196 protein-coding genes and 4 pseudogenes (1 of these 200 cut by a window edge) are annotated in these 230686 nt (G+C 42.8%); 102 read left to right on the top strand and 98 right to left on the bottom strand.

The annotated features are described in order from the left end of the window. From nagE to L4D20_RS18590, 3 genes are all read left to right on the top strand, one after another. A protein-coding gene (gene nagE / locus L4D20_RS18600) for an N-acetylglucosamine-specific PTS transporter subunit IIBC (RefSeq protein ID WP_428803082.1) crosses the window boundary here: on the top strand, positions 1-488 show its end. Its footprint begins 994 nt before the window's first position; only the last 488 of its 1482 coding nucleotides appear in the window; the start codon falls outside the window, past its left edge; its stop codon occupies positions 486-488. Between the two features lie 203 nt (positions 489-691). Next, positions 692-1438, top strand: a complete 747-nt coding sequence (locus L4D20_RS18595) for a helix-turn-helix transcriptional regulator (protein ID WP_428803081.1) — start codon at positions 692-694, stop codon at positions 1436-1438. Positions 1439-1637: 199 nt separating this feature from the next. Then, on the top strand, positions 1638-6845 hold the full coding sequence (locus L4D20_RS18590; protein ID WP_428803080.1) for a hypothetical protein: 5208 nt from the start codon (positions 1638-1640) through the stop codon (positions 6843-6845). Between the two features lie 87 nt (positions 6846-6932). On the opposite strand, the gene L4D20_RS18585 is transcribed toward L4D20_RS18590, so the two are convergent. Together L4D20_RS18585 and nagB are read right to left on the bottom strand one after the other, a co-directional pair. Further along, positions 6933-8708, bottom strand: a complete 1776-nt coding sequence (locus tag L4D20_RS18585) for a M28 family metallopeptidase (RefSeq protein ID WP_428803079.1) — start codon at positions 8706-8708, stop codon at positions 6933-6935. 323 nt (positions 8709-9031) lie between these two features. Next, complete coding sequence (gene nagB / locus L4D20_RS18580; protein ID WP_428803078.1) at positions 9032-9832, bottom strand: glucosamine-6-phosphate deaminase; 801 nt, start codon at positions 9830-9832, stop codon at positions 9032-9034. A 335-nt stretch (positions 9833-10167) separates the two neighbouring features. Between nagB and L4D20_RS18575 the strand changes: the two genes are divergently transcribed. Beyond that, positions 10168-10419, top strand: a complete 252-nt coding sequence (locus L4D20_RS18575) for a DUF3081 family protein (protein ID WP_428803077.1) — start codon at positions 10168-10170, stop codon at positions 10417-10419. A gap of 200 nt (positions 10420-10619) precedes the next feature. Here the strand turns inward: L4D20_RS18575 and L4D20_RS18570 are convergent. Continuing rightward, positions 10620-10970 (bottom strand): annotated as a pseudogene (locus L4D20_RS18570) (MaoP family protein); the annotation flags it as partial. A gap of 289 nt (positions 10971-11259) precedes the next feature. Here L4D20_RS18570 and L4D20_RS18565 point away from each other — a divergent pair. The 3 genes from L4D20_RS18565 to L4D20_RS18555 are packed head-to-tail and all read left to right on the top strand — an operon-like array spanning position 11260 to position 13530. Beyond that, a complete protein-coding gene (locus L4D20_RS18565; RefSeq protein WP_428803076.1) occupies positions 11260-12633 on the top strand; it encodes a DNA-3-methyladenine glycosylase 2 family protein in 1374 nt (457 codons plus the stop codon). Then, positions 12630-13106, top strand: a complete 477-nt coding sequence (locus L4D20_RS18560) for a methylated-DNA--[protein]-cysteine S-methyltransferase (protein WP_428803075.1) — start codon at positions 12630-12632, stop codon at positions 13104-13106. Before L4D20_RS18565 ends, L4D20_RS18560 begins: the two co-directional genes overlap by 4 nt. Before the next feature lie 13 nt (positions 13107-13119). Continuing rightward, positions 13120-13530, top strand: coding sequence for a hypothetical protein (locus tag L4D20_RS18555; protein WP_428803074.1), 411 nt, complete (start codon positions 13120-13122; stop codon positions 13528-13530). 80 nt (positions 13531-13610) lie between these two features. Here L4D20_RS18555 and nhaD read toward each other — a convergent pair whose 3' ends face one another. After that, complete coding sequence (gene nhaD / locus L4D20_RS18550; protein WP_428803073.1) at positions 13611-15050, bottom strand: sodium:proton antiporter NhaD; 1440 nt, start codon at positions 15048-15050, stop codon at positions 13611-13613. 311 nt (positions 15051-15361) lie between these two features. On the opposite strand from nhaD, the gene L4D20_RS18545 reads away from it, so the two are divergent. The 3 genes from L4D20_RS18545 to L4D20_RS18535 are packed head-to-tail and all read left to right on the top strand — an operon-like array spanning position 15362 to position 17715. After that, entirely contained in the window at positions 15362-16114 is a 753-nt protein-coding gene (locus L4D20_RS18545) for a nucleoside recognition domain-containing protein (RefSeq protein ID WP_428803072.1), read from the top strand. Beyond that, positions 16114-16581 carry a YjiG family protein gene (locus L4D20_RS18540; RefSeq protein WP_428803071.1) on the top strand — a complete coding sequence of 156 codons (468 nt, stop codon included), beginning with the start codon at positions 16114-16116 and terminating at the stop codon, positions 16579-16581. The genes L4D20_RS18545 and L4D20_RS18540 overlap by 1 nt, the downstream gene beginning before the upstream one ends. Positions 16582-16590: 9 nt before the next feature. Then, positions 16591-17715, top strand: a complete 1125-nt coding sequence (locus L4D20_RS18535) for a M20 family metallopeptidase (RefSeq protein ID WP_428803070.1) — start codon at positions 16591-16593, stop codon at positions 17713-17715. A 141-nt stretch (positions 17716-17856) separates the two neighbouring features. Here L4D20_RS18535 and L4D20_RS18530 read toward each other — a convergent pair whose 3' ends face one another. The 3 genes from L4D20_RS18530 to L4D20_RS18520 form a co-directional block, all read right to left on the bottom strand. After that, complete coding sequence (locus tag L4D20_RS18530; RefSeq protein WP_428803069.1) at positions 17857-19161, bottom strand: dicarboxylate/amino acid:cation symporter; 1305 nt, start codon at positions 19159-19161, stop codon at positions 17857-17859. 782 nt (positions 19162-19943) lie between these two features. After that, positions 19944-20483, bottom strand: a complete 540-nt coding sequence (locus L4D20_RS18525; protein WP_428803068.1) for a phosphatase PAP2 family protein — start codon at positions 20481-20483, stop codon at positions 19944-19946. Between the two features lie 163 nt (positions 20484-20646). After that, positions 20647-21600: a LysR family transcriptional regulator gene (locus L4D20_RS18520; protein ID WP_428803067.1), complete on the bottom strand. Its 954-nt coding sequence runs from the start codon at positions 21598-21600 to the stop codon at positions 20647-20649. Positions 21601-21704: 104 nt separating this feature from the next. Here L4D20_RS18520 and L4D20_RS18515 point away from each other — a divergent pair, with 104 nt between their 5' ends. Next, positions 21705-23066 (top strand): MATE family efflux transporter, encoded by a 1362-nt coding sequence (locus tag L4D20_RS18515; protein ID WP_428803066.1) that lies wholly within the window; start codon positions 21705-21707, stop codon positions 23064-23066. A gap of 13 nt (positions 23067-23079) precedes the next feature. Here L4D20_RS18515 and L4D20_RS18510 read toward each other — a convergent pair whose 3' ends face one another. Next, entirely contained in the window at positions 23080-24282 is a 1203-nt protein-coding gene (locus tag L4D20_RS18510) for an MFS transporter (RefSeq protein WP_428803065.1), read from the bottom strand. A 110-nt stretch (positions 24283-24392) separates the two neighbouring features. Here L4D20_RS18510 and soxR point away from each other — a divergent pair, with 110 nt between their 5' ends. The 3 genes from soxR (at position 24393) to L4D20_RS18495 (ending at position 28028) form a co-directional block, all read left to right on the top strand. Beyond that, positions 24393-24833, top strand: coding sequence for a redox-sensitive transcriptional activator SoxR (soxR, locus tag L4D20_RS18505; protein WP_428803064.1), 441 nt, complete (start codon positions 24393-24395; stop codon positions 24831-24833). Between the two features lie 397 nt (positions 24834-25230). Further along, positions 25231-27378, top strand: a complete 2148-nt coding sequence (locus tag L4D20_RS18500; RefSeq protein WP_428803063.1) for an Ig domain-containing protein — start codon at positions 25231-25233, stop codon at positions 27376-27378. 500 nt (positions 27379-27878) lie between these two features. Further along, positions 27879-28028 carry a hypothetical protein gene (locus tag L4D20_RS18495; protein WP_428803062.1) on the top strand — a complete coding sequence of 50 codons (150 nt, stop codon included), beginning with the start codon at positions 27879-27881 and terminating at the stop codon, positions 28026-28028. Between the two features lie 223 nt (positions 28029-28251). Here L4D20_RS18495 and L4D20_RS18490 read toward each other — a convergent pair whose 3' ends face one another. Next, positions 28252-28509: a hypothetical protein gene (locus tag L4D20_RS18490; RefSeq protein ID WP_428803061.1), complete on the bottom strand. Its 258-nt coding sequence runs from the start codon at positions 28507-28509 to the stop codon at positions 28252-28254. A 547-nt stretch (positions 28510-29056) separates the two neighbouring features. On the opposite strand from L4D20_RS18490, the gene L4D20_RS18485 reads away from it, so the two are divergent. After that, the gene (locus L4D20_RS18485) at positions 29057-30130 is read left to right on the top strand and encodes a beta/alpha barrel domain-containing protein (protein WP_428803060.1); all 1074 of its coding nucleotides are present in this window, start codon (positions 29057-29059) and stop codon (positions 30128-30130) included. 201 nt (positions 30131-30331) lie between these two features. Here the strand turns inward: L4D20_RS18485 and L4D20_RS18480 are convergent, their stop codons facing one another. The 3 genes from L4D20_RS18480 to L4D20_RS18470 all read right to left on the bottom strand — a co-directional run bounded on the left by L4D20_RS18480 (position 30332) and on the right by L4D20_RS18470 (position 33900). Next, entirely contained in the window at positions 30332-30907 is a 576-nt protein-coding gene (locus L4D20_RS18480) for a YdeI/OmpD-associated family protein (protein WP_428803059.1), read from the bottom strand. Between the two features lie 93 nt (positions 30908-31000). Beyond that, the gene (locus L4D20_RS18475) at positions 31001-31993 is read right to left on the bottom strand and encodes an urea transporter (RefSeq protein ID WP_428803058.1); all 993 of its coding nucleotides are present in this window, start codon (positions 31991-31993) and stop codon (positions 31001-31003) included. Further along, positions 31993-33900: a methyl-accepting chemotaxis protein gene (locus tag L4D20_RS18470; protein ID WP_428803057.1), complete on the bottom strand. Its 1908-nt coding sequence runs from the start codon at positions 33898-33900 to the stop codon at positions 31993-31995. The genes L4D20_RS18475 and L4D20_RS18470 overlap by 1 nt, the downstream gene beginning before the upstream one ends. A 451-nt stretch (positions 33901-34351) precedes the next feature. On the opposite strand from L4D20_RS18470, the gene L4D20_RS18465 reads away from it, so the two are divergent. After that, the gene (locus L4D20_RS18465) at positions 34352-34972 is read left to right on the top strand and encodes a heme-binding beta-barrel domain-containing protein (protein ID WP_428803056.1); all 621 of its coding nucleotides are present in this window, start codon (positions 34352-34354) and stop codon (positions 34970-34972) included. A 154-nt stretch (positions 34973-35126) separates the two neighbouring features. Here L4D20_RS18465 and L4D20_RS18460 read toward each other — a convergent pair whose 3' ends face one another. The 6 genes from L4D20_RS18460 to L4D20_RS18435 all read right to left on the bottom strand — a co-directional run bounded on the left by L4D20_RS18460 (position 35127) and on the right by L4D20_RS18435 (position 41530). Continuing rightward, positions 35127-35741 carry a LysE family translocator gene (locus L4D20_RS18460; protein WP_428803055.1) on the bottom strand — a complete coding sequence of 205 codons (615 nt, stop codon included), beginning with the start codon at positions 35739-35741 and terminating at the stop codon, positions 35127-35129. Positions 35742-35844: 103 nt separating this feature from the next. Further along, positions 35845-36762: a LysR family transcriptional regulator gene (locus L4D20_RS18455; protein WP_428803054.1), complete on the bottom strand. Its 918-nt coding sequence runs from the start codon at positions 36760-36762 to the stop codon at positions 35845-35847. A gap of 176 nt (positions 36763-36938) precedes the next feature. Beyond that, positions 36939-37787, bottom strand: a complete 849-nt coding sequence (locus tag L4D20_RS18450) for a substrate-binding periplasmic protein (RefSeq protein ID WP_428803053.1) — start codon at positions 37785-37787, stop codon at positions 36939-36941. A gap of 123 nt (positions 37788-37910) precedes the next feature. Continuing rightward, positions 37911-38831, bottom strand: coding sequence for a LysR family transcriptional regulator (locus L4D20_RS18445; protein ID WP_428803052.1), 921 nt, complete (start codon positions 38829-38831; stop codon positions 37911-37913). Positions 38832-38929: 98 nt separating this feature from the next. Beyond that, a complete protein-coding gene (locus L4D20_RS18440; protein ID WP_428803051.1) occupies positions 38930-39418 on the bottom strand; it encodes a hypothetical protein in 489 nt (162 codons plus the stop codon). Positions 39419-39667: 249 nt separating this feature from the next. Then, entirely contained in the window at positions 39668-41530 is a 1863-nt protein-coding gene (locus L4D20_RS18435; protein ID WP_428803050.1) for an alkyl sulfatase dimerization domain-containing protein, read from the bottom strand. Between the two features lie 128 nt (positions 41531-41658). On the opposite strand from L4D20_RS18435, the gene L4D20_RS18430 reads away from it, so the two are divergent. Further along, positions 41659-42564: a LysR family transcriptional regulator gene (locus L4D20_RS18430; RefSeq protein WP_428803049.1), complete on the top strand. Its 906-nt coding sequence runs from the start codon at positions 41659-41661 to the stop codon at positions 42562-42564. 105 nt (positions 42565-42669) lie between these two features. Here L4D20_RS18430 and L4D20_RS18425 read toward each other — a convergent pair whose 3' ends face one another. The 4 genes from L4D20_RS18425 to L4D20_RS18410 form a co-directional block, all read right to left on the bottom strand. Then, positions 42670-42915, bottom strand: a complete 246-nt coding sequence (locus tag L4D20_RS18425) for a hypothetical protein (RefSeq protein WP_428803048.1) — start codon at positions 42913-42915, stop codon at positions 42670-42672. Between the two features lie 287 nt (positions 42916-43202). Next, complete coding sequence (locus L4D20_RS18420; RefSeq protein WP_428803047.1) at positions 43203-43610, bottom strand: RidA family protein; 408 nt, start codon at positions 43608-43610, stop codon at positions 43203-43205. Continuing rightward, positions 43607-43837: a DUF2798 domain-containing protein gene (locus L4D20_RS18415; protein ID WP_489686423.1), complete on the bottom strand. Its 231-nt coding sequence runs from the start codon at positions 43835-43837 to the stop codon at positions 43607-43609. Before L4D20_RS18415 ends, L4D20_RS18420 begins: the two co-directional genes overlap by 4 nt. 9 nt (positions 43838-43846) lie before the next feature. After that, positions 43847-44131, bottom strand: a complete 285-nt coding sequence (locus L4D20_RS18410) for a putative quinol monooxygenase (protein ID WP_428803046.1) — start codon at positions 44129-44131, stop codon at positions 43847-43849. A gap of 103 nt (positions 44132-44234) precedes the next feature. Here L4D20_RS18410 and L4D20_RS18405 point away from each other — a divergent pair, with 103 nt between their 5' ends. Beyond that, a complete protein-coding gene (locus L4D20_RS18405; protein ID WP_428803045.1) occupies positions 44235-45137 on the top strand; it encodes a LysR family transcriptional regulator in 903 nt (300 codons plus the stop codon). Between the two features lie 72 nt (positions 45138-45209). On the opposite strand, the gene L4D20_RS18400 is transcribed toward L4D20_RS18405, so the two are convergent. The 9 genes from L4D20_RS18400 to L4D20_RS18360 all read right to left on the bottom strand — a co-directional run bounded on the left by L4D20_RS18400 (position 45210) and on the right by L4D20_RS18360 (position 55570). Next, positions 45210-45683, bottom strand: a complete 474-nt coding sequence (locus tag L4D20_RS18400; protein WP_428803044.1) for a MarR family winged helix-turn-helix transcriptional regulator — start codon at positions 45681-45683, stop codon at positions 45210-45212. A 153-nt stretch (positions 45684-45836) separates the two neighbouring features. Continuing rightward, complete coding sequence (choV, locus tag L4D20_RS18395) at positions 45837-47084, bottom strand: choline ABC transporter ATP-binding protein (protein WP_428803043.1); 1248 nt, start codon at positions 47082-47084, stop codon at positions 45837-45839. A gap of 2 nt (positions 47085-47086) precedes the next feature. Continuing rightward, complete coding sequence (choW, locus tag L4D20_RS18390) at positions 47087-47929, bottom strand: choline ABC transporter permease subunit (RefSeq protein ID WP_428803042.1); 843 nt, start codon at positions 47927-47929, stop codon at positions 47087-47089. Positions 47930-48078: 149 nt separating this feature from the next. Continuing rightward, on the bottom strand, positions 48079-49032 hold the full coding sequence (locus L4D20_RS18385; RefSeq protein ID WP_428803041.1) for a choline ABC transporter substrate-binding protein: 954 nt from the start codon (positions 49030-49032) through the stop codon (positions 48079-48081). Between the two features lie 129 nt (positions 49033-49161). Further along, on the bottom strand, positions 49162-50877 hold the full coding sequence (betA, locus tag L4D20_RS18380; RefSeq protein WP_428803040.1) for a choline dehydrogenase: 1716 nt from the start codon (positions 50875-50877) through the stop codon (positions 49162-49164). 133 nt (positions 50878-51010) lie between these two features. Further along, positions 51011-52471, bottom strand: a complete 1461-nt coding sequence (gene betB / locus L4D20_RS18375) for a betaine-aldehyde dehydrogenase (RefSeq protein ID WP_428803149.1) — start codon at positions 52469-52471, stop codon at positions 51011-51013. A 13-nt stretch (positions 52472-52484) separates the two neighbouring features. Continuing rightward, positions 52485-53099 (bottom strand): transcriptional regulator BetI, encoded by a 615-nt coding sequence (gene betI, locus L4D20_RS18370; RefSeq protein ID WP_428803039.1) that lies wholly within the window; start codon positions 53097-53099, stop codon positions 52485-52487. 362 nt (positions 53100-53461) lie between these two features. Beyond that, positions 53462-54148 carry a hypothetical protein gene (locus L4D20_RS18365; protein ID WP_428803038.1) on the bottom strand — a complete coding sequence of 229 codons (687 nt, stop codon included), beginning with the start codon at positions 54146-54148 and terminating at the stop codon, positions 53462-53464. A 213-nt stretch (positions 54149-54361) separates the two neighbouring features. Then, positions 54362-55570: an OmpP1/FadL family transporter gene (locus tag L4D20_RS18360; RefSeq protein WP_428803037.1), complete on the bottom strand. Its 1209-nt coding sequence runs from the start codon at positions 55568-55570 to the stop codon at positions 54362-54364. Positions 55571-55883: 313 nt separating this feature from the next. Here L4D20_RS18360 and L4D20_RS18355 point away from each other — a divergent pair, with 313 nt between their 5' ends. After that, complete coding sequence (locus L4D20_RS18355) at positions 55884-56708, top strand: LysR family transcriptional regulator (protein ID WP_428803036.1); 825 nt, start codon at positions 55884-55886, stop codon at positions 56706-56708. A 69-nt stretch (positions 56709-56777) separates the two neighbouring features. Here L4D20_RS18355 and L4D20_RS18350 read toward each other — a convergent pair whose 3' ends face one another. Continuing rightward, on the bottom strand, positions 56778-57809 hold the full coding sequence (locus L4D20_RS18350) for an HlyD family secretion protein (protein ID WP_428803035.1): 1032 nt from the start codon (positions 57807-57809) through the stop codon (positions 56778-56780). A 3-nt stretch (positions 57810-57812) separates the two neighbouring features. Beyond that, on the bottom strand, positions 57813-58322 hold the full coding sequence (locus L4D20_RS18345) for a magnesium transporter (protein WP_428803034.1): 510 nt from the start codon (positions 58320-58322) through the stop codon (positions 57813-57815). Between the two features lie 268 nt (positions 58323-58590). On the opposite strand from L4D20_RS18345, the gene L4D20_RS18340 reads away from it, so the two are divergent. Together L4D20_RS18340 and L4D20_RS18335 are read left to right on the top strand one after the other, a co-directional pair. Continuing rightward, the gene (locus tag L4D20_RS18340; RefSeq protein ID WP_428803033.1) at positions 58591-60453 is read left to right on the top strand and encodes a methyl-accepting chemotaxis protein; all 1863 of its coding nucleotides are present in this window, start codon (positions 58591-58593) and stop codon (positions 60451-60453) included. 212 nt (positions 60454-60665) lie between these two features. Then, positions 60666-61583: a LysR family transcriptional regulator gene (locus tag L4D20_RS18335; protein WP_428803032.1), complete on the top strand. Its 918-nt coding sequence runs from the start codon at positions 60666-60668 to the stop codon at positions 61581-61583. A gap of 109 nt (positions 61584-61692) precedes the next feature. On the opposite strand, the gene L4D20_RS18330 is transcribed toward L4D20_RS18335, so the two are convergent. From L4D20_RS18330 to L4D20_RS18310, 5 genes are all read right to left on the bottom strand, one after another. Then, complete coding sequence (locus L4D20_RS18330) at positions 61693-62496, bottom strand: hypothetical protein (protein ID WP_428803031.1); 804 nt, start codon at positions 62494-62496, stop codon at positions 61693-61695. 183 nt (positions 62497-62679) lie between these two features. Next, a complete protein-coding gene (locus tag L4D20_RS18325) occupies positions 62680-63402 on the bottom strand; it encodes a BUD32 family EKC/KEOPS complex subunit (RefSeq protein WP_428803030.1) in 723 nt (240 codons plus the stop codon). Continuing rightward, entirely contained in the window at positions 63395-64321 is a 927-nt protein-coding gene (locus L4D20_RS18320; protein WP_428803029.1) for a LysR substrate-binding domain-containing protein, read from the bottom strand. Before L4D20_RS18320 ends, L4D20_RS18325 begins: the two co-directional genes overlap by 8 nt. 150 nt (positions 64322-64471) lie before the next feature. Next, positions 64472-65347, bottom strand: a complete 876-nt coding sequence (locus tag L4D20_RS18315; protein WP_428803028.1) for a hypothetical protein — start codon at positions 65345-65347, stop codon at positions 64472-64474. A gap of 349 nt (positions 65348-65696) precedes the next feature. Next, complete coding sequence (locus L4D20_RS18310; RefSeq protein ID WP_428803027.1) at positions 65697-66350, bottom strand: HAD family hydrolase; 654 nt, start codon at positions 66348-66350, stop codon at positions 65697-65699. A 465-nt stretch (positions 66351-66815) separates the two neighbouring features. On the opposite strand from L4D20_RS18310, the pseudogene L4D20_RS18305 reads away from it, so the two are divergent. After that, positions 66816-68598: pseudogene (locus L4D20_RS18305) on the top strand (FAD-dependent oxidoreductase); the annotation flags it as partial. Between the two features lie 77 nt (positions 68599-68675). Beyond that, positions 68676-71060 (top strand): annotated as a pseudogene (gene fdhF / locus L4D20_RS18300) (formate dehydrogenase subunit alpha); the annotation flags it as partial. 73 nt (positions 71061-71133) lie between these two features. Here fdhF and L4D20_RS18295 read toward each other — a convergent pair. From L4D20_RS18295 to L4D20_RS18270, 6 genes are all read right to left on the bottom strand, one after another. Next, positions 71134-73002 carry a methyl-accepting chemotaxis protein gene (locus tag L4D20_RS18295; RefSeq protein WP_428803026.1) on the bottom strand — a complete coding sequence of 623 codons (1869 nt, stop codon included), beginning with the start codon at positions 73000-73002 and terminating at the stop codon, positions 71134-71136. Positions 73003-73019: 17 nt separating this feature from the next. Beyond that, positions 73020-73430 carry a rhodanese-like domain-containing protein gene (locus L4D20_RS18290; protein ID WP_428803025.1) on the bottom strand — a complete coding sequence of 137 codons (411 nt, stop codon included), beginning with the start codon at positions 73428-73430 and terminating at the stop codon, positions 73020-73022. 830 nt (positions 73431-74260) lie between these two features. Continuing rightward, positions 74261-75025 (bottom strand): Fe(3+) dicitrate ABC transporter ATP-binding protein FecE, encoded by a 765-nt coding sequence (gene fecE / locus L4D20_RS18285; RefSeq protein ID WP_428803024.1) that lies wholly within the window; start codon positions 75023-75025, stop codon positions 74261-74263. Next, on the bottom strand, positions 75025-75996 hold the full coding sequence (locus tag L4D20_RS18280; RefSeq protein ID WP_428803023.1) for an iron chelate uptake ABC transporter family permease subunit: 972 nt from the start codon (positions 75994-75996) through the stop codon (positions 75025-75027). Before L4D20_RS18280 ends, fecE begins: the two co-directional genes overlap by 1 nt. Next, positions 75993-76982: a FecCD family ABC transporter permease gene (locus L4D20_RS18275; protein ID WP_428803022.1), complete on the bottom strand. Its 990-nt coding sequence runs from the start codon at positions 76980-76982 to the stop codon at positions 75993-75995. Before L4D20_RS18275 ends, L4D20_RS18280 begins: the two co-directional genes overlap by 4 nt. A 2-nt stretch (positions 76983-76984) precedes the next feature. Then, positions 76985-77884 (bottom strand): Fe(3+) dicitrate ABC transporter substrate-binding protein, encoded by a 900-nt coding sequence (locus L4D20_RS18270; RefSeq protein WP_428803021.1) that lies wholly within the window; start codon positions 77882-77884, stop codon positions 76985-76987. A 463-nt stretch (positions 77885-78347) separates the two neighbouring features. On the opposite strand from L4D20_RS18270, the gene L4D20_RS18265 reads away from it, so the two are divergent. The 5 genes from L4D20_RS18265 (at position 78348) to L4D20_RS18245 (ending at position 86327) form a co-directional block, all read left to right on the top strand. Beyond that, the gene (locus L4D20_RS18265; RefSeq protein ID WP_428803020.1) at positions 78348-79982 is read left to right on the top strand and encodes a pyridoxal-dependent decarboxylase; all 1635 of its coding nucleotides are present in this window, start codon (positions 78348-78350) and stop codon (positions 79980-79982) included. An 11-nt stretch (positions 79983-79993) separates the two neighbouring features. Beyond that, positions 79994-81082 (top strand): nitrilase-related carbon-nitrogen hydrolase, encoded by a 1089-nt coding sequence (locus tag L4D20_RS18260; protein ID WP_428803019.1) that lies wholly within the window; start codon positions 79994-79996, stop codon positions 81080-81082. 65 nt (positions 81083-81147) lie between these two features. Continuing rightward, positions 81148-82284 (top strand): TMAO reductase system periplasmic protein TorT, encoded by a 1137-nt coding sequence (torT, locus tag L4D20_RS18255; RefSeq protein WP_428803018.1) that lies wholly within the window; start codon positions 81148-81150, stop codon positions 82282-82284. Between the two features lie 176 nt (positions 82285-82460). Next, the gene (locus L4D20_RS18250) at positions 82461-84401 is read left to right on the top strand and encodes a HAMP domain-containing methyl-accepting chemotaxis protein (protein ID WP_428803017.1); all 1941 of its coding nucleotides are present in this window, start codon (positions 82461-82463) and stop codon (positions 84399-84401) included. A gap of 441 nt (positions 84402-84842) precedes the next feature. Beyond that, a complete protein-coding gene (locus tag L4D20_RS18245) occupies positions 84843-86327 on the top strand; it encodes a hypothetical protein (RefSeq protein WP_428803016.1) in 1485 nt (494 codons plus the stop codon). Between the two features lie 121 nt (positions 86328-86448). Here the strand turns inward: L4D20_RS18245 and L4D20_RS18240 are convergent, their stop codons facing one another. From L4D20_RS18240 to L4D20_RS18230, 3 genes are all read right to left on the bottom strand, one after another. Beyond that, positions 86449-87336, bottom strand: coding sequence for a patatin-like phospholipase family protein (locus L4D20_RS18240; protein WP_428803015.1), 888 nt, complete (start codon positions 87334-87336; stop codon positions 86449-86451). A 195-nt stretch (positions 87337-87531) separates the two neighbouring features. After that, positions 87532-87966, bottom strand: a complete 435-nt coding sequence (locus L4D20_RS18235) for a DUF3010 family protein (RefSeq protein ID WP_428803014.1) — start codon at positions 87964-87966, stop codon at positions 87532-87534. A gap of 97 nt (positions 87967-88063) precedes the next feature. After that, positions 88064-88954, bottom strand: coding sequence for a LysR family transcriptional regulator (locus tag L4D20_RS18230; protein ID WP_428803013.1), 891 nt, complete (start codon positions 88952-88954; stop codon positions 88064-88066). A 169-nt stretch (positions 88955-89123) separates the two neighbouring features. Between L4D20_RS18230 and L4D20_RS18225 the strand changes: the two genes are divergently transcribed. From L4D20_RS18225 to L4D20_RS18215, 3 genes are all read left to right on the top strand, one after another. Continuing rightward, positions 89124-89660 carry a carboxymuconolactone decarboxylase family protein gene (locus tag L4D20_RS18225; RefSeq protein WP_428803012.1) on the top strand — a complete coding sequence of 179 codons (537 nt, stop codon included), beginning with the start codon at positions 89124-89126 and terminating at the stop codon, positions 89658-89660. 69 nt (positions 89661-89729) lie between these two features. Next, positions 89730-91379: a 2Fe-2S iron-sulfur cluster-binding protein gene (locus tag L4D20_RS18220; protein ID WP_428803011.1), complete on the top strand. Its 1650-nt coding sequence runs from the start codon at positions 89730-89732 to the stop codon at positions 91377-91379. A 70-nt stretch (positions 91380-91449) separates the two neighbouring features. Beyond that, positions 91450-91911 (top strand): HPP family protein, encoded by a 462-nt coding sequence (locus L4D20_RS18215; RefSeq protein WP_428803010.1) that lies wholly within the window; start codon positions 91450-91452, stop codon positions 91909-91911. Between the two features lie 18 nt (positions 91912-91929). Here the strand turns inward: L4D20_RS18215 and L4D20_RS18210 are convergent, their stop codons facing one another. Further along, positions 91930-92721, bottom strand: a complete 792-nt coding sequence (locus L4D20_RS18210) for an MBL fold metallo-hydrolase (protein WP_428803009.1) — start codon at positions 92719-92721, stop codon at positions 91930-91932. Between the two features lie 100 nt (positions 92722-92821). On the opposite strand from L4D20_RS18210, the gene L4D20_RS18205 reads away from it, so the two are divergent. Both L4D20_RS18205 and L4D20_RS18200 read left to right on the top strand, forming a co-directional pair. Further along, entirely contained in the window at positions 92822-93811 is a 990-nt protein-coding gene (locus tag L4D20_RS18205) for a GlxA family transcriptional regulator (RefSeq protein WP_428803008.1), read from the top strand. A gap of 25 nt (positions 93812-93836) precedes the next feature. Beyond that, the gene (locus L4D20_RS18200) at positions 93837-95036 is read left to right on the top strand and encodes a multidrug effflux MFS transporter (RefSeq protein ID WP_428803007.1); all 1200 of its coding nucleotides are present in this window, start codon (positions 93837-93839) and stop codon (positions 95034-95036) included. A 24-nt stretch (positions 95037-95060) separates the two neighbouring features. Here the strand turns inward: L4D20_RS18200 and L4D20_RS18195 are convergent, their stop codons facing one another. Next, complete coding sequence (locus tag L4D20_RS18195) at positions 95061-95942, bottom strand: LysR family transcriptional regulator (protein ID WP_428803006.1); 882 nt, start codon at positions 95940-95942, stop codon at positions 95061-95063. A 152-nt stretch (positions 95943-96094) separates the two neighbouring features. Here L4D20_RS18195 and L4D20_RS18190 point away from each other — a divergent pair, with 152 nt between their 5' ends. Beyond that, positions 96095-97354: an adenylosuccinate synthase gene (locus L4D20_RS18190; protein ID WP_428803005.1), complete on the top strand. Its 1260-nt coding sequence runs from the start codon at positions 96095-96097 to the stop codon at positions 97352-97354. 423 nt (positions 97355-97777) lie between these two features. Further along, positions 97778-99796: a bifunctional metallophosphatase/5'-nucleotidase gene (locus L4D20_RS18185; protein WP_428803004.1), complete on the top strand. Its 2019-nt coding sequence runs from the start codon at positions 97778-97780 to the stop codon at positions 99794-99796. A gap of 85 nt (positions 99797-99881) precedes the next feature. Here the strand turns inward: L4D20_RS18185 and L4D20_RS18180 are convergent, their stop codons facing one another. Continuing rightward, positions 99882-100112: a GDCCVxC domain-containing (seleno)protein gene (locus tag L4D20_RS18180; RefSeq protein ID WP_428803003.1), complete on the bottom strand. Its 231-nt coding sequence runs from the start codon at positions 100110-100112 to the stop codon at positions 99882-99884. 149 nt (positions 100113-100261) lie between these two features. On the opposite strand from L4D20_RS18180, the gene L4D20_RS18175 reads away from it, so the two are divergent. After that, positions 100262-101053 carry a substrate-binding periplasmic protein gene (locus L4D20_RS18175; protein ID WP_428803002.1) on the top strand — a complete coding sequence of 264 codons (792 nt, stop codon included), beginning with the start codon at positions 100262-100264 and terminating at the stop codon, positions 101051-101053. A gap of 26 nt (positions 101054-101079) precedes the next feature. Here L4D20_RS18175 and L4D20_RS18170 read toward each other — a convergent pair whose 3' ends face one another. Then, a complete protein-coding gene (locus L4D20_RS18170) occupies positions 101080-102006 on the bottom strand; it encodes a LysR family transcriptional regulator (RefSeq protein WP_428803001.1) in 927 nt (308 codons plus the stop codon). Positions 102007-102172: 166 nt separating this feature from the next. Between L4D20_RS18170 and L4D20_RS18165 the strand changes: the two genes are divergently transcribed. Both L4D20_RS18165 and L4D20_RS18160 read left to right on the top strand, forming a co-directional pair. Next, positions 102173-103108, top strand: coding sequence for an NADP-dependent oxidoreductase (locus L4D20_RS18165; protein WP_428803000.1), 936 nt, complete (start codon positions 102173-102175; stop codon positions 103106-103108). Positions 103109-103128: 20 nt separating this feature from the next. Continuing rightward, positions 103129-103542 carry a RidA family protein gene (locus L4D20_RS18160; protein ID WP_428802999.1) on the top strand — a complete coding sequence of 138 codons (414 nt, stop codon included), beginning with the start codon at positions 103129-103131 and terminating at the stop codon, positions 103540-103542. Positions 103543-103769: 227 nt separating this feature from the next. Here the strand turns inward: L4D20_RS18160 and L4D20_RS18155 are convergent, their stop codons facing one another. Both L4D20_RS18155 and L4D20_RS18150 read right to left on the bottom strand, forming a co-directional pair. Further along, complete coding sequence (locus L4D20_RS18155; RefSeq protein ID WP_428802998.1) at positions 103770-104204, bottom strand: cupin domain-containing protein; 435 nt, start codon at positions 104202-104204, stop codon at positions 103770-103772. A 284-nt stretch (positions 104205-104488) separates the two neighbouring features. After that, entirely contained in the window at positions 104489-104794 is a 306-nt protein-coding gene (locus tag L4D20_RS18150; RefSeq protein WP_428802997.1) for a DUF1330 domain-containing protein, read from the bottom strand. A gap of 139 nt (positions 104795-104933) precedes the next feature. On the opposite strand from L4D20_RS18150, the gene L4D20_RS18145 reads away from it, so the two are divergent. The 8 genes and pseudogenes from L4D20_RS18145 (at position 104934) to L4D20_RS18110 (ending at position 111401) form a co-directional block, all read left to right on the top strand. Next, a complete protein-coding gene (locus L4D20_RS18145) occupies positions 104934-105818 on the top strand; it encodes a LysR family transcriptional regulator (RefSeq protein WP_428802996.1) in 885 nt (294 codons plus the stop codon). A 243-nt stretch (positions 105819-106061) separates the two neighbouring features. Then, positions 106062-106571, top strand: coding sequence for a putative ATP-dependent zinc protease (locus L4D20_RS18140; RefSeq protein WP_428802995.1), 510 nt, complete (start codon positions 106062-106064; stop codon positions 106569-106571). 156 nt (positions 106572-106727) lie between these two features. Next, positions 106728-107111: an SMU1112c/YaeR family gloxylase I-like metalloprotein gene (gloA2, locus tag L4D20_RS18135; protein ID WP_428803148.1), complete on the top strand. Its 384-nt coding sequence runs from the start codon at positions 106728-106730 to the stop codon at positions 107109-107111. 70 nt (positions 107112-107181) lie between these two features. Further along, the gene (locus L4D20_RS18130) at positions 107182-108444 is read left to right on the top strand and encodes a DNA alkylation repair protein (RefSeq protein ID WP_428802994.1); all 1263 of its coding nucleotides are present in this window, start codon (positions 107182-107184) and stop codon (positions 108442-108444) included. Between the two features lie 9 nt (positions 108445-108453). Then, positions 108454-108582: pseudogene (locus L4D20_RS18125) on the top strand (VOC family protein); the annotation flags it as partial. 210 nt (positions 108583-108792) lie between these two features. After that, complete coding sequence (locus L4D20_RS18120; protein ID WP_428802993.1) at positions 108793-109497, top strand: hypothetical protein; 705 nt, start codon at positions 108793-108795, stop codon at positions 109495-109497. Between the two features lie 201 nt (positions 109498-109698). Beyond that, the gene (locus tag L4D20_RS18115; RefSeq protein WP_428802992.1) at positions 109699-111060 is read left to right on the top strand and encodes a hypothetical protein; all 1362 of its coding nucleotides are present in this window, start codon (positions 109699-109701) and stop codon (positions 111058-111060) included. A 74-nt stretch (positions 111061-111134) separates the two neighbouring features. Beyond that, positions 111135-111401, top strand: coding sequence for a hypothetical protein (locus L4D20_RS18110; protein ID WP_428802991.1), 267 nt, complete (start codon positions 111135-111137; stop codon positions 111399-111401). Here L4D20_RS18110 and L4D20_RS18105 read toward each other — a convergent pair. The 3 genes from L4D20_RS18105 to lldD form a co-directional block, all read right to left on the bottom strand. Next, positions 111398-112324 carry a LysR family transcriptional regulator gene (locus L4D20_RS18105; RefSeq protein WP_428802990.1) on the bottom strand — a complete coding sequence of 309 codons (927 nt, stop codon included), beginning with the start codon at positions 112322-112324 and terminating at the stop codon, positions 111398-111400. The two genes, L4D20_RS18110 and L4D20_RS18105, sit on opposite strands and share 4 nt — an antisense overlap. A 287-nt stretch (positions 112325-112611) precedes the next feature. After that, complete coding sequence (locus L4D20_RS18100) at positions 112612-115509, bottom strand: FAD-binding and (Fe-S)-binding domain-containing protein (RefSeq protein ID WP_428802989.1); 2898 nt, start codon at positions 115507-115509, stop codon at positions 112612-112614. 111 nt (positions 115510-115620) lie between these two features. Further along, positions 115621-116769 carry an FMN-dependent L-lactate dehydrogenase LldD gene (gene lldD, locus L4D20_RS18095; protein WP_428802988.1) on the bottom strand — a complete coding sequence of 383 codons (1149 nt, stop codon included), beginning with the start codon at positions 116767-116769 and terminating at the stop codon, positions 115621-115623. Between the two features lie 181 nt (positions 116770-116950). Here lldD and L4D20_RS18090 point away from each other — a divergent pair, with 181 nt between their 5' ends. Then, positions 116951-117850, top strand: coding sequence for a LysR family transcriptional regulator (locus L4D20_RS18090; RefSeq protein WP_428802987.1), 900 nt, complete (start codon positions 116951-116953; stop codon positions 117848-117850). A gap of 108 nt (positions 117851-117958) precedes the next feature. Here the strand turns inward: L4D20_RS18090 and L4D20_RS18085 are convergent, their stop codons facing one another. The 8 genes from L4D20_RS18085 to L4D20_RS18050 all read right to left on the bottom strand — a co-directional run bounded on the left by L4D20_RS18085 (position 117959) and on the right by L4D20_RS18050 (position 127247). Next, positions 117959-118561, bottom strand: coding sequence for a thiol:disulfide interchange protein DsbA/DsbL (locus tag L4D20_RS18085; RefSeq protein WP_428802986.1), 603 nt, complete (start codon positions 118559-118561; stop codon positions 117959-117961). A 91-nt stretch (positions 118562-118652) separates the two neighbouring features. Further along, a complete protein-coding gene (locus tag L4D20_RS18080; protein ID WP_428802985.1) occupies positions 118653-119195 on the bottom strand; it encodes a hypothetical protein in 543 nt (180 codons plus the stop codon). Positions 119196-119303: 108 nt separating this feature from the next. After that, the gene (locus L4D20_RS18075; protein WP_428802984.1) at positions 119304-120782 is read right to left on the bottom strand and encodes an efflux transporter outer membrane subunit; all 1479 of its coding nucleotides are present in this window, start codon (positions 120780-120782) and stop codon (positions 119304-119306) included. A 12-nt stretch (positions 120783-120794) separates the two neighbouring features. Next, the gene (locus tag L4D20_RS18070; protein WP_428802983.1) at positions 120795-123890 is read right to left on the bottom strand and encodes an efflux RND transporter permease subunit; all 3096 of its coding nucleotides are present in this window, start codon (positions 123888-123890) and stop codon (positions 120795-120797) included. A gap of 9 nt (positions 123891-123899) precedes the next feature. After that, on the bottom strand, positions 123900-125000 hold the full coding sequence (locus L4D20_RS18065) for an efflux RND transporter periplasmic adaptor subunit (RefSeq protein ID WP_428802982.1): 1101 nt from the start codon (positions 124998-125000) through the stop codon (positions 123900-123902). Between the two features lie 95 nt (positions 125001-125095). After that, a complete protein-coding gene (locus L4D20_RS18060; RefSeq protein WP_428802981.1) occupies positions 125096-125977 on the bottom strand; it encodes a LysR family transcriptional regulator in 882 nt (293 codons plus the stop codon). Between the two features lie 203 nt (positions 125978-126180). Continuing rightward, positions 126181-126498 carry an AzlD domain-containing protein gene (locus L4D20_RS18055; RefSeq protein ID WP_428802980.1) on the bottom strand — a complete coding sequence of 106 codons (318 nt, stop codon included), beginning with the start codon at positions 126496-126498 and terminating at the stop codon, positions 126181-126183. Continuing rightward, a complete protein-coding gene (locus tag L4D20_RS18050; RefSeq protein WP_428802979.1) occupies positions 126495-127247 on the bottom strand; it encodes an AzlC family ABC transporter permease in 753 nt (250 codons plus the stop codon). The genes L4D20_RS18055 and L4D20_RS18050 overlap by 4 nt, the downstream gene beginning before the upstream one ends. A 383-nt stretch (positions 127248-127630) precedes the next feature. Between L4D20_RS18050 and L4D20_RS18045 the strand changes: the two genes are divergently transcribed. The 4 genes from L4D20_RS18045 (at position 127631) to L4D20_RS18030 (ending at position 130800) form a co-directional block, all read left to right on the top strand. Beyond that, entirely contained in the window at positions 127631-128434 is an 804-nt protein-coding gene (locus L4D20_RS18045; protein WP_428802978.1) for a ferredoxin--NADP reductase, read from the top strand. A gap of 49 nt (positions 128435-128483) precedes the next feature. Next, the gene (locus L4D20_RS18040) at positions 128484-128822 is read left to right on the top strand and encodes a TehB family protein (protein ID WP_428802977.1); all 339 of its coding nucleotides are present in this window, start codon (positions 128484-128486) and stop codon (positions 128820-128822) included. Positions 128823-128979: 157 nt separating this feature from the next. Next, positions 128980-129978: a 2-hydroxyacid dehydrogenase gene (locus L4D20_RS18035; RefSeq protein WP_428802976.1), complete on the top strand. Its 999-nt coding sequence runs from the start codon at positions 128980-128982 to the stop codon at positions 129976-129978. Between the two features lie 240 nt (positions 129979-130218). Further along, complete coding sequence (locus L4D20_RS18030; protein ID WP_428802975.1) at positions 130219-130800, top strand: sugar O-acetyltransferase; 582 nt, start codon at positions 130219-130221, stop codon at positions 130798-130800. A gap of 91 nt (positions 130801-130891) precedes the next feature. On the opposite strand, the gene L4D20_RS18025 is transcribed toward L4D20_RS18030, so the two are convergent. The 5 genes from L4D20_RS18025 to L4D20_RS18005 all read right to left on the bottom strand — a co-directional run bounded on the left by L4D20_RS18025 (position 130892) and on the right by L4D20_RS18005 (position 136013). After that, the gene (locus L4D20_RS18025; protein ID WP_428802974.1) at positions 130892-131395 is read right to left on the bottom strand and encodes a hypothetical protein; all 504 of its coding nucleotides are present in this window, start codon (positions 131393-131395) and stop codon (positions 130892-130894) included. A gap of 268 nt (positions 131396-131663) precedes the next feature. Next, complete coding sequence (locus L4D20_RS18020; protein WP_428802973.1) at positions 131664-132989, bottom strand: ethylbenzene dehydrogenase-related protein; 1326 nt, start codon at positions 132987-132989, stop codon at positions 131664-131666. After that, positions 132979-133515 carry a cytochrome b gene (locus L4D20_RS18015; RefSeq protein WP_428802972.1) on the bottom strand — a complete coding sequence of 179 codons (537 nt, stop codon included), beginning with the start codon at positions 133513-133515 and terminating at the stop codon, positions 132979-132981. The genes L4D20_RS18020 and L4D20_RS18015 overlap by 11 nt, the downstream gene beginning before the upstream one ends. A 489-nt stretch (positions 133516-134004) precedes the next feature. Beyond that, complete coding sequence (locus L4D20_RS18010) at positions 134005-134637, bottom strand: response regulator (protein ID WP_428802971.1); 633 nt, start codon at positions 134635-134637, stop codon at positions 134005-134007. Further along, on the bottom strand, positions 134637-136013 hold the full coding sequence (locus L4D20_RS18005; RefSeq protein ID WP_428802970.1) for a sensor histidine kinase: 1377 nt from the start codon (positions 136011-136013) through the stop codon (positions 134637-134639). The genes L4D20_RS18010 and L4D20_RS18005 overlap by 1 nt, the downstream gene beginning before the upstream one ends. Positions 136014-136622: 609 nt before the next feature. Here L4D20_RS18005 and L4D20_RS18000 point away from each other — a divergent pair. Further along, complete coding sequence (locus L4D20_RS18000; RefSeq protein WP_428802969.1) at positions 136623-137966, top strand: carbohydrate porin; 1344 nt, start codon at positions 136623-136625, stop codon at positions 137964-137966. 189 nt (positions 137967-138155) lie between these two features. Continuing rightward, complete coding sequence (locus tag L4D20_RS17995; RefSeq protein ID WP_428802968.1) at positions 138156-140192, top strand: methyl-accepting chemotaxis protein; 2037 nt, start codon at positions 138156-138158, stop codon at positions 140190-140192. A 52-nt stretch (positions 140193-140244) separates the two neighbouring features. Here L4D20_RS17995 and L4D20_RS17990 read toward each other — a convergent pair whose 3' ends face one another. From L4D20_RS17990 to L4D20_RS17980, 3 genes are all read right to left on the bottom strand, one after another. Then, on the bottom strand, positions 140245-141375 hold the full coding sequence (locus L4D20_RS17990) for an HDOD domain-containing protein (RefSeq protein ID WP_428802967.1): 1131 nt from the start codon (positions 141373-141375) through the stop codon (positions 140245-140247). Beyond that, positions 141356-143422, bottom strand: a complete 2067-nt coding sequence (locus L4D20_RS17985; RefSeq protein WP_428802966.1) for an MHYT domain-containing protein — start codon at positions 143420-143422, stop codon at positions 141356-141358. Before L4D20_RS17985 ends, L4D20_RS17990 begins: the two co-directional genes overlap by 20 nt. A gap of 75 nt (positions 143423-143497) precedes the next feature. Next, positions 143498-144682, bottom strand: a complete 1185-nt coding sequence (locus L4D20_RS17980) for an HD domain-containing phosphohydrolase (protein WP_428802965.1) — start codon at positions 144680-144682, stop codon at positions 143498-143500. Between the two features lie 463 nt (positions 144683-145145). Here L4D20_RS17980 and L4D20_RS17975 point away from each other — a divergent pair, with 463 nt between their 5' ends. The 7 genes from L4D20_RS17975 to L4D20_RS17945 all read left to right on the top strand — a co-directional run bounded on the left by L4D20_RS17975 (position 145146) and on the right by L4D20_RS17945 (position 154370). Continuing rightward, a complete protein-coding gene (locus L4D20_RS17975) occupies positions 145146-146153 on the top strand; it encodes a LacI family DNA-binding transcriptional regulator (protein ID WP_428803147.1) in 1008 nt (335 codons plus the stop codon). 18 nt (positions 146154-146171) lie between these two features. Continuing rightward, on the top strand, positions 146172-147416 hold the full coding sequence (locus tag L4D20_RS17970) for an ABC transporter substrate-binding protein (RefSeq protein ID WP_428802964.1): 1245 nt from the start codon (positions 146172-146174) through the stop codon (positions 147414-147416). A 66-nt stretch (positions 147417-147482) separates the two neighbouring features. Further along, positions 147483-148472, top strand: a complete 990-nt coding sequence (locus L4D20_RS17965; RefSeq protein ID WP_428802963.1) for a carbohydrate ABC transporter permease — start codon at positions 147483-147485, stop codon at positions 148470-148472. 73 nt (positions 148473-148545) lie between these two features. Further along, complete coding sequence (locus tag L4D20_RS17960; RefSeq protein ID WP_428803146.1) at positions 148546-149367, top strand: carbohydrate ABC transporter permease; 822 nt, start codon at positions 148546-148548, stop codon at positions 149365-149367. A gap of 14 nt (positions 149368-149381) precedes the next feature. Beyond that, complete coding sequence (locus tag L4D20_RS17955) at positions 149382-150734, top strand: GH1 family beta-glucosidase (RefSeq protein WP_428802962.1); 1353 nt, start codon at positions 149382-149384, stop codon at positions 150732-150734. Next, positions 150734-151834, top strand: coding sequence for an ABC transporter ATP-binding protein (locus L4D20_RS17950; protein WP_428802961.1), 1101 nt, complete (start codon positions 150734-150736; stop codon positions 151832-151834). The genes L4D20_RS17955 and L4D20_RS17950 overlap by 1 nt, the downstream gene beginning before the upstream one ends. Positions 151835-151952: 118 nt before the next feature. After that, positions 151953-154370: a glycoside hydrolase family 94 protein gene (locus L4D20_RS17945; protein WP_428802960.1), complete on the top strand. Its 2418-nt coding sequence runs from the start codon at positions 151953-151955 to the stop codon at positions 154368-154370. Positions 154371-154449: 79 nt separating this feature from the next. On the opposite strand, the gene L4D20_RS17940 is transcribed toward L4D20_RS17945, so the two are convergent. Beyond that, positions 154450-155412: an aldose 1-epimerase gene (locus L4D20_RS17940; protein WP_428802959.1), complete on the bottom strand. Its 963-nt coding sequence runs from the start codon at positions 155410-155412 to the stop codon at positions 154450-154452. A 67-nt stretch (positions 155413-155479) separates the two neighbouring features. Here L4D20_RS17940 and L4D20_RS17935 point away from each other — a divergent pair, with 67 nt between their 5' ends. Next, on the top strand, positions 155480-158557 hold the full coding sequence (locus tag L4D20_RS17935) for a GH116 family glycosyl hydrolase (protein WP_428802958.1): 3078 nt from the start codon (positions 155480-155482) through the stop codon (positions 158555-158557). Between the two features lie 248 nt (positions 158558-158805). Further along, entirely contained in the window at positions 158806-159819 is a 1014-nt protein-coding gene (locus L4D20_RS17930) for a LacI family DNA-binding transcriptional regulator (protein WP_428802957.1), read from the top strand. 182 nt (positions 159820-160001) lie between these two features. Here the strand turns inward: L4D20_RS17930 and L4D20_RS17925 are convergent, their stop codons facing one another. From L4D20_RS17925 to L4D20_RS17910, 4 genes are all read right to left on the bottom strand, one after another. Beyond that, on the bottom strand, positions 160002-162539 hold the full coding sequence (locus tag L4D20_RS17925) for a choice-of-anchor D domain-containing protein (RefSeq protein ID WP_428802956.1): 2538 nt from the start codon (positions 162537-162539) through the stop codon (positions 160002-160004). Between the two features lie 176 nt (positions 162540-162715). Next, a complete protein-coding gene (locus L4D20_RS17920; protein ID WP_428802955.1) occupies positions 162716-164035 on the bottom strand; it encodes a TRAP transporter large permease in 1320 nt (439 codons plus the stop codon). Then, entirely contained in the window at positions 164025-164786 is a 762-nt protein-coding gene (locus tag L4D20_RS17915) for a TRAP transporter small permease subunit (RefSeq protein WP_428802954.1), read from the bottom strand. Before L4D20_RS17915 ends, L4D20_RS17920 begins: the two co-directional genes overlap by 11 nt. Before the next feature lie 52 nt (positions 164787-164838). After that, positions 164839-165855: a TRAP transporter substrate-binding protein gene (locus L4D20_RS17910; protein ID WP_428802953.1), complete on the bottom strand. Its 1017-nt coding sequence runs from the start codon at positions 165853-165855 to the stop codon at positions 164839-164841. A gap of 236 nt (positions 165856-166091) precedes the next feature. Between L4D20_RS17910 and L4D20_RS17905 the strand changes: the two genes are divergently transcribed. The 4 genes from L4D20_RS17905 (at position 166092) to L4D20_RS17890 (ending at position 171921) form a co-directional block, all read left to right on the top strand. Continuing rightward, positions 166092-167519, top strand: coding sequence for an NAD-dependent succinate-semialdehyde dehydrogenase (locus L4D20_RS17905; RefSeq protein ID WP_428802952.1), 1428 nt, complete (start codon positions 166092-166094; stop codon positions 167517-167519). Positions 167520-167585: 66 nt separating this feature from the next. Continuing rightward, positions 167586-168872, top strand: a complete 1287-nt coding sequence (gene gabT / locus L4D20_RS17900; RefSeq protein WP_428802951.1) for a 4-aminobutyrate--2-oxoglutarate transaminase — start codon at positions 167586-167588, stop codon at positions 168870-168872. Positions 168873-169018: 146 nt separating this feature from the next. After that, entirely contained in the window at positions 169019-170791 is a 1773-nt protein-coding gene (locus L4D20_RS17895) for an aminotransferase-like domain-containing protein (RefSeq protein ID WP_428802950.1), read from the top strand. 149 nt (positions 170792-170940) lie between these two features. Next, positions 170941-171921: a DUF4382 domain-containing protein gene (locus L4D20_RS17890; RefSeq protein ID WP_428802949.1), complete on the top strand. Its 981-nt coding sequence runs from the start codon at positions 170941-170943 to the stop codon at positions 171919-171921. Positions 171922-171997: 76 nt separating this feature from the next. Here L4D20_RS17890 and L4D20_RS17885 read toward each other — a convergent pair whose 3' ends face one another. From L4D20_RS17885 to L4D20_RS17870, 4 genes are all read right to left on the bottom strand, one after another. After that, positions 171998-173074, bottom strand: a complete 1077-nt coding sequence (locus L4D20_RS17885; protein WP_428802948.1) for a GGDEF domain-containing protein — start codon at positions 173072-173074, stop codon at positions 171998-172000. 33 nt (positions 173075-173107) lie between these two features. Beyond that, positions 173108-173581: a putative pterin-binding protein gene (locus L4D20_RS17880; protein ID WP_428802947.1), complete on the bottom strand. Its 474-nt coding sequence runs from the start codon at positions 173579-173581 to the stop codon at positions 173108-173110. Positions 173582-173835: 254 nt separating this feature from the next. Further along, the gene (locus tag L4D20_RS17875; protein ID WP_428802946.1) at positions 173836-175206 is read right to left on the bottom strand and encodes a YjiH family protein; all 1371 of its coding nucleotides are present in this window, start codon (positions 175204-175206) and stop codon (positions 173836-173838) included. Between the two features lie 297 nt (positions 175207-175503). After that, positions 175504-175911, bottom strand: a complete 408-nt coding sequence (locus L4D20_RS17870) for a GFA family protein (RefSeq protein ID WP_428802945.1) — start codon at positions 175909-175911, stop codon at positions 175504-175506. 155 nt (positions 175912-176066) lie between these two features. Between L4D20_RS17870 and L4D20_RS17865 the strand changes: the two genes are divergently transcribed. Then, positions 176067-176828 carry a hypothetical protein gene (locus L4D20_RS17865; protein WP_428802944.1) on the top strand — a complete coding sequence of 254 codons (762 nt, stop codon included), beginning with the start codon at positions 176067-176069 and terminating at the stop codon, positions 176826-176828. Between the two features lie 254 nt (positions 176829-177082). Further along, positions 177083-178384 (top strand): peptidoglycan DD-endopeptidase ShyA, encoded by a 1302-nt coding sequence (gene shyA / locus L4D20_RS17860; protein WP_489686422.1) that lies wholly within the window; start codon positions 177083-177085, stop codon positions 178382-178384. A 148-nt stretch (positions 178385-178532) separates the two neighbouring features. On the opposite strand, the gene L4D20_RS17855 is transcribed toward shyA, so the two are convergent. Both L4D20_RS17855 and L4D20_RS17850 read right to left on the bottom strand, forming a co-directional pair. After that, positions 178533-180377: a putative bifunctional diguanylate cyclase/phosphodiesterase gene (locus L4D20_RS17855; protein ID WP_428802943.1), complete on the bottom strand. Its 1845-nt coding sequence runs from the start codon at positions 180375-180377 to the stop codon at positions 178533-178535. A gap of 272 nt (positions 180378-180649) precedes the next feature. After that, positions 180650-181537 (bottom strand): LysR family transcriptional regulator, encoded by an 888-nt coding sequence (locus L4D20_RS17850; RefSeq protein WP_428802942.1) that lies wholly within the window; start codon positions 181535-181537, stop codon positions 180650-180652. 90 nt (positions 181538-181627) lie between these two features. Here L4D20_RS17850 and L4D20_RS17845 point away from each other — a divergent pair, with 90 nt between their 5' ends. Continuing rightward, positions 181628-182884 carry a multidrug effflux MFS transporter gene (locus L4D20_RS17845; protein WP_428802941.1) on the top strand — a complete coding sequence of 419 codons (1257 nt, stop codon included), beginning with the start codon at positions 181628-181630 and terminating at the stop codon, positions 182882-182884. Positions 182885-182977: 93 nt separating this feature from the next. Continuing rightward, the gene (locus L4D20_RS17840) at positions 182978-183328 is read left to right on the top strand and encodes a hypothetical protein (RefSeq protein ID WP_428802940.1); all 351 of its coding nucleotides are present in this window, start codon (positions 182978-182980) and stop codon (positions 183326-183328) included. A 188-nt stretch (positions 183329-183516) separates the two neighbouring features. Here the strand turns inward: L4D20_RS17840 and L4D20_RS17835 are convergent, their stop codons facing one another. Together L4D20_RS17835 and L4D20_RS17830 are read right to left on the bottom strand one after the other, a co-directional pair. Beyond that, positions 183517-184140, bottom strand: coding sequence for a glutaredoxin domain-containing protein (locus L4D20_RS17835; RefSeq protein ID WP_428802939.1), 624 nt, complete (start codon positions 184138-184140; stop codon positions 183517-183519). 233 nt (positions 184141-184373) lie between these two features. Then, positions 184374-185294, bottom strand: coding sequence for a porin (locus L4D20_RS17830; RefSeq protein WP_428802938.1), 921 nt, complete (start codon positions 185292-185294; stop codon positions 184374-184376). Between the two features lie 663 nt (positions 185295-185957). Between L4D20_RS17830 and L4D20_RS17825 the strand changes: the two genes are divergently transcribed. Further along, positions 185958-187082 (top strand): porin, encoded by a 1125-nt coding sequence (locus tag L4D20_RS17825; RefSeq protein ID WP_428802937.1) that lies wholly within the window; start codon positions 185958-185960, stop codon positions 187080-187082. A gap of 301 nt (positions 187083-187383) precedes the next feature. Beyond that, positions 187384-188028 (top strand): fumarylacetoacetate hydrolase family protein, encoded by a 645-nt coding sequence (locus L4D20_RS17820; RefSeq protein WP_428802936.1) that lies wholly within the window; start codon positions 187384-187386, stop codon positions 188026-188028. A gap of 50 nt (positions 188029-188078) precedes the next feature. Here the strand turns inward: L4D20_RS17820 and L4D20_RS17815 are convergent, their stop codons facing one another. Continuing rightward, positions 188079-189827 carry a phospho-sugar mutase gene (locus L4D20_RS17815; protein WP_428802935.1) on the bottom strand — a complete coding sequence of 583 codons (1749 nt, stop codon included), beginning with the start codon at positions 189825-189827 and terminating at the stop codon, positions 188079-188081. Positions 189828-190168: 341 nt separating this feature from the next. Between L4D20_RS17815 and coxB the strand changes: the two genes are divergently transcribed. The 4 genes from coxB to L4D20_RS17795 are packed head-to-tail and all read left to right on the top strand — an operon-like array spanning position 190169 to position 194476. After that, the gene (gene coxB / locus L4D20_RS17810) at positions 190169-191290 is read left to right on the top strand and encodes a cytochrome c oxidase subunit II (protein ID WP_428803144.1); all 1122 of its coding nucleotides are present in this window, start codon (positions 190169-190171) and stop codon (positions 191288-191290) included. Next, positions 191287-192930 carry a cytochrome c oxidase subunit I gene (gene ctaD, locus L4D20_RS17805; protein WP_428802934.1) on the top strand — a complete coding sequence of 548 codons (1644 nt, stop codon included), beginning with the start codon at positions 191287-191289 and terminating at the stop codon, positions 192928-192930. The genes coxB and ctaD overlap by 4 nt, the downstream gene beginning before the upstream one ends. Before the next feature lie 14 nt (positions 192931-192944). Continuing rightward, on the top strand, positions 192945-193595 hold the full coding sequence (locus L4D20_RS17800) for a cytochrome c oxidase assembly protein (protein ID WP_428802933.1): 651 nt from the start codon (positions 192945-192947) through the stop codon (positions 193593-193595). After that, positions 193592-194476, top strand: coding sequence for a cytochrome c oxidase subunit 3 (locus L4D20_RS17795; RefSeq protein ID WP_428802932.1), 885 nt, complete (start codon positions 193592-193594; stop codon positions 194474-194476). The genes L4D20_RS17800 and L4D20_RS17795 overlap by 4 nt, the downstream gene beginning before the upstream one ends. A 57-nt stretch (positions 194477-194533) precedes the next feature. Here the strand turns inward: L4D20_RS17795 and L4D20_RS17790 are convergent, their stop codons facing one another. Next, on the bottom strand, positions 194534-194761 hold the full coding sequence (locus tag L4D20_RS17790; RefSeq protein WP_428802931.1) for a DUF2909 family protein: 228 nt from the start codon (positions 194759-194761) through the stop codon (positions 194534-194536). Between L4D20_RS17790 and L4D20_RS17785 the strand changes: the two genes are divergently transcribed. The 5 genes from L4D20_RS17785 (at position 194739) to aroG (ending at position 199514) form a co-directional block, all read left to right on the top strand. Further along, entirely contained in the window at positions 194739-195611 is an 873-nt protein-coding gene (locus tag L4D20_RS17785; RefSeq protein WP_428802930.1) for an SURF1 family protein, read from the top strand. The two genes, L4D20_RS17790 and L4D20_RS17785, sit on opposite strands and share 23 nt — an antisense overlap. Then, a complete protein-coding gene (locus tag L4D20_RS17780; protein WP_428802929.1) occupies positions 195608-196156 on the top strand; it encodes a hypothetical protein in 549 nt (182 codons plus the stop codon). Before L4D20_RS17785 ends, L4D20_RS17780 begins: the two co-directional genes overlap by 4 nt. A gap of 43 nt (positions 196157-196199) precedes the next feature. Continuing rightward, entirely contained in the window at positions 196200-197213 is a 1014-nt protein-coding gene (locus tag L4D20_RS17775; protein WP_428802928.1) for a COX15/CtaA family protein, read from the top strand. Positions 197214-197230: 17 nt separating this feature from the next. After that, on the top strand, positions 197231-198124 hold the full coding sequence (gene cyoE, locus L4D20_RS17770) for a heme o synthase (RefSeq protein WP_428803143.1): 894 nt from the start codon (positions 197231-197233) through the stop codon (positions 198122-198124). 337 nt (positions 198125-198461) lie between these two features. After that, the gene (aroG, locus tag L4D20_RS17765; RefSeq protein ID WP_428802927.1) at positions 198462-199514 is read left to right on the top strand and encodes a 3-deoxy-7-phosphoheptulonate synthase AroG; all 1053 of its coding nucleotides are present in this window, start codon (positions 198462-198464) and stop codon (positions 199512-199514) included. Between the two features lie 90 nt (positions 199515-199604). Here aroG and L4D20_RS17760 read toward each other — a convergent pair whose 3' ends face one another. The 3 genes from L4D20_RS17760 to L4D20_RS17750 form a co-directional block, all read right to left on the bottom strand. Further along, positions 199605-200345: an oxygen-binding di-iron domain-containing protein gene (locus tag L4D20_RS17760; RefSeq protein ID WP_428802926.1), complete on the bottom strand. Its 741-nt coding sequence runs from the start codon at positions 200343-200345 to the stop codon at positions 199605-199607. Further along, on the bottom strand, positions 200323-200952 hold the full coding sequence (locus L4D20_RS17755; RefSeq protein WP_428802925.1) for a chemotaxis protein: 630 nt from the start codon (positions 200950-200952) through the stop codon (positions 200323-200325). The genes L4D20_RS17760 and L4D20_RS17755 overlap by 23 nt, the downstream gene beginning before the upstream one ends. Positions 200953-201138: 186 nt before the next feature. Further along, entirely contained in the window at positions 201139-203205 is a 2067-nt protein-coding gene (locus L4D20_RS17750; protein ID WP_428803142.1) for an alpha-amylase, read from the bottom strand. Positions 203206-203439: 234 nt separating this feature from the next. On the opposite strand from L4D20_RS17750, the gene L4D20_RS17745 reads away from it, so the two are divergent. The 9 genes from L4D20_RS17745 (at position 203440) to L4D20_RS17705 (ending at position 212006) form a co-directional block, all read left to right on the top strand. Further along, the gene (locus tag L4D20_RS17745) at positions 203440-204084 is read left to right on the top strand and encodes a hypothetical protein (RefSeq protein WP_428802924.1); all 645 of its coding nucleotides are present in this window, start codon (positions 203440-203442) and stop codon (positions 204082-204084) included. A gap of 187 nt (positions 204085-204271) precedes the next feature. Further along, positions 204272-205216: an aldo/keto reductase gene (locus L4D20_RS17740; RefSeq protein ID WP_428802923.1), complete on the top strand. Its 945-nt coding sequence runs from the start codon at positions 204272-204274 to the stop codon at positions 205214-205216. Between the two features lie 191 nt (positions 205217-205407). After that, positions 205408-206064, top strand: coding sequence for a hypothetical protein (locus tag L4D20_RS17735; protein ID WP_428802922.1), 657 nt, complete (start codon positions 205408-205410; stop codon positions 206062-206064). Positions 206065-206073: 9 nt separating this feature from the next. Further along, entirely contained in the window at positions 206074-206757 is a 684-nt protein-coding gene (locus L4D20_RS17730) for an ABC transporter ATP-binding protein (protein ID WP_428802921.1), read from the top strand. After that, positions 206745-208004, top strand: a complete 1260-nt coding sequence (locus L4D20_RS17725; protein ID WP_428802920.1) for an ABC transporter permease — start codon at positions 206745-206747, stop codon at positions 208002-208004. Before L4D20_RS17730 ends, L4D20_RS17725 begins: the two co-directional genes overlap by 13 nt. Beyond that, a complete protein-coding gene (locus L4D20_RS17720; protein WP_428802919.1) occupies positions 207997-208794 on the top strand; it encodes an outer membrane lipoprotein-sorting protein in 798 nt (265 codons plus the stop codon). Before L4D20_RS17725 ends, L4D20_RS17720 begins: the two co-directional genes overlap by 8 nt. 11 nt (positions 208795-208805) lie before the next feature. After that, positions 208806-210119 carry a hypothetical protein gene (locus L4D20_RS17715; RefSeq protein ID WP_428802918.1) on the top strand — a complete coding sequence of 438 codons (1314 nt, stop codon included), beginning with the start codon at positions 208806-208808 and terminating at the stop codon, positions 210117-210119. A 2-nt stretch (positions 210120-210121) separates the two neighbouring features. Beyond that, positions 210122-211201 (top strand): sensor histidine kinase, encoded by a 1080-nt coding sequence (locus tag L4D20_RS17710; protein WP_428802917.1) that lies wholly within the window; start codon positions 210122-210124, stop codon positions 211199-211201. 13 nt (positions 211202-211214) lie between these two features. Beyond that, positions 211215-212006, top strand: coding sequence for a LytR/AlgR family response regulator transcription factor (locus L4D20_RS17705; protein WP_428803141.1), 792 nt, complete (start codon positions 211215-211217; stop codon positions 212004-212006). Between the two features lie 52 nt (positions 212007-212058). Here the strand turns inward: L4D20_RS17705 and L4D20_RS17700 are convergent, their stop codons facing one another. After that, positions 212059-213618: an EAL domain-containing protein gene (locus L4D20_RS17700; RefSeq protein ID WP_428802916.1), complete on the bottom strand. Its 1560-nt coding sequence runs from the start codon at positions 213616-213618 to the stop codon at positions 212059-212061. 266 nt (positions 213619-213884) lie between these two features. Between L4D20_RS17700 and L4D20_RS17695 the strand changes: the two genes are divergently transcribed. Further along, complete coding sequence (locus tag L4D20_RS17695; protein ID WP_428802915.1) at positions 213885-214595, top strand: substrate-binding periplasmic protein; 711 nt, start codon at positions 213885-213887, stop codon at positions 214593-214595. Positions 214596-214786: 191 nt separating this feature from the next. Beyond that, the gene (locus tag L4D20_RS17690) at positions 214787-215569 is read left to right on the top strand and encodes a substrate-binding periplasmic protein (RefSeq protein WP_428802914.1); all 783 of its coding nucleotides are present in this window, start codon (positions 214787-214789) and stop codon (positions 215567-215569) included. Between the two features lie 42 nt (positions 215570-215611). On the opposite strand, the gene L4D20_RS17685 is transcribed toward L4D20_RS17690, so the two are convergent. After that, positions 215612-216163 (bottom strand): MSHA operon transcriptional regulator, encoded by a 552-nt coding sequence (locus tag L4D20_RS17685; RefSeq protein WP_428802913.1) that lies wholly within the window; start codon positions 216161-216163, stop codon positions 215612-215614. A 294-nt stretch (positions 216164-216457) separates the two neighbouring features. Beyond that, positions 216458-218041: a nitric oxide reductase transcriptional regulator NorR gene (norR, locus tag L4D20_RS17680; protein WP_428802912.1), complete on the bottom strand. Its 1584-nt coding sequence runs from the start codon at positions 218039-218041 to the stop codon at positions 216458-216460. Between the two features lie 227 nt (positions 218042-218268). On the opposite strand from norR, the gene hmpA reads away from it, so the two are divergent. Then, entirely contained in the window at positions 218269-219447 is a 1179-nt protein-coding gene (hmpA, locus tag L4D20_RS17675) for an NO-inducible flavohemoprotein (protein WP_428802911.1), read from the top strand. A gap of 114 nt (positions 219448-219561) precedes the next feature. Here hmpA and L4D20_RS17670 read toward each other — a convergent pair whose 3' ends face one another. After that, the gene (locus L4D20_RS17670; protein WP_428802910.1) at positions 219562-220392 is read right to left on the bottom strand and encodes a LysR family transcriptional regulator; all 831 of its coding nucleotides are present in this window, start codon (positions 220390-220392) and stop codon (positions 219562-219564) included. Positions 220393-220652: 260 nt separating this feature from the next. Between L4D20_RS17670 and L4D20_RS17665 the strand changes: the two genes are divergently transcribed. Beyond that, positions 220653-221900 (top strand): DUF1254 domain-containing protein, encoded by a 1248-nt coding sequence (locus L4D20_RS17665; protein ID WP_428802909.1) that lies wholly within the window; start codon positions 220653-220655, stop codon positions 221898-221900. Positions 221901-222195: 295 nt separating this feature from the next. Here the strand turns inward: L4D20_RS17665 and L4D20_RS17660 are convergent, their stop codons facing one another. The 3 genes from L4D20_RS17660 to L4D20_RS17650 form a co-directional block, all read right to left on the bottom strand. Next, on the bottom strand, positions 222196-222741 hold the full coding sequence (locus L4D20_RS17660; RefSeq protein ID WP_428802908.1) for a hypothetical protein: 546 nt from the start codon (positions 222739-222741) through the stop codon (positions 222196-222198). After that, on the bottom strand, positions 222738-223274 hold the full coding sequence (locus L4D20_RS17655; protein ID WP_428802907.1) for a YaeQ family protein: 537 nt from the start codon (positions 223272-223274) through the stop codon (positions 222738-222740). The genes L4D20_RS17660 and L4D20_RS17655 overlap by 4 nt, the downstream gene beginning before the upstream one ends. A 71-nt stretch (positions 223275-223345) precedes the next feature. Next, positions 223346-223555 (bottom strand): cold-shock protein, encoded by a 210-nt coding sequence (locus tag L4D20_RS17650; RefSeq protein WP_017034739.1) that lies wholly within the window; start codon positions 223553-223555, stop codon positions 223346-223348. Positions 223556-223911: 356 nt separating this feature from the next. Between L4D20_RS17650 and arfA the strand changes: the two genes are divergently transcribed. Further along, a complete protein-coding gene (arfA, locus tag L4D20_RS17645; RefSeq protein WP_428802906.1) occupies positions 223912-224127 on the top strand; it encodes an alternative ribosome rescue factor ArfA in 216 nt (71 codons plus the stop codon). Positions 224128-224190: 63 nt separating this feature from the next. Here the strand turns inward: arfA and L4D20_RS17640 are convergent, their stop codons facing one another. Next, positions 224191-225354, bottom strand: coding sequence for a threonine/serine exporter family protein (locus L4D20_RS17640; protein ID WP_428802905.1), 1164 nt, complete (start codon positions 225352-225354; stop codon positions 224191-224193). Between the two features lie 471 nt (positions 225355-225825). Here L4D20_RS17640 and L4D20_RS17635 point away from each other — a divergent pair, with 471 nt between their 5' ends. The 7 genes from L4D20_RS17635 (at position 225826) to L4D20_RS17605 (ending at position 230325) form a co-directional block, all read left to right on the top strand. Continuing rightward, a complete protein-coding gene (locus L4D20_RS17635) occupies positions 225826-226191 on the top strand; it encodes an NADH:ubiquinone oxidoreductase (protein WP_428802904.1) in 366 nt (121 codons plus the stop codon). Positions 226192-226439: 248 nt separating this feature from the next. After that, positions 226440-227600: a serine hydrolase gene (locus tag L4D20_RS17630; RefSeq protein WP_428802903.1), complete on the top strand. Its 1161-nt coding sequence runs from the start codon at positions 226440-226442 to the stop codon at positions 227598-227600. Between the two features lie 238 nt (positions 227601-227838). Next, entirely contained in the window at positions 227839-228186 is a 348-nt protein-coding gene (locus tag L4D20_RS17625; protein WP_428802902.1) for a helix-turn-helix domain-containing protein, read from the top strand. Positions 228187-228305: 119 nt separating this feature from the next. Then, positions 228306-228989 carry a DUF3313 domain-containing protein gene (locus tag L4D20_RS17620; RefSeq protein ID WP_428802901.1) on the top strand — a complete coding sequence of 228 codons (684 nt, stop codon included), beginning with the start codon at positions 228306-228308 and terminating at the stop codon, positions 228987-228989. Positions 228990-229005: 16 nt separating this feature from the next. Next, complete coding sequence (locus L4D20_RS17615) at positions 229006-229221, top strand: DUF3820 family protein (protein ID WP_428802900.1); 216 nt, start codon at positions 229006-229008, stop codon at positions 229219-229221. Positions 229222-229262: 41 nt separating this feature from the next. After that, the gene (locus tag L4D20_RS17610) at positions 229263-229505 is read left to right on the top strand and encodes a hypothetical protein (protein ID WP_428802899.1); all 243 of its coding nucleotides are present in this window, start codon (positions 229263-229265) and stop codon (positions 229503-229505) included. 427 nt (positions 229506-229932) lie between these two features. Continuing rightward, entirely contained in the window at positions 229933-230325 is a 393-nt protein-coding gene (locus L4D20_RS17605; protein ID WP_428802898.1) for a hypothetical protein, read from the top strand. Positions 230326-230686 lie beyond the last annotated feature (361 nt).

Genomic DNA, 230686 nt, shown 5'->3' with positions numbered 1-230686 from the left:
CGGTGATGAGTGGCATCGCAATGATTGTGACTAACTCTCTGGGAATCTTGCACGGCTTTGGCTTCTCTGCAGGCTTCATCGATTTTGTACTTAACTGGGGTCTTGCAACCAATGCGTGGATGTTACTACCGCTCATTGCAGTATTCTTTGTCGCCTACTTCGTTATTTTCCTGACCATGATTAAGGTGTTCAAACTACCAATCCCAGAAGCAGAAGAGAGTGACACGGTTGAAAATGAAGGTTCTGCCGAGGAAGTGGATGCAAACGCCTATGTTGCAGCCTTAGGTGGAAAAGACAATATCAAAAGTGTTGATGCCTGTATTACTCGTCTTCGTTTGCAAGTTGAAGACAGCACTGCCTTGAATGAAGAAAAGCTAAAAGAATTGGGCTCGAAAGGGGTGATAAAAATCGGTAAGTCTGGTGCTCAAGTGGTTCTAGGACCAAAAGCTGAAGTTGTTGCGACAAGCCTAAAAGCACATCTATTTTAAAGTCTCTTTTTAAGAAATTTATAGTGTAAATTACGTTTGGTATTGGCCTCTTTTAGGGATAAAAGAGGCCTTTATTTTGGAATGGATATGAGCAATAGATAAACCTATTTACATGGTGATTGAGTAATAATTGATCTAGATGATTATTTAATAACTCAATAGGCTTATATTAGAACTAGGTTATAAATAAGCATGGATTGCTAATGACTAACTATGGTGACACCGAAACTCGATATCAGCCTTTTGCAGTATCCCCTGTTGAGCTTGAATGTATCGTCGTCAAAGAGCTTTATCAATTAGGTATTGAGCATGTCGTGTTTATGCTTTTTGATAAGTGGTATTACCCTAAAGTGAATATCACACATGGATTCACTTCAAGGCAGATGGACATATACCAACAAAACCAACACCACGATGTGTTTTTGTCGCACTACCTGAAAAACCGTCTAGAGGGGCAACTTGTTTATATGCAAGATATGCTGCCAGTCAAACGGATTTCGGACGATGTATTCCATCAAATTCTCATCCCTACCATGCAAATGCACCATTCTTATGGCGGGCTGCATTTGGCAATGGACCACCACCACATGATGTTGAGCTGTCATAGTTTCCGTAAGCTAAATGAACAGCAACAAAAGAAATTGTCTGAATTATGGTGTTTCTTACTCCATTGGTCTAACGGCTGGGTGTCAAATCAGTTGGTGGCACAACAGTGGTCAAAGCTTACAACGTCTAAGGTCAGTAATGATGGTCAATCACTGCTGACGCTTACTGAGATGAGAATACTGGATCTGTTGATTCAAGGTCTTGATGGTACTGAGATTGCAACTCACCGCGGGGTATCCAAAGAGACGGTAAGAACACAGATTAAGCAAGTGCTGCATAAAACAGGTTGTAAGCATCAAAACCAATTAATCTCTCGATATTTCCATCACCAATTGACGTTATAACCAACCATTCAATTAGCGCCATAGCTTGTTTTCTATCTCGTGCCCTGCTTAGAGTTCACTTCATATAAAGCTCTAGATTGATGATGATCAAGTACGCGCTATAAACCTATTTTCTATCCCCCATATGGGTGATGAGAAATTGCCTCACCGATTTTATCCTCGTGACAGTACAAACCAGACAGGGATATTGGGGGCAGTGATGAATACGAATAAAATAGTATTGACGCTCGGATTAGCAGTAACGATTAACTTATTTGGCTGTAGTGACAGTGAAAACGTGTCTAGCGGCTCACCGTCACCTACGGCGCCAAATACCGAGCCAACAGAAACATACACCGTAAAAGCGATTGATGGCTACTTACAAAATGCGCTGGTCTGGTTGGATATTGACAACGACTGCTTGCTCGATGAAGGGGAGCCATCAGGGCTTTCGGGCGTAGGAGGTGTCATTGCTCTTGATGTCTCTAATGTTTTAAATCCAGAACAGTACCCCGTTGTCGTCCACGCGATTGCTGGACAAACCATCGATGAAGATTCCGATGGTACCCCGATTACCACTGGCTACGTCATGTCTGCGCCGGCTGGGGAGATTAACGTTACGCCGCTGTCGACCATGGTGCATTTAATTATGCAAGAGAGTAATGTGGACAGCTCAGACCCTCAAGCGGTTGCCGAAGCTAAGCAGGATGCGATTACCCGAATTTCAGGGCAACAAGGTATCCCCGAAAATGAGGTGCTCGGTGACTTTATAGAGAAAGAAAACCCTCAAGCAGCCTATGCAGCAATGAGTATCGTTGAATCGGGCCAAATTTTACCTACCTCGCCAGAGAAGCTGCAACAAGTCATGCAGCAAGTCGTCGATGATCCTACGTCAGTCAAAAAAATCACCGCAGTGGTGAACGAACAGATACGTCAGACTGTCGTGAAGACACCAGTTAGTGATTTAAAAACAACGCCGCCTCCGATTACAAAAGATGATGATCTCAGCCTTGATAGCGATGGAGACGGTATTCCTGATCTGCTCGATGCATTTCCTGATGATGTTAGTGAGTGGATAGACAGTGATGGTGATGAAAAAGGTAACAACGAAGACCTTAATGATGATGTTCACGACACTACCGGAACTGATGATGGGTATCCGGATGATTCCAACGATCCTAATAAAATCGATCTGTTCCCAACAGATCCTACCCGTGCCGGTGACCATGATGGTGATGGAGTCGATAGTTTAGTTGATGCATTCCCAGAGGATAGCACCGAGTGGCTTGATAGTGATGGTGATAAGATTGGTGACAATTCAGACGCCTTTCCAAATGATGGTACCGAGTGGCTAGACAGTGATGGAGATGGCGTAGGTAACAACAAAGATCTTAATGATGATGTTCACGACACAAACGGTCCTGATGATGGCTACCCTGATGCAACCGACCTCTTCCCAATCGACCCTTCCCGTGCAGGTGATCATGATGATGATGGATACGATAGCTTAAATGATGAATTCCCACAGGATGCAACTAAAGCGGGTGATCATGATGGTGACGGGTACGACAGCTTAAATGATGAATTTCCAGAGGACGCAACCAAAGCGGGCGACCGTGATGGTGATGGCTATGATGATTTGGATGATAACGATCCGTTAGTTGCGCTTGTCACACCAGACACATATTCAGCCTGCCTTACCAATTTACCTAGTTATGAACAAGGCATATCCCTTATTGACCGTACAGATGGAAAGTTCTATCAAGTTTCAAAGTTGAATCTCGGCTACAGCCAACCTGTAAATTACGCTCAGCGTGAGCTTGTGGTCAGAACGCAAAAAGGGATGCCTTACGGGCTACTACCAAATGAAAACATTGTTGTAAGCCAAGTTGTGACCGATTTTGGTGGTCAAGCTGATCCTTGGAATCCAAATCTAGAGTTTGTTTATGAACATGCAGATACTGGTATTTTCTTAGGCTTTAATGACTACCTTTATCGCTGGTGGGGGCTTGATACCGTTTCGCGCGAGCAACCGGAACTGACGTTACAAACACCATATTTAGGCGTGATTAACCGCATCAATAAATGGGCACCAAATGAAGAGAACCCGACAAATAATAACTTTACCCAGATTTATCTAGGCAAAGACATTATCCAAACGATATGGGGACTTCGTGAAGTGTGTGTAGTTCAATATCAAGGTGAATTTGCTTATGTAGATGAAAGGCAACCGCAGTTATACGAAGATCTATATATCAAAGAAACATATACCGATTATGTTGACGCAGGGGAGTTAGTACATCGCTCAGAAAGAGAGTATTTGGAGTACTCTACCATCGATAAAGTCTCGCCTGAAAATGGCTTCACAAACTATGTTAAGCAACTAGAAGGATTTATTGATAATAGTGTTCTTTATGGTGTCGATCCTGTTGTATCAGCTGCTTCTCAAGATGACCCGTTAACTCTGGATACTTGTGTTGCAGAGCTAAGCCCTAGTATGGGGGCTGATACTCTGACTTTCGATATCGAAAAAAATCAGGAAGATGGATCGCAAAGAACGGGCGTCTACTTCTGGGATTTAATCACCAATCAAGGCGTATCGTGGCAAGGTAAAGACAACCTTATAGAGAGCCAGCTTTTTGGTGAACTTTATAACAGTGGCTCTTTGGCTGAGAAGTTTTCAGAAACTTATTATGAAGACGACCTAGGCGTTTTCCACGGACTAGAAGCAAAAGAGAACGGCAGTGATGAGGTGAAATGGGGAAGTGTGCTTGTTATTGAATTTGATGCATCACTGGCTGGAACTTACCGAATTCCTGAAGTGGGGTCTCGTGTAATCAATGCAGTAAATCCTGATACTCAATATGGAAGTTGGAGCACTGGAGAGTACACGACTAGCACCGTTTATTTAGGTAAAGAGACTATTGCTTACCAAGTTGAAGGGGAAGTTAAAGCCGTTGATACCTGTAAGACTTATACCAACTCAGAAGGTTTGTTATTTAATGATCTAAGTGAGTTAGCCGATACCGAAGGTTATCAACAAACCAATTGGTACGATGCAGATGGTTTGGTGAAGCGTGAAACGATCAAAAGTGATGGCAGTAATGAGCTTTGGTTAAGACGAGAAAAGAATGCCTTGATCCCATTCTATAGTGTGTGCAGCTCGCAAGATTCAGGTGAAGTCGCGAGCAGTAGTACCACCTACCAAGACTTTATACCTGCGGCATCAAGTTGTGGGTACACCCAGATGAACAGTGCGATGTTGGTAGGTACAAGCTTATATCATCAAGAGAGTGATGGATTTTCTTATGGCTACCAATTTACCACTCAAGGGGTTGGCATCTACACCGAATCTAATGGGTTTACTATTCCAATCAGCTGGGCGGTTAACTCAGATGGCATTTTGAGTATCACGAGTGGAAATGATACGGAGTACTTTGCTTTAGTCACTACCGAGGGTGATAAAGTCAGCTTGTTAGGCTTCTACGTATGGGATGAAAACGGAAGTGCATATACAGAGATCATAGGTCAGGAGTTTGTTACTTCTAAACCGCCTATTACAGGTAGTGGAGATGGCCTAATCGAATTTATTCAGCAACAAAACAGTGTTTATGCATTTTGGGCGAATGATTTTGATCAGCTCTTTGTTGAAACTCTCGTTGTTGGCATGGACACCGCTTACCTTAGTGAAATAGGGCGTGTTCAACCTGATTTATCTATTGCTTCGCTACCTCTTGACTATGACATGGATCGGCAGCTGACCAGTGTAGGCTGGAAAAAACCACTTGGCTACACCTTAGATATGCGAAATGGGGAACTAAAGGTGTACCCCAAAGATGAACCAAATTTAAGTTACTCAGTAACAGGGTACATTGCGGATCTGAGCAATCAGGTGATCGCAACCTCAATATCCGTTTGGAGTGACTTTACTGACTCGTCTGCTCAGTTTTCACCGGGTGCTAAATATGCCGGTTTAACCTTTACCTCTGACTTCACAAACTACTACTTATCAGATGAACCAATATGGGTAATGAGAAGTGATGTAGGGCATGAAACTGATGGTGCTAATGCCAATTCACTAACCGAGTTAATCAGTGACGCCACAGTCTCAACAGGTATTGGATCGACAGCTCCGAGTGATAGTATTTTAGCCTCAAGTGCGGGCTACGAAGTATTTGTTGAGTTTGTGTCAGGTGGTCAGAGTAACTTTTATAGCTTTGATTGGGATACTGGCATAGCCAAGCATATAGGCTCGGGAAGCTGGACACTAGACGGCAACCTATCTGAGGAGCTCATCACCTATCAAATCACGCCTGAGATGATCACTCAATTTAACCTTAATACGCCAAACGTTTGGCCGGAAGATAGTGTGACACATAGTCAACTGGTGAGTGTTTATGAGGGTGTTGTTTATAGAGGAGAGTTTGAACCTGCTGGCACGGAAGAGCACGGTGCTATGCTTCTTTATACTCAAGCAGCACGCGATGACATTATCAGCTACGTTAATATTACCTGTGACTTTAGTTACTCAAATCAAGCGTGGGATTTAGGGCGTTTTATCGAACAAGTAGAGGCATATCAGAGCTGTTCTGGCATTGTATTGCCAGAGGTTACGGCGCAAAGTACGAATGATTTAGTGACCCATAAAGTGAAGACCGATGAAATGGGGCGGCTTACCTATCGAGATTACTATTATCATGCTGATGGTACGCTAACCTATGATAAGGGAGGAGAATTAAAAGATCGTCTTTGGCGCATAGAATCAATTGATGGTTTCAGTGTTATCCAGCAGTGGTCGTCTGAGGAAGGGCCGGTTATCGATCAAATGATTGTGCTCGAGAGGAACGGAAAAGAGCTGGTTTATGCATATTACTGGGAAGAGGGGCAAGAGTCAGATATTCGAGTAATGAGTGACATAAGCTATCATTCTACTCTAGAGGTGTGCAGTGAAGGAGACTCTGTGTGGGATAACGATAAAGATCGTCCGGTTACGCCTTATTCTACTTACACTGATTTTACTGATTCCATTGAAACTTGTGGAAGCTCAGCAAGCTTTACCTCAAACGTGCTGACTCAGGGCTTAGACTCTGCCACATGGATGATAGGAAGCGTGAATACCATCAATGGAACAAGTGCCTTTATTGAAGATGAAAAGCTTCTCTTTAGTAGTGGTTCAACGGGGGCGTTTATTGATGCTGAAGATGGAGAGTTCGGTTTCAACTGGTCAATCAATGGAAGTATTTTAACGCTGGATATTACACACCCTGACTATGCAAACAACGTTGATACATGGAGCCTGCTTGCACAAGATAGTGAGCATAGTGTGTTATCGGCTAAAGGCTTTTATCAGGACTTTACTGAGTGGGATCCACTACCAACAAGTAATCAAGGGGAGGTCTTTGGCGCGCTACTAATGTTGGATGAATAATGTCTACTTTAATGCTTAGCTAACTTGGATAAAAAATAAAGCCACGCATTTGCGTGGCTTTATTAAAGTGGTATATCGGAGATGTCATTAATCTCTATCTTGGTCAAAGTCCCCATGGAAATGGTCGTGATCAGACACACTGTCCGCGGCTTTGAGTTTGGTTCCCACGCGGAGCTTCTCTGTGTTATCAACACTGAATGCTTGCATCATTGGTTGCGGTTCTTCCGCTGGGAATAGTGGATCACTGAATGCGTAGTAAGTCGTCACATACGCGAGAGCCTGTGTATTTACGAACAATGCCTTGTGGCTGACGTTATTAAGATCATCACACGCTTGGTGATAACAGATATCGTAAGCTACATCTATTTCACCGCCAAACTGGTCGACTTCCTCGGCTGACTTAACCTTTTCCGCGCCCGTAAACAGTCCACCAAAGGCAATACCCCAATCAGCGAAACCTGCATAATCAGAACGTTTTGACAGTGCTTGTGGAACGGTAGCTTCAGATTGTCCATTGAAGAACTGATTAAAGATAGATTCGATATCTGATGTACCAAATGGAGGTTCGAAATTTCCTGTATAGGCATTGTCAGGGCTATCTTTTGTATCAGATAAATCACCATCCATTACGCCAAATACATAGTTTGGTGAGCCGATCATATCGAAGTTAAGGTAAAGCTTGATGTTATTACTTCGCAGATAACGTTGCTCGATGAGATCATAGTGCTCTGCGGTTAGTAGGCTAGGGTCGTCAATACCAAGTTCCAACATCACTTCTGTTTGGGCTTGACCATAGAGTGCCGAAAATAGGTCGTTAGTATAATATTCAGAACCGACTAGCCCAGCCTCTTCAGCAGCCCACCATGCAAAGCGAACTTTGTTTTTAACTGGTGCACGAAGATTAGCCAGAGTGACAGCGTATTCTAATAATCCAGCGGTGCCTGATCCATTATCGTTGATACCAGGGCCTTCAGGAACGGAATCTAGATGGGCACCAAGCATGACAACCTGCTCTTCATTTCCGCCTTGTGTCTCTGCCAATATATTTTGAGTTAGAACTACTTCGTCATGAACATTGATGTTGAAACTTGCGGTAACCGGTGTGCTTTGACTGGTTTGATACCACTGTTCGCCTAAATCGAATCTCGCGCCAAAAGCGGGAATGGTTGCTTGGCTATCGCTGCCGAGAGTCCCGTTCACTACGCTTTTACGCCCTTCATCGTTACCTTGGTTAAAGACAATAACGCCTTTTGCTCCGGCATTTTGTGCATTGATGACTTTAGAATTAAAGGTACAGCCACCACGTTGGATGACCGCGACTTTTCCTGTAACGACTTTGCCGTCAAAATCAGAGGCTTCACAGCCATCGGTACTGTCATAATCAGCGGCTTCAAATCGAAAATCGGGAGTGATGAAAGTGAGTTCACCAGAAAGGGGGCCATTTGAGTTACCAGAATAAGACATTGCTGCGAAATCAGGAACGATACCATCCGTAGCGTTACGTACACCGATTAGGTCGGAACCATCGACATTAAGTGTCGTACCTGCCAGTTCTTCCCACGCGCGGAAATCAAACTCTTGAGTGGTAACGATGTAGCCATGGTCTTGCATGGTTTCAACGATATAGTCGAGAGACTCCTTATATCCTTGTGTGCCAGCAGCGCGTGTAACGGATGCACCATCTGATGTGGCAGAAGCTCTACCTTCGAGCTCTTCAAGGTGTTCAACGACGTCGTCACTTTCTATTTTACTACTGACGTATTTTGCTGCTTTTACTGGGTCATCCCAGTAGCAACCGCTAAGTAACGTTGAACTGACCACGGTGGCGAGAATCGTTTTTATTGTTGTTGTGCTTACTTGCATTTGTGACTCCTTGTATTAATAAGCCAATACATAGTTGCCCAAACGTTACGTTAATAGAATGTTACATTTTAATGACACTTGAGAATAGGAATCGATTTCAAAAAATATTGTTCTGTCTATTTTATCATTTACATTTGGTTGCGACAGCAGGTCACACATTCAACAGGATTATATAACTTGTTGTAATAAAAAGAAGTTTTCAATTGCATAAATATACAAAAAGCCACGCAACTGCGTGGCTTTTTTAACTCATAACGAATCGTGCTAGCGAAACTTATGGGTATCTATTCATTTTAACTCGAACTTGATTCGAGAAAATCAGCTTAGAAACCTTTGATGTTCTCAGCTTCTAACTCAGAGAAGTACTTAACCGTTTTAACTTTAAGCTCTTGAGTTGATGGCTCATCACAAACGATCACTGATTTAGGGTGAAGTTGTAGCGCTGATACAGTCCATAGGTGGTTTACAGAGCCTTCAACAGCTGCTTGCAGAGCAAGTGCTTTGTTGTGGCCAGTCACTAGGATCATGATCTCATGAGAGTCCAATAAAGTACCAACACCGATAGTCAGTGCGTATTTTGGCACTTGCTCGATATCACCGTCGAAGAAACGAGAGTTAGCAATACGAGTATCTTCTGTCAGTGTTTTAATACGAGTGCGTGAAGCAAGAGAAGATGCAGGCTCGTTAAATGCGATGTGACCGTCGTTGCCTACGCCACCCATGAATAGGTTAATTTTGCCGTAAGACTTAATTTTGTCTTCGTAACGTTGACACTCAACTTCGTTGTCTGTTGCATTGCCATCAAGAAGATTGATGTTCTCATCTTGGATATCAATGTGGTTGAAGAAGTTTGAGTACATGAACGTACGGTAAGATTCTGGGTGATCTGAAGGAATACCAATGTACTCATCCATGTTAAACGTAACAACGTTCTTGAAGCTAACTTCACCAGCCTTATGTAGCTCGATAAGTGCTTTGTACGTAGCAAGTGGAGTACCACCTGTTGGTAGGCCAAGTACGAATGGACGCTCTGCAGTTGGATTGAAATCGTTGATGCGCTTAACGATGTGTGCTGCCGCCCACTTGCCTACTTGTGCTGCTTTGTTTAACGGGATAAGTCTCATTGTTTGCCTCGAATATTTGAATTTTGGATGCTTTGAAACATTAATTCGCATTATAAAATAAGTTTTTGCGATCTGCTATTGTTTTTGGTCAATTTTTTTGCGTTTACTTTCGCCAATGTCATCTATCGTTGTTGTTTCTAATAAGTAATTCAACAAATTAGCCATATTTTTTCTTGCTAGTCTGTCTCGAGCATAATATTAGAAATCATGTGTACTGCTGCTAGAGTTACTGGGCTTAACAAACTTTACGCTGACACATTTTTTTCTGAGAACTTATGCAATGACGTAGTTTTTTATCCATACTCAGTATATGTAACTTAAGGGAGGGTCATACGATGAAAGACAGTCTAAACCCGAAAAAGATATTTCTTGCTTATGAGCAGGTGATGGCTTTGGGGGAGGTCACTCCAAATGGAAAAGTATTCAGTGGTATAGAGGCGTTTAGTGAACACGAAGGCTTTCTTGTTCATCTGCGTGGGGAAGGGATTGATTTAAAGGTCTGCTCTTCGCATCGTTTTCACATCGATTACAATGAACCCCACTGCCGTGATACATTTTTAGAAAAGCTGGCGACACTTGCAAAATAGCCCCGATACTATGGATGGATATTTTGCTAATGCGACCAGCGGAGGATTAGGTGCATTGTCAGGGATTGTCAGGGATTGTCAGCCACCTGCTGTGGTGAAACCTGAATTGAACCTTGAGATAGATTGGAGTGGCTTAGTTCAGCCTCTTCTGAAGATAATTCGTCGAGTGAAATTTCAGTATCGTAATTTAACTCATCATCATCGTTAGCAATGTAAGTACTCGTATGACGTCGTTGATTACTTCGCGGCTTTTCACTGCTGCTTAATGAGTGGAATCGTTTCTTGCCACGTGTTAGCTGGATGTATTTAAGCCAGACTTTTTCTAATTTAGATTTGGCTTTTTGTGGTGACTTTAATGCTTTGATAAACTGCTTTTCTTCTGAGTTTGTTGGCTCAATGTCACCTATTTCAAGTGCTTGCATGGTATCGCCATACATAACCATTAGCTCTTCTTCTGCAAGGGTGAAATCACCTGATTTTGCAAATCCTCTCGGGAATTTCTTGTTATCGTAAAATCTCTTTTTTCCGAATCTAAACTCAACGTCAGACATAACAGCCTCTATTAAATACAATCGTGAACATGTCACTTTTAGGGTTTATTATTGGACGAAACGAACAGAGAGTTTTGTTTGTTTCGTTGCTTAATTTTGCTGATTTATATTTCATGAATATTGCAAAAAAAAGAAACAATAGAGACTGTGTTAGAAGTTTGAGGCAGCGCCGATAAAGTAAACTAAATATATGAGAAAAAGTGATTACGATTGAGTTCCGAAAATGGCTAGCTCAAGTAATCATTATTGTTACACTCTTACTCATTATAGGATTTTAAGGCAAAGGAAGATGGCTCTTACCCAATACTCAGCTTTGACTAGTGAACAATGCCAAAGTGCACGATTAACCCGAGATGCCCGCTTTGATGGCCAGTTCTTTATAGCGGTTAAAACGACGGGCATATTTTGTCGGCCGATTTGCCCAGCCAATTTGCCTAAAGAGCAAAATGTTGAGTACTTTTCAGACAAGGCCGAAGCACTCAATGCAGGCTATCGCCCTTGCTTACGTTGTCACCCTGACAGCTCACCTAACTCTTGGGCGTGGAAAGGCGTAGAGACGACTTTTCATCGAGCCGTTCAGTTGATAGAGCAAGGCGCATTGATCAACGGCAATATTGAACAGCTATCTGACAGATTGGGAATAAGTAGTCGCTATTTGCGCCAATTGTTTCAAACTTATCTTGGATTGTCGCCAAAACAGTATGCTCAATATCATCAGCTTATGTTTGCTAAACAATTGCTTCATTCAAGTTCTATGGCCGTGACAGGCATTGCTTATGCGAGTGGTTTTCAAAGTGTTCGCCGTTTTAATGATGCGTTTAAGAAAACACTCAAACTCACACCAAGTCAGGTGCGAAAACAAGAGAAAGGGAATTGCTTAGAAAATACTATTTCGATGGCATTTCGAGGTCCCTTTAACTGGTCACATATGCTTAATTTTTATCGAAACCGTGCAATAGACGGGGTTGAATTAGTGACGGAAACAACCTATGAGCGACATGTTCGAATTAACGGAGGTCAGGCATGGTTCAAGGCTTGGGTTGAGGGAAGCAAGTTGCATGTTGAAGTTAGGTTGGACGATCTGAGTCAGCTTAGGCATCTGGTTAATCGAATTCGGACTATGTTTGATTTAGATGCTGACATCAATAATGTAGAGCAACATTTGTCTAATATCGCTCCGGGGTTAGTTCATACATCAGGAATTCGAATCCCAGGAGTCTGGAGCCCTTGGGAGGCGGGTGTTAGAGCCATCATTGGCCAACAAGTCTCAGTAAAAGCAGCAATCGGTCAACTTAATTTATTAGCTAAAAAGTTAACGAATGTAGATGCTGGCGACAGATATTTTCCAACAGCACTTGAAGTTGCTAACGCGGATTTAGACTTCTTAAGAATGCCTCAAAGCCGTAAAGATACTTTAAAACGATTCGCTAATTTCTATATTGAAAATGAAGAAGTAAATCCGAATGAATGGATATCGATTAAAGGGATAGGGCCATGGACAATTGATTATGCACTGCTGCGGGGCTTATCCATGCCAGATCGATTTTTATCTGGCGACCTTATCGTTAAAAAAGCGATGAGTGCATTTCCTCAACTTACTCAGAATTCTGTTTCACCATGGGGTAGCTACGCTACTTTTCACTGCTGGGAATACTTGCCATGAACAGATACACCAATTATCAAAGTCCTTTTGGGTCACTAACCTTACAAGCCAATGAGCATGGCTTATTAGGCGTTTGGTTTCCAATTCATACAACTCAACCAGCACAATTAGGACAAAAAGATGAGAGTTTTCCTATACTAAAAGAAACGATAACTCAGTTAGATGAGTATTTTTCGCAGAAAAGGAAAGAGTTTTCATTGCCAATAGCGTCGCAGGGCACCGATTTTCAACAACAGGTTTGGCGCGCTTTATGCAAGATTCCTTATGGTGAGTCTTGGAGCTATCAGCAGTTAGCTGAGAAAATTGAAAACCCAAAAGCAGTACGGGCAGTGGGGTTAGCAAATGGAAAGAACCCTGTTTCTATCATCGTGCCTTGCCATCGAGTGATTGGTAAAAGCGGTAAGCTAACGGGTTATGCTGGTGGTATAGATGTCAAAAAAAGCCTATTGAAGTTGGAAGGTATTTTAAAGTAAGGAAACAAAGGCTATGGATAAATCTTTGACACTTAAAGCTGTCATGATAATAGGGCTAGTCGCCTCTTTGCAGGGGTGTTTTCAGGAAAAGTTAGAAGAGATGGTGAACCATGAAACCTTAGCTTTCGAAGGCTTATATTCCAATCAATATAACGATAATACATTGACGTTTAAAAAAGGAATAATGAATCAGAAGTTTGAGGATCATTTGATTGTTCGGGAGTTTCAAGTTGAAAATAGCCATGTTTATATCAAGTTGGCGAATAGTTCAAAAGAGAAGCGAGAAGATTTAGTAATGCGCATACATGGTGACGGAGAAGTACTGACATGCAGTACTTGTGCGAAATACAACATGGTGAACATTTGGGTGAAAGAGGATTTTATCGCCCCCGCCCAACCTATGATACTTAATGATAAAAATTAGCCTTTCTAGTCGGATAGAAAAACGCCACGTAACAGATCATCTATAACGTGGCGTGAAGTAGTGTTATTAGCTATTAGCTATTAAGTAAATAGCTGCCCGTTTAGCATAAGATGCGCAGCGATACTGGCGATGTAACCTAACATGATGACAGGCATCCATTTAAGGTGACCAAAGAACGTATATTTACCATGAGCCGCCCCCATAAGAGCAACCCCTGCCGCAGAACCAATTGATAGCAAACTACCACCAACCCCAGCAGCTAGTGTGACTAACAACCAGTTGCCCATTGACATAACCGGCTCCATGGTTAAAACGGCAAACATGACCGGAATATTATCGACAATCGCTGATAGAACACCAACCATGATATTTGCCCAGACAGGATCCCACTGTGAGTACATGATCTCTGAGGCAAGGCCTAGATAACCGATCAGGCTTAGACCGCCGACACACATTACTACCCCGTAGAAAAATAGCAGCGTATCCCACTCGGCGTGAGAAACACGGCGAAATACATCAAAAGGAACCACAGAGCCTAAGCGTTTCAATGCATAGTCATCACCGTTAGCAATGGCCATCGCGGCTTTTTTGGTGAGTGATGTGTGTAGAGTGCGACGTAAGAAGAAACCAAAGAACTGCAAATAAGCGAGTCCCATCATCATCCCTATGACTGGTGGGAAATGCAGTACGGCATGGAAAGCAACCGCAGTGGCGATTGTAAGAATAAATAAGCCGACAATGCGTCGCGCTCCCCGCTTTAGCTCAACGTGTTTGTGTTCAACGTTAGGTTTAGTTGCAGGAATAAAGAACGACATAATGACTGCTGGTACAACGTAGTTAATGACCGATGGTAGAAACAGTGGCATGAACTCAGAGAACGAGACATGACCTGCTTGCCATACCATTAACGTTGTAATGTCACCAAATGGACTGAATGCACCGCCAGCATTGGCTGCAATGACGATATTAATACACGCAAGATTTACGAATTTGGTGTTATCCCCGCCAACTTTTAGTACTACAGCACACATCAGAAGTGCCGTTGTTAAGTTATCGGCTATTGGGGAAATGAAAAATGCCAGTACACCGGTTATCCAAAACAGTGCTTTGAAATCGAACCCTTTGCCTACCATCCATGCTTGCAACGCATCAAACAGTCGCCGCTCTTCCATAGCGCTGATATAAGTCATGGCTACAAGCAAGAATAGTAGTAATTCCGCGTATTCAAGTAAGTTGTGTTCAAGCGCCGCTTTTGCAATATCTATCATGCCATTTTGCTGATAGACATAACCGATCATTGCCCAAATTAAACCGGCGGCAAGCAGCACAGGCTTTGATTTTCTAAGTTGGAGATACTCTTCTAACATCACGAGTATGTAGGCGAGGGTAAAGAGAGCGAGCGCTGCAAAGCCTACGGTAGATTGGGTAAGAGAAAGATACTGTTCACTGTTAACGGATGCAAAAGATGGGGATGCAAAAAAGGTGAGTAGCGCACCGAGAATTAACCACTGCTTATTCATACATATTCACTCCTTGAAATGATGACTTGTGCCAGTGTATACATATTTGTTTACATTCACTGTGAGGCATATCGGATCTGATTGAATTGCATCCATTTGTTGGTTTTACATACCTATTTATCCTGTGAATTAAAGCTCTTAATATATTCACTTTAATGGCGTATATCTCTGCCATATTGATAAATATGTAAAATTTGATCTTGGTTCTATGTTGAATTGCAGTTAGAAGTTCCTCTTGATTTGGATCATCAAAATGGATGTGTTTTTAAGCAATATTATAGCTGTCTTGTTTTATATGCAGAGGTAGTTATATGTCTAGTTCCATCGTGTCAGATCGTAAAGTAACGTGGGGGTGTTATGTTGCACTCGCGTTCGCAGTGGTGTTCTTTTCTGGTTTATTTCAATCGAGTGAATGGTATGGCGTTTTTGACTTTACCACGCTTAATGGTGCGTTCGGTAGTGTAGCAGGGGCGGTAACCGAAACCGCAGATGGCGTTCAGGTTGCTACAACGACACTTCGCGGCCAAGGTGGCAGTGGTGCAAGAGATGGTTTCATTTTTGCGCTGACTTTAATTCCGACAGTCATGTTTGCGCTTGGTATGATCAATGTATTAGAGCACTACGGTGCACTAGAAGCGGCTCGTAAACTATTAACTCCCCTACTTCGACCTTTAATGGGTATTCCTGGTAACTCTGGCTTAGCGTTAATTGCTTCACTACAAAGTACTGATGCGGGTGCGGCAATGACACGTCAGTTGAAAGATGAAGGCCATTTAACCAAGCGTGAAACGGATGTTTTTACTATGTTCCAGTTTACTGCGGGCGCGACGATTGTGAACTTCTTCTCATCTGGCGCGGTTCTGTTCACGCTAACTCTAGCCGATGGGTCTTTAGCTGTAACGTCCTCAATTGGCTTAGCTGTTGTGGTTATGTTTGCATTCAAGTTTATTGGCGCAAATTTGTTCCGTGTTTACCTCAATATTACTGAGGGCAAAGAGGACGATTTAAATAATAATGAAAAACAGGGTAACGACCAATCTGAGTTAACCGAGGAGAAAGCATAATGAGCGAAGTAAAAGCGAAAAAACCGATGGTGACGGACATTTTTGTCGAAGGGGCAAAAAAAGGTTGGGTGATTGCAACGACATCAACCGTTCCGAATGTATTGATGGCGTTTGTGATCATTAAAGCGCTACAAATTACGGGTGCTCTTGAGCTGATGGGGACTGTATTCTCTCCAATTATGGCGGTATTTGGTCTGCCGGGTGAGGCTGCTGCTGTTCTCATTGGTGCTTGGATGTCTATGGGTGGTGCTGTCGGTGTTGTGATTACACTATTTGATCAAGGCATTCTCAATGGTGTTCATATTGCGATTCTTGCGCCTGCGATCTATTTGATGGGTTCACAAGTTCAATATATGGGGCGTATTATGGGTCCTATTGGAACGGAAGGGCGCTATATTCCCGTGATGATTGCGATATCAGTGCTTAACGCATTTGGTGCAATGCTTGTTATGAACCTCATTCTGTAAGGAGAAACAATGGACTTTTCACTCAAACAATATTTAGAAGAGTTAAAGCCGCTCGTCAACTTGGATTGCGGTACCTACACCATAGAAGGCATTGAAGCCGTAGCTGCTCAATTTGAGCAAAAGTATGTTGATTTGCAGGGCTGGAATGTAAAACGCATTGATTGTGGCGTAGCTGGCGTTGGGCTTGAAGTTCGAAATAAGCCTGAAGCAGAGCATATTGATGTGATGCTTATTGGCCATATGGATACTGTCTTTGCACCGGGAACCGCCTCAGCTCGGCCGATGAGTATCGATGAGCAGAAAGCCTATGGTCCTGGTGTTTCTGATATGAAGTCGGGGCTGCTGAATGTTGTTTATGCGCTTCGAAATCTTGATCCAAAAACACTAGATAAACTCTCGGTCTGTGTCTGTATGAACCCAGATGAAGAAACAGGATCATTGTATTCCGTTGATTGGATTCAGGCGACAGCAAAGAAAGCCAAGCATGTATTAGTTGCTGAAGCCGCTCGCGCCGATGGCGGTTTGGTCAAAGCCCGAAAAGGCATGGCTCGCTACAAAATAGTCTTCCATGGAAAAGCAGCCCATGCGGGTAATGAGCCTCAAAATGGATGCAGCGCCATAACCGAAATGGCGCAATGGATCATTGCGATAAACAAGCTAACAAACTTCGAATCGGGCAGTACGTTGAATGTAGGCGTTGTTTCTGGAGGCTCAGGAGCCAATATAGTCCCTGATTATGCCGAAGCAGTTGTGGATGTACGCTTTTGGAATAACGATGAATACGATGCGATTGACAGCCAGTTGACGGGAATGAGTCAAACTCCCTTCCTTGATGGAGTTAGCATAGCGCTTGAGCGAGAAGCTTATAAACCTTCTATGGTGCCAACAGAAAACACTCAAGCATTAATGAGTTTGGTTGAGCAAAGCGCCAGTGAGCTTGATATTGATATCAATTGGAAAGAAGTGGGGGGAGGTTCAGATGCGAATAATACTGCGATTTTGGGTATTCCAACGCTGGATGGTTTAGGCCCAATTGGCGCTGGCTTCCATAGTGACGAAGAGTACCTGCTACTTGAATCGATTGAGCCTCGCATTCGCTTATTGATGCGTGTGCTAGAAAAGCTTGCTAAGTAGACATGACTTAAGCTTGTCTCCAATACGTGAAACAAAGAAAAAGCCCTAATCACTCTTTCATATATTTGAATAGAAAGTACGATTAGGGCTTCGTTTTTATGTTGTGTTTGTTTCTGTATTTTCTTGTCTATATGACCGGGACTAGGCGTTCACTTTCTCTAAGTGGACTTCTTCTGCCTTCTCACCAGCCTTTGGATCGTTGAATACTGATTCATCCAACGCCCCTTCAGATTTAGCAACAATCATTGTCACGGCGCTATCACCAGTAATGTTTACTGCGGTACGTATCATATCCAGTAGACGGTCAACACCCATGATAAGCGCGATACCTTCTAGCGGTAGGCCTACTTGGTTAAGAACCATAGCCAGCATGATCAAGCCTACACCAGGAACACCAGCCGTACCGATAGACGCTAACGTTGCCGTTAGAATCACAGCAAGGTAGTCACCCATTGTAAGGTCAATGCCGAATGCTTGCGCGATAAATGCCGTTGCTACACCTTGCATGATCGCCGTGCCATCCATGTTCACTGTCGCACCGAGTGGGATAGTGAATGACGCAACTTTATTGTCAACGCCTAGACGGTTTTTAGCAGTTTCCATTGTTACTGGCATGGTTGCGTTTGAAGAAGCTGTAGAGAATGCAAACATGATCGCATCTTCCATCTTCTTCAAGAAGGTAATAGGGCTTAGGCCCGTGAAACCTTTAAGTAATACGCTGTATGTTACTAGGCCGTGAAGCAGTAGTGTACCTGCAAGAACTGCGAAGTAACCTGCTAGGCTCCAAATAGCGCCTAAACCTAAACCTGTGAATAGCTTCGCCATTAGGAAGAACACACCAAATGGTGCAATGTGCATCAACAGAGCAACTAGCTTCATGATGACAGCATTAAGATCGACGAATAAGCTAGCAATACGCTCACCAGATTTACCCGCGGTGCTGATAGCAATACCGAATAGAATAGCGAATACGATAATTTGTAGAGTCTTACCTTCTGCCATCGCATTGATAGGGTTGGTCGGGAACATGTTAATAATAACTTGTCCCAAAGATGGAGCTTCTGCAGATTGGAAAGACGCTGCTGCAGTTAAGTCTGCACCTGCACCAGGCTGGAACAGCGTACCCATAGTCAATGCTAGAGTAATGGCCACAGCAGTGGTGACGATATAGAACGCAAGTGTTTTACCACCCATGCGGCCTAAGGTTGAAAGATCTTTTAGTGAACTCGTTCCACATACAAGTGAAACAAAGACAAGTGGAACAACAAGCATCTGTAAGCTAGCAATAAAAATTTTGCCACCTACTTCAAATAGACCATTCACAATGTACGTGTGAACAAAGCCTTCATCACCAAACAGGAATCGAACGGCGAACCCTGTCAAAATACCCGCTACCATGCCAAGAATAATTCGGCCTGTTAGCGACATCGGTTTTTTTGTATTCATGAAGAACACTCCTTATTTTTATATACTTCAAGTTCGGTTTGAAGCGAGCAGGAGACTATCAGTCATTCTTAAAAATAAAAAAGCAAAAACCATGACTAGATTAATTGATGTGACTGTTATCACGTAATTTTATAGTGTTTTAACGATGCATATCTATTTACAACAAGAGGTATTAACTAATTTTATCATTACTGCAACATTACTTTCTTTGGTGATATCAACTCTGCTCACCTGTTAACATTTGTGGTGGCGCCCATTATATGGGACTGGTTGCAATAAAAAACGGGTTCTATTGATTTTTAGTTGAGTGGAACATCGGAAAATCCGAGTTTGTTTTTCAGTTATAGCAAACCTTAACCCCCCATGAATAAAGAGATTGAGTATATTTATGGTTACTTTGTGAACACTAAGAGAAAGAAGCTAAAGAGCACAGCTTAGGGTTGGATTAATTAGGCTAATAGAATGGTGTTTTATTATTTGCTAGGTAGATAGATTAGGGTTTCTATGTGTAATGTATTCGATTACACGGCCAGAAAACGTTCGAACTGAAAATGCACGGCATGGTTCAATATAGAGGGAAATGAAAAGCCGCTTGCCTGAGTGGTTAATTTAGAGCGATCTCTATTGCGAATTAGTCTAGCTAGATAAGTGGAAGAGTCGATCAATCCTAATCGAAATTTACTAGGTATATAGAGGGAAGCAACTATAACTAAGGAAAGTGAGCAATAAGAGTGTCGTGCGTGGGTAAAGAACATTGAACTTCACCCTACTTTATCGCTTAGTTACCATTGATATTGCATTGAGAGCCCGTAGCTGTCATTTTCTATCCATGGTACTAGCTGAACATTCTCATCAAATGCATCGGTAAATACCCAAGCAGAAAGCGAGCCGATAGCTGCGCCAGCCAATACATCCTTCCAATAATGTTGATCAGCTTCAACTCGCCCGACAGCAACCAGTGTTGCTAAGGTATAAGCGGGTAACCCTGCCTCCCAGCCATAACGTAAATGCAGTGTAGTAGCAGAAGAGAAAGCATTGGTTGTATGGCCTGAAGGGAAGCTGTTGTAATTGCTTTTATCTGGTCTTTCCGCATCAATCGTTTTCTTACCAATAAATGCGACTCCTGCAGCTGATGCAATACTAAAGCCCGCTTGTTGGAATCCTTGCCAGTCTCCTTTATAAGCCGGAACAGCTAATGCAGCGCCCACTAACCCATAAGCACCAATATCACTCACTGTTTTCCAAGAATCAGAGCTCATTGCTTGAGTAACAGTCGACACAGCCAAAAGAGGGAGGGCAAGGTAAGCAGCCTTAAGGTTCATTCAAAATACCAATAGTTTATGATGGATAATGGTTTACGACGGTCAATCGATTAAAGCGTTGAATCATCGCCGCATTTATAACACAGCGAAGGGTATCTGAGTAGCGCACATCGAAAGACAAGGGGCAGTCAGGCTTATGAAAGAATGCGTTGGTGGTTATTTTTTATGAGCGCGACACATTATTTAGCCATAGGTACTTGTTTTCAAGTGCTTTGAGTTCAGAAATATCTTGCTGAGCGAGGTCTAAAACCCACTCTACAATGTCAGCGATAATTGGCGATTTGGTGCGTTGGTGGCAATAGTACTGCCACGCACCTGACTTTACTTCTGTTCCTTCTGGGCAATAAAGAAACTTTTGCTGTAGCTCTGGAAGTATAAGCAAAAGATCAGTCACGGTTACGCCTTGTCCTGACAGGCAAGCACTCAATGCAAGATCGAGAGTAAAAAAGGTTGTATGCTTTACCGAACTTGGTGAAGGGATGGGATGAGAGGCGAGCCAATCATTCCAATCATCGTGTGCGAGGGTAGAGTGAAGCCTACGCATTGTTAGTAATGAGGCGAGATCCTGATTCTCAACAGTGCTACTGATACGACACACTGGAGCCATGTACTCATCACGCAATAAACGAACATCAGGTAAAGACGGGTATCCGTCCTTTTGTCTAGAACTGAATATCAATAAGTCGTAATCCCCGCTGTTTAGGCTAGCTTCCTCCTCAAGTGACGGTATCACCGTAATATCATGATCAGGGTAGCGTTCACTGAGTTGATGTATTTTGGGAATAAGGCATCGAGTCGCGTAGGTTAACGCCGATTTAATCACTATTTTCTCGCGCTTTGGTGCTTGCCATGATTCTATCAGTGTTTGCAATGATTGGTAGTTGTTCTGCAACGTATGCGAAAGCTGCTTACCTTTCTCTGTTAACTCAATAGAACGATGGTGTCGAATCACCAACGTTGCCATAAGTTCCCCCTCCAATTGTTTCACCTGACGGCTAACCGCACTTTGGGTGACGTGCAATTCATCAGCAGCCATTGTAAAGCTTGCTAGCCTAGCGACAGCCTCGAATGCTCTTAATCCGTTATGAGAATGAGGAAGGGTTGAATACGGTGTCATACAAGCGCCTTTCGCATGAGTTTAATGAATGTCAGTGTGACTGATATATCATTTGAATGCCATCTCTATCCCTCATAAAATTGGCGGAAATAGAAGAGGTCACCATGAAAAAGATACTATCACTCGCATTCCCATTAATCATATCTCAACTTATTGCTATGGCATTGGTATTGACTGACGTGTGGATGATGTCGCGAATTAGCGTTACAGCGATTGCTGCGGGTGGTTTAGGGGCGTCTGTCTATTTCTTTATCTTTATTATTGCGAGTAGCACTGTGGGTTGTGTTGCTAACCTCATTGCTATTGCTTATGGTCAGCGAGTTGCTCGCCCAGAGTATGGCAATCAACAGATCCGTTTTGCCGTTAAAGGGGCAGTGGTCCTTTCCGTAATTTTATCTATATTGCTGTTGGTTCTATTTCACCTAGCACCTTGGGTATTAACAAAAGCAAACCAACCAAAAGAAGTTGTCACGCTCGCAATGCTTTATGTTGATGCTTTGAAATGGGCAATATTCCCCTCGCTCATCCTTTTAGTATTAAGAGGATTAACCAGTGCGTTAGGTCATGTACGTTCAGTGATGGTTATGTCGGTGATCACTGTCATTATTAATATCCCAATCAGCTATCTTCTGGCGTTCCCGTTAGGTCTAGGGCTCACAGGTTTAGGGGCAGGGACGGCGCTATCTGCATTATTAGTCGCGATTGGTTATGGTGCTTGGGTCTTTCAGCGTGAAGAGTTCGCGCCATTTGCTCCTTGGATAAATTTAGACGAATACTCGCTGTCATTAACAAAGCCTCTACTGGCTATGGGGTTGCCTATTGCCGTAGCCGCTCTTCTTGAGCATGGCCTCATCTATGGTGGTACTTTGATGGCAGGCACCATTAGTATCGCTGCGTTAGCACTACATCAAATACTACTTCAGTGCTTAAGCTTAACTTGGAATATCAACTTCGGTTTATCTCAAGCCGCTGCGATATTAATTGGTCGAGATTTTGGTGCTGAAAATTATCAGGAAATGAAAAAGACCTCATGGAACAGTTTTGTGTTGGTAACGCTCATCAGTGTTATCTTGGCAGCTGGTTTTATCTTTAAACCAGAGTTGGTTGCCCAGTTCTTTGGTATAGATGATCCACAATTGGTTATGATGCTATCGGGTGTTATCTGGGTGGTTGCGCTCGGGTTCATTGTTGATGCGTGGCAGCTTCTTGCAATTAACCTTTTGAGAGGCATGAAAATTGTCGTCGCACCAACATTTGTTACCTTGGTTGGATATTGGTTATTTGGCTTACCTTCTGCTTGGTGGCTAATGAACCATTTCGAACTTGGCGGAATATGGGCAGGCATTGGTATTGGCCTTGGTGTTACCGGTGTCCTTCTACTGGTTCAATTGCTTCATGCACTAAATAGACATCAAGATAAAAACCAAACACTTACTGAACATGGTGATCTCGCCCGCGTTAGCTAGCCAATAGTTGTCACTAGTTAGTCGCGACTAAATCATTTTCAGATTTTAGATCAGACGTACTGAGTGTCAGCATGATAACGCTGGCAATTAGGACGACTAAGGCAGCAATCAGAAAACCAAGCTCCGTTAACTTAAAATGGCTTAACAGCGCTATAAGTACATAGCTTAGGCTTTGCATCATGGTCGCAAACATGGCCATGCCCCCATCGACACGACCCCGCTGATTAATCTGAACGGTTAAATGCATAAGATTAGTTCGAGCGATTCGATTCGTTGCGTTGATAAACCCAAAGCCGAATGTAAAGACCAGTAGATAGATTGGCTCGAGTGAAACCCCCATTCCGAATAGCATTACCACTAACCCTAACATTGAAAATTGCATCGCAGTTTGGTGCGTGAACGTACCTAAAATACGGCTAATCAGAAACCCTGTGAGTAACGCCCCTGCACCGAAGCTAACGTTATAAGCGGCAAGCCAGTTTCCTGCTACTCCATTTTCGGCGAACCAAATAGGTACCAGTTTCCCTAGAAATGTCACAATAGGGTACGATAACGTCGACAACAGCAAGAAAAGGTAGAAGCGAGGAGCAAGGCGAAAGATCCCAATGCTCTCTATGAGCTGTTTCGCAAACGGTGACTTTGGCTGTTGTAAACGGTTTCGTTGGTAAGGCGTGAGGAGATAGCAAACAGCAGCAATGGCCGAGGCAATTGAGGCAAATAGGGCGAACTCAAGCATTCCCCAAGTCTGAAGCAACACAATCCCCAGCGCCCCCGCACCTAGTGTCGTCGTTTGTAATACTACCTCTTGAAGGCCTGAAATCGATGTGTATTCATTCTTGTTGTAGTTTTCCTGAGTAAAGGCGCTGTTGGTCGCCCATGCAAAGTTACTTGATACCCAAAATATCAGTTGAGACGCAGCAAGTAGCCAGTGATTACCCATATCTAACCAATAAGCGATGGCAACACCCGCTGCGGTGAGTGACTGAATCCATTGGTTTAGTATCAGCAGAGACTTACGTGAATTTCGGTCAATAGAGGTCGAGAAAAATGGGGTCAATATGAATGAAGTTACTGTACAAGCTAAAGCGACTAGGGCGACGAACGTACCCATGTTCGGAGTCTGAAGAATCACCCAAGGCAATGCCATCATAAAAAGACCTGATGAGATACCATCAAAAAATCGTCCGGTTAAATAGGGGGCAGTTTTGTTTTTCATCGTCTTCTCCATGTATGAAACTCCATTTGGTGTTACTGTAAAACCTCAACCTAGATTCAGGTAAAGCTTTTTCTTTACTAAATGAACGGAACTAGAAATAGAGGTGCGATATGGATATCAGTATTGGGGAAGTCGTTAAACGTTCGGGTGTGAGTAGTTCCGCTTTGCATTTTTATGAGCGAAAAGGTTTGATTACGAGCTGGAGAAATCAGGGAAATCAGAGACGCTACCATCGAAGTGTACTGAGGCGGGTGGCTGTGATCAAAGCGGCTCAGCAAGTGGGTCTTACCTTAGAAGAGATCTCTGCCGCGTTGGCTTCCTTACCAAAACATCAGGCTCCAACTAAGAAGCAGTGGGCAACGCTAGCGAGTTCATGGCATGAGATGTTAGAGCATCGCATTCATACCCTGAAAGCGTTGCAACAAGACCTAGATGGCTGTATTGGATGTGGTTGCTTATCTCTTGATAGCTGTAATTTACGTAACCCTCAAGATGAAAATGCGAAAACTCATCAAGGTGCTAACTTTTTAGTGGATGACAACGGTGAGTGATTGGTTGGCTTAAATAAGTGCTTCTTTGCTGTGCTGCCAACCGTATAGTCATAGCTTACTTCTGAGTAAAAGTAGCTAGGGTTTATTAGTTAATTTAGCTGTCGGTAAAATAGCTTTTCTTATTATTCATGTCTATCTATCTTTTCATTTTATCGTACCAAAAATAACTTCAAGAAGACTTAGATATACAGATATATCCACCTAGATTTATTCAAATACATATCTATTCCTTATGCTTTGTAGATTAGTTGATGGGATCTATTATGCTATGTATTATTATTTTACAGACCTTACAGTTGGTAACAATATATATACAGAACGAAATATTGAATCGGGACACCCAGTTAGCTAGTATGCCCCACTTTATAAGTAAGTGAGTGCACATTAGGACTTTTTCATGAAACCAAAACAGCATCTATTAAATATATTTATAGCGATAGCCCTTGTTGGCTGTAGCGATTCATCATCTATTGAAAGCCCCAATCCCGATCCAGAACCAAAAACAAGAGTAATCAAGGCTATTGATGGTTATTTATATAATGCAGATGTTGCTTTAGGTAGTAACTGTGAAATTGAACTGCTGAAAAAAACTGATCAAAATGGTGAAATTGAAATTCCAAGTGAATATGATGAATTACCTGTTTGTGTTACTGCAATTTCAGGTCAAACTGTTGATATGTCTCGGGGCCTTATACAAGGTAGCGGTTTTACCCTAAGAGCATTAACGGGTGATATTGTTAACCCAATGACTCAATTAGTTCATGAAATAATGGAAAGCGACAGTACATTATCCTTAGATGAAGCGACTGTTTTAGCTAAGCAGGGTTTTGCAGCTTTAGATGTTAACGGTGATTTGATCTTTGGTGATTATATTGAGCAGTCCGAAAATGATGAAAACGCTCAAGCATTAACCATCATTGCTGAGCTATTGGTAGATAATCACGTATTATCGGCAGATGATAAAATGTCGATCACAACTCTGGTTAGTGAGGATGTTTCAAAAAAAATAGAGAGTGAAGAGGACATAAGAGATTATTTTCCTACAATTGAAAGTGACTCAAACGGGTCTATATCTATTTCGCCAAACCATAGACCAAATGTTATTGATAAGAACGTGCCTGATGATATTAATGTAATTTTTGAAGAAGCGATTAACCATATATATGCAGCAGACTTCTTTGAAGATAAAGATGGTGATGAACTTACATATTCAATGGATGTCTTAGGTTCTCTGGGCAGAAATTACGGATTAAACATCGATCGCTATACTGGCGTTATCTCTGGAACACCATCAGCAGCAGGAAACTTTACGATGCTGGTGTACGCCCATGATGGTAAAGTACGCTCAAACCCTGCATCAATTAGTTTAACTGTTCAATCTGAAAACCTTCCACCAGTTGTCAATGAACAGGTAAAGGCACAAATTCAAAAGGTTATTTCGAACTGGTCTGTCGTTCAGGGTGAATATTCTGAAAATCACGTGAATATTGATGGTCTTTTTGTCGATCCTGAAAATGATACATTAAGCTACTCGGTCGTTATAAGCCAATCATCTCTGCGCCCTACTGTGAATGAAAATATTTTGTCTGTTACTGGTACGGCTCAAACAGCCGGAGACACACGATTGACTATTTCAGCGAGTGACAGCGTAAATGCAAGTGTAAAAACAAACTTCAGCTTGAATGTCGAAGAGGGGCAAACTCCAAGCCATCCATTAGAAAATCAAGTATTTTATACTGTTTCACATTCAGAATGTTTGGTTGAAAGTGTTGATGAGTGTATAGAAGATAATGACAGTAGGAGGCATTCAGATTGGTACTTATCTGTGCAGTGTAGTGCTAGTTTATTTGAAAACAATGTGTTGTATCACTTAGGTAACCGGGATGCCCAATTAACAGGAAGCTGTCCAACGGAGCAAGAGTTGAGAGCATTTGGATACCAAGAAGAGTATGAAGTAGTTGGCGATTCTATCATAGTGCATGAGGATCAAGAGTTTTATGATGATATTACTCTTTTTGCTACGCTGTCTGACACCGATGCGTTTTTGATTAACTTAAAAGAAACAGAGCATTCTGATGGACATATCCTTTGGGAGCATAATATCAAATTTACGGCCTTTGTTAATATCTCAGACGCTGAAAACTTAATGCAAATTAATTTAGCATCAAACAATAACATTGAGTTTTATCTGCCAAGTAACAATGGTCATAATGGGTTTGGTTATCTAACCATTGCAATGCCAACCTCAAGCACGGTTGAACTAAGTATATATAATCCTTTTTTAGGCGGCTTGATTTGTGATGACGTAGAAGCGAACTGGGGTGACATCTCATTGAATAGCCGAACTTATCACTTAGCTTATCGCGGGGAAGATCACACCACTAGCGATTTCTTTGGTACCTTTGAAGATAGGAGTGAGTCTGGTACAAACTATTGCTCGGTCCTGTTTGAGGCAGAAACAGCATTCAAAAAAGATGAAAACCTTGTTATTTTTGCTGGTTCAACGGAAGATTTTGAATATATCTCATTAGGTATTAAGCCATAAATTGGTTGGTTAGAACCTAAATGTATCCTTAACTAATCGCATGTTTCAAATTATATGAAATAGGATTTTTTCTAATGTTTATGAAAAGAGCAGCACGAGCCTGCTCTTTTTTATTGACAGGCTAATACAGGTAATTGGGTCGGGTAGTGGTTCTCAGATAAGCTCAAACTTAATACGACTTGAACTATCTCGAACGTCGTAACGGGAAAACTAGTAGCGCACTTATATCACTATGATTTGCTGTTTAAAGCATCCGTTCGTGAGTATAAGGGGCAATACTCATCATTTTTTAGCCAAGTAATTGATCTTACTCAGCGATACCGTCATCAGTGTCGTTGAGCCTCGATTCAACAATATCCACAAACGTTAGAATCCGTTCCAATTTTATTTGGCACATTCAGCAGAAGGCTTCTGACGACTACACCAACTTGGTTCGAACTCTATAACATCCTCAAAACCTATAGGGTAACTACAAAAATGGTCCCTTCTTTGATGCCAAGATGCTGGTTCGTCCAGCCGTAACTCAGACTCACAAGGTGTTTGATTTTGAAGTAAACTCTCGTCTTGGTTTTCCTGCTGGGCCTTTGTTGAACAGCCACTGGTGTGATGTTTATGCTCAACTTGGCTTCGACATTCCTGAAGTCAAATAGGTGGAGTGATGGATTCCGTGATTCTCATAAGAATAATTTATTTTTTATTAAGATAATCATTGTATTTTTTTGCAATCCACTGATGCAAATGAAGTCCCGTTTTACGCTTTAGGAATGTATCGACCCCAGCTAAAATCAATAGCCCAATTATTGTTCCCATAATCATCTCCAAGCTTAGTTATAGTTCATAATTCAATTTAATTAATACAAGTCAAAATTATAATTAATCCATAGATTTCATTATCTTATCTATATTGAGTCCACCAAGTTCCTCTAGGTTACTTTTAATCTCTTCATCTATTGATAGATGGCGTTCAACTTTCTTGATTTCCTTCTCAAGGAAATTTTCAACTTCTTGAGATACGTTGAACATCAACCCCTTTTCACGCGCTGCTTTTCTAGCTCGTTTAAGACGCAAATCTAAGTCTGATGAAATTTTAATGTTTAGGGATACTTTGGATTGTTTTCTCTGTAATGGCATATCGATTCTCAATTTCAACTTAATAAGACTATATATTTTTCTACCTTTTTAGCAAGAAAAATAAGCATAGACTGTGACTGAATTGGAATCAGAACTGATAAGGTGACTGTATGTTAATCTCATGCCACTGACATCTTCTATAGGTACTCAGTGCCACAAGCCATTGATTAAAATCCGCCAATTGGCTCTGCACTACTGAGAAGTCACCATTTTCAACACGAATCTCAATCAGGCTGATTCATGAGAACGAACACAAACATGACAATCAATAGGGTATAAAGAGGCTGCGTTTTCTAAAGCACTATACACTCTAGCAAACACAACCCTATGGACGTGGTCAATATTAGTTTCGCACTTATATCACTATGAGTAGCTGTTTAAAGCATCCGTTCGTGAGTATAAGGGTCAATACTCATCATTTTTTAGCCAAGTAATTGATCTTACTCAGCGATACCGTTATCAGTGTTGTTGAGCCTATTTTCAACAATATCCACAAACGTTAGAATCCGTTCCAATTTTATTTGGCACATTCAGCAAAAGGCTTCTGATGATTACACCAACTCAGTTCGAACTTTATAACATCCTCAAAACTTATGAGGATAACTACCAAAATGGTCCTTTCTTTGATGCCAAGATGCCGGTTCGCCCAGCCGTGACTCAGACCCACAAGGTGTTTGATTTTGAAGTGAACTCTCGTCTAGGCGTACCAGCAGGGCCACTGTTGAACAGCCACTGGTGTGATGTTTATGCTCAACTTGGCTTCGACATTCCTGTCTATAAAACGGTAAGAAGTGTTGAGCGTAACTGTCATCCTGCGCCAAACTGTATCTTTCTAAACAGTGACAAGCAGTTTAACCATACCGACATTAATACAGAGATTCAGCCCGGTCTGCGTCCATCACAGGATGAGCACATTACAATCACCAATTCGTTTGGTGTCCCTTCGTTAGCGCCATCGGTTTGGATGAAAGATATCGAAGAAGGCAACCGCAAGATGGGCAAGAACCAGCTTATGATTGTTTCTGTGAATGGTACTCCCGGTTTGGCAGAGCGTGATCTAGTTGAGGATTATGGCTATGTCTCTGCAATGGCTAAAGAAGCGGGTTCTAAAGTAATTGAAGTGAATTACTCTTGTCCGAACCTAGGCGGAAGTAAAGAGGGCGCGCTATTCTCCGACCCAGAAAACTCAGCACTGGTTTCGAAAAAGATCCGTGAGTCTATCGGTGATACACCTTTGTTGATAAAACTTGGTTGGATGCCAGCTGAGCAACTTGAAAAAGTGATTGAGGCGAACCGACCGTATGTCGATGGTTTTGCTGCTATCAACACTATCCCACGTCAGGTAATGACCCCTGATGGCAAAGCGGCTTTACCTGGTGAAGGACGCCTTTCTAGCGGGACTTGTGGCTTTGCGATTGGAGAACTTGCTGAAGAAGTGACACAAAACTTGATCGATCTTCGCACGAAGTGGAAAGACGATTTCGTTATTTGCTCTGTGGGTGGAATGATGAACGCTGAAGACCTGCACCGCAGGCTTGATATGGGCGCAGATTTAGTAATGAGTGCGACTGCTGCCATGTGGGATCCGTGCCTAGCGCAAAAATTCCATCAGTACAAATAAGCAACTCTTATAGTCACAGCTAAACCGGATGAAAATGCTATTAGCTCAATATTATTGGACTAATAGCATTTAGAAAACAGTGCCGAGGTTAGGTTTTGGCTATCCATTAGTTTTATAAATGGCAAAAAAGAGCCTACATGTTACATATTCAAGAGCGTTAACCCATATACGGGCTAATCAAGTTAGCACTCCTCTCTTCGCTTATTTAGGCTTTTCCTGATTAACAAGCATTGCCATGTATTTGCTAAATCGTCTCTGTCTGGTTTCAGGCTTCTTTGCACTTATTAATCCGTAAGCGATAACATAACGACTCGATTTATTCAGTGTTTCAAAAAACTGCCTTACTTTTGGCTGATCTTCCAATGCAACTAAGAAGTCAGAGGGCACTTCCATTTCACTGGCCACATAGGCTTTATCCCAGCGACCGTCAGCTTTCGCTGCACGAACCTGCACAAGACCCGGCTCTTCCATTCGGCCATCGATAATCAAACGTTCAACATGCTCTGTGTTCCTTTTAGACCAGTTGCTTCGTTTTGTTCTGGGCGTTAGACGTTGAAGATAGGCTTGTTCATCAATGGATTTTTTAACGCCGTCAATCCATCCCCAGCATAAAGCTTCGATTACAACGTCATTCCAAGTAACGCTTTGAACCCCTGTGTTTTTCTTGAATATTTTCACCCATAATTCATTTTCAGTTGAGTGATTCACCTTGAGCCACTCGCTGATCTCTGTTGATGTTGTAAATGAAATGGCTTTCAATAGATCTGGTTTGGGCATAAGGGTTGATTCTCTTTGGAGTGGAGCTAAATTGGCGGTCTTTATTCGTCTAGGTTTGCAAAAACTATATCGCTCTAGTTTATTGAGTTGCCGTTAGTTCAGTGTTTCTTCACCTATATTAGGGCTGGTGTTCCTTTTCTTTGCCCAAGTGGTGACTAACCATGCGCTAAGAACAAAGGGGAAAGTGAATAATGTCATATCAAACAGATAACCAACCCAAGTTAGAATACTAGCTGAGATCGCACCTAAAATGATGGTCATTTTCGAGTATGATTCAGATTGACATAAAGCGAGCGTAATCAGTGCACCGTTAAAGCCATAGAGGCCTTGCGATACTGTATCGAATGAATCAGTTCCCGTTATTATACTATTGATGAACGCTGCTTCAAAGATTCCCCCTTCCAGTATCGTTACAACTACCCCAAAAGCAAGGCCAATGCTAGTACCAATCAACGTCCATAAACCTGTTTTAAGAGAACTTGCTGCAATACCGATAAGAATAATGACACTAAACAATAGGCCCGATTGAAACAGCACTTGCCCAATACCATTTAGCAACGATGTTGAATATTGAAGTACTGTTGAAATAGGCTCTTCAATGGTTGGAATCAAATACTCTCTTAGTGATAATTCAAACAGCGGAGCAATATGGAATATAAAGGCAATCGTGATTAAGAAAGGAAAAGTGAACGGCGACACTTTCCAACGCCAGGTGTGCATAGCCAGTGATGTAAAGGCTGAGCCAATAAAAACCAGCAATGCTAATGACTCGCTTGGCATGAAAAAGGTGGCACTTGCCAGCCCAAGTAGAGCGCCATTGTACCCATACAGGCCTTGTTTAATGTGGTCATAGTTAGCCCTAATTAGGTAAGCCGTTGCCAACGATGCCAGAGCACCGAATAGGGTTGCAATCAGAACCGAGCTTTGAAGGAAAACCAACGCGTGTTCATCAAAATCGAAGCGATTCAAATCATGAAAAAGCAGCGCAATTAGAAACAGTGCGCCAGTGAGCGCACTGTTTATTAAGGCAATTTGACCAACACCTTTGAGCGTCGGTCGCACTATTTGGCAGTAGAATGTTTTCATTAGAACTTAAACTGGCCTACTAAGGCTTCAAGGTGGTTCGCTTTTTGTCTCAACGCTTCACACTCTTCTGCTGTTCTTTCTACGCTCGCATCGTTTTGTCGTGCAATCTCAGAAATATTAGTGACGTGAGGTGAGATTTCACTCACGACGTTGGATTGCTCGTTGGTTGCCGTTGCGATCTGCATATTGATGTTATTCATTTCACTGACATCAGAAGAGATAGACGTTAACTGCTGTTCAGATTTAGAGGCTTCAGTTTGACATTGGCCTGCAAGTTCCGCGCTAGTAGAAATAGCAGAAACAACAGCCTCTGTACGTTTTTGTAGCTTTTCTATAATGGCGCGAATCTCTTCTGTCGATGCTTGGCTGCGTGAAGCAAGAGTTCGAACTTCATCTGCAACGACGGCAAAGCCTCGACCTTGCTCGCCAGCACGGGCTGCTTCAATCGCCGCGTTCAGAGCCAATAGATTGGTTTGTTCAGAGACGCCACTGATTACATCAAGCACGGTATCAATGGAGCTTGCATCTTGAGCTAGCTCATTGACCACATTGGTCGTTTCATTGAGCTGTTTATTCATATCGTTAACGCTATCTGAGGTAACTGATACCGCTTGTAAGCCAATGTCGATGGATTCCATTGCAGAGGTGGCACTGGTTGCTGCTCCATCAGCACTGCTTGCTACTTCTGAAGAGCTTGCGCCTAACTCATGAATGGCTGTTGCCACTTGTTCAATTTGACTGGTTTGTTGTTTAATTTCCTCTTCCATTGAGTGCGCCATTTGATCAACGCTTTGAATGGAGTTGGAGATCTCTTTCCCGGTGTTAGAGACATCGCGCAGCAATTCAGTTAAGTATTGAACAAATTGATTGTAGCCTTTGGCCATTTGGCCGACTTCATCATGACGAGTATCATCAAGTCGTTTGGTTAAATCACCGCCGCCTTTACCGATGTCTTCTAATAGCTGAGCGACATGGGCAAAAGGTGCGAGAAGTTTGTTGGTTGACCACGCAGCAATCGGAATATAAATAGCGGCAATCAGTAACGCCATCCAGATCATGGTTTGGCTAAACTGCTTAAGTTCAATCAGTACATCATTTCTTGGTTCAAGAGTAATCAGTGTCCAGCCAATGGTTTCAAGGGTTTTAGCACCAATAACTTGTGCTTCGCCATTAAGTGTCACTTCTTGAATGACTGACTCTGCAGGGTTTAAGAAGGCGTTACTATCTTTGATCCCTATACCTTGTAGCGTTTGATTTACGCGAGACTTATTTGGGTGGACTTTAATCTGTCCTGTTTGATCGACAAGAAAGACAACCCCATTCTCACCAATTCGATATTGACTGATTAGTTTTGTCACACTATCGAGTGTTAACCCAACACCAGCCACGCCAATTCGCTTGCCATTTTTCATAACCACATAGTTAACAAACATGGTTGGAATGCCTGTGGAACTATCGGTATCAAATGAAAGCTCAAACTTCTTATTGGATTCAATAAACCGGTAAAACCATTGATCGCCACTGTCTCCTTTATCTAAGGTTTTGAGCACGCCTTCAGCAATATAATACGTTCCCGTTTCACGAGAGACAAAATACGAGGTGATGGCACTGAACTCTTGCTTAACAGCAGCTAAAAGTTGGTTGATATCTGCTTGGGGGGTCGATGCAGAATAGTCAGTGAAAAGTGGTGAAGTGGCTAGAACTTGAGAGGCGATAACAGGCACGTCGAGCTGGGCATTTAGATCATTACTTACTTCACCTAAAACCGCGGGAAGCTCACGCTCAAATGTTTTATTTAATAAGATACTCCAACTGGCGTTGACGGAATATGTCCCCATGACTCCGATGATCAGTAGCGCGGCGATCACGGTTGAAATTATGGCCTTTGCGCGAATTGTTAGCTTCATGCGAGTTCTCCTACTCATAGCATCCATTCTATTTTAGTCGTTTATTTAGCATACCGATCACTATGTAAATATTATGTTAAATTCTGACCCGTTGGTCAATAAATATTAAAGTTGTCAATGACAGGAGTGTGAGAAAGGGGAGTTTTCTTGTTATCTGGTGATCGTTTAGTCATCCAATGTAACCGATAAATGATGCCAATATCACTGTTTATCATGGTGAAACATGTGTGAAGTTTTTGTGTTAATTGTTTGATAAACAATATGATTCATGGATTTATAAGAGAGCCATTATACACGCAGTTTTTGATGGAAATATCTGGTTACATTTGTGGTTGGATATGCATCGAAATTATGATCTAAATTAATAAATCGTTACTTTTAAACTTCTATATTTCCGCTCGGTAAAGTCAATCAAATTAAAAATATAAGTAAAATATAAAGGAAATATATAATGAAAAAGCTATTAGCATTAGGTGTTGCAGCAGCACTTTCGTTCCCAGCAGCGGCGCAAGATACAGTAATCGATGGAATGGATTTTGGCCCACTAGCTCAACTAGTCGGTACGTGGAAATCAGTCGAGACGGGCGGCGTTGATATGTCTCCAGGTCAAGAAGGTTCAGATGCTGGCCTAGGTGGCCCTGCAGTAACACCATTCTACGAAGTAATGACATTTGAAGTAGCAGCGGATGCAACTAACGCAAGTGATCAATACCTTGTTGCTCTTTACTACAAGCAAGAAGTATTTAGAAAGGCTGACGACTCTAAGTTCCATGATCAGCGTGGCTACTTCATTTACGATAAAGCAAACAACACAGTGTATAACTCTTACTGTGTGCCTCGTACAACATGTGTGACGGCTGAAGGTGAAGCAGGCAACAACATGACATTGAAAGCATCTAAGCGCGGTATCGCTGAGTCTGAGTACATGACAGACAACGCAACAACGACTGATTTCACAATGACGCTAAACATCACACCAACAGAGTTTACTTACTCTCAAAACACGGTTCTTGATATTTACGGCAAGCCATTTGCTCACACCGATTCAAGCACGCTTAAGAAAGTAAAATAATTCGACTTTCGAGCTGCTAACAGACGGCTAGCATAGAGCCTTATGACGCGATCGCTGATCTGTATCATAAGGCTTTTTATTTTCTTTCAGAGCAGCAACTGAACATATCTATTCAATCGTGGAAGCAGTTGCGAAAATTTAAGTGCAGTTTGAATTACGCCGCCAACACCACTCTAATTGCAAGTAGAATCAATACCACCCCCGACAACCGATCAATCAGAACGGCTTTAGAACGAAGAGTTTCAACCACTCTAGAGTTGGAAAGTAGCAATGTGATGAATGAGTACCACAACCCGTCAAGAACTAATGGTGTCGCAATGATGATGGCTTGATTACTAACACTGTTGCCAAGAGCAACAAATTGGCTAAAGAGAGCAATGAAAAATAGAGCGATTTTGGGATTTAAAATGGAGATTAGAAAGCCTTCACGAGCCGATTGCATGAGTGTAGCTTGTTCCCCTGATTCCAACTTTGCTGCCACGCCCCCCTTTGAACGCAAAGCATTGACGCCCAAATAAGCCAGATAGGCCGCTCCTCCTAGACTAATCACCTTAAAAAGGACCGGACTTTGTTGCAATACAACAGCTAATCCAATAAGTGTGATAAAGGCATAAACACCGATTCCCATCGCATGCGCCCACGCGGTCACCAATCCGTTAACTCGTCCTCCGGCAAGGGAGTGTTTCGCGACAATAGCTAAACTAGGACCCGGTGACATCGCCCCTAATAAACAAACAGTAAAAAGTGATAACCAAACAGTTAGTGACATATAATTTTTCCTCTTTGGCCATAACTTATCAGCACAAGAGATATAATTTGAAATCACCATTTATCATGAAGCTTATGATCTAAAATCATAACTGTGTCATTTGTTAATGGCGGATCGAAAACTCAGACAATTGCATGACCGCTCGTACCTCTTCTCTAACCCATTTATGGGCAGAATCACTGTCGTACTTTGGGTGCCACATAAGCCAGTATTTATGAGCCTGAGTATCAATAGGGAGCTGCTTATGTGTAATACTCCAATACTTAGCAAGGTTCACTGCAATGTGTTTAGGTACGATCATTAAATGTTCGCTAGACACTAACCGATTGATGGCTGCGGAAAAGAACGGCACTTTTAACGTGATGTGGCGAGACAGCCCTAACTCTTTCAAAGCGAGGTCTGTGCTGGAATCTTTATCTCCACCGCCAGTAACTTTGATATGTGAATAACGAATCAGATCATCGATACTGAGTTTATCTTGATTGGCTAATGGATGAGTTGCTTTCATCAAGCACACAGAAATATCGGAACCGATATTAATACTCGATACTCCTTCTGGCTTTTCTGGGTACATCGACGACGCAATATGGATACCTGTTTCATGGAGTCTATCTAAGGTTTCTGGATGCCAAAGCTGATACGTCATATCCAACTGAGGAGCGAGTTGGGTAAGATGAGAGGCTATATCGGGTAGCACGTATTGGGCAACATAATCACTTGATGCGAGAACCAATTCTCCTTGCCAGTCTTTGGGATCGAACGGTTTATCATCGAGTAGATGGTCGAACTCTGATATTAGCCCATCCAACTTTTCTTTTAATAATAAAGCTCTGGGCGTTGGAATTAGTGTATTGCCTTGACGAACGAGAAGAGGATCACCACATAATTCACGCAACTGGGCCAACTGACGGCTGACCGCTGATTGCGTAATATTCAATCTTTCTGCCGCTCGGCTGACATGGCACTCTTCGAGTAAAACATGCAAAGAGCGTAATAAGTTTAGGTTGATGTTGTTCAGCACACACGACTCACTTCTGTTGCCAAGTTATTGATACTTATATTCAGGTCACTATTTTACAATTGATGTGTTCAACCAATTCCAGCCAGATATAGCAAAAACCACCGTTTTTGTCAGGGATCTATTCTATTTTTATTCTCGATTCGTTTTGTATGAAGGATTTGAGGGGCTAACCAACGCTATTCGTAGTATTTCTTATACAACAGCTTAGTTTCGCCGCTCTGGTACATATTCTTTAAAGTCTGTTCAAATTTGTAGGCTATCGATCCGGCACTGAGCATGCTGGGGCGATTGTGGTTAGATAATGGATCGTCGTTGTTATAACTGGGGTTTGGCTGTTCAGAAATATGCTCTGATAAACGGGAGAAGCCAAGATAAGAGGGAATAATACCGCCACAGCAGTCAGGGTGAAGCTTAATCTCACGATTCCCATCAACCTTAAGCTGATACTCCATTGACGCTTTATTATAGATAAAAAAATCACCTCTATTTTTAGCCATCAACTCCATAGCGTCAGTGATGGTCATCTCTGGCTCTGCACTGACAAAAACGCCTCCAATACCTTCAAGATAATCTGGCCCGCCAGAGGCTTTTAGTAGAGTGTAGCCTTTTAGCTGTTCTAGATGAGTGATGGTGGGAAAATTCATGCGAGAGGCGCCTATATCGCCGCCAGGCAACCCATTCTCAATATAGAAGGTGTATCTAGCACGTTGGAGGGTAAAGTTGAATCCAGGGTAGAAATCGAGTTCACCTTCTCTAAGTTCTTTGAGTATGCGCTTTTTTGGAGCGCGGATAATGACGAGGTCACAGCCGATCTTTTCTGCAGCAACACGATATAATTCTGAATACAGTCCTTCGTTATTTGGAGCTTTGTTTATTAGCGGTGGTCGTTCGTTGGTTCGATAACCCATTTTTAATGTACAAGAGTGAGCAGGAGTACTGAGAAGTCCAAGTATTATTGAAGTGAGTATAAGTAGTGAAACCTGCGTAGGGTTTAGCAGTGCGATTGAAGCGTTGACAACTTTCATTAGCTGGCTCTCCAGACGATGAGTAATCCCTGACGATGACTAAACTATATAAGCGTAGACAAAAGAGAGCCGCTTGTGTGATTAATCCGCTAGCTTACTAGGGACTTGGAGGTGATTTTGTCATTACTCATCAGGTAATACCGACTTCGCGATGCTCAATAACCAATGCGTCTTTTCGGTTTGGTAATTTTTGTAGTGGAAGTAACAGTAAATATCTGGGACGACAGAAGGTTCATTTAATTCAAATTTAAGAGTTCGGATGTCGCTTAGGGTATTGTAATTTGAGAAGCGAGAAACAGGCGCAATCATATCGCTAAATTGTACCGCTTCTAGAATAACTAAAGGCAGTTCAGAACGAAGGACAACATTGAGGTTCAAACCAAGTTTTTCAGCAATGATTTCAGCATTCGATACTCTTTCGTTCCAGTTTGGTGTCAGTATCAAGCCAAACGGATATTGGGCCACTTCCTCTGGGGTGATTGATGAACCTTTATGTGGGTGATCTTTACGGCACATCATATGCAATTTATCAGTGGCGAGCTTTTTCGAGACGAGTGATTTGAGGGTAAAATCACTGCTATAGCTGATCGCAAGATCGATTTCACCATTCTCGATTTCATTTTGTGTATTCTGATTCCAAGTTCTAAAGGTGACACTTAAATTGGGGGCGGCTTGGCTTATCAGGCGAAACATCTCAGAAGAGATGGCACTCATGAGAATTGGGGATACGGCTATCGTTATATCACCGGTTAAATGGGCAGGGTCAAAATCCTGTCGATTATTCAGTGTGACTTCTAGGGTATCTAACACCGGGGATAGTGAAGAGAAAAGCTCTTCTCCATAAGGGGTTGGTGTTAACCCTTTAGTGCTTTTAACAAATAGGTCATCTTCAAAATGCAGGCGTAATTTGTTCAGTGACTTACTGATCGCAGGTTGGGTAACAAATAGTCGAGCGGCAGCAAGGCGCATATTTCGTTCTTGAAAAAGAATGCTAAAAACACGCAATAAATTAAGGTCAATATTTGTATAAAGGTCTTTGGCCATTGTTTCTGTTAACTACTTGATACGATTGGTAACAAGCTTAGCATAATTGAATGCAACTTTTTCGTCAGCTAAATGTCAGGAGCCCTTCTCAAGTCTCATTATAGAGAGCTAAGCAGCCAGTTCTCTACCGTTTTTACCGCTTCTTGCTCACCATTAATCACAATCCACTTTTCATTCAAAGCTTGGTCTACGGTGATCTTTTGGTCAACGATGGCACTGAATACGCTCATCTCACTCATGATCATTAGATCTTCGGCTTTAGGCCTTCTGCTTTCAGGGTAGTTATCGAATAGGCGAAATGAGGCGCTTGAAATTAACGAGTAATGCCCTTCAATGGCTTGATAAAAGGTAATGTCTAAGTCTGGTTTTGTTGCGCCCATCTTTTGAACTAGCTGCCAATTAAGCATGGCTTCTGGCTTTTCAAAGACAGGGATTTCTTCGCTAGCGGATGCGACAGCAATGTTGGATATGCTAGAGAATAAATTTGGATAGCTAGGTATTTGTAGTCCAAACCCGCCATGAAAGTTACAGGCAGTCGTATAGAAGGCAGATAGACTAAGTAAAAAAATTGAGAGTGTACGTTTCATAATGAACCTTAAATAATACCAGCCCATTTAATTATCTAAGCATTCTTACTTGCTAAAATCACGGATAACGGCGTTAAAGATTTTGTAGTTAGAATAACTAGCTAGCGGCAATCTTTGCCTTGTTTTCAGAGATTTTTTCTACGCAATTTCTGATTATCTAATTAATTGGATTGGTATAAAGAAGGAGATGCAAGCATCTCCTTATGATTTATAGTTGTCTTTTTTATAAGCCCTTATTGGGATTATTTATTAGCGAGCGATTAGCTTAAGCTCTTCACGTGGTGTTGGTTTTTCAAAGCTTGCCATGAACACTTGGAAAGACTCCATGTCGCCCTTTGTAAATTTGAATTCACCCGTTTGGATTGCTTGACCAAGAACGGCATTCGCCCCATCTTTTGCTGCTAGCATGTCGTTAAGCAGTGCACGAGTTGTTTCAACAACCGTTGTACTGTCGCTCAGTACTTCTTGGTGCAGCTGTGCAATACCACGACGAATTTCAAAGGTGAAATCTTCGTTTGTATCGGTAAAGCGAATCGCTGTTGAGAAGTGAGCATCAACCACATCTTCCGCTTTTAGACGAACAGTCATCATGTCCATGATGTTCTTTGAAGGTAGCTCACGCAGTACTTCATCACTGGTAAAGTCAGCGCCTGTTTCGAAATCCAGGTTATCTAGCAGCTCACCAACAGCAGTCATTGCCCAGTTACGCCAGTTAACGTTCAGTTGATCGTAGCCCCAGTTACGGTAAGCGTCTGCTTTAAGGTTACGAGCTTCAATATCATCAACATTCATGGTGATCACAGGCGTTAGGATTTCTGCTGCGAATGTGAAGTCACCGTCTTTGATGTACTGTGCAGCGGCTTTCATTACTGCATCACGTCCGCCCATCATTTTCACCGTCTCTTCTGCACGACGGTCATATTGCATAGGCTCTAACTGCCACGGATCGGCATGGTAAAAACCAATATAGTTGCTGTATTGCTGTTGAACCGCGTGTGCAACGGTGCCGTAGTGCTCACCAAGCCAAGGGTGCTCGGCAAGGTGCTTCGGCAGTTTAACCGCTTCAATCATCTCAAATGGACGGTAGCCGTGGTTGATGTAACGAACCGATTGGTCATGCGTGTATTGAATCGCGTCACGATAAGCGGTTAGAACGTTTGCTACGTTGTCCGCGCCTTCAACTGGGCGACCATGTGCATTAACCATAATTTCTGCTGGGAATTGACGCATTTGGTCAATACCATTGAACCATACTTCAGCATCACGCGCTTTTGTGCCGCGAATTGTGTGTAGGTTCGGGAAGTTTTCGCCTTGCAGTACTTCGGCAGCGTGAAGAATTTTTTGGTCAGGTAACCAAGCAACGATCTCATCATTAGTTTCTGATGGAATGTAGTGAAGCTCAATGTTTAAACCCGGAATGCTAATGTCCAGTACATCAGCGAACGTATCGGTTGGTAGCATGAAACCGATGTGGCCAACATCAAACTGAGAGCCTAGTGCCGAGTTGATTGAACCGTGTGGGCCAATACCTGAGAAAGAAGCCGCCGTGTATGAAGTACGGTGACCAAGAATATTACCTACGTTTGAAGACCAGTTAGCAACCGCGCCTACAAGTGTGTCGTGCGCGTAGATTTTAGCTTTGCCAGAATCTACATCTTCTTGTGAAACCCAACCGCGAACGCCAGAGATATGGTCGATATGGTTGTGAGTGTAAACAATGCCAACAACGGGTTTCGTGATACCAGTGGCTGCGCGGAATACTTCGTGAGTTTCTGCGCCGTGCTCAGTAGTTTCACCTGGATCAACAACGATTAGGCCATCTTTACCTTCAAATACCACCGGTGCAGTAATACCGTAGCCGTAGATCATGTAGGTGTTGTCATCAACTTTGATAACAGACTGATCCATTTTTCGTGAGTGTTCAGTTAGCTTAGGGTGAACGCGCTTATCATCTTCTGTGTAAGCTTTGTTTTCACCGTTGCGATCGATGACTTGAATACGGTCACCTTCGCCAAAGAATAGGTTTGACTCATGAACTTCTAGAGCAAGGGCTTGACTAGAAGCTAGTAGGCCACCAATCGCGAATCCAAGTAGGGTTTTAGTCATTTTCATTTCACATTCTCTTTCGATTATGGGTAGGAACGTGGCTAGTATCTTGGATATTGAAAGTTAGCACCATTGACCTAGATGCATCTAGTACATAAGCTGTGCTTATCTTCGTAACATTCGAGAGTATTTACATGAGTGGCTTTGAGCAGTTCGATCTCAACTTATATCGCACCTTTGTTACCGTGATGCAGACAGGCAGTTATGCCAAAACAAGCGAAGCGCTGGGAATATCGCCCCCAGCGGTGAGCTTGGCGATGGGGAGATTACAAGAAATCTTAAAACAAGAGTTGTTTGTTCGCGGCAATGCGGCGATTCAACCTACGGGGGCTGCTCAGTCACTGTTTCGAACCATTGAGCCGCAAATGTTAATCTTAGAGCAGAGCTTTAAATCGTTTGATCACTTTTCACCCTTAACCTCACATCATGTTTTCCATCTTTCAGTACCAGAAGAGCTGCAACCGTCATTGCTAGAGTCGTTACCTCTTGATACTAATGAGCATATTCAATTTGATTTGGGTGGCCAAGAGAGTGAAGAGGGAGGAGTGATAGATACACTGCGTCATCGTCAAATCGATTTGGCTTTCGACAGCTATATTTTTGATGACCGAAGTATTGAACATGAGCTGCTTTATGAGGATGATATTGTCCTTGTTGCAGCGGAAAACCATCCAACGGTTAATGGAAAGATGAGTTATAGAGAGTATGAAGTACTTCCTCAAGCGGCTTTAAGTATTCGTAGAAACAACAAATATGCACTTAGCATGGTGGCTGATACCGCAAACTTACAGCGGAATATAGCTCACCAAGGGATCTCGCTTATTTCAAATATGCTGGTAGCGTGCCGAACAAAGCTATTCTGTCATACGACGCGTCGACTAGCGAATATGTACAAAGAGAGTCTTAAGTTGCAGGTCATTGAGCCACCATTAGAGTTAAAGAGGTTGCCCTATTACATGATGTGGCACAAATCGAATAACCATGTTGCTAGCCACGAATGGCTAAGAGAGCGTATTAAGCTTTCTGCGAGAACGTGGTGATGATTGATGAGAAAGTATTGAAGTTAAGGGAAAAGAGATCTTGCTTAAAGGCAACTAGCAGTAGAGTACTGCTAGTTGTTTACAACTACAGGTAATTCTTGAAAATTAGTGCTTTTTCGGGCCATTTCGAACCAAGTCTTTACCTGTTTCGAATATTTCTTGAGTAATCCAACGTGCTAAAAGTAGTTTCTGTTGCTCATCAAAAACGGCAACAAAGTGACGGCCATCTGCATTGTTTGTAGCCATTCCAACGCCCGCAACGCCTTTTAGGCCATACCCGCCGTTCTCAACCGAGATAAGAAATTGTTCTAAATCTTCAAGGTTATCAATTACATCAGTATCGTTGTTCATTTGTTTCATTCTCATATTGGTTTAGCGTATTTAATTGACTAGGGCTAATCATATTCTGGCTAGATATCTCTAGTTTAGTGCAGATACTACTCCAATTAGGAGCCAGAAATTAAATAGCGGATTTTAGCCGCTTAGTCGATGAGCGTACTCTACAGATGAAGTGGAAGGATTGAAACTCTGTTCTTTTGCTTAGTCATGTAAATCCCAATCACCTATAGGTAATCAAAAATAGGAAAGAAGAGAGGGGTATGTTCCTCTCCTCTTTCAATCAACCAATTAGCTCTCAATTATGAGTGCTGGGTTTCTAGGGCAGGTAAAGCGATGACGGCCTCAATCTCAACTAATAAGTCGGAGTGAAAAAGCGCGTCTACTTTAACCAGTGAACTCGCAGGAAAGTGCCCGTTGTAGATGGTCATTAAAGCATCCCGTGCCTCGTTAAGAAGTGATAAGTCAGTAATGTAGACGGTCACCTTAATTATATCTTGAAGCCCTACTTTATGGTGGTTGGTGATTAAACGAATCTGGCGAAAGATATCGTTAATTTGAAGCTGAACATTTTTTTGTTGAGCATCGCCACCAAACGCGGTCAGGCCTGATGTGTAGAGCACATTTTGGAAAGAGGAGGTGTGAACATAGGGGCCGACAGCATCTCCGAGAATAGGGTAGTTATGTCTATTAAGAGTGGTTGTTTTCATATCAACTCCTTCTTCGTGATACTAAATAATAGAGAGGTCAAAGCTTGTACGTACGGTCCAAAGACAATTGAAATGATGGTTGCTGCCGGCCAAGCCAGAATAAAAGCCTTGCCCCATTGTGATAAGAAGTTAGTCACGTAGCCTAGATTCAGCCAAGTAACCCAGAGGGTCATCAAGCTTGATAGTACAAGTGACATTAACAGTCCGAAAACGATCCTTCTTGGCATAACGCTCTCCTAAACTGCTTCAAGTTTTTCGATATAAACCACATCAGTCAGATTGTGATTGAGGTAGGCCTTGGTATGACTCTTCTGGAAGTGTTCCGCCAATGATTGCTCATTGTCCCAACGTTCCCAAAGGGTGAAAGTCGTAGAATCTTCCTTATTTGCGAGTAATTCAAAATATTGGCAACCTGGCTCTTTTTTTGTCTCGTCAACGAGCAGAGAAAGTTGCTCCAATGCGAATTCTCGGTCACTGTCAGCAGTTAATTTAAGTCCTGCATTGATGAATAAAGTCGTCATGTTGTTTTTCCTTGTGAGTGATTTTTGTGCAAGAAAAGAATAGATAATTCCATAAATTATTTATATGGTTAATAAATCAATAACCAATTCCAAAAATGGCATCATGTTTGACGATATTGCTCTTTTTATACATATTGCACAGGCGCGGGGGCTTGCTGGTGCGGCAAAGCAGTTACACATCCCTCCGGCAACGGTGACTCGACGTTTAAAAAAGCTGGAAGAGAAACTGGGTTGCCAATTAATACATCGTTCGGCTCGGCAGTTTAAGCTGACATCTGAGGGTAAGGTCTACTACGAGTCCTTTAGTCGCTTGGTGAGTGACTTCGAGTCTATTTCTGAGGGGCTAAGCTCTGAGGCTCAATCTCTGCAAGGCAGCCTTACTGTCCTTGCTCCAACCAATATTTCGATTGGCTTTCTTCAACCAATGTGGTCTGAGTTCATTTGTAACTTCCCCGATATTCTGCTCAATTTGAAGCTCAATAACGACAATAAAGACATTATTGACGAGCAGGCAGATATTGCGTTGAGGATTGGTCCACAACGAGATTCAGATTTATATCAAGTCGGGTTAGGCTCTATACCCACGTTATTGGTGGCTTCCCCTGAGTATTTACAAAATAGCCCCGTTTTGGAAAGCTTGGAGGATATTCACCAGCACAAGTGTATAACCGTCTCTCATCTCAGTTCGTGGCCTTTTAAGCATACAAAGTTTAAAACCGAGCTAACGATTAATCAGCGATCCAGTTTGGCGGTAGACGATATTAATATTGCGAGTCAGTTCGCTAAAGATGGGCATGGGCTTGCGTTATTACCGGCGACGGAGGTTTTGGACTATATAAACCGTGGGGATTTGGTGTTGCCTCTGCCTGATTGGCAAGGTCCAAAACGAGAGTTGTATCTGATATGGCCGAGTGGCAAATTATTAGGTGCGAAAGCTCGCGGTTTGAAAGGTCACATACAAAGCTATTTAGCTGAAGCTCTTAAAGAGCTACAAGCAATGGGCTAATTTGAACAAGTACGTGGGTTCCATATTCGTGGTATTGATACTGAATAGGAACCCGAACTCGTCGCTGAAACATTAGGTTTTAGCGATACTCTCTAATTGAAGAACAGGCGCGGCATCAATATCTTCAGCATTCATCATGGAAGAGACGCGTTGCATTGAAGATAACAGTAGGCTCTGCTCCCAAGCTTCTAGATTTTGAAATTTATTGACGAAGCTATCTTGCAGAGGCTGTGGTGCTTTACTGAGTAACACTTTGCCTTTTTCAGTGAGATTGGCATGAACTTTACGTCGATCCGATTCACTGCGAACACGTTGTACGTAACCGTTCAACTCTAAACGATCGATAATCGTCGTTGTCGTCGCTTGGCTTACATTGGTGTGATTTGATAATTCTTTGATCGTCACATTATGCATTTCTTGGATAGCACGCATCAAAATTAACTGAGGGCCGGTCAAGCCATACTCTTTACTTAATTTTTTTGATTGTAAGTCGATTGCGCGAATGATCTGGCGAATAGCGACTAGAATTTCATCATGTTTTTCCAAGTGACGGACCTTTGTATAATGCTGTATTGAAATGGAAGAATTACTTCGTTAATTTTTCGCATTGTACTCATGTTCGCACTATTCTCAATCTTTTCTAATGTGCGAAAGGGGAATCTCACCCCTTTGTTATAATTTTAGTCTATATATGTTGGCTTAAGCGGCATTGTTGCTCTGAAAATTCCCAATAAGAGCGTTGTAGAACTCACTATTATCGAGAATGCCGACTAACTGGTTATCTTCAACTAAAAGAATAGGGTAGTTACTAAGCTGTTTTAGTTTGATGGCATCACGCATGCCTATTTCAGGGCTAGTGACGACAACAGTAGAAGCGTTAATGGCTTCTAGATCGCAGTTCGAATCGTGCCATTTGACCAAGGTTAACGGCGATTCACCGACGATTTTAACTTCGTTTTGGTGTTGTTTAACCCACAAATCTTTTGAATCACAGATCTGCCAGCGTTCATCATCTTGTGTTAAAGCGTCTAAAGGCTGCATCAATGAGCGACCTTTTAATACGTTAAGCGGATTGGTATGAGCGACAAAGTCTCGAACGTATTCGGTCTTCGGCGTGAGTACAATCTCTTCAGGCTTACCGTGCTGAATCAACTTTCCTGATTCCATAATGGCGATGTTGTTGCCAATTTTAAGCGCTTCGTCTAAATCGTGACTCACAAACAATATCGTTTTGTTGAGTTTACTTTGTAGAAGTAACAGCTCATCTTGCAACTGGGCACGAATAAGTGGGTCAAGTGCAGAAAAAGGTTCGTCCATTAGCAGAATGTCGGTATCCATAGCAAAAGCGCGAGCTAGACCAACTCGTTGCTGCATTCCGCCAGAAAGCTCATGCGGGAATTTACTTTCCCACTCGGCAAGACCTACCATTTCTATCTGTTCTCTGGCTTTCGCGCGGCGTTCGGCTTTTGGCACACCTTGCATCTCTAAACCAAATGCCACGTTATCAAGGACTGACAACCAAGGCATGAGAGCAAATTTCTGGAATACCATTGAAACACGGTGGGTACGTAGATGACGTAAGGTGGATTCGTCACATTGGGCCAAATCGACCTGTGTATCGCCATCTTTAATTTCTAATGTTCCGCGGCTAATTTCATTCAACCCATTTACTGCGCGCAACAGGCTTGATTTTCCAGAGCCAGACAAACCCATCAAAACACAAATCTCACCCTCTTTAACAGAGAGTGATACGTTGTCGACACCCACAACTTGACCAGTTTCATCAATGATTTCTTGGCGAGTTTTACCTTGGTCCAACTGCTCTAGTGCTAGTGTTGTTTTATCACCAAACACAACATCAAGATTTTTGATGGTAATCGCATCAGAACCTTTCTCATCGATAGATAGGTTTTCAATAACTGGAGTATCGTTCGATTTAATCGTCATCGTTATGCGTCCTTCTGGTTTGGTGTCTTACATAGACGGTCAAGAATCATCGCTACCAGTACGATAGCCAGACCAGCTTCAAATCCTTGTGAAATATTCACGGTATTAAGCGCGCGAACAACCGGTTTTCCAAGGCCATCGGCACCTACTAATGCGGCGATAACCACCATGGAAAGTGACAACATGATGCACTGAGTTACACCCGCCATAATGCTTGGTAGAGCAGCAGGTAACTCTACTTTCAGTAGCAGTTTCATTTTGCTCGCACCAAAGGCTTTACCTGCTTCAATCAGCTCTTCTGGCACTTTTATTACGCCAAGGTACGTCAGGCGAATAGGGGCAGCAATGGCAAATATGATGGTAGAGATAAGGCCCGGTACAATGCCGAGTCCAAATAGAACCAGTGTTGGAATTAGGTATACAAACGTTGGAACGGTTTGCATGAGATCGAGAATAGGTCGAAGCGCGGTGTAGAGCCATGGTCGGTGTGCGGCCATGATGCCAATTGGAACACCGACTAATACAGAGATTGAGGTCGCAGCGAAAACGAGAACAAAGGTTTCTAGCATCTCTTGCCAGTAACCGAGATTGAGAATGGTGAGAAGAGCGGCGACAACGAATATGACAAGCGAAGGCTTGCGATGTAAAAACCAAGCAATGGCTGCAGTGATAAGAATTGGGAGAGCAGGCGGCATCCATTTGAAGATGTCGACCAAAAATAGGATGACCGTTTCTAAAAAGAATGAAATGGCGTCAAAAAAGCCTGCCGCATTGATTGTTAGCCAGTCAACGCCAGCCTCCATCCATTGACCTACAGGTATTTTGTTATCCGTAATAAAATTCACATTAATGCCTTTACTGTTTGTTTTTTCGTGATCTTTCTAAGAGATATTACTGAGAGAATCTTTATCGTTACTTTTATAAATCTATCGGTATAGGGTGGGCCGAAACCCACCATTACTTATAAAACCTAGCTATCTATTTAGATATTTAGCTACGCTTTAACTTGCTTTAGATAGTCAGTTACGGCTTGTGCTGCAACATCACCTTGAAGTGTTTTCACGTTTTCAAGCCAAGCTTTAACTTGCGCTGGATTGTTTTTCAGCCACTGTTGAGCCGCATCTTCTGGTTGTACGTTTTGGTTAAGAATTGCTTCCATCAGCTCGTTTTCCATCTCTAGCGTGAACTCTAGGTTTTGTAGAAGCTGACCAACGTTTTTACACTCTGAAAGGTAGTTAGCACGAACATTGGTGTAGACGCTTGCGCCACCGTAGTTAGCACCAAAGTAGTCATCGCCGCCTGATAGATATTCCATTTCAACATTGCTGTTCATTGGGTGCGGTGCCCAACCAAGGTAAACGATCCATTGGTTACGACGAACGGCGCGGGTTACTTGCGACACCATGCCCGCTTCACTTGACTCAACTAGGTTGAACTCTTTTAGACCAAATGCATCAGAATCAATCATGTCTTGGATAAGGCGGTTACCATCGTTACCCGGTTCGATGCCGTAGATGCGGTCTTTAAATTTGTCGGCATGTTTAACTAGATCTGCGAAGCTTGTTACACCAGCATCGTATACGTATTTTGGTACCGCTAATGTGTATTTAGCGCCTTCTAGGTTAGCGCGTACTGTTTCAACGGTTCCTGCTTCACGGTATTTCGCGATGTCACCTTCCATTGTTGGCATCCAGTTACCGAGAAAAACATCGATATCGCCATTCGCCATTGATGAGTAGGTAACAGGAACAGAGAGAAGGTCAGTTTTTGTTGTGTAACCAAGCCCTTTTAGTAGCTCCGTTGTCACAGCGGTTGTTGCTGTGATGTCTGTCCAGCCTACATCGGCAAAACGCACGTTTTCACACTGTTTAGCTTCAATCGCTGCATAAGCGTTAAATGCGAGTGAGCTGATCGCGAGTGTTGCAAGTGTCTTTTTCATGGTTGACATAATGATTCCTTTTAATCGATCCTTGAAACTGGTTTAAGCAGTTCCTCTATATGTGTTTATGGTCGGTGACGACTGACTATTTTCGATCTAACTTATTGTTTTTATAATAATGTGTTTATTTTTTTGCCTTTAAGAGAGGTTATCGAGTTCTCTCAAAGGTTGATTAATTCGTTGTTTCTCTTCCCATTCTGGTGATATCCATACTGGAACATTCTGTTGTTCTAGCATTGAGTTACCAAGAATCATGTCTGCTGCGCGCTCGGCGACCATAATGGTTGGCGCGTTCAAGTTTCCATTAGGAATGGTTGGGAAAATCGATGAGTCCACAACACGAAGGTTGTTGATGCCACGAACGCGACACTGTTCATCGAGTACCGCCATAGGGTCGTTGTCTGCGCCCATTTTGCAGCCGCAAGAAGGGTGATAAGCACTCTCTACGTTCTCTTTTACCCATTTATCGATATCTTCATCGGAAGTGATTTCTTCTCCTGGCTGAATCTCTTCACCACGGAAGCTATCCATCGCAGGTTGAGATAAAATCTCGCGAGTTAAGCGAATGCAATCACGCCAATCTTGGCGATCTTGTTCAGTAGAGATGTAGTTAAATAGAATTTCAGGCTCAGCATGTGGATCGGCTGAGGTGATGGACACCGTACCGCGGCTCTCTGGCTTATTCGGACCAACATGGACTTGAAAACCATGCCCATCGAAGGCTGCTTGTCCATCGTAACGCATCGCGGCTGGTAAGAAGTGGTATTGAATGTTTGGCCACTTAAGCCCTTTGCGTGAGCGAATAAAAGCACACGATTCAAAGTGGTTAGTTGCGCCAAGCCCTTTACGAGTGAGGATCCATTCTGCGCCAATCATCCCTTTGCTGACTAAATCGAGCTTGCCATTCAAAGTGATTGGTTTCTTGCAGTGATACTGGAAATAGACTTCTAAGTGGTCTTGAAGGTTTTCACCTACGCCAGCTAATTCATGTTTAAGCTCAACACCTGCTTTTTCAAGTACTGGTTTCGGGCCGATACCTGATAGCTGGAGAAGTTGAACCGAGCCGATAGAGCCAGCACTTGAAATGACTTCTTTGTTGGCACGAACTTCTATGATCTTGCCTGACTTTTCAAACTCAACGCCCACCGCGACTTTATTTTCGAGGTCTCTTTCTTCAAGAAGAACCTTACGGGTAACTACACCCTTCATAAGAGTGAGGTTTGAACGTTTTAGAGCGCGTCGAAGATAGGCGTTTGAAGTGGAAGCGCGAATACCTTTATCAACGGTCATGTGCATCGGGCCAAAGCCTTCTTGCTGGTAGCCGTTGTAATCTTCAGTTTTCGGGTAGCCGGCATCTTGACCTGCGTCGATAAACGCTTGGTAAAGAGGATTCAGTTCCATTTCATTACCGCCGCAGGTACCTAATGGACCATTGCCACCACGGTATTTGTCTTCACCCTGTATCCATGTTTCAGCACGGCGGAAGTAAGGTAAACAGGCTTGGTAGTTCCAACCTGCTGCGCCTTTCTCTTCCCACTCATCAAAATCACAAGCGTGACCACGAACATACACCATGCCGTTAATTGAAGAGCTGCCACCGAGAACTTTCCCGCGTGGGCAGTGCAGCTGTCGTCCATCTAGGCCAGACTCTTGCTGCGTTTCAAATTGCCACGTGTATTTGTCAGTGTTCATTGGGTACGAAAGCGCCGTTGGCATCTGGATAAAAATACTCATATCCGTTCCGCCAGCTTCTAAAAGTAATACGCTGTGTTGACCGCTTTCGGTTAGCCGATCAGCTAATACGCAGCCGGCCGAACCCGCACCGACGATAATATAATCGTAGCGTTGTTGCATGTTGTGTCTCCGTGGTGTCTAGCCCCGTTTTTTAATCTCTTGTTTGTGCTTTAGGTTTAAGCACTATTTTTTAATGAGGTTAAAGGGCTAGAAAACTTATAATTTGTGTTGAGTGTTCAAATCAGCATAAGGATTAAGCATACGGGCTGGCGTAGTCGCCAAGTTCGATGAGAATGCTCTTTGTTTGGGTATAGCTAAGTAAGGTTTCCGGGCCATTTTCACGTCCGATACCTGATTGCTTATAACCGCCAACAGGCATTTCCGCCGGAGAGTCACCCCAAGTGTTTACCCAACAGATCCCAGCTTGCATTTGATGAATTACGCGATGAGCACGAGATAGATTTTGTGTGAAGATGCCCGCGGCGAGACCATACTTAGTGTCGTTTGCGCGACGAATAACATCGTCTTCATCGGTGAATTTAAGCACAGACATGACAGGGCCAAAAATCTCTTGCTGCACATGGGGCATATCATCTTCGCAATCAACAAAAACGGTTGGAATGACAAAGTTGCCACTTTCCAGCCCATTTTCTGTTACCTGATAACCGCCAGTTAGCAAGGTTGCACCGGATTGCTTTGCTTGTTCAATGGCATTGAGCACTTTAGATAGATGATCTTTGGAGATGAGCGCGCCAATTTGAGTGTCCATATTCATTGGGTCGCCAACGACGAGCTTCTCTGTACGGGTTTTTAATTGAGCGATGAAATCGTCATAGATGTTTTCATGAACATAAACGCGCGTGCCGTTGGTACAAACTTCACCTTGTGTATAGAAGTTCGCAACCATCGAGGCCGACACAGCATCGTTTAACTTAGCGTCATCAAATACGATCAGTGGTGATTTACCACCAAGCTCCATCGTGACGCTTTTCAGAGTCTTAGCGCTGTCTGCCATGACCGCTTTACCCGTCCCTGTTTCGCCTGTGAATGATACTTTGGCAATGTCAGGGTGAGCCGTCAGCATTTGGCCAACACGATAGTCACCTTGAACGACGTTAAATACGCCATCAGGCAGCCCTGCTTCGGTGAATATTTCAGCAAGTTTTAGTGCCGTTAAAGGCGTTTCTTCTGATGGTTTGAAGATCATCGCATTGCCTGCTGCTAGAGCAGGGGCTGATTTCCACATCGCGATTTGAATCGGATAGTTCCACGCGCCGATACCTGCACAGACACCTAATGGTTCACGGCGAGTGTAGAAAAACTGGTTCTCGTTCAATGGTTGTTGCTCACCTTGCATAGAAGGAATAAGACCTGCGAAGTACTCAATAACATCCGCGCCAGAGGCGACATCGACTTCAATGGCTTCTTGTAGAGGCTTACCAGTATCGGCCACTTCAAGCTCAGCAAGCTCTTTGTTTCGTGCTCTAAGTATTTCTACAGCTTTCAGTAATATACGGCTGCGTTCTACCGCTGACATTGCAGACCAAACACTAAATCCATGCTGGGCTGATTTAACCGCTCTTTCGATGTCTTGCTGTGAAGCTTGACCAAGGATTGCGATAGTCTCGCCATTAGCAGGATTCGTGCTAGTAAAATGTTCACCAGATGTTACGGGTGAGATTTTGCCGTCGATGTATAACGAGTTCATTTCCATTTGAGTATCTGACTTAATAATTAGTGGTGTTAGAGGTGCAAGCGTAAAACGTGAGTTGTTTTTCAAGGTAGTCATTGATGATGGCGCGCGCTCTGTCCGCGTTAATCCCTTCAGGGTTCAATGTGCCTCTCAGCCATATACCGTCAATGAGGGACGCGATACCTTGTGCAACGAGTTCCGCTTGTTCTGTGTTCAATAGTGCTTTTAATTCGATTCGTAAATGAGACAGCAATCGCTTTTCATTTACGCGCTGTAGCCGCTTAAGCTGAGCGTCATGCATTGAGTAAGACCAAAATGCCAACCATGTTTTCGCCACCTTGTTTTCAGCCTGATAACCTTCAAAGTTGCCACTGATGATGGCGTTAATTCTTTGTTGGTGGGCATTGGCCGGTAATGCTTTGAGCAATGAACCAATGGTATCGGAATGCTGGCGAAGGATCGCTCTCATGGTCTCTTCAAGAAGGCCATGTTTGCCACCAAAGTAGTGATTAATGATCCCTGTAGATACACCTGCTTCTTTGCTGATCAAAGCAATGCTCGCCGCGTGTAATCCGACACGATCAATGACCGTCATTGTCGCTTTAACAAGCTGCGGTTTACGTATATCAGGCATCCCGACCTTGGGCATTTTTGGTCCTTTTTATTTTTTATTGAACGTTCAATTAATTATAAAATGACAGATAATTCATTAGAGTTCAAACTATTATTTAGGGGTGGGTGGGTGCGTTTTTTGTGGTTTTGCTAGGTTAGTTGTTTAAAAACAATTGGTTATTGATAGTTTGAGTGCTAAGCATTAGAGGTGTAAAGATTTGAGCTGTGATGTTTATTGGTCGAAGTTCTTTGTGTTTATTAGTAGCGATGGTGAAGGTGAGTGAATATTTGAATCTTGGCTTTTAGGTCGTTATTTTAAGGCAGAAGCAAGAACAAAAAAGCGCAGTCGATTAACTACGCTTTTGTGAGATTGAGTCATTTATGGCGCGTGAAAAGGCGCTAATTAAACTCGTAGGTATATGAAATACCCATGCGGTTGTTTTGGCCGAAATCGTCGTCTGCCATAACACCAAAGAAATTGAATGATTGAGCTTGAGTCAGTTTGTGGCTTAGCCCTGCACCAACCCAATAACCAGAGTAGTCATCAGACCCCATTGAGCCGCCACCAAAAGTCATCAGTGACCACTTTTCACTGAGTGGTTTTAGAGCAAACATGCCCACATAACCGCCATGAGAGGTAAAGCGAGTCATTACGTAGTCGTTGTCACTCTCGGATTTTTCTCCGGCTATTTCACCGTCGTTATAGCTATAGCCCGCCATAGGGAAAATTTGCCAACCGTAAGGGGTAATATCAAAGTAACTCAGCGGAATAAATGAGCCGATGCTGTAGTTATTTTTATAACCATCGTGATCGTACTCTGCTCGGCTAAAATTAAAATTAAGGATGCCCATCGGCAATAGCCAAGACCCTCCGACACGCCACTCATCTCCATCTGAGTTAATACGGGCGTTGATCATGCGGGCGTCATCTAGGCCTATTGAGCCTGAGAACTGCACACCGTCAACGTAAGCAAGACCTGCTTTGGTGACAATTTTAGTCGGGTCTTCGTGGTGCTTCTCTTCTTCTGCTTGCACAGAAAAAGCACACGCGGTCAGTGCAAAGATAGAGATTAAAGATTTTTTCATGAATTAGACTTCAAAGTGAGTGTTGCACCCAAACATGGGTCGAGGGGGTCGGTGATACCGCTGATATTCTTGCTGTATCGCTTACACGGATAGTGAAAACCTATCCAAATATGCTGCCGTTATTGTAACGTTCTAAATTCTCAGCCTACGCACCGAGAGTGCGTAGGCTGAGAAAGAACAAATTTATTTATGCTTTGTTTTTCGAGCGCTAACTTAGAATGTGAAGTTTACGCCAACGAAGTGCATGCGACCATCGAAAGTGCCGTTAACGCCCCCAGCTCCTATGAGTGGGTGGTTACGATCCATTTCTACCGAGCCTAGATCTGCATACTCGTAGAAGAAGTCAACGCCAGTGTCACCCCAGTTAGTGCTTGCACCTAGAGTGTAACGGTATTGTTCGCCAACAGGCAGGTCAACCCATTGCATTGAAGGATCGTCTTGCGGTGATGTTTCATAAGAGAAGCCTGCTTTCAGGCGCCAGTCAGTATTTAGTTGGTAATCGGCACCCACAGCGAATTTCCATGTATCACTCCACTGACGTTCGATATCTAATAGACCAGTACCTGCACCGAAGTCCATTGCGGTATTGTCCATTCTGCTCCAGCGATGGTATTGCACCGTTGCCAATAGATCTAGTTCTTGAGTAAGTGAGAGTTGACCGCTGACATCAATAATTTCAGGAACAGAAATGTCAGTCGCTATTGAAGGAGACAGTGGTCCCTCTCTAGGAATATCAAGACTAAAGTTATGTTCAATCTTAGATCGGTAACTTGCGCCAACAGACCAAGAATTCGAATGTTTGTACATTACACCGAAGTTAAACCCAACAGCTCTGTCGGTATCTTGTTCCGGAGATATTAATGCTGTTGTTTGTTCAAGAGAAACCCAATTCAACATTGCACCAGCGCCCATAGACCACTGGTCATCAATTTTGAATGCTAGCGATGGGTTAAATTGAATTACCGTTAGTGTTACTTCATCTAGAGCGTTAGCACCAGCCCATTCTTGACCGTAGCTAATACTAGATCCACCGACTACTCCTAAAGCGAGACCCAAGTGTAGGTTTTCTTCCAACTCGGTAGCGTGGAATAACCCTACTGAAGGCATGATAGTATGCCCTTTAGCATCGCCATTATCATTTCTATCTGTGTATTCCATTTCAAGGTCTAGGAGTAGAGTGTTAACTGTTGTCTTGCTTTCACCCATGTGAGACATAGTCGCCGGGTTTGCCCACATTGCGGCTGCCGATTGTGTATATACACCGTCACCTGCACCAGCAGTACCTGCATTGGCAACTACTGCTTCCTGCATAAAAAAGCCGCTTGCGTTTGCAGCGGTTGCACTAAACATGGCCGCGCCTAGAAGAGACAAAGCGAAAATAGGGGTAGCATGGCGAGTTTTAGATTGTAGAGTCGGGGACATTGATGTTTGCATTATTCAGTCACTCTTATAGGAAGCTTCCTGCCTCGAACGAAAGCCTATGAATCCTTGTGACATAGACAGTTAAATTTGCGTTGAATTGTAACTAATCGTTCCCGTACAATTGGAATAAAGCTTATTCCGACTTAATACTTGCAATACAGTTGTAAAATCGACTTGAGAATAGAAGGGTGATCTTTATTCAGGAAAACCTTATCTAGTCAGAGGTCTCAAGCTAGGCTGTAATGATAGACTTGCGACATAATCGAATAGCTTTACGAAAAATAATAAAAATACAGACAGTGACTACTTATAAATGAATGATTTAAATGCCCTACATGTTTTTCTAGCGTTAATGCATACACGTTCTACCCAGCGGGCAGCAACGAAGTTGGGCCGTTCCCAATCGTATGTATCCAAAGTATTAGCGCAACTGCGTGAAGACTTAGGCGATCCTCTATTTTTACGCAACTCCATGGGTCTTGTTCCTACTAGTTATGCTGAATCAATAGAACCTAAAGTAAGAAATGCACTTGAGCAGTTAACCATTGCTTTAGAGCCAGAACGTTTTGACCCAATGTCATTGGATAAGGTCACGATTCATATTGTCAGCCCTTACTTGGCTAATATTGGTAAAGATTTAATTGTCGCATTAAGAAAAGAAACCAAAGCTCTTATTGAACTTCGCGAATGGACTAATGGTTCAGAGCCACTGATACTGGCTGAGGAAGTCGATATTGGCTTACATGCGATCAACGACAAACCGCAAACGTTTTATCAAAAGCGAGTTCATTCAGGCGCTGGTTATTTCGCGGGCAATAAAGAAGGCGAGTACATTAAATTTCTAGTGCCTGGAATCAATGAGAGTGCTGATCATTTTCGTACGTTAGATCCTAATATTGAAGTCGGAATTATCGTAGATAATCAAGTGGTTATGAATGATATGATGGATAGTTGCTTTACGCTTAAATACGAGCCGTACTTTGAGTCTGACCATCATGTAAAACTCAATCTAGATGTTGCTTTAATTATGAAGGCTTCTTTGCGCCACTCTCCAAAACAACAATGGCTGGCGAGTATCATCGAACCGATTATCAAACAGACAGTTGAGATATGGATAGAAAACAACAAAGGTATATAAAGCTTTTATTTTGAAGAAAAGAAAAAGGGAAGCGCATTACTTCCCTTTTTAGTCTGTAATGAAAATGAACTATAGCGCTGAAAGGTATGCTTTATAAGCCTTCAAACGTACGGTAGCACCACCGATGATGTCCATGAAACCAAGCATTGGGTGAGGCTTTTTAGCTGAAACCCAGCCTGAACCTGTAGCACCGATAGGTACGTTGTAACCTTCTGGCTCTTCAAATTCGATGATAATTGTACGGCCGTGTGATCCCATGTTATTACCAACGTGTTGGCGAACATGTTGTGAGCCGTTCAATACTGAAACGCGCGCTTCACCAGTACCGGTTGTTACACTGTGTACGCGGCCACGGAAAATTTCACCTGGGTATGCATCAACGTAAAACTCAGCAAATTGACCTATTTCGATGCCACGGAAGGTTTGATCTGCAATACGCATTTCAACAAACTTCTTACCAGTGTTGTACAAGTGCATGTTACCGACACGAGTACCGTCAACAAGGTTGGCGATCGCAAGTTGTCCATCAAATGGAGCTCGCACTTCACGGCGCTCATTTTGCCATTTAGCCGTCGCAACTTGTGCATCTAGAGCTAGGATTTGAGCGTGTGCAGAAGCGATTTGAGCATGAGTAGATTCGATGCTTGTTTGCAGATCGTCACGTGCAGACTGTTGTGCAAAGTCATTAAGTTTCGTTAATCGGTCAAGGTTACGCTCGTCGTTCTCAATTTTCAGTGTTAGCGCTAAGATTTCAGCGTGCGCTGCTTTCTTTTGTGCATCCAATCCTTCTAATTGGTACTCCGTATCTTCTGCTTTTAGCGTATAGATAAGGTCGCCTTTTTTAACCATTTGGTTGTGGTCAACAAAGACGGTTTCTACTTCTTGGCCCAATAGTGGGCTAAGAACAGCGTGTGGCGCTTTAACAGTCGTACTGTCTGTTAAATCCGCTGGAGACCAAAAACGGTGAGCAGTAAAGAGTGCAAATGCAAGCATTACACCTGTACCGACGATGATAACCGCGTTGCGTAGTGTCCACGAAATTACACCTGTTTTAACTAAGATCCAACAGATAAGTACATAAGGGAGCATTATTTCTTTCATGGCTTATTCCTCTACCTTGACTGCTGCTGGTTTACGACCGTTACGGATGATGTTTGAAAGTTCTCTTGCAAGAACATCCCAACGAGCGAATGCGATGATGATGGCAAGTACCCACCATGCTTTATCAATAAATAGGCCACATAGAGACAGTGCAAATACGATTTGAGTATGTGCGCTCGACATCTCTGCTGCCTTGTGGACAGCAACTTCATGCAGCTGCCAGAAGAGGTAAATAACATAAACGATGATGGCGACAGTGACGAAGAAAACGAAACCCATAAAGATTTCAGAATCAAGCAGCTTTAGAATTGTAGGGAAGCCATTAGAAAAATACTCTTCAGGAAGATCCTTACCATGAATGGTTCCAAGCTTAGATAGCCCAACAGATGAGCCAACTAATGTACCGAGAATGATAACGGTTTTGATGATAAACATTACGGTAGTTTTGACAATCCTAGTCAATTTAGCCCATTGCCCTTCCATAGGTGCTTGGGGTTCGTTATTGGTCGACATAATGTGTTGTACCTTATTTATTGATCTGCAGCGTACTTTACACACTGTGATATTTTTTATGGAATAACCTTTATTCCGAGTTCATCCTCAACTTTTATTTATTCACGCTTGATTTATAAATAGATTTAACATTAGTCCAAGTGTGGTCATCGATTTGAGTATTTGTTGTTTCAGGAATAATCGTTATTCCTATACACAATTTGATATATCGCTACACTAGCGCGCACTAATTGTTCTCCCCCTTTTGCTCCAAGGAACCTCTAGATTCATGAAATTCAGCACAAAAGTACTTGCTCTAGGCACGCTAATTAGTTTGATTGGCCTGTCAGTATTAAGTTTTATTCAGTACCGGACCATTAGCCAAGAAGTAGAAAAGACGATTGAGTCCAAGATTGAACTGGCAGCGAGCCAAGTGGCTGAAGTGATTAATAGTGAACTTCAAGGGAAAAGAAATTTAGCCAACTATCTATCAGGTTTACTTGCAAGTACAGGAATTGAAGACGTTAAGGGCCTAATTGAGCAACAAAGCTTGGCCACTGTGTTTGTCACTGCAGGGATTGGTTACGAGAGTGATGGTTCAATCATTCATAACGATTCTGGTTGGACAGCCCCTTCAAATTGGGACTCACGTACACGTCCTTGGTATCAAGATGCCAAGCGTAATGGAAAGCAGAGTGTAACCAAACCTTATGTGGATGAAGGCACAGGTGCGGTTCTTATCTCTATTTCACAGCCTGTATATAGTACGAGTGGTTTTGTGGGAGCGTCGTTTTTTGATGTAGATCTGACATCACTGGCGTCGCTGATTTCTAACGTTGAGCTTGAATACGCAACGGTATTTGTTGTCGATGGTGATGGAACTGTCATTGCCCACCCTGATAACAAGCTTAACGGTGAGCACATGTCGAAATTTATTGGGCGCAGTGCGATTGTTGAACGTACTGAGCTGATTGATGTTCAAGGCAAACAGTATTACCTCGATTTCCATTCGACAGCTGGTGAAAACTGGTTTGTTGGTATTTTACTTCCGTATGACGAAACACACTTACCACTGGAAGAGATGAAAGTGACGGTGTTGATTTTATTCCTGGTTATCTCAATTATTTCATTCGCTGTGTTTATTGGCTCAATGAAGGTCTTAATGCGTCCGTTATCGGCACTTAATCAAGCGATGAAAAATGTTGCTTCAGGTGATGGCGATCTAACAAAGCGTCTTGATACCAATACAGATCAAGAATTTAAAGAACTAGCGACTAGCTTCAATGGTTTCGTTGCAGTGATTCAAGAGCTTATTCAAGATACTAAACAAACAGCAACGCACATTACTCAGTATTCAAGCGTGGCAGCGAATAGCGCGAAAGATTCAGAAGGGTTGTTATTTACCCAGCAGCAAGAAGTTGAACAATTGGCGACGGCGATGAATGAAATGTCGACCACATCTGGCTTGGTTGCTCAGAATGCTCAAAGTGCCGCAGAGTCAGCACAAACCGCTGATGTTGCAGCGGGTGAAGGCAGTAGCATCGTCCTTGAAACCACGCAAGCGATTCAGAACTTAGGGGATCAGCTTGATGATTCAATGAGTGCGGTGAGAGATCTGGGTAACTCAATTGGTAATATCGAATCCATTGTTAGTGTTATTAATGAAATAGCCGATCAAACCAACTTACTGGCGCTCAACGCAGCGATTGAAGCAGCCCGCGCTGGTGAGTCAGGTCGTGGCTTTGCCGTTGTTGCCGATGAAGTGAGAACACTTGCAAAGCGTACTCAGGATTCAACTACTGAGATTCGCTCTATGATTGATAAGCTTCAAGAAGGCTCTCAATCGGTGACTAAGACCATGAATACCAGTCACAGCCTTGCGATGTCGACCGTTGAGCAGGCGCAAACCGCAAATCATGCGCTGGAAGATATTCGTTCAGCTATCTCTTCAATTACAGAAATGAACATTCAAATTGCTTCGGCTGCAGAAGAGCAAAGCCTTGTTGCGGAAGAGATCAATAACAACACCGTCAGTATTAAAGAGCTGTCAGACAAAGTCGCGGGTAAAGCTTCCCATACGAGTGACCAAGTTAACCAGCAGTCTGAACATATAGAAGAACAGAACAAGCAGCTTAATCAGTTTATTGTTTAAATACGCTTAAGAAACAGACGAATAACGACAAGACATTGCTGTTGTTTAAATAAAATTGGCAGCAATATGACATATTGTAAGCATGAACATGTTCTATTTTCCAAATGAATGCTTTGATGTGACATAATTAGCACGATAATGCTTGTTCGTTGAATAGCGAACCAGCCATGTCGTTGATATTAAGTTTTCCATATATTTATGAGGAACCATTGATGAATCTTCATCACCTTGACTTGAATTTGTTGAAAACCTTATTGGTTTTGCTGCAAGAAAAAAATACCAATAGAACTGCAGAACGTCTCAATACAAGTCAGCCAGCCGTTAGTCGAAATCTCGCTAAGCTAAGAGATCAGCTAGGTGATCCACTCTTTATTCGTCAATCTCGTGGATTGAAGTTGACGCCTAAAGGTGAAGAATTGGCAGAGCGTTTACCTAAAGTGTTTGAGGATTTAACTGAAGCACTGTCGGGTGAAGAGTTCTTACCTGAAAAACAGGTTGGTGTGATTAAAATCGCGATGAATGGATTCTTAATAGAAACACATGGCTATCAAATTTGTGAGGCGATTACTCAATCAGCGCCGAACGTGACGGTCGAGCTATTGAGTTACTCGGCAAAAACTGGTGCGGAGTTAATTAATGGTGAGCTAGATTTTGCTGTTAGCTACTACCCACTTGATGTATCAAAAGAACTAAGACAAGTACCGATAGGCTTACTTGATTTTGTTGGTATCGTGCGCAAAGAGCACCCGCTGGAAGGCGCAACAGTCTCTATAAATGAAATGCTTAAATTTGATATTGGTGGTTTAATTATTCCTGAATTCAATCATAGGCATATGTTGCTTGCTGATTTCGTAAAGACGGAAGATTACTTCAGACCAAAATTTAGAAGCCAAGCCATTAATCCACTTCTAAGTTCGGTTCGTAATTCAGATTTGGTCTTTGTGGCTCCAAAGTCGTTAATGAACACCATTGATGAGAGACAATATGGCTACGTAGAAGTTTTTGATATTGAAAAGCGCAATGAGATTAAAGTTGGGCTTTTGTATAACAGTAAGTATTTGAAATCAGAAAAATTCAGATGGATAGAGTCAATTTGTGATTCGATTATTCCACCGGATATGATCAAATGATTTTTCGTTAGTGTTGTTATAAACGACACGAAAAGAAAACCCGATAACGAGTAATTCGCTATCGGGTTTTTTGTATCAGTAACGTTGCCGTTTACTTACCAGTACCAGATTAGAATTGGTAGTTGTACTCAATTTTGTGATCGCCGGTTTGGTAACGATTGTTCTCATTCCAGTTTGCAAAGTAACGTACGTTTGAGCGAGGGTTGATTTGGTAACTGATTGCGGCTTCGTGAAGTAAAATTTCTCCGCTATCAATCCCAAAAGCATTTGCTTTGTAATCATCAGAACCGGATACGCTGCCCATGTACATTGGGTTATAGTTCAACCAAATTTTATCGGTGATTTCTACTTTGCTGTAAAGGCCAGCAACATAGAATGTGCCGTGGATATCCCAGCGGTCTTGTGCCTGAAGCGCTCCTGAGTTATCGGTATCGAATGAATCACCAAATGCTACGCCCATACCCGCTAATGGGTATAGATTTACAGGGCCCATCTTCGGCAGAGCTTGAATAAAGCTGTAAGACGCTGAACCTTGAGTTCCACGTGGTCCATCAAATCCAAGATTCACGTCAACTTGAGAGCCACGGCCATTGGTAAGATCAACGCCAAAATTGCGGTAACGTAGCGAGTCAATGCTGTCATCTGCGCCGCGACCATTCCAACCTACCGCTTCGCCTGCGATGCCTTTTACTTCAATGATGTTCATGCCCATCGTTGTATCACTACCTGTATCGTACGTTTGGCCGATTTTCAGGTTGATACCTTTGTCTGTGTAGCCAACACCTGCTTGAGTGAAGACAGCCAGCGGGTCAGACATGTCTTGAATGTCATCTTCAGCCATTACGTTAGAAGACAATAGAACGGCTACTGATGCTGCAATAGCGGTTAGCGAAAGTGGCGCTTGGTTTTTCATAACATTACTCCAAAAAGGGATGAGAAGTAATGTCCGTTTACTTCAAAAAATTTAAAGTAAATATATAGGAGCAGATATAACTATCAATGGTCTAGAGGTTATACCAGATATACAATACACTTATATTAGCAACCTCTAAACTTAGGCAGAAAACTTGAGCGATACTGGTGCGGAAAATTGCTGTTAGTTAACTCTACTTAGTATGCGGTGGGTTAGTAGCAACTGTTTTGATAGTCGGTTATTTTTAAACCGCAATATGAGCTTCGGAACCCATATAAGGTGCGTTATTAATCGGCTTACTCGTTTTATATGAATCGTCGAAAGGTGAAACTCGTCACACCATTGCCTCAGTGCCGTTAATCGAGTTTCTTGGCTGACCCCTGACAGCCGGAATGAATCAAGAAGAAACAGCAGAATATCTCGTGCTCTAAGTAACGAACTTGCCGAGCGTCTCGCCTCCTCTAAGTCAAGCAGTATGACCTTACCTTGGCTATCCACGACCATATCGCGCATTGCAGGGCGACCATGAACGATCTTCGCTTTATGCAGAGAGTTCAGGCTATTAAGAGCGGAATAGAACAGAGTCTTGTTCTCTGTCTCTTGTTTCGTGGTGATTGGTTTTCCTGCACATAGGGTGACAAAGTAAGCTCTCCCTTTCGTGTAGAGGCGTGGAATGGGTAGATTGAGGCGCTGGCAGTCAGCCAGTATCGAGGTCTCTTTAGTAAAGCGTTGCATTGGAGATAGACCGCTGTGCAAGATCAGGTGTCTCCATGGTTTATAGATAGTTAGAAAACCATTAATTAATAGACTGACCGCGTTACGTTTTTCTTCACCGCGTTTTTTAAGCCAGTAGCGTTTCCCCCCACGCTCAAGCAGATGCACATATTCTGTATTCTCACTATGCATGAGCGACTTTCTCTTTGTATAGCGACGTGATCACGTCGGTTATCCATTTAGTAATCGGCTTATTGGCGTTTTTTTGAGCGTACGAAATTACAATTGGAGTGTCGGCCAATTGAGCCTTATCGAAATCTAGTTGTAGTGGCCTCAGTGAGGTGCGTGAGGGGTCACAAATTCGAAGTGATGAAGGTAGCAACATTTGTGAGCTTTCAGCAGCTTGAATGGCTAACGAGATGCTGTCGGTTTGAAGTTTGATCTGTGGTACCCCACCAAGGGCGTTGCAGACGTGATTGAACTTTTCTTGCTTCTCATCCCAACTTGGTACAGACAAAGAGATAAAAGGGAAGTCACAGATGTCGCTCCAAGATAGTAATGATTTTTTAAATAGCGGGTGATTTGGTTGAGCAAACATCTGAAATTTATCTTCTGCGAATGTTTGTTGAACAATAGATTTAGGATAGTGAGCAGAGAAGTAGTTGATGCCTAACGTAGCTCTATCATCAAGAAATTGTTCAACAGCATTGGATTCCCACCCTTTCAAATACCAAGTTGCATTAGGTGCTGCTTGTGACAGCTTTTGAAAAATATCAATGCCGAATAGCTGCTGGGTTGGGTGGTTTAGGAAGATCTGATATTTTCCCGATAGTGATTTTGGATCAAAATCAAAGTTAGTACTTACAACCTGTTCTAGGCTATCAATAATCAAGGGAAGTTTAATAAGCAACTCGGCCATTAGTGCGGTAGGTTCAAGCTTATTGGCAATCCGAACATAAAGTTGATCATTTAGAGTCGTTCTATTTTTAGATAGGATCCGAGCGACTGCTGACTGGGATAGGTCAAGCCTTTCTGCAGTTAAATAAGTATTCTTTGTTTCATTTAAATCGATCAATACTCGCATTGATCGAATGTCTAAGTTATCAATCATCCTTACACCACTTACGTTTACTATAGTTAGGTTCGTTGCTGATTAGGTTCGTTGCTGATTAAGTTCGTTGCTAATTAGATTTAAAGCCCACCTTATGATGAGCTTTAAATTGTCCGTCCATGACTGCTGCTTTTTTAGAAGCGACAGTTTTTAGAAGCGCCAGTCAAAGCCGATTGATACTTTTGCTTCTTCACCACGTAGGTAATCTCTACCCGGTAATCCATTCAGTTCGTTGATCTTAATGTTGGTGTATTTACCTTCTAAGTAGATATTGAAGATCGCTCCACCAACTTGTGTACGTGTACCTTGCAATAGCATTATGTCGACCATCTCCATTTCTACACCGCCATAAGATGAGCCACCAAAGGCTTGGAACACTGTGTAGAAAGTGTCATTCCATGGTTGCAAACCATACAGGTTAACCGAAACCATGTGAGCGTCATCGCCACCAAGTACACTTTCTACAGCCCCTGAATTAATACCTGAGATGCTATTAAGTGCATTAAAGACACCTGCTTGACCAGTACCCGTTGAGTAACCATTCATTTCGTTGGGTACGATCGTTCCACGAATATTTTGTGCGATCTGTTTAGTGTCAAAATCAACGTACGAGTAATTTACAGAAGGAAATAACATAGTTTTATCGTTCGTTGCGGTCAGTGGTAGCATGTAGCCACCGGTATACATATTCGTTGTATCGGTGAGGTAGATATCCGCGTATACCCCACCAAAACGCTCATCAAAATTGGCTAAACGAAAGCGAAAATCTTCTGATTGACTAAAGTACTCACCAATCATAATCGTTTGTGTTTGATACTCACCTTCACCATATAGGTTGTTAAAGCCACCACCGGCAACCAGTTTAATCTCACCTTCATGGTCGGTTGCAATGCCGCCACGCCATGCGGTATTACGCGGGTCAGCATCATGAACCTCATGAGACTCTTCTCCAGCGTAAGCGTTAATAGAAGCAAGCGTACAAGTTGTTAGTGCAAGGCTAAGTAGTTTTTTATTAAACGTGTTCATAGTTTTATCACCCGTATAAGAGCTTTCGCTCTAGAATCAAATTTAGGGTGATTATCAATAGCTTCAGTCGATATGTTAACGCCACTTATTGACATTCAGCAAGTCGGTATTCGACTGGGAAATATATTAATAATATTTATCTTATTTAAAGTTATTGTTTTTAATGGCGTTTACTTTAATGGGTTGAAAATTGAGAGCTTTATTCCAAATGGAATAATCATTATTCCAATTAAAATTCGACTTGAAGTGGGGACGGGTGGAGAAAAGAGAGGATAAAAAGAACCTTAGATAAGGTAAGAGTGCTGATAGGCATCAACACTCCTTTCATGATTGAGTTAGGTAAGCAACGCTAATTCTGCTTTAACTCACTTAACACATGGTGAAGAGAAGAGCGAACAAGAGGAGATAGAGCTAGAACTTCCTCGCATGGCTCAACTAAGTCTGGGATCTGGTAAGTGATCATCTCAGCTGCAATGGCCGAGCGAACGCCATTGTTGGAATCTTCGAATGCCAAGCACTGTTTAGGGTCTATATTCAAACGCTGTGCTGCAAGCAAGTAAATTTCAGGATCTGGTTTGCCATGTGTCACTTCACAACCTGTCGTCAGGTTATCAAAGAAGTGATCCAATCCAGCAAGCTTTAGTTTAATAGCAGCCACGTCTTTTTGTGTCGAAGTCGCAACCGCAGTGGGGATGTTGTTGGACTTTAACCAAGTGAGTAATTCAACCACGCCTTCCTTCACAGGGATCGCTTGGTGTTTTACCACGGCATTATATCGCTCCCGCCACTCAATATGCAGAGCGGGGTAATCAAGGTCAGGGCCATAACCTTGGCGAATAACTTGCTCAATACCCGCGGAGTTACGGCCAATAATCGAGAGATAAACATCCTCTAAGAAAGACACATTTTGGGCTTGGCATGCTTGTTTAAAAATCGACATGCAGACTCGCTCGGTATCGAGAAGTAATCCATCCATGTCAAAAATCGCGGCTTGAAAATTCATAGAGTTCGTATCGTTTATCTATCCAAAAAAGAGTGGGCATTGTGGCATGTTTAATTATAGACGACCACAAATGCGAGCCATTTGTTATCTACAAGACCGAATGTTAATCGAGTGGAATGAATGTGTAATTGTAAGGTAGCCATTTAGTGGTGATTTATGTGAATTTTGAGCTTGGAATTATCTAGATCAATGAATGTGCGATTAATCGTTTTTTGCATCGTTTCAATCGATATTTTTCAATAATTAACCCTCGACAATGAGGCTTATGAAAAGGTAATGTCACACGAAATTAACCTTAATATTAGTATGGTATTTACTTTACTAATGTGTGCTTACGGGACGGTAAGCGGCAGGGTAAAGATAAAATAAAGAAAAGGTTTGATAGCGACGCATCAAGAATATTGCCGCTATTTCAATAGCCTAGAATATAAATGGAAGTAACGTCTCTTATTGAGCGAGGAAAATATGGTTCAAATTGTCATCGATGGCAAGTTTAGGATTGTTGAAGAAGGTCAATCACTACTAGAAGCATCAAAAGTATGTGGGTTAGAAATCCCTTCTCTTTGTGGTCTTAACAAATCGTCAGATAAGATCCCATGCGATCTCTGCGTTGTTGAAGTCGAAAGTGGCGGCATGAAGCGCTCATGTGAAATGGAAGTATATGACGGGCTCAATGTGATTACTCAATCGCAAGCACTGACCGATCATCGTAAATATGCGCTAAATCGTATTATGACGGATCACTATGCTGACTGTGAAGCGCCATGTAAAACGGCGTGTCCAGCGGGCGTAGACATTCAATCTTACTTGCACTACATCGCTCAAAATGATCATAAAAAAGCGATAGAAGTAATAAAGCGTACACTGCCAATGCCTTTGTCTATTGGTCGTGTTTGCCCTGCATTTTGTGAAACAGAATGTCGCCGAAATCTTGTTGATGAGTCTATTGCGATTCGTCAGCTAAAACGTCATGCTGCTGATGCTGATTTAACCGCGCAAGAGAGCTACACACCACCGAAAAAAGCCGACAAAGATAAGCGTGTCGCTATCGTTGGTGGTGGACCGGGCGGGCTAACCGCAGGTTACTATCTTTCAAACGAAGGTTATTCAGTCACCGTATTTGAATCGATGCCGAAAGCGGGTGGTTGGCTTCGTTACGGTATACCAGAGTACCGTCTACCAAAGAGCATTCTTGATAAAGAAATTGAGCTGATGTGCCGTAATGGCATGGAAATCAAAACCAATCAAAAACTGGGCGAGCAGATCACGCTGTCTCAGTTAAGTGAAGATTACGATGCCGTGTGTTTAGCCGTTGGTGCATCTGCCGCGGTTGAGATGAACTATACGGGCAGTGATTTTGATGGCTGCTATCTAGGTGTTGATTACCTAAAAGATTACGTCACAGATCAGAACTACACGACAGGTAAGAAAGTCGCCATTATTGGTGGTGGTAACACCGCGATTGACTGTGCTCGTACTGCGGTTCGTGATGGAGCGGACACCACACTTATCTATCGCCGGACTCGCGATGAGATGCCAGCTGAAGATTATGAAATCGAAGAAGCTGAGCATGAAGGGGTGAAGTTTCACTTCCTGACTAACCCTGTTGAGAATATAGCGGATGAAAACGGCCGAGTTAAAGAGATTCGCCTTGAGCGCATGAAGCTTGGTCCTGCCGATGCTTCTGGCCGTCGTAGCCCAAAACCGACCGGAGAATACTTCACTGAAGCGTTCGATACGGTTGTTGCTGCGGTTTCACAAAAGCCTGATCTGAGCTTTATGGACAACGAATCGCTTGAGATTCCATTAACTCGTTGGAACACCGCCGATGTAAACCCAGATACTATGCACAGTGGTACGGGCAATATCTTTAGCATTGGTGATTTTCGCCGTGGCCCTGCAACGGCTGTAGAAGCGGTTGGTGATGGCCGTATTGCGGCTGAAGCGATGGATCGATTCTTTAATGGCGATATGGAAAACATTCCCGTCACGCCATTTAACTCTCGTAAAGAGAAAAAGCTGAAGCAGATTGATCCCCTTCAATTCGAAAATTTGCAGAAAGTCGCGCGAGTTATCATGCCAGAACTCACAGCAGAGCAGCGTGAGCAGAGCTTTGAAGAAGTCGAGACAGGTTTTGATAACGCCGATGCGATTGCTGAAGCGGCGCGCTGTTTAGAGTGTGGCTGTCAGGCAAATACCGCGTGTGACTTGCGTGATTACTCAACTGAGTATGGCGCGGTTCAAACCTTTAAACCTACGGAACAATTAAGTCAAACCGTTGAAATGCAGTCGGATGATTACTGGCAGCAGCTTCGTAGTAAAGATACACGTCAAAAGTGCGAGATTGATACTAGCTCAGAGTTTGTTGTCTTTGATGCAAACCGTTGTATTAGCTGTGGCCAATGCGTTCAAGCGTGTCGTGAAGAATCTGTTCATGGTGTTCTAAGCTTTATGACCAACAAAGATGGCACGCCAGCCTCTCGCCCAGAGTGTCGCCCTAATTTTGGTGCGAACGGCACTGCAATGGGGGATTCTAACTGTGTTCAATGTGGTGCGTGTGTTCAGGCTTGCCCTACTGGCGCAATGTATGATGCTCGGGACCGATCTCAAGGTCGAAAAGAGAACCTAAAAGCCGTTGATACCATCTGCACCTATTGTGGCGTGGGTTGTAAATTGACTATGTTTGTTGATGAAGCAAACAATAAGATCAAATACGTTGAAGGTGCTGATTCACCGGTTAACGAAGGCATGCTGTGTGTTAAAGGCCGTTTTGGTTTTGATTTCATCTCTGATGATACTCGTTTAACCACGCCACTGATCCGTAAAGATGGTTGGCTACAGCCTGCTTCATGGGAAGAAGCGATTGCCCTGATTGCCGACAAATTTGGTTCAATTAAGCAAAGCTTTGGCGGCAACGCCCTAGCGGGTTTCTCATCGGCAAAAACCACCAATGAAGATAACTACGCCTTCCAGAAATTTATTCGTCGTGAGCTGGGCACGAATAACGTCGATCACTGTGCGCGGCTATGTCACGCATCAACAGTGACCGGCCTTGAAGCCTCACTTGGTAGCGGGGCAATGACTAACGATATCCCGAGTATCAAACACTCGGACGTTATTTTTATCATTGGCTCTGACACGACAGCCGCTCACCCAATCATTGGCTCGCACATCAAACAAGCGGTTCGTCATAATGGCGCGCGCCTAATTGTCGCTGACCCTAAACGTATTGATATTGCTGATCACGCGGAGCTTTATTTAGCTCACCGCCCAGGCACCGATGTGATGTTGCTAAACGGTGTTATGCAGCAGATCATTAAGCATGGCTGGTATGATCAAGAGTACATTGAAGAGCGTGTTGATGGCTTTGACACCTTGCTTCAAGAGGTGATGTCTCCTAACTACTCTCTTGAAAAAGTGGAGCTTGTGACTGGCGTTAAAGCCGACGATATCTTCGCCATGGCGCGTTTGATTGGTACGGCAGAGCGTACGGCGGTGTACTACTCAATGGGCATCACGCAGCACACGACGGGGCACGATAACGTTCGTTCTATTGCTAACCTGCAGCTACTGTGTGGCAACATTGGTATTGAAGGTGGTGGTATTAACCCATTACGTGGTCAATCAAACGTTCAAGGCGCATGTGACATGGGCGCGCTGCCAAACAACTACCCTGGCTATCAGAAAGTGTACAACCCAATGGTACGTCAGAAGTTTGCTATGGAGTGGAACGTCTCTGATCTACCTGCAGAGATTGGTTTAACCCTCACTGAAATCATTGATGCAGCGTGTAAACGCGATGTTCGTGGTTTGTATGTCATGGGCGAAAACCCAGTACTGAGTGATCCAAACCAAGCCCATGTTATTGAAGGACTTGAAGCACTTGATTTCTTAGTCGTTCAAGACATCTTCCTAACCGAAACGGCGCAGTATGCCGATGTGGTTCTTCCATCCACCTCATTTGCCGAAAAAGCGGGTCACTTTACTAATACTGAGCGTCGTGTTCAGCGTTTAACGCCAGTGGTAAATGCGCCGGGAGAAGCAAAAGAAGATTGGAGAATCATCCAAGACATTGCTATTGCGATGGGCAGTGATTGGGATTACAAAAACGTAATGGATATCACCAATGAGATCGCTCGCGTAACGCCTCAGTATGGTGGTTTACGTTGGGAGGCGATAACAGCGGAAGGGGTTCAATGGCCAAGTAACAAGAAGAACCCTGACGGCACGCGTATTATGCACCAGACTCAGTTTACCCGTGGTCGTGGTCAAATGGAGGCCATTCCGTTTAGATACGCCGCAGAGCTACCAGATGAAGATTACCCGCTAGTACTAACCACGGGACGAGTTCTAGAGCAGTTCCATACAGGAACCATGACACGTAAAACCAAAGGGCTTAATAACCTTGCAGGTCCACGTGCGATGGTGAGTGTGGCGGATGCAGAAGAACTAGGAATCACCAACGGTCAGATGCTGCGTGTTTCAACGCGCCGTGGTTGCATTGAAATTGCCGCATTTATTACTAAGCGTATGCAAACGGGCGTGGTGTTTATTCCATTCCACTTTGTAGAGTCACCAGTGAACCGATTAACTTCTACTGCAACGGATCCGCACGCTAAGATCCCAGAGTTCAAGGTTGCTGCCGTTAAGGTTGAAGCGCTTGTACCGGGTGAAGTGGATTGTGAATGCAATGATGTCGTGTCTATGTAATTGATGTAACATCGCTCGATAAAAAAGGCTCGCTTGCTAATATCAGCAAGCGAGCCTTTTGGGGTATTGAGAGTTAGAACTTGAATCGGTCTACAATATTTTTCAATCGAGTCGTTACGTCGGCTAATTGATCTGTTTCTTTAAATATCGTGTCAGCGCCTTCTGCGCTTTGCTGCGATATGGTATTGATATTAACGGCATTACGGTTTATTTCTTCTGATACCGCCGCTTGCTCTTCTGCTGCGGTTGCAATTTGAATAATCATATTACTAATGTCACTAGCCATCTCTGTAATCGACTGTAGCGATTCACCACTTTGGCTCGCAAGCTCAACAGAGGTTCTTACTTTTTCTTGGCTAGATTGCATTACCTGAGAGGCACTTTCGACTTTCGACTGAAGGCTTTCAATCATATCTTGAATTTCTTGTGTGGATGTTTGAGTTCGGCTTGCAAGCGTTCGAACTTCATCAGCGACCACGGCAAATCCTCGCCCTTGATCTCCTGCTCGGGCCGCTTCAATGGCGGCATTCAGAGCCAATAAGTTAGTCTGCTCTGCGATTCCTTTAATGGTATCGATGATGGTGCCTATGGCGTTACTGTCGTCCTCTACTTTCTTCACTACATCATTGGCATCTTCAATCTCTTGGGCAAGAGATTCAATTGAGGTAATGGTTTGCTGTACCAAGCTCTGGCCGTTTTGTGCTTCTTTGTTGGAGCGCTCAGTGGAAGACGCAGCCACGTTGGCGCTGGTGGCAATCTCTTTTACGGTTGCGGTTAACTCAGTAATGGCGGTAGTGAGCTGCTCTAACTCTGCTTGTTCAGTATGAACACCGTCACGGGTAGTTGCTGCTGAGTTGCCTATATTAGAACTGGTTGCGACAAGGAGCTCTATCATTGAAACGATTTGGGAAACAATGTCTCTTAAGCTCTCAATGGTTATCTTTAGTCCGTCTTGCAATTGACCAATTTCATTACTTGACGTCACTTCAACAGATAAAGACAGATCACCAGCCGACAGTTCCTTTAAATTTGAAACACTACTTTCAAGAGGTTTGAGCTCATGAGCCATGAACTTATACACTGCAAATAGTGCGATAAACACAATGGCAATGATAATTGAGGTGACTAAAATATTGGTGCTTCGTTGTTCAAGGTAGCTTTGCGTAAAATCTTTGGCAGTAATGAAGTGTGCGATAGTGACCCCCGCGTCATTTTTGATAGGCAAATTGATCACGGAGTAATAGGCGTTATTCGCTTCAATAATGTTAGCAGAGTTGCTTTCTAACTGAAGAAGCTGTTGTGAAAGAGCAGAAAATAGTGACGGCTCGGTTACGTAATCGACGTTACCATCGAGAGATTGTATCAATACTTCTGAATGGTTAATTGCCTTAAAGTCATCGATGGCTTGAGTAAGCTCTTTACCGTAGATACCCGTACCAATAGCTTTACCACGCATACTCAGCGGAAAGACAACAATATTGAGCAGTTTCCCATCGCCATCACGCTCAATGCCGTGAGTGAGTTTCCCCTCTTTAATCGCCTTGTCGACAAGCGCTTGTTTACTGTTATTTCGGCTCTGGATAACGGGCGAGGAAAACTGTACAACACCTTTCGTATCTGTCAGTTGCATCCTCGATAGTACACCCGATGCACTGAATAAGTTGTAGGTAGTCGATGCGCTTTCTTTAAGTTTATCGAGTTGACCTCTCTGTAGTGCTTTACGAGTGTCGCGATCGCGAATCAATGTAGAAGTTGCATTTTCCATCGCTTTGGTTTGCCCGTTAATGATTTGCTTCCATAATTCAGAGCGGCCAAGCATGGTTGATTGTTCAAATCGATGATTACTATTCGCCAGAGTGACTTGGTTTGCGACGGTCAATGAGATCACCACTAAGGTGATAAGAACCACTACGAGCAAGGTAATTCGTGAACGTAATAACATGTTGCTATTCTGCCCAATTACTCAACGGGATAACCAGCGCTTTTCCAAGCAGGGAAGCCATCACGATAGTAATGTATTTGACTAAAACCCCACTCCACGGCTTTCATGCTTGCTTTCGAACTTCGCAAACAATTTTCACCATTACAATATATGACTGCCACTTCATCTTTTCCGACTTCATCAGAAAGGGACTCTTCATTAAAGACTGACTTTAGCTCGATATGAGCCGCATCAGGAATTCGCCCATTCGCCCAATCTTTATCACTGCGAACATCGATGAAAATTGCACCGTCATCATATAGTGACTTTGCTTTTGCGGTATCTATAGTTGTTGCGCCATCAACCGTCATTGGAGACACTTCGGCAACCGCATACGGTGTTAATAAAAGGAAAGTCAGGCTAATTAAGGTTGTTAGTATCGCTTTCATAACAGGGTGTCTCTTCTTCTATTGATAGAATTAAGAGTAGCAGTTTTTGTGATGTGCATCGTACTTTTGGCGGTTATGTTGAAGACCATGACTGAGAACCACTGTGGAAAGGCGCGAGAGCGGAAGCGCAATCCCTTTGCTTGCCAGTATGTTGGCTCTGTTTTCGTAGCCTGCATTTTTAATCTCGGCTTCAATTTCAACCTTGAGCCTAGTCACTTCTTAATTGTTGATATCTACCGCAATCTATAAGACTCTGCTGTTTCAACTCACAACCAAATAAAATAACGAGTGAACTTCTAGTGCCACTTATCCCAACAAATTAAAAATCGATTATTTCTGGAATATATGTCTATTGATGCTATTAATTAAGTTGCCTTTTCAATGAGTACTCACGTACATGGCTGTTGGGAGAAATACTGCCGTTATTATGATGTAGGCCCACTCTATATCGAAATGGGCGCTGATAAATATACAGTGACTCATGGTGATGTGTCAGAAGTCTTACACTGTCCTATTAAAGATAGCCCCTACCGAGATCATAGAACTCTGTGAATACTTAGATGGGTATCTCCCCGTCTTGAAGGAAAGAATCGTGGGCGAATTAGTGATGGCAGTTGGTTCAATCTCGGGTACCACTGTTACGGGGAAAGGAGGCGACATGGAAGAAATTGATAATGTTGTTGACGCTTATTGTAAGGCTTTTCCCATACAACCCATGTAGATATTCCAATTCAAGTTGCTCATTTGGGTTATGGCGTTAATGCCAAGACTCAAGCCCCTTGGCAATTGCGTGGTAACAATATCAAGACGTGGTTGTACGGCAAATAAACTTATCGTGCAATACACATTGGCGAACCTGCTATCGGATCTTGAACAACCTTAGCATCTAGGCAAAATACACTTTCCAATAGCTGCTCGGTAAAGACTTGTTCTGGCGAGCCTTGAGCGACTAACTGCCCCTGATTTAAGACCACCAAATGATCACAATAACGACAGGCCTGATTTAAGTCATGTAAAACAACAATCACGGTTTTACCTTGTCGGTTCATATCACGCATTAATTTCATCAGTTCAATTTGATGGGAAAGGTCGAGATACGTTGTTGGCTCATCCAGCATCACCACTTCTGTATCTTGAGCTAAGATCATCGCAATCCAAGCTCGTTGACGCTGACCACCTGAGAGTGATTCTATCTTTTGCTCCGCGAGTGCAAATACCCCCGTTTCACGCATCGCTTGGTCGACTTTCTCTTTATCGTTGGCGGTAAGCCTTCCCCAGTGAGAGATATAAGGAGAGCGGCCATATTCAACCAACTTACGCACCGTTACACCTTCTGGACTAACGACCACTTGGGGTAGCATCGACAATCGCTGAGCGAGTAATTTATCTTTAATAGCCGATAGCGATTGGCCTTGAATCAGGATATTTCCGGCTGATATACGATTGATTCTCGACAGTGCTTTTAGCAAAGTCGATTTACCGCAACCATTAGGGCCAATTAGGGCTGTAATTTTGCCTTCTGGAATATTGAGCGATAAATTCTCAATGATGGTTTTGTCACCATAGGCGACCGAAAGTTGCTGAGTCGTGATCATTACCAACCCTTATAACGTTGCAGTAAAAAAATAAAATAGGGTGCACCAATCAGCGAGGTAAGCACACCAGCGGGCAATTCAATGGGGGGCTGAATGCCCCGGGCAAGTACATCTGATGAAAGCACCAATAGCGCACCGATAATGGCAGCGCCGGGCAGTAATAACTTATGATTATGGCCAAAGAGCATTCGAGAAAGGTGCGGTGCTAGCAGGCCAACAAAACTGATAGTGCCGCACACAGAGACACTCACGCTGGCCAATATTACTGCACAACCCAGCGCAAGGAGCTGAATTTTATTTGGAGAAACGCCAAGCGATGCTGCGGTTTCTTCACCAAGGCCCATAATATCAAGCCGCCAAGCGAGCCAGTAAGAGAGCGGAACTAGTAGAGCTAGTGTCCACCAAATGAAAGGCACTTGCTCCCAATTTCGTCCCCATAAACTGCCTGTTAACCAGATCATGGCGGTGTTGATCTCAATGGGGTTAACAATCATTAGAAAATCGATACCACTGCCTAAAAAAGCACTGATGGCAATACCAATAAGCGCAAGCCTAGCAGGGGTCGGATTAGAAAGGTAAGCGAGTGCTAAAATCATGAGTGCTGCCGCAACGCCGCCAGTTAGGGCGGATATAGGCAACCAAATTAAAGGGGCACTTGGCCAATAGACCAACAGCGCGGTCGCTGCTAACCCTGCACCAGCACTAATGCCCATGAGATCAGGTGATGCAAGCGGGTTACGAATAATCCCCTGTACTAGAGCCCCGGAAAGACCCAGCCCAGCGCCAACACCAATCGCCAGAATAAATCGAGGTAGCCGATATTGATTAATGATGAAGTCTTGTTCGCTCATTGACGTCAGCGCACTAAACACCTCATTGATGGAGAGATCCACTGCGCCGACAAAGAGACTCGAAAACCCTATCAGAAAAGTAACTAGAGCCAAGGCAGTCAACGTTTTGTACTGACTCATAAGCGGCTCCGAACAGCTAATAGAATAAAGCAAGGGGTGCCAATTAACGCGGTGATCACGCCCACTGAAGTCTCTGATGGAAATGCGATGCCTCGCGATAAGCCGTCGGCCCAGACTAAAAGCAAGGCACCACAAAGCGCGCTTGCTGGAATCAATACTAGGGTATTGTTACCCACTAATTGACGAGCTACGTGCGGCACAATAAGCCCAACAAATCCAATCGGTCCTGCTACGGAAACGCTCACACCAGTCAGAAGAACTATGGCAATGCAGGCTGCAATACGGGTTAAGCCTACGTTAAGCCCCAGCCCAGTAGCCACGTCATCTCCTAACGCCAATAGATTTAAGTTTCGGCTGATTAAGATGGCTAATACTAATCCAACCGCACTGGCGGGCCAGAGCTGATGCCACTGAGACCAATCGACATTCGACACCGTACCAGAGAGCCAATAGATCACGCTGTAAGCCTTATCATCAGCTAAGATCACCGAAGCTCGCGTTAGCCCAATGAGCAGTGCATTGACCGCAACACCAGCCAAGACAAGTTTAAGTGGGTGTGGCCGAGCAGAAAAGAACCCACCCAGTAACATAACCAGCGCACCGCTCAGCACGCCCCCAGAGGTCGCCACCACCACACCAGGTAGCGTATTGAGTGACAGTAAACCAACACTGGCCATTGCCATGCCACAAGCTGCCCCGGCATTAATGCCAAGAACAGAAGGTGAGGCGAGGGGGTTGCGTGTCATGCCTTGCATTAATACACCAGCCACTGCAAGGTTTGCACCAATCAACATGCTGGCGTAAACCCTTGGCGCTCTCAGAGTCGCGATAATTTGCTGCTCCATGCTTGAGGCATCAAAAGCAAATAAGTAACCCCAAAGGTGCTGCTTTGATAAGGTGAAACTAGACCAGCTGAGCATGGAAAAGCAAAAGCCGGCAAACAAGATGCCGGCTATCGCAATAAAGTAAGAAGAAACTCTATTCATGATTAATTTGTTAAGATTTCCTCAAGATTTTCCGCAATCCCTTCTGCTGCTAACATGCCGCGATTCAATGACCATAGCTCAGGAGAGACCTTAACCGCTTGCTCTTTTTGACTCACTGAGAGCATTTTGTATAACGGGTTATTTTGCCAATCGTCGACCACGGTTTGCTCAGAGTATGGGCCAAGCAGTAGCCAATCAGGATTGGCTTTTAACAGCTGCTCAAAACTGGTTGGGAGATACGCTTTTTCGGTTTGATTTGGAATGGGGCTATTGAGGCCAAGTTCTGTGATGACACCACCTGCGTACGAAGCAGGTCCATGCATCCACATTCCTTTCTCTGTGATGACTGCAAATTGAATAGTCTCTTGGTTGGCGAAGCGCTGCTTGTATGCCTCCATTGTGGCTTTATGCTGAGCAATACGAGTCTGCATCTGCTGCTCTTTATTAACCACAATGCCGACAATGGCAGCTGCTTCTAAATTCTCTTGATAGGTTTCACCACGGCTTTTGAGCAGCAAAGTTGGTGCAATACGAGTCAGGTCTTCATACACAGCCGTATGTCGCTCTGCATCTGCGATGATCAAATCAGGCTTAAGCTCTGCGATCACTTCCAAGCTAGGCTGAGAGCGTACACCCACAGAAGTCCAAGGCTTGATCACCTCACGTACAGCAGGGATCACACGTTCTATTTTCTTGTCATCAGCAATGCCGACTGGGGAAATATTCACCGCCGCTAACGCATCAACAAACGAATATTCCAGCACTACAATTCTTTCCGGTGTACCCGAGATTGAAAACGTACCGTGTTCATCGGTGACAGTACGCTGAGCAGCAGTGGCAACCTGAGCGTAAAAAAGTACAGTGATAGAAAAAAGTGTTTTAAACAAGAGTCCTTTGTTCATAGCCAATATCCATGGAAAAGTCGTGGATTGAATACTATTTTATATTGTAATGATAATCAATATCATTTTTATTTATGGATTGGGAAAGAGGTTTAATCATGAACGTTTTCCATTGCGCTGATTCTCTGCTGGTTGGCAAAAAGCCGAGTTTATTGTAAATCGTTATATCGACTAGTCATCAAACTATCACTTAGTGAAATTAAAAAATTCACATCATATTCTGGAATATATGCCCATTGATGCTATTAATTAAGTTGCATGCATTTGGTGATGAGTGTTGTAACTAGTATCTATAAAGATGGGCTTCATCCCTGCAAGCACAAAGAAACCGATTATCTAAAAATCACTTATCGACAGCGACCTTCCTAAAATGGCTTATATAGGAATGGTTGTTTGAGGTTTTTGTTAAAAATTCTAATTTTTCAATAAATTACGGACATAAAATTATTATAAGGAACGTTTAATGGCTAAGGATAATGCAATGCTCCCTTTGTATGGGCGCAGCGAGTTTAAACAAGGTGTGCCAAAACTGAGGATACCTAAAGAACCAATGGCTCCAGAATCGGCTTATAGAATGATAAAAGACTCCCTGAATCTTGATGGAAGTCCTGCACTGAATCTCGCGACCTATGTCAACACTTGGATGGATGACTACGCAGAGAAGCTTATTCACGAAAACCTAGATAAAAATTTCATCGACCATGAGGAGTATCCACAAAGCTCCTTAATTGAAAAGCGACTCGTTCGAATGATGGGCGATATGCTTGGAACCGAGTTTGCCCCGGAAGATACTGACCCAGATACAGGTAAGGGCTTTTACGGTTCGGTAACGGTTGGCTCTTCCGAAGCGATAATGTTAGCGCTGATTGCACACCGTAAACATTGGCAAAACTGTAATAAAGGCATTAAAGATGAAGATGGAAAAATAGCTACACAAGGTAATAAAAACCGTCATCCGTTGGATCGCCCATTTTTACTGATGAGTACTCACGTACACAGTTGTTGGGATAAATATTGTCGTTATTACGATGTCGGTGCTTTATACGTCTCAATGGGCGCAGATAAATACACCTTGACGGGTGGCGATGTCGCTGAGGTTCTCAATTGTCCGATAGAAGACAGCCCCTATAGAAAGGATATCATCAAACTTTGTGAGTACCCTGATGAGTACCTTCCAACCTTAGATAAGAGAACGGTAGGTGAGCTTGTGATGGCGGTTGGCTCTATTGCGGGATCGACATTTACTGGTAATGGTGACGATACTGCAGGAATAGATAAAGTGGTAGACGATTATTGCAACCGTTTCTCACACGAGACTAAAGTTGATATCCCAATTCATATTGACGGTGCAAGCGGCGCCTTTATGCTTCCATTTACGAACAAACGCGCTGAAAAAAAGATGCGAAAAGAAGAAAGGGAGCACAAGAAAGAGGTAATCAATTTCCAGGGCACCAAACGGGTACGCTCTATTAACGTCTCTAACCATAAGTTTGGGATGGTATACCCTGGAATGGGGTCAGTGATATTTCGTAATAAAGATGTTGTTGATAAGGATCTTATCTATGACATTACTTACCTTGGTGGCAGTTTCGTCGATTACACGGTGAACTTCTCTAGAGGTTCGGGCGTCATTATCAGCCAATATTACAACTTCTTGAGCTGGGGGCGTCAAGGGTACCAAGCTGTATTGAATAACTGCATGGACAATACCGACCACCTCATTAAATGCATATCTGATAACCCAACTCTTAATAAAATTTTCACTCCTATTAGTGACAACCTTCACTACCCGATTGTGGTCTTTAAACGAGACGAGCGTAAGGGTGGGTATGCTTGGAACATGTCTGATTTCGCTGATGAAATGCGCGAGTATGGCTGGATCATCGCTTGCTATAAGCTGCCGACTACCGACCCAGAAAATGCCGATGGTTCCTATGTGTTTCGAATCGTAGTGCGACAGGTGATTACCTCAGAGCAAATTGAGTCTATGGCTACCCACATGACAATGGTTGTTGATGAGCTAGAAAAGCTTGATCGTAAATCGATTCAGATCCTACGTATTCAAAAACGTACTGTTTATACAGCATCAAGAATCTAAGGAGGCATGGAATGGGAATCAAGAAAGATCAAATAAATTGCCATGGCAACATGTGTTCCAAAGGTGAAACCATCAAGGACTGTCGTTACCCAATGGTGAAAATGAGCCTAACTGGTACTGAGCCTCCTAGATCCGGTGAGGGGCTGCGTATTGCAGTCTATCAGGGAGAGGGGTTAGCGGGAGACCAAAAAGCCATTGATTACAACCTTAAGTGTTTAAAAGAGTGGGCGGAAAAAGCGGCCAGTTATCAGGCTCAGATAATGGTACTGCCAGAGCTTTTTCTTTGTGGCTATAACATTCTACCTGACGACATCGATAAGGTTGTTCGAACGGCCTCTCAAGTACAGGACCTTGTGGGTTCCATCGCGATGAAAAACGAGATCGCTATCGTTTGCCCTTATGCAGAACTAGACCCTGACACGGGAGAGCATTTCGATACCATCTTGATGTTAGACAAAGGGGGAGAGATCCTTCGTAACTATCGTAAGTGTCACCTATGGGGAGTGGAAGAAAAAGCCAATTGGAAATACCCCTATGTGGACGACCCTAAAAAGGCATACCGCCCTTTCAAGGTAAACGGAATTAATGTCGGTCTGATCAACTGTTATGAGGCTGAGTTCCCAGAGGTATACCGAGTTTACGCACTGAAAGGGACTCAGGTAGTCATTGCACCAACGGCTGCCGATGTGGGGACGGTTGATAAGGACGGTGTTTTTGCTAGCTCTTGGATCTATCCAGATATTTCAAAAACCGCTATTCCTTGTAACGCGTACAGCAATAAGATGTTCACCGTTTACGCTAACCACGCAATGCGCCAGTTCCGATCTGATGGCAGCTTGTCAGGTGTCTATTTAGGTAACAGTGCGATTGCAGACCCTTATGGTGAACTACTTGCTCACGCCAACAACATGCCCACACTTTTAATTGCTGATTGTGTGCCGGGTAACTACCTGCCAACCCACCCCTATGGTGAGAGTGATTACATCAAGGATCGTCGCCCAGAGCTCTATTCTGCTCTAACCAAAATGAAAGCAACACTACCTGATGGGAGCACTTATCATTACCCCAAAAACCCCAATAAACATTCTAATGATGATTAACAATAATTCACTGAATAATCAGTTGTATAACAAACAATCATTAGTCTCTATGCTAGGAGAGAAACATGTTAAATAGAAAACAATCACATAAAAGAATAGTAAATAGCACTCTGTGTGCTGCTATTACATTTGGCTTATTTACCACACAAAGTAGCCTTGCCGAGGAAGTTTCTGTAGGGAGCTATTATGGCAACTACGATGTAACTCAGAAAAGCCCGGGTCAGCAGTCCCTTAGCCTACGAGGGCCCATCATGGAAACGTGGGCCCTGCCCGCTGTTCCAGATAAGAAGCTTCGTATCGGTATCAGTATTCCACATGTTCAGGACTCTTATTGGCACGCCGTAAACTACGGGCTTACCAGTGAAGCTGAACGGCTTAATGTCGAATTTGTTGTAAAAGAGGCGGGCGGCTATTCCTACTTAAATACTCAGCAGCAACAGCTCAATGAGCTAGTTGAACTGGGCGTTGATGGCATCATACTGGGTTCGATCAGCTATAGCGGAAATAATGAATTAGTTCAGCAAATCGATACTCAGGGTATTCCTGTTATTGAAGTGATTAATGATATTGAAGCACAGAGCATATCAGCAAAGTCCATAGTCAGTTTTTATGATATGGGCTACTTAGCGGGTGAGTATGTCGCTAATGACGCTGAAGAAGCAGGCAAAAATAAGGTAAACGTCATATTCCTACCCGGGCCAAAAAACTCAGGCTGGGCTGATGATTCCTTCACGGGTTTCCAATCCGCAACGGATTTCTTTCCCGGAGAGTTAAATGTCGTGGCTGTTGAATGGGGTGATACTTCAGCGAAAGCGCAAGGTGATTTACTTGCCAATGCGTTAGCAGCCCACCCTGACGTAGATTACGTCATTGGGAATGCCGTTGCAGCAGAGCTTGCTCCGGCTATCATTTCTAAGTCAGGTCAAAAGTCGAAAGTCATCGGAACTTATATCACTCCAGCACTCTATAAGGGCATTACAAACGGCACAATTGCAGCGGCGCCTGCTGACATGACCGTTGATCAAGCTCGTATCGCCATGGGGATGATGATTCGCCTACTTAAAGATGAAAAGCCAGGTACAGACTTCCCATTTAGAGCCGGACCACTCATTCCAGTACTCAGCAAGTCGAATATCACTGATTACTCTTATGAGAAGCTCTTTGGTCCTAAAGACTACTCCGTTCGAATGGACAATCTATAACGGCATAGAGGCCCTTTATCTAAAGGGCCTTAGCTTCGTAAATAGAAAGCAATCATTATGTTTTCAGGTAGATACGTTTACGAGTAGCTATGGTTACGGGTAGTAAGAATACAAGTAGCTAAGGAATAGCGATAACGATTTCTACTTCAAGACTCTTCTACTTTAAGGAATAAAGTATGTCGGTTAGAAAATTAATAATAAGTGGGTTTGGATTACTGCTTGTAATAATCTCGGTGATTACTGTTAAGGGGTACTTATCCGTTGAAAATGCTTCCCTTGGTTTTGTTTCCTACCAAGAGCTGGCTGATGATGCTAACTATGCGTCCAATTTGCGTGCTCAGCTTTTGGAAGAGAGCTTGCTGGCCAACAAGTATATTATTTCTGGAGATAAAAAGGCGCTGACCATCTATCAGGAAGCGGCTAGTGAGCTAAAAGGCAAACTTGACACAACCAGCGGTGAAATCGAGGATCCTGAACGAATTTCAATCATGGCAGACGCTAGGGAGCTACATGATAGTTACATTGGTGCATTTTCTGAAATTGAAGCACTTCAAAAGAAGAGAGAATCAGAGGCTGCAACGCTGACTACGCTTGGTGAGGATCTTCGCAGCTCGCTAACTGGGCTTATTGATAATGCATTTAAAAGTAATAATATTTCGGCGATCTATTATGGGCAAAAGGCACTTTCACATGTTCAAGCAGGTCGATTAGGCATCGTTAAATTCTTAAGCACCCGTGACGAAGCGGCGGTAGAGTCAACTCGTCAGGAGTTTCAGGAGTTTGGAAAAGTCTTGCAGGTGCTGGTCGGTTTGGTGCGAGATCCACAGCAACGTAAAGTGTTGGTACAAGCCCGAAAGGCAGCTCGCCAATATGTTGCAATGACTGAACAGCTTGTTAGTACGGTCCATAACTGGGATTCTGCCATTAATGGTTCAGTTAGTGAGATAAGCCCGCAATTAATGGCCAAAGCTGAAGCATTTAATAAGTCAGTACAGAATGAGCAGTCTAGCCTTGGTCCTATGTTAGCTAAAACCAATCAAGCGACTTCTTGGACGATCCTCTCAGTAGGATCAATTGGGCTAATCATCGGTGTTATCGCAGCAGTCATCATTACCAGAGCGATCATCAAGCCAATAACCGCTGTTATTACGCAACTGTCTGACATAGCCGAGGGAGAAGGCGACTTAACCAAACAACTCCCCGTTAATGGGCAAGGAGAGCTTGCTCAACTGGCGACTAATTTTAACTTATTTGTCGGGAAAATTCGCAATACGGTTGAGGACTTAACGTCGGTCAACAGAGAGTTGGTGGGTTACTCTGAGAATATGGCCGCGATTAGCTTGCAAACAAGTGAAGGGGTGAATGGTCAACAAGAGAATACCGAACAAGTTGGCCTCGCCATTAATGAGATGAGCATTACTATTCAAGAAGTTGCCCAAAATGCCAATTCTGCATCAACGGCGACAATGCAGGCAGAACAGCAGTCCAAGAGCAGTAAGGGGATTATTGGAAATACAATCAATCATATAAACACACTTGCTGATCAAATCAACAAATCAAGCCAAGCGGTACATAGCTTAGAAGCAGAGACAGAAACCATAGTATCCGTACTTGATGTGATTAAAGGGATAGCCGAGCAAACCAACCTTCTTGCTCTCAATGCGGCTATCGAAGCGGCGCGAGCTGGGGAGCAAGGGAGAGGTTTTGCGGTAGTAGCCGATGAGGTTCGAAGCTTGGCGTCACGCACTCAAGAATCTGCGGGTGAAATCGATAATATGATTGAAGGATTGCGTAAAGAAGTTCGTAATACCGTGGAAATGATGAACATGGCACAAGAACATGCTGCTTCTGGTGTTGTTCAAGCAGAAAAAGGCGGGGAAGCGATTGAAGAAGTCGCCAAAACGATTTCTCAAATTACCGATATGAACAATCTCATTGCATCAGCAACAGAACAACAAGGCGCGGCTGCGAGTGAAATCAATTCCAGTATTAGTAGTATCAGTGGAATTGGTCAAGAGACATCGCAAGGTGCTAATGAAACGGCTAGACTGTGTGAGTCGACTCAGAAAAAGGCGGCTCATATCAGTGAAATCTTAAAACAATTTAAGGTGGCTTAAGTTGTCTCACGTTATATGAGCATGGGTAGCTCTCTTCAATCGGCTAGTACTGGGTGAAGAAGGCTGTGGCTGAAATTATGTGGTTCCGATTTAATTACATTCCCTAGTTTACCTAAAGACATAAAAGTCAGTTTGTTGAAATCAGCAAGCTGGCTTTTTTATTAAATCTGATTATATGAATTTTTATAGTGCACATTAATTCTGGGCTGATATTCATTCAAATATATTACCAATGCTCATCAATTCATATGTGAACATAGATATTCATGCTCAGTGTGTATGGATTCGTGTTGGTAAAATAACTGGTGTTAATGTAAAAACAACTTATAACAATTAAATTATTGGAATATGGAACCAGTGTAACGAAAATAAAACCCTAATTTTTAATGAGTTAACTAGGTTCTCCCTAGCGCTTATTGCTTTATACAAAGAGGATTTGTAGTGCATTTTAATAAGGGTTTGATAGCGACATCGCTTTTGGTGATTTTGGCAGGCTGTGGTGGTTCGGATGATGATAGTGATTACGATTGGGATAACACAACATATAAGCCCCTTAAGTCGAATACCAAAGGTGCTGCTGGATTTGCATTCACCACTGAGGGGAGCACATATGGTGAAGTGAATGACTATGGCGGTATAGCATCTAGAACCATGACAAATGGCTCTTGCTCTGCGTTGGTTAAAGTTGTTGAAGTTGAAGTGGAGCACCCAGATTCAGATCCTGATAACACTGAATTTATTACTGAAAAAGTATTGTCGAGTTCTAATGCCAATAATTGCTTCATTTATGAAGTCCACTCGATGAAAGAACATCTTATTCTTGAAGGTGATTTTAGTCAGCTAGCGGATGTTTCAGGAAAAGAAATCGAGCAGTGCTTTCTTATTGCGCTGCCAATTGATGATTCGAATGGTCTTGCAGAGTGCCTAATATATTCTGATAACTTTGATAAGGGATATACTGATCCAAGAATAACTAACCTAAACGTAACTGGTGATGGTAAGGGGCTGCAAATCATGTACCAGCATGAACGTTCTTGGGATTCAGATTTGGACCTGCCTACGTTAGGTTATTGGGACAATAACGCAGCAGTCACTACTATTTATCAGTTTCCTACAGAAGTCTATGGCGCAGATGTAGCAGCAGCATGGTCTTATGATGGTACTGAGTTTTATCTATCACAAAATCGAGATGACTCATGGACACATCCTGCTCACCGTAATGCCAGTAGTGGTGGTATTGGTTTTGATAGAAACTATTATTCACCATTACCGCGTTATTCCATAAATGATCGAGCTGTTGAGGCCGGAGAATATGTAATTACTAACCATAGAAGTTTTGGTGATGAATATGGAAATGTTGTCCTTAATACTAAGGAGGAGAATCCGTTTATAGTGAGCAAATTTTATCTAAATGGTAATTCAGGCACATTAAATGTTCTTGAAGGGAGAGAGTACTATTCATATGTTGATGATGATTACGTACATTTTTCTGGTTCATTTTATGCGGAAGACTCTAATGAATCTACCTATCAATCATATTTTAGAGTTGCAAGATCCCAGCTAGATCAGCACCATATTGAAGTCGAAGAAACCTTTAGTATTTGGAGCTATACAACCTATGAATCTATGATTGGTGATACTTACCATCTTTATCTTTCGAAAGGTAATCTGGAAGACAGAGAGCTCACTTACCTAGATTTAAAGACTGGTGAGCATGTAGATGAAAATATTTTGTCTCGCCCAGAGTTCGATGCTTATGACAATTTTGAGATTCGTAAATATGTGAACGGTTTAAAGATCATCGCTACTAGTTTCTTTGGCGATTCAGCAGAACTGTTTCTGGATCAGCTAACTGGTGAGATAACTGAAAATCCGATAGATCGTCAAGAAATTGGTGGCACTATTCCCTTGTACCCGTCTCTTTAAATAGATTTGTTTAAGGTGTGTGTCATAACCCTATAAACTGAGCCAGTTTTTTGATTTCAATAAACTGGCTTTAATATCTGCTCTTATCGTGATCAATGAGTTTTTACCCCATCTCAATAAACTAAAAACAGAAGTGACAATTTTCTTCATCTAAGCCATGGACACCTTTTTGGCTTGCAAGGTGTGCTTTACCAGCTTCAATTCCCATCTCATAGCCTGAATTCAGCGTTTTCTGGTTCATTGTCAGGCGTCGAATGGCGAACTCTTCTGGGGGCGCGATCACGCGGATTTTTACATCACTCGGCGGATTGCGAATAAATTCTAACGATCGATTGTAGTTGTTTGAACGCTGCAGCATGGCGTTGGCAATACTTGGGTATTTCGATAATAACTTCTTCATCATCCATGGGTATTTTACAGGACTCATTTGGTAGCTCAAAGGGTGTGACAGGATCACTGTTATCTCTTTTGCTCCACGGCGATAAGCCTCTTGAACGGGAATAGAGTCAGATACACCACCATCGGTATAGCAGCGCCCTGAAAAGCAGGGTGTTTCTTTATACGCGACAGGCAGAGCAGTTGTAGCCTCGACGACTTGACCTAAATTACTTGGCTGAACGTGATAATAATCGGCATCGCCTGTGTCGATATTGGTCACTGCTGCGTAGAGCGGAATTGAAGAGAAAAGCTGTTCCCAATCTAGTGGGTAGTCTTTATTTGATTGTTCCCAAAGCCAACGAACATCAACTAGATTTCCACCCTTAGCAAAACGAAGCGGGCTATAAAATCTTTTGTCTGTAGCGAGTTTGGTGATTACATTTAGACTTCGTTTAGGTGAATGGCCAAGGTATCCAATGAGGTTCGTTGCACCAGCGGAAACACCTATAGCAAAATCATAAGGTAAAAATTGACTCTTCATGAAGGAATCAAGTACGCCGCTAGCAAAAATGCCACGCATGGCACCGCCTTCAACAATAAGGGCTTTTAACGGTTTGGAAGAAGTTGTCATAGGGGCGCATAGGGTCGATAGAATTTGTGCACAGGATAGTATTGCGACAGGTGTTTGAATAATGGATTAGGTGTATTACTTTAATAGGCAGAACCTATGTATATCTATACGGCAGACACAAAAAAGCCATACAGCATCTCTAGTTATGAGAGTGGTATGGCTTTTTAAGTTGACTAGCTTACTTATTAGTATTCGTTAAGAATATTTATGAGCCATTAGGCATCCGTAAGCGGTCATGAATGGCGCTTCTTGGTACTGTTTAAGGCCTGTCTCGCTGAACTTAACTGGTAGAGGGTTACGCTTCAGTTTCTCTTTAATTTCAGTTGGCTCGACAACTTCCACATCCAAGTCTTGGATAAGTTGGATTGCCGCTTCAAGTTTAAACCCGTAACCGCCACCTGCAAACTTACCTTTGGTTTGGCGTTTGCGAATAACTACTTTATCGACTTGGTAGTCTTCCATTAGTTTTGCGAAAGAGAACTGGAAATCTCTCATCTGTTGAGTATCGCTGCCGTTGGCAATAGACACTTTAGATACACGTACATCAGGGATATTAAATACACCTTCAGACAGTGAAAGTAGGCAAATAACCGCGTCATTACCTTTGATCTCAACACCACAAATTTTCATTTTATTACCTTTTAACTTTAGACCCCGACATTATAGAGGCTAACGACCACGATTAACCAGTATAACTATGGAAGTTTCACATTTAGATCGCGATGCATCAAAAAGTACGATTCAGTTGCTCTGCCATTAAATCAATAAAACAGCGCACCTTCGCGGACGAATAACGACCTTCTCGGTGGATAATGTGGATTGGCAGAGGAGCAAGCTGATGGTCTTCTAACACAACCGCTAACTCTCCATTGCTAAGTTCATCTGCCACTTGATACGAGACAACGCGAGTGATACCGAGCCCGAGCTTTGCAGCATTAATCGCCGCTTGGTTGGTGGTCACGGTTAATCGAGGTTTTATTCGGTGAAGAGATTTCTGGTTACCCTGTTCAAAATGCCAATCATGAGAGAAATTATTGGAGCCCGAATTAATGATGGTGTGTTCGCTGAGATCGGATGGAAACAGGGGAATGCCTTGTTCAAGCAAGTATTCCGAAGAGGCAACGAGCACTAGCTTTACCTCTCCGACTTTTCGCGCACGCATGCTTGAATCGGCGAGCTCGCCAATGCGAATCCCCACATCAAACCCCTCTTCTAATAGGTTGACTGTTCGGTCGAGAAAGACGGCATTGACGTTGGTTTGAGGGTAGCGCTTTAGATACTCAACCACACCAGGGAGTACATGTTGTTGCCCAAATAGAACGGGCGCTGTAACGCTTAAATGGCCTTTAGGTTCTGCGTTAATACCTACTGCGGCTTCATTGGCGATTTCAACATCCTGAACAATCCGCTTGGCATCGTCTAAATAGCGCAACCCTGCTTCGGTAGCACGCACATAGCGGGTCGTCCGATTGAGTAGTTTCACGCCTAACGACTCTTCTAACGCAGCTATCGCTCTGGTGACTGCAGGCGGTGACATAGATAAACGGCGGCTAGCGGCTGCAAATCCTTCTTCTTCTGCAACGGCGACGTAGACTCGCATTAAGTGCAATTGGTCCATTCATTTCTCTCCATTATTCCACTTACTGAAATAATCAATTGTGAATGGTGATTATTCTTTACGCAAGTGTTTTGCCACATACTGATTTCAACGCTTCAGGAAGGCAACTTGAAGTGAGTTATAAACCAACAAATCACCAATAATCAAAACATAGAGAAAGGACATCATTATGAGCCGCATTAACTTAGTCACTGAAAATGAAGCAAATGAAGAACAAAAAGCACTGTATGAAGCGATTCAATCGCAAATAGGCATGGTGCCGAATTTTTTGAAAATATTTGCCAACTCTCCCACAGCGTTGCGTGCCTTTTTAGGGCTACACTCGATTGCAGGAGAAGGAAGTTTAGATCCATTAACACGTGAACGCATTGCGTTAGGACTTGCTGAGCAAAATGCCTGTGAATACTGCGTCTCAGCTCATACGGCCATCGGGCGAAAGGTTGGTTTGTCCAACAGTGAAATTGAAGCGAACCGCCTTGGAGAAAGCCTTGATAAAAAAGCGGGTGTAGCTGTCAAATTTTCACGCTCATTGGCGCAAAAAAGTGGTGATGTTTCTACAGCTGAGCTTTTAGAGGTACGTAACGCAGGCTTTAGTGATGCAGAGATCGTCGAAATCATTACCCATGTTGGAATGAATGTGATGACCAATATTCTGGGTAAGGCGAGCCGCGTTGAGATAGATTTCCCCAAGGTATCGCTTAATTAGATTTGCGGAAATGAAGTGGCCCGAGCTGACGTTAAGCTCGGGATCTTCCACAAAGAAAAGGATTCAAAGATGGCACATCAATACACCAAGTTAGTGTTTACCGACAACGTAAAGCAGGTTCAGCGTGAGCAAAATAGCCGAGATGGCTACGCAACCATGGAACACGGTGAAGACTATAATTTTTTGCTATCAGAAAATGAGGCGAATTTTATCTCCGAGCGCGACAGTTTTTATATGGCGAGTGTTGGTGAAACGGGTTGGCCTTATGTTCAGCACCGCGGTGGGCCAATTGGTTTCATGCGAGTACTGGATGAACGTCGTCTTGGCTTTGCCGATTTTAGTGGTAACCGACAATACGTGAGTACTGGAAACTTTCGCAGCAACGATCGCGTATCGCTGTTTTTCATGGATTATCGAAATCAGCGTCGATTGAAAATGATGGGGCGTATTGAGCTTGTTGCTGATGATGATTGGGATACGCTTGCGCAGCTTGAAGTGGAAGGTTACCCAGCTTCGGTTGAACGTGGTTTTATCATTCATATCGAAGGGTTCGACTGGAATTGCCCTAAGTTTATAACACCACGCTTTACTGAGAATGAAGTTGAACAGATTCTTTCTCCAATTTTATCTGAGAATGAGCAGTTAAAAGCGCAAGTCGCTAAATTACAGTCCAGACTGAAAAACAGTGATGGTAACGTTCTGTCAGGTGAAGATAAAAGCGGAGAAAAGCTCAGTGACCAATACTTTGATCAGGAGAAGCTGCGTTTAGAGATTACGTCAATACGTCAGCTTACCCCTAGAATTCGCGCCTATGAACTACGTCATCCTGAGAGACTCGATTTACCTAAAGTCAGTGCTGGCTCTCACTTACTAGTCCCAATTGAACTTGATTCAGGGGAGTCCATTGAGCGCTGTTATTCCATTTGCTCTAACCCAGCAAGGCGTGATGTGTACGAGATAGCGATATTACGCGAAGAGGAAGGCAGTGGTGGCTCTAAAGCCATTCATCAAAAGTTTAAGATTGGCCAGCTCATATACTGCTCAAAGCCGAAAAATCTGTTTGAAGTGCATGATGATGACAGACCAACCATACTAATAGCCGCAGGTATTGGCATTACCCCGATTAAAGCGATGGCACAGCAGTTGTCGCGGCAAAAGAAGCCATTTGAAATGCACTACGCTGGGCGAAGTCTCGAAGAGATGGCATTTCAAGAGCGGTTGAAAAGAGAGTTCGGCGACACGTTAACCCTATACAGCGCTGAAGAATCACAACGAATGAACTGTGCTGAAATCCTGCGTAACGCTGATGTAAACAGCATGATTTATGTATGCGGACCAATGAGGTTAATTAATGATCTGGTTGAGACAGCTAAGGCACTGGGTATCGACCCCTCCCGTATTCGCAGTGAAGCTTTCTCGGCTCAGTTAGTCGAAAGTGATGAAGCTGCAAAGAAAGATAAGATCTTCACCGTTGAACTAGTGGAATCGGACCTTTCCATCACTGTAGAGCCAGACAAAACAGTATTGGATGCCATTGAAGAGCAGGGCATAGCGATTCCTAATAGTTGTCATGCAGGGATTTGTCGAAGCTGCATTGTCACTGTTGTTGAAGGTGAAGTGGAACATCGAGATCTTTGCTTAACTGAAGATGAGCAGAAAACGTTAATGTGCCCTTGTGTCTCTCGTGCTAAAGGCAGCCAGCTTAAACTTTCACTCTAATCGTTTTTAATTTGGGTGAGCGTTAATCTCACCCTTACTTTTCTTTAAAATATTTTCAGGACAATAAACCGTGAATAAATTTATTAATGCGATCACCGCAGGGATCGGCGCGTCTGTTGCTATCTTTCTTTTGGCTTGCTTACATGAGTTCTATAGTTATCCATCCGATCACATGCTCTGGTTGATGGCCCCGTTTGGCGCAACGACGGTACTGGTGTTTGGCTTGCCTAATAGCCCGTTAGCACAACCGAAGAATGTCATTTTAGGGCATCTGATCACCAGCTTTATAGGCCTAATATTTGTAAGCTTTATTAGTGTCGATTTTTGGGCGCTGGCATTAGCGACGGGGCTTGGCGTGACAGCCATGCTAGCGACAGATACCACTCACCCTCCTGCAGGCGCAAACCCAATGCTTATTATGATGCTCCAACCAACATGGAGTTTCCTAATCAACCCTGTATTGTTCGGAGCGGTATTAATCGTCTTAGTAGGTTGGTTATATGCCCGAACAGCAAATGTTGTGAAGGAGTAATACCTAATAATAAACCACTTAGAAGGCCAGCATCTCGCCATCTTCTGGGATCAGTACTTTATTACTGATCCCTTTAGCATTGAGTGAGTTACGAAGCGTTTGGCGATCGACAGGACAGTGGTTAAGCGCTTCCATATGGTTGGCAATGACAATGCTAGGGGAAAGCTGAATGAACTCCAGTATTTCCTCTTCAGGCATAAGCAGCGGTTTCCCAACATCCATTTGTGCTTCTCCTGTCGCTACCACGGTGATATCCGGTTGCAGTACAGTTAGCGTGTGTTTTACATCTTCAGTTAAAATGGTGTCACCGCTGATATAGATGGATGGTTCATTCGGCAACTCTAGGTAGAACCCAACCCCATTTGCCATCACATTGTGAATCCAGCCGTGGCCGTGCTGAGCAGGAACTGCTGTTATTTTTCCACCCAAAAAGTCCAAGGTTTGCCAGTCTTCGATACCATGAGAAACCGTGATGCCATATTTTTCAAGATAAGCTTTATCTCGGTTGGGTGTGATGACGGGGATATTCTTCTCTGTCAGTAAGCGCTCACCTGCTTTATCTAAATGGTCAGTATGTTGCAGTGGCTTGAAGCCAAAGGTTTGGCTATGAGTGATGAGCGCGTGAGTCACCTTGCTAAGTAGTTCTTCAGCGTTGTTTGGTAGGTCAACCGTTGGATTTCTCCTACGTTTGAAACGCACCATTGAAAACGGAGGAAGGGATCCTTTTTCACCCAACATCGGGTCGATTAAAATAAAGTGATTGTTCGACTCAATGATAAACGTCGCGCTACGAAGGTGGTGGATTTTCATGGCTCTTCCCTGCTGATAAAATAGTGAGTTATCAGTATGCAATGTTCATAGTTTGTGCAAAACTGTCCTAAAGGACATCTATCGCTCAATTTGGGTCAATATGAAAAACAAGCAAACGTATAAAGTTGCAATGGTGGTGGTAGATGGGATTAGCGCATTCCACCTTTCTGTCCCTTGTTTAGTTTTTCGCGATGCTTTTCAGGACGCATTTCCAGACAGAACGCCTCTTTTCGAGTTGAATCTTTGCAGCCCATCTGGCCAAGATGTGGCGACGAGCTCAGGCTTCAGCATGACAGTTGATCATGATCTCGACCCTCTTAATCGTGCAGATATCATCATTATACCCGGCTGGGCCAATACCCTTCCTGAGCCGCCAAAAGTATTAATTAAAAAGCTATCTGACGCTCATCAACGAGGAGCGACTCTTGTGGGATTATGTTTAGGTGCTTTTGTAATTGCTGAGACAGGGCTGTTGAACGGTCAATCCGCTACGACGCATTGGGGGTATTCCGAACCTTTTAGTGAGCGCTACCCTGAAGTGGAATTTGATAGCCAACCGCTGTTTATTGATCATGACCAGTTGATTACTTCAGCAGGTACTGCAGCCTCACTCGATTGTTGTTTGCATATTGTGCGTAAACTCCATGGCAGTGAGATGGCGAGCCAATTAGCGCGAGTGATGGTGACAGCGCCTTTTCGCTCGGGTGGTCAGCAACAATATATTCCAGCGCCAATCTCTAGTCGCTCTGAACAACCAACCAGCTTTACTCAAGTGATTGAGCAAGTAGAAGAGAGAATTAACGAGCCTCATAATATTGAAGGTTTGGCCGAGCGGTGTGCGATGAGTAGACGTACGTTTACTCGTCAGTTTAAAGCGACGTATGGCTGCACCTTTGGCCAGTGGTTGTTGAATCAAAGATTAAAGCTGAGTCAGCAGTTATTGGAGGGCACTCATAACTCAATTTCACGGGTGGCTGAGTTATCGGGCTTTGGCTCTGAAAGTGTCTATAGAAAGAACTTTAAAGCGGCATTCCAGATTTCTCCATCGCAATGGCGGATCAACTTCAGCGGAATAAGAGAGCAAGAATAATGAGCCCAATAAGTCGTAATATCTCATGAGTAAACCATTTGAGTTTAAAACCATTCTACTGGCTTGCTTGATCATTAGTGTCGGCCAACTTAGCATGGGCCTTGTTTTTCCATCGCTGCCGTGGATCGCCAAAGACTTCGAGATATCTCTCGAAAAAGCGCAGCTTCTGGTCAGTATTTACCTGCTTGGTTTCGGTCCTTCTCAGTTTATCTATGGGCCCATATCTGATGCGTTGGGGAGAAAAAAGGTACTGCTGACAGGGCTGTTTATTGCTCTACTTGGCTTACTGATGATTATCTTTTTTAGCCACTCCTTTACAGGCATGGTCGCAGGTCGATTTCTTCAAGGTTTAGGTACAGGCTGCTGCGCCGTATTAGCCAGAGCATCAACACGCGACCGATTTAATGGTGCTGATTTGCCTATTGCGATGTCTTATATTGCGATGGTGGCGTCGATTACGCCGCTGTTCGCGCCTGTCATTGGTGGTTTTATTAACTTCCACTTTGGCTGGAGTATGGTGTTTATGTCTCTGTTGGGTTACGTATCTTTTGCATGGATTATCTTTGCTCTTCGGTTTAAAGAAACCGTCATGCAGCGCAGTGCAGTTCCATCGCCTGCTAAGATTGTGAAGCAATATCGCGAGCTGCTCACTTCCCGTTACTTTATGAGCTTTGCCAGTATCGGTTGGCTTAACTTCAGCTTGATGATCACGACTGTTTCGGTGATGCCTTTCATTATGCAAAACCAAATAGGGATGACATCGGATCAATACGCTCTTTGGGCATTAATCCCTGCTTTGGGAATGCTATTGGGTACCAGTCTTTGTAACCGAGTACGTCCAATAATTGGCAGTAAGAAAATGCTGTTGTGTACACCAGTACTGCACCTTAGCGCCGCACTGTGGTTGTTCTTTTGCCCATTAGAGCCTGTGTATTTGATGCTCGGTCAGTTTTTGATGATCCTTGGCAACGGCATTGCTCTACCATGCGCACAAGCGTTAGTGATGCAGCCGTATAAAAAGAATGCGGGTGCCGCCGCTGCCATGTCCGGTGGTGGACAAATGATAGTCTCTTCCATCGTTAGTATGGGTTTGGTGTTGCTAGGGTTAGGGCAAGCGTGGCACTTATCTTTGGTGATTGTCTTATTTACGGTCATCACACTGGCCAATATTCTGCGTGGATTTAAAGAGTTAGAGACAACTCAAAACGGGCTAACGCCTAATTAAGCTGTTTTTTGTAACGACTGACAGCTAGTTCTTTTGCAGTTGAGATATTCCCTCGCTCACCCAGTGAAGCAGCTGTTTGGTGGCTTTGGAGAGTATTTGGTTTTGTCTAACAATATAACCCAAGTCGGTAGTAGGGAAGTCGGGCAGTGGCGTTACTTTGGATAAGAGATTTCGTTTAGCTGAAATGGCAAATTCAGGAATGATCGCCACGCCAAACCCTGCTTCAGCCCAATCTATTTGAGCATCAACACTGCCCACTTCCATCACGCGATATTTTGAGAGGTTAAGTTTGGGTAGCGCATCGTCAATCAAGTCTCGAGTACGGGTGTCGTGACCCAGTAGGATAAGTGTGAGTTCTTTGTCTTGTACTTTATGTTGAGCCGTATTTCGTTCAAAGCCATCTCCCAATGCTACCCATTTTACTTGCTGTAGATCGACAAAATGCAGTGGTTGTGACTGTTTTTGAGCGATGACAAATCCAAGGTCGGCTTCGGCACTTTTCACTAACGACGAGGCTTGAGAAGAGGTTGTGTTTAGCAGGGCAATATCGATTCCTGGGTAATCGTTTTTAAACAGTTTGAATGCATCTATTAGCAACATACGAGAGATAATGTCGCTAGCGGCAATGGTGATCGTTCCTGTGTTTAAGTCGTTTAATGCGTTTAGGTCGGCTTGGCATACCTGTAATTCTTGTAAAGTTCGTTGGCAGCTCTCTAGCAGTCGCTCACCCGCTTGGGTTAAGTGAAATGGGCTTCGCTCTATAAGCTTTACGCCAGTCGCTTGTTCAAGCTGTTTAAGATGCAAGCTGACATTAGGCTGGGTCATGTGCAGTGCAACGGCGGCCTTACCGAAGTGTTTGTATTCGGCTAACGTGGAAAATGTTTTTAGCCAGTGAATATCTAACATGCTGTGCCCTTAACGTGAGTTAACCCTACGAATTACCAATCTACGCTTTGGAAAAGTGATATGAAATTCTTATCAAGTTAATTATTATAATTAATTTCTCATATTTAATCGACACAGCTAAGATGTTTTCTTAATCAATTAGGAGAAACGTTATGTCGTCTATTGTTGTTGTGGGTGCCAATTGGGGTGATGAAGGTAAAGGTCGCATTGTTGATTTTCTAGCTGCTGACGCCTCTGCAAGCATTCGTTTTCAAGGCGGAAACAATGCAGGTCATACCGTCGTCAATGATTTCGGTACATTCAAATTACACCAACTACCAAGCGGTATATTTAATCCTAATTGTATTGCTGTTCTCGGCCCTGGCATGGTGATAAGCCCTGCCGCGTTAAGCGAAGAAATTGCTGAAGTAAAAGCGGCGGGTGTGGATGTGAAATTACGTATTTCAGACCGAGCAACTTTGTGTCTTCCTCTCCACGCATTAGAAGACACGCTTGAAGAACAGCGTCTAGGCGATGCGGCATATGGCTCTACACGTCAAGGTATTGCACCTGCCTATGGCGATCGCGTGATGAAAAAAGGCATTCTTGTTGGCTGGTTAAATCAACCTGAAGTGCTAGAGCAGCGTATTCAATTTATGCTTGATTGGAAAATGCCGCAGCTGAAAGCCTTGTACCCAGAGTGTGATTATACCGAAAGTGCAGCAGAACTAACCGCATGGTTATTGGAAGTGACAGCAGCGTGGCGTCCGTTTATCTGTAATGTGACTGAGCCTCTTAAAGCACTTCAAGCAAAAGAAGCAAACTTGTTATTTGAAGCTCAATTAGGCGCGGGCCGCGACTTAGTTTATGGCGAATACCCTTGGACAACATCATCGAATGTAACTGCTGCCTACGCAGGTATCGGTAGTGGCTTACCTGCGCTAAGACCAGAGCGTGTTATCGCTGTTGCTAAATCTTTCAGCTCTTCTGTGGGTACTGGAACGTTAGTGACTGCGATGGAAGAGCAAGACAACTTCCGTGAAAGCTCTAACGAATATGGCGCAGTGACTGGCCGCCCACGTGATATGGGTTATTTTGATGCAGTAGCAACGCGTAATGGTGTGGAACTTCAAGCCGCAACCGAGGTAGCGTTAACCAAAATTGATTGCTTAACCGGCATGAAAGATCTGCGTATCTGTGTAGCCTACGAAGGTGACCACAGCGAAAACCCTATATGGCCACAAACTGCAGCTCTAGCGCCTGTTTATGAAAACATGCAGGGTTGGGATGAAGACATCACAGGCTGCCGTACTTTTGAGAATCTTCCACAAGGCGCGCAAGATTACGTGACTCGTATCGAAGAGCTAATGGGTGTGCCAATTGTGATGGTATCTGTTGGTCCTGAGCGTGATCAGATGATTATTCGTAAGTAATGACTTTCATAAACTTATTTTAATAAAAGAAACCCAGCATGTAAGCTGGGTTTTTTACCCTCTCAATAAAGCTAAATCTGTTCTTATTAAAATAAAATATAGAACAGTCATTCTCTCAATAAATGTTCACGCGTGAATCGTTAAAATTAAATATATGTATATTTTATATATCCATCATTTCTGAGCTCCACCCTTATGTGGTTAATTTCATTGTTATTTTGTTTGTTATATAAAAGTTGACCAGTTAAATGCTTAGCGCGTGATATTGCTTCGGGTTTTTGTGAAATGAAATAAAGCATTCATTTATTTTTATTATCCTAGTCACAATGGAAGTCCATATTTCAAGGAGGAGAAACATTCACTATCATCGCAAATAGATGAAGGAGGATGTAATTATAAATAATTATATATTCTGGATTAATAATGAAAAAGAAGCTTTTAATTACAGCCATCGTATTAGGATTGGCTGGTTGTAAATCGTCCAATGATACCTCTGTATACAGTTCCCCTCGTGAATCTTTTGTAATGTCGATTGCACACGTTAACGACACCCACTCTTCATTCGACGAAGTAAAGTCGAGCTTTTACAGTGATTATCTACTTAATGGTGACCCTGTTTTCACTGCCTTTGGTGGTCATCCACGCTTACTAGAAGCGGCTAATCAATATCGTGAACAGGCTGAGCAAGAAAATCGCAGTATGCTTTTCTTGCATGGCGGTGACGCATGGCAAGGTACGGCTTACTTTAAACTCAATCGTGGAAAGATGAATGCTGATATCTTGAGCCGTATGGGGCTTGACGCCATGGCGATGGGTAACCACGAGTTTGACCTAGATAATCAAACGCTTGCAGAGTTCATCAATACCGTGAATTTCCCTGTATTGGGGGCGAATATGGACACGTCTGAAGACGCTGACCTTCGCGATGTCACAAACCTGCTGCCATACTCGCTATTCGCATTTGATGGTAACCAGAAAGAGCAAGTTACGCTTGAAACGTTACCTCGCGGCAAGCATGTCGTTGCTGTGGTTGGCGTCGTACTTGAAGATATGCCTTCAATATCGCCGAACGTTGGTGATGTGACATTTAGCCCTGAGATCGAAACGACTCAAAAAGTAGTTGATGAGCTGAAAGAAAATGGGATTAACAAAATTATCCTTCTGACTCATCTTGGCTTGCAGCGCGATATTAATATCGCTGAGAACGTAAACGGTGTGGATGTTATTGTCGGTGGCCACTCTCACACCTTAATGGGCGACTTCACTAATCTAGGCTTGGGTGAAGAAACGCCTTACGCTTACATGGTAACTAGCCCTGACGGTACACAAACCTGTGTGGTTCAGTCAGGTGAAAAAGCTCAGGCGATAGGTCATGCAAACGTTATATTTGATCGTTCAGGTAATGTGAGGAATTGTCGTGGCGGCAATACTTTGCTTTCAGCAGACACCTTCTACTCTGATAATCGTCGAGAAGAAGACTCTAAGTTAATAGGGGCTGATGAGGGTGAGGTTGTTAGCTTCATTGATGGCGAGTCCAACATCGAAATCACTGCTGAAGAAGCGACGATGCGTGATCATATTGATGCCAAATACAAGCCAGATCTAGAAGAGGCATACGGTGACGTTGTGACCTACGTGCCTACTGAGTTGGTACATGAGCGTCGTCCGAACGATAGTGGCGTTGATGAGCATGGCTCTCGAGTTGCCCCTATCATTGGTGAGGGTTGGTTATATTGGGCAAATCAAGCTGATGTTCTGACAGCTACAGGCTTTACAGAAGTAGATATTGCTCTTGTAGGGGCCGGTGGCGTGCGTAATTCTTTAGAAGAAGGTGACTTACGTGAAGGTCATATTTCATTAGAGTTATTACCATTCTCTAATTACCTATCCGTACTGGAGCTTGAAGGTAAGTACATTCGTCAATTGATTGAAGAGACTGTCACCACGAGTTTGGATGATTCCGCGCACATGGGTAAATTCCCATATGCTGCAGGCATGAGATATACGTTTGAAGAAAATGTAGCACAAACCTCAGGTACGTTAACGGAACTGCAAGTTCGCCGTATCGATGCTGATGGTGCAGTTACGTGGGAAGACATCAACGACGATCAAACGTATGTGGTAACGACAACCAACTACAATGCGAATGGTAACGATGAGTGGGACGCGCTGTTTGAGGCACAAGAATCGAGTGTTGACCGCTTTGACATCGTATTAGACGGAGATCGCGTAGAAGCTCATTCCGTTTCTCATATGGTTCAAAATGGTAGTAGCCGAACACCGGTCTACACTAATGGTGATGGCCCTGATTGTTCAGATGAGTCTACCCGTCAATGTAATACCGATGCACAAGCGCTTATTGACCATCTTGCAGATCAGGTCAATGTGTTGGAAGAGGTTGAGTATCCACCGGTGACATTAACGTTATTGCCTCGAGGCTAAGCTTTTCTTAATAAGTTCGACGTTTAAAAGTGCTGCCTAGGTGAGCACTTTTTATTTTGGTTTTCATAAATTATCAGTTAGGTTTCTAGCATTGGCATCCACCTTCGCCTTTTTTAGAAGGGTTAAGCTGTATTGGTGGGCAGGGGACTGTGCCGTAAGAGCAAAATACGCAACAATCACCTTGTTTTGGTTTTAGGAGTTCTTTGCAAGCAGTGCATTCATAGAACCACTGACAGGCGTTGGTCGGCATCGTTTCCATTTTCTTATAACCGCAAGTCGGGCAGGTTAATTCAGATTCTAAGACCATTCCACTCATGCTTTAACGCTCCCTTTCTTTTATCTTTCTATGTCTTATCTTAGCTACACTTTTTCTTCGCTGCTCTCTAGCTAGAAGCGCATCAGCTACAATTAAGGTTCTCGTAACGCTATAGATTCGAACTTTATTGAGATTACTTGGAAGTGCTGATGAAAAAACTCGCTGGAACACTTGTGGCTGTTGGATTGGCTCTTTCACAGCAGGCGTCTTTCGCTACCGAGTCAGATGACACAATCGTTGTTGCTTTTAGTGAACTTGCTCCTTGGAAAGTGGTTGAGGAAGGTCAATACAAAGGTGTGTATGCCGAGATATTGAGAGAGCTTGCTCGGGGATTAAATAAAGAGTTGAAATTTCGAAGCTGCCCATTAAAACGTTGTTTGCTGATGATGGAAGAGGGCACAGCGGATTGGATCATCGGCGTTAAGAACACATCAGAACGAGAGCAATGGATCACGTTTATTGATACGCCTTATCGCCATACCGCGACCAAAGTGTTTTATGTCAGGTTGGGGGAAAGTAAGAGGCTAACCCAATATGAAGACCTTTTTGGTTTAACCATTGGCGTAAAAATTGGTGCTAGGTACTTCAAACAGTTTGATGCAGGGACGGGTTTAAGCAAAGAACAGGTGGCCAGCGACGAACAGAACTTTAAAAAGTTAGTGTCAGGTCGGATTGATACCTTCCCCATTAACGCTGAAACAGGGGCGATTCATCTCGCCAATTCAGAGTATCAAGGTTTACTAGAACGTGCCGAGTTTTCCTATACCGCGAAAGGACTTCGTTCTGTCGGAGTGTCAAAAAAGTCTAAGCATATCCATTTACGAGATCAAATGAACACACTTATGCAGAAAATGGTTGAGAGTGGAAAGTTGGATGACATTTACCGTATTCATTTCTTTGAGCAGTATGGAGTAGCTAAAGATGCCTATCAGTGGCGTTAACTACTAAGTTAACTACAAATTTAGCGTTACTTGAACGGAAGATGGCGTAGCTCTTCGTATAAACCATTGTTTAATACCGCGAGTATTTTTTCTCTTAGCCATAATGTCGCTTGATCGCGTTGATGTCTTGTGTGCCAAGACATAGATATGGGACCAGGTGCCATAGGAAAAGGTGTCCTTCTAATCACTAATTGCCCGCTATTCACGTGTTTAAGAATGATGGGCAGAGGAATGGTTGTGATCATGTCGGTGTTGATGAGTAGTGTGGCGAGGTTATAGCAATGATTGACTGTCATAGATATTCGGCGAGTGAGTCCTTGTTTTCGTAACTCGATATCAACGCCTCCAGAAGCTTCCCCAGACAGTGAAAGCAACAAGTGTTCAGCACTCGCAAACTTATCGATAGTGAGTTCTTCGTTTGCTAGCGGGTGATCGGGACGCATTGCGCAGACAAAGTGGTTATCGAATAAGTGCTGAGTATGGACCATCGAAGAATTTCCCTCAAAATAATCCAAGACCATGTCTACATCGGCATTGAGCAATAAGCTTTCTCCATTCACGTTATAAGGGACGGCGTGAATGTTCACATGCGGTGCCTCCTTCTCAATGCTTTGTCTTAATGACAGCCAGAATAAATCGGCCATCCAATCGGTTGTTGCGATTCGAAAAGTGCGCTGAAGTGTCGCTGGATCAAACGCACTCTTGACTGCCGCAAGTCGAATCGACTCTAGCGGATCCCCTATGTTTTCCCACAGTGTAATGGCGTAAGGCGTTGGCCGAATGCCTCTTCCTTGCTTCACAAATAAAGGATCATTCCAGACATGCCTCATACGGGAAACTGCATTGGAGACAGAAGGCTGAGTCATTGATAAACGCTCAGCGGCCGACGTAATAGATTGCTCTTGCATGATGGCATCAAAAATGACCATTAAATTGAGATCGAGATTAGCCATGGCCTAGGAAGTTATGTGGGTCAGGTAAATCAGTATTGCGCAACTCATCATGTTTATCAATGTGTTTTATATGAAACATCAATTAGACGATATTCGTTGAGTTGGGCAAAGTAACCTTACTAAGACAAAAACACCGAAAACGATTAACTGACATAGGGACATGACGATGAAAGCGATCTACATAGAGCAATACGGAAATGCTGAGAAACTGACGTTTGGAGACATTGCCAAGCCAGCCATTAATGACAATCAGGTTTTGATAAAAGTGAAGGGAGCAGGCGTTAATCCCGTTGATTGGATGGTTCGTGAAGGTTTTCTACAGCAGAGTGGCGAGCATGAGCTTCCACTTATTCTAGGTTGGGACGCGGCAGGAGAAGTTGTCGAGTGCGGAGGGAGTGTCACAAATGTAAACCTTGGAGACAATGTCTATGTTTATGCGCCTATTTCAGGTCAAGGCGCTTACGCAGAATACATCGCTGTTGATGCTGACTTAGTTGCTCCTGCTCCAAAAACCTTAGATATGGTGACAGCTGCGGCGGTTCCATTAGCGGCGACGACTGCATGGCAAGCATTGATGGAGGGTTGCAAGTTGAAAGCTGGCAACCGAGTGCTGATTCATAATGCAGCGGGTGGTGTTGGCAGCTTTGCGGTTCAAATTGCGAAGGCGAAAGGCGCTTATGTGATTGGCACGGCATCAGCGGCGAAAGAGTCCTACGTGAAAGGGTTAGGGGTGGATGAGTTTATTGATTACCGAAAGCAGAAATTTGAAGACATTGTGAGTGACGTGGATGCAGTATTAGCGGCCATCAGTGGTGATGAGGTTGTTGAGCGGTCTCTTAACGTTGTTCGAAAAGGTGGCCATATCATTTCCCTTTTGGATGAGATTGAAGATGAAGTCGCGCAGCGTCATGGTGTGAACTTTCAACGCTGGTGGGTCATGCCCAATGCTCATGACTTACAGAGTATTTCTAAGTTGATTGATGACGGTGACATCAAAGTCAATATTGATAGGGTCTTTCCGCTAGAGCTTGCGGATCAAGCGCATGGTTTGAGTGAGTCAAAAAGAGCACGCGGAAAAATCGTTTTAGAAGTTTCTCAGTAGATAAGATTAAGGAAGATAATATGGCGACTAAACAAGCTTTTCATAACAAAAATTTACCAGACATGCGTAATGCCTTTAGTTGGGGCCTTAAGCTGAGCGAGTTCAACGAAGTGTTCTTTGTGACAGGCCATGCTGATTGCAGCCCTGAATTCATTACACAGCACCCTAATGATCCGGTTGCTCAAACTCGATTGATACTCGAGCAGATGAAAACGTTTTTGGAAGAGGCTGGGTACAGTGTTAATGATATTGTCCGTACCGATTGGACTTTCACCAATGATGTCACCTCTGAACAATTTGGGGACATAGCAAAAGTGTGGGAATCGTTTCTAGTTGATGTGGTAGTAAAACCTGCAACGGGGACTTTGCGGTATGTGCTGCGCTTGGGAATGCCCGACATGATGGTTGAATATGAAATGATGCTAGCAAGGTAATTGAGATTATACTTCACGATGCCAATTTACACTTTCTGGGATTGGTTCGGTATTTTAACTCTGGCAACTGCCTTTGCCATTTTCGGATTCTAAGGTGATTTTTCATTGTCGTATCAATGTGCTTATAATCGAATGGAGTAAGTGTCCTTTAAAAGCATTTCGGGAAGCTCGGAAACTGCGGCTTCGGAACTTCTCGAAATTACATTAAACAATGGCAATCTGTCGATTTACTCAACTTTGATCATCATCGGTTTACCAATATCACCGACTTGGAAAATAAGAAGTTCAAGGTCATCGGTTGAACTTGAGTTCTTACCTATCATTGCAGAGTCAATTTCTTCGGGATAGAGCTCACCCGCTTTAAAGGTTTTCGTTTCGTTTTCAAGTTCAATGGTCAGCTCCCCCTCGAGTACATAAACATAAACAGGTCCTGGGTGTGTATGTTTGCTGCTTATAAACCCGGCAGGTGCGGCCAAATGAACCACCGTCATTTCTTTACCATCTACCCCTGGCAGTGGAGCTTGATGTAATTTCTGCATCGTGGCTTTCTTTGGCACATATTCCTCACCGGCGGCTGAGGAAAAACTGATGATAGTAGTCAAAATAAATAAAGATGCGACTAATGAAGATACAATATTGTTCGTTATTGTTGTTTCCTTCATTGTTAACCCTCCTTAATGTTGTAAACAAGTAAAAGGATGCCATCAAAATACCGATGTAACCCTTTACCTTCCCAACCTCTATAAATTGTTCTAATTAGTGTTGGTATCACTTTAGCCTAGTGTAGAAAGCCGCCACTTTCCTTAGGTCTCCTATTTTACAAAGTTGTTTTTAACCCCAAGTTATATTGTTTTCCCCATTATCTCTCTTTTAAAATCATGTAATTACCTGAATGAAAATCACTTTATACTCAATAGGTCTATCGATGTCCCGCTCTCTCTTCGAGTTAAATTAAATTTCCCAAACTCGATTCAAAAATGGCGGAATCTGCATCTAAGATCGTTGAACGTAACTGTTTTAGAGGTTGATACTCGGGCGAGGTGTAAAAAGCATTTGCATGTTCCTTCGATGGGAACTCGACTAATACGACTCTCCCTTCTGGCATTTTCCCTTCAATGACATCAAGTTGGTCCGTGACGGCTAAGGCCTTTCCACCATGTTTTTCTAATATAGCGTGCGCTTTTACAAGGTAGTCGCGCTGGTGGGCTTCATGATCGTGGATACGGACAAAGGTAAGCATATAAGCAGGCATAATTATTTTCCTATAGGTCGAATGTTCGGTTTAGAAACACCAAGATAATGAACCTAACGATATAAAGATAACGAAATGTTACTATCAAAATGATAGATTTAACTTATCATTATTGAGTGTGCCAAATAGGGAAGTGCCAATGACTAATGAGCAGCTGAAAGCGTTTATCGCCGTAGTAGAGCAAGGTAGCTTTCGAAAAGCGGCAAAAGCGATATTCAAAACTCAAGCTGCGGTAAGCAGTTCGGTTAAGAATTTAGAAGAACAATACGGTGTCACCTTATTTAATCGCGATGAGTATCGGCCAACACTCACTCAAGCAGGAGAGGCATTTTTTCATCACGCAAAACTTACTATGGGTCACTTTAATCAGCTCGATAACATTGGAAAGCAATTGAGTATGGGGATCGAACCAAAGTTTACCATTGTGGTGAGCATCGCATTTCATCTTCCTCCGTTGCTCACGAAATTAAAGCCAATCATCGACAGCTTCCCAAGTACACAATTTAAAATTTATACCGAATCACTGAATGGTGTTGTCGAGCGAATAGATCGCGAAGAAGCAGATTTGGCATTTGGCCCTGAAATAGGGTTGAACATTGAGCATGAAAGACTACCTGTAGCCAAGGCCGTCATGATAAATGTTGCTGCTCCTGATTATTTCCCTTCAGCTTTAAATGACGTAATTAGCTTAAGAGACGTGGCTCAACATGACCAAATAGTGACTCGCGACAGCGCACAATATAAGAACAAAGCGTCGTTTCATACGACAGATGACCGAGCGGCTTGGAGCGTTAATGACTTTACTACCAAGAAAGACCTTATTTTAGCAGGGCTAGGGTGGGGTGGGCTTCCTGAGTATTTGATCAAAGATGACATTGCGCAAGGCTGTTTGATCCCTATTAACGTAGAGGGAATACCAACGAGATCGTCCGGTGACCTGCATATGTTCAGAAATAGAAACCATCAGAAAGGGCCAGTGGCCACTAAAATCTGGAGTGAACTGAGTGAGGCTTACGGCCATTAACCATTATTTCCGATTTATTAACCCCCTTAGTTGGTGGAAACAAACGATACGCAAGCATTGGTATCATTGTTTTTCAAAAAGTAACAATCGCACTATTCTTCAAAAATTGATGATAGTTTATCGAATGTTAGAAGTGTAAGTGACTGACTTAATGTTAGTTATTCATATCTCCTATGAAAGTGAGTCGACCGATATAGATGCAACGACCACGCACGATATAGCAAAATCATACAAAGGGATAAGATGAAGAAAACAGGGTTAATAGCCGTATCACTCTTGGTGAGTACCGTTAGTTTTGTCACTCTAGCGGAACAGTGTTCAGTGGACAACATGGAAGTGATCGGCCAAAAGGCTTTCATCGACATTGAGGGGTTTGATAGCGCTTACCGAGCTCGCATTGATACAGGAGCAACACGCACATCACTCCATGCAATGAACATAGAGGTTATTGACGGCGTAGATGAACTCGATGCCAATATCGGCAAGGAAGTACGTTTCGTGACTGGTAATGAACTGGGCGACTATAACCAACACCAAGCTGAGATTGTTGCTGTTCGACGTATTCGAAACTCGTTCGGTGCAGACATACGCTATAGCGTAAACTTTACTTTGGCGCATGAAGGTTATGAAAAAACCGTGGAAGTTAATCTTCGAGATCGCAGTAAAATGACGGATAAGCTGTTGATCGGCCGTGATTGGCTTTCATGCCAGTACTTGGTCGATGTTAGCCAAAACCCAACGACTTCCACATAACGTATTTATGGTTCTTTATTTTAATTGAGCGTGCGTCCTTCTTATTTTTAGGAGGACTCGCTTTGAAAAGAGAACATGAATATAGGTATGTAGAAAGAACAGATGTTATGTTGAGTGTGTATTTCTATTCTGACCGCTATCTGGGAGCGTTTTGTGATTGTTGAAAGTATTCACCATATCGCCATTATTTGTTCTGACTATCAAAAATCTAAGGCTTTTTATACTGAGGTACTTGGCTTAAGCATCATCGCGGAAAACTACCGTGAGAGCCGAGATTCTTACAAACTAGATTTAGCCCTTCCTAGTGGCGGGCAGATCGAACTGTTTTCATTTCCAAACCCTCCATCAAGGCCAAGTCAGCCCGAAGCACAAGGCCTAAGACACTTGGCGTTTGTCACCGCATCAGTAGAAGAAGCGGTTAAAGAGTTAAATTCGTTCGGTGTCGAAGTTGAACCTATTCGAGTGGATGAGTTCACCGGCAAGAAGTTTACTTTCTTTCAAGATCCTGATGGTTTGCCGCTAGAGCTGTATGAGAAGTAAGGGGGGAGAAAAGAAAAAGCCATAACATTTGTTTGTTGAAGAGGGTTTTAGTCGCTAAGACATGCAGTTGGTGCGCAATAACAAAACCCTACTGACAGTTTCTGACAACAACGTCGATATACTCTTTTCTCATGTTGCTCCGCTACGTTCACGATTGTCATCAAATCAGGGAGATATGATGGAACCGTTCAAAAACAACCTTTCGCCACAATTAGTACAGTGCTTTGGCCTGCTACTTGAGCGACATTTAAGTCACTTTGATAAAGCTGAGTTTGAGCAAACAATTATTCAGCAGCTTGATGCTCTTGAGCTAAAAGAGAGAGCTGCCTTCATTGCAGAAAAACTTCATCAGGTGTTGCCAAAACAAGAGGTCATTCGTTTCCAAATAATTAGAAAAATGTTGCGCCCCGTTTCTGGTGATCTTACGGTCGTTCAGAGTGATAAGGACGGCATCACTGGGTGGGGAACACTTCCGCTCGGTATTGTGGTCAGTCAGTTTGGCTATGAATCTTTTGATGATGCCATGGCGCTGTTAAAAGACATGACTGAACACTTTTCTTCTGAATTTGATGTGCGCTTTTTCCTCATTGACGATCAAGATAGAGCGCTGGACATTATGTCTAATTGGTTAACACACCGAAGTCATCATGTACGTCGGTTGGTGTCGGAAGGTACGCGCCCACGTTTGCCTTGGGCGATGCAGCTGCCAAGCATCATTAAAGATCCTAGCGCCACTTTGCCTCTATTGACCGCATTACGAGATGATGAGCATGAATATGTTCGCCGCTCAGTCGCTAATCACCTAAATGATATTGCCAAAGACCATCCTGATCTAGTCGCAAAACTAGCAGTAGATTGGATGAATGACGCAAAAAAAACGCTCATCGATCAACCGTTGCTGAATCGCCAAAAATTGCTTCGTCACGCTTGTCGTACGCTCATTAAGCAGGGGCATCCAGTGGCACTTGAAGCCTTTGGTGTTTTTCCACCTAAACTCGATGTCAGCCCCATATTTTTGCCGTCATCAGAGATTCATTTCGGTACTGAATTGTGTTTTTCAGTGGAATTGCATTCGAGCAGCGATAAAGATCAGTCGCTGATTGTTGATTACGTTATGCATTTTAAAAAGGCCAACGGCAAGATGGCGCAAAAGGTGTTTAAATGGAAAAACGTCACGCTTAAAGCGCGTTCTCATTTGTCGATAGAAAAGGCCCATGGCATCAAGGAAATTACAACACGGAAGTATTACCCAGGTACACAAGCGGTGTCATTGCAAATTAATGGTCAGCCTTTTGGCTATAATGAGTTTAATTTGATTATGGGTGAAGCGTAGACCGTGGCGGATGCAGTAAAGGCGCTTAACAAAATGGATGTTGAAGTAGAACCCATTCGAGTGGATGAGTTCATAGGCATGAAGTTTACCTTCTTTCAAGACCCCGATGGATTGCCGCTAGAGCTTTATGAGAAATAAACGGTCTATATAGCAGGTGGAAAAGCTCATTCCAGTTCGTTATCACTGATATTTCACTATGTGATTATTCTAATTGCACATAACCGAATAACCTACAGCAATAAGATCCCTGTATTTTAAGTCGAGTACTTTAATTAGGGTATAAAAGAACCATCTTTAATGGAGTCGGTTCTTTTTTGATAATTATGGATAGCTCAACGAATTCAAAAAATGAAGCGTAGTTTATTGGTTATTAGTCTATTTGTTTCTCCTGTTCAGGCTGAGATAGTGGACTCTATAGAGAAGTTTACAGATATATTTGGAGTTAGCTTTTCTAAAGATATAGATGGCTCTACTGTTACCACATTAGACGCTAGCTATGATGTAACAGAAAAATTGAGAGTCTTTGGTGACATTGATACCGAATCAAATTGGGAAGCGGGTATTGGATATTCTGTTTGGCAGGGGGACAGTTATTACACGGAAAACACGCTTAAAGTAAGTGAATGGAAGTACTCGACGGGAATATTTGTCGCTAAATCGTTGCATGAGCAGTGGGTTGCGATCGTAGATGTAAACTACAACTATAAGAAAGATATTGAAGACCCAATTTGTAAAATATTCGGCGAGTGTAATGGAAATAAGCTTGATACAACTTTTCATCCTTCAGATAGTATCGACTACAGTATCGGTGCAATGTGGAGCCCGGTTAGCTACTTTGATTTAATTTATAAATTTAATCATGAGGTGGGTCTAAAAGACAATTACCTATCCGTTAATAATACATCTTGGCCTATGACCAACGGTCGTTCTAATACTCATTACCATGAAGCAGTACTTTATATTAATGCAAAATATATTCGACCATCTATTACATATACTTACCTTGACAATGGGAAAGATTTTATTGAGTTTGGTTTAACCTTTGATTTTTAAATTCCCTTGATTGACTCTTCTAGATACTTATAAAACAGCACACTATGTGCTGTTTATTGATCTTGGTAATAAACTTTACCTCATTCCATTTGTTTATCACCATTATTTCAATTCTCGATTATTCAAGATGAATTCGCTTCGTTAATCTATACGCAACTAAACAGAACAGCACGGATGCATTTATTTTTATAGAAGAGATAAATGATGAAAAAAACACTTTTAGCAATCACTATGGCAACACTAATTTCTGCACCAGCAATTTCAGCTCCAGTTAAAGTTGACCGTGCATTGGCGAACCAATACACAGCAGAGCTGATTGAAGCACAAATGAATGAAATAGATGCTCGTGTGTTAGCACAGCTTAATGCCCAGCCAAGCACAACGACGACAGCAACGGTTGACGATGTTGTTTATGAGAAGCAATCAGATGGTACATGGGCAGCTGTTGGTGCTGTATCGGCTACATTACTGGCGAGTCTACTCAGTTCATCTTCAAGTACAGGCGGACACGCTGATGAGCTACCTGATATGCCAATTGATGCGCCTAGACAGTTGCCTGATGTAGACGTTAGTACACCAGATAATACTAAACCAGATTTTGATTTCATTACTGACGGTAATGGGAAAATTGGCATTGTTCGTGATGGAGTTTTATTAGGTACTATTGAAGGCTCCATCAATGTGAATACTCGTCATTTAGAAGTAGGGCCAATGGGGGGGATTTGGTATAACAATCCACAAGCACCGGCTCCAATTAAACTTCCATTTAAAGTTGAGTCTTCTATTACTGGTCCCCTAGTGATTACAGACACTCGCACAGGTGAAATTGTTGGAATAGGTGGTCAGATAGGTGGTGACACGGCACCAATTAAACTGACAATCGTGAAATCAGATCTAGGCTGGACCATATTTGGATCTCAGGGACGTTCTGTAACTATCACTGATGCCGAATTAAAACGACCAGACCTCCCAATTGACGCCCCGAGACAATTACCTGATGTAGACGTTAGTACACCAGATAATACCAATCCAGATTTTGATTTTATTACTGATGGTAATGGAAAAATTGGCATTGTTCGTGATGGAGTTTTATTAGGTACTATTGAAGGCTCCATCAATGTGAATACTCGTCATTTAGAAGTAGGGCCAATGGGGGGGATTTGGTATAAAAACCCACAAGCACCGGTTCCAATTAAACTTCCATTTAAAGTTGAGTCTTCTATTACTGGTCACCTAGTGATTACAGACACTCGCACAAGTGAAATTGTTGGAATAGGTGGTCAGATAGGTGGTGATATGGCACCAGTTAAACTGACAATCGTGAAATCAGATTTAGGCTGGACGATATTTGGATCTCAGGGACGTTCTGTAACTATCACTGATGCAGAATTAAAACGATCAGATACGGTTATCAATGGTAATCAAGGTGGCGTTGTTATAGTTGACCATGCTAATCGTGATGTTATCGCTAATGACGAAGCTAAAGATACAATAAAGACTTTAGCAAAGCAGCCTCGTTTTGACGATGTACGTAACAAGGTTAGAGCTAAATTTGCTCAGTAGTACCTGTTCTCGATGAAAAATAATAGCCACTGTTGAGGTGGCTATTACTTCTAACTGTATAGGTTATTAAGAAAATGAAAAAATTAGCCATACTTATCAATGAAATATCGGGAAGATTTGAAATCTGCGATATTGATAGCTACTGCTTAGGCCATGTGTACGTTCAATGTAAGTCAGAAAATCTTCACATTACCATTCATAGTGACGTAGTCGATGAAGAAGAGATCATCTCAGTCGTTAATGTTGGTAAAGATAAAGACGATTCATCTGAAGTATTTACGTTATATGAGGGCCGTCACGTATCTGGAGTACTAGACTTTTTGCAGCGTCTTGAATCCTAGACTGTGCTTCTAGATAAAATGCTTTTCAATTTGTCCAACAGCCATAACGTTTGAGCGCTATTGTTATTTTTATTGTGATAGTAACTATAGATATTGGGTGATTCCTGATCATAACCAAAATCAAACTCTAAGAGTTTAATGCCTTTTATAAAGTCGTAATTAGAGAACTTAGAGATAGCAACAATCATATTACTTGTATGAACGGCCTCTAGTAATACTGATGGAATCTCAGAACGAAGTGTAATCTTAAACTTAATGCCTAAGTCATCTGCAATGATTTCCGCGACCGATTTTTTTAAGTTCCAATTGGGAGCGAGGACTGTACCAACAGGGTATTTGGCAACTTCATATGGTGTCATTTCACTGTTTATTATTGGGTGATCTTCCCTGCATATAATTCGTAATTTGTCCTGAGCCAATTTTTTTGCATGGAGGGTTTTAATCGTGACATCGCTGTCATAGCTAATACCCATGTCAATTTTGCCGCTTTCAATTTCAATTTGAGTATCCTGACTCCAGCAACGAAAATGGACAGATGCGTTCGGTGCATCTTTCTGAATTTCAGCGTATATGGTGTTAGCTAGGGCAGTCATTAAAAAAGGTGATATGGCAAAGATAATATCACCTTCTATTTTTTCAGGGTTAAACTCTGTTTGATCATTTATAGTATTTTCAAGCTCTAACATGATTGGTCGAAGAGAGTGGTAGACCTGTTCTGCGTAGGGTGTTGGTGTCAGCCCTGTGCTTGTTTTTACAAAAAGATCATCGTTTAAATGTTGCCTTAGTTTACTGAGGTATTTACTGACGGCTGGCTGAGTAACAAAGAGCCTTTCTGCCGCTTTGCGCATATTTTTTTCTTGATGGAGAATAAAGAAAGTTTTTAGTAAGTTCAGGTCTAGTTTGTCATAGAGATTGTGAGCCATTGTTTTCCTTAACTTCAGGTCCAAGCAATTGTTAACTTCATTATGTACTTACATGATAGTAACCCACCAATTTATTATTGTGATTGCGAATTGAAACTAGAAACGCCATTGACTGATATTTAGGCAATTGATTCGTTAGAGCGTCTAAATAGGCATTGGATAGAAAAGCTTAGAGAGATTTTATTGAGATAGAATGAATATTTGATGACAGTCACCTTGTTGCAAGCTGCCCTAAACCTGCCTTCCGAGAAGGCAGTTAAGTCATTTCTAGTTTTATTTGATGAATTCTAACTTGTCACCTCATCCACCAAATACAAAATTGATTGATACGGTACGCCACTGTGGTGTGAAAGACCTATCTCACAGGTTTTGCTGTTACTAAAGCCTCGGCTGCAATTTTTAGGTACTTGTTCTCTGAGTGGGTGAACCGCGGCGGCGTTCAGCTCTGGTGTGGTGAAGCCTTTATCGCCAGCCCAACCGCAACATTGAATGTGCTCTGGGACGATGACTTCAGAGGTACAGGCTTTAGCCAGTGATAGCATGTCATTCTCTAATCCCATTCTTCTGGAACTGCACGTTACATGTAGCATCACGGTTTCATCAATTGGTTCAAAGCTTAAGTGTTCTTTAAGGTGTTTTAATACAAAGGCTGTTGGCTCAAAGATAGCTAACGGCCTATTAAACTGTTCAATGCTGCGTTTGGCACATGGACTGGTGTCCATCAGTACGGGATATTTACCGTGTTCACTGGCTTGCCAAAGTGCTTCTTCTAGCTGCTGTGATTTCTGCAGCGCTATATCGTTTGCCCCTTTGCTGTCATAGGGCATGCCACAGCATTGATCACTGAGACTTTTTGGTGTGATTAATTCGAAGCCCGCTTTACTAAGAAGTGACCGTGTAACTTCTGTTAACGGTCGCTGGTCTTGCGCACTGGTTTGCTGACCCATATTTCGGCTAGCGCAAGAAGGCATGTAAACCACTTTCCTCTCTGAGTTGATCCTTTTGGCTGGAATCTCCTTGTCTTGAATAAGCTGATGGGTGTTGGCTTGTGGGTATTCTGCTAGCCAAGTTGGAGTCGCTCCGTGAGTCAGTTTCCGTAGCCCTTTCGTTAGCCTACTTACTGATTTCTCGCCCACTATAGTTGAAGCAACGCTGTTAGCCTTTAGCCCGACTTTTGCCATGGTGGTGGTAGCGCTGAAATGATCTGCGCTCCATTGGGCTGTCCATTTTACTAGGGGAGTCAGCTTTAGATATCTCGCAGTGCGGAGCTTTTTCACCAAATCTCCCGTGTTGATACCAACAGGGCAACGCTCTGCACATAGCCCTGTTGCTGCACAAGTATCAACGCCTTGGTAATCGAACACTTTCTCTAGTTCGCTCGCTTCAACGGTTTCACCAGCCGTTCGTCTTCGTTGCAGCTCTCGGTATAAAACAATACGTTGGCGTGGGGAGAGAGTCAGCGTGCGTGATGGGCATACAGGTTCGCAAAAACCACACTCAATGCAGCGGTCAACTAAGTCATCAGCAGCAGGCATAGGTTTGAGGTTTTCAAGATGGGCTTTAGGATTGTCGTTAATAATCACTCCAGGATTAAGTAACCCATATGGGTCAAACAGCGCCTTGATTTTTTGCATTAGTTCATAGCCATCCTTGCCCCACTCAAGCTCGATGTATGGAGCCATATTACGGCCGGTTCCGTGCTCCGCTTTTAGCGAGCCTTGGTATTTAACGGCAACCAATTCAGCAACGTCATCCATAAATCCACCGTAGCGATCGATCTCCTCTTGGCTATCAAAGCCTTGGGTAAAGACAAAGTGGAGGTTTCCTTCAAGCGCGTGACCAAAAATTATCGCTTCATCGTATCGGTATTTATCAAACAAGGTTTGGAGATCGCGCAGACCGTGAGCAAGGTTTTCAACAGGGAAGGCCACATCTTCGATGATGACGGTTGTGCCTACTTCTCGCACTGCCCCAACGGCAGGAAACATTCCTTTTCGAATCCCCCACAATGTAGAGACTGTTGCCGCGTCAGAGGTAAAGGGAACGGATTCAATGATGGTGTATTTTGCGACTGCATCCATCACATGGTGACACTGCTTGGTTAAGGTCGCTGCATCGCTAGCGTGTGACTCGATCAAAATAGCGCACGCTTCTAAATCGAGTTCCGCTATAAACGCAGGTAAGCCTTTATTGTCAGCCACAGAGCGTAGTGCTCGTCCATCCATCAGCTCAACGGCAGCCACTGGAGTGGTTGAAAGCGTGGTTACCGCTTGGCTCGCTTGTTCTATATCAGCAAATACAAGCAGCGAAGAGGCTTTATGCGCGTGTTCAATAACTGTGTTGTAGGTTACCTCGGCAATGAATCCGAGTGTGCCTTCAGAGCCAATCATCAGGTGCTCAATGATCTCTATCGGATCTTGGTAATCCACCAGTGCATTGAGCGCATAGCCTGTGGTGTTTTTGAGGCGGTATTTATGGTGAATGCGCTGGGTTAGTTCAGCGTTCTCTAAGGTTTCATCATGCAATGCGTTAATGCCCGCGATAAGCTCTGGGCGATCACGGGTAAACTCGGCAATGCTGACGTCATCACCGGTATCTAAGATTGAACCATCGCTGAACACGACTTTCATGCTATCGATGGTCTTATAGGAATTCTGCGCCGTTCCACAACACATACCACTGGCATTATTTGCGGCTATACCACCAATTTTACAGGTATTAATAGAAGCAGGATCGGGGCCGATTTTACGTTGAAACGGGGCGAGATATTTATTGGCATCGGCGCCAATTACCCCCGGTTGTAGGCTGATTTTTTTGCCTTCATCGATGATCGAATGGTTACGCCAATCGTCGGTGAGCGTAATTAGAACAGAGTCAGACACCGCTTGGCCTGAAAGGCTGGTTCCTGCCGCGCGAAAGGTGCAGTGAATCGCCATTTCACGGCAACACTTAATGGCATAGATAACTTCATCAAGGTCTTTTAATCTCAGCACAATCTTTGGCACGAGACGATAGAAACTGGCGTCCGTTCCATAAGCTAAGCGCTTGGCATGTTGTGTGATAATACGCTCGGATTCAATCTTGGCCGCGAACAATGACTCAAGTTGTTGATAGCGGTTATCGCTGTTCTTATTATCGATGTTCTTATTAACGCTGCTCTTGTTAACGTAAGGTGTGTCCGACATGTTTGCTTCCTTGTGCTCGCTGCGGCATTCTAATTTTTATGGGGTCAGCTGTTGAAACGGTGTCACAGTTGCACATCATTTGCTGTGACACCTTTTGAATTTACTCAATATTTAGCGAGATAGGTCTATAGATGCTAATGAATCTTGATTTAAGTCTTTGATACTTTTAGCACCAGTGAGCGTCATCGCAACGCGCATCTCTTTTTCGTAAAGGTCTAGAAGGTTTTCGACACCCGCCTGACCTTGAGCTGCTAGAGCGTAGATGAATGAGCGGCCGAGTAGGGTGCAGTCTGCGCCCAGAGCGAGCATTCTCACCACATCTAACCCTGATCGAATGCCTGAATCGACGAAGATTTTTAGATCCCCTTTCACTGCGTCTGCAATGCTAGGAAGCGCCTTAGCTGTTGACAGAACACCATCAAGTTGGCGGCCACCGTGGTTCGACACCACAATACCGTCCGCACCGAAAGAGACCGCATCTTTGGCATCTTGCTTGTCTAGAATGCCTTTAATGACCATCGGGCCTTCCCAGTAATCTCTAATCCATTCTAAGTCTTTCCATGAGATGGATGGATCAAAGTTATCGCCGAGCCAACCGATGTAATCTTCGAGTTTGGTTGGTTCACCTCGATAAGTAGATATATTACCGAGATCGTGTGGCTTACCGAATACACCGACATCGAATGCCCATGTTGGGTGACGCATGGCTTGAAATACACGACGAGCAGCAGCATTCGGGCCGCTCATGCCGGAATGCATATCGCGGTAGCGAGCACCGGGTACTGGCATATCTACGGTGAAGACTAAGGTTGTAACGCCCGCGGCTTTTGCACGCTCCAATACATTCTTCATGAAGCCACGGTCTTTCAACACGTAGAGTTGGAACCACATCGGACGTTCAATAGCCGGAGCGACTTCTTCAATTGGGCACACAGAGACGGTTGACATAGTGAAAGGAAGGCCTTTTTTTTCTGCTGCTTTTGCCGCGAGAACCTCGCCTCGTCGAGCGTACATACCAGTGAGACCAACAGGCGCTAGTGCGATAGGCATGGACAGTTTCTCACCAAATACTTCGGTTTCAAGGCTCAGATCTTCCATGTTGTTCAGCACGCGTTGCTTAAGCGCTATGTTGGCAAGATCTTCAGTGTTTTTTCTAAGGGTATGCTCACCGTAAGATCCGCCGTCAATATAATGAAATAGGAACGGAGGAAGTTTTGCTTTGGCGGCAGCGCGGTAGTCAGTAGAAGCAGAGATGATCATAGTTCAATCCTATTCATGGGTTAGTACGACTGCTTCTGGTTGGAAGAGGCTGAGCTCATCCAATGCCTGTTTCATCTTTTCGAAGAGTGCCGTGATGTTAATGTTATGTAAATTACCTCTTTCAATTTTGTATATATAGGGAAATAATGAAAATGATTATTTCCAAAATTGGCATAATGAGATGCGAGCAGATGATTTGATCCTGTTTTCACAGGTCGTAGAGCTAGGCAGTTTTAGTAAGGTGGCTGAACAAAATAACCTTACAAATTCGGTGGTTAGCAAAAGAATTGCTCGTTTGGAAGAACAGCTTGGCGTTCAGTTATTATATCGAACAACGCGTAAATTGACGCTAACTGAAGCTGGAAAGGCACTGCTGCACGGAGCCAAAAATGTGAAGCTTGCCGCTCAAGAGGCGATGGATGCAGTTTCAGGCTTTGGCGAAAATATCAGTGGCCATATCAAAATGTCGGTGCCTACAATATCGGGTGATTTGATCTTGGCAGACGCGGTTGCGGAGTTTTGCGATACGCACTCTGGGCTCAGTGTTGATATGTCGCTAGACAATAAGTTTGTTGATCTCGTCGATGGTGGTTTTGATCTGGTGATTCGTACCGGGTATTTGGAAGATTCAAGTCTGATTGCTCGCCATATTCTCGACTCGCAGTGGGTTGTTTGCGCCTCCCCTTCTTATATTGCCAATAATGGTAAACCTTTACAGCCTAAGCTGTTGGCGGAGCACAATTGCCTGCAATACGCCTATCAAACCACAGGGGCGAGTGAGTGGGAATTTAAGGGTGCAAAAGAGAACTATATTGTCCGAGTTTCGGGCAGCTTTACCACCAATAACGCGACAGCACTGCGTAAAGCGGCACTAGGTGGTTATGGCATCGCCTATGTTCCCCGTTGCTTGGTGTATCACGACATTCGAAGTGGTGAGTTGGTGGATGTTTTTCCTGAACTGGTTGGCAAAAAACTTGGCATTTATGCGGTCTACCCGTTTACTCGTCAACCGCCAAATAAAGTGAAGCTATTGATTGAGCATATTCGAACCCGTTATTTAGCGATTTCTCACTATTTTTAATAGTCCTCTATCTTGATAGAAAATGAAAAGGGTAAGCTGATATGAGCTTACCCTTTTGGTCTATTTAAGATTTATACTGCTAACTTGACACCTTTCACAATGGAGTGATTACAGTGTAAGTAGGTAGTTCACAAGTGCGTTGTACTCATCAAAGCTTTTGATATTGTCTGGCTTTACAATGTATTTGTTGTTGACCAAAACGCCCGGTACACCCGTTAGCGTGCTCGCTTCAAATTGCTTGTCGAATTTACGTTGCATTGAATCAACGACAAAGCCGTTATAAGCAGAGTCAAACTTCTTGCCATCCACGCCGTAATCAACGAATAGTTGGCGAAGTGCAGCTTCATCTTTTGGTGCTTGGCTTAGCTGGTGGATCTGCTTAAACATCGCTGGAACCATCTCTTTTTCCACATCTAACGCGACCATCGTTGCGTACGATTTTGCCATTGGAACCGCCATGTTATTGCCCATAAATGCTACGTGAACTTTTTCAAATTTAGCATCTTCTGGTAGCGACGTTTTTAGATGCTCAACCACGCCTTCAAACTTGTAACAGTGTGGGCAGTAGAATGAGAAAAACTCAGTAACGACGGGCTTCTTGGCTTTTTCTACATCCAATATTTTGAAGTGTTTTCCTTCTTCAAAATCAGCGGCATTTACGGTTAAGGCGATAGCCAGTGTAGTAACAAATGTAATTAATTTTTTGATCATGATTCATTTCCAAAATGTAGATAAATAGACGCAACAAACCACTTGTGCGTTTAATCGATATTGACTTGGCACCCTTTAAAGAGCGCGTAATTTAAGCTGGAAATGAATGAATAGGGGGGCGATAGAGTGTATCGATCCTAGCTTGCGTGGTCGGGTTTTGATCGGGCTCTATAAGAGCAAGTGAATGTGACTGAACTGCCAAAATAACGCCAGATTGACTCGTTGGTATTTTAAAAAGGCATGATGACCCACAACCATGTTTGCTTTGCGCGTTGTGAGAATTCTGAATGGGGTGTTCTTGATCTGGGCAATCTGAATCTATCGAATCAACGATAAAGTTAGTTGAATCCGAAGGAAGGCGGCTCGCGTTTGCTAGTGATTGGCCAACCAGTGAAGGATCTGATTCGTTACTTTGATTCATGCCAATTGGAGTTATCTTTATAGGCGCGACTCGGGTGACCTGAGCACTGATTACGAATGTTGTAATCATCATCAGAGTGAGCAGCAAAAAAGATAACCAAATAGGTCGAGAAGCCTTGTTCATGAATCGCAGTGTGTTCCATACAGGTTGAGAGCCTGCATCATACCCCAATTGCGATCGTGAATTAAATAGTGTTGTGAGAAGATAGGTCACACTCTGACTTTGAATCGCTAGAGGTGACCTATGTTGTTGTCGGGAAAAATCGGCTCGAATTTATCTAGGCTGACGTTATACAGGGACAGTATATAAAAAAGAGACGGGTTATATCTGCCAATCGCCCCCTAGCGCCTTATACACCAACACGGTTGCTTGCGCAGTTTGGAGCCTTGCTGCGATTTGTCTATCTTGCATCATCTTTTGTTGCCTTTGTGCATCAAGTACAGACAGGTGATCGACGAGACCTGCTCGATAGAGTGATTTGGCTTTGCTGACCGCTACGTCAGAAGCGTCATTTGCACGAGCAATACGGTCGTGATTCTCTTGAGCTCGGCCATAATTAAATAAGGCAGAATCTACCTCTGCAAACGCCGAATCAACCGCATGTTGATAGCTCATGGCGGCAATCTTAAAGCGAGACTCATTGAGCTCTACCATCGCTTCACCACGCCCCCCATCAAAGATATTCCAACTTACTCCAGCTGCGCCAGCCCAACCAATGGAGTCGCTACTAAATAGGTCATCAAAGCTGCTTGCTGTTACACCGGGTGCTCCTGTTAAGAAAAACTTCGGATAGCGATTGGCAATAGCAGCGCCAACTTCCTCATTAATCGCAGCCATTTCTCTCTCTGCGATACGAATATCAGGGCGACGAGTGAGCAGATCAGACGGCAATCCAGTTGGGATCACATCATTCATTTGTGGAAGTGATTGATGTGTTGCTAAGCGAATGTCGACCTGAGAAAGCGGCTCGCTTAATAGAATCGCCAAACGATGTTTATGAACCTGTTGTGCGATTTCAAGTTGAGGGATCATCGATTCAGTCGCCGCTAATAAAGCTTGGGCTTGGGCTAAATCTAGCTCAGAACCATAGCCGCTATTGACCACCTTTTGCACTAAATCAAGTGTCTTCCGTTGGTCTTCAATATTAGCCAGCGCCAATTCTGTACGTTCTTGGGCACCTCGGTATTGCAGGTAGTTATGGATTAAATCCGAAGTGATGAGCGTTGTGAGTCCACTTTGGAAAATCTCAGCCTGTTCTACTCGGATTTTCGCTGCATTCGCTTGTCTATCTAAGCGGCCGAAAATGTCGGTTTCCCATGCAATGCTTGCCCCAATAAAGCCGCCATCGTGCTGATTGTCGCTTAGTGTCATTGCCCCAAGCTGAGGTGGTAAACCGCCAACGCTATCACCAATAGGGTTTAGCGCAGGGCCAAGCATCGAATCGTTCTTAGAGAGCTGATAATTAAAGTAGCCCGCGCCAATATTAACCGTAGGAACCTTAAAAGATTCAACAATGGATTGATAAGAGTTCGCTATTGAAATTCGCTCAGCCGCCACTGTTAGTGGGATGTTTTGCTGCTGAACATCTCCAATCATTTTGTTGAGGGTTTCATCGTTAAATTGATGCCACCAGTAATCGCTATCGGCATGCTGCTCGCCACTGGAATACTGCTGATTATCGGCATGAATGTAAGTGGTGGCTAAATCGACCTCTGGGGGTTGATAGTCAGGACCAACGGCGCAGCCTGTCATCAACATCGCAATAACGATAGGGGTTAATTTATGAGTAAGTGAAGTCATATTAGTCTTCTCCTATGCGTTATTAACGTTAAGTTCAGGGGTAGCCCTTACTGAGCTTTGCGTATTGTCATTATCAGGCTCAGAAGTGACGGGCACATCTTTATGACACAGGCGATATAGGGCAGGCATAACGACCAAAGAAAGTACCGTTGCCGCTGCCAATCCACCGATAATCGTTGCGGCCATTTGGTCAAACAGTCGGTCGCTAATCAGTGGAATCATGCCTAAAGCTGTGGTGAGTGCACCCATTGAAATAGCCATGGTTCGGTTAACGGTGGCTTCTTTGATCGCTTCTGCTAGTGCTCGGCCATTTTTTCGCTCAAGTTCAATTTGGTCCATCAAGACGATGCCATTTTTTATGATCATCCCGGTTAGGGTGACCGCGCCAATCAGCGCCATAAAGCCAAATGGTTTATCAAAACCAATCAGTGCAAATGTGGCTCCTGTTGCTGCAAGTGGTACGGTAAACAAGATAATGGCAGGTTGAACAAAGCCGTTAAACATAGCGACTAGAATGATCACCATGATCAAAATAGCTTTTGGCAGTTGCAACAAAATATCGGTGACGGCTTTATGCTCATCGTAATATTCACCTCCCCACTCCATGCTATAACCGGGTGGTAGTTCAATTGCTTCTATCTCAGCGATAACAGCACTACGAACAATAGCCGGTGTGGTGTGGCTAGCAATCCCTGCTTGCGCGGTAATGGTTTTAACCCGGTCACGACGCCAGATCATCCCTTGCTCTGTTTTTAGTTCAAAGCCATCAATGACCTGACCTAAAGGCACAGTATGCAGACCAACCAAAGATTTGACCGGCAGTGTTTCTAACGACGCCATGTCTTGGTTTGACCCGCGCAATTGAATTGGGATTAACTCATCATTGAGGTTCATTAAACCCAGTGGCATTCCATCAGACGCACGCTTCATCGCAAATGAGATATCAGCGCGATTAATGCCCGCTTTTCGAGCTTTCTCTTGATTGATGATGGGTACGAGGACTTTGCTTTCTTGACGCCAATCGTCTCGAACATATTTTGTATCCGGGTTTTGAGAGAAAATAGCTTTCGCTTGGTTAGCTAGTGTATGCAGAACTTGTTCATCTGGCCCTGAAAAACGGGTTTCAACTGAGTATTTGTCAGATGTTGCTAGTTTTAAACTGCGGAAGCGAGGCTCAGCATTAGGGAAGTTCTCTGCGATCCAGATATCCCCGCGTTTAACTAGCCCTTCAATTGACTCAAAGTTCTTAGCGTTGACTAAGATCTGACCATATGAAGCATCAATCGGCTCTGGTTCAACGGTAACTGAGAAGCGAGGTACGCTGGCACCAACCGCTGTTGAAAGGCTGTCTACTTCTGGCTGCTCAAGTAGCCATGTTTCGATTTTCGCCATATCTTCAGAAGTTTGTTCAATGCTCGCTCCGGTTGGTAGCCAGTAATCTAAGAAGATGATTGGGCGGTCTGATTGTGGAATAAAGTTTACTGCCACATGAGGGATAGCTAGAAATGTTGCTAATACCAATGGCGTTAACGCAGATAGAGATTTAATTGGGTTATCGACACTCCAGTTAATGAAGCGGCGATAAACACTTGGCTTGCTTTGCTCTTTTTGTTCGATGGGCTTTAGAAATAACCAACATAGCAATGCAGTGAAGGTCATGGCGACAAACCAAGACAGCAGTAGGGATGCAGCTATGATATAAAAGACGGATTGAGCAAATTCTGCCGCATCAGTTTGAGAAAAGAGTACTGGGCTTGCGCCCATAATAGCAATGACTGTTGCGCCAAGTAGCGGCACTACGGTCTCTTTTACCGACTCGATGGCAGCCTGCGTTCGTTCCATGCCACGATTGAGCTTAGCTTGCATCATATCGGTGATGACAATCGCGTTATCAACCAACATACCCAGTGCGAGAATAAACGTGCCAAGCGATACTCGGTGAAGGTCAATTTGGTTGATGTTCATGTAGATCAGTGTGATCAAAATGGTGAGTAGTAAGCTACCCCCAACAATGGATGCGCTTTTAAGCCCCATAAAGATCAGCAAAACAATAAAGACAATCGAGACACTTTCTAGCAGGTTCATGACAAAATCATCAATCGCTTTTTGTACTTCTTCGGGTTGGTAAGCAACCGTTGAAATATCCACACCGAGTGGTAGTTGTGCCTGATAGTCGTCTATTACACTGCGAATAGTGTCACCAAGTGATACAACATTGATGCCGTTGACTGGGCTGACAGCAAGTGTCACCGCAGGCTCACCGTTAAAGCGATTCTCAATAAGCGCAGGGGTCTGGTACCCCATCGTCACATCAGCGACATCACCTAAGCGAATTAACCCGGATCCAAGCTCACTCACTCCACCTTTTAGGATTAGGTTTTGGATGTCTTCGAGCGATTGCAGCGCACTACTATTGTGTATGCGAATGCGTTCTTGACCTGCATTGAAGCTGCCAGTCTCAAAGGTAAGGTTTTGGGTATTAAGTTGATTCCAAACTTGAGCAACAGAAAGCCCGTATTGTGCAAGGCGCTCGTCAGCCATGTCGATGTAAACCGCTCTTGGTTGAACACCATGAAGCTCAATCTTTTTAATGCCATCGACGGCTTTGATGCGGCGTTGCAGCTCTTCGGAGTAACGGCGAAGCTCTTCAGGCGTCGCGTCTTGGCTATGGATAGAGAAGAGCATGCCGTAGACTTCGGAAAACTCATCTTGAACAATACTAATCTGCGCGGTTGAAGGTAGAGTGAGTTTCACATCGTTGACTTTACGGCGGAGTAAATCCCACTGTTGAGGCAGCTCTTTGGAACTCAAGCTCTCTTTGAGATCAACAAAAACCATTGAAACACCAGGGCGAGAGAGAGAGCGCAGGCGATTAAGCTCACCCATCTCTTGCAGCTTCGTTTCAATGGTATCTGTAACTTGATGTTCGACTTCTTCAGCAGACGCACCGGGGTATAGGGTGACCACGACGGCTGTTTTGACTGTGAAACTTGGGTCTTCAAGCTTTCCAAGATCAAAATAGGAGTAGAGACCGGCGATCACACACAGTACAGAGAAAAACAGTACAAAAGTACGTTGGCGGATCGCGAATTCAGCTAGGTTAATCATGCTCATTCCTTATAACGTTCGCTCAATGACGTGAAAAACCGCTTCACCATCTTGCAAGTAAGCTGAGCCGCTGATCACAGCAAGTTCACCGTTATAGAGTTTGCCCGAAACACAGGTATGGTGGGCATCAATAGTCTCAACATTGACAGGAACGGATTCAATTTCATTTTCACGAACGACATTGACATGCAGTGCTTGTTTTTGACCGACTAATGCAGAGTAAGGCAAGCAAAAAGAGCCCTTGCTATCATCTAAATGGGTGGTGACGGTAACTGACTTTCCGGGAAATAGCTGAGCATCACTTGAATTATTGTCAGTAGCATCAATGGCGAAAGTCACCGTATAGGTCTGCTTAATACGGTCAGGTAGGGTCGTGAGTTCAGACACGGTGGCATTAATCTTTTGATCAGATTGATACCACGAAACTTGAGCACCTTGGCCAATGGCGAAGTGTTGAATTAGATTTTCCGGTACGTCTATATTAACCTCAACGTGGTCTGTTTGATGCAGAGTGAATGAGGCGATACCGGGCAGGACTTGTTCAAACTGTTCCACAGAAATATCACCAATGACGCCATCGAAAGGGGCAGTAAGAATTGTGTATCCAAGGGCATCTTTTGCTCGTCTAATGTTCTTATTCACGACCTTTACAGCTGATAAGCTGCGCTCGTATCCACTTATTGCTCGGTCAAGAGTGACGCTTGCGATAGCATCATCGGCAATGGCTTGTTCTATGCGTGTTTTTTCCGCTATGGCTAGCTTGTGCGCTGATTGAGCTTCAAGCATTTTGGATTCAAGCTCTGCGACAACCAATTGATAATCGTGCGGATCAAGTTTTGCGATGACTTGACCTTTCTTAACACGGTCACCTCGATTGACTAAAACGTTCTCAACGGTGCCGGGAACACGAAATGATAAATTAGCTTGCTCTTGTGAATGGACAACACCATTAAAGCGTTTGGCTGAAAGAGAGGTCGAGTCGGTCAGTTTCACTACTTGCAGCGGGCGGGCTTGAGGCTCGATAACTTGTACCGAAGTAGGGCCTGTTTGATTACAGGCGGTGAGACTAAGTAGTATGGCCCCACATAGAATGTTTTTTGAATAATTCATGATAAAAAGCTCCTAATGTTGGCGCTATTTTATCGTTGATGCCCAAGAAGATAATCGAGCGTTTGATAGAATGACTGTCTCAATAAGTGAGACAATCAAAAGACCTTTGGAATCTCTGTCACAAGGTGGTTAATCATTAATCGACAAGTTTGAGTGAGTGTTTTTGCTTGCGTATGAAGTAGCCAACCATGCTCTTCGATAGGGGTAAGGTTGGGTAGCAACGCAACGAGCTGTCCACTTTCTATATCTTGCTCTATGAAAATTTTGGGTAAGAAACCAATACCACGATGACGCAGAACAGCGCTTTTAATAAATCCAACGCTGTCGCTAATGATCTTAGGTGATACGGTGATGTTGTCGCCGTTAAAGTGCCAAATATTGTCGACATCCCCATTTGGCCAGCGGAAACAGATGCAGCTTCTTTGGTGAAGTGTGCTTAGTTCGTTTATTTCACCGGCTCTATCTAAGTAGGTAGGAGAAGCGACTAATATACGGTCAAGCTTGATTAATTTCCTGGCGACAATATCAGAGTCTTTCAGTGGCCCGCCATGAAAGGCAATATCTAGCCCTTGAGGAAACATATCATCAAAGGCGTTACTGATATTACGAATATCCAACTCGACTTCAGGGTATTTATCTAAAAAGGTAAAAAGCAGCGGCTGTAGTAGATCGTAAGTTTCAGGTAATACTCCAATTTTTATTACGCCTCGAACAACATCCGACTGTGTCGCGACGTTATGATGAGCCGCGTCAAGCATATCAAGCGCTTTAACTAGTTCATCCTTGTAAGCTTTGCCTTGGTTGGTCAATGACAGGCTGCGTGTGGTTCGATGAAATAGAGTGGTGCCTAGCTGCTTTTCAAGGTCGCCAATGCGTCGGCTTACGTTTGCTCTCGGGATATCGAGCGCATTGGCTGCTGCGGTAAAACTGCCTAGTTCAATCACTTTGATAAACAGTTTCAAGTCGTCAATCTTCACTCTATATTTCCTGTTCTGTACTAAAATCGCTATGCAATTTGTTCAGTAGATGTTTGTATCCGACACTATCATTTGTCTGGAAATTAGAAAAGATATGATTGGAATTAGTGACAATTGCTTAGGTTGGAATCAACTCAATCTCAATAGTCTCTTGGTGCGTAGGCTATTGAGATCGTTCTAGGAAGATACTGCTATCAATACAGCTACAACAGCCAATTATGTAACGTGAAAAACAGCATCATGCTAATGACTGTTGTGAGTAATACATTGCCTGTTTTCCATGCCAAGATGACCGCTAGAATGGCACTGATTAAATAAGGGTTTACCAAAGGCAGCAACTCGTGTGTTTCTGCATCCAAAGCCATAATAGGCGCAAGAATGGCAGTTAGAATCGCAGGGCTGGAGAACTTGAGAAAGCGCTTCACTTCATAGCTTAATTTAAGCGGCAGAGCTGGCTCTAAAAACAGGTATCGGCTTAGAAATACAACCACAGTCATAGCCAAAATTGACAGTAAGATCATAGTTGCTCTCCTGGTTTCTTGTCAGATACCTTATTTACGTCCTTAGGTGGAGGGGAGAACCGTTCGGCCAAGTAACCCACTGACATTGCCATCAAACTAGCGATGACCAGTGCGCCGTTGACTTGCCACTTATGCAGCAGGATTGAGCTAATCAAAGCTACGATGACGGAAAGAAAAATAGGCTTAGATTTTATATTAGGGACCACAAGAGCAATGAAGGTGGCGACTATCGCAAAATCTAATCCGAGTGAATCAAGGTTGGGTATGTAGCTACCACCGATAATGCCAACGAACGAAGCAACGTTCCATATAAGGTAAAAGCTTAAGCCAGCCCCAAGCGCATAGTAACGGTTAAACTCTTTTGGTTTGTGTCCAATAAGGGCAAAAAGCTCATCAGTGAGTAAGAACCCAAGACCTAATCGCCAGCGTAGTGGCAGTGGACTAATGGTGTCTCGCATTGCAACGCTATATAACAAGTGACGAGAGGTGATGAAAAAGGTAGTGACGAGCATAGTGACTAAGCTAGCCCCTGATTTAAACATGCCGATAGCAACGAGCTGCGCTGCACCTGCAAACAAAATAGCAGAGAGAGCTTGAGCTTCAAGAACCAATAGACCCGACTCGACCGCGTAAGAACCTGCCAGTAATCCCCATGGAATAACGGCAATACTTAACGGCATCATAGCGAGTGTGCCGCGCCACATTTGCTTCCAGATACTTACCTGAGCTTGATCCATCATTTCTGACATTAGTTTTCCTTTTCGCTCTTCTCTCTAATTGAGAGATTCATCAACTCAGATATGAGGCATATGTTACGAAACTTCAAGTCTTGTTGGTTGTTTGTGGTGATCTGTGCGCTTCCCATGCAAATAATCAGGAATCTTGGTTTCAACACGCTCCATCTTCCTAATTGTTCGTGTTAATTGGACTCTTTATTATCATTTGGACTTTATTTGGCTTGGTCATTTTGACACTAAATCAATGCTTGTTTGTTATGAGTGGTAGTATTGATAAGCATTCTCACTACTGGCATGGTAAATGCAGCTCCAAAAAGCAGATAGTTGAGTATGCTTAATGAGATAACTTTTCTAAGCAACTTTCCTAAGCAACGTAAGTAAGCAAAGGTGATGATATGACAGATATTCCCCATGGTTTAGTCACAGGTAAAGTCGTGCACAAGACGCAATGGACCGATCAACTGTTTTCACTCCAAGTAAGCGCGCCTGTGTCACCTTATACAGCGGGTCAGTTTACCAAATTGGGTTTACTAAACAGTGACGGTGAATTTGTTAGGCGCGCCTATTCGATGGTGAATGCGCCAGAGCACAGCCTCGGGCTGCATCACCTTGAGTTCTTGATTATTAAGGATCAAAACGGACAACTCTCCCCGAAGTTACATCAACTCAATGAAGGGGATGAAATATTTGTCGGGAAAGATCCAAGCGGATTCATGACGCTAGAAGAGATTCCCTCTACCGTGAAAGATCTATGGATGCTCTGTACTGGAACAGCTGTCGGGCCGTTTATCTCTATTCTTGAAAGTTTGCAGATACAGCAAGAAGAGAGTGAAAACTCAACCGCTTATCGAACATTCAACCGTTTGGTTTTGGTACATGCGGTAAGAACCAAGCAAGATCTCACCTATCAAGACCGTATTGCTCAACTTGTTCAACATTACCAAGGGAAACTCATTTATGTGCCAATTATTTCTAGAGAATCAGTCACCGGAGCTTTGCGTGGACGAATCCCAAGCTTGCTACTTGGAGGCGACCTTGAGCGAGCCGCGTCTAGCACTATCAATAAAACCGATAGTTTCATCTACCTTTGCGGTAATCCGCAGATGGTTCGTGATACAAGCGAAGCATTAAACACATTGGGGCTAGAGAAGCATTTACGCAGAAAGCCCGGCCAATACAGCAGTGAGAACTACTGGTAAATCAATACGTTTTTTACCGATCATACAGAACAAACTAAAGAGGTTATCTATGAGTCATTTAAGAATTCCGTCACACTGGAAAATTCAACGTTCAACGCCGTTTTTCACCAAAGAGACCATACCGACTGCGTTGCTTAATCATCACAACACCGCAGAGGGTGTGTTTGGCCAAATATGCGTCATGGAAGGCACGGTAACCTTCTATGGCTTTGCAGATGCAGACGCCACTCAGCCTGAAAGCGTTATCGAAATAACAGCGGGGCAGTTCGCGACCAGTCCACCTCAATATTGGCATCGCGTCGAGTTAAGTGACGACGCACAATTCAATATTAACTTTTGGTCAGAAAAAGAGACGAAGAAAACGTTTAACACACGCAAGGACAGATAAAAAGTCTTGTTGGGCGACCTAACTAATACAGCAGATGATAAATAACCATAATAAATACAATGACTAATGATGATAGACAAAACAATAAAACGCGACATACTGAAGGCATTATTCGTTTGAACACTTGATGTTCATATTTTAGGTAAGAGAGGAAGCCATGCTCAACATTGCTTTTTTTAGCTCAAAATCATACGACGAGAAATCATTCCATCTAGCGAAAGGTGAGCTCAAGGCTGAGTTTCATTTCCATGATTTCAGACTTACAACCACCACCGCAAAAATGGCACACGACTGTGAAGTTGTGTGTGCTTTTGTCAATGATGATTTGTCACGAGATGTCCTTAAAATTTTGGCACAAGGTAGCACTAAGCTGATTGCTATGCGCTGCGCTGGGTTTGATAAAGTGGACCTTGAAGCTGCCAATGAATTTGGCTTGCAAGTGGTGCGAGTTCCGGCTTATTCGCCAGAGTCGGTAGCTGAGCATACCGTGGGTATGATGATGTGTTTAAACCGTAAACTTCACAAAGCGTATCAACGAACTCGTGATGCTAACTTTTCTCTTGAGGGCTTGGTCGGTTTTAACTTCCACGGAAAAACGGTAGGGGTTATTGGTTCAGGAAAAATCGGGTTAGCGACAATGCGTATCTTGAAAGGGCTAGGTATGAACATACTCTGTTATGACCCATACCCTAACCCATTGGCTGAAGAGCTGGGTGCTCGATATGTTGAGCTTGATGAGCTTTATCAAGAGTCAGATGTGATCTCTTTGCATTGCCCGATGAGTGAAGAGAACTACCATTTATTGGATGAGAAAGCGTTCAATAAAATGAAAGATGGCGTAATGATCGTTAACACCAGTCGTGGCGAGTTGCTTGATTCAACTGCGGCCATCGAAGCCTTAAAACAAAGTAAAATTGGCGCGCTTGGATTAGATGTTTACGACAACGAAAAAGAGCTGTTCTTTCAAGACAAATCAAACGATGTAATCGTGGATGATGTGTTCCGCCGCTTGTCTGCGTGTCACAACGTATTGTTTACAGGACACCAAGCGTTCTTAACCAAAGATGCTCTGTACAACATCGCACATACCACGCTCACCAGTGTCGATGCTTTCTTTAGCAATAAAAAGAGCGGTAACGAACTCATCCAAACTTAGCCGTACGAATAGAGCCACGATGACGCTTCAAAGGATGCGAAGTCGTGGCTTTTTAGTTTATATACGCTTTTGTCGTTAGCATGTTTATTTCGTGAATAAGTTGTTTCACAAGGTTTCATCAAGCCTGTTTAGATGTGAGCGATTAGACAGGTTTTTTCTTTAAGGATGATTCTACTTTCTCCAAGGGAGGATACCCTTTATAACAGGGTGAGTAATTGAAGTTTGATGGAATTTACTATTATGTCTGAAGAACGGAAAAGTATGTCTGAGAAGCAAAAAATGCTCGCGGGTGAGCCTTACCAAGCATGGGATGAAGAGCTATTCCAATCACGAATAGAGTGTCGAAAAATCCTTCGAGAATTGAACAACAGTATTCCTAATACCAGCGAGTGGCGAGCTGCTTCAGATGAGCTGATCCCAAATGCGCCTGATGCGTATCTAGAGCCGCCTTTTCGTTGTGATTATGGTTCGAACATTAAATTAGGTAAGAATTTTTACGCCAACTTTAATTGCGTGATGCTCGATGTTTCTGAGATTACGATTGGTGACAATGTCATGCTCGCACCCAATGTGCAGCTGTATACCGCAAGTCATCCCTTAAATGCCAAAGAGAGAGTCGTCGATGGCGTAGAGTTTGGTGTACCGATCATCATTGGTGATAATGCGTGGCTTGGTGGTGGCGTGATTGTTTGCCCAGGTGTCAATATTGGGGAAAACAGTGTGATTGGCGCTGGTAGCGTAGTGACAAGGGATATTCCTGCCAATGTTGTTGCCGCTGGGAACCCATGTCGTGTGATCCGTGCTATCAATGACGATCAATAGATATTGATTGTGATATTTGAGCTTAACAAAACACCAGATAATGTGTCGGAACACTATCTGGTGACTTTCTTAAAAAGTAGTAGAAAATGAGTTATTCAGAAGGGGATGATGCTGTCACTACCATAGATAATACGTCGCGGTCAGTGTCTTTTTCTCCCCAGCCGTAAGATTTGATAGCAAGATAGTTGTTAGACTCTTTCATTAATGCCCAGTCCCATTGATAGCCATCGTCAAAAGCCAAATGCAGGTTTCCTTTATCAGTGAGTGACCAGTTAATGGTCTCTGAGAAGTCTTTATCAACTTTTGTATAGACTGCTGTACCGTCCTCATTTAGCGTCATCATCCGTTTCTTTTTCCCTTTATTAAATGAGAAGCTTAACGTTTTATCAATCAGCATATCTTCGGTGAATATCTCATACCCACCGCACTCCATTATGGCTGCTTTAAACGCATCCATTGTGTATTGTGTTCCAGAGCCATCTCCCGTTATACAAAGGTTTGATGTCATGGCCTCTTCTTCTGGAGAAGACGAGGTTGATTGGCACCCACTCAGGAAGACCAATGTTGCTGTTGCAAGCAATAATTTATTATTCATAGCCATTTCTCGTTGTTAGTTTTGTATGTTTTATAGGTGTTGTCGATTTACGACTCATAAAGAAAAGGCTAGGAGTTAGGCTTCGTCAAATAGGGATGCATGTCACGTAATGAAACTGTGCTCAGTGCAACAAATATACAAATATTGTGAGTTGAAACGCGTTATTTGCTTGGTTCTTGCATGGTCAACGTATTGAAGAAGTTGGGAATAAAAAACCAGCGCTATTGAGCAAATAGGCTGGCTTAATATTAGTGAATGACAGTTATGATTATTTAACGGTTGTCGTTACGACATCACCTTGAGCTGTTTCACCTATACCAACAGTAAATGGGAAGGTCACATAGTGAAAACGTGTGGTTGTTTGACCATCGTGGATTGCGATGTTGAAGTCATACGTTCCGCCTATTTCCATGATTTTGTCATCTTGTGGATGACCAGTATCAAGCTTACGTTTGAATATCACTGTGTATTGACCATCTTTCCATTCAGAGAAGATCTCGTTGTTATCGCCCGCAGAGCCTTTACCTAGGCGGTTTATACGCCCTTGCAGGTACTGACCTTCTTCGATCTTGCTTGCATCGTATGGCATGGTGTTCACGCCTTCAATGAGAGCAATGCGTTTCGTTAGGTCGTCGAAATCTTCTTCGTTAAGTGCGTAGAAGCCCGTAACCGACTTATCGAACATGTACTTAGGTAAGTTTGTTTTGCTGTCGAAGTTCCATGCGAAGATGTTTGTACCTTCATCAAACAGGCGATATTCCAGTACGTATCCATCATCTGCGTTATTGTTCGGCGCAGAACGAGTTGAACGCCACTGCATAAGGTCAACAAATTTACCGTCAGCTTTTAGTTGGTCGATTTCTTCACGCGTCTTAACTTTATCCCAGTTTAGACCGTAACGTTCAATGCGAGTGTCTGGTAGATACTTACGAATGTCTTTCTTGTTGAGATCGCCTGCACCAATTACATCCAGTGCTTGTACATCACGGGCGGTTGCTTGACCGAGATCGCGCATCCCTTGGTGACATGACATCCAGCAACCTTGTTGGGTGAACTGGTCTACTTTTCCATCATCAATCATGATAGAGAAACGATCTTCATAGATTGGTGAATATGGATTCTTACCACGGTCACCACCAATTTTGGTCCACTTCTTACCATCGTAAAGGAAGGTATCATGCATACGCGCGGGCGCTGGCGATTGTGTCTCCCAAGTTGCTTTCACGTAAATGTGTTCTACGTCGTTAGCAAATTGGAACTCAGCGTCAACAAAACCTGCTTTATCAATCATTTTGTCTAATCGGTCATTTTTAACAAGCTGTTCGCCTAGCCCTTTCTCTTCACCTTGGTGACAGCTAGAGCAGCTCTTGGTTTCGAAACCATCACGCTGACTGCCTTCGTGCGCAGGGGAATTGATCCAGTCGTAAGTAATCAGTCCTGGGAAAAATAGCGTTTTTTCGATAACGGGAACATTATTCCATTCGATGTTTGGTTCAATGTTTTCTGCACTCATATTGTATGCGTGAGCACTCATTGATGCGCCTGCTATTAGTGCCAACAGCATGCCTTTTTTATTAAAGAGTTTATTTAGCATCTTTGTTTGCTCCCATCATGCGAATGAATGTGCCGTCTTTCTTAACAACGTGGTGTGACAGAGTGCCTAAGATATGGGCTGCGATTAATACGTAGCAAGCAATCTCAAGTAGAGAGTGAACTTGGTAAGATATTTCAATGAGGCCAGAGTTACGTTCAGCAAAACCAGGAATAGTGAAAAGACCAAATATAGAGGTGGATTTGGCTTTCGCCATGGTGATGAATAGACCAGAAAGTGGCATAGCGACAATGATGAAATACATGGTGAAGTGAGCCATGCGAGCAACAAACTTGTCCATTTGATTGCCAAGTGCTGGTGGATGTCCTGTCCAGTTCAACCATGCGATACGCACAACGTATAAAGCAAGTACAATCATGCCAAACGATTGATGAAGCTCGAAACCTAATGATGTTGCATCAGGTGACCAGAGCATAATAAGTAGCGCAGCAATGAAAGCAAAAGCGGATACATGATGCATCACCTTACTCGCTGTGCTGAAGTGTTCGACAGGGCCAGTTATCTTCATATTAAAATTCCTAAGTTTGTTATTAATTATTATCGAGTAGCAACACTACCTCTTAGGGGGTATTTTAATTTTTTTGATGAATAGGTGGGATTGATTAATATCAATTAGCCCACCAGATAGAGTTTAATATTAAATAATATGTCTTACTTAGAGGTATTTATATATATTTAGGCAGTGAAAAATAGATAATAAAAATTCCACATAAATTGTATTATCAGTTAAGAACAAAATCTGATAATAAAACTTATCAGATTTTATGTGGGATATTATGAGTTGTAATAAAAGTGTGACGTAGATTTTTAACTGTATGATATTTTTGGAAGTGACGAGTCACTTGGACCTCTATTTATCATTATTAGTTAATTTAAACTCTATACTGGTTGCATTAATGTTAATATAAAACGCTACTATTATATAACATGATTCAATATTATCTACTAACCTTCCAATTGTTAGGTTAGTTGTCATTAGTTGAGCGTCATCACAGTATTATTGAAGCATCCCAGAGTGAACCTGTAATCCGGTATTGGTTAATGAGTAAATGCGCCCATCACCTTTCGCAACCAGTCCACTATTTACCAGCTGTCGAAGATGAAAGTTAAATTTAGTGTGATCTTCAACTCCAACGACTCGGCATAAATCCATAAATTTCATCTTGCGATGAATTTTAAGCTGCTTTACGACAGAGCGACGGATTGGGTTGGAAAGTGCACTGAAGATTAAATCGCTATCGCGTTCATCAATAGATGCTTTTGGAGAGCGTTCTGCATGCACTCGCTTTAACGTTACTGACAGAGCGGACAAATTAAAGGGTTTTGTTAGAAATTCATCGGCACCTTTCTTCATCGCATCAACCGCGACATCAACCGTTGCAAAAGCCGTGGTAATAATGATGCCAATGTTTGGTTGAGAACGTCGGAGTGAAGACAGTGCTTCAATCCCGCTCATCCCGCCCATCACCACATCAAATAAAGCCAGGTCAAAAGGTTGCTCTGCTGCTGCATCCAGTGCGTCTTCTGCGCAACTAAAAGCCGTTACATCAAATGACTCTAACGATAACGCTTCTATTAGTGTTTCTTGAAGCTCTTGGTCATCTTCAGCGAGTAATAGTCGCAATGTCATTACATGCTCCTTGGGAGTTTGATTTCAGCGGTTAAACCAAGGCTATGATTGTGCAAAGTGAGTGCCCCGTTATGTTGTAGAATAATCTGTTTAACAATAGCGAGCCCCATTCCTGTACCTTCACCTTTGGCTTTAGTGGTGAAAAAGGGTTGTGTGGCTTTATCTAATGTAGAATCACTCATACCACCACCGCTGTCTGATACTGAAATTACCGCGTTTAGCTTGTCTTGGTAAGCTCGAATATAGATGGTATTACCGATGTCACTAACATCAATTGCATTTGAGATGAGATTGGTTAGAACTTCTTCTAGTAAGCCTGCATCCCCGATAATCGTGAGATCAGAGTCTGTGTCTATGTTGAGCTGATACGGCTCTAAGCGAAACTGATTTAGAGAAAGGGTAGAGCCAATGAGAGTGTCTATTTGAATGGCATCTCGCTTAGTTGGGCGCTGATGAGAGTAATTGAGTATCTCTTGGCTAATATCCGCGGCTCTTGTCAGCCCGTGGCGTATTCGGCGTAGCTGTCTTTGCTGTACTTCATCTTCAGTTAAATACCTTTCTAAGATATCGCAACTCATCATTGCACTGCTTAATGGCGTTTTGACTTCATGAGCCACTGCTGAGGTGAGTTCTCCGAGTTCAATGAGTTTCGCATCGTGAAGCGATTGACTTAATGTCTGTTCAATTCGTTTATCGCGCTCTTTTCCAAATACTTTTAACGCGTTTAACAGGGTTATCCAAATCGCGAAGGCACACAATGTACGGACTAATATCACCCACAACCCCATGCTTGATTGCAATACACCGGTACTAAACCCATAGCAAACAAACGCGATACCACACAGCTTAAACGGTAGCGATGCATCATGCCCTTCGCGTTCCAAGACATTGGCATAACTATAAATGGCAAGACCGGCCAGTGATCCTGCTCCTAAACCGAAAATCAACCGGATATGATTGGCGGTATTGCTCAGGTAAAGAGCGTAATCTTTGTTACCGAAACGAACAACGAGACTACTGATAAAAAGGATAAGCACACCGCTTATCACAATCTTGATGACTCGTTGCTGTGGCCAAGTAGTGAGTGACAGCATTTTCCAAGCAAACGCACCTAACGCAATGTAGGAAACCCAAAGTTTAACCGTCTTAAAGGTATGAAGCTGAGTGAGGTCTGTGAACTCTTGATGATAAATGATGAGGTAAAGTTCAGACCACTCGTGGAGACCGTGCAGTACACCGAATGTGGCTAAAATAGGAAGGGTATGAGCAATACCGATGCGACTTTTACTCAAATCTTGAAAAAGAATAGAAAAGAAGATGGCAAAGAACGCCAACCCGTAAACAAGATAGAGATTAAAAGTCAGTAATGTCTGCATTTAGATATATTAATGGAGTTGGAAACTCGCATCAATATAAAAGCAGAGAAGAGGCTAATTTAGTAAAAGAGCGATGAAAGGCTCCTTACAAAATTCATCAAAGAATATGTATGCGCTTACGTGGATATTCATATAATCGATAGATGCTTTTGTTGATGGTATAGTTGGTGTAAATGTGTGTTAAATATTAATAAATTTATTAAAAGCCCTGAACTATTGCGCAGCCTAGTAGTCATAGTTAACAGCAGAGACATTTTTCCTTCCATTATTTTGTCATTAAACTGTCAATTTCAAACATAATTCATGAAAACTTTCATAGTTATGAAATCTTTCATTTTAGCCTGTCAAAATATCCGGTTTTTCTATGCACTTTTCGTGATAGATCCCGTCAAATCTCATGAAATGAAACCGATTTCAAGTAATTATCATTAACAATAAATGGCTCTAATCTATTGAAGTTATTGGCTTGTATTAATTCATACGTTGTATTTGTTGTTTCATGACTTATTCACGCTATTGCTGATGTGAAGCATAACGCTATTTTCAGTTGTTTCATTGCTTATTATTTTCCCGTACCAAAACAAATCTAAAGAATAATAGGGAAATAAAATGAAAAACTTCAAGCTTTTGCCAATCAGTATCGCAGTGGCAGCCACACTTGCTTCCGCCTCTTCTTTTGCAGCAGATGATGTCTCTGCACTAGAGCAACGTATCCAAGAACTAGAAGCTAAGGTTGTCCAACTAGACTACGTTGATGACCAGCAGCAGACTGCTTTACCTGCAGATGTAGTAGTTCCACAAGGTGTTATTTTCTCTGGTTATGCTCGTTACGGAGCACTTTACCAGTCTGGTGATGCCGCAACTGTGGGCATTGGCAGTACGGGTGCTGCTGTTGGTCGTTTAGGTAACGAGGCAAACGGTGGTGAGTTCCAACTGGGTAAAATCTTTGAATCTGAAAGTGGCGTTAAGTGGAACCTAGCAGTAATGCTTGATCACTGGAACCACACTGATTGGGGTTCTTCTGGTGATGTTAACCTTAAAAAATTCTACGCTGGCGCAAGCAATATCTTTGAAAGCCAACCAGACCTTTACATGTGGGCTGGTCGTGACTTCCATCAGCGTCCACAACAAGGTTTGAACGATTACTTCTGGATGTCTCACGATGGTCAAGGTGGTGGTTTCCAAAACCTTAACTTAGGCGGAGCGAAATTTGATTTAGCATTTGTTGGTGCGGTTGCGGGTGGTGAAGATTTTTACTGTAATGATGAAGATGGAAATAGTCTTGATGACGATGGTAACGCAATCAAATGTCAAATCGGTGGTGCGCAGGGCAATGATAACGGAACATACGCAATTACCTCTAAACTCCACAGCATTGACGCAGGTATCGGTAATCTAGATATCTACGCTAACTACGGTTTCTCTTCTGATGATGCAAACAATGAAACTTCAGTTCTTGTTGGTGCAACACTTGGTCTAGGTTCGTCTAACAAGCTTGTTGTGAAATACGGTGATGGTGCGGATAACTCAGCATTTGATTTAGCAGGCAAAAAACAAGTTCTTTACACCAGTATTGAAGGTGGCGTAAACCCATCAGACAACTTGTACATTGATTACCTAGCATCATACAAAGACATCTCTGGTGACGACGTAGATAACGAGTCTAAAGAGTACTCTGCAATTGTACGTCCAATGTACAACTGGGATAACACGCACTCTACATGGCTAGAGGCAGGTCTTGCGATGGTTGATTACGAGGATAATTCAGAGCAGCAAGCATGGAAAGTAACACTTTCTCAAAACATCTCGCTAGGTGGCCTACCTTGGAGTCGTCCAATGCTTCGTTTCTACACGACTGTAGGTGATGTTGAAACATCAGGCAAAACAGACACAACAAAGAACACAAATGTTGACACAGTAAGCTTCGGCGCAATGTTCGAAGCATGGTGGTAAACCACTGCTAGTTAGCTAGGTTCTTAACGGAACCTAGTTTGCTGAAAGTTTTAGTAATTAATTTTACTGTCCATAATATTAGGCCCTGAAGGCAGACATTGGGGCCACTATTAATCATTGATTAACTCCATTCCCCCGGGCACGAAAGTGTCCGTTTTTTTTCCTAAATTTAAAATGACAGGTGTTCCTATGCAGTTAACATCACTTGTGTCTCGGGTTTACTTGGGTTTCTTTATCTTAATCTCGATAATGCTAGGTTCCGCTTGGTTTTCAATCCAAGGAAATCAGCAGGTTACTTCAAGAATTGAATCGATTACCCAGCAATCCACACCAATGATGGTTCGCTCAGCAGAGCTGACTATAGCGTTTTTAAACATAAACCGAAGCCTATCCCCTTATCTTTCAGCAATGTATATCGATGAGCTGGATCCGTTAAGAGCCGATATTGAAACCAATATAGATGAATATAAACAAAGACTTGCTTGGTTTGATGAGCTGGCTAAAAACAATAGTGATGTAGCAGTAGCGGTTGATGAAATTAAGGTAACCAGTAGCCAAGTGCTGAGTGCATTAACACTGTTACTTGAAACCAACGTTAACTACTTAGACACCAAAGACCAAGACTTATACAGTCAAACCCGCTTTCAACAGCTTTCAGGGCAACTAAGTAGTAGCTTAGTGAAAGCGTTAGCTGGTGCTAAGCCAAATGAGCAAGTTGCGATTGAAGCCGTGCTTTCTCAAGTGAGTTTATTAGTGGGTGACGTTTATGAGGTTTTTTCACTGCAAGATATGTATGAGCTTCGTTCGGTAGAAAGAGCCTTCAGTGGAAGAAAAGAGCGCTTTGACGAAGCAGTAATCGATCTGAAAGCGGTTTCTAGCCCGATTTATTCGCGCCTCAACCATTCGCTAAAACTGTTTGAACAACAAGTCTTTACTAACAAAGGTGCAGTAAGCCTACATGTAGAGTCGGTACGAATAAATGAAGATCTAACTGAGCAACGTGTTGCGTTAGAAGCACTGATTGATGTTGAGCTTGAGCAGATTGATGTGCTTTCAAACTACGCTGCGAATGTTGGTCATGAAATGTATGTTGAATCAACACATCAATCGCGCCAAACACTGATTACCCTATTTACAATTTCAGCCATCTCCGTTGTGCTAGCTACCTTCATCGGGATTAACATTGCTAATATGATCAGAAAACCGGCGAAGCTGGTGAATTTAGCGTTAGATCGTGTGGCTGAAAAAGATCTGTCTGCGCGTGTTGAATACAAGGGAAACAATGAGTTTGGGCTACTCGCTACCAAGGTCAACTTGGTGATCGATCATCTATCTGAGATGATTGAGCAGATAAAAAGCTCTTCCTCGCAACTTAATCACGCGTCGCTAGAAAATCAAAGTACCAGTGGGGCATTGAATGTCGCCATTGATGAACAAACTGCGCAGACTATCCAAGTGGCCACAGCTCTAGAACAGATTGAATCTTCGGTCGCTGAGATCGCTCAATCGGCTAATGCAACGTTAACACTGGTGACTGATGCGGTTACAAGTTCAACTTCTGGCCAAGCACTCATGGGCGACAATGTTGCTATCATCAATCAGTTATCTGAAAAGCTTACGGCATCAACGCAAACTATTCATCAAGTAGAGCAAGAGAGTGGCAGTATTGAAACCATTCTTGATGTGATTACTGGGATCTCAGATCAAACCAATTTACTGGCATTAAACGCTGCCATCGAAGCAGCAAGGGCTGGAGAACAAGGACGTGGTTTCTCAGTTGTTGCTGACGAAGTACGAAATTTGGCCGGAAAAACCAGTCAATCGACGCAGGAAATTAAGAAGAAAATCGATCAGCTACAAGAGAGCTCTAATCTTGCGGTATCTCAGATCAATGAGTGCGTTGACTATATGGCAAACTGTATTTCTCAGGCTGATGGCGTAAATGAATCGTTGCACAATGTTCATGAACTGCTAAATAAAGTGGAAGACCGCAGTCATCAGATAGCGTCTGCGACAACCGAGCACCAATCGGTCGCGCAAGAAGTAACGCAGAACGTGAGCCAGATTCATAGTTTGGCTGAGCAAAATACCGAGCGTTCAAAACAGCTTGCAATGCATGGTGAGCAGTTAGAAAAAATGGCCGAGACGCAGTCAGAATTGACAGCACGTTTTAAACTTCATGAAGAAGAGACTGAGCTTGAAGATGAACAGATAAGTATTGGGTAGTTTGCTGCAATTATAGAAAGAAAATCAAAAGGGAAGCAGGTGCTTCCCTTTTTTATTCGGGCTGAGCAAATGGCTCTTTCCACTCTTCGAGCCTATCTTCAAGCCCAAAGTGTTGAATAAATGCATCATCAATGGGTTTATTTTTGATTAAGTTGCTGGCCACATAAACGGCACAAGAAGGACCAAAAGGTTTCTCTCTAAGTTTTTCAGGGTCATTGTAAGTCAAAATACTCTCAATAATGTAAAGCGGAAATCCCCAAAAGTGCAGCAGGTAACCGCCAAGCTGTTCCGATTTTGTATTGAACAGGTACTGTTCTAAATGGGATAGTTCTTGCCCCTTATTATTGACATCGACGTAGGCATTCATTAAATCGCTGACTATCATCATTCGCACATACTCCCCAATACGGTGCAGGATGCCAATCAGGAAGGTGTGGTCTTTTTGAGCTCGACTGACGAAAGAAGAAGCGAGTACGGCCACTCTTAGGCTTTGTGATTGTAGCTCTTCGAGTGGTTGACTGGGTCTATTCATTGAGACTGAATAAACCTCAAGCATACCAATAATACTACTGACAACCTGACCACCAAGGCGAGTAATAGCCTCATTGATGCTGCTGATCTCCTTGTTCCCACGAAATATAGTGTTGTTCGACGTATGAATAATTTTGGCGCACATTGCAGGGTCTTGACTGATGAGCTTCGCAATGTCGTGCATAGAAGAGTTGTCATCCATTAATTTTTGTTTCACTTGGAAGAACAATTTTGGCGCAATGGGGAGAGAGGTAATGCTGCCTATTGCACTTTGAATTACTCGGTCAGGAAACAAGCCTAAGATGGCTGAGATACGATTCACTTCTTGCTTGATGATAGTGGGATCGCATGGTTTCATAAATGCCTGATGGGCAAAAAATCCACCTTTGACAGTAATATCTGGATCAGAATAACCAGAGAGTGATGCTCTAATAATAGATGGGTAGGTTTTGCTGACGATTTCGAGTAGTTCAGCGCCATTCATCCCTGGCATCAACATGTCGGAGATAATGAGGTCAACATGATCTGTTTCAAGTCTTTTTAGTGCTGATTGACCACTCTCTTCGGTAAAAATTGTCCAACCGGTCCCATACAGCGCGCGTTTTAGGCCATTTAGAATGAGCGGTTCGTCATCAACCAACAGTATTTTCATTTTTTGTCCCTGATTTTTCTGTTGCGTTTAATGTATCCGTCGAAGCAAGGCTAACAGGAAGTTTGATGGTAAATTCCGTGCCTGCTCCAAGCGCACTATCGACTGAAATTTTCCCTTTGTGGAGCTCTACAATGACGGAGTAGGCGATGGATAAACCTTGCCCAGTCCCTTTACCCACTTGCTTAGTCGTAAAGAATGGGTCAAACACACGCTCAATGATTTCTTCGGGTATACCTGTACCATCGTCTGAAATTTTTATAACCGCCCAATCTTGCTCTAAAAAGGTCGAGATATTAATTAACCCTAGTGTATTTTCGTTCGCTTTATATTTTTCCTCGATAGCGTGTGCTGCATTTATGATGAAGTTCAAAATTACTTGATTAAACTGATCTCTATAGCAGGGGATAGTTGTGAGCTCTGGAGTGAAATCGGTAGTAACATTGGCGACATAACGCCACTCTCCGCGGGCAATCGTGACGGTTGATTCGATCGCCTCTGCGATATCGACTTGCTGCATCTCGTTGTTATTAGAGTGAGAGAAGGATTTCATTGCGCTTACGATTTTGCTTATTCGAGTTAACCCTTCTAAAGATTGATCTAGCGCGAGTGGGATCTCTTCTGCGATGAATGGAATATCATTTTTTTCTATCGACGCATCTATCGATGTTAAGACCTTAGAAAACTCATCGCCGCTTTCTTTAGATTCAGCCAAGTGCAGCTTGGTAAGGGCTTGAATCTCTGTAAGAGTCGCTAAACAGCCTTGAAATGCATCTTTAAGAAAAGTGGTATTATCAGATACGTACTGAGTTGGGGTATTAATCTCGTGAGCAATTCCCGCAGCGAGCTGTCCCATCGATTCGAGTTTTTGCGCTTGGCGAAGTTGATTCTCTAATTCAATCCGGCGTGAAATATCACGTACTACGCAATTGTAGAGGTGTTTATCATTACTCAGCGTTGACATGGTAGAGACGCTTAATTCTACTGGGAAAGATTGCCCATTCTCTTTGATTCCCTCTAAGGTCATGATGTTCCGTTGGGCGGCGAAGCTGAACATGTTATTTGTGACTGCAGTTAAATCAAAGCTCGGCATTAGCTTATTGATATTAAGAGGCTCAGTATCAGATTGCTGAGACTCAAACATTTCCCACCCCTTGTAGTTTAAGCTTTCTATGGTGCCTTGCTCATCAAAAATGATAAGACCGTCAGCTAGGTTATTCACGATGTCTTGTTCTCGAGTTATGCTGGCCTGTATCGACGATTCGGCAGATTGTAAGCGTGCATCAACGATGGAACATAATATCGTAGCCGCTACGATTAACAGTACGAATGCGGCGACAACCAACGCAACGATATGCGCGTTGGTGGCATGTAGATGATCACTCATAACGCCTTTATTGGTATAAAAACTTGCAGCTTGCATTGCTGTGTAGTGCATTCCAGCAACAGAAAGCCCCATGACACTGGCAATGATTACCCGTTTGTTAACACTAATGTTGGAAAAGCGTCGTTGAAGCTTAATCATGTAAATAGCGATACAGGCGAATAGGTGGGCAATAACAATTGAGGCTAAGAACCACATGGGGTTATAGGTGAGTATGACATCCATTTTCATCGCTTCCATGCCGAGATAATGCATGCTGCCTATGCCTAAGGCTAGATAGAGCCCACCAACTAGAATATCTACGGCAGTGAAATTCTGCCTATAGAGTACTTGGAATGCGAAGAATGCGCCTATCATCGGCGGAACTAAAGAGAATAAAGTAATACCGAAGTCATAGGTCATTTGATGGTGAATATCAAAGGCGAGCATACCTGTGAAGTGCATTGCCCAGCACCCTAGCCCGAAAACAACACTGCCAAATAATTTCCAGAGTTTTATCGTTTGTGGGACATTTGAGTGCCAAATACGGTCAACCACAATCAAGCAAGAATAAGCAGCCATGCTTGAAATGATAACCGACAAGGCCACGAGATACAGATTGTAGTCGCCTTGAAGTAGGGTATATTTCTGTTCATCGATTGGTTGAAAGCGCCAAAAGTCCATCATGATTGTTATGCCTTATTACGTTGTAGTGCTATCTAATGAATAGCGATTGCATCTCGAAAGTGGATGCTTGTTTAATTACACTGCTGTTTTTTGTGCGTTATTTTCTGGCTGACCATTTTCTGGGTGTTCTTGCTCAACCATCACAACTTCAACTTGACCGGATATGGCTTTATTTTGAAGGCAGTGATGAATGATCTTAAGTAAGGCTTCGGTCACCTGTTGATCTTTTCCAGCGACCAATTGATCCCGGTTAGTCCAAATTTCTTGTTTTAGAATCATTTCGATGGTGAGCATAGCGATATCGACGAAAATTTTTGGTGGCGTCAGCGTCAACGTTGTTTTGAATGCATTGAATACGTCGGGGTCATAGCGCTCAGCTTGCTGTTCTAGTGCTTCTGCTGCCCGATCCGGGTTAAATCCTTCTTTTTCTAACCTGACATAGTCACAAACAATTTTGAGCATGCGAGAGCCCAAGGGTAATGATTTCCCTTTTAAGTCATCATAGGGTGCGCCATCGCCATTAAAGCTCTTTTCTTGATACAGGATTGTTTTTGCAATGGATTCCATACGAGGGATTTTTCTGAGCAAATCATAAGCAAGGCAGGGATGTTGAGCGAAAAGTTGCCGATCTTCTTCCGTTATCACTTGTCCGCGACTCATGTTTTTAAGTGTTGAGGGTGGAAAGGCGATATAACCCAGTTGGGAAAGATGAACCATGGGTTGAAAGCTCCAGTGTTTACGTAATTTAAGCGCTTTCCCAAGCTGATTCATATGGAACTGGACACGATTGTTATGTTCATTTATTTCGGGGCTAACTAAAGAGAGAACTTCATTTAATACGCTGATCGTCCCGCTGAGTGTTTGGTTGAGAAGGACCTTCTCTGCGACGATAAGGTCGTGTTGACGAAGTGCCGCTTGAATAAAAACCAGTAGTTCAGGTGGGGAGCAAGGCTTATTAATAAAACGAAAGACATCTCCAACGTTCACAGCATCAACCGCTGTTTTTTGATCGGCATTACCAGTAAACATCATTCTTACTGTATCTGGCGAAATATCTTTAACAATTTCTAAAAGCTCTAACCCATTCATTTCAGGCATCTGCATATCAGAGATAATTACGGCGTATTGTTTATTTTCGATAAGCTCAAGCGCATCCTTTCCCGAATTTGCAAGGTCAATATCAACTTGGTTACGTAAGGTCCTACGAAATGAATTCAAGATGTTGATTTCATCATCAACTAATAGAACAGAGTTTCCCATCAATTAATACTCAACTGGTTGTATTTGATTATTAATTGTAGTGCAAATTTCAATTTTTCAACGTATTTGTCAAAGCCATTTCTAGTACTTACCGTTAAGCGTGATAGTTTGAGCGCATTTTCGTGCGCTTGCTGTCATTTAGGTGAAACTGAATGTAAGGGATAATGGAAGGTAGTACGCCGGTTTACCCATAATCCTGTGTTAATTTTTGCTAAGTCATTCATTTGCTAGGGTTATACTTTAGGATTCGAACCATATACGTTCGATGAATGGAATCTCGCTTCCATGAAACTGTTTCATGGCGTGAAATGAAACTGCAATAACTCTCAATATTTACCAAATTGACATTTTAGCGCCAAGTCTTGTGTGACCAGAATCACGCAAATACCCCCCAAGATCCTCAATACTCAACCTGTAAGCGGTTTCAAGTGCCGCATTTGTGAATAGAAATTTCGAGGTTCCTTTGGCAACTATCAAGCATGTATCTGAATACGCAGGCGTATCACAAGCCACAGTATCTAGAGTCATTAATGGCACTAGCAGAGTCAGTCATGACAAGAAGCTAAAAGTGGAGAAAGCAATTAAGCATTTAGGGTACCGCCCAAATTCAATTGCTCAAGCATTAGCATCAAGCCGAACAGGAAGTATTGGCATTATCGTTCCTGAGTTAGGTGGGCCATTTTTCTCGGAAATCTTACATAACTTAGAAGACAATTTTCGACGCCTTGGGTATCACGTCGTGGTTACCGCAGGGTCAAACACAGAAGAAGGACAGCAGGAGTCAGTTGAATTTTTATTAGGTCGTCGTGTGGATGCCATCGTGTTACACGCTCAGCAACTTACTGATGACTATATAATTTCTCTGGAAGAACAAGGTGTGCCAATTGTATTGATAAACCGGTTTATTCCAGAAATCTCAACTAGCTGTATAGATGTTGATAACGAGCTTGGGGGCAAACTTGCTACTCAACATCTATTAAAAATGGGGCACCGCCAAATCGCTTGTATTACAGGGCCGCTCGATAAGTCAGACGCACGGGGGCGTCTGCAAGGATATCGAATAGCACTGGAAGAAGCGGGTTTGCAATATAACGAAGCGTTGGTTTCTGAGGCGGGCTTTACTGAGGAAACAGGTGTCAGTGCGATGAAGAAGTTGTTAAAGCGTGAGTGTGAATTCACTGCTGTTTTTGCTTCTAATGACCACATGGCATTTGGAGCGTACGAAGTGTTAAAAGAGGCAGGAAGGTTAGTGCCAGAGCAAGTGTCACTTGTTGGCTTTGACAATATTCTTTTTGCTCGTTATCTCACTCCTGGGCTTACCACAATTAACTTCCCTATTGAACAGATGAGCGTTGAAGCAGTACAGCTCGCTATTCAAAAGCTAAATAAAAACAAAAGAGATGTGAATTTCAAATTATCACCATCATTGGTGGTCAGGAATTCGGTCAAGGACTTACTCAATACCCTATAAAAATATTAAGGATAACACATGAAATTTAAGACCTTAGCGCTAGCTAGCGCGGTTGCTCTTGGACTTGCTGCTACAGCTAACGCTGCTGACAATCAAATCCGTTTCGATGGCTTTCCAGATTTTGATAGTAGCTTAAAAGTACTACTGCCTGATTTTGAAAAGAAAACGGGTGTAAAAGTAGATTACCTAATGAACAACCACGGTGACCACCACACTAAACTTACTACGAACTTAGCAACAGGTTCTGGTGCGGGTGACGTTATCGTTGTTGACGTTGAAAAAATTGGTCCATTCGTAGCATCTGGCGGTCTTGTAAACCTTTCTGAGCAATATGGCGCAGACAAGTTTGAGAAAAGCTTTGCACCGTATGCTTGGGCTCAAGGTAAAGGCGCTGATGGCGGCATGTATGGTATCCCAGTTGATTTAGGTCCTGGTGTTATGTATTACCGTACAGATGTGTTTGAAAAAGCGGGTATTGATGTAAATGAAGCAATCAAGGATTGGGATTCTTACATTGCAGCGGGTGTGACTTTAAAAGAGAAAAACGTTCAGTTAATCGCTTCTGCGGCTGACGTAGCACAAGCAATTATCTACACCACGGTTCCTGAAGGTGAAGGTCTTTATTTCGATAAAGATGGTAACCCAGTTGTAACGTCTGAGCGTTTTGTTCACGCATTTGAAGTTGCTAAGAAAATCCGTGAGAAAGAGCTTGATGGCCGCATCCTAGCTTGGTCTAACGAATGGTACGAAGGCTTCCGTAACGGTACGTTCGCAACTCAACTATCTGGCGCATGGCTGCTTGGTCACCTAAATAACTGGATTGCTCCAGATACAGCGGGCAGCTGGGGTGTTGAGCACCTTCCAGATGGCATCTACGGTAGCTGGGGTGGTTCATTCCTTTCAATCCCAACACAAGCTGCTAACCAAGATGACGCTTGGAAGCTGATTGAATACATGACAACAGATCGTGATGTTCAACTTAAGAGCTTTGAAACAATTGCTGCATTCCCAGCAAACGTAACAACTTACGATGACGAAATGTTTAACGAAGGTGTTGATTTCCTTGGTGGCCAAAAAGCGCGTCAAGTATTTGCTGACGTAGCGAAGAACATCAAGCCAGTACAACCTGCGAAAGGCGATCACGTTGCTCGTTCAATCATCCTAGAAAATGCTCTGATGGAAGTGCTTGATGAAGGCAAAGATATCAAAGTAGCTCTAAGTGAAGCTGAGCGTCTAATTAAACGTCGTACACGCAATCTTTAATTTATAATTTTAAGTAAGTAATCAGGGAGACGTTGAAAAACGTTTCCCTGATAAGAGGTCGTTACTATGAATCAAGCAGCGAGCAACGTCATGGATACATCAGAAAGTAAAAGCTTTTTTTCTCGTCTAAATTTGAAAGCGCTTACACCGTATGGGTTCCTACTGCCGTTCCTGATCATTTTTTCTGTTTTTGGGATTTTCCCGTTACTGTTTTCCGTGTTTCTTTCGTTTCAAGTGTGGAACCCTGTAGAGGGTATGGATGCAATGCGATTTGTAGGTTTTGAAAACTACTCTATTGCATTAACCGACCCGTGGTTGTGGCGCTCACTAAAGAACACACTTTGGTTAGCGGTTACATCTGGTGTCGCGCAGCACTTGGTGGCGATTCCTGTTGCCTACATTTTAGTGTCAATGAGTGACCGTATGCGTCACTGGCTAACATCCGCGTATTTCCTACCGTTTATTACTTCAACGGTTGCGGCGTCACTTATTTTCTTCAACATGTATTCACCGAACTCAGGCATCATCAACCAAACGCTAATGGCGTTGGCTGACAGCAGTCTGTTTGGTTGGGCATTTGCTTGGGTTGATACGGCTATGCCTATTCGCTGGTTAGATGATGCAACGATGATCAAACCTTCTATCGCTATTGTTATCTTCTGGAAGTACACCGGTTTCAACATCGTGCTTTACACCACTGGTTTAATGACGATTCCAAAAGAAATTTTAGAAGCGGCACGTATGGACGGCGCGAACGCTTTCCGTCGCTTCTGGAACATATCACTACCGATGATTCGTCCATTCATTTTCTTTGCAATCACTATGACCATCATTGGTAACTTACAAATGTTTGAAGAACCGTTTGTATTAACACGTGGTAGCGGTGGTGTTGGTCAATCTGGTCTAACAATTTCTATGTACCTCTACAAAGTGGGTTGGGAATGGTTAGAGATGGGTACTGCATCTGCAATCTCATGGTTACTATTTGCATTAATCGCGACATGTACAGCTGTTCAATTCTTATTCTTTGGTAAGAAAGGTCTAGGGGAACAATAAGATGACGACTACAACACAAGCAAAATCATCGCCTCTAGCCGGGCTAACTCCAAGCGATCGCACGATTCACATCATGACTAAAATCGCGATGATGATGTTAGGCATATTGTTAATTGTTTCTGCGATTATTACTGTATTCCCTTTTGTATGGTCTGCACTGTTATCAACACGTGACCGTAGTGAAATTTTCGGTACAGGCATCAGCTTTGCTATCGGTGACAGCTTGATGATCAACTATGCAAAACTGCTAGAGATCATGCCGTTTTGGAAAGCAATGTTTAACTCAATTTATGTGGCTTTCTTAGGGACAACCATCTCGCTACTGTTTTGTAGTATGGGTGGTTACGCATTTGCTGTATTTAAGTTCAAAGGTAAAAACGTTCTATTCGGTATGCTGGTTGGTTCTATGGCTATTCCGCCAGTACTGAGTCTTATCCCTTACTTTATGATTGTGAAGTTCCTTGGGCTACTTGATAACCATATCGCGGTTTGGCTACCGTTTACGACAACACCATTTGGTATCTTCTTGATGCGTCAGCACGTGATTGCATCGATTCCAAAAGAGCTATTGGAAGCGGCAAAACTGGATGGTGCTGGTGAATTTAGAACTTACTGGAGCGTGGTACTGCCACTGATGAAACCGGCATTGGCTACGCTAGCAATCGTCCAATTCGTTTTCTTCTGGAACATGTTCATGCAGCCACTTGTGGTACTGAACTCACCAGATAACTACGTGATTACTCAGGCACTACGAAGCGTACAGGGTATTCCAAATACGCCTTGGGGCGCGGTAATGCTAGGCACGACTATCTCAATTATGCCGCTGGTTATTACGTATCTGTTCGCTTCTAAACAGATGATTTCAGGGCTTACCTCTGGCGCGGTTAAAGGTTAGAGACGGTGACGACAATGAATAAATATCAACTTCCAAATGATTCAAAGCTGCTTCAATCTGACTTTGTCTTTGGTGTTGCGACGTCGTCTTACCAAATTGAAGGTGGTGCAGCCGAAGGAGGCCGCACCCCATCAATCTGGGACACGTTCTGTAATACACCGAACAAGGTTGATAACGGCGACAACGGTGATATCGCTTGTGACCATTACCATTTGTGGAAAAACGATATTGAAATGATTCAAGGTTTAGGCGTTGATGCTTACCGATTATCAATCGCTTGGCCTCGTATTATGCCGCAAGACGGTGTAGTGAACGCTGAAGGGCTAGCATTTTACGAGCAGATTATCGATGAGTGCCATGCTCGTGGTATGCAAGTGTACGTAACACTGTATCACTGGGATCTGCCTCAATATCTTGAAGATAAAGGCGGCTGGCTAAATCGTGAGACGTCGTACAAGTTTGCTGAATACGCACAAGCAGTCAGTGCGCACTTTGGTAATAAAATCGATGTTTACACCACATTAAATGAACCGTTTGTTTCTGCTTTCTTAGGCTATCGTTGGGGCATTCATGCACCGGGCATCAAGGGTGAAAGAGAAGGTTTCTTAGCTTCACATCACTTAATGCTTGCACATGGATTAGCAATGCCAATCCTGCGTAAGAATGCACCAGATGCTAAGCATGGCATCGTGTTTAACGCGACACCGGCTTACCCAGAAACGCTTAAAGATCAAGGCGCAGCTGATTACAGTGAAGCGGAGAACTACCACTGGTTTATGGACCCTGTATTAAAGGGCGAGTACCCACAGTTGGTTGTTGATCGCCAAGCAGAAAATATGCCGATGATCCTAGAAGGTGACTTAGACATCATCAGTGCACCTGTGGATTACGTTGGCATCAACTATTACTCACGTGATGTGATGCGCTACAACGAAAACGGCGATATCGAAAAAGTAACGCAAGAAGACGCTGAGCATACCTACATTGGGTGGGAAGTTTATCCTCAAGGTCTGACTGATTTACTCATTCGTATCAATGAACGTTATGAGAACATTCCACCGCTATACATCACTGAAAACGGTGCTGCGGGTGATGATACAGAAGTGATTGATGGCGAGGTCAACGATGATCAACGCGTTCGTTACTTCCAGACTCACCTAAACGCAGTCGATCAAGCTATTAGAGCTGGCGTTAAGGTCGATGGATATTTTGCATGGAGTTTGATGGACAATTTTGAATGGTCCTTTGGCTACTGCCAACGTTTTGGCATGGTCCACGTCGATTACCAAACTCAACAAAGAACACTGAAACAGAGCGCAATTGCGTATCGAAATACGCTGCTAGCGCGCGCTGAGGAGAACAAATAATGGCTAAAGTAGAATTTAAGAACATCAAAAAATCATTTGGTGACGTAGAAGTAGTAAAGCACTTTGATTTCACGGTAAACGATGGCGAATTTGTGGTTTTCCTTGGCCCATCAGGCTGTGGTAAATCAACAACGCTGCGTATGCTTGCAGGTCTTGAGGATATCTCTTCAGGCGATATCTACGTTGGCGATAAGCTGATGAATAAGATTGATGCGAAAGATCGTGATCTTGCAATGGTATTCCAAAGCTACGCGCTTTACCCGCACATGACCGTGTATGAAAACATCGCTTTTGCACTAAAGCTAAAAGGCATGCCAAAAGCTGAAATTGATACCGAAGTTCGTAAAGCGGCAACAATGCTAGAGCTTGATCCACTGCTTGAGCGTAAGCCAAAAGAGCTATCTGGTGGTCAACGTCAACGCGTAGCGATGGGCCGTGCGATGGTTCGTACTCCGAAGGTTTTCCTATTCGATGAGCCGCTATCTAACCTAGATGCGAAACTTCGTGGCGTGATGCGTGAAGAGATCAAACACCTTCACCGTGAGTTAAAGACTACGACTATTTATGTAACGCACGATCAGATTGAAGCGATGACGCTTGCTGACCGTATTGTGATCTTAAAAGACGGTTACGTAGCGCAAGTAGGTACACCAACTGAAGTATTCCAACGCCCTGCTAATAAATTCGTTGCACAGTTCATTGGTAACCCTTCAATGAACATGCTTGAAGCAAAACTTATCGAAAAAGAAGGCGAATTCTTTGTTGAGCTAGGTGATGTACATATCCCATTGCCAGAGCGTTTTAAAGAACGTGCATCTAAAAATCTCGCACTTCATTTTGGTGTTCGTCCAACGGATATTCACCTACGTCAAGAGCAAGTGGATCATGATCGCGTCCTGCCATTCCCTGTGAAAATTAAAGATAAAGAGTTACTTGGTGCAAGCATTCTGTTGAAAACAGAAATTGGTGATCAGCCTCTGATGGTTGAAACCCAAGCGGCGGAAGTGGATGTAGATTCATTAACAATGTATCTGGATCTTGATGCTTTCCACCTATTTGATGCACTAAGCGAAAACTCGCTAGCAAGCCCTGAGCTTTAATTTATCGAATAAGTGATTTAGATAAATAAAATGCGCGGGGGTAGTACTCCCGCGTGTTGAATCAGATTTAATTTTAACTTCAGCTCTCTCAATTGAGGCAGGGCTAGGGATAGTGACGATGAAATTCGGATATTTTGACGACAATAACAAAGAATATGTCGCAACAACGCCATGCACACCTATCAAGTGGTGTAACTATGTAGGTACGCTAGATTTTGGTGGTATTGTCGATAGTAACGGTGGCGTGCTGCTTTGTAAGGGCGATCCTGCGCTTAACCGCATCACTAAATACATTGCTCAACTGCCAAATTCAGATTTTAAAGGTTCAACGCTTTACCTTAAGGTTCGTGATTCGAAAGGTAACGTTGAAGTCTTTTCACCGTTCTACACACCAACGCTAAAACCGTTAGACAAATTTGAAAACCACACAGGCCTTTCTTACACAACCATCATTGCTGAAGCGTTTGGTGTTCGTTGTGAAGCGACGTTCTTCGTACCTAACGATGCACCAGTATTACTGCAAGATATCAAAGTCACTAACATCAGTGACCAAGAGCTGCATGTAGATGTTGTTCCTGTGTATGAATTTACTCACTTTGATGCGCTAAAACAGTTGCTTAACGCCGACTGGGTGCCGCAAACAATGACGTTGAATGCGCATAAGCAAGAATCAGGTCATACGGTACTAGAGCAGTTTGCCTTTATGAAGCGTGACTATGCAGTGAACTTAATGACAGCGGACCGCGTTGCAACATCATTTGATGGTGATCGTCAAAAATTCATTGGTAACTCTGGCTACGGAAGTTGGGCTGCACCGACAGCGCTTAACGAAGAAGAGTTAGGTAATAACGAATGTTTACGTGGTGATAATATCGGCGCGTTAAATCTACGATTAGGTTGGTTATCACCAAAACAGACAGAACGTACCATCGTTCAGCTGACGCAGATGGAAAGCTTTGAACAAGCAGAACCAATGCTGGCGAAATACCGCGATCACGCTGTTGTTGATGATGCCTTTGCTGCACTTGCGACACAGTGGGATAACTACTTAGCAACAGTGCAAGTTGAAACGCCAGATCCGGCAATGAACTCAATGCTGAATGTTCATAACCCTCGTCAGTGTCATACCACGAAAAACTGGTCTCGTTACCTATCACTATACCAACTTGGTTATGGCGCACGTGGTATCGGCTTCCGTGATTCGTCACAAGATACTCTGGGTGTTATCACACATATGCCAGAAGAGGCTCGCGAGTTCATTGAGCGTCTATTGTCGGTTCAAAACACCGACGGTTCAGCGATGCACCAGTTCTTCCCATCAACGATGGAAGCGAACGCAGGTGATTCTCGTGAAGAGGAAGATCGCCCTGATTACTACGGTGATGACCATCTATGGATCATCTATGCCGTTACGCAATATGTGAAAGAGACGGGTAATGCGACGTTCTTAGATAAAGAGATCCCGTTCTACCAGAAAGATAAAGAAGGCAATGTTGTTGAGTCGGCAAGCGTGTGGGAACACTTATGTCGTTCAATTAACTTTACTTACAGCAATACCGGCGCTCATGGCTTGCCACTATTAGGCTTTGCCGACTGGAACGATACAGTGAACCTGCCAACAGGTGCTGAATCGATGATGGTTGCGAACATGTACGGTAAAGCTCTGCTTGATATGCTGGACTTATGTGAACTCCGTGAAGAAACAGACTTGGCGAAGCAGTTCCAAGGTCAATACGAGCAAATGCAATCAACCGTGAATGAGTGTGGTTGGGATGGTGAATGGTTTATTCGTTACTTTGATGAAGCCGGGGCTCCAATCGGCTCACACACCAACGATCAAGGTCAAATCTACACCAATGGTCAAAGCTGGCCTGTTATTTCTGGCTTTGCTCCACAAGAGCGTGCAACTCAAGCGCTAGACTCTGTCTACAACAAACTGAATACAGCAAACGGTATCAAGCTTTCAACTCCAGGTTATAACGGTTTTGATCCAAAACTAGGCGGTGTTTCCACTTACCCACCAGGGGCGAAAGAGAATGGCGGTATCTTCCTGCACTCTAACCCTTGGGTAATGATTGCAGAAGCGAAGATGGGTAACGGCGAGCGTGCTTACGAGTACTACCGTCAGATTAACCCAGCGTCTAAAAATGATGATATCGACACCTTTGAGTCAGAGCCGTACTGTTACCCACAAAACATCTTGGGTGATGAGCATGAACAGTTTGGTTTAGGCCGTAATGCTTGGTTATCAGGCACGTCTTCTTGGACTTATGTTGCTGGTACTCAGTGGATTCTTGGTGTGCGCCCAGAGGTTGATGGCTTACTTGTTGACCCTTGTATCCCAAGTGAATGGCCTGAGTTCAAGGTGCGTCGACAGTTCCGTGGTGCGGTGTACAACATACATGTAACCAACCCAAATAACGTATGTAAAGGTGTTGTTGAGATGCGTGTTAACGGTGATTTGATTGATGGTAATAAAGCGCCAGTCTTTACCTCTGGTGAACATCAGATTGAAGTTACCCTTGGCAAAAAGTAGAAGCTAAAAACGTAGGGCACTCATTGAGTGCCCTTTATTACTTTATTGTTCCATTTAAACGAACATGAACACCGTGTGGCTAGGCTTTATAAACAGCCTGACATTGCCATTGAAACTGGCTTCGCTGATGAGGGTGAAGTGTCAGTAGACCGATTCGATTATTGAATGCATTAGCAGGACAAGTCATCGGTTCGATAGCAAGGCTTGATTCGTTATCCGGCGTATAAAGCTGAATAAATGGATAACTCGTATCTTGTTGGTAGTGAAGAGCTGTATTTCCATCTTTGCTTTGAAGCGACAGCTCAATTGGGCTTTGAAGATCAAATTCAAAGCAATGATTTAGCGACACATTAGCAAGAGAAGACGGGGTACTAAAACGGTTGAACGGGTACTTATTACCACTTGGAAGGTCGTTAATGTGTTCGAGTTCAACGCAGTTTGGCATGGTTAGTAAGCACTGCTCGCGAGGAACGTTCAACGTAAAGTAAGGGTGCCAAGCATCTCCATAAGGAAAAGATTGAGAGCCTAGGTTCTCTATGGAAGTAGAACAGCGAAGTTGACCCGATAGGTCAATCTGATAAGTAATATCAAGAACAAACGCGTGAGGAAACTGAGGATGTAATGCATCCGTTTTATAACGCAACGTGACTGAGGCTTGGTTGTTATCAGCCGATGAGTTAATTACGTCAAAGGGTTGGTTATAAAGCAGTCCATGAACCGCGTGCTCAGACCAAGGGAAGTTGGCCGGTAGCTGATAATGTTGATCATCAAATTGATATTCACCATTAGCAAGGCGGTTTGGAAATGGGAAGAGCTTCGCACTACGAGAAAAGTAGGGGTTCTGGTCGGTCAGTTCTTGAGGGTTTGAATAGCCTTGAATAAATGAAAATGGGCTATGGTTTACGATGTATTTATTAATAATCGCGCCAAATCCATTAATTATTTGCAGTTCTATACCGTGTTCGACATTTAATATTGTGACTGAGTCGTAATTACCAAATGTTTCTTTTTCTATTTTAAACGGTTTATTTGTAGTTAACATGGTTACTATCTCCATTTTATAGAGATAGTAACAATCAAAATAAAATATACAATGTTGGATTTTAAAAATGATGAATAAAATTCCATATACAAGCTACCAAGGTAGTGCAAAGACATTATGCCAGAAAGGCGATGCGGTTGAATTTATCCAGCCATGGTACACGCCTATTTCTACAACCCCAGAAAATACGGGGATGGCGGTGGGTGGTATCGGTAATACGTTCACACTGACGCCTAATGGTGACACACCTAATTTTAGCTTTATTCCCGGTATTTTCATTGACTGTACTGAGGAAGAAATCCACTTTAATGACTTCTACGCATCGGTAATGAGTCCGGCTTCCCTTGATTGTCTGGAAATTAGCGATCTAGACAAGGTTAAAACGTTTGTAAACTATTACCCTGCCTTATTTGATGGTGTGGAAATTGATTTTTCTCAAAGTGTTGATGTTGTTGGTGTTATTAAATCTGCGTTGATTAATCGACGGTTTTATCTAGAGAATAAAGAGTCTTTCTTGCGTTGGAATATAGAGTTTTCAAGTAAAACACAATTATTTATTGATGAAGACCCAAGTTCATTTAGCACTCAAATTCATGTCGCATTGGATTTTTTCAACGGATTGTTAATTAACAATACAACGAAAGCGTTGTCGCTGACCGCAAATAGGCAGTCAGACGTTGCCTCTATTGATGGCGAGAATATTCACTATCAAGCGTTGTACCCAATGGCTCAATACAAGTACGACAGCTTTGATGATGTGAAAATCACTCGTAAAGTAGTATCGCCGCTGGTTAAAGACGACAAAAAGCTGTGTTCATTACCTCTGCACTGGAACCACTTCGAACTAAAAAACCGTTCCGATAAAACTCAGATTGTTACCTTGGTTCAGCCACTCGCAAACCTGATTGGATCAACGTACAAAAAAGGTCGAGATGGTATTCAAGACTCGGCGTGTACATTGACGCAAAACGCCATAGCTCAACGCCACGAAACCATCGGTTTTGAACATGAAGGAACACTTTTCTCGGGTGTCTGTTTAGAGAGCGATTCACCTTATCAAAGTGATGTTGAAGGTCAGGTTATTTACGGTGTGCAAGCTGATAAAGCACAAGTTAAATCCGGCAAAGTGTCTGTGTCTGTTAAGCCGTCAATTTATACAACGAAGGTGCAAGATCAGGTAACGAGAGCGCTATATAGTGGCCGAGTAAACAGTGAGTTTGCTAAAGGAATCTACAGCGGTCGTGAACCATTAAGCGCCGTGGTTTCTGTGCAAGTAGAGCTTGAGCCGGGTGAATCGGTTGAACTACGCTTTGCGCAAGTGATGGACCACAGCAAGATCTCGTTAAATGGTTGGGAATCAAGTAAAGCGTACACTCAATTCTTCCCTCAAGAGAGTAAAGCCAAAGCCATTTTAGACGAGTGCTTGCCTCAGTTGGCATCTATTGAGCAGCGTATCATCGCTCAGCAGCAAGATTTAATTGCTGATGCACGTAAAAAGATTACCGACGCAGATACAACACTTCGTTTTTCTACGATGGCGATGAATACCTTGTCGTTTTTGTCAGAATCGACGGTGTGGGATTGCCAAGATAAATTCCTAGTTAAAGAGTGCGTGGACTATCCATTTTTTAACTCACTTGATGTGTATTTCTACGGCTCGTTCTCTCTGCTCTACTTGCTACCAGAGTTAGATGGTTGTGTGATGAAAGAGTTCGCCAATGCCATCCTAGCGCAAGACGATACTGTTCGTCGTTATTGGGAATACGAAGACCAGCCTAACGCTGAGCTGTGCGACGATAAATTCCAAGGAACACGAGCGATTCGCGGTGCGGTTATTCATGACTTAGGTAGCCCTTACGACATCCAGCCAGATGCATATAGCTGGCACAATGTGAAAGAGTGGAAAGACTTAGCGCCGAAGTACATCCTTATGGTTCTTCGTCACTACAAACACAGCAACGATCTGTCAGTTGTTCAGTCTTGCTGGCAAGCGGTGAAAGAGAGTATCGATTTCTTATCTGGATTGATTGAAGAAGGGGATACACTACCACTTACTCGCGGCACCGATGACACGTTTGATAACCTCTCCTCCCATGGTATCTCTATTTACTGTGCAAGCTTGTGGGCTGCTGGCCTTAAAGCCGGCAATGAACTTGCATTGCTAATGGGTGAGAAGGAGTTAGCACAAGATTACTTGACTCGCTCAGAGCAAGCGCTAGAAACAGTAGAACAAAGTTTATGGGATGAACAAGCGGGCTATTATCATTTCTACGTAACGCCAATTCAAGCTAAGCACCTAACGGGTAATGGGTACGAGCAACTTGAAACGCTTGGTCTAACGTTATCAGGCAATGCGATTGATGATAAAAATCTACTCAATGATTATTTGAATCAAACGGATACAAGCAGCTCACTGAGTAAAGTAGAACAACGTCTGTTTAAAAAACAGCAGCTATCTGAAGTCGCACCGAACGCATTTACTGAGTCTTACCAATCGTTGTTGCTTGATTCTGACAACAGCTTTGGTGATGCGCTGCTTGCGGACAGTTATCTAAAACTTATTGGTTTAGACGGACTATTTCCACAAGAACGAATTGATCGTGCGTTGGATTTTGTATATGAACAGAATTTTGTCAATAACAGCCCTCAACTGGGTGTGGCAAATATGACGCTAGCGGATGGCGCTCCACATGAAGCTTTTCAAGCGCAAGACGTTTGGATTGGTGTGCAGTTCAGCGTCGCAACAGCGCTTAACCTAGCCGGTAAATACGACAAAGCACAAACATTAATGGACACTGTATATACCGCTTTATACCAATACGCCAAGATCCCTTTCGCAGCACCAGAAGGCTTTAACTGTTCTGTTGCGGTGGATGAAACCATGTTGGTTGATGAATTTACCATTGATTCGGAGACCGCAGCTGCTTGGTTAAGTGGCTTAAAGCAGACACATTGCTTATTGGCTGATGGTCGAGTGAACCCGGAGCTTACAACTGATACTTACGCGTTTAGTACCTTGATGACATCATCTGTTGAGCATGGGATGCAAGAGTGCCTACATAAGTATCTGTTAAGTACCGGATTAAAATATACGGCTGGTCGCTACTTTAGACCTGGAATGATCTTCGCATATCTTTATAAATAAAGACGTTAAGTTCACGAGCCAAACGTTTACTTGCGCTATGTTTATTAAGTATGCTTACTAAGTATTTTATTAATAGTGCGGGTAAACATTGGTAAGGGAAGGAGGTGGAAGACTTACGATATGGTTAAATGGAAAGCAGTTAACCGAACGGTTTTCCATAAAGATCCCGTTTTGTGGTTACGCTGATTGAATTCGTAAATTTCATGAGTAATCTGCGTTTCTTGCTTGCTAAATGAGGTGTATATATTATGACAAAAAAGACCAAAACACCGACTGTTTACGATGTTGCTAAACTTGCAGGGGTTTCGCCGAGCACAGTATCTCGCTTTTTAAATCGTACGACTTACGTGTCAGACGATAAGAGCCAGAATATTGAACAGGCGATTAAGACAATAGGGTACAAGCCGAGCTATCCAGTGCAGCAAAAGACCAATCGTCGTTCAATGACTATTGGTGTTTTAGTTCAGCATCCAGATAGCCCTTATACCAGTCGTATATTAAATGATATGGAGAAGACATTGATCGCTCAGGGTTATTCTTTAGTGATCGCGACAGGGCACTGGCAGAGTAAACTTGAAGCGCATGCACTTGAGTATTTGACCAAGAATAATGTCGATGGAATCATCATTGTTACCGGCCATTTAAAACAAGAGGCCATTTTAAAAACAGCGGAATCAATTCCTGTTGTCACCGTTGGCTATGATGTGGAAGGTAAAAACATTCGTAGTTTGAACTTGAACAACAACCTGGGCGGATATATTGCGACCTTGCACTTGCTTCAACAAGGTCACGTGAATATTGCTCATATTAAAGGGTTATCCAGTCAACCAGATTCGAGTGCTCGTTATGAAGGTTACAAAAAAGCCTTGGCGGAATCGGAAATCAAAGTTAATCCGAAACTGGTAAAGCAGGGTAACTTTAGTAGTGAGATGGGTTATGAGAAAACCATTGAATTACTGGATTCTAAAGTTCACTTCTCAGCCATTTTTGCCGCAAATGATCAAACCGCTTATGGCGCGATGAAAGCCTTAACAGACCGTGGTTATAAAGTGCCTGAAGATGTTTCAATCGTTGGATTTGATGATCTTCCGGAATCTAAGTATTTCACTCCTGCGCTCACTACGCTGCGTCAGCCAATTGAAGAAATTGGCGCTGTTTGTGCCGAATCAATTTTAAATCTACTTTCTGGCGAAAGGCACGACGCGCGTTTACCACCGATTGATTTGATCGTTCGTCAATCAACTAAGTCGATTTATCGATAAGGTTATGTTTACCGTTGATTACTTGGGCATTGCGGGGGCTTTACTTAAATAGTCGATGGTGAATGAACTGACAAAAATGAAAGCCAAGCAGCGTCTCAATGACTTTGCTTGGCTTTTTTAATGGCTTTGATTTGACTATTTCAGCTTAGTTGGCTTAGATAATCAAATTGAAAACAATAGCTTTATTGGCAGTAAGCGTTCAGTTTTCCTGCCTCTGTAATCGCTAAATCCCACGCAAACTCATTGTTATCACTCACGTAATAGTAGATAACATCATTAGGGAGCATCACAAACTGGATACCACCGTAACCTGACATGTAAGGTACGTAGGTTTCACACCCTTGTGAGACGGTTTTCAATTTCGCCCACACACTGTTGCTGTAGTATTTACTGTCGCTACGAACATCAAGTGGTGGTGACGCTGGATCGTTAAACAGTGCGATTTCCAGTTCACTTGGGTCAAGCATCTGCTGACCATTGATGACTCCTCGGTCTATCGAGGTAAACTTCACAATTTTCACAATGTCATCGCGCAGATAGGTTAAGCCGTATCCGCCAAATGGCATCGCTTCTGAATCGTAAGTTCGACGTGTGTCTTTGGTCCCTTCATCAACGTTAAGCGGCGTCCAGATATCGTTAACAATGATGTCATCAAAGATATCGGCTTGATTTCCTCTCTCTCCTTTTACGAAGTTTTGCGCCGCCACCGTAGCGATATAGGTATCAGTAGTATGGTAGTTAAAGAAGGTGCCCGGCGTTGCTTTGCGCGGGTAACGACTCAGTGAATAATCGAGCTTTCCTGCATGATCAAGGACTAAGAAGAACCCGGTATCGTTGGCTGTTGAATACTCGTCACTTAAATAACCTGACGATAGTCGGTAGTTACCCGTTGCCATATCAATTGCATTGTTTGGTGTAACGTCGTTCCAATCACCGTCAGGATCATTCGCAGCTTGTAGAATATGATCGGTCAATTGGCTGTCCATGTAACCCGGATACAGTGCTTCTAGGCGCATTGACGCTGTACCTGCTAACGCTGTTTTCGCCGTTGAGTAGGAAGGGACTCTCAATCGGTCACAGTATGGGTGCGTGCCTTGTCGTGTTTCACAACCGCCAGAGTAGTGAATACCGTTGTAGTAAACCCCATAGACGGACATATGATCCGGTGACACTTCACTTGAGTGACCAAAGTTAGCAGCGTTTACTCCTGAGCTTGGGTAGTCTGAGGCAAGTTCGCTGATTGGACGCATTTCGATTTTGCTGGATTCGTACGTCTGGTGGGCCTGTTTAATCTGTAAGCTATTGGTAACGGTTTGCTGTGTGTATTGCGCATCGACACTTCCCCACATATCAAATTGGTAGTAAAGACAAGTTTCAGACGCGATTTGGTAAGAAACCTGACTAATAGATTGATCATTAAACGTAAAACTCATGACACCGTTGTGAACACAGTTGGAATTCTTTTGCATCAGAGAGAAAGGCAAGGCAGCACGTGAGTCACCATTGTCAGAGTTCTCTTTCCAAACACGTCCTGGTTCTAAAATGTACTCCCAATATTCGTGAGAGCTTAATTGGATTCCTCGCTGTACAGGGATTAAGTGTGTTCCACTTTGCACAAACTTAAAGTCAAAATCTGGGATATGCTTACGTGGATCGTCAGCGTTAGAGGTGTAGCGGAAGGTATCCTTGTGTTCGGTAAACTGCCCGATACCGGCTGTTGCTGGCGAACTTAATTGAATACGCCCTTCAAGCTGATGATCTGGCTGCGCCGCTTCACTTGGAACAGCAACAGCAGAGGTTTGGGTTAGGTAGGTGATTGGATTATTGCTATTAAGCTCTTGGTGCGTGAGTTCTGTCCGAGAGACATTTCCACTGCCATAAAGTGGATCATAATTTTCAATGTATCCTTCACCTTGATCCGCAGTTCCACTGCCCGTTAACGAGACTTGCGCATTGGGTGTATTCGGATCGTTGCTTGATATCGTCAAATTACTATTATGTGTGCCTGAAAAAGAGGGAGTAAAAGAGAGGGTGAGCGCACATGATTGGTTCTGACTTAATGTTGAGCTAGAGCAATTATCTTGCGTTATTGCAAAATCACCGTTTGGTGGTGAAAGACTTGTGATGGAAAGATCTTCGGTTCCACTGTTCGTGATATCAAGGTTTTGGCTGACATTGCTATCGACTTGGATTGAACCAAAACTGACAGTGCTTGTTACGTCGATGCTTGGTTGTGGTGAGCTTGTTTGACCATCACCGCTAACCAGTACTTCTTCAACATAACAGTGGTCGGCCGTACCAGTGGCCGCTCGAAAACGTAAATCGAGTGTGTTGGCATTGGCAATATTGGCCGAGTTAAAGACAAAGTTGCCATTGTCTTGCCCGTTGCCTAACGAAGAAAGTTGAGTGTAGTTAGAATTGCCATCAAGCGCGTACTCGGCATAACAGTAGTCAGCACTCTCAAGTAACCTAGCCGCCATGTAATAGCTTACCGACACATTGGAGTGATTGGAGACATCAATTTGCCTGTTAATCTGCCCCGTTTGCTTTAAGTAAGCCGATAACCCATCAATCACAACACTGCTGTTGGTTGATGCGTTACCGCTGGTTTGCCAGTTTGATAGCCCCGCATTGAAGTTATCCTCAAAGAGGGTATCCGCATGAGCATGAGTGACCATCATTCCACTGATCAGCAATGGAATATAAGTTGAGACGTTCATCTTTATTTCTCCATTTTAGTGAGCTGAGACTACTGTTATTCAAGCCCGGATTTTGCTGGGTTTTCATAACCTTCAGTTTTTGTAATGCACAGGTGTAAAGCTCCCCTTCACGTTAGTGAAGTCATTAGAGAAGGAGAGCGAGCTTGTTGTCTAGTTGGGTGTCGGTTTTAGATTTGTCAGTTCATCATTTGATTCGGCAGCCACAAGATGGTTTGTGGAAAGGCCATGCAAATTATGAGAACAAGGAATTGAACCAAGATAAATGGAGTCACTGAACGATAGATGTCCATCATAGTGACACCTTTTGGAGCTATGCCTTTTAAGTAAAACAGCGCGAAACCGTACGGGGGTGTTTGTACAGCAATGACGATATTCAAAATCATCAATACGCCAAACCAGATTGGGTCATAGCCCAACATGACTGCAACAGGAGTGAAGATGGGCGCGCACATCAGTACGATGATGAATTCATCGATGATGAAACCAAGCAATAACATAATGATTTGGAACATGATGATGATCATTATGGGTGGAAGATCTAACCCTGTGGCAAACTGAGCCACCATATTCTGCACGCCCATTAATAGGTGGAAGTTACTGAATATGGATGCGCCTAGTATTATCCACATCGCGACACTGACCAGTAACGCGGTTTGAATGCCTGCTTTGTGCATCATTTGAGGTTTAAAACGTTTAAACAAAATCGCCAATATAATCGCGCCGACCACACCAATGGCGCCTGACTCTGTTGGCGTTGCAATCCCCATAATAATACTGCCAAGTACTGCAACGATGAGAAGCAGTGATGAAGCGCCATCGCGTATGGTATTAAACTTCTCTAGCCCGCTTGGGACTTCTATGTCATTTTCTTCATCTCGAGGTGCTCTACTAGGGTTCAATTTACAAGAGATAACGACATAAGTGATCAACAGTGTGATGGTGATTAATGCAGGACCAAGCGCACCTAAAAACATTCGACCTACAGAGTTTTGCGTGGCAGAAGCAAACATGATCATTGGTATGCTCGGTGGAATCAAAATGCCCAACGAACCGCCGGCCATAATGACGCCAAGTGCAAGTTTTTTATCGTAGCCGCGATCGAGCATAGGCTTTAAGGCGATGCTGCTTGAGGTCATGATGCCCGCGCCAATAATGCCGACCATTGCACCAATCATAGAGCAGACGCCAATAACACTGATGGCAAGTGAGCCTCGAACGCGGCCAATCATCAGTTGACTGGCGTTGAACATCGCATCACCAATGCCGGAGCGTGTGAGCAGTTGACCCATGTAGATATATAGGGGAATAGCGAGAAGAATGAAACTAAAGAATGTTGATTCAACTGTGGTGGGAATGATGTTGAATAGGGTGTCACCCCAAGTGAGGTAACCAATTCCCATTGCTATACCGGCTAGCGCAAGTCCAACTTGAGCACCTAATGCGAAGGCGACTAATATACACGCTAATAAAACTAGCGTTAACGTTTCAATTCCCATGTTCGCCTCCTACAGAAACATTGACAGATTCAGCGTGGTTGGCCGATTTTTCGTTATCTGATTTTTCTTTATTCGCTAACTTCCCTTGGTTCGTTAACTTTGTCTGATTAGCTAACTTCCCTTGGTTTATTAACTTCGTATCGGCATTATCCGGTTGGTTTTGCGCTGCGTGTTCTTCTTGGTATAAACCCGGAAGTAACTCACGACCTGTGATAAGAGCAAAACAGTGATTGATAAATTGCACTGAATATTCGGCGATGAAAATAACGCTCGCCACAGTGATCATTAACCAAAAGTGATGAACGCTCGGGGCCCATTCTGATTGACGTTTAAAGCCGTATTCGAGTGTTTCGAGGAATTTTTCAAAGCAAATGTTGGCCATCACGACTAAAAAGCCAACAGCGAGTATGATGGTTATTAAACTGAATAGGCGCTTAACGGTCATAGGCACATGGAGGTAGAGAACATCGACATTAATGTGCGATTTTTTCTGTTGTGCGTAAGCCCCGCCTAATGCTGAGATATAGCCAAATAGAAACAGAGATGTGTCATAGGCCCAGATGGTCGGTGAATCTAGAAAATAACGAGCCAATACTTCATAGGCGACGATGCCAGCCAGTAATGGAATAAGAAATGAAACACTTCGACCTATAGCCCATACAACGTATCGCACAGCTCGGCAATAATTAAGCAATATGGTCTCAAATTTGTTTCGTTCCGATTTTAGGTTAACCCTTGAAGAGTCTAGCATCCTGCCTCCAAAAAAGAGGTGAGCATGACGCTCACCTTATCTTTACTTCTTGTTAAAGCTGTTGTAATTGGTCGATTAGCTTTTTCGAATATTTGTCTTGGTCTGAGTACTCTTTCGCCAATGTTTTACCTGCATCACTCCACGCTTGGATGTCAGCGGCTGTTGGTTCAGGACTCCATTTCAGACCTTTCTCTTCCATTTGAGCCACGGCTTGTGATTCCCAAAGAATAGATTTTGTCATCTGCTGTTGAGCGTGAACGGTTGTTGCAGCACTTACGATTGCTTGAAGATCTTTTGGTAGTTTGTTGTATTCTTTCGTGTTGACAACGATAGGCAATACTTGAGCACCCGCTAGAGGCAGTTTATACATGTATTTAGCGACTTCTACGTGGTTACCATCGCGGTGATCAATCATGTTAGAGCCGATTGAACCGTCGATAACGCCCGTTGCTAGAGATGTGTAGATTTCACTCCAAGACAGTGATACTGGAGCAGCGCCTAGATTGCGTAGGAACTTGCCGTAAGCACCGGGAGCACGGATTTTTAGGCCTTTAAAGTCTTCAATAGACTTAATTTCTGTTTTAGTAATGATGTAAACAGGTGGCTGGATATAAGGTGCAAGCCATGTCATCCCTTGTGAACCGTACGCATCTTTTAATGTGTCTGCCCAACCTTGCTCGTGGAACAGAGTCGACAGCTTACCTACATCCGCTGTACCGCCAGGTAGACCAATTTCAACTACACCAGCAGGAAGCTCACCCGCATGCATTGATTGGAACGGTGCGCCCATGGTAACAAGGCCAGATTTAACAGAAGAAAGGATGCCGCTGGTACCAACGCCTTCACCTGAATACAGAACTTGTACCTTAATGCGTCCGTCTGACATAACTTCAATGTTTTTGGCTAGGTTTTCGTACACTTCACCGTAAGCCGTTCCACGGCCATAAAGGTTAGCAAAGCGCCAGTTATATTCAGCAGCGTAAGAGAGGGTTGAAGCGACTACTGATGTGACACCAATTGCAGCAGCTAGTAACCCACTTAATAGTTTATTTCCTTTCATATTAGACATTTATTTGCCCTCATCCTTTTGTTTTTTGATTTCGCATAATCGAGATATGTTACGCAAATGTTTCATTTATCAATATAGAGAGAGTTTATTCTTGGTGTTAGAACCAGATGAGAACTTCATGTGGTACCAGCCAAAAAAAACCTTGGTACCATCGTTAAACCTCAACTGGTTCTTAGTGTTTCTATCAACCTAGCTTATGATTTTTATAACATCCGGTATCAATGGAGCCTTGTGAAATGGAATTAATTGTAAATAAGTTGTTGCTATCAAAGTTGTGTGCGGAAGGTGATAACTCGATTGCTGTATATAATCCCGCAGATGACAGTGTTGTAGGTTATATACCTTCATTAACGAGTTCGGAGATCTATCAGAAAGTTGAACAATCTAAAGTAGCTCAGCAGCTGTGGCAGAAGAAAACCGCTTCAGAGCGTTGCGCCGTTCTACAGCGTTGGTACCAGTTAGTGCATGACAATGCAGATGATCTGGCACGTATCATGACTCTAGAGCAGGGAAAACCATTGGCTGAAGCGAAAGGTGAGGTGATGTATGGCGCTTCATTTATTCAGTGGTTTGCTGAAGAGGGCAAACGAACGTATGGCGAAACTATCCCAACGCCAGCGACCAACAAACGTGTGATGACGATTAAACAACCTGTTGGTGTCACAGCCTCTATCACGCCTTGGAACTTTCCTATCGCGATGATTACACGTAAAGCCGCGCCAGCATTGGCGGCAGGTTGTAGTTGCCTTGTGAAACCGGCGAATCAAACGCCTCTATCTGCTTATGCAATTGCTGAACTTGCTTATCAAGCGGGTTTGCCAGAAGACTTACTGGTGGTCGTGAATAATCACTCATCAGTCGTGGTAGGGGATATTTTTAGTAATCATGAAGATATTAAAAAGCTCTCTTTTACTGGTTCAACAGAAGTGGGTCGAACGCTCATCAAGTTAACAGCCGATACCGTTAAACGCACATCAATGGAGCTAGGTGGTAATGCCCCATTTATTGTATTTGATGATGCTGATCTTGATGCTGCTGTTACGGGAGCGGTTGCTTCTAAGTTTCGAAATGCGGGTCAAACATGTGTTTGCGCCAATCGCTTTTATGTTCATGACTCGGTTTATGATCAGTTTGTCGATAAGTTTATTACCGCAGTGAGTCATTTAAAAATTGGTAATGGCTTAGATGAGGGCGTGTCGATTGGTCCATTAATCGATAAAAAAGCCAAAACTAATATTTTGCGTCTTTTGGATCAAGCGCAGGCGCAAGGTGCTGAGCTGCGTTTTGGTGGTGAAAGCCTAGAAGGCAACTTCATTCAACCAGCGATATTGACGGAAGTGACTCAAGAGATGAGCATTATTAGTCAGGAGATATTTGGGCCGATCGCACCAGTGGTACGTTTTACTGATACGGACGATCTTATTGAAAAAGCGAACGATACCATTTATGGACTAGCTAGCTATTTCTATACCAAGGATCTTAACCGAGCTTTCAAGGTCGCAGAAGCGCTTGAATATGGCATGGTTGGAATCAATGAAGGGATCATCTCTACAGAAGTTGCGCCATTTGGCGGAGTCAAACAGTCTGGATTTGGCCGCGAAGGGGCAAGACAAGGAATTGAAGAGTATTTGAGCACCAAGTACATCTGCCTAGGTGGTATGTAGGCGAACCATCGAATTCGCACAGCGGATTTTTGAATACGGATAAATGGAAGAGAAGGAAAGCGTATTATGAGCAATATGCAGTGGCAACAAAGAAAAGAGCAGGTGATTGCTAGAGGAATGGGCAACCTTGCTCCTATTTACGCTCAATCTGCATCAAATGCAACAATCATTGATGTTGAAGGAAATGAGTATATTGATTTCGCTGCGGGTATTGCTGTTACCAACACAGGCCATTCGCACCCAAAAATTATAGAAGCGGTAAAAGCTCAACTGGATAACTTTAGCCATACGTGTGCGATGGTCACGCCTTATCCGAGCTTTGTTGAGCTAGCAGAAAAGTTGGTGGATCTCGCTCCCGGTGATTGTGAGAAAAAAGCTATTTTTTTAACCACAGGAGCAGAAGCGGTTGAAAACGCGATTAAAGTAGCGCGAGCGCACACCAAACGAAGCGGTGTCATTGCGTTTAAAGGTGGCTTTCACGGTCGCACCAATATGTGTATGGGGCTGACTGGAAAGGTTGCACCCTATAAAGCGGATTTTGGTCCATTTCCAAATGAAATATATCACGCGCCTTTCCCTAATCAATACCACGGCATAAGCAACGAACAAAGCCTAGCGGCATTAGATGATTTGTTTGCTTGCGCTATTGAACCTAGCCGTGTTGCAGCGATCATTTTTGAACCTGTTCAAGGTGAAGGGGGCTTTTATCAAGCGCCTAAAGCGTGGGCACAGCAAGTTCGAGCTTTGTGTGACAAACATGGAATCGTATTAATTTGTGATGAAATTCAAACAGGGTTTGCCAGAACAGGGGCGATGTTTGCCTCTGAACACCTTGAGATAACGCCAGACTTAACCACTATGGCAAAAGGCATCGCGGGTGGCTTCCCTATCTCTGCTGTTGTGGGTAACGCTGAAATTATGGACTCCGCTAACCCTGGCGGTTTAGGCGGCACTTACGCAGGTTCGCCATTGGCTTGTGTTGCTGGGCTTGCAGTTCTTGAAGTTATTAGACATGAATGTTTATGTGAACGTGCCAACGAAGTGGGGGGCGAGTTCAAACGTCGCTTAGACCGAATGCAAACAGAGATCCCGGAAATTGGTGACATTCGTCAAATCGGGGCGATGATAGCGATAGAGCTAAATGATCCCGATACAGGTGCTCCATTAGTCAATATAACAAAAGGGTTAGTACAAGCAGCAGCGAAAGAAGGTTTGATCTTGCTCTCTTGTGGCGTTAAGGCCAACGTGATTCGCTTTCTTCCGCCATTAACAATTGATCAAGAGGCTATTAATAAGGGCTTAGATATTGTTAATCATGAACTCAATAGATTGCTTGTTAGTCATAACCCTTAAATAGGCCACTCTACGTATAAAAACACTTAGTGCTCTTCACTCTTGTGGAATTGGCACTAAGTGTTTCTTATTTGTGAGACTTAAATCTCGGATATTAACATTTTCATAACCAATACTAGTGACAGTTCATTCAGTTTCGAGGAAGTATGTTAGAGAAGTATATTCACATCGATCCCAATCATACGTTGTCACTTCAAGACCAAATCAAAACCGGTATTACCCAAGCGATTGTGAGTGGTTTCCTCGATAGAAGTTTACCAGTCACCTCTTCTCGAAAGCTGGCGATGAGCTTGAAAGTATCGCGTAATACCGTTTTGCGTGTTTATGACCAACTCAGTGAAGAAGGCTTTTTCATTTCAAAAGAGAGAAAAGGCTACTTCATTAATCCAGAATTTATCCTCAGCACTCCTAAGATTACACTGAGTTCCACGTCGGAATTTAACTGGGATAATTATCTAAAAGCTGATGATTCCAATTATGAACGAGCAGCACAGCAAGGTGGCAATTATCCATATCGATTTATTCATGGCATGGTTGATGAGTCTATTTTCCCTGTGGCTGAGTGGCGAAAATGCGCGATTCAATCCCTCAATAAAGCCAACAGTCGGCAGTGGACATCAACCCACGATGATTATGAAGAGTTAACTGAGCAGATAAGAACACGTGTGTTACCTAGGCGAGGTATCTTTGCCAAGTCAGAAGAGATTATGGTGACCATGGGTAGCCAACAGAGCTTGCACTTAATCAGCCGATTATTGACCAGTGGAACATCCATCGTCGGCATCGAGAACCCGGGCTACCCAGAAGCGTACGCTCAGTTCAGTGCTAAGCAGCCGATGATCTTGCCGCTTAATATCGATGAGCAAGGCTTGGTGGTGGATGATAACGTTGCTCAATGTGACATTGTTTATACCACACCTAGTAATCAGTTTCCGACCACCGTTCGTATGTCAGCGGAGCGAAGAAAACAGCTGATCAAGAGCGCCAAAGAGCATGATTTCCTGATTGTAGAAGACGATTTTGAACATGAAGTTAACTTTATGGAGCAGGATACTTTGGCGCTGAAAGGAGAATACTCCACCGAACGCGTTATTTATCTATCGAGTTTCTCATCAACGATTGCTCCGGGGCTTCGAATCGGATTTATTGTCGCCGCTGCGCCTTTAATCGAACGTGCGAAACTGCTGCAAAGAAAGAGTCACACCTATCCACCGAAAAATAATTGCCAAACCTTGGCGTTGTTTATCAGTCTTGGCTATTACGATGGGCTGATTCAAAAGCTACTAAAAAGCCTACGTAGTAAATGGCTGACCATGGAGAAGGCGCTGAACTATTACTTTCCTCAGTCAGGTGTTATTCCATCATTGGCGGGTACCGCATTTTGGATCAATTACACTGAAGGGTTTGACGCGATCAAACTTGCAAGATTAGCGGAAGAGAAGGGCATATTGATCAATTCTGGTGAACAGTATTTCTTTACCAACCGCTGCAGCAATGGTTTTCGACTCAGTTTCAACTCGATTGATGAAGTGAATATTCGTGAAGGCGTTCGTCAGCTATCGCTACTTGCAAAACAGATATTGCCATTAGAGCGGTTAGAAAATAGTAAAGGTCTGCGATTAACGGGAAAAGGCATTCGATCAGTATTAACTGAAAACTTATTACTAACCAGTGATTGCTTTAATATTCCTTATCGAATTACCTTTCAAATAGACGGCCGTATGCATGGATTGTCTGACAGGCCGAATGATATTGATGAGGGCTATTGGTGGGTAGAGGATGACCGCTTATGTTACCAATGGAAGACTTGGCAATTTGCAGATATTAGATCGCTTACGTTGGTACAAGATGGCCAGTATTTGAGCCGATTCGATGCTGATGGGTATTGCGTTAGTCGCGGGAAACTCGTTCCTAATTAAAACAATCCTTTAGCTTTTAAAGGTTTGTATTGATAATTGAATCATTAGTACGTTTTTGTGATTCGATAGCACTAACTTGTGATTTCGATACGTCGAGACTAAATCTTAGCCATACTTACACTTGGTTTTGCGAATAATCGGTGTGTGGTATGTGTAATTATCGTCTTGTTGTTTACTTCATTGTGTCTCTATTTATAGTCTCATGTGGTGGCGGTAGTGGCGGCTCATCGACTTCGACCAATTCATCCCGTGTTTCGTTTTCAGTTTCTGACGCCCCGGTAGATACAGCTCAAGAAGTAATGATTTCCTTTGATCAGGTTGAATTAGTCGTCGACGATGAAACGTCGATATTCATCGATGTTAGTGATGGGCAAAACGATTATGTTCAAGTGAACTTGCTTGATTATCAAGGAACAGATGCTCTCTTGATTGTCTCTGATGAACCTATAGCTGTGGGTGTGTATGAAAACTTAATCTTACATGTTAGCGATGAAGATAACGTTAATTATGTACTTGAAATTTCCAATGGCGATCCAAAATCGCTAAAACAGCCAAGTAATAAGCTGAAATTAGGATCGTTTGAAGTCAGCAGTGAAAGCGTTCAGAGCTTTACCATAGAGTTTGATTTGCGCATGTCGCTTGTGATGAGAGGTAATCAAGGTAATAACAACGGCTATATATTGAAGCCGCATGGAGTGAGTATTGTCTCAAATGCGAACTCAGTGACAATAAGTGGAACGGTTGATACTAACCTCTTCGACGAAGGGACTTGCGATGGTGATGATGCTTCAATGGTTTATCTTTATGAAGGGAATGGTTTAGATTCTACGCAGTTAATTGACCTCATTGATCCTGATGATGAAGAGTTTACAGGAGACCCTGCGATTCCAGATGGCAGTATAGCGCCAGTTGCTTCTGTTCAAGTAGAGGAAGACGGTAGCTACCAGTTTGGTTTCTTGGTCGAGGGTGATTATATGGTTGCGTTTGCTTGTGATGGTGAAAGCGATGACTCCATAGAGTACGACCCAACGATCATAATCCCAATGGATCCAACGGTCGCTTTTCCAGATCCCAAATATGCCGATGTTGTATTTGATCAGGGCGTGGGAGTTGTTAACTTCACGAACTAGACTTAACTTTTATGAAAATAAACCCAAGCCTTAAAAGCTTGGGTTTATTTGTATAGCCTGCTCTCGAGCTAATCATCTAGGGGGAGGGCTTTTTATCCGCGAACTTCATTCGATACATATTATGATCAGCAATTGAGATGAGTTGATTAATCTCGATGGAATCGTTGGGGTAACGGCTCATACCAATACTGCTACCAAGACGAATGTTGTAGCCACCATCAAGGTGGATAGCCTCTTCAAAACACGCATCTATATGGCCTGTCATGTTAAGGATTTCTTGTTCATCATTGGAATTCAATATTAGTGCGAACTCATCACCTCCCATTCGATAGATATTGTAGTTCTCAATCGGAATCATTGTATTGAGACGCCATGCTATTTGAGAAAGGGCTTCGTCACCAGCTTGGTGTCCAAAATTGTCATTAACAGATTTAAAGCCATTGAGATCGAGTAAAAATAGGGTGAATGGCGAGTCCTTTTTATAGTTATCCAACGCTTCAAACAGTGAAAACCGATTTGAAATGCCTGTGAGAGTATCTGTATACGCCAGCTGTTTATGATGTTTGGATTCTTGATAGAAAATGTAGCTTACTAAAGCGATGCAGCTAAAGAGTAATAAAAACAATAAGTACTGAATGTAAGTAAGCTGCTGGGCTTGCTCGATGCGCTTTTTGTGGACAGGGTTTTTTAGTCGATAGTTCTCGTTAATGAAGGCGATCATTTCTGCATAAAGAACGTCGAGTTCTCCGCTGAGTGCTTCTAAGCGATTAGGGTTGTTGACTTGATTGTATTTTTTTTCAAGAGATTGGAATCGAATGAATAGCTCTTCAAAAAACTCTTGAGCGCCAGCTAAAGACATAAATCCATGAGATTCTTGATTGTATAACAGAATATCAAATCGACTCCAAGCCAGTTCATACTTAAGCCATGTCTGTTTATATTCCTTATCCCCATCAAGCATATAAGGCGTTATTGCTTTGAGTTCGGAAAATTCTTTTGTTAGCTGAAACAAGAACCACGTTGCTTGATTCTGTTGGTTAGTATAAGACTTGGTTAAATCGCGAGTTGAGGCCAGAAAATAAAAATTGGCCACGATCAAGATGACCGAGAGAACGATCAATAGTGTTTTGGATTTAGATAAAAAAGTCTTCATACGTTATCAGTTTTTCATTCTTTAAGTGCGAATTCACTGCGGTTTCGAGTGAATGATAACTTCGTCAATTTGCCAAACCATCTGAGTGTAAAAGACATCGTTATCGATTTCAGGGTACTTATCGACATTAAAGACCAGCCAATACGGCCCTTTATTTCGTATCTTCATTTTTTTTTCATCCATCATGTAGGCAATGATAGGGTCGTATTCCAAAATATCTTTAATATTAGTATTTGCCGCGTAGTCGTTTAATGCGATAAATGAGACTGACTCAATCGAATCCGTTTGTTTGTCGATGTAGTTTGCTAAGTCGGTGATACGGACACCTGTATACGACTTTGCTTCTTTGTACCAAGGAAGCTTTGTAGTAAAAGAGCTGGCGGGAATCTCTTGGCTAATTTGTTCAAACGACAAAGTGACAGTCGTATCATCGGCTAAACGGACCACAAGAGGGGTCGCTTGAGAAGAGAAGCTTAAAAAAAGCAATATCGCGAATATCCATTTCATTCGACAAACCTCAAAACAGGGTGAGCTTAATTCGAATCTTGTATTAGAACGGAATTAAGTTGGGGGTTTAAATGTAAGTATAAGGGAAGCTTTGAGGCTTTACATCAATTAGTAATCAATTGCTTAATAGTGATTTGTTTTATTAAGCACCTAAGTACGTATTCGTTGAGTGTGAGCGTCATAAAAAAGCCCCGCTATGCGAGGCTTTGTAGCTATATCTTTTTGTAAAAGCGAGACTTTTTTGCTGAAAAACCTTAGAAAATAAGGTGAGCAACACCGGCAATGACAGGTAGTGTGATGAGCGTACGTAAGATAAAGATTACGAACAGCTCTAAGATATTCACTGGAATGCGGCTACCTAGAAGTAATGCACCAACTTCTGACATGTAGATAAGCTGTGTCACTGACATTGCTGCTATTACAAAGCGTGTCATCTCGTTATCGATAGAAGCCGCTAAAATGGCAGGGATAAACATATCAGCAAAGCCAACTACAATCGTTTCCGAAGCTTGTACTGCTTCAGGAATGCCCAGCAGTTCAAGGAATGGGATGAACGGCATGCCCAAAATTGTAAATACTGACGTATATTCAGCAATAACTAGTGCGATTGTACCTAAGCCCATAACAACCGGAAGCACACCAAACACCATATCAATTGCGTTTTTAACGCCGTCACCAAATACTGACTTCAAAGATGTTACTTGGCCCGCTTTGTTACGTGCTTGCTCAAGGCCCCAAGACAGAGTGGTGTGGCCTTCAGGAATCACATCTGCATCTTCATCGCGAGTTGTGCCATCAATAAAAGTATCTTTTTTACGGCTAAGAGGTGGCAGTCTTGGAATAATAATCGCCCCAACTAGGCCAGCTAAACAGACTGCGCCATAAAATGGCAAGAATAGGTGTTCTAGTTCTACTTGAGCGATGATAACAAGGCTGAACGTGATGGATACCGCTGAGAATGTTGTTCCCACAACAGCCGCTTCACGTTGCGTATAAAATTTGTTTTCGTACTGCTTACTTGTTAGCAAAATACCAACGCTACCATCACCAAGCCATGATGTCATACAGTCAATTGCACTACGGCCAGGAAGGTTGAATACAGGACGCATTACTTTACTAAGCAGCGTGCCAAATAGTTCTAGCAAGCCGAAATTTAGCAGTAAAGGTAATAGTAGGCCTGCAAAAATAAAGACAGAAAATAGGGAAGGCAGTAGCCCTTCTAAAACCAATCCACCAGTATTTTCTTCCCAAATAGCCATAGGGCCAATTTGGAAGAAAGTTAGCGTTACTGCGATACCACCAATAACTCTTACTGCTAACCACAGTGGTGATGGGCTAAATAAGCCGTGTAGAAAAGGGTTACTCTTAATGATTGCTGGTTGGTAAACCTTATAGATAACCGAAGCGATGGACATAAATGCAATGATCGCAACTATAATTGAGACCAGTGACTCTCCAAAGATTGCTTGAATAGATTTGGCTAAGACAGCAACAGGAATAGTTAGGCCGCCGTCATAGCTAATCGGAGCCATGAATAGGAATAGACCGATCAGGGATGGGATGAAAAACATCCAGAAGTTGCCTTTGTTCTTCGGCGTTTCGATTGATTGAGATTGATTCTGCATTTTTGTACTCGTGCTACTACTAGTCAAATTTTGCCCATATCCGTGGCGAAAAATGTCTAAACATCCATGTTTATCTATTGGTGATAAGAATATCCACAATGAACACTCATTGCAAGATTATTCATTAATTGTCGTTAAATATTCAACACCAAAGTCTGCGTGTGCAAATAATGCACGAATAATGTGTCGCTGATGTGAATGATGTTGGTGTTTTGTGATGCTTGTAATTCTCGATTGTTAGGTGTTCTTATTGCAATGCATAGAGTTCCGTATCTGTTTAACCTCTACAGTTTGGGGCTAATCAAGGGGCTCTATTTGGCTGTCAAATTTTACCCAACCATGTTTTCTCTGTTCATAAATAGAAAAGCTTGGGGGAGGAAACTCATGATCGGAAAATATACCGATAGGAACCACAACCGAATCAGGTGAGGCACTGAGTTTGATGAGCATAGTTGTGCTACAACGAGGACAAAAATGGTAGGTGACTTGATTGCCAGAGTCCGCAATGCGCGAATATTGAGTTAATTCTCCATTGTAGGAGACTTGATCAGTCAAGAACCGAACCTGAACACCAAATACACTACCGGTTCGCTTTTGACATTCAAAGCAGTGACATATGGCAGAGCGGACGGGTTCTCCACGACATACCAAGTTAACAAGACCGCAGCTGCAATCCGCCATATGAATTGACGATTTACTTACCATGCTATTACCTTAATCTACTTCTAGATCACAGAAATTGTGATAGCTTCTCCTTGAGTATAGAATACGACAAAGTTCTGCTCCTCTCCCCTATGTTTATATAGAGAGATCTGTCTAGAAATAGGTTTATCGAGTTTAGTATTTAGAGTTCACGGGTTATGAAAAAGCGCATTTTACCAATACCACTTATTTTATTGATTCCAATCGTACTGCTAGTCGCTGTAGTGATTGCAGGAATCTATCGATTTAGCTTAAATGATGAGGATATTTTAAGTAAATTTCCTCAGCATGCTCCCCTCAATCCTATTGTTGGGCAGTTATTTAATATTGACTCCAGTAACCCGTTAACGATTGATGTTCCAGAGAATGATGCGTTCGCCTTTATTAGCTTTGTTGATGAGAAGCGTGCACTGGCTGTTGGCCAATATGACTCAGGTTCGGAGCGAGGAGGGGTTTCCATTGACACAAACTTGATTACCCCAATGGAAATCGATAACGAAACCGTATTCGTCTCATCACTTGCTGTATCAAATCAAGGGACTGGCGTGTTTTATTATTTGGCATTGTATCGATATGACGCAATGAGAGATCGTATGATTCTGGCCGATTATGAGTTCTTAGGCGATCGCATTCGAATTGATACTCTTGCTATAAACGAGCAAACCGTTGAAAGCCCGATTAGTGAAGAGCCTGCCGTTAATGAAGACAGTGCATCTCGTGAAGATAAGTCGAACACTAATGGTGAGATTTCTGATGATATGAGTAGCGCTGAAAAGCAGATTTCCATCACTTTTCGTACTCGTAACGTAGGTGAAGCTATGGCGAAACCAGCTACGGTTGAGCAAACACAGCTATTTAGAGTTAGTGAGAAATTTATTATAGAGCAAGTGTTATCTCAAGGCTCTGATGCTTCCCAATAGGGTTATCAGCGAATAGGTTAAGCCTTTTTGTGTGTCATTTACAAAATGGGACAGCTTTACATTCTGGGGCAATTTTACATAAATGTGACTTGGTCTTTGTGTAATTGTTATGTAAGTGCTTACTCTCATGGCTAAGTAATTACACTAACCTGTGAATGACACAGTTTTGCAGGGCATTTGCTTTCCTCAGATGACATTTTGCAAAGAAACCCTTAATCTATTCGCCAGATTCATCATTTAAAGTGGAATACCTCGTGAGTTCAAATTCTATTGTAAGCCGATACTCTGCGCTCTCTAAGCGCAAAAAAATGTTTGCTATCAGCTTACCTGTCGTCGCTATTATTCTCTTATCTTCTATGAGTCCGCGTTCTCTACAAAGATCGGTTGAACTCTCTTTGTCTAGCTCTCAAGCGGTCAGTGACTTTTTTGATGGCGCTACTGACAGTAGTGCCACCCGTATTGATATGCCTGATTTCGAATACGTCATTCAATCTGGTGATAACTTAAGCTCGATCTTTACTCAGCTTGGATTTCGCTATCAAGACATGATGCGCATTATGGAGACGGATTTAAACTATCTTGCACTTGATACATTGAAGCCGGGTAATACCTTGCGCTTTTGGCAAGGGGAAGAGCCCTCTGATCTTGCTAAAATGGAACTACAATTCAGTGTTGTTAATCAGGTGGTTTATACACGGCTTGAGGATGGTGACTATACATTTGAAGAGATTCTAGTTCCTGGTGTTTGGGTCGAACACCCGTTAGTTGGTGAGATTAACGGAAGCTTTTCTCAGTCAGTTAATCGAGCCGGTCTAAACAGTGCTGAAATTGAGCAAGTCGTTTCGTTGCTAAAAGACAAGATTAATTTCTCTCGTGATTTAAGAGCAGGTGATCGTTTTGAGCTTGTTCAATCCAGACAATATGTTAACGATACACTTACTGGAAATCGTGAAATTCAAGCCGTGAAGATCTATAACCGTGGTCGTGAAGTCTCTGCTTATTTGCACAGAGACGGGCAGTATTACGATAACGAAGGAAACAGTTTACAACGAGCCTTTCAGCGTAAGCCTGTGAATGGTTCTTATCGTCTAAGTTCTAGCTTTAACCCTAAGCGTTTACATCCAGTAACGGGAAGAGTCTCTCCGCACAATGGAACGGACTGGGCGACCCCAACGGGCACCTCTATTGTTTCGACAGGTGATGGGGTTGTTGTTATGACACGTAACCACCCATATGCGGGTAAATACGTGGTTATTCAGCATGGTAGCACTTATAAAACTCGCTATTTGCACCTAAGCAAAATTTTGGTGCGCAAAGGACAGACTGTTAGCCGTGGCCAACGTATCGGGTTATCAGGAAGTACCGGTCGAGTAACAGGGCCTCATATTCACTATGAACTAATGATTCGTGGTCGCGCTGTGAATGCGATGACGGCCAATATACCAATGGCAAACTCAGTACCGAAGAAAGAGATGGCTGGTTTTGTAGCAAGACGAAATGAGCTTGATGCGTTATTAAAAGAGCAAGTAACAGAGTTGGCGTTAAACGCGCTGTAGCGTAGAGTTTTCATTTAAGCACCAACTTTTTATTTAAACATGCAATAAAAACGACATTGAGTAACTATCTCAATGTCGTTTTTTCTTCTCTACTGTAGCTATCGACCTAATCATTGCTATCTATTCATAGGATGTTAGCCTCTAAATATTATGCGCTTCTGACTCCAGTTTTGTTATTAAGTGAATCGTAGTAGTTATTCACTATTGAGCGCGGTGTTTCTGGCCGAGAGAAGTAGTAGCCTTGAATTTGAAGACACCCCATCGAATAAAGCTTCTCTAATGCTTCAATTGTTTCCACGCCCTCTGCGACAAGCGCGACATCAAGTTGTTCGGCCAGTTGAATAATAAGTTTCACCACTCGCTCTGACTTTTGATTATTGAGCATGTTCCGAATGAAAGTAGCGTCGATCTTAATACAATCGATTGGGTAGCTGTGTAGATAGTTCAAGCTTGAATAGCCAGTTCCAAAATCATCAAGTGCAATGGTAAAACCGAATGCTCGTAGCCTATCCAATATTTGTTTTACCTCATCCCCCCTCGTAATCAGTACTGTTTCCGTCAGCTCAATGACAAAATCATGGGGATCAAATCCATAACTGTCGATGGTGCTGGTAAGGTGTTGTATGTAACGCTCTGAACCACTAAGTTCATGTGCAGAACAATTTATTCCGAGTTTAACTTTATGACCAAAGCCTTTTTCTAATTCTAACTTAGCCTCACAGGCAAGTTGTACTATACGTTCACCCAGCTCAATAATTAGCCCTGACTGTTCAGCCGCTTCAATAAATTCCAGCGGGGAAATAGTTCCTAGGTGTTCACTGTTCCAACGAGCTAAGATCTCGAAATAGCGCCATTGCTCATTGTGCTTATGGACGATAGGTTGCGCAGCAACGAAGATTTCACTTGGCTTGTCTTTGGGTTTAGCCAGTTCACTTCTTAGGGCATTGATAACTTGAGTTTTACGATGGTAAACCGCACTTAGCTGAGTGTCATAGCATCGGATTTTTGTTCCAGTCGCCTTCTTACAATCTTTTAAAGCAAGGCTGGCGTTAAGGATCATCTGCTCCGCGGTTAGTATCTGCTCTTGGGTTCTTGTCATCCCAATGCCTACTGACACACTGATATCGTGAGAAGGGTCTTTATATCCCTGTTTGAGTGAATGAATAATCTCATGGCAGATACGGATTGGGTCACAAGCGTACGTGATGAAGGCAAACTCATCACCTGCAATTCTGAATGCGAGGTTATTTTCTGAAATAGCCTCGGTGATGACTTTGGCTACAAAGCGTAAAACTTGGTCACCAATGTAATTACCGTAGAGGTCATTAATCGATTTGAAATTATCAATATCGACGTAGGCCAAAGTAAATGGATTTGTTGAAGACTGAGTCAGGATCTCTAGTCTGTCAGCTAGGCAACTGCGATTTCGTAGGCCGGTTAAATTGTCGTGTGAAACCTCATAACTGAGTTGATTGACCAAACTGTCCGAGCGCTGCGCTAACCATTTTGCTCGTAAGCTATGAACGATAATATTGGCGAGCAAGCTGTGATAGAAAAGAAGCTCTCCGGGATCGTCGATCGGCTTATCATAAGTAGAAAGGAGAATCCCCATGATCTCGCCTGTCTGACTTTTTAATGGGATGCCAATATAACCACATAAGTGATTTTCTTGGATGTAGCTGTCTAGGGGAAACTGCTCAGCAAGATCTTCGATGAATAGACAATAACTGGCTTGTGTTTTACCAACAAACTCGCAGGGAGTATTTTTGAGCGCGTAGTGAAAGCTTGGTTGTAGGCTTTTATTGCACGCATAAGAGATAGTTTGAGCGTGATAGCGCAGTTTATCGAATTCGATGATGCAAGTTGAGAAGCTCTGAAATTGCTGATGCAACTTTAGAGTGACATGATCGAGTAGGGTGGAGCCTTCCATAAGTAAGGTGTCATTAACTTCGTCTAAGCCTATAACACCCGTGTTTTCTAGCCTCATAGCCATATTGAGATCTCACGTTGTGGTGATTTTTAACTTTTTTTATAATAAGTATATGCACTTAGACACTATGGTAGAGATCACGGTTTTTTGCAAACCAGATCCATGCCGTTCAAGGTGAACTTTTTATTAAGTTTTGACGAATCATAATGTTAAATAGCAAAAAAAATGTGAACTAAAATGTTGGCGTTTTTCTTGCAATTATTTCGTATGTTTTTGCTCTGAATGGTAGGTGTTTAAAGGTCTAAGCATTGAAAGCCAAGGCTATTAACGAAAACTCAAGGCTTATTAATAAGCTCTAATTTCTCTTTAAGGTAGTCAAGGAACAATCCCGTACGAGTATGCTGATAATCCAATTTTGGGTAGTAGGCAAAAAGAGTTCCTTCATCTACAGTGACGTCAGGAAGAATACGAACTAAAGCGCCTGAACTTATTTCTTCTTTAATCATAAAGTTATTGGTTAACAAAATGCCCATGCCACTTTTTCCCGCGTAGAACAGAGCTTCAGGGTTGGTCGTAGAAAAGTTGCCGCATACGTGAATTCGTTTGTTTCTCGCAACTGTGATCTCCCTGTGAGGTTGCTCTCCCCAAGTGAGCACATTGTGGCGAGTGAGCTCATCTACATTTTTAGGTGTACCAAACTTTTCAATGTAATTTGGTGAGGCATAAAACCCTGCCTGATGTGTAAAGAGTGGTTTGGCAATAAAACTAAGAGAGTTCAACTGTTCAAACTCACGGCTAATAAATAGATCAAGGCTTAGCTCGGGCAGTTGACCGGGTGTTGTTGTTATTAGTTGAATTCGAATATCTGGGTATTTCTGCAAAAACTCATCAAAGTGTTGAACAAGAAACTTAGACCCTACCGCTAATGTTGCGCCTATCTTTAATAAACCGGCTGGCGTTTTATTAATGCTACGGGTTTCATCAACAATAGATTGCCAGGTATCTAATTGAGTTTTGGAGCGTTGATAGAAAAGTGCCCCTGCTTCAGTTTGAGTCACTGAACGGGTGGTTCGAAGTAATAGCTGAACGCCAAGACGCTGTTCGATTGAATGAACACGCTTGCTGATGGCTGAACTTGTGGTGTTGAGCTTCATTGCTGCGCCTTTAAAACTGCCTTGTTCGACGACTTGAATGTAACTTTTTATGCCTTCAATCCAATCCATAATATTCTGCCTTTTAATTTCCAATATGGATGTAATCTATTTCCAAATGGAAGAATTATCAAGTTATGGTTGTTAATGTAAGATTGTTGAATGAATAAAATAGACCCTAGTAAATTGAATAAAACACAACCATTGAATCAAATGCCTTCATTCAACAAGGTCCCGATGCTACTTGCCATTATGATCATTGCGACAGGGCAGGTAGGGGTGAGTATTTACTTGCCAGCGTTACCTGCGATCAGTGAATCGTTATCGGTCAGTCAGGCGCAAGTGCAGATGCTAGTGACTCTTTTTTTAGTCGGCTTTGGTGTTTCACAACTATTTTATGGCCCAATGTCTGATGCTATTGGGCGTCGACCCGTGTTTTTATTCGGCCAAGGTATTTATCTACTAGGCACACTCGTCTGTTTTCTTTTTTCTGATCAATTTGAATGGTTAGAGTTTGGTCGTTTATTGCAAGGTCTAGGTGCAGGAAGTGCATCAGTTCTAGGGCGTAGTGTATTACGTGATAGTTATGAAGGCGCACATTTTACAAAAGCACTCTCTTACCTTTCCATCACTGCATCTATCTTACCTATCGTTTCTCCGGTGATCGGTGGAGCAATCGCGTTTCACTTTGGCTGGCAATCGGTATTTAGTTTTGTATTGATCTATCTAGTGAGTATTTTTGTGATTGGCTGGAAGGTGTTGCCGGAAACGCTGCCCTATAAGAAAAAGCGCTTTGATGGTCGAAAGATCATAAAAAACTATGGTCAGTTGATAATAAACCCACAAGTTATTAGTAGTGCGAGTTATAACTGGTTCACCTATTTGGCTGCCGTTGTCTCGCTATCAATTTTGCCTTTTATTCTCCAAAACCAACTCGGTTTATCGATTGCTGAATATGGCATGATCATGATTATTCCATCCGCAGGCCTACTTGTTGGTTCTGTAGCACTTAATATATTGACCCGATACTACTCGATAAGCCGTTTACTGATGTGTTCGTTCATCATTATCGCATGTTCAGGTTTATGGTTAATTGTAATGCCATTGACTCTTTTCCATGTGGTTTGGGCCTTTACTTGGTTAACCGTTGCTCAAGGTCTCTCGTTTCCGTTATCAATACGTTTGCTTATTTCTCCGCATAAACATCAAGCGGGTGCAGTATCAGCTCTCTCTGGCTCGATTCAAATGGCATTGGCAGGCATGGTGGGAGGTTACCTCGTTCAGTCTTGGGTCACCGACCACAGCGAACTGGGATATTTTTACTTAATGATTGCAATCATATTAGTAACGGTACTGTTTTATAGCTGTAAGAACTCATGGAATGGTGAACCTCTTAAAGCCAGTGCTGCTAGCACCTAACCGAACCTTGGCAAGGTCTTAATTGAGCTGATGTGCTGAACGTTATACAATGCAGACCATATTTTGGTAAGACCACCTTTTGTGAGTGAAACGATGCAACATAACGAATTTGAAGCGCTAGTAAAAAGCCTATGCCAATTGGAAAGCTTACCTCAAGCTTTGGAAGCACTGAAAGCTTACGAAGATAAAGATATAGCGGAAGTTGCAGCTTCTCTATCTGGCCAATTTGCTCTAGCTGATGTTGATGGTGAGTCTCGTGTTTACCATGTAACAGTTGAAGAAAACGAACAGGGTGAAGAGCAAGAGTTTGTAGAGCATGTAATGAATGAAGGTGATGATCTTATTAAGTTCGTTGCTTGGTTCTTTGATGCTCAATTTGGTATGAAGCAGAAAGAGACCTACCAAATCGCAGAAAAAACCTACCGCCAACCAAAGCGTAGCTAAACAATAGACAGCGATTCGACATCGACTAAAAATCTACGCCCCTTTATGATCTCGCTATCGTAAAGGGGCTTTTAGTTATGACCTTTGGGTTATCACACATTGCAGCTTTGAATGGATGATTCAAATCTTGTTTTGTCTTACTTACTTAGAGAAGTCGAGGTATAGACATACCTTTACCTAATCAATCGTTAGCCTACAGAAGAGGTATTCGTACCCATTGGCACAACATTGTCAGGAATATTGTTTCGGTTATTTTGTTTTAGCCATGCTTCAAGATTATCAGCACCACCAATATACTGGCCATCAAGCCATATCTGTGGAACGGTAACAGGCGTTTTCTCGCCAATGATGGCTTTGACTTCGGGAATCATCCGATAGAGCGCTGCACTCTCTTTCACGACATCGTGATATTGATATGCAACCCCTGCATCATCTAAGAGCTGTTTGGCTTTTACGCAGAACGGGCAGGTCGCTTTTCCATAAACAATGTTTCCTTTCAAAGTGTCATGTTTCACCCACTCTTTAATCACCGATTGAACCAGTACACCACGATTAAGCGCTTCGCCTTGGCTGATAACTTTTCCTTCGACGACAAGAATAGGCGCATGCCATGACCCGAGTTTTAACGGTTCCCACCAATGGGACAGCCAATCTTTAACTTCAAGTTCAATAGGAATACCATTCAGCTCATTGTCGAAAGTATCGTGTAAGATATCTTTGGTTAAGGTGCACTCCCCACATGGGATGTTGACCTTGAACGGTCCCCAGCTTCCGCCCCAGCGATACAGTGTAATTTTTATAGGTGTGGTCATTTTCTCATCCAATTGGCCTGTGTAATCTAATAGAACGGGCTAAAGAAACATAAATTTCATCAAAATAAATATAAACACATGGTGAATTGTAGGGCTATTAGCGCAGTTATACAGGTGTAATTGGCATTGTAACTAGAGGTTTAGCTTTATTGAACTGAAAAAAGGCCGAGTGAACGCTCGGCCAATTAATTAGGCGTGGACTTTAAAATAGGTTTCGATAATCGGGCTAGCGATTAGAAGTCGTAGCGAGCACCTAAACGAAGTACGTCGTCTGCGCCTTCTATTTGGTCAAATTTATATGCTGCGTAAGTACGGAAGTTACCGTTGAACTTGTAGTATGCCGCGATCTCGAATTGGTCATCTTTATCTTCTGCATTAAAGCCTTTGATTTTCTCTTCAGCGAAGTTGTAGTTAGCCGCTACTGAGAATTCAGATGTAATTTTGTAAGATGCTGAAAATTCGTAAGCAGTGAACTCTACATCTTTTTCTACATCACCAGTAGAGAAAGTACCGGCAACGTATAGGTTGTTAAACGTGTAACCTAAACCTGCTAGGATTTGGTCAGCATCGGCATCATCAGAAGAGAACGCAAGGCCAAGGTCTAGGCCCAATGGTAGAGAGTACATACCCGCAATAGAGAATGCGTCGTCGTCTTTTGCATTGCTCGCTTGGTAAGTTGCTTCTACTTGTAAAGCATCAAAGTTGCCGCGGTAAGCGAAAACACTGTCTTGTTTATCCGAACCTGCATCAATGTATTGTTGAATACCTGAGAATTCAGTAATATCCGTCATGTCAGTAACAAGTACAGCAGCCATATCTTGGCGACCAACAGAGAACTTACCAAAGTCAGTGCCGATACCAGCGAATAGGTAACGGTTTACGATACCTTTTGTGTTCTCACCAGATGCTTGCTCACCTTCCCACACACCAAACGCAGACAGGCCGTCATTAATTTGAGTAGAACCTTTAATGTTTAGGCGTGCACGTGTTTTATCTTCCATTGTGCCTTCTACTGCGTCTGAAAAATCACCACGGAACTCAGCGCGGCCACCAACTGAAAGTTCAGTGCCGTCTGCGCTGTACACGGTTGCGGCTAGAGCTGAACCAGAAACTAGTGCAGAAAGAACTGCTGATGCGATTACTGCTTTTTTCATCTTATATTACCTTTATAAATATGAGAGCTATATTGCTCGTCTTAATCATCTATCTTGCGAAAGTGCAAGGAAGTGTTTGAATGATGAGTAAGTTAGTAGAGAAAAATGACGCTTTGATTTCTGATTTATGACGTTTCCATGTCATTGATTTTATTGTTCAAAATGCGATCAATGTTGATGGAAGTTGTTTCATAGGTTGGATTAATAATTAAAGAAGGATGACTAGGGTGGCTTGAGCAAGATTCTGTAGGAAGTGAGATCACACTTTAGAGCTATCAATGAGTTACGACAATAAAACAGTATGCAGAATTTGCCTATTTGATAGGCTTGGCACTATGGATTGCATGAATGAGTTGCGAGGGTTTGTATTAAAATTCATATATATACGATCTAAAAGTGTGATTTGGATCGGTAGATTAAACGTTGTATCAACTTGTTACACAGTTCACATTTTTTAATTACATTGCGACATGAGTCGTAAGTTTATGATTTTACGATGATTACATTAATTTAGAAGTGGTTTTTGTTGTTTTATATCATTTTATGCAACTTTTCAGAGTTCGCTAGGTACAGTCGATGCACTTGTTAACCAAGGTGTAACACCACTTCCGGTGAATCATCGGGTTGTCAGTGGACAAACCAAACGTATATATGGACTTTAAAATGAATAAAAAATTTCTAGCTGTAGCAATTGCTGCTTCTACATTCGCTGCTCAAGCGGTTGCTGTTGAACTTTACAACAACGACGGTACTACTTTCGCTGTAGGCGGCCACGTTTCTGTTAACCTTAACGGTTCTGAAGCAGGCAACACAGATGTAGGTACTAACTCTTCACGTATCAACTTCACTGCAACTCAAGACCTAGGTAACGGCTTCACTGCTGATGCACGTGGCGAGTACGCTCTTAACTTCCTTGACGGCGGCGAAGAGTCGTTCACTACCCGTCTTGGTTACATTGGCGTAACTCACGAAGAGTTCGGTCGCGCTGTAGCTGGTACGCAGTGGGCTCCATACTACGACGTAGCTGGTGTTGCTGATATGCCAATCGCTTTCGCAAGTGACCACATGTACGATAACCACGGTGCTTTCGGTACTGGTCGTGGTGACAACATGGTTTCTTACCGTAACGGCATTGATTTAGCTGAAGCTGGAGCAATCAACTTTGGTCTAGCATGGCAAGGTCAAGCTAGCGGTGAAGTATTAGAAAGTGATTTCGATAAGACGGCTGTACTTCCAGCTAATCAAGCGAATGAATATGCTTATGATGTAAAAGATCGTCTTCAAGCGACAGTTTCATACTCTTTAATGGGTGCAACGCTAGGCTACGCATATAACTCTGGTGACATCAAAGACGGTGGCGTTACTGAAACTGCTACTTCTCACCTAGTTTCGGCTTCTTACGGTACTTACGGTAGTGGTTTATACGTTGCAGGTGTTTATGCTTCGAATGAACTAATGAACAGCCTAAGTGCTACTTCTTCAGATGGTAATGTTGGTTTCAACTACCTGCTTGAAGAAAGTAATGCGTACGAAGCTATCGCAGCTTACGCTTTACCAAATAGCCTAAATTTCAGCATTAACTACGAAATGGTTGATGGTGAGCTAATTAAAGGTGGCACTACAACTACAGTTCGTGAAGAGCTAGCTTTACAAGTTGAATACAATCTAACTTCAAACGTTGTAGGTTACACAGGTTACCAGTTTGACCTAAACAGCAAGCCTGTTTCTGGCGGTCCAAAAGTTGAAACTGACGACATGTGGGTTATCGGCGCACGTGTTTACCTATAAGCTTCTCGCTTAAAGGAAAGAACACAGTAACACTTTGATGTTACGCTGGTAGTCAAAACGCTCTCTATTTATAGAGGGCGTTTTTTATTGCGCGCAAGAAAACTAGCTTGTTATCAAGACGTGATGGACGAACGCCTTATACAAGATTTCATAACTTTGAGGGGGCGATCTTAGTTTTACATTTAAGTCACTAAAATTGGCTTTATTGTCATTTTTATAACCAACAAATCCGTTATCATCAGCGCTCCGACTTTCTCACCACTACCTTTCAGTTTAATTATTCGCGATGCAAGGACTCAAAATGAATAGCGTACGTATAGATGACACCTCAATTATTCCCAGTAAAATCATCTGTATTGGTCGCAACTATCTTGAGCATATCCATGAGCTAAATAATGCCGTTCCCGATGAGATGGTAGTGTTTAATAAACCCAACAGTGCAGTAACGAGCAAGCTTCTTTCAAGTGCAGCCCGCTGTGGTGGGTTACTGCTTTCAGACGCTGAGACTATTCATTATGAAACTGAAATCTGTTTTGTGATTAAAAAAGGGCAAATTGATGCAGTCGGTATTGGCCTTGATTTAACCAAGCGTGCGTTGCAGTCAGAACTGAAAGGGAAAGGGTTGCCGTGGGAGCGCGCCAAAAGCTTTGACAATTCCGCTGTATTTAGCCGTTTTGTGTCTATACGTGACATTAATATTCATCAGCTTCAGGTCGAGCTTTTCATCAACTCAATGCGTGTGCAGTGCGGTAGCGTGAGTGAGATGATCTATTCCCCTTCCACTATTCTTGCCGAAATCAAAACTTACACAAGCTTGGCCGATGGCGACATCATTATGACGGGTACACCAAAAGGTGTTGGTGAAGTCCATCAGGGTGATATCTTCCTAGCAAGGCTTAAGTGTGGTGATAAAACCCTTATTGAGATTGAATGGGCCGCCGAGTAATTGTTTATAAAACGACCTATAATCAGCGGATTTACTGAAGAACTAATCATTTAATCTTCTAGTGCCAATAAACTAAGTTGGTGAGCATCAATGAGCTTATCCATCGTTTGTTGAGTTTGGCGCTCTATCACTTCAAAACTATCTTCATCGTGTAATGGCTCGATCACTTCGTAGTAGCATTTCAATTTTGGCTCTGTGCCAGACGGCCGAACAATGACACGGATATTCTCCTCTAAGTAATACACTAAGGCATCAGTACACGGAAGATTAAGCACCTCTGTCGCACCACCTACAATAAAACGTAACGACTGTTTTAGATCTTCATAAGCCAAAACTTGTAGCCCAGCTATCCGTTCTGGTGGATTAGACCGAAGCTTGCTGCATATAGAGGTTTGTGCTGACGTTACTTGTACACTTTGCTGCGCTGTTAGGTAATAGCCGTACTGGCGGTAGATCGATTCAAGTTTCTGCCAAATGGTTTGTTGTTCTTGAGTTAGTTCAGCAGTTAACTGCGCAAATAGGATTAAAGCTGACAAGCCATCCTTGTCTCGAACGACTGGGCCAATACAGTAGCCAATTGACTCTTCATAGGAAAACAAAAAGTCAGATTGAAAGTGTTGGTTGTGCATGGCGATATTCGCTAGCCATTTGAAGCCAGTTAAGGTTTGGTAATACTCGGCATTTCGCGTGAGTGCCATTTGCTTTAACAGGCGCGATGAGACAATGGTGTTGCCAACTATAGGCGTAGCTGGGTGGTTAAGTAATCGCTCCTCGTTAATCGCATAAAACTTTTTAATTAAGTAATCAGCAAATAGCACACCAATTTGATCACCCGTTAACTGCTTGTACTCCCCTTCGTTTTTTCGGACAGCGACTGAAAATCGATCCGCATCGGGGTCATTGGCACAAGCGATTTCGGCGTTAATGGAATCAGCAAGTTCGATAACTCTATCCATTGATCCTTTTTCTTCTGGGTTTGGAAAATCAATATCAGGGAAGTCACCGTTCGGTTCATGCTGTTCAGACACGCTCATTACGCTTTTAAATCCTGATCGTTTAAGCATAGAGATCGCTAGCGGTCCGCCTACACCATGAAGTGCGGTATAGGCAATGGTGACGTTGGCACCCTCGCTATCGGGCGTAAACAGTGCTTGGCTGAGAACAGAGGTTTGGTATGACTCTTCATAGCTCTCACTGAGCCATTCAAATAACTGGTGTTTTTCAGCGTCATTCAGTGACATCTGTGGGATAGGTTTTGGAGCGGCTATATCTATTTCATGGGCAATACCGATATCATGCGGGGGAATGATTTGAGCACCATTCTCCCAAAAAACTTTGAATCCATTGTATTCGCGAGGGTTGTGACTTGCGGTAATGACGATTGCGGCAGCCGCTTTAAAATGAAGAATGCCATAAGCGACAACAGGCGTTGGTGTCTCTTTTGAGGTTAAGTAGACTTTAATACCTAAAGCGGTCAACACTGAAGCGCAATCATGAGCGAACTGCTTGGAATCTGTTCGCCCATCGTAGCCGATGATCACACCGCGTTTATTGGCATTTTTTACCTTAGCGACTAAGTAATGCCCAAGCCCCGTTGCTGTTTGTTGCACAACTAAGCGATTCATTCGGTTTGGTCCACAGCCTACAACGCCACGCAATCCCGCAGTGCCAAACTTTAGCCTCGCTTTAAAACGGTCATCTAACTCTTCAACCATTTTTTCGTCGATGAGATATTGAAGTTCTTCTCGCGTTCTAGGGTCTGGGTCACGTTCTAGCCACCGTGTAACTTGCTCCAACATGTTCATTTCCTTATTGATATCGGCCTAGATGATTTCATCGTTTTTGTTACCTGTATTCCTAATATAGGCAATCAGTGATTTATAGCACTTTCTTGTTGTCACTTTCTTGCGCATTTCAAAATCACTTACTAGCATCATTAACATAAATATAACAAATTGTGTCGAAATTGCTGTTTATAGGGAATTTTTCCCAGATCAATAGGTGAATTAGTGAAGGCTAATTTAGATTGAGCACCAAGGTTGCAGCCAACAAGGTTACGGTGTTTGGGTACAGGAGAGATCTTTTGAGAAGACTATCGGCCACGAGTTGGCAATTGAGTGGTGTGATACTGCTTTCTACCATGACATCGAATGTTCTAGCTAAATCATCAATGAATATGACCCAAGGGGTTACTGAAATCAGTCAGAAAGTCTATGACTTACACATGCTGATTTTTTACATTTGTTGCGCTATTGCGGTCGTTGTCTTTGGTGTGATGTTCTATTCCATCATCAACCACCGTAAATCTAAGGGGGCTGTTGCTGCCCATTTTCATGAAAGCACAAAAGTCGAAATTATTTGGACGGTGATACCCATCATCATTTTGGTTGCTATGGCGATACCTGCAACCAAAACATTGATCGCAATGGAAGATACCTCTCAGTCAGATCTCACGGTAAAAGTTACAGGTTCACAGTGGAAATGGCATTACAGCTACTTTGGTGAAGACGTTGAATTCTTTAGCCTTCTTGCTACCTCTTCAAAGGAAATTGAAGGCATCGAAGAAAAAGGTGCGCACTATCTACTAGAAGTTGATAACCCTCTTGTTGTTCCTATCAATCGGAAGATTCGTTTCTTATTAACCTCAGATGATGTCATCCACTCATGGTGGGTGCCTGATTTTGCGGTGAAGAAAGACACTGTTCCGGGCTTTATTAATGAGGCGTGGACCAAAATTGATAAACCCGGTGTTTACAGAGGTCAGTGTGCAGAACTTTGTGGTCGTGCTCATGGCTTTATGCCAATCGTGGTTCATGCCATGGAAGAAGATAAATATGAAGCATGGTTAGCAGGTAAGAAAGCGGAATTAGCGGAAGCGAAAAAAGAGGCTGAAGCAGCACTTACTGCGAACCTTTCTATGGATGATTTGATGCAGCAAGGTGAAAAAGTGTATGGCGAACGATGCGCTGTTTGTCACCAAGCAAGTGGCTTGGGCGTTACTGGAGCATTCCCTGCGATCAAAGGAAGTAAAGTCGCCTTGGGTGATCTAGATGTTCATTTAGATATCGTCATTAACGGTCGAACAGGAACCGCGATGCAGGCCTTTGCAAATCAGTTAACGGAGCAAGAAATTGCAGCGGTTGTTACCTATCAACGGAATGCATGGGGCAATGATACGGGTGACACGATCCAAGCTTCAGATATTAATGCATTTAAGGAAAAGGCATCTCAGTCGAATGAGTCTAAGGAAGCAGCGCAATGAAAAAGTCTATAGAGAGTGAAGTAAAATCAGCTCATGCGTCAGAAGCTGACCTAGGCAGCGGTCATGGCAGCGCTCATGACTCGGATCATGATGACCATCACGCACCCACCGGAATTGGACGTTGGCTTTACTCAACCAATCATAAAGACATAGGGACACTTTACCTGTGGTTTAGCTTGATTATGTTTTTTACTGGCGGTGCAATGGCGATGGTCATTCGTGCTGAGCTATTTCAACCGGGCCTGCAACTCGTAGAACCTGACTTCTTTAATCAGATGACAACCGTTCATGGCTTGATTATGGTGTTTGGTGCGGTCATGCCAGCCTTTACCGGGTTGGCAAACTGGATGATTCCTCTAATGATAGGCGCGCCAGATATGGCCTTGCCTAGAATGAACAATCTCAGCTTTTGGATTCTACCTTTTGCGTTCTTGATATTGATTGCTTCACTGTTCACTGAAGGTGGTGGGCCGAACTTTGGCTGGACTTTCTACGCGCCTCTTTCGACTACTTACGGTCCAGACAGTACAGCTCTGTTTGTCTTCTCGGTACACATTATGGGTATTAGCTCGATCATGGGAGCGATCAACGTGATCGTAACCATAGTGAACATGCGAGCGCCAGGAATGACATGGTTCAAAATGCCACTGTTTGTTTGGACGTGGTTAATTACTGCTTTCCTATTAATAGCGGTGATGCCCGTACTCGCGGGCGCAGTCACGATGATTTTGACCGATAAGTATTTTGGAACCAGCTTCTTTGATGCGGCGGGTGGGGGAGACCCTGTGATGTTCCAACACATATTCTGGTTCTTTGGGCACCCCGAAGTGTACATTATGATTTTACCGTCCTTTGGTGTGGTTTCGGCGATTTTGCCCGCTTTCAGTGGTAAGAAACTGTTCGGTTACCATTCAATGGTGTACGCCACCTGTAGTATCGCGTTGTTATCATTTCTTGTATGGGCACACCATATGTTCACCACTGGAATGCCCGTCTTCGCCGAACTCTTCTTTATGTATTGCACCATGTTGATAGCGGTCCCCACAGGGGTCAAAGTCTTTAACTGGGTCGCGACTATGTGGCAGGGGGCATTAACGTTTGAAACGCCGATGCTGTTCTCTATTGCCTTTATTGTGTTGTTTACCATTGGTGGTTTCTCTGGGCTGATGCTCGCGATTGCACCTGCGGATTTCCAATATCACGATACCTATTTTGTTGTAGCGCATTTCCACTATGTACTGGTGTCTGGTGCGATCTTCTCCATTATGGCTGCCGCCTATTACTGGCTTCCTAAATGGACAGGGCATATGTACGACGAAAAGCTGGGGCAACTCCATTTTTGGTGCTCGGTTATATCGGTCAATATTCTATTCTTCCCTATGCACTTTTTAGGGTTAGCGGGTATGCCAAGACGTATCCCTGACTACGCCATTCAGTTTGCTGATGTAAACCAAATAGTGTCAATTGGTGGCTTTATATTCGGGCTGTCTCAGTTGATATTCGTATGGGTGGTGGTGAAATGCATCCGAGGAGGAGAAGCTGCACCTGATAAACCATGGGAGCGTGCTGATGGTCTTGAGTGGACAGTGCCAAGTCCTGCTCCTCATCATACATTTTCAACGCCCCCGAAAGTTGATTAACGGAGCATATCGATATGGCCTCTGAGAACCAGCCAAATCAGCCTAATGAGCCGGGTCTGAGTAAGAAACGGCCACACAAGAAACTGACGTTGAAACTGTTGGCGGCTACCGTTGCGATGTTCGGCTTTGGGTTTGCGTTAGTGCCTATATACGACATTATGTGTGATGCCTTAGGTATTAACGGCAAGACGAACACAGTTTCGGCAGTACAGCCTAAAGGGATGATGCCAGATACCTCGAGAACGGTTCGAGTTGAGTTTATGGCGCATATCAATAAGGGCATGCCTTGGACGTTTACACCGGAAAAAAGGGTGATGGATGTTCACCCAGGACAAGTTATCCAAACGGCCTATTTTGCTCATAATAAGTCTGATCTTTCATTAGTTGGGCAGGCGGTTCCCTCAGTTTCTCCGGGGCAAGGGGCAACATACTTTAATAAGATTGAGTGTTTCTGTTTCAATCAACAACCTTTAGCGGGCAATGCAGAGGCTGAGATGCCGTTGATTTTCTACATCGAACCAGAGATCCCAGATTCAATTCATACGCTAACGTTATCCTACTCTTTATATAACATTACCGAAGCTGACAAAACCGCTACTGAATCAGACAGCGAAACCTTGGCCATGCAGGATAGTGCGTCAAGTATTGCAAGGAGCAAACCATGAGTTCTAAACATCAACATTACTATGTCCCTTCACACAGTAGTTGGCCTATTCTTGCTGCATTAGCACTGTTTCTGGTGGCGGTTGGCGCTGGCCTGACTGTCCAGAATTTGCAATCAGAAGGTGCCGGCGGAGTGTTCGGCAACGTCATATTAGTCATTGGTTTTTTAGTGCTCCTGACGATATTGGCAGGATGGTTTACTAACGTGGTGACCGAATCGATGTCAGGTCTATATTCGGATCAAATCGCCCGTTCATTTCGTCAAGGTATGAGTTGGTTTATTTTTTCCGAAGTGATGTTTTTTGGCGCATTCTTTGGTTCTCTTTTTTACGCTCGAATGTTGTCAGTGCCTTGGCTTGGGGGCGCCGGCAATAATGTGATGACCCACGAAGTTCTATGGCCTGCATTTGAGGCGCTTTGGCCTTTAGAACTGACACCGGGTGGCACTGAAACGGAAGCGATGCCTTGGCAGGGTATCCCCCTAATTAATACAATTTTGTTGCTGCTCTCTTCTATTACTCTCCATATGGCTCACATTAGCTTAGAAACAAATAAGCGTATGGCTCTGATCGTCTGGTTGGAGTTAACGATAGTGCTCGCTGGCTTTTTCTTATATTACCAGATGGTGGAATACAGCCATGCGTACCATGAGATGGGATTAACGCTCTCTTCTGGGATCTATGGTAATACCTTCTTTTTATTAACAGGGTTCCATGGTCTACACGTTTTCCTTGGTACGATGTTCTTAATTGTGCTTTTAGCACGAATTGCTAAAGATCACTTTACTCCGAAAGACCATTTTGCCTTTCAAGCGGGAAGTTGGTATTGGCACTTTGTCGATGTGGTCTGGTTGAGTCTGTTTATATTTGTGTATGTTTTATAGACACAGAGTTTGGAAGGGACGGAATAGCTAATTAGATCTAATTAGGGCTGATAAGAGTTAATAAGGGCGAATGTTTGGTTCGATAAAGCCACTTAGAAGAGCAATCAGAAGAAGGATAACAATCAGCGCGGAGAACATCACCCGACGCCCAAGATAGTAGCTCATTGAGCGTTTATTCTCTTGGTCTTCGGAAGGCTCTTTGACCATTTTTACCAGCGCGCTGGCTAGATTGAAAATGATAAAAAGCAACAGCAGGATCAACATGATTTTAAATAACAACGCCATTTTGTCTCCTATATGCATACTGTTGAAATCAATACGTTTTTGGTTTGGCTTATTGTTAACTTTGGTTGTTTTTTCTCTATTGGTCAAATTGGGTTTCTGGCAGTTGTCTCGTGGGGAAGCAAAGCAACAAACAGAACTCGCTTTATCCCAACGTGCAGACCAAGAGCCTATCCCTTTGGCGTTGGCTATCCGGCGTTATCAGAACCAGCCATTAACAGGTGTGAAGGTTACGGTGGATATTAAGCCCTTACCTTTAAAAAGCGATGTAACAACGACAAAGATATCGACTTCACCTTTAGAAAATAAGGTTACTTTTGTATTAGATAACCAGACCTATCAAGGAACGGTTGGCTACCTTGCCTATCAAGTTGTGTCTGACAGCAAGGGGATGTATTTTTTATTGGAAAGAGGCTTTATTGCTGGCTCAAAACAGCGTTCTCAACTTCCTGTTGTTCAATGGCTAAATACGCCTCAAACCTTATCAGGACGCTTATATCAAAAGTCGACCAACCGATTAAGTACTGAGCTTGGTCTCGAAGATACGAGCCCGATACGGATTCAAAATCTAAACTTACCTGCTCTCTCACAAGAACTTGGTATTGAGTTAGCTCCATTCGTATTTCAACCTCAGCACGTCAGTTGGCCTTACCCTCAGCCCTGGCAGCCCGTTCCCATGTATTCTGCAAAACACTTTGGCTACGCCATTCAATGGTTTTCTATGGCTGTGGTATTTGCCATTTTATGTATCTATGTCTTAGTTCGAGCAATGAAAACAGTGAGAGACAATGCAAATACTCCAGAACCGACTAAGCTAAAAATTAAAGAGTTAAATCATAAGGATATGATATGAAAAACCCAGTTTGGCGAGGCCGAATCTTATTGCTGTCATTGATTTTTGTATTTGCGATGCCAGTGATCAGTGCCAAGCTGATTTTGGCAAATAATTGGTACGAGCCGGGTGTGACTAATCGTGGGTTGTTGGTTGAACCATCGACCACTTTCACGCTACTCGGAGTAGACAATCCTCTAGAGGAGCACAGTTGGCAATTGGCGTATATGATTCCAGAAGTGTGTGACTCTTTTTGTCAAACTCAGCTCCATTTATTGGGCCAAAGCTATGCTGCTTTAGGAAAAGATAAGTCACGTGTTGAGCCAGTCGTTTTGGTTACCGAAAGAAGCGACCCTCAAGTGGTTTCAGATATTGATTATCAAATGATCGAAGTAACGAGTGCTTTTGCAGACCGTATTCAAGGATTTGAATACGTCATTGTTGATCCCTTAGGCCAGCTTGTAATGCGATACCCTAAAGCGGCACAAGAAAATGATTTAGTAAGCCAGAGCAAGGGGCTACTTGCAGACTTTAGGAAATTACTGAAATTATCTCGAGTAGGGTAATAGGAATAGGAACTTAAGCAAGAATGTATGGCAGGGAGAGCATATGAAGCTAGTTGGTTTGGTTAGGTTAACACTAATATTATCCGTCTTTGTTATTTTGATGGGAGTGTATACCCGTCTATCGGATGCTGGCCTAGGCTGCCCAGATTGGCCGGGCTGTTATGGGCAATTGATCGTCCCTAGCGGTGATGATATTCCTAATGCAAACTCAGCATTTCCTGAAAGAGCCGTGGAACCTGAAAAAGCTTGGCTTGAAATGATTCATCGATACTTGGCAGGAACTCTAGGCCTGCTTATTTTTGCGGTTAGCGCCTTGTGCATTAAGCAAAAGAAGATGAAACCGACTCTGCCCGTTTTACTGTCTTTAGTGACTGTTTTTCAAGCGCTTCTTGGTATGTGGACAGTGACTCTTAAACTTCTCCCTATAGTGGTAATGGGGCATTTGTTAGGGGGTTTTACTATCCTTGCGGGGCTTTCGATTATGTCGTGGCGACTTAGCCATCAACGTGAACCTATTGATCACCTTTCTATACCTTCATCAATACGAACCCTAGCGGTAATGACCTTCATTATTGTTGTACTTCAAGTTGTGCTCGGAGGTTGGACATCCTCAAATTACGCCGCACTGATGTGTAGCAGTTTACCTATTTGTGAAGGCGACTGGATGTCTCAACTCAATTTTCCTGTCGCGTTTGATTTCCTTCAGGCAGGTTACAGCAATTATGAATTTGGTGTTCTCGATTACGATGCGCGAATGACGATACACATATCCCATCGCATAGGCGCGATTGTTACAACATTTGTGGTAGCGGTGTTAGCTTTTCAATGTATTTCGAGTCTTGAATCCCAGTTAAATGGAGTTGGCTGGCGTTTGATTTTTGCTTTGTTGCTACAGATAGCACTAGGTATCAGCAATGTTTTATTTTACTTACCGCTTGGTATAGCGGTTGCCCACAACCTCGGTGCAGCCCTATTGCTGATCACTGTACTACATGCCAATTTTTTACTTTGGCAGCCCAATAAGGAAATTGCTTTAAGCAAGGAGAGCACGCAATGATCAAATCACAATTAGAGATGTCGTCAGCGATACCAAACGACATGACATATCGCTCTCAATGGAAGGTATACCTTGCACTGACTAAGCCTAAAGTGATTGCGCTCATGCTTTTGACGGCGGTTGTCGGCATGTGCTTGTCCACAAATGGTGTACTGCCTTGGCAACCGACGTTGTTTGGGCTGATTGGTATCGGTTTGATGGCAAGTTCTGCTGCGGCGTTTAACCACCTCATAGATCGACGTATTGATGCCATAATGGCACGGACTTATAAGCGTCCCTTGCCATCTGGGGAGATTAATGCTTCGCGAGTATTTCTGTTTGCTCTTGCCTTAGGCGTTAGTGGATTTACCCTACTGTACGCAATGGTCAATGAGTTAACTGCATGGTTAACATTTGCTAGCTTAATTGGCTATGCGGTCGTTTATACCTTGTATTTAAAACGAGCAACACCGCAGAATATTGTCATTGCTGGTATTGCGGGTGCCATGCCACCACTACTAGGTTGGACGGCGATAACTGGTGAGTTACATGCCAATGCTTGGCTACTTGTGATGATCATCTTTATCTGGACTCCTCCCCACTTTTGGGCGTTAGCAATCCATCGCAAAGATGATTACGCACGTGCAGATATACCCATGTTGCCAGTAACACATGGGGTTGAATATACCAAAACATCGATATTACTTTATACGGTTCTGTTGGCTATTGTTTGCCTGTTACCGGTTTTAGTCGGAATGAGCGGTATGATTTACCTGATGGTCTCGTTAGTATTGAGTGCAGGTTTTATACATTCAGCTTGGCAGTTGAAGTTTACTGATAATAGTGCGCAAGCGATGCAAACATTCAAATTCTCAATCTATCATCTGATGATTTTGTTCGCGGCTTTATTGTGTGATCACTATTGGTTTTAATGGTTTACGCTACGATAATCATCATGTTATGTTGGTTTTTCTGTAAGAAACTGACAGTTCTGATCAAAACAGATAGTAATCCTCGTCATATCCCTTTTATTTCGATTCCTTCCTTGAGTGAGTGCCTATTAAATAGGCACTGACAGGTGTAATTAATATTTTACACTTTACGCTTCATGTAAAAATATTACAAATATTGCCTTTTTGATAAATTAATGATTGCAGTTGTCGTGCATAGTCGATAAGTTACAGGGAACAGGAAATGATTCACCGAGTAAACGCTTCGGATTTAATACAGAAGTACTCGTGAGATAGATAATATAGGAAGTAGTAAGCAATGTTTCAGACTGATGATGTAAGAATTAATAAAGTAAAAGAACTATTACCACCCGTAGCAGTGTTAGAAAAATTTCCAGCAACTGAAACTGCCTCTTCAACTACGTTCCAATCGCGTGAAGCGATTTCAAATATATTGCAAGATAAAGATGATCGCCTATTGGTCATCGTTGGCCCTTGTTCTATTCATGACCCTAAAGCGGCAATTGAGTATGGTCAGCGCTTGAAAGTGCTGCGCGACGAACTGGGTGACCGATTAGAAGTGGTTATGCGTGTTTACTTTGAGAAGCCGCGTACAACGGTTGGCTGGAAAGGTCTTATTAACGACCCGTACCTAAACGACACATTCAAAATTAACGATGGTTTGCGTACCGCTCGTAAGTTGCTTTTGGACCTTACGGATATGGGTATGCCAACAGCAAGTGAATTCCTAGATATGATCTCTCCACAATATGTGGCCGATCTTATCAGTTGGGGTGCAATTGGTGCACGTACGACTGAATCTCAAGTTCACCGTGAGCTATCTTCAGGCCTTTCTTGCCCAGTTGGTTTCAAAAACGGTACTGATGGCAACATCAAAATCGCAACCGATGCTATTCGCTCTGCAAGTGCTTCACACCACTTCTTATCAGTGACTAAGTTTGGTCATTCAGCAATCATCGAAACCACAGGTAACCCTGACTGCCATATCATCCTTCGTGGTGGTAAAGAGCCAAACTTCAGTGCTGATCATGTTGGAACGATTAAGAACGAGCTTGAAGCTTCAGGTCTTCCGAAAAAAGTGATGATTGATTTCAGCCACGCAAATAGCTCTAAGCAGTACCAACGTCAAATGGTTGTTGCTGAAGATGTCGCAAATCAGATTTCTGGTGGTGAGGATGCTATTTTTGGTGTGATGATTGAGTCGCATCTAGTTGAAGGTCGTCAAGACCTCGTTGAAGGTAAAGAACTGACTTACGGCCAGTCTTTAACCGATGCATGTATTAGCTGGGCAGATACGGAAAAAGTACTTCGCCAACTGGCTGATGCAGTACAGGCTCGACGTGATGCATAAAACGGTTTAAGCATTCGCTTTTAACGGTTATAAAATAGAAATGGCTTCCAGATGGAAGCCATTTTTTATGTTTATTCATTCTCGATTTGTCTAGTTAGAATTGATGGCGATGCCTACATCTAACGCGTCTAACCAGTCTAGAAATCGCTTAACGTCATCACCACGGAAAATACCGCCGTGCTGAGGGCACATCATATCGATATCTAATCTGCTGACTCTCTCTATCCAATCGCGCTTGGCTCGATTTGAGGGCATCCAGCGCTTGTGAAAGTACTCCATCTTAGGAATATGTTCGTTAAAGTTTTCAACAAAGAATGGTGCATCGGGTTTGTCGAGGGCTGCGCCCACATCCCCAGACATCAGGATTTTTGCTTCAGGATCATAAACAGAAAAGTTACCCGAAGAGTGCATGTAGTGAGCTGGTATAAATTGAATTTCTTGCCCTGAAAGAAGCACCTTCCCACCATTATCAGCAATACCAGAAAATGTGATGGATTCCATACCAAAGTGACGTATAAACGATTCCCACAACCAAGGAGTATGCAGTGTTGCCGAGGGTAGTGCCTTGTCCCACAAGCCAAGAGACGAAATGATGTCTGGATCTTGGTGCGAGGCAAATAGGTGAACAATATGCTCTATTGGTACCTCTTTAACAACACAACCAAGCATCGCGGAGAACAGTTCAATACCGCCGGGATCAAGAAGAATAGCTTGATCCCGATTAACGATCATATATTGGTTGGTATCGACAATTTTTTCTGGTTTCTCTGGATCTCGCGCAAATACTATCCAGCGGTGTTGTCCATTTTCATATAGTACTTTTGATTGCATAGTTCACCCTAGCAAAAAGAGAAAAGAGTTTAAGAGATTGCAGAACGTGTTTTTGAATCGCCTCAGCAAGTTCGGTAACACTATCGGCAATGGTATTGAGTTGAGCTTGATATTTTTCATCAGCTTGAGAGGCTTCAACACTCAGCATAGTAGAAATGATTTGAGCAATTCTTAGTTCGTCATAAAGGGTTTGAAGCATGTCATGCAGGCTTTTTGCTTCAGAGCAAAAGCGATGGCTGATTTCGGAATATTCAGACTGATTACTCTCTCTGGCTAGGTCGAGTGTACTAAGGTATTTAGCGTCAGGATTTTTAGAATATGCTAAGTCAAAACGGTCAACAGCTGAAGAGGCTCGAGTACCTGCGGTTGCTATTTTACTCAGGTTTTGTGCTTTCACATTGATAGTTTGCGAGGTATCTAGCGTGACTCGAACGAGATCGTCAATAGAGTCAGTGATAGGGCGAAATCCGGCAGCACTTTCACCAGCTCTTAATGCTAACGCTCGTGCATTACTTGCAACAAGCAATAGGCGTTTAGCAATGAGCATTCCGCGATTAAGCTCTGCAGCAACTTCCGCTGCAATTACAAATACAGGTTTACTAGCCATAGTTATCGTCAATATTCATTAACTTATAATGATTAACTATAGACTAGATATGAATAGTGCAAGCAAAGCGGGTGGAATAATTCCATATTTATAGGGCTCTTTTATTTTACTTCTAATACAAGAGTGAATTAGGAACAACCCGAATCGTCTTAAGGTTGTTCCCAATAGCATTAGACCGCTACTTTTTTATTTAGAGTTGCCAACAAATGCGACCACGACTTTGTCACCATTTAGCTCGCGAGAGAAAACATAGGCATTGTCTTGAACGATCTCTTTATGCACTCCCGCGCCAATCGCGGGGTGTTTTTGACGAAACTGTCCCAGCGTTTGCCAGTGGGCAAGTAGCGTCTCTCTATCAGAGTCAAGCTGCCAAATCATATCGGAACGGGTGCCCTGGTGAAAATCGTCCGCGTATGGGCCAATTTTTCGTGCAACTTCGTCGCCGTAGTAAATTTGTACTGCACCGGGTGAGAGAAGTAGTGCGTTTGCAGCATTTCGCTGTATATCGAATGATTTGAAGCGGCTGAAAAATAGTTCGGTGTCGTGTGATGACATGTAACTGACAGGAATAAAGTCATCTGCTTGCTGCATCTTTTCAGAGTAGTCGTGATAGGTCGATGCCATCTGACTAAAACAGACAGCGCCTTTATCCAATTTCTTCTGCATATCAAAGTTGATCAATGCATCAAAGCCGTCGTCAAAGTAGGGGGTACGAAAAGCGGAGTGTCCCCAAACTTCACCCATCATCCAAAACGGTTCACCTGTACGATTGTTCTCTTTTCGCCACTCTTCTAGGCTTTGAGTTGCTTTATGTTTTAGTCTTTTCCATACCTCGCTTTCTACATGCTTAACGGTATCAACGCGGAAGCCATCAACACCAAATCGCTTGACCCAACTTGTTTGCCATTCTAGTAAGTAGTCACTAACGGTGTAGTCGTTTCGATGTTCAACGAGAGTTCCGGGGTTATCAAGTAGCCACTTAGGTGGGGTAACAAACTCTTTTGACTCAGTTCTAAAATCGGGTAAGCCTGCAAGCGTCATGGAGATATCACTTGATCCGGGTTTTGTGTAACCCGGTAAGCCTGCTCTCACCCAATCTTTGCCCCACCATTCGCCCCAGTTTTGACTATCGTAGTCGATCTGCTGATGAAAGCTGTGCCAGTTTTGGCCTGATTCTGGTGTCCAGTCTGCCCAACTATCCGGCATATTTGAGGTGCTAACAACATCAATACCATTAAACTGTAAATCGGCCAATGCGGCATAGCCTGAGTGGTTAATCACAGCATCAAGTAAGACCTTCATCCCACGCTTGTGCGCTTCATCGACTAAGGCTTTTAAATCCTCTTCTTGGCCGAAGTTCTGGTCAATTTTAGTGAAGTCGCGTGTCCAATATCCGTGATAGGCGTAAAAGGGAAAGCTGCCACTATCTCCTCCGCCAACAAAGCCATGTATTTGTTCAACAATAGGTGATAACCAAATCGCGTCTGTTCCTAAGCTTTGGATGTAATCAAGCTTTTCGATGACGCCTTTTAGATCGCCACCATGAAAAGTACCCACTTCGTCTTTGTTGTCATGCTTTCGGCCATAGCTGTTGTCATTGGCGGTTTCGCCATTGTTGAAGCGATCGACCATAACGAAATAGATATTGGCGTTTTTATAAGTGAAAGGAAGAGACTTTGTTTCAGATAAGAGGGGCTCAAGTAAAATAAGCCCACCACTTTCAGTTGAAGCTTTTAACGTGACCTGTTGATCCTGAACCGTAACAACTTGTTGAGTGAAGACTTCACGCAACTGAGTGCCGTCAGCAAAACTATCTTCGAGCTTTATTGTGTGGTGTGTGAGCGTGTTTGTTTCGCACTGTAGTTTAGGAATAGGGCGCTTGAATGCTTGTTTGTTGCCAGCCTTCGCTTGTCGATTAAATGAAAGAGTCTGTTTTTTTGAATCGTAATGAAAAGCGTAGTCTCCGCTAAAGCGGATTTTTAGAGGCAAAGCTAACGGACCAGAGCAAGATAAAGCGATCGGTTTACTGAATTTAATCTTTTGGCCATCTACCGACTGACAATCACCATCGATACCAGACACAGTCAGGGTGTAGCTCTCTTTTGATAGTGAGATGACTAAAGGTGCTTCATCACTTAATGGAAAGCCTCGGCTTGTTGTCGTGGTGGATACCGTTATGTTTGGGCTTGCCATTGCTTCTGAAGACATTAGTGCTGAAGTCATTAGTGCCGAAGAAAGCGCAGACAGAAGCATGCCGGATTTGATTCTTTTCACGTTCAATCCTTAGAAAAGTGATGAAAAATCAATCATAAATGCCAAGTGTATTCGTCACATCATTCTCACCATCTACGCCCTAATATTTGCTCCATTTCACAAAAGTGGATTTAGGGGGCGCAGACCGTATGCAATGAAGGGGGATATTCACAAAAGGCATGTTTGATAAGATAGTGGTCAATTATCTTGTGGGAAGTAGTAGGAGCGAGCGTAGTGAGTAAAGCGATTTACATTAGAGGTTTGTACTCAACGCTAGTCGTTCTTGTTATGGTTTTAGCGTCTTTAATCTATACGGTTGCCAATGCGGCCCCTTTAAACAATCTCTCTTCAATAACTAATGCATCGCGTTTTTTAGAGCCTTTCAGGACGCAAGAGCCCATTTGGGATCTTAACAAGCTCAAGCATCAAGCTGATTTGTATGATTGTGGCATTAAAATGGATGATAAAGTGTTTTGTAGTGAGCAAGTTTGGTACTACAAAACCCCCGTTGAGGTTCGATTTTTTTTAGACCAACACAACTTAGCGACTCAAGTTCAATTCATTACAGAGTTTAATCAGAGTGCTTATACCGACCTACAATTAAGTTTGCGTAAAGATGGTTTTCAATTAATGAAAGTCTCGAAAAGTGGCCGACATTTTTCAGTCGCTGAACAGTTACAGCAATTTGATTCTCGAACGGTAAATAAACACCTCGTACAGTTTATCAACCTTGGGTCTATTTTTGATCCTATCGAAATGCGTTGGCAATTGGTGAATGCAGATGTTGCGGAAGAGCCAGAAGTTTGGGCAGTTTTGAGCAGTCAAAAAGAAAGGATTGAAATCACGTTCTATACTCAACCGGCTCTAGCTTTGAACTAGCTAATATTGATATTCATTGAAACTGTTTTGATTGATAGCAATAGTGGCTAAGTTTTATCGAATTAAATTCGATAAACGTGTCTTATTGCACAAAATAAACACCTTTTTATGCGAATGATTTATCAGAGATTGAGCTAAAGCACATTCACACATACTCTGAGCGCAGTTAATTATAGGAGAACCGCACATGGTAGCTAAGCTAAGCAAACCAGCTAAAGTGGCTAAAGTAGATCAAGTGACAATGGCACCGCAAGGCCCTGAGTTTTCAGAGCTAGTTCAAGGCTATTGGCGTCTTGGCGAATGGGGCATGACACCTCAGCAGAGACTGACATTTCTAAAGCAACATATAGAGCTAGGAATCACGACAGTCGATCATGCCGACATTTACGGTGGGTATGCGTGTGAGCAACTGTTTGGTGAAGGTTTAGCGCTGGATAAATCAGTAAGAGACGATATTCAAATCGTCACCAAGTGCGACATTAATTTATGTACACCGAAAGACCCACAACGCAAAATTAATCACTACGATACCAGTGCGGCGCATATTCACCAGTCTGTGAATAACTCGCTTACTCGCTTAGGCGTGGAGCATGTAGATGTGCTGTTGATTCATCGCCCAGACTTACTGATGGATGCAGATGAAGTCGCTGAAGTCTTTAATGAGCTGCATAAAGTGGGAAAAGTGAAGCACTTTGGAGTGTCGAACTTCTCTCCTCGTCAGTTTGATTTACTGCAATCAAGGTTGGGTAAATCGCTAGTGACGAATCAAGTCGAAATCAACCCACTTAATTTTGAAGTTGCACATGACGGTACACTGGATCAACTACAAATGAACCGTATTCGTCCTATGGCGTGGTCTTGTTTGGCTGGTGGCGCGCTGTTTAATGGCAAATCAGAACAAGAAAAGCGTGTGATTAAAGAACTAGAAGCACTACGTGTTGAGATTGGCGCTGAGAGTATCGATCAAGTGATTTACGCTTGGGTACGTCGCTTACCTTCAAACCCGTTAGCTATCATTGGTTCAGGTAAAATTGAGCGAGTGAAGTCAGCCGTGGCTGCGCTCGATATGGAACTGACTCGTGAGCAGTGGTATCGCGTGTGGGTTGCATCGAAAGGGCACGGTGTGCCATAGGCAGCAGTTTACCAATCAAAATAATATAAAGAGCCAGTGTAGTGCTGGCTTTTTATTACTTACAAGATCAAAACCATTCATCCCCGTTTTCTACCATTCACTCCCGTAATTCCCCATTCGTCGCAAACGCCTGCACACTGTTCAAGTTCATTTTAATCTTTCACCATCAACCAGTGAAAGGGACGACCAACATGACCATGAAAACAATATCTAAGTATGCTGCAATTACACTATTAGTCAGCAGCCAAGCAATGATTGCACCAAATGTAATGGCAGCACCAAGTGAAGCTGTGATCTCTCAATACAACCTTGCAGCAGCGGGCGATGAAGACAAAGTTGAAGTTGTATATGAAGAGCTGAGTCAGCAAGTGGAATCTGAAGGTGCTGACGCACTGAGCATGGTTTATTTAGGCAGTACACAGACCTTGATGGGCCGTGATGCCTTTATGCCTTGGAATAAAATGAAGTATACAGAGCAAGGCTTGGCAACAATATCAAAAGGTTTGACGCTTTTAGATGCACACCCGATGGATCAGCAAGAGTATCGCCAAGGTTTACCAGAATCTATTTTAGCTCAAGCCATTGCCGCTTCTACCTTTACGTCACTGCCTGACATGTTCAATCACTTTGAGCGTGGCTATGACATCTATTTAGAGTTACTTGCAGACGAATCATTCTCTGAGCAACATTATGACGCAACATCTTGGATTTATATCTATGCAATTAAAGCGTCATTACGAGCGGGTGATGTAAATCAAGCTCATCAATGGCTATCTGAGATGCAAACTAAAAACTCTCAACATCCTATGACACTTCAAGCCGAAGCACTGATCAATCAAGCAGCTTAGGGGGCGACTATGTTGACATTTAATCAAATCAGTAAACGTTACCTGCTAGGGCAACAGAGTGTTCAAGCGCTAACTGATGCGAGCGGTTCAATTGCGAAAGGTGAGATGGTTGCTTTATGTGGTCCATCAGGCTCAGGAAAAAGCACCTTACTCAATATATTGGGAATGCTAGATATGGATTACCTTGGTGATATCTCACTTGCAGGTGTTGCGTATCCAAAAGATCGCATGGCCGCTGCAAAAATTCGTCGCAGCCAACTAGGATTCGTTTTCCAAAAATTCAATCTCGTGCCTGTGATGAGCGCGTGGGAAAACGTGGCGTATCCATTGATGCTAAATGGACACTCTTCTGCTGAACAAAAAAAACTCGCAACCGCGATGTTAGACAGAGTCGGACTAGCTGATTTCGTGAATCATCGGCCAGATAACCTGTCTGGGGGGCAGCAGCAAAGAGTAGCCATAGCGCGAGCGTTAGTCCATAAGCCTGGAATTGTGATTGCTGATGAGCCAACGGCAAGTTTAGACAGCCATACCGCCAGTATTGTTATAGATATTATGAAGCTATTGGGTAAAGAGATGGGTACGACGTTTATCGTCGCCACTCACGATCCAAGAATGGCCTCACATTGTGACAGAAGCATCGAGTTATTAGATGGCTCTATTAATCAGGAGGTGATCAAATGGGCAAGCTAATACCACATTCATTTCGTATCGCATATCTAAACCTTAAGCGTAATGGGCGAAGAAGCTTACTGTCTGTATTGATTGTAGCGATCGCTGTTTTTGCTTTAACTAGTGCTGGCGGCTTTGGTTTGTATACCTACGACTCACTGAAAGAGTCCACTGCACGAGATACTGGTCACTTAACGTTGAGCCAGCCTGGTTTTTTTGAGAAAGACGAAGAGACACCACTGGCCAATGGGCTTTCAAACACCGATACCATCGTAAAACAGTTATTGACCAATCAAAGTGTTCGGGGCGTTCAGCCTCGAATAGAGTTTACAGGACTTGTTTCTAATGGCACTAAGTCGACTATATTTGTTGGGTCTGGCGTGAACGAGCGTGAATTTGATATGAAAGGGCCATTTCTAGATATACGAGAAGGTAAAACGTTATCTAATATTCAATCGCCACGTTATGACGAAACAGAGCCTGAAGTGATGCTAGCCGTTGATTTGGCGCGAAACCTTAGTGTCAGCATTGGTGACTGGGTCACACTGCTTGCGACGACTAGCGATGGTGCTTTGAACGCGTATGACTTTAAAGTACGAGGTATATACTCAACGGGTGTTCCTGAACTTGATAAGCGTCAGCTCTATCTTCACATCAACTCAGTTCAAGATCTGTTAGCGAGTGACAAAGTCAGTACGTTATCAGTATTTTTATACGGTACAGAACAAACAGCTGAAACTCAATTATGGGTGGAGGATAAGCTCGCAAGCATTGCTCTAGCACAAGAGATAGAAGTTACTCCGTGGCAAGATAGAGCATTCTTTTATACGCGTGTAAAAGATCTCTATGATCGAATCTTTGGCATCATGGGCGCAGTGATGGCGTTGGTGGTGTTCGTTGCTTTATTTAACACCATGACCATGTCTGTAACTGAAAGAACACGGGAAATTGGCACATTGTCGGCTCTTGGAACCTACCCAAATGAGATCGTTTCTGGCTTTATTCGTGAAGCTGGCTTGCTTGCGCTGATAGGCTCTTTGATTGGGGGTATTATTACTTTATTAACCAGTTTGATTTTGATGGTAGCAGATGTGCAGATGCCGCCTCCTCCGGGTCGAACTGATGGTTATCCACTTAATATCTATTTCTCGGCTGAGCTTCTTGCGTATTGCGCTGTTGGTGTGATGGCTATTTGCATTGTAGCTGCATGGATTTCTGCGCGAAAAGGGGTCAACAAACCTATTACGGAGGCACTGGTTTATGTTTAATATTAATCGTACTTTACCAGCATCAATTAAAGCGATTATCGCTTCATTTCCTTTGGCTTTAATCCTTGCAATAACGAGCTTTCAAGCTCTGGCTCAAGATAATGTTGATGACATGATCAAACAAGCCGACTTATACCGAATGGAAGAAGATTCGGCCAAAATTGTTTCGCTGGTATCATTGTTCGAACATCACGAGCTTGATAAAACTCGTGAGTACCATGTCTATACTCGGCCAAATCGTGAGTCTTTGGTGGTATTTAAATCTCAGGTTGAAGCTGGGCAAAAGATGCTGATGCTTGGTGATAACTACTGGTTACTCATGCCAAAAAGTCGTCGCCCAATTCGAATTACCCCAATGCAGAAACTGCTTGGAGAAGCTTCTGTTGGGGATATCTCAACGCTTACCTGGAGTGAAGATTATCAGGGCGAGTTGATAGATAAAGAGCCTGTTCCGATTGAGTCTGGCGAGACGGTTCAAACTAATCGATTGAAGCTTACAGCTGTGACATCGGGGGCGAGTTATCAAAAGATCGACTTGTGGCTTGATGAAAGCAATAACTTCCCGATCAAAGCGGATCTTTATTTACGTTCAGGCAAGCTAGCAAAACAGGCGTGGTTTGAAGAAGGAACTCGAGACGGACAACTTCGTGTCGTCGCAATGACTTTACTTGATCAAATTCAGCCGGCGAAAAAGACCGTCATTGAATACAAAACTATTGAAGCTATTGAGTTAGAAGAGAAGTATTACAACCCTGCTTACCTAACTCGTAATAAGTCAGCGGATCTATAACGGTGAACACAATGAACGCGAATGGAAAAGTCGTATCATGTGGCAGGACTAGTCAATACCTAAAAGGGTTTGTCAGTGTTGTTGGGTTGGTACTCGCTTTTAGTGCTGTTGGCTCGGAACTTAATCTCGACTGGGATTGGGAGCTAAGTACTAGCAGTACCGCTCACCGAGATACGACTTTAACCGGAAAAGCGATGCCGACAAAAACAGAATCGCTAGATGCGTTATTGGATGTGCAAGCAAGCTGGAAAGAGCTGACGGGTCTTTTTGCTCTAAAAGGCACCTCAATTTGGAACAGTGACGATCAACAGACGTTTGATGCTGATGGCATTGTTCAAGAACTATTCTGGCAAACGAGTATCGATGTAGGAGCGTTACCTATTGATCTTACGTTCGGTAAGGTTCGATTAGATTGGGGAGTTGGTTATGGTTATCGACCTCTGGATGTATTTAAACCGTATCGCCGTAATCCCATTGGTATCCAAGTAGAGGAGGGAGCGGGCACTGCTATGGCCTCATACTTTGATATAGATGGTGAGTGGAGCTTGGTTTACTCCGACTCATCTTGGACTCAACAAGAAGGCTCTGAACTTGAGGAGCAATCGGAACAACAAGGTTTTGGTATGCGTCGATACGCACTGTTTGGTGATAGTGAGTGGCAGGGGATTGGTTATTATGATGATGTTCGACAAGGTTTAATTGGTGGCTCGTTTGTGACCGTTGTCAGTCACTCATGGGAGTTTCATGCTTCAGCGCTCTATCAGCGTAAATATTTGGCTTATGAGCAAGGGAGTGCATTAACAGCGGTCAACTTAGATACTCAGCGGCATGGATATCAATCTTTGGTTGGTGTTAACTGGGCCAACAGTAGCGGGCACAATGTGATCATGGAGTATTGGTACGACAGTCGAAGCTGGAGTCACAGTGATTGGCAGCAAGCTTTCGATCGAGGACTTTATTTATCTTCAGCGGTTCAAACAGAGTCACTAGCATACTCTTACGCTCAGGGTTTTAACCACGCCAACCTTGTACAGCACAATATCATGCTCCATTGGTCTCTAAACTCCAGTAGTTGGAGTCATTGGGAGTGGAGCAAAGATTGGTTGTGGCTGAACAATTTTGAACCAACATTTGATGTGATGTTGTCCCCTGAAGACAGTGGTTTTATTGCGACTCAATGGTTTAACTATCAAGTGCTCGATACAGGTGCTACATCATTCAATGTTGAACTTGCCGCTCGATTTTTGGGTGGTAGCAGTGATTCGGTGTATGCAAATCTACCTGATAAGCATATGATTCTGTTAAACCTTAAAGGGAAGTTCTGATTATGAAGTTACGTGATTTTATACGGAAGGTCACTGTATGTAATGATCATGTAAATAATGCTCCTGAGAGTAGTGCGATAAAAAGCATCATTTTTACGAGCCTATTTTGCTTAGTGATTGCAATTGCGACGACGTTGATTTGGCCTGGTCCCTTCACAAAGCACTGTTTGATCAGTTTTGGCTATGGTTATAGCGCCGTGTTTAGCGCCCTTATTGTAGGTCGACTCTTTCCTGACCTAGGCTTGCGGTGGGTTAATGTATTTTCGTTGTCGACATCGATGATTCTTGGCACAAGTAACGCTGCCTTCTGGTTAGAGCAAGACAGCAACTTTAATAACTTCTATAAGCTAAAGCCGGTGATTTTTCTTGGGTTTGTATTTACCGCGATATGCTTTCTGTATTTCTATATTTATGAACAGAAGTTACTTGCCCAAAAAGAGTTAGAGAAAGCAAAACGGAAACAGGCAGAGCAAGAAAAAGCACTGGTAATTAGCCAGTTAAAGCAGCTACAAAGTCAAATTGAACCCCACTTCTTATTCAACACGTTAGCGAATATCAACGCGCTTATTGAGCAGAAACCAAAAGATGCCCAATTAATGCTAGAAAAGCTAACGGATCTGCTACGCGGAACCCTTAAGGTCAATCGCCAAGAAAATACATCTATTTCTGGTGAATTAGACCTCATCGATGCTTACTTACGTATTCAGCAGATTCGATTGGGTGAGAGACTGAGTTACAAGATAGAGAATCGACTCGACCAAGATGTGGGCTTTCCACCTTTGTTGTTACAACCACTGGTAGAGAATGCGATACAGCATGGTATTGAACCAAAAGCCGAAGGCGGCAGCGTATCTATTGAGATAGAAGAGGTTCAAGGTACTGTCGTGATATCCGTTAGAGATAGCGGTATTGGTTTGATGATTGAATCAGCCAATGTAGGGCATGGTATTGGGCTTGAGAATATTAGACAACGATTACAAGCGCTGTTTGTAGGTAGAGCCAGTTTTGTGATTACCGAAAACGCAGAAGGTGGAGTCACTGCCAAGCTTAATATAGAGTTAATGGACTTAAAATATTTATAGGGAAATATGAATGATAAATAGCGCTGCTATCACGGCTATTATTGCAGATGATGAGCCCTTATTGAGGCATCATTTAAACAAAATCTTAGCGGAAGTTTGGCCGACGTTAGAGATTATTGCCCTGGCTGAGAATGGTGAGCAAGCCTTACAGCTTATTGAGCAGCATCAGCCTGATATTATATTTTTGGATATTAAGATGCCTCAGCGAGATGGCATGAGCGTGGCTAAAGTATTGGCTAAAAGTCAGAACCAAACAAAAGTGGTATTCATCACTGCGTATGATGAATATGCGGTGCAAGCGTTTGAAACCAACGCGGTCGATTACCTACTTAAACCAGTTTCAGAGAAAAGATTAACTCAGTGCGTCGATAAGATTCAGGCTCAATTTTTAGAACAAACACCTACCGCAGTCCCTGATGTCTCTTCATTGATCGATCAAATACAGCAATTGACCAACCAAACAAAACCGAATTACTTAACGTGGATTAAAGCTGCTAAAGGAGATGATATTCATCTGATTTCGTTGTCTGAAGTGCTGTACTTTAAGGCTGAAGATAAATATGTCTCTTTATACAAGCAAGAAGCAACGGAAAGTGTCGAATACCTGCTGCGTACATCATTAAAAGAGCTATTGAGTCAACTAGATCCCAACATGTTTTGGCAGATCCATCGTTCGAGTGTGGTGAATGTATCTGCTATTAGAAAAGTTAAAAAAGATTTTACTGGTAAGATGATGGTACATGTTGGTGGTGTAAAGCTCCCTGTCAGCCGAGCGATGCAAGCCCAGTTTACCAACCAATGGTAAGCAGGGCTTACAAAGAGATTTAAACGAATATTTGAATTAGGTCATCATATTATTAAGCCAAACCGAACTTAATAAAATCGTTAGGTTTCATTGGAGGAGAAAAGTAATAACCTTGAATATACCTAACCCCCAATTGCCTTAGCTTTTCGATTTGAGCTTGGGTTTCTACTCCCTCCGCTATCACTTTCATGTTTAGTTCTTCTCCAAGGTGGATCATTGATTCAAGTACGGGAGTAATGGTTGCTTCAGAGCGAAGACCATTAACAAATACTTTATCAATTTTGAGTGCATTAAAAGGGTGCTGACGAAGGAAATTCAAGCCTGAATAACCAGTGCCAAAATCGTCAACAGCAATTTTAAAACCAAGATCACTTAACACTCTTAGAGACGCAGTAGCATGTTCAAGCTCCTGATTTGTGTAATCATTATTCTCGGTGATTTCAAGCAATAGTGTTGGTACGATATTAGTATAGCGCTTTGAAAACTCGATTAAATAATCAATGAAATTGGGGTCAATCACAAGTTGCCGACTGATATTTAAGCTGATGTACTGACCATTGAGGTGACTAGGGTGAGAATAAATAAATGTGGTCACCGACTTGATCATTACCTTAGTGATTTGATCGATTATACCCATACGTTCTGCCAGGGGTATGAACATATCTGGAGGAATAATACCCTGAATAGGGTGGCGCCAACGAATTAGAGCCTCACTGCCTGCGATACGCTTCTCCACAATATCAACAATAGGTTGTAGGTGCAGTTCAAGTTCATCATCTTGCACAGCTTGTAACAGTGAGTATTCAAGTGACTCTTTGGTGAGGCGATAGTTATTTATAGCCAAGTAAATTAATGAAAGCAGCGCCGCAATAAGTAGCGTTTGCCATAGGTGTTGAACAAAATAGTACAAATATGCACTGTGATTGAGGTGCAGAGTGATAGCAAGTGGGTACAAGTGAGAAGAAAAACTAAACAAATTTAGGGCAGAATCGATAGAACCATGAGTACTTTGAATTGTCTGGCTTAGCACTGTTATTTGATAACCTAGTTTTTGTCCAGCTAAAGTAGGAGAAACCAGATCAAGAAACTGGGCTGGGGATAATAATGCGTTAATACCACTATTGTTTTCATCATAGGCGTAAATAAAGAAAGTCTGCAGTTTACTCTTGGATTTAGTCAGTGAGATAGTAATGTTATTTGCCGAATTATTGAGCCGTTTAATAGTTGAAGACGAGAGAGGGATATGGTTTTTTCCTTCGTTACTGGTACACACAACAATCCCGTCGCTATAAAGGCCAATCTCTTTTAGCATGCTTGAATAGAAAGCATGTTCACGTAGTTTAAGAGCATCTTGTCGTTCACAAGAGGTTGAAACTTGTTTCTTGAGCTGTAACAGATCTAATGCAGTGACCGCTATATATTGTTCTAGTTTTTCAATGGATTCTTTGCCTTGCTCTACAGCGTGATTATTGGTGGCGTAGAAATTAAATATTGCAGCTACGATAAAGACACTGACGAAGATTATTCCTATGGGAAAGATAGATTGTCCATTTTTTCTTATTTGCTGTAGCAGTGGTGAACGAGCTTCCTCGCTCATTTGGTGGTATTTCATAGTATGTACTAGCCATTTCTTTTTATTATGATTTAACTATATGCCTATCGAATTAAAACTGAATACATATTAGTCTTATTTTTGTATATATTTGTCTAAGTTATTATTTTTAAGAACAAATGTTGATGATTCTGTTAGTTAGTTCTTATGTTTTGTCGAGTAGAATCTCTATTCGTAAGATTACCCTCTACATAAATTACGTTAAGCAGTGACTCGTTTCTACTCTATAGTTTTTGTATAACCATTGACCTTTGATGAGGCTTTGTATGAAGAATATAGCGTTTAGTTTACTGCTGTTAGCGTGTTCATTAAGTGTTTCGGCAAAAAGTATTGTGCTATCTACCCATAACCTCTCTCCCTATGGTAGCTACGAAGCTGGGGCTGATATAAAAAAAGTAGCGAATAGTGATTTTACTGGTATTGCCGTAGATCGAATTCGTTGTGCATTTAAAAGCATGGAAATAGAGTTAACGATACTAGTTGTGCCTTGGGCTAGAGCCCAACTTTTAGCTCAAAGTGGTGAAGTAGACGGTTTTTTTGCGGGTTCACAAAACGAATTTCGAGACGGTTATGCCGTTAAAACAGACATTATTGCCGAGCAGAAATGGAATTGGTATTGGCTAAAATCTAATCCTCAAGATATTGATAGCTTAGAACCTATGCCACGAATAGGTGCGTTTCTTGGCTCGAATATGTCCAAATGGCTTGCAAAGAACAATTATCCAATACACAGCCAGCCTGAAACCACGGAGCAATTATTATTGCAGTTGAAAAACGGTAGAATTGACCTGTTCATTGCCAATAATTTAGTAACAGATAAACTTGTAAAAAATTCAGGAATGGTTGATCAGTTAGAATCACGATTAGTTAAAGATAAGCCGTTATATCTTTACTTAACTCGAAAATCACTTTCTACTCATCCAATGCTGATAGATAACTTTAATAATGCTCTTAAACAATGCTATTCGAAAATGTGATCTTATATTATTAGTACTTAATACTTTTGTATTCAGGCTATCTCAATGTTAAATATGACATTATTGTATTGGTTTAAAATTGGAGGTTCATTTCTCGTTTAAAAATTGTTGAGCATATAGTTTTGCGGCTAGACGCCATTTTGTTTGTCAACTAACGTTTAAAGGTAAATAACTTTAAATAGAAGATGACGATGTATAGCTTTAAATTTCTACTGATGGCAGTGACGTTGCTTTCTTTTTCCATACCTTCTGCTCTAGCTCATGGGGAAGGAGATGACCTTGGACGTTTGGTATTTTTGACGGAGGAATACCCACCAGCCAATTTCATGAAAAATGGACAGTTAACGGGGTATTCGGTTGATCTGTTATATGCCGCTTCAGTGTCTGTCGAAGATAGCCTTGATGATGCACATGTTGTGTTGCAGGTGTGGTCTGATGCGTATCGTTCAGCTTTAACAAAACCTAATACCGTTGTATTTTCGACTACACGCACTGAGCACCGAGAAGAATTATTTCAATGGGTAGGCCCCATTGCCGAGGTAAAAGTGGTTGTGATGGCGAAGAAAGGCAGCGGTATCAAAATCACGTCACCTATTGAAATGGCGAGATATAAAATAGGTGTAGTAGAAGATGATATTGGGGAGCAGCTATTGCTCGATCTAGGTGTTCCGAGAGCGGCAATGTTAGAGGCTTCAGATGTGGTCGTACTGGCCGAGCTATTAACTAAAAATAGAATCGACTTAATCGCTTACTCAGAGCGGACAGCCTATTGGTATGCCTCGCAAGCTGGAATTGATAGTGACATTTTTGTACCAGTGTATACCTTGAAAGAGGGGTATACCTATTATGCATTCAATACAGACAGTGACCCTGCTCTAGTGAAAAAACTACAGCAAGGTATTGATAATGTTAAGGAGAGTGTCAATGAAGATGGTATTAGTCAGTATCAAGCAATATTAGATAAATACCGATAAAGGTTAAGTCTATCGCCTAGTCATCTGAGTACAGAACTGGGTTTATTTAATAGCCGCTTTTTTAACAAAAAATGGGTTGTTGAATTTCTTCGCATTGCCAAGTTCGGAAGTGACTAACCTATTCCACAACTGCTTATCAAATTCACCCTTAGGCAATGAAGGGTATAGCGTATCTACCTCTTCAAAAGCAAATGACATAAATTGCTTTAATTTTATCTGATTGTACTCCTTAGCTACTCGATTGTGCTTTTGTATCCACTCCCTTTTAAACTGAATCAAGGCTGGCTCTGCTTGCTCTAGGGGAATTGTTGATAGGTAGATGCGTTGGTATGCCACCTTACGATCAATCATTGAGCGCATGACGGTTTGAATATATTTACCATGATGGGTAACAGAGATATCATCGGCTTTAACAAGCTTAATATTCCAACCTGTTGGAGAAAGCTTGTGATTTCGAAACTGAGCATTACGAACTTGCAATGCTTGGTGAAGAACAATATCAGAAGTTCCTCTGAAGGTCTGTTGCCACTTCCCAATTCGAATTTGGATCGAGTGGGGTAGACGATAGATATTCGTAAATTTGTCTTCAGTCATTGGATTATTACACACGCGCTTTAGTAGTTTTGAGCAACTCAATAGTTTCGAGAAAATCAGTAGCTTTTAGCAAATGGGCTACGAGTACATGGTATACAAGTCACCGTTCGAGTATAGAAGTTTTGAAATATGTAGAGATATTTAATAGTGAACAGCAATTGTTCATTAGAACGTAACATTCTACATTGATCTAGGTTGCTATTGCTAACTTTAACAATTACTAGCTAGTAATTTAATAGGAAGATATATCAAATTACTAGCTAGATCAGCGGTGAAATTGAAATTTAGCTGACTCTATTGATGTATCGTATGCTCTTTTGTCACTGTGATTCCAAGACGTTTTGCTAATCGAGTTAAATTTGCACGATCAGTTTGTAAGTATCGGCTTGCTTTTGCCCAGTTAAAATCGGCGCCCTCTAATGCAGAGGTAATCAGTTGGCGTTGATACGTTTCAGTTGCTTGTCGAAGGTTTAGGGTTGCATCAGTCTGATTTGGCTGCGGCTGAACATCCATTGGAGCGGTGTCAAGAATTGGAGTGTTATCCAGTGAACCAATATCTTCGTTGGTAACAGTAATCGTTGAACGGTGTTGGTTTCTCGCTCTTGATTTTAGCGCTGCTCGGTTGATGACATGTTCAAGCTCACGTACATTTCCCGGCCAGCTATAAAGCATGATATATCTGAGTGCTTCTTGCCCCATTTTTAGCTGAACAATACCGAGTTTACGACGCGCTTGCTCTAGAAAGAACCCGGCTAAAAGAGCAATATCACCTTCTCGTTCACGCAGTGGTGGTACTAAAATAGGATAAACGGTTAAGCGATGATATAAATCCGCTCGAAAACGACCTTGGCTCACCTCTTCTTTTAAGTCACGGTTAGTCGCGGCAAGTACTCTTACATCAATGCTTTCGACTCTATCTTGGCCGACAGGCTGTATTTCGTTATTTTGTAGAGCACGCAATATCTTGCTTTGAGCCGCTAAAGGAAGTTCTCCTATTTCATCGAGAAACAGTGTGCCACCATTTGCGAGTGCAAATTTGCCCAATCGATTCTTATCTGCGCCAGTGAATGCCCCTTTAACATGACCAAAGAGTTCACTCTCAACTAGATTTTCAGGAATAGCCGCGCAGTTAACGTAAATCAGAGATTGCTTTTTCCGAGAGGATTGGTGATGCAATGTCCGAGCAACAAGTTCTTTACCTACTCCGGTTTCACCATGAATAAGAATGTTGAAATCGGAAGGAGCAACAACGTCGATGTCAGTTTTTAGGCCAACCATGGCTTTACTCGAGCCGATGATCTCTCCGCCATCACGCTCCCACGCCTCTTCATTCAACTCTTCTACACGCTGCTGGCTCTGTTTAGCTTGCTGTTCGAGTTGTGAAAACGTCATCGCCATTTTTAGTGTGGACGCGGCGATAGCTGAAAGCACTTCCAAACTTCGGTCGGGGATCTCATTGAATAAACCAGGCCTTAAACTATCCAAAGTAAGCACACCCAGTAGCTTGTCACCGAAAAGAAGCGGAAGTCCCATGCAAGAGTGCATAGGCAGGTCGCCATCATGATCAAGTAGAAGGCCATCAAAAGGGTCTGGTAAAGGACTATCCGCATCAAATCGAACAGGCGTCTTAGCTCGACATATCTCATCAAATCTCGGATGCTCAGACGCAATAAAGCGACGACCTAATGTATCTCGCGTTAATCCTTGCATAGCTAAAGGCGTGAGTGTTTCTCCTTGAATGGAAAGAAGCACGACGCTGTCACACTGAATAGTCTTTCGAATCGCATCCAGTAATTTATTAAAGCGGTCTTCATCGTTTAAACCGCTTGCAAGTCCAATGGTCATTTCGACGAGTGTTGAAACAGAAATATCTTGCATGTAATGCATCCCAATTAGGTGTTACCAATATTATGAAGTCTAAATGACTCATAGTAAAGGGGTCATTTAGACATGTTGAAATATTGAGGATGCCGCCAAGTTACTGATATTTCTCTGTTATTGTTGTTGGCATAGATAGTGCTATTACTTGAATTAATTAGAGCGAGTAGAAACTTGCCAATTACTAAGTAAAGCCAACAATCATAACCCCAATGGGAGATTATTTAATGCTCAATGAACAACATATTAAAACAGTAAAAAGTACGATTCCTTTATTAGAACAAGCAGGACCAGCTCTAACGAAACACTTTTATGAACGTATGTTTCGTATCAATCCTGAGCTTCAAGATATCTTCAATATGGCCAATCAGAAAACGGGTCGCCAAAGTGTTGCACTGTTCGAGGCGATTGCTGCTTACGCAAAAAATATTGAAAATTTGGGCGCATTAACTTCGGCCGTTGAGCGTATTGCTCATAAGCATACGAGCTTCAATATTCGAGCAGAACATTATCAAATTGTAGGTCATCACTTAATTGAGACATTAAGAGAGTTAACAGGAGATGCGTTTAGTACTGAAGTGGAAGAGGCTTGGACGGCTGCATATCTGTTTTTGGCTCAAGTATTTATCGATCGTGAAGGTGAACTTTACTTACAAAGAAAACAGGCAATCGGTGGTTGGGAGGCTGCTCGTGAGTTTATTGTAACGGATAAAAAACAAGAGTCATCGTTAGTAACCAGTTTTGTATTCACACCAGTAGATAAAGCTGCAGTGCTTAGCTACCAACCGGGTCAATATATTGGGATTGAGGTTAAGCCTGAATCTAGTCAATACAATGAAATTCGCCAGTATTCACTTTCTGAACAATCCAATGGCGTGAGCTACCGGATCTCTGTGAAGCGAGAGGGAGCGGGAACCGATCAAAAAGGATTAGTCTCTAACCACTTACATGATGATGTTGAGGTTGGTGACAGTATAAATTTATATGCGCCGGCGGGTGACTTTTTCTATGTTGAAAAGCAAAGCCCTGTTGTGCTCATTTCTGCAGGGGTAGGAGCGACTCCTGTTCAAGCCATGCTTCAAAGTTTAAATGGTTCAGGAAAAGATAACGTAAATTATCTACATGCCTGCAACAGTAGAGATCAGCATTCATTTATTGACGAAACGAGTACATTAATCGCAGTAAATGGCTGGCAGCAAAGTATTTGGTACATGGAGGGGGATTCAGATTTTCATGGTCCAATGAGTTTGTCTTCAGTTGAATCTACGTTACCGTTAGCAGATGGCGATTTTTATCTTTGTGGGCCAATAGGTTTTATGGATAGCATCGTTAAGCAGTTAGAATTGCTTAATGTGTCGCGAGACAGAGTTCATTATGAGGTGTTTGGTCCTCATGCAAATTTGTAGATAAATAAGAGATAGAAAGAGGAGCGAGAGCTTCTCTTTTTTTGTTTATAAAGTCAGCTTTAATCGTGAGGCTTACTATATAAGCATTAGCCCGATTAAGGTTGAGCTTAGATGTTAAGTGAAACTGGCTTGTAACTGTTTCATTATTTGCTTTCGTAACACCCTATGCTGGATATCCTTTTCAAAAGAGCGGTGATAGAGCAAATTGAAGGTAATTGGCTGTAGTTCAAAAGGGGGCTCTATTATTTGAAGTTGAAGTGACTTGGCATAATCAGACATACTTTGAGGGACAAACCCCAAGTAATCACTACTGGATACATATAACATCAAGCTAGCAACGCTGTTAGTACGGTAAACGATATCTCTTGGTTGAGGATCGACAGTAATAAGGTTGAATAAGTCACTATTACTTCGTCTAGTCGCTAATGCAATATGCTGTTCACTATAGAATTCAGCAGGAGTAATCTCCCCTTGAATTCTGGGATGGCTTCCAGATGCGATCATTACCATTCTTTCCGTCGCGACTTCTTCTCGAATAATACAGGCATCTACAATACCCACAGAATCAACCACTAAGTCTACTTTACGGCTTCGTAAATCATTAATTAAGGTATCTTCGCTCTTAGGGGCATCTATAAGTATTGCGTTTACATTTTTGAGGCCGTAAACAAGCGCTTCTTGAATGTATACTTTGTAGCGGACATCATGGATTGCTTCTCTTACTAAATCACGCAACGAACCGAGTTTCTGTGCCATATGGTGTGCATAACTCGTCGCCTCAATGGTTCTGCCCTTTTTAACAAACAGCCCTTTTCCTAGTTCACCTTCGAGTTTTTTTATTCGTTGACTCACTGCTGACTGGCTAATACCTATCTCTTCACTCGCCTTTGAGTAGCTTTCATTTAGATACACTTTCATGAACGTATCCAATAAATTTAGATCCACTATGACGCCTTATCTATTAGCTGTGCTTATAGCTAACTTTAGCATTAAGCCATTTTTCTTCAAATAATTATTGAGTAAAGTTTAACCCGTTCAATGAGCTAAGGAAGCACTGGCCGGTTGAGCGTCAGTAGGGCAAGGGTTGCAAATAACATAAGAGCGCACTGGAACACAGTGACTGAGGGTTGCATGTCTTTTTTGAAGATCCATTGCCCCGCCTTATCAGTCATAGAATTTAAACCATACCTTGATAGGTGAAATAAATGATTAAAAAAACAATGGTCGCCGCCGCTTTATTATTGTCTTTCAATGCGATCGCTGATGAGAAGGTTTATAGTGGAACGTTGCCAAATGGCACCGAAGTCTCTGCAACTGAAGCTGAACTTCATGCTTACAAAGCGTACCATCACTTAGAATATTTGATCTCTCTTGCCCAAGCTTCGGGTGGAACAAATGTACTGGCACATACGCGTGAGCTACCTGTTGATGGCGCTGATGTCGTAACACCTGCGCTTGACCAAATTTATTCACGCTCTGTATTAGATCTAACCAACGGCCCTGTGGTGGTTAATTTTAGCGACGTTGAGACTGATCATTATTACTCGATTCAGATCGTCGACCAAGAGCACTACACAACTTATGATGAAATTCGCCCAGTAGGCTCTTATGTATTCGTACGTCAAGGTTATGAAGGTGAACTTCCAGAAGGCAAAGTTCTTACTCAGCGTGGTGACTACCCATTCTTGTTCATTAGAACTCAGGTGAAGGATACATCTATCACTGAGTATGCGATTACACATGCAATCCAAGATGGTATTTCATTAGAATCGACAACCTCAAGCTTAATTGCTGCGGATGATCTTATTAAGTTTACTGTTGAGACTCATTCCCCACATAAGGAAAATGCTGAGTTGCTAAAGAGCCAGGTGGGTAAGTTCGATGCTGAATCACATCAACGTATGTTTATGCTAACTTCCGCAAAGTTCCTAGCAGGGTACCAAGCTTCTAATGTAGGTATTTTCAATGATATAGGTCAGGGCATGGATGACCCAATGGCACGAGCGATGGCGATTATTGGTCATCTCGGCCTTCCTGAGCATCACGCCTATTATGATGCCATTGCATTTAACTGCGACGGAGTGCCACTGAATGGCTCTAACGTTGAAACTGTGACACTTCCTTATGAACCAGGAACTGACGAGTTTTGGTCTGTCACTAGATATAGCTCTATGACTCGCAATTTGTACCCTAATCAAAACGACATATTTAATTCGTTCAATACCAAACCAGATGCAAGTGGGAATGTCACGATAACGTTTTCAGCGAATGATCCAGAAGATGGAACTTATTGGATGCCGGTAAATGAGAATGAACACTACTACATAATGAACCGATACTATGCACCTAACTATGACGAACTTGTTGTTTGGTCTCAGTGTGGTGAATTCGAAAATGTGATGGAGCGTGACTATCATCACAATGAAGTACAGCGAAAACAATTTGGGTACTAATTTACGCCCTTAGTTGTTTCAATTTGGTCGGTCATAGAATGAGCATATTGCTTAGTTGCCAATAACCAATAACCGATAATCAATATCCAATAAAGGCTCGAGCACTAGTTACGAGCCTTTATTTTGAAACTTTCTTTCCTACTTTCACACATCAAAAGCACCCACTATTCCAGTGTTAGATGATCCATACTGCTTCTTCTAAGTTAGAAGCTCTGCTTAGAGTCAATTATGCTTTCAAGGGACTATTGAAAAGTGGTACTTGTGTGATGATGATTGCTTATTTTTAACCCAAGATTTAGTCGCGAGACTTGCTAAATAAACGCTTTATCCATTGGCTGAGGCTTCCTTTGCTTGTAGGAGCACGGTTTTGATTGCCGAGGTAGAAGCTTTCTAGGTATTGAGTGCGAAGCTGTTGTACGTCTTGAGATGTCACTGAGCTAATTAACTTGGATGTTTCGTGAGCATGGTCGTTCGCTAAGCTGAAATCCATCCCTAGAAAACCTTGGATATAAAGCCAAGCATGAGTAATAACGGTTAGCTCGTCAGTATCACTCGTTTTAAATTTATTTACATGTTCTTGACCGACCGTCTTGGCTATCGCTGTTTGCATGTCGTTGATCGATTCAAGATATTGAGTAAGACCAGATGCAATTTCAATGTGGCTTTTGGTCAACATTCCAAGCAAGTGTAACGTTGCTGAAGTCTGCGGTTTGCTCTCAAGAACCTTTGAAAAAAGTGGCTGCTGGGAAGATTGCCATTTACTCCATAAGTCCTTGTGTTCCGAAATAGTTACGAGCTCAGACAGACCACAGTGATGACAAGCTTGCTCTAGTGTTTTCATTTAGTTTGTAGCTCAAAAAACTCAACTTCTTGAGAACCTTTTTGGCTATCAACAAAGATAGAGTTGCCCGTGATCATGACAGATAGCTCCATGCCACGCTCGATTAGCTTTGTTAACCCTTCGACACCTTCAGCATCAAAACGAGTGATATCAGCGTCTAGCATGCCAATTTTGTCTTGGTTCTGGTTCCACCAAACATTAGATTTAGTGTTGAAACTGTAGACTTTGACTTTCTTAGATAAACGGGTCGATTTTTTAATACGTTCAGGATCGGGTTCACCCATATCAATCCATAGTTCAACTTGACCATCGAGTGTTTTTAACCAGATATCAGGCTCTTCGATGGTTGATAGACCTTTTGTTAACTGCAGTGACTCATGAGCGTTGAGACAATAAGCCAAAATGCGAGCCATCATTCGTTGATCATTTTCAGAAGGGTGCTGAGCAACAGTAAGGTTTAGCGAATCGTAGTAATCACGATTCATATCCGTTAAAGAGATACGGAATTTAAAAATAGTCGGTTTTAGAGCCATGGGTAATACAAGATCTCAGGCAAAAAAATAGCCAGCACGAGGCTGGCTATTTTTAGAAAAAAGGTACTAAATTAAAGTACTTTGATGTTTTCAGCTTGTGGGCCTTTTTGACCTGTAGTAACTACAAACTCAACTTTTTGACCTTCAACAAGAGTTTTGAAACCGTCGCCAGTGATCGCAGAGAAGTGTGCGAATACGTCTGGACCGTTTTCTTGTTGAATGAAGCCGAAGCCTTTAGTTTCGTTGAACCATTTTACTGTACCAGTAACTGTGTTAGACATGATAAATATCCTAATTAAAAATATTGTGCCGAAATTGGCGCGGATAGCGTGGAAAAGTAGACTGCTATTGCGTACCACACGGAAGTTACAAGTAATCCAACGAGACGCATATTTAGACAAAGAACTGCTTTCTAGCTGTTGGTGATTTTAGCCCAATCTAGAGCTAAGTCAACGTTTACTCGAGTTAATCCACACATCTTTTTAAAGTTTTCTGCAGTTTTATGCGCGTCGTGTCATTTTTGCATATACGTTATTGAGATTAATGTAATTGTGTTCTGTTCTTTCCATTTGATAATCATTGAGTTTGATTAAACTTTGTACGATAATCGCTGTGTTTTAACAAAGAGGATGGACCTGTGGGCCAGAAAAAAAGTAATAAGCAGTTTGACTGCTTAGAGTCCCCCCAAAGTGATTTGGATACGGGGCGGGGTAATATTAAAGACAACGCATTAAAAGCAGTAGTCACGAGTAAGATTTTTAAATTAAGAGTTGAGCAAGCGAAAAAAGGTAAAGGAAGTTTTAGGCGAAATAACAAACATAAGGGCAAAGAGCCCTATTCAAAAGCAGCGTAGAACGTTGAATTTGAATAGGGCTTTTTCATAGATTAATAACCCTGTGATTTTTGCTTGCTTTATCTAGTGTTCAATCTTGGGTGAGTAAATTGAGTATGCGGTGATTTGTCCGGCGACAATGGCTGAAAACATAAATAGTGCAGAAAGGCCAATGCTTGGAATAGGTAAAATCGACTGTTCAAATACTGATTGGCTGGCACTGATTAATACTCGGCTCCCTGGAACCAAAATGATAATCCCTTGCAGAATGTAAATCGCACCCGTGAGCTCCATCTTTTTAGCAACCCATGTCCCATAAAGCGTGATTAACATCGTTGTGACCCACGTTCCAACGATCCAGCCACTATCAAAACCTAAATAGAATGGACCCCACATACCGAGTACGGCGACAGGAAGCCCAAGTAAAATATCTCTCGCTCTAGCGTTGAATATAATGCCAATTGAACCTGATAGAAGAAAGACGCCCATGATGTGCATCCAAGTCGGGACATCATTTAGATAGTTCAAGGTTTCACTTGTCCCCCATATGGCTTCGCCAATATTGAGTCCCATCACGATGCCAACAAATAGTTTTATTAACGTGAGCGCACTCTGCCCAAGAAGACTCGTTCCTGAAACAAGATCATTGAAGGCTAAACACTCCAAAGCGTTGGCAATTGATAACCCGGGAACAAATAATATGATGGCGGCAATGCATAGTGCCCAAACGGGGATAGGTAATCCGGTACTTGCAATAAAGGCAACCAAAACTCCAGTGATAAGCGCTGATATAAACTCCACAGCAATGCTGCGACGCCCTTTACAAACCAACTGACAAACCCAGACCATAAAGCCAAGAAAAACAGAAAATGCAATAGCTTCCATAGTGCTGCCAACAAGCATCAAGTAGGCAGGCGGAATACCCATATTAGCAAGCGCAACCACCCATTTAGGGTAGCCTGTTGGTTCGGGTACAGGCTCGCTACTCGGCTGGTTGATCCGAATAATGGTATTGGCCAACAAGCTCAGGTTGATTGATGCCGGTTTAAGGCGCTTCATAACGACCGCGTTATTGTCATCAGGAAATTGATAATTGATGGTTGTTGGTAAAGCTTGGATCATTACGTCGACATTATGCTTTCTAGCGTAATGCTGAGTGTATTTTTCAACTTTATAAGGAGCACAACCACTTCGATGCAATGTGTCGCCAATTTCTACAATTTTTTTAATTCGGTATTCGGAAGGCATAGCGCTGGGATCAACAAGCTTAAGATGTGCATAAGGTATCAAAGCGCCTTATTTTTGACGAGAAATATAATCATACTTTGTTCACTAAATTGGTATTAATTTCTGAACTCTATTTTATGCTTATTGCCATTCATCATTTCAATTATTCGAACCCATTCCATTACATTAATAGTTTCACACTATGTCGATCTATGTCACATGTAACACTCTGTTACAAACTCTTACGGTTTAATTTTATTTGTTACTTTTTTGTGTGTTTTTTCTGCTAATGCTTTGGCAGCCTGTAATCTGGAGGTGTATTCGATTGCATTATGTTAGCAAACTGTTAATTCGCATTGGCGCTGCGAATGTGAACGAAATTTGTTGGTTTTATAGCCTTGCAATTGCATTTGAAAAAGAGACAATGAGCGCAAAATGAGTTTGCAAAAATGAAAGGATGCAATTCGTAGGTTGTTAAACGAGGCGTTAATTATGAAAATATTTGTTATTGCATTGGTATCTATACTTGCTGGTGTTGCATCAGCTGAACACTTTCACTCTTTCATTTTAGGTTTAGGTATTTCAACCTTAGCGGTTGGTAGCTGCTATTGGTTAGCATTCCGTACAACTCGCTTTCCAGAGCTTGTTTTGCTGTTACTTTTCCTAGGTATGTTTGCAAAACTGATGATTACGGTTGTGGGTATTGCACTAAGCGTCTCTGCTGAATTGATTACCTCACCATTTATATTTGCGATGTCTTATTTGTTCTTCTCTATGGTAGCGACGTATTTCTGGTTTAGTTATCGTCAAAAAAGAACACCTCATTGGACAACATTAAACACACGTTTTGCGAATTAAAATGTAACAATTAGAATCATTAAATGAACAAATTTCTTGAATGACCGGTAGCTTGCTATCGGTCATTTTGCTTTAATGGTGGAAATATTTGATTTTTGGAGCGTTAATTGGCCTAACTTCGTCGATTAAACCGTCACAATGTAACTAAAATCAAATTATCGTAAGGATTGGTAAAGCCCTAATTTATCTTTCCTACTTTTATATATACTCAAACAATATCTATCTCATTTGGCTAAGTTATGATTAATATGGATTTTCGTTTCGCGGGTGCTTTACTCTCTACTGCTCTTATCTCACCTCTTGCAGTCGCCGCACCAACCATAGTGCCTGATGCACCTGTTTTAGGTGCTAATGGCTACGTTCTTATGGATTACCATACCGGCCGAGTATTGGTCGAAAAAGATGCGCACACTAAACTAAACCCAGCTAGCCTGACTAAATTGATGACAGCCTACGTGGCTGGGCAAGAGATACAATCAGGTAATATTGGTAAGCACGATAAAGTGGTTATCAGTAAGAATGCTTGGGCCAAAAAATTCCCAGATTCATCAAAGATGTTCATTGAAGTGGGGAAAACCGTTGATATGATGGATCTTTACCGTGGTTTGATTGTTCAATCTGGTAATGATGCGAGTGTTGCCATTGCGGAGCACGTTGCGGGTTCACAAGACTCTTTTGTTGCTTTGATGAACTCATGGGCTCAGCGATTAGAACTGAACAATACCGGGTTCACCAATCCCCATGGCTTAGATAGCGATGGACTTTACTCCACCCCTTATGACATTGCGACTTTAGGTCGTGCGATCATTCGTGACCTTCCAGAGATCTACCCACTATATAGTGAGCGTTCATTTAAATATAACGGCATTACTCAATATAACCGTAACGGCCTGCTTCGTGACAGAAGCATGAATGTTGATGGTATGAAAACGGGCTATACACGTGGAGCAGGCTATAGCTTAGCGAGTTCAGCAACGAGCGGTAACATGCGATTAATCTCAGTTGTTATGGGGTCAAATAGTGCCAAAAGCCGTGAAGCAGAAAGTAAACAGTTATTGAGCTATGGCTTCCGTTTCTTTGATACCGTTTCTCCTAACTCTGCGGGCGATGAGATTGCGATGCCAAGAGTGTGGATGGGCGAAAAAGATAACGTAGCAGTCGGTGTTGCTGAAGATATTTTCTTAACGCTGACTAAAAGTGATATCAGTAAGTTGACTGCGAGCATCGAGATAAACCAAGAGTTGACGGCACCGATTCGCAAGAATGATATTTTAGGCAGTGTTTCTTACCTTGTGGAAGGCGAGCAAGTTGCACAATCATCATTAGTCGCTCTTGATGATGTAGAAGAAGGTAGCTTTTTCAAGAAAGCAATGGATTGGTTTAAGCGTCTAATCGCGAGCTTTTTCTAACCAAACCTCTAGGCACTAGCTAAGTTACATCTCTAAAGCCTTAGTAGTTTAGAGCCAAAAGGTCACATTGATTGTGACCTTTTTTGTGCGTGGAACAAAAACAGTGAAACTAAATATAGGTAATTTTGTGATTGTAAGTGCACTGCAAAACATTGGTCAAAACCTGACGATTGGCTGACATGTTATCAATGGATTAACGCAAAATTCATCCATATTTGGAATGCTAGAGAACGTTACCGTGCAGTTTACTCAACAAGATAGAGATGCCCTATACACCACTTGGATGTCACAAAAAGCCAAGATGAGACTGACCCAGATGGAAATGGCCAAAAAGATGGGGATGACGCAAACTGAGTTTTCAGAACTCCTTCGGGGCAATACAGAGCTTTCTATGGAATTTGTACATCAATTTTGCAGCAACCTCCATGTTGATGCGTACCACATCGTGCCATCGTTAAAACTCACCAATAAATCAGCACAACAGTTGGTTACATTGAAAAGTACCATATCCTTTGATGGTGAAATCCAGCGAGTTTACGCTCAAGGAAATCAAGTTGTTGTTGAGTATGTCCACACTGTTGTCTAGTACCAATTGGTTTTAGTTATACTGTTCGAACTTATCCATACAACTGTTCAATAATTATTCTTTTATCTAGTTTTTATATGGTATACCATACTGTCACATTATCAGGTGTGGTATCCATTATGAACAATACATTTACAAAACTTCTCATCATAACTGTTACAGGCTTATTGTTAATTGGCTGTAGTAACATACCACGTGTTCACGCTACCAAATTTACCTCTTATGAAGATTTCTCAGCAGGGCCTGAAGGTGGTGTTGACCTTGTGTGGGCACGAATTGGCCTGCGTAATCAGGAAAGGCTGACAGCAAAACTCGATGAGTACGATTCTGTTGTTATAGACCAAGTATTTGTGGTTGCTGAAGAGGGGAGTATTGATGAGGAACAAATCGAAGAGCTTTCAAGTTATGTCATTGAACGCTTAAAGCAGAAGATAGAACCTTATAAAACTATCGTAGAAGAGCCGCAAGGTAACACGTTGAGATTGAGTGTTGCACTTAGTAATGTTGAAACCCCAAACCCTATCTTGGCAGTAACAAGCAGTATCCTTCCTTATGGGCTAGCTATTTCAACAATTTCAAAAATCACTACGGGTGAGCACACTAATGTAGGCAGTGCGACGATTGAGTTATTGGTCAGTGATGCACAGACAGGGAAACCTCTTTTCGCAGCTATAGACCGAGAGGCTGGTAATAAAGACTTCTCTACCATGATTGACGCTCTTGATGATGCCAAAGACGCAATTAACTTTTGGGTTGAACGCTTAGGTGTTACTCTTCAAGGCCCTGACTATCCTGAGAAATAGAGACCAGAGCAGATCTATGCTTGAAAAAGAGAACCTAGTAAAATTAGCAAGAATGCCAATGCCGTTTGGTAAATATGCTGGCCGAGCGCTGATCGATCTCCCAGAAGAGTATTTGCTGTGGTTTGATAAGAAGGGATGGCCATCTGGTGAGCTTGGAGAGCTTCTAAAACTCTGTTTAGCACTCAAAATAGAAGGGTTAGACAGCGTAGTAAAGCCCTTAAAGCGTATGTAACCTGCCACAGAAACTCCCTATTTTTAACTAAAAGACTTACTATGAATTTTGATATCAATACACTGAAACATCACCAACTGGTCGAAGATGGTCAATTAGAGGGGTGTTACATTCATCAGCCTGCCCAAGGTAGCCAGCAAGATGACAAAGCAGTTTTGGCAGAACGCCACGCGCTGGAAAAGTTAGGGTACAAGGTAATACAAGTTAAAGCTAAAGGCGGAACAACGACGTTTGCTGAGGCGATGCAAAAGTTTGCGAAGAAGACGGGTCATCAGCTTAAGTAATTAGTCATACCAACCGAACAAAAAACCTTAACCTCTTCGATAACACCATGTGCATTCATGCACAAGAGTCTGACCATCAGGCTGACTCTATTTTGCCCTACATTTTATAATCAGTGCAGTGTCTACTGATCTGATTTCCTGCCAGTTTGTCTATCTAATGAAGCTTTCTTGCCATCAGTTGAATTGACGAAATTACGATCTTTGTTTATCTTAATATGAACACCGACTGATTCACTCACGGTACGTGAACACTAGTATTAATAGTCAAGGTAACCAAGTAGGTAGAAGACTAGGGGCAGCTCCCATTATTAGTTGATGAGATCTCAATAGAGCCATTGTGAATCCTAATTGAAGTTATCCCATAAAGGAGGCTTCGGCTGATTGTCTTGTGCTAAAAAGACATTCAGCATGTAATTAGGATATTACTATGCCTGTAAAAACACTCCACACTTCTTCTGAAGCCAAAAAACACTATAAAAGCATTTCTTACGAAACCCTATTAGCAAGCTGGCTATTACATGATGGTTGGGAAGTATTTATGCCCATGATTGATCATGGTATGAAGACTGATGTGCTTATTTCTGATGGGAACAAATTCTACCGCATTCAAGTAAAGTCGGTAGAGTGCTTTGATGAAAACACCGTTGTTACTGACCAATGGCAGAATGCACAGATTGATTATGTAATATATTTCTCAAGATGTTCAAATTGGGGATACATTGCGCCGCCTTTTAAGGGAAAAAGGAGAGTTAATCACTCCGAGCATGTAAGGTTTCACCAACACCCCAAGAACTTTCTCAAAGCTTTTAGTCGGGCTTAATAAACCGTACTCATGAGGAAAAATCGTGAACAGTTAGTCAGTAATATATTACTGACTAACGTTGTTTGCGCACCGACAGAATAGCTCGGTGATCACAAGTGGAAATACGGACTTTGTGACTCGGAAATGCCCCATTCCTTCTCAGCGTTGCTGTTTTTACCTTTCTCGTTAGTACTAAACTAGATTTATTTATACTTCTAGGTTGCATGTAACGTTACTTTTTAATTGTGCATCTTTTTGTTACGTTAGGAGTTGATTGATGTAATCACGTTTTGAATCTCAAGGACGGTTTGGTGGGAATTAAAGGTTATACATTTAAGTCAAGGGCTTGTTCAGTAGGATATTTTTCTATTCATGGTGT

Source organism: Vibrio kyushuensis (genome assembly GCF_050337325.1).
GTDB lineage: Bacteria > Pseudomonadota > Gammaproteobacteria > Enterobacterales > Vibrionaceae > Vibrio > Vibrio kyushuensis.
The sequence above is the reverse complement of the archived record's forward strand: the minus strand, read 5'-3'. Positions and strand labels throughout refer to the sequence as shown.

Bases quoted from the DNA above. Each gene is read 5' to 3' on its own strand.
- cyoE (WP_428803143.1), top strand. From the start codon at position 197,231: ATGTCGTCAGCGATACCAAACGACATGACATATCGCTCTCAATGGAAG.
- L4D20_RS18295 (WP_428803026.1), bottom strand. From the start codon at position 73,002: ATGTTATTACGTTCACGAATTACCTTGCTCGTAGTGGTTCTTATCACC.
- norR (WP_428802912.1), bottom strand. From the start codon at position 218,041: ATGCAAGATATTTCTGTTTCAACACTCGTCGAAATGACCATTGGACTT.
- L4D20_RS18485 (WP_428803060.1), top strand. From the start codon at position 29,057: ATGATTACACCAACTCAGTTCGAACTTTATAACATCCTCAAAACTTAT.
- L4D20_RS18510 (WP_428803065.1), bottom strand. From the start codon at position 24,282: ATGAAAAACAAAACTGCCCCCTATTTAACCGGACGATTTTTTGATGGT.
- L4D20_RS18190 (WP_428803005.1), top strand. From the start codon at position 96,095: ATGTCGTCTATTGTTGTTGTGGGTGCCAATTGGGGTGATGAAGGTAAA.
- L4D20_RS17760 (WP_428802926.1), bottom strand. From the start codon at position 200,345: ATGCAATCAAAAGTACTATATGAAAATGGACAACACCGCTGGATAGTA.
- L4D20_RS17835 (WP_428802939.1), bottom strand. From the start codon at position 184,140: ATGACCACACCTATAAAAATTACACTGTATCGCTGGGGCGGAAGCTGG.
- fecE (WP_428803024.1), bottom strand. From the start codon at position 75,025: ATGATCACGACTCAGCAACTTTCGGTCGCCTATGGTGACAAAACCATC.
- L4D20_RS17935 (WP_428802958.1), top strand. From the start codon at position 155,480: ATGATGAATAAAATTCCATATACAAGCTACCAAGGTAGTGCAAAGACA.
- L4D20_RS17635 (WP_428802904.1), top strand. From the start codon at position 225,826: ATGAAAATATTTGTTATTGCATTGGTATCTATACTTGCTGGTGTTGCA.
- L4D20_RS18440 (WP_428803051.1), bottom strand. From the start codon at position 39,418: ATGAAACGTACACTCTCAATTTTTTTACTTAGTCTATCTGCCTTCTAT.
- L4D20_RS17630 (WP_428802903.1), top strand. From the start codon at position 226,440: ATGGATTTTCGTTTCGCGGGTGCTTTACTCTCTACTGCTCTTATCTCA.
- L4D20_RS17960 (WP_428803146.1), top strand. From the start codon at position 148,546: ATGACTAAAATCGCGATGATGATGTTAGGCATATTGTTAATTGTTTCT.
- L4D20_RS17785 (WP_428802930.1), top strand. From the start codon at position 194,739: ATGATTTTAAATAACAACGCCATTTTGTCTCCTATATGCATACTGTTG.
- L4D20_RS17800 (WP_428802933.1), top strand. From the start codon at position 192,945: ATGGCCTCTGAGAACCAGCCAAATCAGCCTAATGAGCCGGGTCTGAGT.
- L4D20_RS18235 (WP_428803014.1), bottom strand. From the start codon at position 87,966: ATGAAAATTTGTGGTGTTGAGATCAAAGGTAATGACGCGGTTATTTGC.
- L4D20_RS18035 (WP_428802976.1), top strand. From the start codon at position 128,980: ATGCTCAACATTGCTTTTTTTAGCTCAAAATCATACGACGAGAAATCA.
- L4D20_RS17995 (WP_428802968.1), top strand. From the start codon at position 138,156: ATGCAGTTAACATCACTTGTGTCTCGGGTTTACTTGGGTTTCTTTATC.
- L4D20_RS17930 (WP_428802957.1), top strand. From the start codon at position 158,806: ATGACAAAAAAGACCAAAACACCGACTGTTTACGATGTTGCTAAACTT.
- L4D20_RS18535 (WP_428803070.1), top strand. From the start codon at position 16,591: ATGGACTTTTCACTCAAACAATATTTAGAAGAGTTAAAGCCGCTCGTC.
- L4D20_RS18085 (WP_428802986.1), bottom strand. From the start codon at position 118,561: ATGATCAAAAAATTAATTACATTTGTTACTACACTGGCTATCGCCTTA.
- L4D20_RS18350 (WP_428803035.1), bottom strand. From the start codon at position 57,809: ATGAAAGAAATAATGCTCCCTTATGTACTTATCTGTTGGATCTTAGTT.
- L4D20_RS17650 (WP_017034739.1), bottom strand. From the start codon at position 223,555: ATGTCTAACACAGTTACTGGTACAGTAAAATGGTTCAACGAAACTAAA.
- L4D20_RS18195 (WP_428803006.1), bottom strand. From the start codon at position 95,942: ATGTTAGATATTCACTGGCTAAAAACATTTTCCACGTTAGCCGAATAC.
- lldD (WP_428802988.1), bottom strand. From the start codon at position 116,769: ATGATCATCTCTGCTTCTACTGACTACCGCGCTGCCGCCAAAGCAAAA.
- L4D20_RS17965 (WP_428802963.1), top strand. From the start codon at position 147,483: ATGAATCAAGCAGCGAGCAACGTCATGGATACATCAGAAAGTAAAAGC.
- L4D20_RS18420 (WP_428803047.1), bottom strand. From the start codon at position 43,610: ATGAAAACAACCACTCTTAATAGACATAACTACCCTATTCTCGGAGAT.
- L4D20_RS18220 (WP_428803011.1), top strand. From the start codon at position 89,730: ATGGCACATCAATACACCAAGTTAGTGTTTACCGACAACGTAAAGCAG.
- L4D20_RS18005 (WP_428802970.1), bottom strand. From the start codon at position 136,013: ATGCAGACATTACTGACTTTTAATCTCTATCTTGTTTACGGGTTGGCG.
- gabT (WP_428802951.1), top strand. From the start codon at position 167,586: ATGAGCAATATGCAGTGGCAACAAAGAAAAGAGCAGGTGATTGCTAGA.
- L4D20_RS17875 (WP_428802946.1), bottom strand. From the start codon at position 175,206: ATGCAGAATCAATCTCAATCAATCGAAACGCCGAAGAACAAAGGCAAC.
- L4D20_RS18340 (WP_428803033.1), top strand. From the start codon at position 58,591: ATGAAATTCAGCACAAAAGTACTTGCTCTAGGCACGCTAATTAGTTTG.
- L4D20_RS18170 (WP_428803001.1), bottom strand. From the start codon at position 102,006: ATGGCTAATCTCGATCTCAATTTAATGGTCATTTTTGATGCCATCATG.
- L4D20_RS18090 (WP_428802987.1), top strand. From the start codon at position 116,951: ATGCGAGCAGATGATTTGATCCTGTTTTCACAGGTCGTAGAGCTAGGC.
- L4D20_RS18120 (WP_428802993.1), top strand. From the start codon at position 108,793: ATGAAGCGTAGTTTATTGGTTATTAGTCTATTTGTTTCTCCTGTTCAG.
- L4D20_RS17945 (WP_428802960.1), top strand. From the start codon at position 151,953: ATGAAATTCGGATATTTTGACGACAATAACAAAGAATATGTCGCAACA.
- L4D20_RS18065 (WP_428802982.1), bottom strand. From the start codon at position 125,000: ATGAATTATTCAAAAAACATTCTATGTGGGGCCATACTACTTAGTCTC.
- L4D20_RS17855 (WP_428802943.1), bottom strand. From the start codon at position 180,377: ATGGCTATGAGGCTAGAAAACACGGGTGTTATAGGCTTAGACGAAGTT.
- L4D20_RS17695 (WP_428802915.1), top strand. From the start codon at position 213,885: ATGAAGAATATAGCGTTTAGTTTACTGCTGTTAGCGTGTTCATTAAGT.
- L4D20_RS18050 (WP_428802979.1), bottom strand. From the start codon at position 127,247: ATGTCAGAAATGATGGATCAAGCTCAGGTAAGTATCTGGAAGCAAATG.
- L4D20_RS18405 (WP_428803045.1), top strand. From the start codon at position 44,235: ATGTTTGACGATATTGCTCTTTTTATACATATTGCACAGGCGCGGGGG.
- L4D20_RS17620 (WP_428802901.1), top strand. From the start codon at position 228,306: ATGAACAATACATTTACAAAACTTCTCATCATAACTGTTACAGGCTTA.
- L4D20_RS17605 (WP_428802898.1), top strand. From the start codon at position 229,933: ATGCCTGTAAAAACACTCCACACTTCTTCTGAAGCCAAAAAACACTAT.
- L4D20_RS17710 (WP_428802917.1), top strand. From the start codon at position 210,122: ATGAAGTTACGTGATTTTATACGGAAGGTCACTGTATGTAATGATCAT.
- L4D20_RS18560 (WP_428803075.1), top strand. From the start codon at position 12,630: ATGAACAGATACACCAATTATCAAAGTCCTTTTGGGTCACTAACCTTA.
- L4D20_RS18020 (WP_428802973.1), bottom strand. From the start codon at position 132,989: ATGCTAAATAAACTCTTTAATAAAAAAGGCATGCTGTTGGCACTAATA.
- L4D20_RS17885 (WP_428802948.1), bottom strand. From the start codon at position 173,074: ATGAAGACTTTTTTATCTAAATCCAAAACACTATTGATCGTTCTCTCG.
- L4D20_RS17780 (WP_428802929.1), top strand. From the start codon at position 195,608: ATGAAAAACCCAGTTTGGCGAGGCCGAATCTTATTGCTGTCATTGATT.
- L4D20_RS17660 (WP_428802908.1), bottom strand. From the start codon at position 222,741: ATGAAAACACTAGAGCAAGCTTGTCATCACTGTGGTCTGTCTGAGCTC.
- L4D20_RS18475 (WP_428803058.1), bottom strand. From the start codon at position 31,993: ATGAAAACATTCTACTGCCAAATAGTGCGACCGACGCTCAAAGGTGTT.
- L4D20_RS17655 (WP_428802907.1), bottom strand. From the start codon at position 223,274: ATGGCTCTAAAACCGACTATTTTTAAATTCCGTATCTCTTTAACGGAT.
- betA (WP_428803040.1), bottom strand. From the start codon at position 50,877: ATGCAACAACGCTACGATTATATTATCGTCGGTGCGGGTTCGGCCGGC.
- L4D20_RS17795 (WP_428802932.1), top strand. From the start codon at position 193,592: ATGAGTTCTAAACATCAACATTACTATGTCCCTTCACACAGTAGTTGG.
- L4D20_RS18275 (WP_428803022.1), bottom strand. From the start codon at position 76,982: ATGAATAGAGTTTCTTCTTACTTTATTGCGATAGCCGGCATCTTGTTT.
- L4D20_RS18410 (WP_428803046.1), bottom strand. From the start codon at position 44,131: ATGACGACTTTATTCATCAATGCAGGACTTAAATTAACTGCTGACAGT.
- L4D20_RS18585 (WP_428803079.1), bottom strand. From the start codon at position 8,708: ATGCAAGTAAGCACAACAACAATAAAAACGATTCTCGCCACCGTGGTC.
- L4D20_RS18480 (WP_428803059.1), bottom strand. From the start codon at position 30,907: ATGCCCAAACCAGATCTATTGAAAGCCATTTCATTTACAACATCAACA.
- L4D20_RS18425 (WP_428803048.1), bottom strand. From the start codon at position 42,915: ATGAACAACGATACTGATGTAATTGATAACCTTGAAGATTTAGAACAA.
- L4D20_RS18265 (WP_428803020.1), top strand. From the start codon at position 78,348: ATGGCTAAGGATAATGCAATGCTCCCTTTGTATGGGCGCAGCGAGTTT.
- L4D20_RS18345 (WP_428803034.1), bottom strand. From the start codon at position 58,322: ATGTCGACCAATAACGAACCCCAAGCACCTATGGAAGGGCAATGGGCT.
- L4D20_RS17815 (WP_428802935.1), bottom strand. From the start codon at position 189,827: ATGTTGGAGCAAGTTACACGGTGGCTAGAACGTGACCCAGACCCTAGA.
- L4D20_RS17775 (WP_428802928.1), top strand. From the start codon at position 196,200: ATGAAGCTAGTTGGTTTGGTTAGGTTAACACTAATATTATCCGTCTTT.
- L4D20_RS17980 (WP_428802965.1), bottom strand. From the start codon at position 144,682: ATGGGAAACTCTGTTCTATTAGTTGATGATGAAATCAACATCTTGAAT.
- L4D20_RS17955 (WP_428802962.1), top strand. From the start codon at position 149,382: ATGAATAAATATCAACTTCCAAATGATTCAAAGCTGCTTCAATCTGAC.
- L4D20_RS17920 (WP_428802955.1), bottom strand. From the start codon at position 164,035: ATGGGAATTGAAACGTTAACGCTAGTTTTATTAGCGTGTATATTAGTC.
- L4D20_RS17750 (WP_428803142.1), bottom strand. From the start codon at position 203,205: ATGCTTCTGTCTGCGCTTTCTTCGGCACTAATGACTTCAGCACTAATG.
- L4D20_RS17910 (WP_428802953.1), bottom strand. From the start codon at position 165,855: ATGTCTAATATGAAAGGAAATAAACTATTAAGTGGGTTACTAGCTGCT.
- L4D20_RS18230 (WP_428803013.1), bottom strand. From the start codon at position 88,954: ATGGACCAATTGCACTTAATGCGAGTCTACGTCGCCGTTGCAGAAGAA.
- L4D20_RS18595 (WP_428803081.1), top strand. From the start codon at position 692: ATGACTAACTATGGTGACACCGAAACTCGATATCAGCCTTTTGCAGTA.
- L4D20_RS17895 (WP_428802950.1), top strand. From the start codon at position 169,019: ATGTTAGAGAAGTATATTCACATCGATCCCAATCATACGTTGTCACTT.
- L4D20_RS17740 (WP_428802923.1), top strand. From the start codon at position 204,272: ATGGTAGCTAAGCTAAGCAAACCAGCTAAAGTGGCTAAAGTAGATCAA.
- L4D20_RS17665 (WP_428802909.1), top strand. From the start codon at position 220,653: ATGATTAAAAAAACAATGGTCGCCGCCGCTTTATTATTGTCTTTCAAT.
- ctaD (WP_428802934.1), top strand. From the start codon at position 191,287: ATGAAAAAGTCTATAGAGAGTGAAGTAAAATCAGCTCATGCGTCAGAA.
- L4D20_RS18470 (WP_428803057.1), bottom strand. From the start codon at position 33,900: ATGAAGCTAACAATTCGCGCAAAGGCCATAATTTCAACCGTGATCGCC.
- L4D20_RS18435 (WP_428803050.1), bottom strand. From the start codon at position 41,530: ATGAAAATGACTAAAACCCTACTTGGATTCGCGATTGGTGGCCTACTA.
- nhaD (WP_428803073.1), bottom strand. From the start codon at position 15,050: ATGAATAAGCAGTGGTTAATTCTCGGTGCGCTACTCACCTTTTTTGCA.
- L4D20_RS17755 (WP_428802925.1), bottom strand. From the start codon at position 200,952: ATGGCTAGTAAACCTGTATTTGTAATTGCAGCGGAAGTTGCTGCAGAG.
- L4D20_RS18110 (WP_428802991.1), top strand. From the start codon at position 111,135: ATGAAAAAATTAGCCATACTTATCAATGAAATATCGGGAAGATTTGAA.
- L4D20_RS18280 (WP_428803023.1), bottom strand. From the start codon at position 75,996: ATGAGTCAGTACAAAACGTTGACTGCCTTGGCTCTAGTTACTTTTCTG.
- L4D20_RS18365 (WP_428803038.1), bottom strand. From the start codon at position 54,148: ATGAAAAAATCTTTAATCTCTATCTTTGCACTGACCGCGTGTGCTTTT.
- L4D20_RS18160 (WP_428802999.1), top strand. From the start codon at position 103,129: ATGGCGACTAAACAAGCTTTTCATAACAAAAATTTACCAGACATGCGT.
- L4D20_RS18145 (WP_428802996.1), top strand. From the start codon at position 104,934: ATGACTAATGAGCAGCTGAAAGCGTTTATCGCCGTAGTAGAGCAAGGT.
- L4D20_RS18415 (WP_489686423.1), bottom strand. From the start codon at position 43,837: ATGCCAAGAAGGATCGTTTTCGGACTGTTAATGTCACTTGTACTATCA.
- L4D20_RS17985 (WP_428802966.1), bottom strand. From the start codon at position 143,422: ATGATGGACTTTTGGCGCTTTCAACCAATCGATGAACAGAAATATACC.
- L4D20_RS17685 (WP_428802913.1), bottom strand. From the start codon at position 216,163: ATGACTGAAGACAAATTTACGAATATCTATCGTCTACCCCACTCGATC.
- L4D20_RS17640 (WP_428802905.1), bottom strand. From the start codon at position 225,354: ATGCCTTCCGAATACCGAATTAAAAAAATTGTAGAAATTGGCGACACA.
- L4D20_RS18515 (WP_428803066.1), top strand. From the start codon at position 21,705: ATGAAAAAGATACTATCACTCGCATTCCCATTAATCATATCTCAACTT.
- nagB (WP_428803078.1), bottom strand. From the start codon at position 9,832: ATGAGACTTATCCCGTTAAACAAAGCAGCACAAGTAGGCAAGTGGGCG.
- L4D20_RS18590 (WP_428803080.1), top strand. From the start codon at position 1,638: ATGAATACGAATAAAATAGTATTGACGCTCGGATTAGCAGTAACGATT.
- L4D20_RS18465 (WP_428803056.1), top strand. From the start codon at position 34,352: ATGAAAAAGCTATTAGCATTAGGTGTTGCAGCAGCACTTTCGTTCCCA.
- torT (WP_428803018.1), top strand. From the start codon at position 81,148: ATGTTAAATAGAAAACAATCACATAAAAGAATAGTAAATAGCACTCTG.
- L4D20_RS17870 (WP_428802945.1), bottom strand. From the start codon at position 175,911: ATGGTAAGTAAATCGTCAATTCATATGGCGGATTGCAGCTGCGGTCTT.
- L4D20_RS18025 (WP_428802974.1), bottom strand. From the start codon at position 131,395: ATGAATAATAAATTATTGCTTGCAACAGCAACATTGGTCTTCCTGAGT.
- L4D20_RS17735 (WP_428802922.1), top strand. From the start codon at position 205,408: ATGACCATGAAAACAATATCTAAGTATGCTGCAATTACACTATTAGTC.
- L4D20_RS17850 (WP_428802942.1), bottom strand. From the start codon at position 181,537: ATGGATTGGATTGAAGGCATAAAAAGTTACATTCAAGTCGTCGAACAA.
- L4D20_RS18500 (WP_428803063.1), top strand. From the start codon at position 25,231: ATGAAACCAAAACAGCATCTATTAAATATATTTATAGCGATAGCCCTT.
- L4D20_RS18450 (WP_428803053.1), bottom strand. From the start codon at position 37,787: ATGAAAGTTGTCAACGCTTCAATCGCACTGCTAAACCCTACGCAGGTT.
- L4D20_RS18385 (WP_428803041.1), bottom strand. From the start codon at position 49,032: ATGTCAACCATGAAAAAGACACTTGCAACACTCGCGATCAGCTCACTC.
- L4D20_RS17820 (WP_428802936.1), top strand. From the start codon at position 187,384: ATGAATAGCGTACGTATAGATGACACCTCAATTATTCCCAGTAAAATC.
- L4D20_RS18290 (WP_428803025.1), bottom strand. From the start codon at position 73,430: ATGAAAGCGATACTAACAACCTTAATTAGCCTGACTTTCCTTTTATTA.
- L4D20_RS17915 (WP_428802954.1), bottom strand. From the start codon at position 164,786: ATGCTAGACTCTTCAAGGGTTAACCTAAAATCGGAACGAAACAAATTT.
- L4D20_RS18260 (WP_428803019.1), top strand. From the start codon at position 79,994: ATGGGAATCAAGAAAGATCAAATAAATTGCCATGGCAACATGTGTTCC.
- L4D20_RS18180 (WP_428803003.1), bottom strand. From the start codon at position 100,112: ATGAGTGGAATGGTCTTAGAATCTGAATTAACCTGCCCGACTTGCGGT.
- choV (WP_428803043.1), bottom strand. From the start codon at position 47,084: ATGACGATTAAATCGAACGATACTCCAGTTATTGAAAACCTATCTATC.
- L4D20_RS18330 (WP_428803031.1), bottom strand. From the start codon at position 62,496: ATGAAAAACCAAGCGCCACTTTCGCTAACCGCTATTGCAGCATCAGTA.
- L4D20_RS17840 (WP_428802940.1), top strand. From the start codon at position 182,978: ATGCAACATAACGAATTTGAAGCGCTAGTAAAAAGCCTATGCCAATTG.
- L4D20_RS17730 (WP_428802921.1), top strand. From the start codon at position 206,074: ATGTTGACATTTAATCAAATCAGTAAACGTTACCTGCTAGGGCAACAG.
- L4D20_RS18575 (WP_428803077.1), top strand. From the start codon at position 10,168: ATGAAAGACAGTCTAAACCCGAAAAAGATATTTCTTGCTTATGAGCAG.
- L4D20_RS18240 (WP_428803015.1), bottom strand. From the start codon at position 87,336: ATGACAACTTCTTCCAAACCGTTAAAAGCCCTTATTGTTGAAGGCGGT.
- L4D20_RS17690 (WP_428802914.1), top strand. From the start codon at position 214,787: ATGTATAGCTTTAAATTTCTACTGATGGCAGTGACGTTGCTTTCTTTT.
- L4D20_RS18200 (WP_428803007.1), top strand. From the start codon at position 93,837: ATGAGTAAACCATTTGAGTTTAAAACCATTCTACTGGCTTGCTTGATC.
- L4D20_RS17720 (WP_428802919.1), top strand. From the start codon at position 207,997: ATGTTTAATATTAATCGTACTTTACCAGCATCAATTAAAGCGATTATC.
- L4D20_RS18015 (WP_428802972.1), bottom strand. From the start codon at position 133,515: ATGAAGATAACTGGCCCTGTCGAACACTTCAGCACAGCGAGTAAGGTG.
- L4D20_RS18000 (WP_428802969.1), top strand. From the start codon at position 136,623: ATGAAAAACTTCAAGCTTTTGCCAATCAGTATCGCAGTGGCAGCCACA.
- L4D20_RS18460 (WP_428803055.1), bottom strand. From the start codon at position 35,741: ATGTCACTAACTGTTTGGTTATCACTTTTTACTGTTTGTTTATTAGGG.
- L4D20_RS18030 (WP_428802975.1), top strand. From the start codon at position 130,219: ATGTCTGAAGAACGGAAAAGTATGTCTGAGAAGCAAAAAATGCTCGCG.
- aroG (WP_428802927.1), top strand. From the start codon at position 198,462: ATGTTTCAGACTGATGATGTAAGAATTAATAAAGTAAAAGAACTATTA.
- L4D20_RS18040 (WP_428802977.1), top strand. From the start codon at position 128,484: ATGAGTCATTTAAGAATTCCGTCACACTGGAAAATTCAACGTTCAACG.
- L4D20_RS18075 (WP_428802984.1), bottom strand. From the start codon at position 120,782: ATGACTTCACTTACTCATAAATTAACCCCTATCGTTATTGCGATGTTG.
- L4D20_RS17925 (WP_428802956.1), bottom strand. From the start codon at position 162,539: ATGAACGTCTCAACTTATATTCCATTGCTGATCAGTGGAATGATGGTC.
- L4D20_RS18100 (WP_428802989.1), bottom strand. From the start codon at position 115,509: ATGTCGGACACACCTTACGTTAACAAGAGCAGCGTTAATAAGAACATC.
- L4D20_RS17950 (WP_428802961.1), top strand. From the start codon at position 150,734: ATGGCTAAAGTAGAATTTAAGAACATCAAAAAATCATTTGGTGACGTA.
- L4D20_RS18150 (WP_428802997.1), bottom strand. From the start codon at position 104,794: ATGCCTGCTTATATGCTTACCTTTGTCCGTATCCACGATCATGAAGCC.
- L4D20_RS18010 (WP_428802971.1), bottom strand. From the start codon at position 134,637: ATGACATTGCGACTATTACTCGCTGAAGATGACCAAGAGCTTCAAGAA.
- L4D20_RS17970 (WP_428802964.1), top strand. From the start codon at position 146,172: ATGAAATTTAAGACCTTAGCGCTAGCTAGCGCGGTTGCTCTTGGACTT.
- L4D20_RS18105 (WP_428802990.1), bottom strand. From the start codon at position 112,324: ATGGCTCACAATCTCTATGACAAACTAGACCTGAACTTACTAAAAACT.
- L4D20_RS18310 (WP_428803027.1), bottom strand. From the start codon at position 66,350: ATGAATTTTCAAGCCGCGATTTTTGACATGGATGGATTACTTCTCGAT.
- L4D20_RS18495 (WP_428803062.1), top strand. From the start codon at position 27,879: ATGCTGGTTCGTCCAGCCGTAACTCAGACTCACAAGGTGTTTGATTTT.
- L4D20_RS18530 (WP_428803069.1), bottom strand. From the start codon at position 19,161: ATGAATACAAAAAAACCGATGTCGCTAACAGGCCGAATTATTCTTGGC.
- L4D20_RS18270 (WP_428803021.1), bottom strand. From the start codon at position 77,884: ATGAACAAAGGACTCTTGTTTAAAACACTTTTTTCTATCACTGTACTT.
- L4D20_RS18430 (WP_428803049.1), top strand. From the start codon at position 41,659: ATGAGTGGCTTTGAGCAGTTCGATCTCAACTTATATCGCACCTTTGTT.
- L4D20_RS18320 (WP_428803029.1), bottom strand. From the start codon at position 64,321: ATGATTGATAACTTAGACATTCGATCAATGCGAGTATTGATCGATTTA.
- L4D20_RS18335 (WP_428803032.1), top strand. From the start codon at position 60,666: ATGAATCTTCATCACCTTGACTTGAATTTGTTGAAAACCTTATTGGTT.
- L4D20_RS17990 (WP_428802967.1), bottom strand. From the start codon at position 141,375: ATGAAAATACTGTTGGTTGATGACGAACCGCTCATTCTAAATGGCCTA.
- hmpA (WP_428802911.1), top strand. From the start codon at position 218,269: ATGCTCAATGAACAACATATTAAAACAGTAAAAAGTACGATTCCTTTA.
- L4D20_RS18360 (WP_428803037.1), bottom strand. From the start codon at position 55,570: ATGTCCCCGACTCTACAATCTAAAACTCGCCATGCTACCCCTATTTTC.
- L4D20_RS18520 (WP_428803067.1), bottom strand. From the start codon at position 21,600: ATGACACCGTATTCAACCCTTCCTCATTCTCATAACGGATTAAGAGCA.
- L4D20_RS18525 (WP_428803068.1), bottom strand. From the start codon at position 20,483: ATGAACCTTAAGGCTGCTTACCTTGCCCTCCCTCTTTTGGCTGTGTCG.
- L4D20_RS18325 (WP_428803030.1), bottom strand. From the start codon at position 63,402: ATGCATAGTGAGAATACAGAATATGTGCATCTGCTTGAGCGTGGGGGG.
- L4D20_RS17845 (WP_428802941.1), top strand. From the start codon at position 181,628: ATGAATAAAATAGACCCTAGTAAATTGAATAAAACACAACCATTGAAT.
- L4D20_RS18175 (WP_428803002.1), top strand. From the start codon at position 100,262: ATGAAAAAACTCGCTGGAACACTTGTGGCTGTTGGATTGGCTCTTTCA.
- L4D20_RS18070 (WP_428802983.1), bottom strand. From the start codon at position 123,890: ATGATTAACCTAGCTGAATTCGCGATCCGCCAACGTACTTTTGTACTG.
- L4D20_RS18555 (WP_428803074.1), top strand. From the start codon at position 13,120: ATGGATAAATCTTTGACACTTAAAGCTGTCATGATAATAGGGCTAGTC.
- betB (WP_428803149.1), bottom strand. From the start codon at position 52,471: ATGGAAATGAACTCGTTATACATCGACGGCAAAATCTCACCCGTAACA.
- L4D20_RS17880 (WP_428802947.1), bottom strand. From the start codon at position 173,581: ATGAAATGGATATTCGCGATATTGCTTTTTTTAAGCTTCTCTTCTCAA.
- L4D20_RS18115 (WP_428802992.1), top strand. From the start codon at position 109,699: ATGATGAAAAAAACACTTTTAGCAATCACTATGGCAACACTAATTTCT.
- L4D20_RS18205 (WP_428803008.1), top strand. From the start codon at position 92,822: ATGAAAAACAAGCAAACGTATAAAGTTGCAATGGTGGTGGTAGATGGG.
- coxB (WP_428803144.1), top strand. From the start codon at position 190,169: ATGACATCGAATGTTCTAGCTAAATCATCAATGAATATGACCCAAGGG.
- L4D20_RS18225 (WP_428803012.1), top strand. From the start codon at position 89,124: ATGAGCCGCATTAACTTAGTCACTGAAAATGAAGCAAATGAAGAACAA.
- L4D20_RS18055 (WP_428802980.1), bottom strand. From the start codon at position 126,498: ATGATCTTACTGTCAATTTTGGCTATGACTGTGGTTGTATTTCTAAGC.
- L4D20_RS17890 (WP_428802949.1), top strand. From the start codon at position 170,941: ATGTGTAATTATCGTCTTGTTGTTTACTTCATTGTGTCTCTATTTATA.
- L4D20_RS18315 (WP_428803028.1), bottom strand. From the start codon at position 65,347: ATGAACACGTTTAATAAAAAACTACTTAGCCTTGCACTAACAACTTGT.
- L4D20_RS18210 (WP_428803009.1), bottom strand. From the start codon at position 92,721: ATGAAAATCCACCACCTTCGTAGCGCGACGTTTATCATTGAGTCGAAC.
- L4D20_RS18140 (WP_428802995.1), top strand. From the start codon at position 106,062: ATGAAGAAAACAGGGTTAATAGCCGTATCACTCTTGGTGAGTACCGTT.
- L4D20_RS17865 (WP_428802944.1), top strand. From the start codon at position 176,067: ATGAAAAAGCGCATTTTACCAATACCACTTATTTTATTGATTCCAATC.
- L4D20_RS17825 (WP_428802937.1), top strand. From the start codon at position 185,958: ATGAATAAAAAATTTCTAGCTGTAGCAATTGCTGCTTCTACATTCGCT.
- L4D20_RS18545 (WP_428803072.1), top strand. From the start codon at position 15,362: ATGTCTAGTTCCATCGTGTCAGATCGTAAAGTAACGTGGGGGTGTTAT.
- L4D20_RS18540 (WP_428803071.1), top strand. From the start codon at position 16,114: ATGAGCGAAGTAAAAGCGAAAAAACCGATGGTGACGGACATTTTTGTC.
- L4D20_RS18185 (WP_428803004.1), top strand. From the start codon at position 97,778: ATGAAAAAGAAGCTTTTAATTACAGCCATCGTATTAGGATTGGCTGGT.
- L4D20_RS17940 (WP_428802959.1), bottom strand. From the start codon at position 155,412: ATGTTAACTACAAATAAACCGTTTAAAATAGAAAAAGAAACATTTGGT.
- L4D20_RS18250 (WP_428803017.1), top strand. From the start codon at position 82,461: ATGTCGGTTAGAAAATTAATAATAAGTGGGTTTGGATTACTGCTTGTA.
- L4D20_RS18490 (WP_428803061.1), bottom strand. From the start codon at position 28,509: ATGCCATTACAGAGAAAACAATCCAAAGTATCCCTAAACATTAAAATT.
- L4D20_RS18355 (WP_428803036.1), top strand. From the start codon at position 55,884: ATGAATGATTTAAATGCCCTACATGTTTTTCTAGCGTTAATGCATACA.
- L4D20_RS18165 (WP_428803000.1), top strand. From the start codon at position 102,173: ATGAAAGCGATCTACATAGAGCAATACGGAAATGCTGAGAAACTGACG.
- L4D20_RS18045 (WP_428802978.1), top strand. From the start codon at position 127,631: ATGACAGATATTCCCCATGGTTTAGTCACAGGTAAAGTCGTGCACAAG.
- L4D20_RS17715 (WP_428802918.1), top strand. From the start codon at position 208,806: ATGAACGCGAATGGAAAAGTCGTATCATGTGGCAGGACTAGTCAATAC.
- L4D20_RS18565 (WP_428803076.1), top strand. From the start codon at position 11,260: ATGGCTCTTACCCAATACTCAGCTTTGACTAGTGAACAATGCCAAAGT.
- L4D20_RS17610 (WP_428802899.1), top strand. From the start codon at position 229,263: ATGAATTTTGATATCAATACACTGAAACATCACCAACTGGTCGAAGAT.
- L4D20_RS17830 (WP_428802938.1), bottom strand. From the start codon at position 185,294: ATGAAAAAAGCAGTAATCGCATCAGCAGTTCTTTCTGCACTAGTTTCT.
- L4D20_RS17700 (WP_428802916.1), bottom strand. From the start codon at position 213,618: ATGAAATACCACCAAATGAGCGAGGAAGCTCGTTCACCACTGCTACAG.
- L4D20_RS18445 (WP_428803052.1), bottom strand. From the start codon at position 38,831: ATGGCCAAAGACCTTTATACAAATATTGACCTTAATTTATTGCGTGTT.
- soxR (WP_428803064.1), top strand. From the start codon at position 24,393: ATGGATATCAGTATTGGGGAAGTCGTTAAACGTTCGGGTGTGAGTAGT.
- betI (WP_428803039.1), bottom strand. From the start codon at position 53,099: ATGCCCAAGGTCGGGATGCCTGATATACGTAAACCGCAGCTTGTTAAA.
- L4D20_RS17615 (WP_428802900.1), top strand. From the start codon at position 229,006: ATGCTTGAAAAAGAGAACCTAGTAAAATTAGCAAGAATGCCAATGCCG.
- L4D20_RS17725 (WP_428802920.1), top strand. From the start codon at position 206,745: ATGGGCAAGCTAATACCACATTCATTTCGTATCGCATATCTAAACCTT.
- L4D20_RS17905 (WP_428802952.1), top strand. From the start codon at position 166,092: ATGGAATTAATTGTAAATAAGTTGTTGCTATCAAAGTTGTGTGCGGAA.
- L4D20_RS17790 (WP_428802931.1), bottom strand. From the start codon at position 194,761: ATGGCGTTGTTATTTAAAATCATGTTGATCCTGCTGTTGCTTTTTATC.
- L4D20_RS18155 (WP_428802998.1), bottom strand. From the start codon at position 104,204: ATGAAGGAAACAACAATAACGAACAATATTGTATCTTCATTAGTCGCA.